We start from the raw sequence: 230,686 nt of genomic DNA on the forward strand, positions 1-230,686 counted from the left end.
TCACACTGAGGCCAATCCCTTTGTACTCTCCACTAAACCCAAATGTACCTTGGTACTTGGGCCGTGCTACTCCTTGCACGACCATATCACTAGCATTCCAAAGGTAGGTCTGATACCCCTCTTGGGTGACATATATCTCATCTCCGGTAGAAGGGTCGATCCCTAAAGATGGAACGGCCCAAATGGCATCCATAGACATTCCATCCTGATATTTTTGGATGGGCTTACCTCTTCCCAAATCACTGGCGATGGCATCCATCTTTTCATTGTACGTTTTCATCGAATTGGACAACTCAATAATCTTAGAAGTATTGGTCTCAATGCCTCCTTGGATACTGAAGTAATCACGCCCCTGCTGCCAAAGGGTATAATTTATGTACCCTTCCAGTCCTGTATTTTTTATTTTACCGAGATTATCCTTCACACTATTGAACCCAGTAGAAATTGGGACGCTAACATCGGCCAACAAATTCTGGGTATAACGCTGATAATAATCAAATCGAATCCCTAGCCTCTTGAATCTAATATCGGCACCAGCATTATAGTCAAATGATGATTCCCATTGTAAACCTGGATTGGCCAGATTAATCAATTGAGATCCCGGTAGACCCTGATAGAAAGCATCGAGCGCATATTTATAGGTGGCAATAGAAGCATTTCGATTGAAATTCTGGTTTCCTGTAGCTCCGAGAGATCCTCTAAGCTTAAATTGCTCAACCCAATCCAATTCCTTTAGAAAGGATTCATTATGAAGATTCCAACCTATACCGGCACTCCAAAAAGAAGCCCATCTCTTGTCTGCTCCAAACTGAGAAGAGGCATTGGCTCGGTAGGTAAAGTCCGTCATGAAGCGATTGTCCCACATATAGGAGGCAGCAGCCAAAAATCCCATATCACGAGTGATACCATCAATACCAGCAGGACGGCTATCTAGGGCATAGGATCTGGCAAAAATAATATCTTGTAAACGATCGCTCGGAAACCCTTCTGCAAAATGGGTGAGTTCATGATATGACCGCTGACTGATGTTGTAACCTATATTACCAAAAATATAGTGCCTATTGATCTCCTTACTATAATTGACGTTCAAATCACCCGAAACATAACTGCTTTTCCCATTGTTGACCTGATAAGAACCTTTACGATAAATATCTTCACGGTAATAATTTTCAAAACGAGTATGGTTGGCTGGGTAGAACTCATCCGCATCGCTGGATTTAAGATCTATACCAAAACGACCCGTAGCTCGCAAACCCGGCTTCATAGTCCATTCTACATATAGATTATTCGTAAGATTGAGGTACGAATTTTCTAACTTTGATTGAAGAGTCGAGTTAAAAAGAGGATTGGTTACCTTAACATCATCGGGTAAGATTTCGGCATAATAGGGTATGGTACCATCCACATTAGTGGCTCGCCAATAAGGATTCATACGGACGTATTCATCAAACGTGCCATATGGAGAATCTTTACTTCTATTCTGAGTGACCGAAGTGAGGTTACGGAACAAAAAGTTGTCGAGCCGATAAGAAGCGCTTATACTCCCCCCCATATTGCGACGAGAAGATCCAATCATAGCCCCCTGGACATTATTATAAAGAACATCAGTCAACACTTTGAGATCCTTATTGCCCAATTCTATACTTAAAGCATGCTTCTGCCCGATACCATTTTGCAAGGGCTTGGCCAACCAATAGGTGTCCAATCCTTCAGCAATCAGTTTCTTTCGGCTGTTATATAATTGTTGAATTTTCAAATAATCACCTGCAGGATCGACGCCGTTTGCGGGCAAGTACATACCGTCGATTCGCTCCGCTTCCAGCTTCTCAGCGGCATTGGTCAAGTTGTAACTGCTTAAATCGGGCATCTCAATATTAAGACTACCGTTATAGGTGATCATGGGCTTATCACTGGTCATTCGGAAAGTTTCGATAACAATAACACCGTTGGCAGCTTTGGAACCGTATAACGCTTTGGAAGCTGCATCTTTAAGGATGGTGACACTCTCGATACGATTTATATCTAAATCGAAAATACGCTCGACACTCGCCTCAAATCCATCTAGGATAAACAAAGGCTGTGTAGGGTCTTTCAAATAATTCCCTTTGAGACCTTGAGTCAAATCAGCCTCCTGGATGGGCAAACTTCCATTTCCTCGAATCTGTAGATTGGGTAAGGAATTGGGATTGGACCCCATTTCGAGATTGTCTAAAAACATCCCTGGGGATATATTTTTCAATGCTTGGAACACATTGACACTACCGGCTTTCTTTAGATCCGCATTCTTGAGCGTCATCGATGCACCCGTAAAACTTTCGGCCTTACGTGTATATACACCTGTGATCACGACATCCTCGATTTCCATCACGGCTTGCTTGAGCGTAACCATAATCTCCCGTCGTCCACGGAGGGGCTCAGAAAGTTTCTCATAGCCCAACATCGAAAAACGTAATGTATCGGACAAGGAATTGACCATAATCTTAAACTTTCCTTGATTGTCACTGCGGCTGCCAACAGACAGCGATCGATCCCCACGAGCCTCAATATTTACATTGGAAAGTCGGAGTCCATCTTGATCAGTGACCACACCTTGGACCACCAATTGCTGCGGGGTCATGGCGATTGTTAAATTGTTGGGTTTATTGACGTATACAACACCGTTCTTGATATTGTAATCTAATCCAGATTTTTCGAAAACTTCATTTAAAGCAGTATGCAGATCTACTTTATAAAAGTTGACGGAAATAAGATCTACTTTGCTCAAATCGGCTTTGTCATAAAAGAAATCGACTTGGGTTTGATTTCGAATCTCCATCAGCAACTCTTCTACTCTGATGTTTTTCTTGGATATCGTGACCTGCTGCGAAAAGGCAGATAATGCACTCGCCTGCATAACACATGCGAAGAGGATTAATATGGTTATTTTCATAAGAAATATAAGATCGTACCAGCTTTTTGGGCCACAAAAATGCCTATACGAAATTTGGTTAATTTTCATACTTTTGATTTAGGGTAATTATAGTCTGTTGATTAAGATTTGTGCCCTGATTATTGGCCAAAAGTATTCGCTGTACTTTTGGCTTCTTTTTTATCAAGACATTTGTTGGGTAAAGGTTATTTAATCACGGTCACCTCCTTTCCTTGAATTTTGAACCTCACACCTCCTTTATTCTCCAAAACTTTAAGTACTTCAGAGAGATTTTTCTTTTTTGAAATAATTCCTCCATATTGTTTTCGATCTAATGGCGTATCGGGATAGATGACCTTCACATCGTACCACCTTGCCACTATATCCATAATTTCTTGTAAACTCTCACCATCAAAGAAAAAGTCACCATCCTTCCATGCTTTGTACTTCAGTGGATTGACCTGCAATACATCAATCTGATTAGAATCATTGGATATTGCCATATCACCAGCTTTGAGAATGTGATGTACCGCCTGTTTTCCGGCAGTGCTTACTTTTACAGACCCACTAACGAGCACGGTACTCGTACTACGCTCTTCGCGATAGGATCGCACATTAAAATGTGTACCCAACACTTCAACCAGCTGATGTCCGACATGTACTTTAAAAGGTTTCGACCGATCATGTTGGACCTCGAAATAAGCTTCCCCTTCTACATAAACTTCTCTAGTACGACCAAAATAAAGGGGGAAACGGATGCTCGAAGCCGCATTCAACCAAACCTTAGACCCATCTGGCAAGACAACGGAATACTCGCCCGCACGAGGTGTCACAATTGTATTAAATCTATCGCTCGATGCTAGATTTGGTGATGGATGAATTAAATCATACTCCAGCTGCCCATTATTTGTTCCCTTGATCTGATAATCCATTTCTACAATAGTGCCTTCGCTCAGACTATCACCTAATTCCACTCGACGACCATCATCCAAAATTAGCACCGCGGCGTCCTTACCAGGTGCTATATCGACAACTTGATTGCTCACGATAGCGGGACCAACCGATGATGGTTGACGAGACATATATATCCAAATTGAAAATGACGCAACAAGAAACAATGAAGCTGCAATCGCGCGCCACGGTATAGATTTCTTGACAGGAGGAAAGAGATCACGATTCAGCTTATCATAAATCTGTCGGTCGATTTCTTCTAATCTTTCGTCCGATAAAGAAGCGCTATGATCTGTATGATAAGCGTGAAACCATCTTTCAATCAAAAGAGTTTCTTGATGTGTACAGGTTCCTTCTTTATACTTGGAAAGCAGTTCCTTTGCTCGTGTTTGTTCTTTTCTATCCATATAAGGTTTAGGCGGTAGAAAACCGCTTTATATACAAGACACCTTACTGAAGCAGTGAGGGTACATCTATTTTATTTTTATTTTGTCTTATATATTTTGAAGGAGAAAGGCAAAAATGACAACCCCTAATTTACCTCTTAGAAGTTTTAGAGCACGTTTCATTTGAGTGGATACCGTATGTTCAGAGATTTTGAGCAGTTCTGCCACCTCTTTATTCGTTAATCCGTCTTTATATCGTAACTCAAATACTGACCTCATGCGATTAGGGAGATGGGAAATCTCCTTGTTGATGACTTCTTGAAACTCATTCTTAAGTGTCATTTCGTCTGCGCTTTCGGCATAATAATTCACATTGCTAGCTAAGGAGTCTATATAACTATCCGAGACTTTTTGACTTCTAAAAATGTTGAGCGACCTATTTAGGGCTTGTCGGAATAAATATCCAGACGTAGAGGTATGAATATGGAGACTTTCTCTATCGATCCATATTCGGGTGAATATTTCCTGGACCACATCTTGAGCTTCCTCCTGATTATCAAGTTTCTTGTAAATATATAAAAACAGCACCTTACTATAACGATTATACAATTCCTCAAAAGCTGATTTATTGCCTAGTTGAATCTGTTGAATCAATATTTCGTCGATATCGGGAGAGTGGTCTTCCATTTAAGTTAGGATGCTAAAACAAAGATAATAAAGATTTTGGAAAGGTCCGGTAGTGCACAAATAAATCGTCTTGTAAAACAGCTCAAACTTAGAAGGATTAACACGTTAAAAAGATAATAGTGTCAGGTTGGTCGAAAAAGCATATGCTATATCATCATTGCAATAGACCCGTAGACAATTTAAACTGAATGCGGGATGAACTGTCAAAATTACCTCGAATAATGGTTTAAAGTATTTATATTAGGTCGTTAACAAATAAGACATGGTGATATGGTAACACTCTTGGATTATTGTTTCACTAGCACCAGATTTTGGACATCGGTACACCGTGTCCAACGGTCAAGAACCTAAATAGGGGATCTATATGGATTGAAAGATAGTAGATAAATACAGATATCATGTTCAGGAAAACAAAATACTTCAAAATAATACTAACCATACTATGCCTAGCAGGAGTTGCTTACATAGCGCTGTTTGCCTATAATTCAATGGTAATTATATCCCTGTCCAAGGAATATACGGTATCGCAGAAGGTGTATGGCGAAGAAATCAAAGACACGTTGATAAAAGCACGAGGGGGAGAACAACTATATGGAATAACAAGTCAATTCTTGTATAAATATGGGGAGAAAGTAACCAAGTTAAAATCAAATGGACAAGCGAGCTATTTAATTGAACTGCCGATAAAGAATATGGAATTGGTCTCGTGGGAGCAAAAGACCCAGCCTCCCTACTTTACAGGTCGATTCTTGGAGCCGCTAAACATGCGGAATGCAACTGCCTATTTCCCGATACGAGAATCCAAATTCATCCCGTCTAAGGAACTAATTATTGGCTATACAGGTGTATTAAACAAACATTCCGGCAAATACCTACTCGACTCCACTGACTATATCTCCATCAGCACAGAGGAAGAGAATATATTTGACCTGAGTTTTTCAAATAAAACCACACTAGAACTTACGATAACAAGAAGTAAAGACGGAATCGCAATCCTCATGACACCCTATACGGTACCCCACCCCTCGCTAAATTCTTGAAACCATCTCCCAGAAAAAGCATGGGGTATCCTACGGTAGTACATTGAGATACAGATGATAGTATGATGATGAGCAAAACTACATTTATTAACTTATGGTTGTAAGAGCTTATTAACTTGGCCTCTGACATCAATCAACATCGTATCTGAAGCAAATTTGATTACTTTGATATTTAAATCTCCTTCGGCCAAACTTGGCAGTGTGTCTACTTTAAATTCATCTTTTTGAGGATCATAGTATAATGCCGGTAGAGAATATGTTGTAGCCCCATCTTCCACTTGAAAAAGAGTTGCTTGGCCGCTACGGGTGACCACGACCTTCAACTTGGCATCCATACCTTGTATAGAATGCCATTCGCCCACAACTTGCCTGCTCTGAACCTTCTGTACACAGGAAAGGGAATTAAAAACAACAACTAGAAAAAGAATCAAGCTGGCTTTATTAAATATATTAGTTGTAACAACCATTTGGAAATAATTTAATGTATCACATAGGCAAAAACTCCATAAGAAGTTATTAATTAACACCTTACCTAGAGTAAGATACGTTTTTTTCCGCTATTTCAGTTGGTAGAAAGAAAAGTTAATGGTTGGTCAAGCTATATTCGTGAGCACACAAGCTCGCTAAACCATTAGTGATCGTTTAAAATAATGAGGATATTTATGTTATTTAAGGAGGGCCTCTAGCAACTTATACGATGTGGAGATATATGTTGCTTATCTCAATCATAGCCGTACCTAACGGATTGTCCTTGGTATTGAGTTGTTAGAACATGACATCGCTAATATTGAGGGTGTACACCCTCAACCGTAAACTTCTAGTCACCCAGGGCCTCATAATCGATACCTAGGCTCGTGCGGAATACCTGCGGCAAGGTGAATCCGTTGTCGACAAGGTCGATCCTATGGCTTACCGCTGTTGGGATTATTTGCTTATGTATAGATATCCTTGTGAATCATTGACTAATTTAGAATACTTAAAATCGAGTCCTGTCATATCTATGATTATGGTCATCACACCTGAACGACGGAAGGTCTGCGGAGCATAGGCAGATAGATTACCGACTTCCACATTTAAGGGACCTGTACTCAGATTAGATGGAAAGCATCACCTAAACAAAAATGAGGATATCAAACAAATCTATACATTCTTTGCATTGCTTAATCTAGTGCCTTAATTGAATGGATGTGCACAGCCCCCAACCGAAAATCGACAACAAGTGAATCAAAGATTGGAGCTATTGAACCACATTTGCTTGCAGCTATCCGTAGTTTGCACTCTTAAAAACACGTCCTACTATTTACGCTTGTCTATTTCTTGAAGAATTTTTTGAGCCTGCTTGGCAATGTAAGGATTATTGTGCTTGGCTAATGCGACGATATTCAATTTTATCTCTGGATAAATCGTAGCATACTTTTGAAGGCAGGTCAAAGCAGCATCCAACAATGCCCCATTGAAGCCGCTAAGCTGCTCGCTAAGCGCCAGTAAAATGGATTTGTCTAGACTTTGGCTCTTAGATAATTTTTGAATCAAACTAGGCTTTAATGCAAATGGGACCTTATCAAATCTAGACCAAAGGGCTTGCTGAAAATCAACATCAACACACCATTGATCCGGGATGGAGGCAATCGCTTTCGAAGCGAGACCAAATGAATCCTTGCTGATGAACGAAAGGATTCTTTGCTTCAAGGCATCTGGAGCATCCACCACCAAGTACACTCTATCCAAACCCCACATCCAATCCCAAGGGACCGGACTCTGCATGATATCCGCCAACAACACTGCATCTAGTGTGGAAGCGGTGGCTTCTTCGACATCACGCTGCATCTGCCCATAAACCAAATGCCACATCGAATAGGTGGTAAATACCGCACCCTTGACCACATGCTGAAGGACATCTATAGATGTGGGGCGGGTAACACCATCTACCAACGAAATAGGTGCCTGTTTGGGAATCAATTGTTCGTAACGATAAGTACCCAAAGCGGAAAGGCTATCAGCGAGTATAGCATGTAACTGCTCATACTCTTGCGACACAAAAGGCTTGTGCTCGGCTTTACTTAGAAACTCCTGGGGAGGCAGTTCAAAGCCTAAATAACGTCCTGTTACATTCCAATACAGATTAACTTTCAAAACACGGCAACTGCCATCAAAACAGATTTCTTTGACAATCTTGCGATAATAGGAAACTGGTTTATCCACCTTCGAAACCAATTGAAATAACGTATCCTTACTTAAAACCCCACTCCCGGTATCTACGGGAATGGGGACAATATGTGAGTAATCTTGCAATATCGTTGCCGTGTTGAAATATTTGATCGTACCTTGATAAATGTTTTGGGCATGCAGGGTCCAACCATTGCCAAATACCAAAAGTCCTAATAAGATAAGATTTAAAATACACTTGCCCATTACACTAATATCATGCTTTGTTATTGGGAACAATCGCTCCATACTGAGTCAACAGTTCTTGGAGCTCAACAATATTGATCTTAGCAGGGGTGGTATCTTTACTGTGGGCCAATACGGCTGCTGCCGCTGCTGCCTGCCCCATTCCCATACAGGAAGCCTGTACTCGTAGAGCAGAATTGGCTAAGCGATCACTCCCAAGACATCGACCAGCGACGATAAGATTACGACTTCCTTTGGGAATCAGCGCACGCAGAGGTACGGTAGCCACCCGCCCCTCTTCGAGATGCTTAGGTACTACACCATGTGCATCGTGTAGATCGATAGGGTAATAAGAGTAAGAAACAGAATCATCAAAATGCCGACCGGTGACATAATCTTCATGGGTAATATTATAGATACTATCTATCCTATAACTCTCACGTGTAGCAGTTTCATTCTGCATGTCAAGGATTTTCAATTGTTCTAGTCCAGGTAACTTGCGGAGGAATTTAAACGTGCGCAGCAGGGAAGCACGCCCCTTCAAATTACACAATGTATGCGATGTGGAGGTCGTAGCATCAGCACCAGCGATATGCTGAACATTATCACCTGCATTACGAAGCAGGGACTCTACATTCAAAAACTCACCTTTAATCAAATCACCCCGAGCGATGGCCTGATTAAATTCTTGTGCAATGGCCTTCATATCCAATTGATCGGGCTGATACCCTCCAATGTTGAACATAAGGGTACCGGGTTGAATCTCAGCTTCTCGCAAAAGGTTGAACCCAGCTAATGACACCACAAGAGCATTTCCTGTACAGTCAATCAACTGATTGCAATAGATGTCTGTTTGGGTGCCTTTACCGACGGTAGTTACCTTCCAGCCATTCTTGTGCTCCACCACGGATACAGGGGTCTCGTAGAAGCGAATATCAACCCCGGCCTCTACACATTTGTCTTCTATTACCAAAGCGTAGAGTGGTCCATTCAATCGGACTTGATGCTTCCAATGCCACCTCCCATGAGGGACGGTAAAATCTGGCAAGCGATCGTTATTCAAGGCAACAGCTTCCTGGACCAATTCCCAGCCTATACCACCTATCACTTGCTTGCCCCAGGCAAAGAAAATGCCAGGAAATGCCACTCCTCCTGTGGTAGTCGTCCCCCCCAGCATACTTCCATTCTCTACCAAAACGGTCTTTTTACCAGCCCGACCAGCTTGAATGGCGGCGACTACGCCTGATGTCCCACCACCTACCACCAATATATCGGTATGAATGGTTTTCTTGTCAATAGCACGAGGTTTGTGCAAAACCTCGCCTTTTAATAAACTTGTCGATGTTAGGCCCAAGGATAAAGCTCCTAGAGCGGCTAACGCCGATCGTCTTTTCATTTTTTCCATTTTTATATCTTTATGATGAGATTAGTATCCAGGATTTTGATTTGAAACCGGATCAATTGCATCGTTGTAATTCGTTTCGGAAAGCGGAATAGGCCATAGTAAGTGTTTTTGGACGACGGTCTTCCCTTTTCCATACTCGATATATTTATTCACTTCATCTATACGCTTCAATTCCAGCCATCGCTTGCCTTCATACATAAACTCGTATCCACGCTCTTGGACGACGAGATCGATAAAACCGTCTAAAGTATAATCTGCCACTTGATAATCAACCTCAGATACGGAATTTGGTGCGAAACCATAGGCCCGACGGTGGACTTTGTTTAGTGCTTCCATACTCGCGGAACTGACTGAGCTGCTGGCACGAGCAGCTGCTTCGGCATAGATTAACAAGGCATCAGATAGTCTGTATATGGGTAGGTCGTTGCCTGCCGTATTGCGATCCAGCGCACTTGGATCTATATATTTTGAACTTACTAAGGTATTGGGCCCCAAACCAAAGTTGACTTTGTCCCAAAGTTGCTTTCGGATATCATTATCGCTCCAGCTTAGGTAATTGGGATTGGTAGCATCTCCGTGAACGGCATAAGCACCTGTACCATCAGCAGTAAATAATTTGGTGCTGGGATGATTGGAAATCCACAGGATATAATTACCTTGACCAGGTAGGCGGGCATATTTGAAGGCAAAGATTTCTTCGCTGCTCGAGATGATATCTGGACCGAAAATCTTATACTGGAAGTCCTTCTTTTCATTGACACCGACCAAACTAAATCCGCTCTCTGAGACCTCTTTAGCATGTTGGGCTGCATCGGCATAACGTCCCAATTGAAGATATACATCTGCCAATAATACTTGAGCGGCCCATTTGCTGGGTCTACCGCTCACCAAGGGGGTAACAGGAAGAGACTCGATAGCGGAGAGTAAATCCGCTTCAATCAATTGATAGACTACTTCGGATGAGCTGCGGGCTAAATCCTTTTCGGCCATTGTGGCCTCTGTACGCAAGGGGACGTCACCCCAATTTCGCACCAATTGAAAATAACTATATGCGCGCAAAAACTTAGCCTCACCGACAAATGGGACAAACACCTGCTCAGCGGGGGAATTAAGAATGACTAAATTAGCATTGCGAACAGCTAAATAGAAATTGTTCCAAAACCCTTCAACGCGTGTAATATTAGCATCATCCAATCCCTGAAAATTACTTAGCGGAGACCAACTCCCTCTGCCATACATCCAATCTGATTGACACTCTAAGGTGGCAATATAGTTGCTAATCAAATCATTCCGGAGCGGATTATAGATTGCATTTACAGCGGCTTCCACCTCTGGTACAGTGTTATAAAAATTTTCGACTGCAATTTGTTTGGGTGCCTCTTCCAGAGATTTTTCACATCCACTAAAAAGTAAACTGACGCCCAATAGACAGGATAGGCCTCGCTTTATATTTTTATTCATTTTCTTCATGTTATCAAGTATAAAAATCCTTAGAACGCGGCGCGAATACCGAAAGTGATAGATTTTGCCGCGGGGTAGGTATTATGGTCCAATCTAAAATTTGTCTCGGGATCCCACCATGAATATTTCGTGGCCGTAAATAGGTTCTGTCCACTGACATAAACTTGCAACTGCTGTATCTTTTGTAAGTTCATGGCCGTCAAGGGCAAGTTGTAAGCCAGTGAAATATTTTTCAACCTAAGGTACGACCCATCTTCTATAAACCTAGAAGACATTTTTACAGGAGTAGAACGACTAATACGTGGATAGTCTGCATTTGTACGATCGGGCAACCAATGGGTTTGGTAAACGTTTTTAGGCATATTCAACCCAAATCCGTAGTCCATGGTATTGGTAATGGAGCTCGCATTCAATATATCATTGCCGTAGGTACCTTGTATGAAAAAAGAAAACTCAAAGTTCTTGTAGCTCATCTGTGAATTGAATCCATAAGTAAAATCGGGATTAGCATCGCCTATATACGTTTTGTCTGCCGAGCTGATCTTGCCATCACCATTGATATCCCGAAAGATGATATCTCCCTTACTGTCATAACCATCTTCTACATATCCCCAAAACTGACCTACTGGTCGTCCTTCGCGTAATATACTGGTCGCATCGCTGACGATTATCATACCAATATTATCACGCAGCACGTCTTCCTGATTATAGAGACTAATCACCTTGTTTTTATTAAAGGAAATATTGGCTTGTACATCCCAAGTAAAGGCCCGGGTAAAGGGCTTGAATTCGATTCCAAACTCCACTCCCTTATTTTGCACTTTTCCTACATTTTGAATGGTGGAGGTATAGCCCATAGAAGAGGGCAAGCGAACATCACTCAATAGATCACGTGTATTTTTGACATAAAAATCGGCTGTAAGAAGAATACGATTGTTCATAATCCCAATATCTGCCCCTACATCCAATTGTTCGGTAGTCTCCCAAGAGAGGTCATTGGGCAGCCGTGTAGAAGGCCCTACGGTATTATAATACTCGTTACCAAAGATCGTTTTACCGGATGACAACAGATTCAAAGTAGTATAAGGATCTATCGCTTGGCTACCGGTAAGCCCCCAGCTGGTCCTTAATTTTAAATCGGAAACGATTGGCATACCTTTCATAAAATCTTCATTGGAAACTCGCCATGCTAATGCTCCTGACGGAAAATTACCCCACTTGCTCCCTGATGAATAACGAGATGAGCCATCTCTACGAAAGCTTACTGTGGCCAGATAGCGATCATCATAACTGTAGTTGACACGGCCTAAAAACGAAATCAGTGTGGACTTGACATATCCGGATCCCGGTACTCCCGGAGTGCCCGCCGCTCCCAGATTGTAGGTCTCAAACAGGTCTGACAGGAAGTCGGTACCACTGGCATTCAGTGATGTATTGACAAAATTTTGATACGTGATACCCCCAACCGCTGAAAGGCTATGTTTTTCTTGGAATACCTTTCTGTAATTTAGGGTGTTTTCATTCAATAAACTGGATTGCTGAGAGGTAGAAACACTTGCATTACCAGGACTGTCAAAAAACTTAGTCGAGGTATAATTATCGGAACGGTCATCTCGATTCTCTAGACCTCCAGCTATTTTAAGCAGGATATCAGGAGTAATTTGATAAGAGAGTGAGGCATTTATCAAGGCTAAATTAGCCTTGGTCTCCGCCTTACTTTCGTTAATCCAATTAATAGGATTGCGTAGGTCGGTCGCCAAAAAGGGGTAGGCCGTATGCAATATCCTATAAGATCCATCATCATTGAATGGAGTAAGTATAGGGGGCGCAGAAATTGCAGCTGCTATCATAGAATTGCCTCGATTGCCACCACCACTATCTCTTCGCTTAGTCGTTAGTCTTGACAATACACTGTTCAATTCAACCGTAAATTTTTTGCTGATCTGATGCTTTAGGTTACTCTGTAAGGAATAACGGTCGTAATCACTGCCTTTAACTATTCCATCTTGACCGAAGAAACTTCCTCCAATGGAAAACTGGGTCTTTTCATTTCCACCTGAAACACTCAACGAACTGGTATACATAGGAGCACGTTGGAATACGAAGTCCTGCCAATCAAAACCTTCTCCGAAATTCTGGATGTCTTCCTCGGTAAAATAGGGAGCTAACTTATCATTGACGGCCTGTTCATTATAAAAACGCGCATATTCTTGTGCATCCATTAAATCCAACTTGCGTATCAATTGTTGTGTACTGTAGCTGCTCTCAAAAGAGACATTCGTACGTCCTTCTTTCCCTTTCTTGGTCGTAATGATAACCACACCATTGGCTCCTCTCGAACCGTAAATGGCGGTCGCAGAAGCATCCTTAAGGATTTCAATGCTCTCAATATCGGCAGGGCTGATAATTGTTGGATTATTGCCCGCTATTGGAAATCCGTCGATAACATATAGGGGTTCATTACTTCCTTTGATGGAGTTACCGCCACGTACCCGCACGGACATTGAAGGTCCAGGAGCACCTGAACTTTGACGAATATGTACACCCGGTGCTCGGCCGGCTAAAGCCTGTAGCGCATTGGCATTGGGAAAGGCATTGAGCTCCTTGGATTTGACCTGTGAAACGGAGCCGGTTAAGTCTGATTTTTTGACGGTACCATAACCGACAACGACTACCTCATCCAATTCGTCGGGCTGGACTTCCAAGACTATGTCAACCACCGACCGGCTTCCAACACGAACGGCTTGACCTTTATAGCCAAGGATAGAGGCTAAAATAATAGCTTCAGTATCATGGATTTTGATGGAGTAATTCCCTTGCTCATCAGTAGAGGTACGGATGTTGGTCCCTTTTATTGAAATCGTAGCCCCAGCGAGAGGCTGGCCCTCGATATTCTGGACACTGCCAATAATTACTTTTTCTTGATTGGCATACCCATTCATATCGTCGGTATCAGCTGTCAATCTACCTTCTTTCCTAACAAGGACAATATTGCGCTCCAATTTCTTGTAATCCAAATCATGCTTGGTCAGCAAGTCTCTCAGGACGTCTTCAAAAGCAGCATCCTTTACCGAAACACTTATGAGGGCTTTAGATGGAAGTAGTGATTTATCATAAAAGATATGGTAGCCACTTTGCTTTTGTAAGTCTTGCAAAACAGAGGAGAGGGTCACATTATTTTTTTGAAGCGTTATTTTCTGGCCGTATGAAAATGCACTAACTTGTAGTGTAACTACGAGTAGTAAAATCAAGGATAGTTTCATCAATAACAATCTAGGTTTTAGACACCTACAAATAGAAGCAGGTATCGCGTAATTTTTATACATTTGCGATAAGATTGGTTGTTATACTTTTGTTCAAACAGGGGCGACGTCAATCTTCAGGCCTAAAAGGCTTAAGCGATCAGGTGTGTCCTACCACACCTGATTTTTTTGCGTCTTTATATTCTCAAATAAATTTATTTCATAACTAAAATCCTCCTTCCAGTACGATTAAATTTCATCTCTCCCGTCAATTCTATCGTTTTCAATACCTTCTCTATATCGTCACTTCTTGACATGGTACCCGAAAACCGCTCGCCACTAAAGTCACCCTTAAAATGTACTTCAACGTCATACCAACGACCAACGCTTTCCATAACATCATAAATGGAAGCATCTTCAAACGAAAACGACCCGTTTTTCCAAGCTATAGCAAAGAAGGGATCCACCTCTGTTATAGTGGAGGAATGGGCTTGGGGTTCATAATTGGATTGTTGATTGGGTTTGATAATCCGGCTTTGACCATTTCCATAGGATAGCTTCACAGAACCTTCGACCAAGGTTGTCTGAATAGATTTACCATAACTATTAATGTTAAATATGGTGCCGAGTACCTCGAGAACCTGCGGACCTGTCTTGACGATGAAGGGAATATTGTGGCCATTTATAAACTGCTTGGTCACATCAAAATAGGCTTCTCCATCTAATTCGACTTGGCGACTGCTACCTTCAAATCTAACAGGATAGCGTAATCGCGAAGACGAGTTGACGAATACTTGGGTACCGTCCGAAAGGTTAAGCTTATACTCCCCTCCTCTTGGTGTGACAATGGTATTATAAATAACTGTTTTCGAATCGACATCGTTATCAAGGATATAGCTGATTGAACCGTCTGCTCTTTTCTGGAGACTATACCCGGCTAAATGAATAACAGTATCGGGCTTTAACTGTTCCAAATCAATCTCGGCCCCATCCGTCAATACAATCCGAGCTCTATTCCCTCCTGGTAAAATTGCTTCCCCCGCCTCCTTTGATACGAACGTTTGATCTGTAGTTCGCGGCCGTTGGAAATAATCTATACCCCACTTTAGAAATATGATTAAACTTGCCGCTGAGACAATACCAATGGAAATGATTCGTAGACGATGCCGCGATACCAATCTATTCTTTTGGACGATAGCTGACTGTACCCTACCATCCGATATTATTTTATCAAATATATCACCCTTATTAGGGACATCTTGAGATAAATCACTAGGGAATTCGGAAAAATTATCCCAGATATCCAACAAATCTTCTTCAGATTTTTGTTTTAATTCATTCCGTAGTTGAATTAAATTTTCATCAGATATAGCATCTATCAAATACTGATGAATCAAAATAATGAGCTGCTCCTGTTTCAATGTTTATAATGGTTGGTTATATGTATAAACGAACTCCCGAGCAAAAAGGGCTAGTTGAAATCTGAGTTTTTTAAATTTTCATCAAAAAGAAGATTAGGTAAATACCTCTCATGATAACTTTGACAGTCTTGGATGCTGTAATTAGATGATTCTTTACGGTATTCTTGGAAATACCGATTTTGTCTGCTATCTCTTGATAAGATAAGCCTTCAAGTTTGTTCATGGCGTATACTTCTTTTTGCTTTTCTGGCAAGCTGGCTATAGCCCTATCTAAAAAATAACTGAGCTCCCTACTGGCTAGGGATTCCTCGGTATCATAATCCTCCTCTTTCCATATATTCTGTAAGTGAACTTCGAATTTTGATTCAATTATCTTCTTTCTAAAGCTAGAAATAACCAATCGCTTGGTAATAGTAAATAAATAGGGATAAACTGCTGCCGCATCCTCAATTTTCTCTCGATTGAGATACAACAGAATAAAAACCTCTTGAACCAACTCTTCGGTGTCTTCATGCTGCTTGAGAAACCGAAGCGAATAACGATAGATGAGCTTGTAGTAAATATTAAATATCTTCCGAAATTCGATTTGATCCCCAGATTTAAACCTTACAAAATCTTCTTGCAATATTTTGGGAAATCCTTGATTCATCTCTTGGCTATATAACTATTGAAGACAATTAAAGTTAGTATTTTCAGATTAACAAATGTATCAGGCTGCTAACAAAAAACGTACTGCTACAAACTAAAACGTATCAGTATACCCCTCTTATTGCATAAAAAATATACAGACGGGTGAACAGCCCTATAAATTTTATATTCGATTTATTTACTGATTGAACACACTCATAAGTTATGGTTACCAAAAATAAATGTATTAATGTTGAGTACAACAACTGTCCTGTACTTTCATGCCCTAAAAAATACGACTAAGTTAAAGCCACCCCACGAGTCACAAAGTAACTGTGGAGCAAACACAACACGACGAAAAAGAAGTAACGCCACAAAGTATTGTCAAATGTGATAAAAACATATAAATTTAAGGATACAAAATCAGTAAAAACATGGATGAGGATAACAAAATAAAATCAACACTATGAGTGTATTCACTTATCATTTGGTAAAGACCGATATCATTACGGCTCTGAAGATGATATTAGCCCCTCCCTCCCCCAAAAACACTCCTGGTTTGATCCACGCTGAATGCATGACAGCAATGACGTTAGGTTCACCGGTTTTTTCGACTTCTCGCATTTTGGTACGGCAGGTTGCTCTATTTGCAAAATGGGAAAACGAACGTGCGATCGACATTTTTTTGGAAAACACCAAGACTGGCAAAATACTTGCAACAGGCTGGCATACAAGACTGACCCTTGTTCGGCAATGGGGCAAATTTACAGAATTTGGAGTCCCGCACGAAAATATAGAACTTCATACATTGAATGTACAAGCAGTGGTAGTGGTAACTATAGCCCGAATGAAACTATTGGAAATACCTCGATTCATACACTGGGGTAGACCAGTTGAAAAATTAGTAAGAGACCATCCTGGCACTACCCTATCACTGGCTTCAATTAGACTTCCTCGTACGGTATCTACATTTTCTATTTGGAAATCTCAGGAGGAAATGGCAGGTATGGTATATGGTCATAGCGATGTACCCCATCCTAAAAGACATATAAATGCAATGTATGAACGAGACAGAAAAGATTTTCATATTGAGTTTACAACAATGAGATTCAAAGCTACCTCCGAGTTTGGAACGTGGAATGGTAAATCCAATATTATCCCTAATCTCAACAAACTGCAATAAATGGGACTAGCTTATCCAATGCAAAAATTTCAAGATTGGTTTACCCAACAATGGGTCATTTTGTGGGGTAAAAAAATTGACCCGGAGGATACGAACTGGCTCATGGGACCATTGGGAAATCTAAATGGAATAGGCGAAAATTTTATAAATGAATTGGCCGAAAAAGAAATGCTTATCATCAAACGAGGAACCAAATCACAAGGACTGATTGAGTCCATTGATGCGTTCCAACTCCCAGAAAGCAAGCTAGCGAGACTCTCAAAAAATGTAGTTGATTTCTACACAAATACTTCGGATTACGACCTGGATTTTAGTATAAAATGGAACCCCTTTTTCAGGGTATTCGGAATAATGGTAACCAAATTATTCAGCAACAGAATAAAGCAGTTGAATATTCCCACTAAAAATATAAAGCAGACAGAATCGTTGACTAATGAAATTCTTACGCTCATCGAGCCTAATACCAATCGGATAAAATATACAGCTTGGTATCGCACGATTAAGAAAAATGGCAAAGTGGTATACTCGGGAATTTACGGAACATGTATCTTGCCCTCGGGAGAAACCTGTTTGAAAGCGATATTTCCACTTCCAAAGGGTAACGCAACAGTAATCATGTCTATAGATATCAATCTGAAGGGGGAACTAATACTCAATTCATCTGGAAAGAAATTTGGTGATGCAGGTTTTTATTTTTTATTAAACGATTCAAAGGGAAATTACTGGACGCAATACATCCGTTCTTTTCAAGACCGATTAATCATAAGTCAGCAAGACAATCATCTTCTAGCCGAACAAAGACTTACCCTTTGGAAACTAATGGTCCTCCGTCTTCGTTATGAAATCAAGAAAAAACAATAGCGACATAGGATGGGGTTTATCTTCCCTCCAACTTACAATGCAGGTAGCTTGTAATTGCTATTGCTTTGAATACCGTTTTAAAGTATTTTTACAGAAACAATTTCTATTACTCAGCAACTGCCATCTATAATCATGAAGTTAGAACAATCCTTTCTAAGTGATAAATAGTGGGGAAAATTTACGGATTTGTATCGAAATTCATTAAACTCAGCAACAGTAGCTGAATTGAAAAAAATCCACCGATAATTCCTTAGCTTAAATAATGGCTGGCATACTGAAAGAGACCGCTTTACAGTGGATTGAAAATAAGGTCCCCGCTTTGGATAAACTATGTGTCATCGATTGTATTGGTAACATCGGATTTGAAAAAAGACTAAAAGCAATGTAAATGCGTATGGATTTATGAAGTTTCCGATAATCCCTGTAGCAAGACAACGATTTTTCAATTAACAACAAGCAAAAATTATAGTAACATGACCCAACCAGCAATTCCTAAGTCTATAGCCATTCAAGTCTCAAAAGTGTGCGGCATCATTGAACGCTACTTAAAGACGTCATTAAAAGCGATACATCTATTCGGCTCTTCGGTAGATAGTGGCCTGAAGCCACAGAGTGACATTGACCTGCTGATAACGATAGGCGAGAAACTAGAAGATTCAACTCGCAATAGATTGATGTTGGAGCTACTGGATTATTCGGCGCCACCAAGGCTAAATAAAGCTTTACGAGCTTTGGAAGTAACTGTAATATGTCATTCGGAGATATCTCCCTGGAGATATCCTGCTATACGTGAAATGCAATTTGGAGAGTGGCTGAGAGAAGATATTCTGAACGGAGTAATTGAATCGGCGACCGTGGATATCGACTTAACCCTGCTATTAAAAAAAGTACGGGAACATAGCATTACCATACTAGGTTGTCCCGCTGAAGCGCTATTTGACAAAATACCAGATAAAGATTTTATTAAAACATTGGGAGATACGTTGAAGATTTGGAACTCCCCTATAGATTGGGTTGGGGACGAACAAAATGTAATCCTGACTCTGGCCCGAATTTGGTATAGCGCTGCTACAGGAAGGATTACATCAAAAGAAGCTGCTGCCAATTGGCTCATACCGCTCTTACCGGAATGTCGTCGTTCAGTACTATTTGAAGCTCAACAGGCTTATTTACATGGCAGGCCCCATACATTGGCAACATACCCTACAGAAGTTGCCTCATTTATCCAATTTGCACAATCAAATATCCCTTTGTGAATGCTCTTTGAATATACAAAATCCTCAACGGAGCAAAAAATAAGCGAAAAACAATGAATAATATTTTAGATTCTTACGCTTAAAAATTTGCTTGAGACTGGAAATTGCCTTTGATTTTGCAAAGTACACAGTACTTGCGGTAGTACCTAGTAACTCACAAATCTCGTTGGTATCGAAGCCTTCAAGATAGGACATACGAAATACTTTGGCCTGCAGCTCCGGGAGCTTTTCAACCTCTGCGGAGATAATATCGATTAACTCAGCATAGATAATCTGAGATTCTAAATCAGGATCGGCATTAGCAAGGAAGTCGCCATCATTGTTTTCGAAGCGGATTTTGTTTTTGGGACAAACTAAATAATCGTAACAGGCATTGCGTGTGGATAGATATAAAAAAGCTCGGATATTTTCGACAGTCTTTATTTTGTCCCGGCCCAACCAAAGTTTATAAAAGGAATCGGAGACAATCTCTTCACACACCGCCCTGTCATGCACCAATGAATAAGCAAAATAATGAAGAGAGCCTCCAAACTGAGACATATAATGTCTAAGGCCAGACTCTCTTCCATCCTTGAAATTACTTAAATGGATTAAATTAGTACTCATAATGGGGCTGATCTATCGGTCGTCGGTATACTTTTAAAGATAACATTTATTTAGGTGAAAAAGTAGCAATCATCTTACTATTATGTGAACATGATTTCAGATAACAACTACTTTTATAGGCTGAAGTTTACGAAAAAATAAAATCAGAGGCTATTATAATGAGCAATTAAGTCGTAGCAATTGATTACCTTTTCATGTAAGTCCTGTCCAACATAGAAATATTGATTTGAGGCCTCAAATCCTATCCTAGAATCATTCGATTGAATTTCGGCCAATCGTCTAGCAATGGATAACTCGTGCTCAAGAAGAGCTATCATATCCGACAAAATAGCTGATCGCAGGGTGTCATCAGCAACCAATCGATCACGGAGCACGACAAATCGACATTGATTGGCTACACTCTGATAGTGCAGATAGACAGTCTCCGCAATACTAAGTTCGCGTTGGAGAGCATATAAATGCTCCGATTCAATCACAATATCTCGTGTATCTTGTCTTAAGATAGCCAATGCATCTTTGAAGCCGATAGCTGTCTTAGTGAGCTGTTGGATAAAGATATCTGTCGGATATATGCTACGCCAAGACGCCAAATCATCATAAGCCAGGCCGACCATAGTGGCCCGATATCCAGTAGGCTGCGACCACAGTAAATTGGAGGGGCCAGATTGCAATGGCGCTGAGTAAACAACACCTACATGATAAGGGAATTGACGAAAGGCATCACTAAAGGACTTCCATGCACGCACAACGGCCTCAGCCGCCACTTTGCCATAAAACTCTTCTGCAACAAGGTCAATAGCCTGGCGAACCGTCATCGCAGGATGGGCACCTAATAGATTGACCAGAGATAGATTAGGCGAGGGATAACCACCTAGACTCCAACCCAACATGAGACCTTTAACATTGGCTTTGCGAAGATTGTCAATATGCTGTCCAACATTAAACAATGCTGGTATGTAGGGTACAGCAGCAATCTCCCAGCTATTGTTGGCCTGAATCTTGGCAACACAGGAAATGCCCAATGAATTGGCTAAAGCCCAATGCCGCGAAGCGCGGGGCCCTGGGCCAATACTTGAAATGGAATACTCGCCGACTTTGCTCTGGATGCCGCCACGCTCTATTGGAAGATCCCACTCACTGACACTCATAAAAGCCAAGGATTGTCGATGAAGAGCTGGCAGCACCTCTTCGGCAAGTCCATCACGCCACCCCCAATCCCAGACGATCAACTGAGGGCATTCGTATTCTACATTCCTATCCAACTGCTCATACCCTTGTTTGATGCCTTCTAAATAATTGTTATTCAAAGTAGATATTACCGAAGCCGCACCTAATTTGGAGCAATGTGAACACTGGTCGCCTTGTCCGTGAGACCAACAATTAGTCGGATTCTCGGAAGCAGTAATGGAAAAGAATCCGCCTAAACCAGGTACGCTGGAAGCAACCAGCGCCAACGAACTCTTCAGATAATCGCTTACTGCGGGGATGCTGGTACACAGGGAATAGCCACTGCCCTTCAGCGCAGGATATTGACGAAAAAACTGCTCGCTTTGATTACGTGGTTCATTGAGATAGAGAAACAAGCGGATACCTCGCTTTCTTGCACGTTGGACGAGTTTCGACAAATTCGCCAGACGGAGCTCCCAATCTTGACTTTGGGTGGGATCCCAAGGGAAAGGAGTAATTTTACTGAGTACAATATGCATCCAAATACTGTCGACTCCTTTTGCATGCATCCTATCCAAATAGGCGTCAGGATAGGACTCTGTAGAGTTGGACAATAGAGGATCTCCAAAGAGTGCAAAATAGGGATAGGCAATCCGAGGGCTGAACCCCGAACCTATGGATGAAGAATTGTACGTACGGGTATCAGCGGCGGATAATTCATGAACAAAATGAAAGTAAGGCTCTTTCACCCCAGGAACACCTGATGGATAAAGCGTATCGAGATATTGACCAAAGCGTTCGACTTTTTTCAAATCCAATTTGGACATGGTGTCTGCCCATAGAAGTGCATCACAGTGAGGTTTGAGACTACCTAATTTGATATAAAAAAAATCATCCTCTACCAGCGTGAATTCGAGCTTTGCTTTGTCCCAATCCATAAGTGTGAGCAGCTGGTCTTCGGGAAGTAAGTGCCAATTGCGACGGATAACGGTCAAATAACTCCGCTCCCATTGACCTGGACTAACAACCTCTTGCGGAGGAAGGCGCATCTCGTCGGCCAACTGAATGATATGTGAAGAATCGGTATCCACAGTCTTGGCCATACGCTCCACAGGAACAAGATTCCAATTACGCCAAACGAATGCATGCAGACGCGATGGGAAATGAGCCGGCACCAATCCCCTGGGGCCGCGATCAATTATGGGTAGGCCATTCGTACTACCGAAACTCAAAGGAGCAGTCAAAAAAGCTCCGAGAGCAATGGCACCTGTAGCAAGGAAATGCCTGCGATTGAGATGAAGAGAACTGCTCATGAGGAGCTCCCCTTTCTAGCAACGCAATCAATCTCAACTTTGAGGCCTTTCATCAAGACAGACTGCACGGTAGTCCGAGCGGGTTTAATTCCCTGAAAATACGTACTATAAACCTCGTTAAAACATTCAAAATCATCAATATCACTCAAATGGACGGTACACTTGACGACATCTTCCAGCGTCATACCGACTTGCCCCAAAATAGCTTGAATATTATCTAGGGTACGCTTCGTTTCTTCTCGAATATCTGCCAATATAAAGGTGCCGGCAAATAAATCAACGGAAGCCTGACCACTGACGTAAAGCCAATTGTCCATAAAAATGGCATCCGACAACGGCAACTCAGCTATTCGTGACTGCCGCAAAGGATGCAGGATACTTTTCTTTTGTTTCATAATGCTATTGATTTGTTAGTTCATAAAATTGGGTACAGTTATGTCCCCATAATTTCAATTTCTCACTATCGCTAAGACCCAAGGTATTGTCAGATACAATATGACATACCTGCTCATAAGCTGCTCCTACCAAACACACTGGCCAGTCACTTCCAAACATAACACGATCTATTCCAAAAATATCTATGCTGATAGAAATGTATCGCTCAAAATCTTTGATTGTCCATGACTTCCAATCGGCTTGGTTGATTAGTCCTGCTATTTTACAGTACACGTGGTCAAGTGATTTAAATCGCTGAAGTCCCCTCTCCCAATTCTCATAGTCCTGTGTTCGGATAGGTGGCTTAGCGATATGGTCCAAGACAAATCTTTGGTCTGGAAACTCCATGCAAAAGGTAAGCGCATGCTCCAAATGCTTGGGATAGATGAGCACATCATAGGTGTAATCATATTTGCGTAACAACCCAATGCCGCGACAAAAATCTGACCTCAGGAGAAAGTCATCTTGGGCCTCGGATTGGACAATATGCCGAAATCCTTTGAGCCGAGAGAAAGAGGAATAGTAATCTAACCTAGACTCCACTTGTGGAGACCGTAAATCCACCCATCCTACGACTCCCTTGATAAAGCAATATTGAGTGGCTAGATCTATTAAAAAGTCATTTTCGCGTTCACTCTGATCGGCCTGAACCGCTACGCCTCCATCAAATCCTTGATTAGTCAATGCCGGTAAAAGATCATCAGGCATAAAATCTTTCTTTATCACAGTCATATCATCAGTAATCCAAGCGTCTTTAACGGGATGATATTTCCAGAAATGTAAATGACTATCAATTTTCATATCTCTATTTTTTTTATTAGATGTCTATTCGGTCAACTGGAGAATTTGCTAGTGTCACAACGCAAATGAATCTTAGCGACAGCACATTTTCATATCTAAGCTTTGTGTTCAGTAAGTTTTATTAGCTGAGACAAGAAGGCCCCAGCGGTTCAAAAAATTTGTACCCTAGTGAAAACTCAAAATGGCCAAGTTGCTCCGCGCAACTGAGCTTACCCTGTACCACACGTATGACTTCTTCTAAAATCTCGTCTGCAACGGCGTCCAAGGAACAATTTTCACTCAAGATCTTGCCTGCATTGATATCCATATTTTCATGCATACGGGAATAGGTCTCGGGATTGGCACAGATTTTAATAACAGGAGCAATAGCCGAACCAGCCACGGACCCTCTACCGGTCGTAAACAGCACACATTGGGCTCCCGACGCAATAAGCTCATTAATCTCGGAAATATCATTGGGATTAGGGAAACCGAATGTAGGCGGGCCATCGGGTACAATATCAAGTAAATAAAGTCCTGGGAACAAAGGTAGATCGCATGGTTTCAATAATCCAACAATACGCGAACTCCCACTTTTACAATACGCACCTATGGATTTTTCTTCTAGGGTGCTCAAACCGCCGGCTGCATTACCCGGAGCAAAGCTACCGTGTCCCATAGCAGCATAATAATGCGCGGCCTTGACTATTGTATCGCGCAGTCGATCGCCCAACGCTGGATGTATAGCCCGTCGATATAAATCGTCTTCCAGGCCCACCATCTCACCGGTATTTTCAAATATAGCAGTGGCACCGGATGCTACAAGCCGATCAAAGGCAAGCCCCGTGGCTGGATTGGCCGTGAGACCACTTGTAGCATCACTACCACCTGATACAACACCGACAACCAGATCTTCAAATCTCATCTCCACTCGCGGTACAAGCCGAATCTGCTCTAAACCGTTGCTGACAAACTCCGTTCCGAGAGCTATAGCCGAGCTGGTACCGCCTTCCTGTTGTATCGAAATGAGTTTAACCGGCCGACCACTCTCTTGAATAGCGTGATAAAGAGACTCATTATTGAAGCTTTCACATCCAAGGGATACCAACAGCACCCCCCCGACATTCGGATGCTTACATAGTGCATGCATCATCTCTTCCGCGTATTGATTCGGGTAACAACCGCTGAAGCCGATAAGATGTACCTCGCGCTCGTCAAATCTAGACGCTATTTTTTTGGCAATATGGTGTGCACACTCTACAAGATAAGCAACTAAGAAGATGTTCCTGATGCCCTTTCGGCCATCTTTGCGAAGATATGCAAGTCCTAAATTTCTCATACTGAATTATTTTGTAAAACGATGGGACGATGTATATGTTGGTAAATAATCACTTTGCAGATTGTGGATATGAACATGCTCACCAACCATTATATCTGCTATGGCCGAACCGATAGAAAGACCAAACTTAATAATCTTGTCGCCTTTTCGGATAATTTGAGAGGCGATCTTGTGCCCTCTATCCAAATCGTATTGGATCTGAAAACTAACACCATCAATTTGCACAACCTCTCCTCTAGCAAGAGGAATCTTGACAACAAATACGTTATCTTGGGAGTGAACCTTAAAAATTTTTTCCATATTCATATTTTTAAACTGTGCGGATTTGACTGCCCACTCGCGCGTAAAAAAGGATGTAGAGATAGGCTGGAAGACAAATCAAATAAGCATGTTGATAGTTCCATTTCTCGGCCGAGAATCCAAAAAACAGAGGTAGAAAGGCTCCACCAATGATACCCATAACCAAAAAGGATGCTCCTTTTTTGGTAAATCGCCCCAAGTCGGTAAGTGCCAATGGAAATATTGTAGGCCAGAGTAAAGAATTGGCAAAACCAAGAAAAGCAACGAGATAAATAGAAAGACGCTCAGGAGAAAAGACAATCAACCCGGTAAAGAAAATACCCAAGCATGCACAAATGGTCAATCCCTGTTGTTGGCTCAACCTTTTAGGGATAAAGCCTATCCCCATACTATATCCCAGTACCATTGCCAGTGTTGTATACCACACGTAGAATTCGGGATGAGATAGCCCTAAGGCATTTGCATAATCATTGATAGATCCCAATGCGATAATCTCGACCCCAACATCGAAAAAAATAGCAATGGCACCTAAGTATAAATGGGGAATCTGGAAAATATTCTGTTTCAAATTTCCATAAACCTGTTGGTTTATTACGGAGCTATCCATCTCTTCACCCTGCGCCGACAATTCGGGGAGGGGAGAAAAGTATACAAGGAATCCGATAAGCAAAGCAAATACAGCAATCAAGTAAAAAGGTAAAATCGCATCATCTAGATTAACCTGAGATAGGTCTAGAAATAACGCTAGTAACAAAGATGCGCTGGCCAAAGCGAGTTTATCGGCAATCCCCATCATACTTATCCGGCGTGCCGCACTACGGGTAGGTCCAAGGATGGTAACGTATGAATTGATCGCATCGGTCAGTAAAGTTTGGGCTATACCAAGAACAAACAAAGAACATAAAAATACTGGAAAACTGACGACAGACGCCGAATACCCAATCAGAAAAAAGCCTATAGCGAGAATCAAAAAGGAGGTGAAAATAGATTTTTTGTAACCAATGGATCGAATTATACGCTCAGCAGGCAAAGCAAAAAAAACATAAGCGGAGAAGGTGGCCGTCATAATCAAATATGAGACGGCCCTAGTTACAGTGAATGCTTCTTGCACAAAAGGAATAAAATATGCATTGATTCCGATTGAAAAACCGAGAACTACATACATACATCCAATCATCAGAAGATATAAAGAGACACTACTTTTGTCCATAATAAATACTTTGATATTAAAAAAAGACTACTTCAATAATAACCTTAAATAATCTAAAATCTTGGCCTTTATCTCTTCTCCGAAGCTGGCAGAAGCATCCTTGGCTGTCTGCGCATACCAATTATCCGTGGTAAACCTATCCATATCTACACCTTCGGGGCATAATGACATCATCATAGCCGTCTCTAACTTACCGGCATGGTCTATTGGGTAATCACATTGCAAAGATTGACTCAAGAGCGGACATACTTTAATCCAATTAAAGGGATTGTCACCCGCATGATGACCTTCGTAATAATCCGACGAGGAATTGCGTCCCCACCATCCTTCCCCTCGTTCTTTTTCCAAAAAATCAAATGTGGCCTGTCGCGCAGCCAGCTTAAAAGATAGATCTGTGGGCATCCCTGCCGCAAAATTTTCGCTCTGATGGTGTACAATTATATATATATTACGAAAGCCTATGCGTAAAAGATTGGTAAGTATGCTGGAAGCAAAAGGAACCAGTACTTGAGAATCTACATGGATACTTCCTTTGCCTTCGGGTGGCTCTACAGCATAACTAGCCGCCCCGTAATAAAAGGGAGGCATAATCACTAGGGGTATCTCCTGCTCGAGGATATCGAGACATCTGGTTATAACAAGGGTGTCGACCCCAGTACTAAGATGCTCACTGTGATATTCCAAAACGCCCAAAGTGAATACAACGGGGGTATGCTGGGCGATAGCTTGACGGATATCTGTCGGAAACATTAACTCATATTTCATAGTCAAATACGGATATAGTGTTTATAAATATTACAGAACAAACGCAGTGTACATACGATTGGGTATACACACAGTGTATTCCGATTTTTCTAATTCCAATCTGGATTTTGTTCCAAATTCTTATTCTTGGTTATTTCGGACTGCGGAATGGGCATCCAATACATTTTGGTTTGGAAAACTATGGGGTTGGCATCGACCTCGTGATAGGCATAGGTAAAAGACCCATTGGGCATTTTGGTAATAAGCACACCTCTATAACGCTTGCCATTCAATCTTTGTCCAGCCTCCTTCCATCTCCGCAAATCCCAATATCTCTTTTTTTCGAAGCATAATTCAACATATCTTTCATTGTGGATGAGTGCCCTCATCTGAATTTTGTCCAAAGAACCCAGCGATAATGGAGTAGTAATCCCGGCCCGCTTACGAATCAAATTCAAGGCTTCATATACAGTGGCATCGGGGGTAGCTAAAGATTCATTTTGCGCTTCGGCATAATTCAATAATACTTCAGCGTAGCGGAGCTCAATCCAGGGTTGATCACTGCCTGTAGAACCTGTGTATACGGTATTATCTGGATTGGTAGCTTTTCTGGTATAATAACCGGTAATGGTATTGTAAATGGTATTCTCCTTGGACTGATCGTAATCTCTTCCTCCTTGATAGGTCTCAAGTGTAATTTCTTTGACAGGTGGGCCACTGGTGGTGCCTTTTACTTTAGAGCCGTTGAAAGCGATGAAAGCATAGAAGCGCATATCTCTGCCTATATAGGGATTACTGGGGTCGTAGTCAGCTCCCGATTCGTGAATCGTTTTTCCATTGGCCATGGGGAAGGCATCTATCAACTCCTGTAGAGGAGAAAGCTGACCAGCATTATTATTGGCTAAAATCAACGGACGTAGACCGGCGTCCCAACTGTGCTGCTTCTCAGGAAGCTTGTATTGAACCTCAAATATAGATTCCACATGCGCATTGGACTTATCCAACCAGAGCTTATCCAAATCGGGATATAACGAATACTTATTCAGGTCGATGACGTCCCTATTAGCTTTTGCAGCGGCTTCCCACAATTCGGTATTGTTGGTTGTATTATACATTGGACTAGCATAATAGAGCAACGCTCTTCCTTTCAACGCCATAGCCGCTCCTTTTGATGCCCTGCCTCGCACGGTCTGAAGAGGTAGCTCTTCGGCTGCAGTACCCAGTTCGCTAACGATAAAATCCATAGATTCAGAAAGACTATTCCTGCCAATCTGAAGGTCATCGGAAATACTCTGTAATTTATCGATGATAGGTATTCCTCCATATCGCTTGACCATATCAAAATAAAGAAAGGCACGTAAGAAACGGACTTCACCTTTCAACCGCTTCTTGGTCGCATCGTCGAGACTTGCTCCATCCACTCTAGCCATAAACTCATTGGTTTTACGCACCTGTTGATAGGCCCAAAAGCCGATGGGATTGGTGATTTGATCCCATTGACCAGCCAAAATCTGATTCGGAGCATCACCAGGGTAATTGCAACGTCCCTCGTCGGTAATATTATCTTGAGTATTGGAATATTCGTATCCTGGACGATCATTGTACATCTGATTAACAAAAAGTTCAATAAGCTTTGGATCCTTCCAAACATCATCCTCAGATATGGCTTCGGGGTTGGAGGGATCAAGAAAATCTGAATTACAGGATGGCAGAATCGTGATGCAGACCATTGCAATAAAAATGTATATGTATTTTTTCATGATATTTAGGTTTAGAAAGATAATAGCAATCCCAGGTTATAATTGCGTTGCTGAGGGTAATAGTTACCTGCTCCAGTGGCCGCTTCAGGATCCATTTCCTTGACTTGGCTAATCGTAAATAAGTTATATCCCGACATATAAACCCTCAACTTGCTGATCCGCAAATCTGAAAGCCACTGCGATGAGAAATTATACCCGATATCTAAGGATTTCAATCGAATATAACCTGCCTTTCGCAGCCAAAACTCTGAATCCCTATTGTTAATTAACCGAGAATCTATCCAAGCCAAGGGATATTTTGCATCGGGATTATCTACACTCCATGAATCGGCAAAATAAGAAAAGTTGTTACTAGAGCCTCCATTGAGATACATTACACGACCTGACGAAGTCAACATTAAATTGCGCTGAGCAGCTCCCTGAAAAAAGAAATTTAGGTCGATTTTGCGCCAGGTCAGATTGCCCGTAAGACCATACATGATACGAGGTTCGTTACCATAGTCTGAGATAACTTTCTGATCTTGGATGGTAACCTGTCCATCACCATTGACATCTGCATATTTGATATCTCCAGGTAGATTTTTTTGTCCAAACTGAGTTCCTCCAAACCAAGAAGCTGCCTCAACCTCGCTCGTGATAAGCCCTAAAGACTCATATCCCACCCGAAATCCAATAGGTCGACCTAGCTTTTTATCAAAATCCAAAGCATTGGCTGGATCGTCTATCTGTGTGACCTTATTGGTTGCATAGGAGCCTACGAGTCTGAAATTATAGGATAGACTGCTAGCAAAGGTTTTTTGATGCGTTAATGTCAATTCGATACCATTGCTATTGACCTTAGCATAGTTTTCATCTGGTAAAACACGTCCGAAGGTACCGGGTACAGACCGATCTCTATTCCATAAAATATCACTCGTCTTTCGGAAGAAATAATCGATTTCTAATCCAAACATGGAATTGAGGAAATTGATATCCAACCCTATATTGGTATTGTCTTGTTTTTCCCAAGTGATCGCTTGATTGGGGTACACTCCATAAGCAACTTGGGAAACAGCCTGACCATCTATTATAGGTCCAACACCAGAAATCAGTGAATAGGTCTCCTGGAACTGATAAGCATTCACACGATCATTGCCAATCAGACCTTTGGAAAATCGCAACTTTAGATTATTGATAAAATTCAACCCGGAGCTTTCCTTGAAAAAACGCTCTTCCGAAATACGCCATCCTGCAGAAATTGCTGGGAAGAAACCAAACCTATTTTCTTTTGGAAAACGATATGAACCATCGTATCTAAAGGTACCCTCCAACAAATACTTACCGTCATAGGCATAATTAAACCTACCAACTACGCTTCGGCGCGCGTCACGAATGTACCCGCTCCCGCCGATGGATTGATTATTAGGCCCACTGGCAAAAAACTCGTCTTTGATATTGGTCGCAAAATCTTCTTTGTTAGCGTTAAATCCCTTGCCTTTGGAACTATATTGCTCGAACAACAACAGTCCCGATATATCGTTTTTCAGAAAACTACGTTGATAATTCAAAGAAATATTATATGTATAATTGGTTAAATCATCAAAAGCTTCATATAAGGAAGTACGACCTCCAACCATCTTTTGATTGACTATATTGCCATCTGGATCCTCATCATACATGACATAAGGCGTCGCGAATTTTTTATTGAAATGCTGTTGCTTAAAGTAGGAAAAATTGCCGTTGAAGGCCAACCCCTCGGTAATATTTGTCAATTTTTGATTAAAAAAGAGGGTACCCTGGAATATATTGTATTCTGATTGGTTATATCCTGACGACCTAATCATCTCAACAGGGTGTGACCCTGTGGTATTGGCTGCCCTACCACTAGGATAATAAGCCTTACGTGTAGGAGAGACATTGATGACGCGGTGAAAGATATCATTGGCATCCCAACTGGGGGAATCGAACAATTCCTGTCGAGCATCTACATTGAGTCCAACCGTTAAACTCTCCGTAATAGAGGCATCGATATTGGACCGTAGATTGAACCGCTTAAAGCCAATATTGTCATAAATTCCATCTTGATCTAAATATCCCAGGGAACCAAAGTACCGGATGGACTCAGATCCGCCAGCGACGGAAAGATTGTGCTGCGTCTGCATACTCTGTTTCTTAAAAGACTCACTATACCAATCTGTCCCATTTTGTTTGAAGTCCTCTAGCTCTTCATCCGTATAGAAAAAATTCTTCTGGACGGGATCGGTTGGATCATAACCTTGATTTAAAAAAGCTTGGTTCCTGACCTTTCCATATTCAAAAGCACTCATCAACGCAGGATACTGAGTAGGTTGCTGTAGACCATACATACCTGTATAATTAAGAACTGGCTTACCTACCTTACCTCGTTTGGTGGTTATCAAAATCACCCCATTCGCTGCACGGGCACCGTACACCGCGGCAGCTGATGCGTCTTTCAAAACTGAAATATTGGCAACTTCATTGGGATCTATATTTCCAAAGCCATCCGACCGAATAATCCCGTCCACCACAACAAGCGGACTATTGTCGTTGAGTGTGCTCAATCCTCTCACGCGGATTGCAGAACTATTCCCAGGGCGCCCATCACTATTGACAGAAGAAATACCTGCCATCCTTCCCCCAATGGTATTGGTCAGATTATTGGTTGGGGTCTTGGCAATCTCATCACCACTAACGGTCGCAACCGAACCTGTCAGGTTTAGTTTTTTCTGGACTCCATAGCCCACTACAACGACCTCATCCAGAGCATCAACAGATTCTTGAAGCGTAACGTTAATAGTCGAATTATTAGAGAAATTCACTTCCTTACTGCTATAGCCAACGAAGGAAAACACAAGTGTAGTACTATTGGCTGGCACCTGTAAAGAGAATCTACCATTCTCATCGGTGGTGGTCCCGCTATGATTTCCTTTTACAGATACCGAAACACCATTCAAAGCATCCCCCTTCTCGTTTTTAACCACTCCAGTTACGGTTCTTTGTGAGTTTGGAATGATAGAATAATTATTTATCAGCTCTTCACCAGGTCTACCAATTCGACTTCGAGGTTTGATAATAATGGTTTCACCGCTTAGTTCCCAAGATACTGGCTTATCTTTCAACAACACATCCATAGCTTTACGCAGGTCGAGGTTTCGAATCTCCACATCGATATGGATGTCAGCAATTGCCCTCCCTTGAAGAAAAAAAAGCTTGCCACTTTGCTCCTGAACACTGTACATAGCATCTACTAATCGAACATTCTTAGCCTTAAGATTGATCACTTGGGCCAACGTCTTGCCCGAGACGTGAAGGGTACCAAGCAGGGTTAACAGAAATACTAATTTCATATAAAGCAGTATTGACTTGATTAAAGGCCGGCGGAAGCCCTTAACATGTGCGAAAAAAATCATAAATTTGAAATGTTTAAACTCGTTAAAAGTTGTTTCCTAATCACTTTTACTTGCGTTTTGCAAGTGTCACAACAGTTTAGCAAACCATAACCGAATAGTGTTACCGCACTATTCGGCTTTTTTATAAACCGTTACCTTAACCCTAATTCAGAACTGTCGTGTCTTTTTCATAATTTCTATTTATTTAAATGGTCTAATAATGATGATATTTAAAGGACTACCAATCGCTTTACTCCGTTTTGCTGTTCGATCCGAAATTCCAAGCCGCTCGATTTCAATATTTTTAACACCTCAATCAATCCGCTATTGCGATTTATCTCGCCATAAAAATGCGTAGGAGGTACATTTCTCTCGTACTTGATTTCAAAGCCGTACCATCGACTTAATTCCATTAAAGCTTCTCGCAGTTCAGTATCTCTAAAAATAAACTTGTCTTCTAGCCAACCGATTTCAAACTTAATATTGACAGTCTTTTTATGAAGCTGACCAGAGGTTAGGATTCCCTGTTCCCCAGGAGACAGATGGACAGATTGAGGCACTACAGTACTGCTTTTCAATCGGACTGCTCCATACAGCAATGTTGTCTTGGAGCATACATCATCAGCGTATGCTTTTATATTGAATATCGTCCCTAGAACCTCAACTGACTGTGTTGCAGACGTCACAATAAATGCGGTTTTTCTCTTATCGGCTTTTGAATCTTTCTGATAGTACTGATGTGCGACGTCAAAATATCCTTCACCATCAAGTTCCACAGAACGAAGGGAATCTGAAAACCGAATCGGATATTTCAATGTACTTCCCGAATTGAGCCACACTTTGGTCCCGTCGGATAGCGTCACCTGATATTTGCCTCCTTGGGGTACTTTCAATGTGGCATAACTTACGGCATCATCCTCCACCGTACCGACAGAACTACCATCTTGATAGCGCATATCGGCCCCGACAACAATACCTCTTTTGTCAGCATCGAGGGGAATCAGGGTGCCATCCGAAAGCTCTAGAGTAGCAGTACCGTATGTTGGGGAGATATCTTTAAGCACTTGGATATGGGATGCCGATGAGTCTATTGCGATGTAAAAGTAAATACCTATCGCACTAAATAAGAGTAACAAACCTGTATACTGTAGGTATCGACGGGGGCGAGAACGATGTGGCCTATGGTTGTGCTTGTATCGATCGATCTTTTCAAAAGTCAATCTATCTAATCTTTCATCCCAATGTTCATCAATAGATTGCTTCAATTGAATATTATTCAAGACGTCCTTCCAAAAACCCTCATCTGTATCGAGCCTATCTAACAGGGCTTGATAGCTAGGGTCCTGTTCTGCCCATTGAAGCAATTGTTGCTCCTCAAGAGGACTTATGCTACCATCTAATTTGGCTTTTATCAAGTGGGCAATCTTTGGAATCATAGTGGTCTTATTGGTTCAACACACTAGATACGAGAAATGTCAGAAAACCTTAGCATCTATTTTCTTTTTTCTAATAAAATCGCAGCCAATTCAGTTTTTCACGGAAAGGATATCGATGCCCTGCTCAAGATAAGACCTCTTTTTACAGAAATTTACGATTAAAGAATAGCAACCGTCAACATCAATATCAATAAAATGCTACTTCCCTTCAACCCGAAACTCACACCCTGCCAAATAAATGTATATTATTGGACGTATTCGTAAATATCGCCAACTAAAAAAATGAATAAATGAGAAAAATATCAGAACTCCATGAAAGGAATACAGATGCAATAACAGTCTGGCTTTAGCCGTCTACTAGTAGGATGGCAAACGTAATAATATAATTGACAATCAGCTATCCCTCGCCTCTTGGTGGGGGATTTATATTTTTTAAATTCACTCTTCTGTAAGTTTTATCAGAATCTTTCAACTAATAATCTAAATTGAAAAAAAATGAAAAAATTTTACATTATTATTCTGCTTGCATTAGCAGCCTGTGGCCCCCAATCCTCTCCTGAAGGAAGATCAAAAATAAGAGATGAAAAACTTCAGGAAGAAGTTGCCGACCTAAAGAATCAAATGAATGCTATACATGACAGTGTACGCATTATCCGCAAAGAGCTAGACGAGCTAAATCTAATGTTAGATGAAAGTACAAACTGATTGTTGAGCAACATTAGCCTTAATACTATCCCTCTCTTTAATTGTACGAGATAAAAAGACCACCACTTAGTCTATCACAGGTGGTCTTTCAAGTATACAAATTCACTATAACTTACTTTGAAGATACTTCCGTGCCGAATTTTATTTGGCAGAGATATTTGATTGGAAATATCCTTCCAAGTTCGAAGATCAGTAGAACTGATCGCTCCGTAGAGTCCCTGTTGATATTTATCAAAATAAACAATCCACCGCTTGCCTATCTGTAAACTAGTTGGTCCTTCTGCCCAATAAGCGCCTGTAATTGGCTCAGAGGCGGGGCCATAAGGTCCAATCAAGTTATCGCTGTAAGCAACTTTAAGATTCTTTGCAACAGGTTTCAGACTTTCATCTTTCAGAAACATCACGAATCGCCTCCCATCCTTGACTATACTGGCGTCAATGACATTAAACCCAGGATTATACAATAACTTCGTTTCTGAAAACTGCTCAAAATTCTTTGTCGTGGTATAATACAACCGATGATTATAACGATCTTCGGACTCGGTAGAGGCCGGAAAACAACCAGGAATAGTCGTTGCCCAATAAATCATGTAGGTCCCGGATGTGGAATCGTAGGTAATTTCGGGTGCCCAGGCATTTCTTGCATGTGGCTCATGGTACATCACGGGGATGATTTTTTGCGCCGTCCAGTCCACCAGATTTTTGGACGAAGCATAACCGATGCCTTTCTCCGTCCAGCTAATGGTAAATACCATATGAAATAAACCGTCGGCCCCTCTGATGATGCAGGGATCGCGCATGAGTTTATCCGGTCCGAGTATCGGTTCTAAAATCGATCGATCATCTTTTAGTGCCTTCCATAATAAACCGTCATGGCTATAGGCAAGATGTAATCCATCCTGCCCATTGTCTTTAAAGTAACTAAAAAGGTAAACGGTATCTTGTAGAGCCATGAGCTGATTGGACACGAAGAACAACCAAGCGAATAAAACCAAACGTTTCAATATAGATATTTTTAGAAGTATGTACTTATCCAATGGATCTACCAATTATCCGATCGAAACGGAGAAACAGGAAGACCACGACTATTGAAAAGATTAGGCATAGCAATCTCTGAAAATCCAAAACGAACGGCTACAGGATTTTTCACCTCTGATGATTGAATAATCAACTTATTCCCTTTGACACTGCCTTTCGCAGCATGAAAGACTTTATCTGCACCCGCAATCTGTAAATCCGTAACATCGCCATTGGCCTTTAGATTACCATCTAGATTATAAAAAGTGACCTCAATGGAATTGCCTTTCACTTCACTGGATTGGTAAATTGGTGATTTATAGTCTTTGATATTGTGTTTGTAAATGTCGACCAAAGCCATTTCGGAAAGACGTAGGGCCACTTCCCTTTTTTGCGTTGGATGTATATCCTTTATATTATCGACCAAATCAGTAACGACCACCATCCCTGTATTCCGTAGCTCTAAGGCTGTTTTAGCTTGTTGTTCTCGTAGATAGGCAGCTAGGGGGGCTTGGTTATTATACGTGTAAGGAGCGATCTGAACAAAGTAGAACGGAAAATCATGGTTCCAAGCCGAACGCCATGCATTGACCATGGTCTTCATCAATTTATCGTATCCCTGCCATGAGCCTACGTTACTTTCCCCTTGATACCAAAATGCTGCCGTAAGATTGTATCCCACAAAAGGAGAAATCATACCATTCCAAAGGACACCTGGTTGATTGGGGCGGTAGTCAGACACGCCTTGCATTTTAGACTTCTCCAATAAGAGAGGATCATGATTTATTAAATAAGAAGGTGTCCAAACTTCAGCAGGAGTCCCCCCCCAACTTGAGTTGATGACACCAATGGGAACATTTTCCTTGGCGTTGATTTCCTTGGCTATAAAATATCCAATAGCAGAGAAGGGCTTCAATGTTTCGGCATTCAATACAGTCCAAGAGTTAGGCAATTGTTCTTGCGCGGCTCCTGCTCCTGCACGACTAACTTGCAGTAAGCGAATATTTGGATTATTAGCTGAGGGTAATTCATCGATAATTTCTTTCAAATTTTGATTGCCACCCCATTCCATGTTGGACTGTCCAGAACATAGAAAGACATCACCCAATAGGACATCTTGCAATGTCTGATTCTCACCATTCAGGCTTACATCAATTTGATAAGGTCCCCCAGCTTTGCCCGCAGGTAAGACAACTTTCCATTGTCCATTTGGATCGACTTTTGCAGTAATAGCTTCCTGTGACCAACTGACTTTAATTTGAATCTGTCCTCCAGCACCTCCCCAACCCCAAAAATTAATAGGAGTATTGCGCTGTAAGACCATATGATTAGAGAAAAAATTTGGTAACCTCAGTTGTGCAAGTCCCTCTTGGGCAATTGCAAATAGCAGGGCGAAACATAGCGTAATATGTTTTAGGATATTCATGACCGTAGATTTAGGTTTACTAGCTGTAAATGTACAAAAATCAAAAATAAAAACCGTCCTGTACCACTAGTTTGTGGCTAAGTTAGTTGTAAAATTTTTGAGATTATTTATTGATTAGAGAAAAGAGAATCGGTGTACGGTGACCGGAAAGAGGACATTCCTTCTGGCGATAGGTAGCGTGGAGACATTCAAAATGACAGCACATCGTCACACTATACAACATCAAGACAAATAACATATGATTGTTAAAACTCTTAGAAATACACTTAAATTTGGCCTGCTAAATTGCATTAGCAAAGTGGCATCTTCATCAACTTAATAGCGCAAAATAATATGGAAAAGAAAAGTGCTTTAACATTTACTCTTAGTGTAATAGCAATCATCTTGGGAGTGACACTGTACCGAAAGTTTGATTTTGAAACGCTACGTTTCGAAAAACCCGGGCTAGCGATTATTTACATCATCACGCTTATTATCTCCATCATTTTTTTGTTATGGAATAGAAAAAAGAAATAACCTGTATCGGATACAAGTACCTACACTCGTGCCATCCATCAATACCCTCGTCTATCATTCAGAAGGATGTGAATAAGAGCATTACTAGATAAACTTGTAATTATCTTGAAGGATAGGATTATCTCAATCTATTTTCTATCTTAGGTAAATTAAATCATTAACCAATGAAATACCTGCTCATACTGATCGGTTTGTGTACGCAAGTTTGTATAGCACAAAAAATGGCAACCTTCCACTTCGTTATAAACAAAAACGAGACAAGCAGCAAAAAAACCTATTACGTCACGCTACAACAACTCAAGAAACTATCAAAAGACAAGAATCTGATGGAGCTAAGGGTAGATGGTCTTGACATGGAGGATAAAGGAGGAGTCGATCGTACATTTTCTACTGGAGATTTAGGCCAAGGAAAAAACTTTATGAGTTCGACTTCGGCAATTACCGACATCTATGCTTTGAAAAAGCCGTTGCAATTTACAGTCAACAGGGGCATGGTCAATATCGATTCCCTTAAATGGAAAGATGAAATCAAACAACAGCTTAAAGATTGGGCAATCAAAGAGGACGTGATAGCCAGCATATCGGCCAACACATTTTCGGAGTTGTCAAACCTCGTACATTCTCTATATTTTTCGAAACTGCCTGTATTAGATGGAACAACAGCCAACGACGTAAACATAACCGAAGACGGCGTAACATATCATATCCTCAAACGGAATAAATCTATGGTATCACTCAACTATACCAAAGCAGATAGTACCTCAATACTGGAAGGAAATGCCAGCTTTGACCCGAAAACGAACCTGGTGGATATCGGAAATCGGAACGTAACCTATTCCTTTTTGGTGGAAGGCGGACAAAGAATAAAAAATTATAATAATCTATCAATTCGGCGATCGGGCAAATACTACTCAAAAGCAATCGAAGACGATTATTATGAGATGATTGTGAATGGTAGTTATTGGAGCAGTGCATTAGGTCAACAAGACAAAACAGATAGCTTGAAATTGTTCCAATATATCGAGTTGTATGAGCCGAAATATGCAAAAAATCCTGAATATGTGACCACTAAATTAAGGCATCTGCAAAGCTTTGGAGACTACAAGATATACGAAAAAGCTTTAAAGAGTATATCTCCAAATCTAATTGCACATACTTCCCACCTCAGCAACAAGTTATCCTTCGGGAATATCCCCATAGACGAATTCCGTCAAATCATCCCACTACTGGATGATGGGCAGTTATACAGTTATCTACAGCAAACGTTAAGTCAGCATGTACTGCGCCTCGACACATTATCGTTGCAATACTTGCAAATTGTTACCAATCAATTTGGCGAGAGGGAGCGCATCGCAGCCAGCCCCATGTATCTATGGACAACTGCAATGCAAACAGAGCATGTTGACACACTTAAGCGTATCCAAGAGGAAATACTAAATATGGAGAGGCCCTATTGGGAGCAAGGCAATGCTGGGAGATATGCCTTATTGGTTCAACAGCTCCTCTCCAAAAAAGGAGCCTCAGACGTCCAAAAGATCCAATATATTATAGACAAAATACGTCCATTATACGAGGACGAGACAGATAAGAAAAGATTCTTACAAAAAGCGCATTTGGCGTATGCGCACTATTTAGCCTACGAGTCTACACCAGTGGACCAAGAAGAACAAGCACTTTCCTATTTAGAAAAAGCAGCCTACTATTCTCCAAAAAGTGGTACAGAAAAAGCTTACGGTAGTTTTTACGATCGCGTATTTTTGAAATCAAAAGAAAACTACAGTGAAGATTATTTTAAGTTGTTAAGTAAACGAGGTAAAAATGATGTCGCATTGCAAAGTTATATCCAAGAATTCCTAAATAATCCAGGAAGCGGTTTTCACAGCCTATCGACTTTCTATCGCGAAAACTATGACTCGGCCAACTTTGGAAATTTTTTCAAGAATGATATTATTCCGCAACTTCCAGATGCTCCGTCGTTTTTACTAAAGGATATTGCGGATAAGGATTTTTCTTCCAAGCAGCTTGAGGGTAAATGGACGGTAGTTGATTTTTGGGGTACTTGGTGCGGCCCTTGTGTCGCAGAAATGCCAAAATTAAATCAATACTATCTAGGATTAAAGCAGGATAAAATGAGTAATATAGCTTTTATGAGCATAGCTTGTCGGGATACCAAGGAAAAAGTACACCGCTTTTTGTCGGACCACAACTATGAGATACCAGTATTGATATCTGATAATCAAGTGGAAATTACGTACAAAGTACGTGAATATCCAAGCAAGTATATCGTCACACCCGAAGGCAAGTTAATTTCAACGGATTTTGGATTCGATTGGCAGACTTTGGTCGCTCAATTGTCCAAACTGTAGATAATAGAAGCCATGTTTACTGTAGAACAAATTGAGCAGGCTCACCAAAAAGTGAAATCAGGAGCTGATTTCCCTAGATATATCCAAGAAATCAAGCAACTAGGTGTATTCGCTTTTGAAACATGGGTCCAAGATAGTCATACGCAATACTTTGGTGAAAATGACTTTCAAACCAAATCTGAACCGCAATACGACGATCTAACAATCGCCGAAGTTAGTGATAAAAATAAATTCAGCTATTGGCTAAAATTACATCAAAGGGGAAAAACAGACTATATAACATTTTGTAAGCATTGCGCAGAAACTGGGATTGAAAAATGGTATGTGTCCTTGGACAAGATGACGTGCACCTATTACGACAAAGTAGGAAATGAAATCATGACAGAAGCAATACCTCAATAGGCGAGAATCTAAATTTACCCAAAGTTGGATGGGAAGCTATCATAAATCTTAGCTCCCCATCCAATTGTGAAGGATAAATCACAATTCATTCTCTATCGCATCGATATTCTGAATGATTGATTTTATTGACCGCTTTGTCGCACCATCTTTGTAGGAATAGTTCAATGTAAATCGTTTTGAGATTGCATCATATTCGCTTCCTCCTTCATCGGTGACCTCTGAGTCTTTATAGGATTCTACAACGACGGATTTGCCATCTTCCTGTATCGTCAATATCATATAATTGGTAGCCAACATCGCCTTGTCATCAGAAAGATTGTGTATGGGCAATCGAACTTTATTTCTTTCCATCGCAACGAGTTTCGGAGAGATGGCTCTTGGAGAAGTCTCGGTAGACAATTTGGATGAGCCGGTAAAAATCCCGGAAAATCTATTAATCATAACAGGCCTATAAGCAATGGACTGCAATTTAGGATTGATATCAAACGCCCTATCATTAGCAGTAAGTGTAATGGGAAGGACATACTCTTTGTCAACATCTATTCCAGTTAACTTAACCGGGATCTTCAACAAGCCATATTGCGTACCCGTACGAATAATGGTCGATCCATTTTCGAAACTGTAACGCTCTGCCCCCAACAGTTCTTTGGGGATATAGTTAGCATTGCCCAGACTGTTGATAAAATTCAGAGAATCCAAGACTCGTGGATCCTTTTTTAGGGATACTGTCAAATCACTGGTAATTGGCTCAGAGGAAGAACAGTAAATCGAAAACGTAATGGTATCGTCGACATTTTCAAAGGAGTGCTCTCGAACGTATTCAATACTCTCCGAGTGCACGAGATATACCGTCTTTTTATACTGTTCTCCATATTGAGCAAGCGGATCCTTATTACACGAAACGCTAAATGTAGCAACAAGTGCCATTGTCACAGGTAATAAAAAAATTTTTCTATTCATGATACTGAATTTAATATCCGATATTTTGTTGTAGGTTATAGTTCTTGTCTACCTCACCTTTTGGGATGGGCAGAAAGGTCTGTCTTGTCGTGAAGACCTTATATAGATACGACCGCTCATTGAGCCTTACAATGGAATAAAACTTATCTTTCTCATTTTCCTTTGCACTGACGTTGAGTCCCATCTGTACTTCATTTTCATAAACCATTGCCTGCTTGGTTCTTCTTAGGTCATGATAACGTCTCTGCTCCCATGCAAACTCCAACTTTCGTTCTCGCAGTATAATCTTTCGTAGTAGGTCTCTATCTGACACCTCGGCATTGGTGAGCCCTGGAAGACCGGCCCGGAAGCGAATCATATTAAAGTACCGTTTCATCTCTTCGATATCTCGGGAAACTACAACTCCATTTACGGTATGTGAACCGGTAAGTTCGTTGAGGGCTTCTACATAATTTAGATAAACCTCTGCCATTCTATAGGGAACACTATATTTGCGTTTCAGACGTCCACCCGAGATGTAAGAATCTTCAAAATGTACATACTTTTTACAGAGATATCCCGTCATAGGATAATCTTCTGGGTCGGCGTTGGTACCATTCAACGCATAGTCTTTGCCACTTTTGGAATCTCGGAAATACTTAGCCACTTTGCCATCTTGAGGATCGATGGCATTGGGAGGAGTAGAGGTAGAGGGGTAGTATGAGTTGTTGAATGCAACAATAGCATAAAACCTCATTTCACGATTTACGTACCATTTGTGGGTATTGGGCAACAGCGTAACTCCATTACCCTCTCGATCTCCAGAAAAGATAGTCTCATTAGTTGTAAAGTCAGATCCATATGGATATTCTGCGCTCGCATTGTGGATGTCCCTTCCATCTACCATATAAAAATCATCGACAAAATTCTGCGATAAGACGAGATCGGAATATCCACCCACCATCCTAGGCATAAGGTATCGGGTACTGAAATTAGAGTTCATCTTAGCAAATAAAATCTCCGGATTTTCGGATGGAAGTACACACTCGCCACTAAAGATATCCGCATATGAATGGTAGGGATCTATCCCTCCCACGCCGTCCGGGAAACTTCCTTGAAATTCGGCAGGAACAGGAAGATGTGGCGTATTCGACATTTTAGGGACGGTATAGAGGTCATTTGGTTTTTTGAGAATCAATTTCTTTGCAACAGCAGCAGCGATAGCCCATTTTTCACTGTCGAAATTCGGATTGAGTAACGGTACACCGTCCTTGGTCTTCAAATTAGAAAACTCCCCGTTCTGACCATTATATAAGGGGCTCGCACTGTATAAACTTAAGCGGGACAACACCGCTAGTGATGCATTTTTGGTCGCCTTACCGAATTCAGAATTGTCACGAGGTACCTCAGGTAGCATCAGTTCGGCCTGTTGGAGCAAATTGCTGACATAGGTATTGCATTCATCCCATGTATTGCGTGCTAACATCATCTGATCGATGGGTGTATCAAAACTAACGGGATTATCGGGTACGATAGGTACGGGGCCAAATGCCAACATCAGTTCAAAATAAAAATTGGCTTTAAGGAAGAGTGCCTCTCCTTTCCATTCCGAACGTTGAAATTCAGAGACCTCTTTGCATTTATCCACATTTTCAAGGAATACATTGGCTTTTCTGATACCTTGATAGAAGAAATCCCAGCGATTGGAATATCCTCCAAGTCCTTCAGAGGTCATCAGATTGTTGGAAAAACGATTATAATTATGCGTACCGATTTTGTCAAGAGTACTGATAGCCTCATCACTAATCAATGAATACGGCATAGACTGCGAAGTATAATAATTGGACGAGGCGTAGTCAGGCAGGTGACTATAGATATTAGACAGATACTTTTGGGTATATTCTTTTCGATTGAATACAGAATCTAGCGTAAATTGATCATGCACATAAGGATCTATTTCAAGGAAATTACACGAATGGATACCGAAGGATCCTAAACATAGGAAAGTAAAGATGATATATTTATATGTCTTTTTCATAACGTTTTGCTTTAATGGCCCAGTATTAGAGAGAGAGCTGAAGGTTGAAAGTAAAGGATCTAGTCAACGGATAGACCGACCCATTGGAATTAGCCTGCTCTGGATCCCAAAGCTTCACATTATCCCAGAGATGTAGATTATCCCCTATAATGGAAATTCGAATTCCCTTGGTATAAATGCTCTTGGCCCAGGCCTGTGGAACGGTATACCCCAGTTCTAATGTCTTCAATCGAAGATACCCTGCATCGGCCAGCCAATGGGTCGAGGGACGATTATTGTTGCTGTTTTCGCCATAGGTTAACCTAGGGAAACGAGCGTTCAGATTTTCTGTTGCTGGGTCTCCTGAATAAGAGGCTGGGACGTAGCGATTACCTGGGTCGTTTACGATGGAAAGTACGTTGCCGGTTTGTCCGCCAACAAATGGATAATATCCTTTGCCGCCCATGAAGTAATCCACTTGATTCGCTCCCCTGAAGAATATGTTAAGGTCAAAATCTTTCCAAGAGGTGCTTAAAGCAAAACCGTACAGAAACTTAGGTATATTGGAATCGCCTATTGGGACGATGTCATCGGAGTCGACCTTTCCATCGCCATTGACATCCATGTATTTGATATCACCAGGCATCAGATTACCAAACTGAGTAGGACTATTTTCGATATCCTGTTCATCTTTGAACAATCCAAGCGCGATGAGCCCTCTGGTCACATTATTACTAGTTCCCTTTTTTCCCAGATAAGGGTAACGTGGTTTTACCTCATCATAGTCGATTATCCTATCCCTAGTTATTGTAAAATTACCGCGACCTTCAAAAGTAAACTCGCCCACCATTTTACGATAAGAGACTGTCCCGTCTGCCCCCCAGCTTTTCATCCGTCCAACATTCCCCCAAGGAATAGTAGAAGTACCGATAGTCCCTGGTAATGTAGCTCGTTGCATGAAAATATTGTCACGGTGATCGAGAAAGCCATCGATATTGATGGTAAGATCGTTAAAAAGTGTAAGGTCAAGTCCGAAATTCTGCTTGACAGCCTTTTCCCATACCAACCCCGTTGACCCCATAACTTCTTCAGTGACCCCGCCATAATTGGTCTGCCCTTGATCCCCAAAAACATAGGAAGGAGCCGACATATCTAAAGTAGTAAGATATGGAAAACGTACATTTCCACTGATCTGGTCATTACCGACCAATCCAAATGAGTAACGGAACTTAAGGAACGATATAAAGGCTAGGTGCTCTTGCATGAAGGAATAGCTCGTAGGAACCCAACCTGCCGAAACAGAGGGGAAAAAGCCCATACGCTCTCCTTTCGGAAAATTTTCAGAACCATTATATCCGAAGTTACCTTCGATAAAATAAATATCATCCAGAGAAGCTGTGACACGGGCAGCAATACCTTGACTCCTTCTAGGAATAGCGTAGAGAGATGTTCCAGCATCGGTACGTTGCAGGTCTCTTTGATTATATAGAAACATGGCCGCTGTACGGATACGTTCATCCAAAAGATTTTTCTCGTAATTAGTCTTAGCTTCTATATATATCGTCTTTACACCGAATGAATTAGAACTAAAATTAGAAGGTGTAGCTACAACAGTTTTTTGTGTCAAGAGGCGACCATTATTCCAATCCCTGCCTACAGCCTTATATAAATCAGGCATCTTGGTCCTACCGGTAGTATAATAATTAGCATTGTCAAAGGAGACTAATCCAGAGGCCGAAAGTCCTTCTGTGATAAAGGAAAGGTCTTGTTTTAGATTAATAATGGACTCTATGGTATTGCTCTTCTCAGTATAAAAACCGGTCTTATTTAATAAGACACTGGGTGAAGTCTGATCTTCCTCTTTGCCATAAGCTGGGAATTGTCCGTTCGAAAAAATAACTGGAACCGTCATCGGCGTGAGATTGGCTGCGGCCTCCCAAATCCTATCGGTAGTACCCAATCCGGGACGATTAAGATCAATCAATTTAGCTGACAGAGATAGCCCCAAAGAGGTCGTTTTTGTAACATCGACGTCGATATTAGATCGAAAACCGTACTGCTGACGTTTGACATTGGAGTTATAATCCTCCATGCCGCTCTGCTTATAGATTGCATCGTTACCACGATAGGTACCGCTCATAAAATAACGGGCTACCTTACCTCCCCCTGAAATATTGAGATTGGCCTGCGTGCCCCACGTCTTGGGTTTGAGAATTTCATTTTGCCAATCCACGTCGGGATACAGATCTGGATCCATATTATATTTAATAATATCGAAGATTTCTGAAGAATAGACAGACTTCTCGCCACGAACGAGCCTTGCTTCATTTGCAAGGGTGGCATAATCGTATGCATTTAGATATTTTGGAAGTCGGGGTAGATATTCAACCATAGATTTAACATTGGCACTAATGGACATTTTACTTTCGCTACCGCGCTTTGTGTTGATAAGCACAACACCGTTTGCACCACGAGCTCCATATACTGCCGTAGCAGAAGCATCCTTTAGTATTGAAAAACTTTCGATATCCTGTGGATCAAGATCATTGAGACTGCTTGCTCCCCGATCGACACCGTCAATGAGTACTAAGGCACTGCTATTGGCGCCGAAAGTACTAATCCCTCGAATCCAAAACTCGGATACATCCTTACCAGGTTCGCCACTTCCCTGTACCCCAATAAGTCCTGCGATTCTTCCCGCAAGCATATTCGATAGAGATGTAACTCCACCACGGTTCAATTCCTTGACATTGACCGTAGAGATTGCCCCTGTGACACTGATCTTTCGCTGGACTCCATGTCCGACAACTTGTACTTCTTCGAGGGAAGAATTGATTGCGTCAAGTTCGATATTGATGATTTGATTGGGATTTTCGGAAATGTCAATTTCCTTGAGGCTATATCCGATAGAACGAAAAACAAGAACGGATTTGGCAGAAACATTGATTTCGTAATTTCCCCCATTGTCCGAGGAAACCATATTTGTCGAATCCTTCTTAGGAAAAACGACAACTCCTGCCAATGGAGACTTACTTTCAGCGTCAACAACTATACCTTTTATTTTCGATTGTCCGAACGCAATACTCGGAGCCAGTAATACAAATAGTACGATAGGACTTATTTTTTTGATATACATAAACATCAGCTTTTGATTAGATTATTGGATTGCGACACATCTAATTACTCTGTTGAAGGTATCTGCAACATAGAGAATTCCATCCGACGTCGCGTAAACACCATAAGGACTGTTGAACTGTGATTCTTTAGGGATTCCGTCCTTATATCCACTGACACCAGGAGTACCTGCAACAACAGTTGCATTGAGCTGAGGGTCTATCTTCCAAATCACATGATTGTCAAAGTCACAGGTATACACATTTCCATCCGCATCACAGCTGATGCCCGAAAGACTACCCGTCTGAGCAGAAGTACCTACTCCTTCTCTTACCTTTCCTCTACCGGTACCAATCAAATGTTCCAATTGACCGTTGCCAATCCAAGGTTTATCATTACCTGCAGGCGTGTATTTAGGATCGAATCGATACACACGTCCCCATTCTTCAGATGCTAGGTATACGTAACCATCTTTTTTATTAAACGCTAGATAGCTCCACGAAGAGAGATTCAGCTTTTCGCCGATTAGTTCTACCTTACGCGTCTGTTGGTGCACCCGAACAAGTTTTTTCGCACCAGAGGTAATAAGATATACGTACTCCTGATCCGCCGTCATACCGACTATGGTTTCTGTGCCGAGGATGTAATTACCATTATTATCCTTTTGATCGTAGAAGGGAACCGGTTCTAACCAATTCTTGTTACGATATAATCCCCTGAATAAAATTGGTTTCGAGGCTGTGGTCCGCTCAGCGATAAAAAGTGCAGACTGATCCGGGGTATAGGAGGACTGCCATGGATATGAGAAATCGGTCGAAAGTGTATAGACCTTGTTATCCTGTAGTGAAAGCGCTGCAACACGTCCTGCATCATCATCCGAAACGATGATGATATTGTCGTCACTAACGGCTACAAACGATGGGCGTTTAAAATTTGCTTCTAAAGCAGGTCCATCTTTAACGGCGGAAACGTTGAAGACACCTGCTACAGTAGTCACGGAAGCCTTTATATGGTATTGGAACCTGACATCTTTAAGCACAGCCTCCAGCGGCTTGGCTACATTTTTGGCGACAATCTTTATCTCAGAAAGATCTCCCGGTTGCTTGGGTACCATGGCGTAAATAACAGTAGGCTTGACTTTCAGTAACAAAGCCTTCTTTTCGTTGAAGTAGACTTCAATTTTCGAAGTGTCATTACCGAAATTCTCCCCATTGATGATGACACCGGTACCCAACCCGCCTTCTTTGGGTTTGATGTCTGTAACTTCTATCGATCTATTAATATCGATAGGTTTAGTCTGTTCGCCTCCATTAGTCTCTCCATCCTTATTGCAAGAAAAGATTGAAAAGAGCAGAAGCATGGACAAGGTTAACTTTTTCATTTTGCTCATAATTTTTGTGAATTAATGATGTTTTTGGAGAAACATCTTTCAAAGTACAGGTTAGCATACTTTTGGTTTTCAAATTGGTTAATTTAACTGATTTTTTATAACTATTGAATTTATTTTTTCGTAAAAATTAATTAAAAGAACATTAGAATATTCATCCTCTCACATAAAAGGATGGTAATGTGCTATTTAAAATACACTACGGGAATTCTTACGTTGTTACGAGGGCGCAACAGAAAATTCATACTCAACTTGCATCTATTACCCCTCGTTAATATTTTGGTTTACTGTCTCAAATGGTATGCTTTGGGTTGGACAAAAGCTCGGATACCTTGCGACGACAAAGTGGATCCAAGTCCAGAGTTTTTACGACCGGACCAAGGGACATTGGGACTTACTCGATCACAACAATTCCAATAAACAGTACCTGTATCCATCTCTTTCAAAATGGCCATAGCCCTGTCACGATTGGATGAGAACACCGCAGCCGTCAAACCATAATCAGTGTCCCGCATTAGTTGAATGGCTTCTTCATCTGAACTGACTTTTTGTATACCGATAAGCGGGCCAAACGTCTCCTCTCTCATCAGCGACATATCATGATTGCAATCTATCAATACAGTCGGTTGGTGATAATATCCTGAACTATCAATAATATGTCCTCCCAAGCGCAGCGAAGCTCCTTTCAACAAAGCATCTTGAATTTGCTCCTGAAGAACCCCTAGCTGTGCTTCTCGAGTAAGGGGACCTATAAATGTGTCGAGAAGCATAGGGTTACCAACGGGATAGGATGCGACTTCATCAATGAAGGCTTGGACAAATTGGTCGTAAATCTTGTCCGACACATAAATCCGCTCAACTGCGCAACAACTCTGCCCATTATTATAAAAGGCTCCTTCTGCTGCCGATACGGCTGCCTGTTGCACGTCTACGACATCTTCGGTCACATACAGAGGATCTTTGCCCCCCAGTTCCAACTGAACGGGAACAAGTTTATGAGCGACAGATTGAGCGATATGAACGCCCGTTTTGTAAGATCCTGTAAAAAAATATCCGTCTAAAGATAAGTCTAGCACCTGCTGTCCAGTCCGAGAATCACCAATCACACATCTAAAAACATCTTCGGGTACTCCCGCCTGATGAAGGTATTTTTCGAATTCCCGTCCGGTAAGAGTAGCGAACTCAGAAGGCTTATACAGCACTGCATTTCCTGCTACTAAGGCATATAAGAATACATTAAAACCCACGTTATACGGAAAATTCCAAGCAGATATATTGGCAATTACTCCTAACGGCTCGTAGACAACCAGTTCCTGCGTGGCTCCTATTGAGGTGACATGCTCAGTAGAGAGCCACCGTTCGGCATTTGATACAAGATGCTCAATCCGATTTTGTGCGCCCTGAATTTCATTGATAGACTGCGAGATTGGCTTTCCAGTTTCCTTCGTCAGGATCTCGGCAAGTTCTTGCTTATGAGACAATATGAGTTGGCCAAATTTAACAACATGCCCCAAACGTTCTTTTAGCGGATATTGAGCCCATTTTTTTTGCCCTTTGTGTAAATCGACTTCCATTTTTTGTAGGTCATCAAGTTCTATTGCTGCCAACGTGGTCAGCACAGTATCGGTGGCTGGATTTTTAACTAGCATTTTTGTTCTGTTTTACATGTTGGAGAAAGGCATTAAATATCAAATTTTCGTCCAGTAATTTACCTGCCTGTGTATGAGAAAATTCAGGATGCCATTGTATACCCATTACTTTGCCCTCGGGCGCTTTTTTATAACCGAATGCTTCAATAAAACCATCATCTGACCGAGCATAGACTTCAAGATCATGCCCTAACACTTTGACGGCTTGGTGGTGCACCGTATTGACAACAGACTGTGAAAGATAACCGTACAACCTATCCAAATATGCTCCAGGCACAAACTGTATGGGATGATTTATTTTATCATATTGTTCTGCTGATCTATGGACATTTGCTTGAGGAACCTGAGACGGGATATCTTGGTAAAGAGTACCTCCAAAATAAACGTTCATGAGTTGAAAACCCCTACATATTCCCAAGATTGGTTTGGAATTATTTATCGCATAGTCTAATATTTTCAATTCGTAATCATCCCTATATGAATCGCCTTTCCAAATACCAATCGGTGCTTCACCATATTTCTCAGGCGCGATGTCACTACCACCTTGAAGAATAATCCCATCCATTTGCTCAAGGATGCCGTCCAATATGGAGATTTCTACATCGGGAATCAATACCGGCAATATTCCTTGCCTACAAATCCATCTCATCAAATCGTGCTCCACATATTGTAGGGTTTTGTGGCCAAATACCGTCCTTGCACTATCTGGATATAGAAAACATGAACTTATTCCGATTGTCAACATAGCTATCTAGTTAAAATGCGCGTTGGTAAATATTATGAAAATCATCCTGAGAAACGGGCTTGGGATTAGATGGGTGGCAAAAATCAGCATAGGCCAGCTCTGACAAGGCGTGCAAATGTTCACGTTCCACACCTATGGAAGATAGGCGAGTCGGCAAATCTAACCGATTATTGAGATCAAAAAGATAATCGACTACCGTATTTCCTACATGATGGCCAAGCCCCAATGCGCTTCCAATCTTATCAAAACGAGGTTCACATCCTTCATAGTTGAATTGCATTCCATACGGAAGGTTGACGGCGTTAGCCAGTCCATGATGGGTATCCAATAATGTAGATAGTGGATGGGCAAGACTATGGACTACGCCTAATCCTTTTTGAAAAGCCACAGCCCCCATTAACGATGCAAGGAGCATTTTGGAACGAGCCTCCAAATCCGGCCTTTTTGTCGCAGTTACAATTCCATCAGCAATTAAGGCAATCCCTTCAAGGGCAATACCATCACACATGGGATGATACCCTTTTGCCAAATAAGCTTCTATATTATGGGTCAGCGCGTCCATTCCTGTCGCCGCTGTTGTGAAAGGCGGTAGATCCATGGTAAGCATAGGATCGGCAAAAACAATCTTAGCCATTAACCGTGGACTGAAAAGTATTCTTTTCCTTTTGGTATCGTCTTCGGAAATGATGGCACTCCGGCCGACTTCACTACCCGTCCCGGCAGTAGTAGGTACGGTAATCAGATGTGGAATTTCATTTGTTACGTAAATATCTCCACCAATAAGGTCGTCGTAATCGAACAGATCACGATTGTGATGAACCCGTAATGCAATAGCACGGGCCACATCCAAGGCTGCTCCCCCACCCACACCTATAATGGAGTCTCTTTTACTTTCATGAAATGCGTCTCCGCCCTGAAGAACATCGGATTTCACTGGATTCTTGTGAAGTTCCTTATAAACAATCGTATCTATACCTTTGCTGGTCAATTTTTCTAGAATCTTTTTAAAAAAAGGAAGTCCAGCAATGATTGGATCGGTGACCAACAAAGGACGATGGAGACCATTGCTCTTCAGATAGTCGGGCAATTCATCTATAGATCCTGCACCAAAGCGAATAGGCGTAGGAAAATTAAAGCCATAAATTTTATCTGTATTCATTGTGATGTTAAATAATTTCAAAGTATCTCTTTGTCTCCCAATCTGTGACCTGCTCAGAGAATTGTCTCCATTCCCAAAATCTCGATTGGGTGAAATGGTCTACGAATTTCTCTCCAAAGAGCTCGGACGCCAGCTTAGACTGACTCATCCGGCTGGTCGCTTCATAAAGATTGACTGGCAATGTACCAAACTGTATGTCGCGATAGCCATTGCCCACCGTATGTGGATTGTCTAATGACAGCTTGTGCTTAATTCCATATAGTCCACTGGCGAGGCAAGCTGCTACAGCGAGGTAAGGGTTGACATCCGAACCGACTACCCGATGCTCTATACGGGTAGATTTCGGACCTCCAGAGATGACCCTAAGAGCTGTAGTCCTATTGTCAATGCCCCAAGTCAAAGTGGTTGGAGCCCAAGCTCCTTCGGTAAGCCTTTTATAACTATTGACCGTGGGGGCAAACATGGGCAGTATCTCGGGGAGGCAATGGAGTTGCCCCGCAAGATAATGCTTCATTAATGGGCTCATATGGAATTTATCTCTTGCATCGTAAAAAAGATTCGTGGATTTTTCGACATCCCATAAGCTTTGATGTACATGTCCGCTACAACCAGGAAGCTCTTTCGTCTGTTTGGCCATGAAACTAGCTGCGATTCCGTACTTCTTACCAATATCCTTAACAGCGGATTTGAAAAGCGTGGCCCTATCAGCTGCTTCAAGTGCTCCACTACATTGAATCGCGGCTTCCAATACTCCTGGACCAGTCTCCGTATGTAATCCCTCCACAGGGATATCAAATCTTTCGAGCATCTGGCACAAATCACGGAAGTATTCAAAATTGTCTGACATTCTTAAAATAGAATAACCAAACATTCCGGAGGTGATTGGTGTCGCTTCCCTAAAGCTAGCTAGATTAGATCCCGGTTGAGCTTTTAGAAAATTAAACCACTCAAACTCTTGTGCAAAAATAGGTGTATACCCCTGTTGTTGCGTCTGATCTATTACCTTTTTGAGGAGTGCCCGAGGGCAAACATACTCCCCATCGGAAAGCGAAGAATCGAAATCTGCAAGAAAAAAGGGAATATCTTCCTGCCAAGGAGTAATCCGAAATGTGCTTTCATCTATCCGAGCAGGAAAGTCACCATATCCAGTATGCCATCCTGTTATAGCAACGTTATCATAAACCTGGTCATTAGTATCCCATCCGAATACCACTGAACAGAATCCGAATTCGCTCTCCAGCGCCGAAATAAACTTTTCTCGATGCATGAGTTTACCTCGCAGTACACCATCTATATCGGTCACTGCAACCTTTACGTGCGAACTTGCACTTTCTTTCAATTTAGAAATAATCTCATTTCTGTCCATCATAATTTAGCTTTTTTATCCTTGCCAAGGAAGAGTAAGAAATACAAATAGGATAAGCCCACTAAGCTAGCAAATACAAGTGCTATCTTCGGATTGTAGTACATCATGGCAACTAGACAAACACTAGCGATTACCAATGCTGTCATCGGAAATAAGGGATATAGTGGAACCTTAAAAGGTCTGACAAGGTCTGGTTCTTTCCGCCTCAGAGCAAAAAACGAAATCATAGATATGATGTAAAGACAAATGGCTCCAAAACATGCAATAGTGATAATCTCACCAGTTTTTCCAGTAAAAAGAGCGATTACCCCCACGACCATATTGGCAACTAAAGCATTTGCAGGAGTCTTAAAACGACTATGCACTTTTCCAAGCATTGGAGGTGCGTACCCCACCCGTCCAAATTCAAAGGTGGCACGTCCACCAGCAAGGATAATACCATGAAATGAAGCTATCAGCCCTAGCAACCCAACACCTATCAACAGCTTGTACAAGATATGGGAACTATCTATAACCTGTGCGATGGCCAACGGCAGAGGTGAATCCGACGGTTCGACACTTCCGGGTGGATAGACAATCGTTTCCCACCCTGCAACTCCCACTGCTGATAAAAATGTAATTACACATAATACAACCAGCGTCAATATTGCAGAACCGAAACCAATTAATACATTTCTTTGTGGATTAATCGTTTCTTCTGCCACATTCGCAATACCTTCAATGGCAAGAAAAAACCAGATTGCAAATGGAATAGCAGCAAAGATTCCGGAAACACCATTGGGTAATGCATTGTGTTCGAGATTAGAAAACTTAATTTCCGGTAATGTAACACCTGCAAATATCAATAGCTCGACAACAGCGAGAACAGTAATCACAAGTTCAAAAGAGGCAGCCAATTTGACCCCTAGGATATTCATAGAGGTGAAAATGACATATGCACCTATCGCAAATGTTAGATAGTCAATGGAGGGATAGAGTAAATTCAGGTAAGCGCCAATCGCTGCAGCAATGGCTGGAGGTGCAAATACGAATTCTATATTCTGGGTAATTCCAGCTACAAATCCCAATTGCTTACCCAACCCCCTATTAGCGTATTCGAAGGCGCCTCCCGCTTTTGGAATGGCACAGGCCATCTCTGTATAACTGAATGTAAAAGTCAGGTACATGGCAATAATGAATACTGTAGCGATAGCGAGGCCCAGTGTACCTCCCTCCGCAAGTCCCAGATTCCATCCAAAATACATACCGGAAATCACGTATCCTACTCCCAACCCCCATAACATGACAGGACCAAGGACTTTCTTTAGTTGAGGATCACTCATAATTGATGTTAGGTTAATATTAAGTTAATCAGTTTAGTAAAGTGAAATTACTGTTTTATTTTCTACATTAGCATAATACAACTAGTATCTTGTGAATTTTTAGTAAAATAATTTTGCTTTGCTAAATTTTGCAGTTAAATACTACTAACATACTAGTAGGTACAACCATTTTTAGACTTATATTCCTATAAATATGAAATTTGACGAAAAAGACCTCATGATTTTGGATATTTTGCAACGGGACGCCAATACGAGCAACAAAGAAATTTCGGATCGGGTCAACCTATCGATGACACCTGTATATGAACGGATAAAAAAGTTGATATCCATGTCCATGTTAAAAAAGAAAGTCTATCTGTTGGACAGGAAAAAGCTTGGCCTCAATCTCATGGTGCTCGTATCGATCAGTATGGAAAAACATTCCAGTGAAAACGCATTGTTGTTTATGGAAGAAATCCAGAAAATTCCAGAGGTGGTAGAGTGCTTTCATGTAACAGGTGCATTTGACTATCAACTCAAGGTCATGGCGCGGGATGTAGATCATTACCATGAATTCAACTTTAAAAAATTGGCAACAATTAAGGGCATCAGGCATATGGAAAGCTACTTCGTCATGAAAGAAGTGGTGAATTCAACTGAGCTTCCACTATTTATTTAATCTACTACATACGGCTCCTGAGTACTTTACGAATAAATATTCTATCAACATATAGCGAATAAGCCTTATAATTCATAGCTTTGTTATAATCCAAATCGGCCCTTGTTAACAGTTTGTTATTATAAACTTCAACATTCATTGTTACTGATTTTATATCCAATTGATAGTTTTGCCCGAAGTATGATGAGAACTACTATAGAAAATTCAACACATATATATTGGGTTGTCCGGCTGCAGTCAGGTGACGTGGAAGCCTTTGAATGGTTATATAGCACATATAAGTATCAAATAACGGCAAATCTTCTCAAATTGCTCAAATCCCCCCAAATGGTGGAAGATATGCTCCATGATATCTTTCTCAAAATCTGGGAAAACAGGGTCGATATAGATCCGAATCGGTCTTTTGGGGCCTATCTATACCGCATAGCTTCCAATATGGTCACAGATAGTTACCGTAAATCTTGTCGCAACAGGGATTATAGAGATTATTTGACAGCTGTAAGTGAGATCAGTTACCAACATATCGACCAACTGTTGGATAACAAAGAACGCAAAGAATTATTGGATAGAGCTCTGCAAAGACTTTCACCACAGTGTAGACAGGTATTTGAACTGTGTAAGATAGAAGGACGCAGTTATCAGGAGGTTTCGGACTTATTAAATATCTCGACCAATACCATCAGTACGCACCTTACAAGAGCTAATAAAAAAATGCAACTCTTCCTGACCGACCCCGTCAATCTCCCCTATTTGCTACTGTTCTTCTGGATAAGATAATTTTTTTTTTTCGTGTAGTGACTTTTTCAAAGTTAAGCGTAATGTATATAAACGACCAACTTGGAAAGAGAAAAAGACATATCACGATTGTTTAATGATTTCATAAGCAATACATGTACACCATCCGAAATAGATAGGCTATTGGCCTATTTTGGACAAACACATTTAGACGAGAAACTTCAAGAACTGGTCCATCGCGAATTGGAAAAACAACAGGACACCTATTCGGATGAAGTCCATCGAATAGTGGGGAATGTTGACCTACGCTTGAAAGAAAAAGTCGTACGCTCTTCAAAACAGCGAAAAATCAAACCACTGATCTGGTCTGCAGCGGCGGTGATACTGATCAGTATAGCAGGTATTTGGTGGCGTCACCGTTTGATTGACAAAGCAGAACCGTCCACCCTTACTATTACTCAGATACAGCCAAATGATATTGAACCCGGAGGTAGTCAAGCCCGCCTATTACTCTCGAATGGAAAAACGGTGAATCTAAACGGTTCAAATCAAATACGGGATAACATTAATGGCGCCGAAATTCATTCCGACAACGGAAAATTGAGTTATATGGGGACTAATCGAGCTACAAATACAGCCCAATGGAATATTCTAGAGGTGCCTATGGGTGGGACTTTTGAAATGAAATTACCGGATGGGACAAAGGTGTGGCTCAACGCCAATTCCAAACTGTATTTTCCTGACCAATTTGCCGCTAATGAAAGACAGGTAAAAGTCGAAGGGGAAGCCTTCTTCGAGGTAGTAAAAGATGCAAAACGTCCTTTTAAAGTACAGGCAAATGAACTAACGATTGCCGTATTGGGCACATCATTCAATGTACGGGCCTATAGTCCGAGGCATATTTCCACTACCTTAGTAAGTGGCCTAGTAGAAGCCAGCTATCAGAACAAGATACTGAAACTATACCCTGGTAAAAAGGTGACCCTTAACGTAGACAACAACGAATTTAGAATGACGGATGCCGATCTCGAAAGCGCCACTGCTTGGAAAGATGGCTACTTCTATTTCAAAGATGAGGCATTGGCTAAAATTCTTCAGGATGTGGCCCTCTGGTACAACCTTAATGTAACAGTAGAAGGAGGTGCATTGCCCACAGGACGCTACAGCGGTAGTGTGGATCGTAATAGTAAGTTGAGTGGTGTATTAGCGATGCTCAAAGCAGTTAGTAAAGTCGAATTTGTACTACACGAAAAAAATCTGATTGTAAAACCATAAAAATAAGGCCTATGATAGAAAACCCTGACAAATAACCCTTTGATATAACAAAAACGGAGATGGTTGTAACATCTCCGCCATTTGTTCAATAAAAAGCTGTTCAATAAAAAATTAAACAACCTCATATTCAAAATTATGGAATATTTCCCTCATGGCAAAAAACCAAAGAGTATAAATTGGTATTGTCTTGACAAAAAAATGATTTATCGAAAAATGAAACTGACATTTGCCCTGTTTTTTTTATTTTCACTTACACTGCATGCGCGCACAAATGGCCAACAGATTAGTATTACTGCAAGGAACTTATCCTTAGAAGAGGTACTAAAGGACATTGCGAAGCAGACCCACTATAAGTTCTTCTACTCGAGTTCACTTATCAATAAGTCGACTTTAGTCAACATGTCCATAAGGAATACTCCGATGGACGAAGTATTGGAACAATTACTGACTCCTCGCAAACTAACTTATCAAAAGATGTCCCGCACCATTACCCTAATGGAATCTCATGCCGAGGTAAAAGAAATACCGCAGGTAGAGGTTACGGGGACCGTGAGGGACTCCGCAGGAATATTGGCAGGTGTATCTGTAAGGAGTAAACAGGATAACAAAATTGGAACAACGACCGATGAAAATGGCCATTTCTCGCTCAGGGTCCCCCTCCATACAACCCTGATTTTTACATTTATCGGTTATGACAGCAAAGAGGTAGTAGCTAATGGGACCACCTTAAGCATTACACTCGAAACTATATCCAGTCGTATGGAAGAAGTCGTCGTGACGGCCCTGGGCATTAGCAAAGAGAAGCGTAAAGTAGCTTATGCTCTACAAGACGTAAAAGGCGAGAGTCTGAGCGTAGCGCGCGAATCCAATGTCGCTGCTAATCTAGTGGGTAAAGTAGCTGGACTACGCATTGACGCAAGATCAACGCTTTTCGAAAATCCGGCTATAACCCTACGAGGAGCCGCTACAACAATCGTTATCGATGGAGTACCTGCTCCTGATGGGTTTGACATGTGGAGCCTCAATGCCGATGACATTGAAAATATTACGGTACTTAAGGGTACGGCTTCCTCGGCACTCTACGGATCGGTCGCCCAAAACGGTGCCATCATGATTACTACTAAAAAAGGAAAAGGTGGTGCTGCAGGTGTAGAATTATCCTACAATTCGAGCACACAGTTTCAGGCAGGATTTTTAAGAATTCCAGAAACACAGCGTGAGTATGGAATGGGATTCAATGGCAAGTATGCATTTGTGGATGGAAAGGGGGGGGGGGTTAATGATGCATATGGATATGTATGGGGCCCTAAGCTCAACCAACCTGATGCATCTACAGCTAGTGGATTTGTCGAGATTCCACAATACAACAGTTCACTGGACCCTGCTACAAACAAGTTAAAACCGCTACCTTGGATATCTAGGGGCGAAGACAATCTAAAGAATTTCTTGAATAGTGGACTGATGACGACTCACAATCTAAGTGTAGCAGGAACTACTGACCGTACGGATTACCGTATTTCCCTTTCGCATATGTATCAAAAGGGACAGGTGCCCAATACAAAACTCAATGCAACCACCCTCAATCTAGCAGGAAAGCTCAAAATCAATAACAAATTAGAAGCTGAGGCTACGCTGTCCTACAATAGACAATATTCTCCCAACTATCCTACAAGTGGATACTCACCAGACAATTTCCTCTACAATATTGTCTTATGGATGGGGCCTGAAGTAGACATCATGGATATGCGGAATTATTGGAAACCGGGCCGCGACGGCTTGGAACAACTTACATACAACTACAGTTGGTACAACAATCCGTGGTTTCTAGCTTATGAGAAAGAACGGGGCTACACAAACGATGTAGTTGTATCGCAGGGTAATCTTAAATATACCTTTACCAACGACCTCAAATTATTAGTAAGAGGTGGTATTACCTCCAATTTTGCAAACAGTGAATCCCGTACACCCTATAGCTATATCAATTACGGAACAGATGCAGCACCATATGGTAACTATTCCATCAATCGCAATAATAGGATGCGGTTCGTAAGTGATGCACTTTTGACCTATAATAAGCAGGTGAGCTCGCCATTCAATCTGACCGCCAGTGTCGGTGCGAGCACTAGATTAGACCAATACAATCGGTTAGAGTCGAGAACAACAGGTGGATTATCCGTTCCAGGATGGTACAATCTGGATAATTCACGTGACCCATTGCGTTCAACCAATGAACGTATAGAGAAGCAAGTATACGGATTGTACGGATATGTAGATTTGGATTACCGCAATATGGCTACTTTGAGTATTACCGGTCGTAATGATTGGACATCAGCACTTCAATCTCCGCACAATTCCTATTTCTACCCATCAGCATCACTTAGTCTGATGGTCTCCGAGATGTTCCGCCTACCTGACGCAATATCTATGTTCAAATTGAGAGGCGCCGTTACCGATGCGACGACAGATGTCTCTGCGTATAGTAGCTTGCAGACATATACGATTGGGAGCAGATGGAATGGAACTCCATCACTATACTTACCGTATTCATTGATATCCCCAGGATTGAAACCAAATAAAACTATTTCTCAGGAGTATGGGGCCGAACTTCGCCTTTTAAACAATAGGATTGGGGCAGACTTTACCTTTTTCAACTACGACTTGACCAATAATGTGGTGGATATACCACTCTCGACTGCATCGGGTTACCGCGAAGTACGAGTCAATGGCGACCGTAATCGCAGGCGGGGTATCGAAGTAGTAGTAAGCGGTACCCCCATACAGACCACAGATTTTAAATGGGCCACAATCATTAACTATTCCAAACTACGCAATACCGTATTAGAATATCATGGCGGAGAAGAAATCCGTGGCGGGGTACGAGTTGGCGAACGTCGAGATGTATACAGGGGATGGGCTTGGCAAAAATCTCCTGATGGACAAATTGTCCACGAGAACGGCATACCGCAATATATCAATCAAGAAGTCAACCTCGGCCACATACTCCCAGATTGGGAATTTGGTTTCAGTAATAATTTCCAATATAAGGATTTCGGATTGTCGTTTGCCATCGATGGGCGCATTGGAGGAAAAATGTACAACGGATTGGAAGCCAAGATGTATGAGGGCGGCATGCATCCCAATACTGCTAATAGTTACCGCGACGACGCTTATGCAGGTAGCAAAACCTATCAAGCAGGTGGTGTACAACAGTCGGGAGGCTCCGTATCATATGATGCGCAGGGGAATATCACCAGTGATACACGCACATTCGAACCCAATACAACTGCAGTTAATTATGTAGACTGGGTATTTGCTCGCTACACCAATGGAATCGACGAATCTAATCTATATGACCGTACTTTCGTCAAATTACGGGAAGTCACACTCAGTTACAATATGCCAAAAAGCTTATTGACCAAGACTCCTTTTAAGAGCGCTAGTCTTTCTCTCGTAGGGCGAAATCTATTTTTATGGTCCAAAGTACCTTATATGGACCCTGATGGATATAATGGTGGAGCTAATAGTGACGAGTTGTATTTAGCAGAGCCCACTACCCGTAATATCGGTTTCAACATTAATCTTAAATTCTAAACTGCAATCAAGCTCATGAAGATCATATATTTCAGTATCATTATTTTGACCGCTAGCTTCCTGACCTCTAGCTGTCAGAAGTTTGGCTATTATCAAGACAATCCCAATAAACCAACTAATGCCACACCGGCACTGTTAATGTCTAGGATTTGTCAGACGATATTCAATAATAATCCCATAGACGCTGCCTACGCCACGCGCCATTTGACCTACTACGAACGTCCGAGTGAATCCATTAATTACAATTGGAACAGGAGTTCATTCGGTGGCTATGAAAATCTCATGCAGGTCCAAAAGCTGCAAGATCTTGCTAAGGATCATCCTAACTATCAAGGCGTAGCTAAACTTTTTAGGGCAATCTTTTTTTCAAGATTGACCGAGACATTTGGTGATATTCCTTACCGAGAGGCCCTACTTGCCGAAAAGGATATACGTAAACCGGCCTACGATACCCAAGAAGATATTTACGAAGGTTTACTCAAGGAGCTCGAAGAAGCAAACGATTTACTCCAACCGACCAATGGCACTATAGATGGCGACATTATATATGGTGGTAATATCTTACGCTGGAAGAAACTTGTCAACGCTTTCCGATTACGTCTGTTGATACACCTGTCCAAGAAAGAGGGACAGTCTAAGATTAGAATCAAAGAACAATTCAATAGCATAATCAGTAATCCTACCCACTATCCATTGATGGAGAGCAATAGTGACAATGGTCAAATCGTATTCAACACCACTGACCCATCCAACTACTACCCTACTGCTGGACACCTCAGCGTAGCTACACTCGTGTCTTTAGAGGAATCCTTCGTCAAACTTCTGAAGAATCGTCAGGACCCAAGGTTATTCTCATTTGGAGATCCTATCTCTGGAATGCCTGCAGGTCAATTTTCCAGCTATAAAGGTGTAGATGCAGGGCTCTCTCCAGCTGACCAGCAAAGCACTGCAGCAGGTTCATCCCTTATTGCTCGAAGATATGTTGACCTACGTAATCCGGTTAATGAGCCTATGATCTTTATGAGCTATGCCGAGCAGGAATTTATTATAGCTGAGGGCATCCATCGAGGTTGGGCAGCGGGCACTATTAATCAACACTACCGCAATGGAGTGGTAGCATCCATGGACTTTTATAAGATTGATGAACAACAGGCAGATACCTATCTCTCGATGCCGCTCGTCGCTCTAAGTAGTGGTGATGTGCTGATCAAAATCTTGACCCAAAAATATATCGCTTTCTTTATGAATTCCGGTTGGGAACCTTTCTATGAACAACGTCGTACAGGCATCCCTATCTTACGTGTAGGCCCTGGCACATTAAATGGAGGCAAGGTACCAAAGCGTTGGCAATATCCACTGACAGAGATCCAATACAATGAAGAACATGTACAGCAGGCAATCGAAAGACAATACCCTGAAGGAGACAACACAAATGCTAGCATGTGGTTAATCAAATAGTAATCATATAGCAGTTAGATATGGATAATAGAAGAGATTTTTTAAAAAAAGCCGCTATGTTGGCTGGAGGAATGTCATTCTCACACCTATTGCCTCCGGCCATCGCTAAAGCCATGGCAATCCAACCTGAGTTGGGCAGCACATTCTACGATGCCGAACATGTGGTTTTACTTATGCAAGAAAACCGATCATTCGATCATGCCTTTGGCACATTAAAAGGTGTTAGGGGGTTTAATGATCCACGCGCTGTCCGACAGCCCAATCAACGGAAAGTATGGTTACAATCCCAATCAAATGGAGAGACGTATACTTCCTTTCGATTAGATATAAAAGACTCCAAAGTTACTTGGATGGGGTGTCTACCACACAACTGGACCGATCAAACAGATGCTCGTAATCAGGGAAAGATGAATCGGTGGCTGGATGTTAAGCGATCAGGTTTTAAGGAATTTGCCGACATGCCCCTGACGATGGGGCACTATACACGTGAAGATATTCCCTTTTACTACTCGTTGGCGGATGCTTTTACCATCTGCGACCAACATTTTTGTTCCAGTTTGACCGGCACTAACCCCAACCGGCTCTATTTTTGGACAGGCAATATCCGAGAAAACCTGACCGGCAAGGCTTTAATATGGAACGGTGATTCTGAATTTAGTGGTAAGGCCACTTGGAAGACCTTTCCAGAGCGACTGTCTGATATAGGTGTAGACTGGAAAATTTATCAAAATGAAATTTCATCCAGTAGTGCAGGCTATAGTGGGCAGGCAAACAGCTGGTTGGCAAACTTTGGATGCAATGTCATGGAGTACTTTCCGCAATATCAGGTCAAGTACAGTAAAAGGTATCGAGCCCTCTTAACGGAGAAAAGAGAACAATTGGAAACAAAGCTACAAGAGCTTAGCCAAGCGGGAATTATTAAAGGAGAGGAACTTGGGAAATTGCAAAAGAAACTCCAAGAACTCATCACAGAACAGGATATCTATACACAGGAAAATTTTGAGAAGCTAAGCGAATATACAAAGGATATACACAGACGTGCTTTTGTAAACAACAGCATGGATCCTGACTATATGCAACTAGAGAAAATGGAGTACCAAGAGGGTGACGGTACTCGTGAACTTCATATTCCCAAGGGTGACATACTTTATCAATTTCGTAAAGACGTCCAGTCGGGCAAACTGCCTACGGTATCATGGCTAGCACCACCACAATTATTTTCAGATCATCCGGACTCTCCATGGTTTGGCGCTTGGTATGTGAGTGAGGTAATGGATATTTTGACCGAAAATCCTGAGGTATGGAAAAAGACCATCTTTATCTTAACTTATGACGAGAACGATGGGTACTTTGACCATATAGCTCCATTCGCCGCTCCCAACCCTTATCGAGAAGGGTCGGGTAAAACTTCTAAAGAAATCGACACACGCCTTGAGTATGTGCGCAAAGAGGACCAATACTACTCAGAAAGCGGACGAGATAGCAATATTGGACTAGGATATCGAGTTCCGATGATCATAGCATCACCTTGGTCCAGAGGGGGCTGGGTCAATTCACAGGTCTTCGATCATACGTCTCCGCTACAGTTTTTGGAAAAATTCATTAGTCATAAAAAAAATAAGGAGATAAAAGAGAGCAATATTACGGCTTGGAGAAGGACAGTATGCGGAGATCTAACATCTGCCTTCAGAACTTATCATGGAGAGGTAATTGCCAAACCTAAATTTATTGACAAGACCTCTTTCCTGAAAGAAATACATCAAGCCCAGTTTAGGAGTGTACCCAAGGGTTACAAGGCATTGAATTCTGAAGAAATGGATGAGATAGAGCATCAATCGAAGACATCTCCTCTATTTCCAAACCAAGAAAGCGGACTTCGCGATTCATGCGGGCTCCCATACGAACTTTACGTAAATGGTCATTGGGATCAGGACATCTCCAATTATACCATTTCATTTGAGGCAGCAAATAAAGTATTTGGGAATCGTGCCGCGGGTTCGGCATTCACGGTATACAACGAGAAAAGCTATCAAGGAGAAGTGGGGCGTAGTTGGAATTACGCCGTGATTCCTGGAGATAAGCTACAAGATAGCTGGTCTCTGCAAAATCAGGATCAGGAGGGATATAAGTTATCCGTCTATGGTCCAAATGGATTTTACCGTTCATTTATGGGTGATAAGCAAAATCCAAAGCTTAAAGTCTATTGCGACTATGAGCGGGAAAAGAACTGCACAGGATTCACAGGCAAATTACTGATACATTTGACAAACCTAGAACAACATATTCTTGAGGTGTCACTACAAGATCTAAGTTATGGGCAGCCATCTCGTACGATAAAATTGAAACGAGGCAGTAGTTCTACGGTAACTATTAATCTCACAAAGCACTATCATTGGTATGATATCCTCGTAAGCTGTATTGGATATGCAGGATTTTCTGAACATTTTGCTGGACGTGTAGAAGTGGGACAAGCTGAAAAAAGCGACCCGTTAATGGCCTAATCGTATCCTTGCAAAATGACCAGCCTAAATCTATTGGGCTGGTCATTCTTCACCCCACTCCCACCACTATTTTAGCCGTTCATAGATTTATCTTAGGGCCTTCAAAGAATTGCTATCGATCAACTAAGACCTTAACCGACTCTCCATTCCGATCAACAAATTTATTTGTTACTTTAAATAAAAGATACCATTTTCTAAAGGTGCCAATAAATACAAGTATCATTAAAAACATAGCGAGTATAGCTAAGGAGGCCAATAAAATCTGGCCTTTGGGAATATAGATATCCATCACTTGTAGATAACCCGCCCAAAAAGTGATGCCTGCCATAAAGACGCCAGGGATAGCTGTACATAATGCATATTTGCCTCTATTCATTCTAATCAACATGGTCGTGCATACAATGAGGCCACAAGCAGCTAACAATTGGTTACTAATGCCAAATAAAGGCCAAATACTACTAACACTGCCCGTAAAAACAAGATAACCCCAAGAGAAGGTAAACAGAGCACTGCAAAGCCAAATGCCGGGCTTCCAATCTTTATCCTTAAAGGCCGGGATTACACTACCCAACATTTCCTGTAGAAAAAAACGACCTACTCGAGTACCTGCATCGATGGCAGTGAGGATGAAAACAGCTTCAAACATAATCGCAAAATTATACCAATAGGCCATTACATCATCCATAAAAGGCACCTTATCAAAAATATGCGCCATACCTACCGCTAAAGACACTGCACCTCCGGTACGCCCGTGTAAGTCAACTCCTATCCGTTCGATAAAATGAGGCAAGTCGACAGTATGCCAATGTGGGTGTCGCGCCAAAAATTGCGCATAGTCTTGTGTAGGTGTATTGATTGCAAAATAATCGCCAGGCATCAAGGTACAAGCAGCTATCATAGCCATTAAAGCCACGAACCCCTCCACCAGCATAGCCCCATAACCAACAAAGAGAATCTCTCGCTCTGTACCCAACATTTTTGGTGTAGTACCTGTCGCAATAATAGCATGGAAACCCGATATAGCTCCACAAGCAATAACGATAAAAATAAATGGAAGAACAGGACCACCGATGACAGGACCACCACCATGGACAAAACTAGTGAATGCCGGCATCTGAATACTAGGAGCCACGAATACTATACCAACGGCCAACATTAAGATAGTACCAATCTTAAGATAAGTAGAGAGATAATCACGAGGTACTAAGAGCAACCAAATAGGCAATACTGAAGCAAAAAAACCGTACACGGCGATGGCAATGGAGATGGTCTTGACATCCCAATCAAATAAATTATGGATGACCGGGATTTCCATTAAGCGATGGCCTGCGATAATACCCACGATCAATAATATCCCGCCCAATATACTGGCTAACGTTACAGAGCCATCGCGATACCGCATCAATAGCCCCATGAATATAGCAATGGGCATGGTCAAGATAATGGTAAACAGAGACCAAGGCGCTTCGTGCATTGCACTGATACAAGCTAACGAAAGCCCTGCTAAGGTCAAAATGAGGATGAATAAGACCGCCACCCCAGCAATACCGCCAACGACCGGCCCTATCTCCTTAGACGCAATGGTAGCCAAACTCTGGCCCTTGTGACGCACGGACGCGAAGAGCACGACCATATCGTGTACTCCTCCCCCCAACACGCATCCGATTAAAATCCACAATGTGCCAGGGAGATAGCCAAACTGGGCCGCCAATACGGGACCCACAAGTGGGCCAGCAGCAGCAATCGCAGCAAAATGATGACCAAACAAGACTTTTCGATCGGTCTTGACATAATCATGTCCATCGGCAAATTCAATAGCAGGCGTAGTCACTGCATCATTGAGTCTTAATACCTTTTTAGCGATAAAAATACCATAAAAACGGTAGGCGATAGCAAAGATTAGAATCGATGCAAAAATTAACGTAAGGGCATTCATATTATCTAAGTCCATCATAAATCAAGTCCGAAATATTATTTTAAGTTATCATTTTTCTCCTAAAATCTGGCCAGAAGACAACAGATGTTTTTTCAATAGGTTATAATCTACATGTTGCACAATTCCGTCATCATCAAGCGCTAGGGCGGCTATCCATCCAGCACTTTGTCCTAAGACCATAAATACAGGTTCCATACGAATGGAGCCAAAGGCAATATGCGAACTAGACACACATACGGGTACCAATAAATTCGTACATTCGTCCTTTTTGGGCAATATGGAACCGAGAGAAATAGCATAGGGCTTGGGGACGTGCACTCCGATATCCCCTTCGTTTTGCACCGTCCCATCTTTGGTAATATACCGTTGGACATTGTGTGAATCTAAAGTGTAAGATCCCATACCGATGGGATCGGAGACCAACCGAGCTCCCAAGATATTCTGTTCAATGGTGACATACTGTCCAATCATGCGTCTAGCCTCGCGAATATACAATTGGTAAGGCCAATTGCCATTGTCCACAAACTCATCCTTTGCCAAACCCCATGTAGCCATTTTGTCACGAACAGTCTGCGGTACGGACGTATCATTGCTCATGAAGTAATACAGCCCCATTTGATAATCCTTATGCGCCTGCACTATAGCTTTTCGTTCTTTATAACTCGCTTCTGGATAATTATAGTTCATCCCAATGAAATCTGTACTAAAAGGTCCGTGATTATTAGCATCGGTCTTGTGATTGGGGACCAAATCAAATTTTTGGAACGTCTCATCCCATCCATGCTGATAGAGACGCTTGAGCAATTCATAATTTTCGGGCTTATAGCGAGCTGGTTTTTGGAAATCGACTTTGTTGTTGACATTGTTGCTCAAACACATGCGAAAACAATAGGCCTGTAATTTGTGATCAGCACTTCCATATGTTCCTGGAACTTGATTAGAGATGCCATAAAGCAATCCGCTTCTGGGATTGCCCTCAATCTTGTAGGGACTTATCGGAATCGCAAAGTGATGACGATGTTGAAAAACACCCGTCTGCACACCATTCCACTTTTCTCCGTACTGTTGATTCGACTCACGTCCCACTGCGTAACTTACTTTTGCCAATGCCATGAGATCCCCTTCATAGGTGGCATCGATAAAAATTAATGCTTTATAAACGGTACCGTCTAACGTCTTAATGGATTTAATTTGTCCATTTTGCATATTTATGCTCTTTGCACGCCTATCTAAATAAGCTTCGCGTATTACGGTAATCGCATTATCCTTCACCCATGATTCGAAAATATGCTCAGCGACATGGGGCTCAAAAATCCACATGGTCTGGTGTTCACTATCCATGGCAACGGTACCCTGTCCCTTGTTACCGAAAGATTCTCGGGTTTGCCATTTCCAACTCGATTGTTGAGAATAATAATCAAACACATCTTGATAAAATCTCTTGGCCATACCACCTATTACAGTCTTATTACCTGTATCTGTAAATCCCAGCCCCCCTGAACTCAAACCGCCCAAGTGCTTATCAGGTGAAAGAACAATAACAGACTTACCCGCTTGCTTTACCTGTAAGGCTGCAGTTAGAGCTGCTGGAGTTCCTCCGTAAATCAAGACATCTACAGTATTAGTATTAGACTGTGCAGCACCGTGTTTCAAAACGAGCAAAAAAACAAATAAAAACCATAGATATCGCATAATTATTAGTTTTGGTCAGAAATTGGTATCCAGATCAACGCATTTGCAGCCAATACACCTGGAGCGTTAGAACGAATCTCCACATATGGATTCTTCGCTCCGCTCTCAAACGTATACTCCCCCACTTTTACCCATGTACTGGTGGTCTGGCCCTCAATATTGACATCCTTAAAGTTAACATTTTTCTCAACAATTTCTCTACCTGTGAATACTGTAAATATACCAGAGGCGACACTTTCAGCTGTCTTAGGGAAATAGCTATACAACTTATATTTACCAGCGACAAAATCTCTTCCCGGCGAAAAGCGGGCAGTAGCGGATGGATCATCTTTCACCTCCTGATAGCTCATACCATATCCCTTCTTGGGAGATTTAATCCAATCCCCTCGTAATGCTATCTGATTGGAGTTATCAACTTGAATAATGTAATCAGCTTGACGACCGTCGGCTTTCGGGTTATTCTGTAATACTTGACGGATTCGCTCAACATCGACATCCTGTACAGATAGGTTCTGGTCGATGGCCTGGCATGCAGCAACAGCTGCTGATTGCGCCAATACCATGAATACGGGCTCCATCCTGATAGAACCGAATGCAATGTGACTTGCAGACAGGCAGACGGGCACCAAAAGATTGTTAACCTCTTCCTTTTTAGGTACAATCGCTTTATAGGAGATCGGGAAAGGTGAAAAGCCTCCGACCTCGACATTGCCCTCATTTTTGACCATTCCATTCACAACTACTCGGTCACAATTGTGCGAATCCATAGTATAGGCCGCAAAGCCGATACCGTCGTTTACCGTCTCATGTCCCTGACAGTGCTGCTGCGTCATGACAACGTCACCAATCATTCTACGTGCCTCACGAATATATAATTGAGGAGACCAATGCTCATAATCTACATATTCGTCCTTAGGATAGCCCCATTTTTTGAATTCGTTCTGAATAGTTGTGGGTACCGAAGGGTCATTGGCTACAAAATACAACAACCCTTTGGTATACTCTTCGTGAGCTTTGATAATCTCTTTTCTTTTGAAATAATCTGCTTCAGGATAATCCCAGTTCATACCAATCATATCCGTTGAAAATCCATTTCTATTGTTGATATCGGTCTTACCATTGGGCATTAAACTCCAGATAAATACATCTTGAATGCTTTTCCAGGGTTGAATTTCTTTTTGTCTTTTTAGGAGCTCGTACCTAGACGGGTCATAATTATCCGGTTGTGTAATAGTTATCCTATTTTGGGGAACGTTCGTCAAGGTAATTCTATAATTGTAGGCTTGGACTTTATTGTCACCTGTGCCATTATCTTTTACAGGTTGGTCGTTGACTCCCCAAACGAGACCGCTTGCGGGATTTCCTTTGACTTTATATGGATCTACCCCATCCGGAAACTGATGTCCATCTAACAACTGTACTCCATTTATAGTCTCACCATATGTATCATTTGCCTCTCGTCCGACATGATACGAGACTCCTGCCTGGGCCAACAAGTCACCCTCATAAGTACAATCCATAAACATCTTGGCACTAACAACAATATGCTTGTCACCATTACTTTCGCTAGGTGTCACAGAAATTGATTTAATCAATCGATTGTCAGTCTTCACGTCCACCAATCGATGTCCTAGCATTTGCTCGGTAGTTGAATTGGATAGATAATTTTTGAAAATGGTTTCGGCCACTTTTGGTTCAAATATCCATTGCTCAAAACCGTTGTAGTGTCTACCTATTTTTCGGTAAAAATCCAACGCTACCCCGGTAACGACATACTTGTTACCGATATCTGTTTGGCCTAAACCACCTGAGCTGAGCCCTCCCACTCTTGTTCCAGGGTCTATAAGCAGTACTGATTTTCCAGCATGCGAAGCTGTATAAGCGGCGACAACGCCAGCAGAAGTAGCTCCATAAATACACAAGTCCACTTGTTTCACCGTCTGCCCATGGGCCATCTGTAGGATAGTACCCCATGCAGTTATAATCATTAAAAACTTGTTCATCATCATTTTATATTTTTAGAGATTTAATATCCAGGATTTTGCTCCAGATTTTTATTGGTTACGATTTCGATATTAGGAATAGGCCACAAATAATTTTTGCTTGAGTCGAATTTACGGATCTCTATGACACGCATATCTTTCTGATTAGCGACTTGCTGATAACTCACTAACCCATCTTGGTCGATAGTGGGTGCATTGGCAAGCAATCCCTTGGGAATCCGTCCGTACAAAGTCGAATTCATTGCCCTATCTGCCAATTTCCAACGTCTCAGATCTACCATCCTAAAACCTTCGTTGGCCAATTCATAAAGCCTTTCCTTACGCACAATCTCACGAAGCTGCACTTGTGACTGACCGCCCACAATCGCAGGCATATCAACAGTAGGACGTTGTCTAATCGCATTGATTGCATCATAGACACTTTGATCGATGGAGTTGGATTCAATCTTTGCTTCGGCATAAATCAATAAGACTTCGGCATAGCGGCTTTGGATAATGTTCAACTCAGAGGTTGTCGTAAATTCCCTGTCCTTCATGTCGACATATTTCTTCCAACAATAACCTGAAAAAGACGCATAAGCATTAATCGCCTCATCATTTTTGATACGAATCGGAGTCGAAGTGTTGTAATTGTAATTCCAGCAGAGCAGACTATCCTTATGTGTTTCAAACTGAAATCCGAAGAATATAGATCCGGGAATCGCAATGGTATAGCCCAACCTCGGGTCACGATTGGCAAAGGGCTTCTTGGGATCATAATCTGGTGATTTATCAATTGCCAAGCCATCTGTACAAGCATAGACATCAACAATTGATTGTGATGGTATCTTATTAGAGGTACCTTGTGCATTTCGCGACAAGAATGCCCTTGTAGCAGAATGCGTCTTCGTCTTTTGCAACCGCAAGTATTGAAAAGCATAAATCACCTCGCTAGAGCTCTCACCATCGTAGGTAAACAGTTCCCCAAAATCAGGATGTAAACCATAAATCTTGAGATCCATCACTGCTTTCGCCGATGTAGCAGCCTGCTCCCAAAGTTCGTTATTAAGAGCCGTCCTAGCTCTTATAGCCAGAGCGGCTCCCTTTGTGGCTCTACCAATATCATTTTTGCCGTAGCTCAAAGGTAAGTTGGTTGCTGCATCCTCTAGCTCTTTTAAGATAAAAGAAGCAATTTCTGCTTTTGGAGTTTTGGGAATATTGGCATCGGTTAGACTTACACGACTTGTGACCAACGGAACTCCTCCAAAGTAATCGATTAAATACTGATAGACGTATGCACGAACGAATTGAGTTTCGGCTTTGTATCGTTTTTGCAAAGCCGCATCCATCTTACCGTCCAGCTTGCCGATATTGTCTAAAATGAAGTTACATTTACCAATCACTTTGTACGAATTGGTCCAGATATTTCGCACATATCCATTGTTGCTATCGAAATCTCCGCGTCCTATAGCTTGTAAATCGGAGGTATTGCGATCCCAACCAATATCAGTAGCATCATCAAGTGTCAAGTTAATGGGCATATCATCTGTTGGATGAAAGACCAAAGCACTATACAAGCCATTGACAACCAATGTCAATTCCTCTTCATTAGCAAAATAACTTTCATCCGAAGGACCATCTAATGGTGAGCGATCCAAGTATTTATCACATGCTCCCATTAAAAACAATATTCCGACGAATACTATACTGAAAGCGTATTTATATATATATTTCATGAGTTCACAAATTATAAAGTAACATCTAAACCAAAGGAATACACCTTGACCTGCGGATAAAAATTGCCATAGCCAATTGGCGCTTCTACATCGTACCCCTCCCAAAATTTGTCAATACTGAACAAGTTGGATCCGTTGACAAATACACGAAGCCTGCTGACACCTATTGTCTTCAAACTTTCTGCATTGAAGGTATAACCAAGCTGCAAATTTTTCAAACGCAGGTAAGATGCATCCTTCATCCAAAATTGAGAGGCCTGCTGATTATTATTCTGTCCGAAAGCCAAACGTGGGTATGTAGCATTGGTATTCTCTGGTGTCCACCGATCCTTGTTGTCCTCTCGTATAGTACCTCCGATAGCACCAGTAGTAGTAAACGGCTGTATACCGGCGCCATACAAATACCCATCGGCCTTTCCGACTCCTTGCAACAAGAAGCTAAGGTCAATTCCTTTTAAACTCAAATTGGAGTTGAGCGAATAGGTATACCTCGGAATAGTACTACCAATGATAATTTTATCAGATTCGTTAACAACGTTATCGCCATTTTGATCTTTGTATTTCAGATCCCCTGGAGCTAATGTGCCAAACTGAGTAGCATGGGCCTTGACTTCATCTGCACTTTGGAAATAGCCTTCTGAGACATAGCCAAAGATAGAATTGATAGGATACCCTTCCCGATTAACAGTAAGGCCTGTTTGATTGACACCGCGCATGTTCAACACCTTGTTCCTGACATCGGAAAGATTGAAGGTAAAATTATATCGAAAAGCTTCTCCAGGATTATTCTTATAGCCTAAGGACATTTCCCAACCTTTATTTTCAACGACACCAGCATTCTGATAAGGTTTATTTAACCCGATGATCAATGGAATATCGAGCAAAAGGAGGATATCACTTGTTTTTCGGTTGTATAGATCGGCAGTAAAAGTCCACCGTTTGAATAGTGTGAGATCGATACCGAGATTCTTTTCTTCCGTAGACTCCCATGTAATATCGGGATTCGACATATCGTTGAGTGCGGCAGTGTTGACAATACCATTACCCAATGTATAGGAGCCCAAATCTAGAGAGGCAACGGAGGGATAGGTTCCAATATTTTGATTACCTAATCTGCCCCATGAGGCCCGAATCTTACCTTCACTCAACCACCCTTTGGCTGGTTCTAGAAATTCTTCTTCAGAGAATCGCCATCCTGCAGATGCTGAAGGGAAGAAACCATAGCGATTACCTTTTGCAAAGCGAGAAGAGCCGTCGTATCGAGCGTTAAGTTCTAAGAGGTACCGATCCTTGACCACATAATTGATTCGGGAGAATAAGGACTGTAGGGCCCAATCGGAAGCACTTCCTGTGGCTGTTTGGTTCAATGCGGAACCAACATCGAGCACATCATATTCAGGGAGCACATAGGTATCTCGAAAACCCTGCATGTATTCGTTCTTATAATCTTCACGAGAACCACCTATCAACCAACTAAGCTGATGTGGACCAAAATCTTTATTGAAAGTCAATGTGGCGCGCATATTATTATAAAAATCTTGACCATTATACTGCGTCAAGGCCGCCCTTTCCGGGACGGAGAAACTGGTAGTGCCATCTGGGTGATAAGATTGAACAGCTTTGCGAAAGTTCTTATTCACCTGGGTAGCATATTTGGGGGCATAGTTCACCTCTGCCGTGAGCCATTCTTTTGGCTTATATATCAATGAAGCATTAATGCTTCCAAATGGACTTTTATTGGTTGCAACTCCCCCATCTGCCGCCGCGGATACAGGATTATTGCCATTCCAACCAAGTCCCCAAGTACCGTTTGAGTTTCTAAAAGTTTGATTGGCAGGGATGCTGCTCATCCATTGGAATAGCTCTTCAATACTTGCTGCCGGTGATGTAACAATTGGATTGACGTATTGAAAATCAAATTTCAGGGCAAGTTTCTCAGAAAACTTGACATCGACATTGTTTCGAATGGTATACCGTTTAAATGAACTGTTCAAAGTCAATCCTTGTTGATCGAAATAGCCTATGGAAGTTAACATTTTGACTTTATTGGTACCTGCATTGACTGTTAGAAAATGACTGTGCTGGAATCCATTGCCCTGCAAAGATTCCTTCTGCCAATCCGTATTGGGGTATTCGTCAGAACTGCCATTTCCTTGTGCTTGATAGGCTTTAATGATATTCTCTGGGTACAAAGGGCTCGCTCCTACATTGGTATATGCTTCGTTGGTAAGTAACATATGGTCCAGTGCATTGACAATCTGAGGCATATTCGTGGCGGATTGCCAACCGAAATAATTATTGTAGGATATGGCTACCTTATCGGAGTTTCCTCTTTTAGTCGTCACCAATATGACCCCGTTAGCTGCCCTTGAACCGTATATGGATGATGATGCTGCATCTTTGAGAATTGAAATATTTTCGATGACATTCGGATCTATATTGTTCATAGATCCCTCAATACCGTCAATCAATACCAAGGGATTGGAATTCCCAAGTGTACCGATACCTCGAATACGAATGTCCCCTCCATCAGCACCTGGTTTACCCGAACGCTGAGTGACGGTCACACCAGATGCCATACCCTGAAGCGCAGCTGACGTTTGCCCCGTAGGTCTATTGTTCAAATCATCTCCCGAGACCGCAGACACAGCTCCCGTTAGATTGACTTTTTTCTGTACACCATAGCCCACCACGACTACTTCATCAATGACCCCCGAATTCGGTTTTAGTCGGATGAGAACAGTATTTTTGCTAGTTGAGGTGGCCACAAAATTTTTGACGGAATCTGCAGAATAGCCTAAGTAGTGTGCGAAGATGGAATAATTTTCATCAGCGATCAGCGGACTAAGAATAAACAAGCCGTCGTTATCAGCAATGAAACTCAGTTTTTTATTCGTCTTTTCGTGGATGAGATCGATAGTAGCACCCGGCAGTGCATTACCTTCTGTGTCTACCACTTTTCCGTTGACTTTTAGGTTGGATTGGGCAAATCCGGTCGAAAAATATAGGAACAGTTGTCCCATTAGCATTAATTTGATTAGAATATGCTTCATAATTATATATGTTGGTTATTAAGGGGTTAAAAGTTGATTTAGTTTGATCGGTGTCCTATTGCGGTTCCTCCTTTCTTGTTACATTCTTTACATGAACGATACCATTATCAAGATTAAATGAACATCCATTTAATTGACAGAAATTAGTAAAGAAAGTTTCCAAAGGCTCCTTACGATTGATGCTTCCTGTAAATGAGCTATTTAACAGTTCGGGGTTTTCGCAAAAAACGGATACGTCGTAAAGACGTTCGATTACTTGTAAAAGTTCTATATTCTTAGTTTGGTTAAAACTGACGGTCTGATTGGTCCACTCCACATTGGCCAATAAATCAGGGATGAGCTCCACAATCTTCTTATCTGCTCGCGCAAATCGATTCTTCATCAACTCATGCGCCGAAGATTTAACCATTTGATGCAAGCGTAAATCAATCAGGACCTCTTCATTCGGATTCAAATACAGTAAGTTTTCTTTCGAAGCCTGATATGGACCTACAGAAATTTTACCTTCCAATAATTTGATAAGGACATTTTCATTGGCTTGGGGATTTACACTAAAAATGGTACCCAATGCTGTAGTGGTATACCCCTTATAATGAACCTGGAATGGTGATTTCGGATTTTTATACACTTGATAAATGACTTTGCCCGAAACATGTTGTACATCCCTACTTCCCTTCTTACTGCTTTCAAAACCAATCTTGGCATTAGGATAGAGAATAGCGGTAGAGCTATCAGGAAGCAAAGTACTGACCGCATAGGAATGACAATTTTCATACCACGATAATGTAGACGGATTGGTTTCGTACCTCGAACCATGCAAGACATATAGCCATGAAAGTATACAGAGCACCACCGCTGCACAAGAAGCCCAGGTCCAATACGCAATTTTGCGGATTCGATTGGTTTGAGGTGGATCAAGAGCATAGATATTTTTGAGCACCTTCTTGTGTATATCGGCTAAATTGGGTAGCGACATTTGATCAGCGACCGTCTCGTTCTCCTGATCTTCGAATTGCTCTGTTATCCATTGCTCCAATTGGACAGGGTCCACCTTGACCATATGTTCAAAAAAAGCTTCGAAGTGCTGTAAATCGAGCCTATTGTGGATATACTCTACCAATTGGTATTTAAAGAATTGTTCCTCCAAAACTGTTTATAATTAGTTCAATACATTGCTGTATTTTCCTATCTATACGCTCGTCGACAAGAATCACACTATTGTTATTTTACTTTTTTTTCAAAGTTTGAATAAAAACGCTGCTAAGAAGCTAATAATGTAGTCATTGCGATAGTTTTTATGAATATATTCCTTGATATCCTTTAGGGCACTAACCAATTGATTGCTTACAGTTGACACAGAAATGCCGAGTTCGTCAGCTATTTCTTTATAACTTTTTTCTTGAAATTTGCTGAGCAGCAGGATCTGCTTTCTTTTAGGACTCAAGGAATCGATTGCTTTGGACAATATATCTCGTGTATCCTTTAAAAAGACAGCCTCTTCGGTGTGATAATATAACTCTATAGCTGATGCCCATATTTCCAATTGTAGGGCTTTATCTCGCTGTACCTTGCGGAAAAAGTCCATGGCTAAATTGTCCGAAATATGATTGAGGAAGGACACAAAGCCACTGGTAGGTTCTATTTTCTCTCTATTGAGCCATATTTTGGTGAAGACATCTTGAAGAATCTCTTCAGCGATAGTAGGATCTTTCACAAGCTTAATCAACCGAATATAGATTTTGGGAGAGTATTGAAAATAAATCTCATTAAAGGAATCAAGGTCTCCATTTTTCAGTTTTTCGAGTGTGGCGGTTTCTATAGGAGACATCATCTTTTGTAATTCATGTAATTGGCGAGTGCAATCGATTTTAGGTAAAGATAAATAATTCAAAACAAGACAACTAAATTAATTCGTCAAAGCAATCAGAAAGTTGATCCCTGCTGGTGCGACTTTGTAAAGGTATCAGCAAATGGGATACTCATATGTTATCAGCTCAAATAATAGATTGCAGCAAATACCTGGACCCAAAATCAAGAATTTCTTTTTCGCAACTCGCTCACGTACTCCGGAGTTAATCCCAAATAAGAAGCCAGCATATACTGGGGGACACGTCGTACAAACTCGGGAAACAAACTGACAAACTGACGATAGTTATCTTCTTTAGACGCAGCATGGAAATATTTCACGCGCATCTGTGCTGCCGCATATGCACGTTGCATCATTAACCTAAAATAGCGTTCGAGCTGCGGCAATTGCTCCATTAAATAGTCTTGCTTATGGTATTCTATTGCAATGACTGTAGAAGCTTCTACCGCTTGAATATTGAAATGAGACCCATTTTGCATGGTGAAGCTCATATAATCCGCAATCCACCAGTTTTCGAGGGCAAATTGGGTAATTTGCTCGTTCCCTTTGTGATTGACAAAAAACATTCGGAGTAAGCCCTGCTCAACAAAATAATTAGCTCTACATATTTGACCTTCTTTCACTAAAAAGTCCTTTTTATCGATGATTAACGGCTTCACACTCGACAGAAGCAATGCTACTTCATCATTGTTCAGCGAAATGTATTTTTTAAGATGAGTGACAAAATTTGGATACATGACATTACTATGGAACAATACAAACATACAAGAGTTATTGGCATATGTGAAAAATTATCTACATTTTCCTTTCCCAAAGAGTATGCAATAACGGCCTGCCATAGACAGAACACAAGCCTAACGTGTAAATAAACACTGATACTGCATTTATCTAAATATCTTTTATTTAAGCTAGCTTTGTCATACAAATTTAGCTTATTAAAAATGCTTCTGGAAAATCTGCTCAAACAAATTGATTTCATAAAAGAAATAGACAAAGTCAAGTATATACAAAGGAAAACCAAATTATTCAATAGCGACAGACATGAAAACGATGCTGAGCATAGTTGGCACTTGGCTGTTATGACGATTGTCTTAGCTGAACATGCCAATGAACCAATTGATATTCTAAAAGTATTGAAAATGGTACTCATTCATGATATCGTCGAGATTGATGCCGGCGACACTTTTATATACGATACACAGAAAAATCACGACAACACCAACGAGGAAAGGTTAGCTGCGCATCGGATCTTTGGATTATTGCCCGAGAGTCAATCAGCAGATTTAATCGAAGTCTGGGAAGAGTTTGAGGCCGGATTGACCCCAGAAGCCAAATTTGCAAAAGCAATGGATCGCTTAGAGCCCCTATTACAGAATACATCAAATGAGGGTGGCACTTGGAATGAATACGATATCAGATACAATAAAGTATTCGAAAAGAAAAAGGTCATTGGCGAAGGCTCTAAGACAATTTGGGAATTTGCAAAAAGGCTAATCAACGAAAGTATTGAAAATGGAATTTTAAAAAAGGACACCCCAAAGTGACACCTCAACATCAGCCATAGCTTAAAACAAAAAAGTCAACGCCATTAAGAGCCTGTTTAAAATTCATCTAATAATTTTTCAAAAGAATAAACAGGCTCTAAAAATCCGAAACAAAAACTTTTAATGTTGCCCTGACGGTACTTAAGCCGGTTGTACGAGTGTAGCTATACACATTCTATTCCATCCGTTGATAGTGATGATTGCGACCATAATCTGTGCCAGCAGATTATCATCGAAAAATGATTTGGCATTTTGATACGTTGCTGCCGAAACACCTCCGTTCGCAATTAAAGTCATTTCTTCCGTTAAAGCCAAGACAGCTCTTTCTTCTGCCGTATATAATCCTTCCACTTCTTTCCAAGCATTCAAAAGGTAGATGCGCTTTTCTGTCTCTCCTTGTTTTCGAGCATCTACCGTGTGCATATTGATACAAAATGCACAACCGTTGATCTGGGAAGCTCTAATCTTAATCAATTCTTTCAATGTCTTATTAATTGTCGTCGTAGCAAGATAATTTTCTAATCCAATTAATGCGCGATAAGCCGCAGGTTCAAGTTCTGCTATGTTTATTCTCTTTTCCATTTGTTTGATTTTTAATGATAGCCAAAGGTAAATCAAAATCCCATCCATAAACTTAAACTGGTTTAAGAAATGAAATCACTTTGATAAGAAACCCTTCATATCCGGCTCGCATCTTATTGGCCCCTGACTGCCAAATCTCTATATATAATCAAAAAGGGGATGGACAATCTATAGAGATTTTCTGAAATCGAGGAGCAGCAGATACGAATAAGACATAAACGTCCTTCAAAAAAATAGGCTACGATGCCCATTCCTAGAACAGCCCCTGCACAAACAGGAAAGCTCACGGAATAAAAAAAATAACGCTCGACTCACCAACACTCGCTGTTATTATATTAGAAAAAGGCCAGAGCACGACAAGTCAATTACCCCCCTTTCCAAACGCTGGAATATATCCTCCACACTTCAACGTGGTTCATTAAACAGCCAACCCCTTTCACAGAGTTCTATCCGACAAAAGATACAGGATAGTACAGGATGCAAATTAATACTTTTAAAAATAACTTTACAAAACGTTGAAATTCAACTCACATAATATCCAATAAATAAATACTTAAATTAAATTTGTTTTTGATATAGTACAATCAAAAATAACAACAACATCTAACTATAATAACAATATAAAAATAATTACCAACTAATAGAGCAAAGCCCCTCATAACCTTTAAGCTGTATAACCATTAATGATTAGTTGGAGTTGCCAATTTTTAACAGGAAATATACCTAAAACGTTTTAATTAGTTTATTTAATAGAAACAGCAAATTAAAACAAGTGCACTACTTTGGAATAAAGGTTGAGCCACCTTATTTTTCTGTTAGGAAATAATAGATGAGAATCACTATTTAATAACAAAATACTAAATTATGGTAAAAGTAAAGTTTCATTTATTGAAATTTTCTTTCTCTATTTGCTTTTTCTATTTCCTTAACATTGCTACATATGCGCAAAACCTAAGGATTACCGGAAATATCAAAGAGGGAGAAGAGAATTTAACAGGCGTCTCTGTGCAAGTTAAAGGAATACCGGGACAGGGAACACAAACAGATCAAAAAGGCAATTTCATCGTAGAATTGCCCAAACTTCCAAGCACGTTAGTATTCAGTATGGTCGGCTATCTTACACAAGAGGTGATAGTAGAAAACGAACGTGCACTCAATATCCAAATGTCCGTCGATCCAAGCACGCTTGAAGAGGTTGTCGTGGTAGGCTTTGGTACCCAGAAGAAAACCGAAGTCGTTGGCTCGGTGACTTCCGTAAGACCCAAAGATCTTAAAATACCTTCCAGTAACCTTACAGCTGCGTTTGCCGGAAATGTAGCCGGTATGATTGCCTATCAACGTAGCGGCGAACCTGGGGCAGACAATGCCGATTTCTTTGTCCGGGGGATTACCACTTTTGGAGCGAATACGCGGCCGCTTATCTTAATTGATAATATCGAACTCACTACCACCGACCTTGCAAGATTACAACCCGACGATATCGAGAGTTTCTCGATTATGAAAGATGCGACGGCGACCGCTCTGTATGGGGCAAGAGGTGCCAATGGGGTCATCTTGGTAACCACTAAACGAGGAGTGGAAGGACCCGCCAAAATTTCTTTTCGGACAGAAATGTCTATGAACCGCCCCACACAAGATATAGCATTGGCAGACCCTATTACCTATATGAAACTACATAACGAATCTGTCCTGACACGTAATCCGCTGGGAGAATTACCGTATAGCCAAGATAAAATCGAAAACACCCTCAAACCAGGTTCTAGCCCATATATATACCCTGCGAATGATTGGCACGGTATGTTGTTCAAGGATTACGCAACCTCTCAAAGGGGAAACTTGAGTGTGACAGGTGGGGGTAAAGTAGCACGATACTTCGTATCAACCGCCTTTACCAACGATAATGGTGTGCTGAAAGTAGATAAACGTAATAGTTTCAACAATAATATTGATTTCAAGAACTATACGCTTCGCGCCAATGTCGACATCAACATTACGCAAAAAACACAGTTGGCAGTTCGGTTGTCCGGAAATTTTGATGATTACAATGGCCCCAATATATCTGGAGAGGACATGTACAATTATGTCATGCATTCTAACCCCGTGATGTTTCCAGCATATTATCCAAAAGATGAAGATTTCAGTTATGTGAAGCACATTATGTTCGGAAACTATCAAGGCAATTACCGTAATCCTTACGCCGAAATGGTTCGCGGATATAGCGACAGGACCCGCTCTCAAATGTTAGCAAGCGTTGAATTGAACCAAGATCTGAATTTCATTACCCCTGGATTGAAATTCATGACCATGCTGAATTTATCTCGATTATCAGAGTACTATGTCAACAGATCATACAACCCGTATTGGTATCAATTGCGAGGCAACTATGACAGCTTCACAGGTGAGTATCATTTAGAGCGATTCAATGAAAATGGAACTGAATATCTCGATTATCGGGAAGGGCCAAAAACCGTTGAAGCTACTACCTATTCCGAATCTAGGCTCAATTACAACAATACTTTCGGGAAGCACGGCGTGAGTGGGTTATTAGTATTTACCACTCGCCAATGGATAGCGGCCAATCAAGGTAGCTTGCAATTGTCCTTACCTTCACGTAACGTCGGCTTTGCCGGAAGATCCACCTACAACTATGACAACAAGTATTTCTTTGAGTTCAATTTTGGATATAATGGTTCCGAGCGTTTTGCAAACAATCATCGTTGGGGCTTCTTTCCCTCGGCCGGTTTAGCATGGGTGATATCTAATGAAAATTTCTTCGAAAAATATAGACCAACTATCCACAACTTAAAACTTCGCTACACCTATGGATTAGTCGGGAATGATCAAATCGGTGATCGCTATGATCGCTTTTTCTATCTCTCTCAAGTCAATATGAACGATGTGGCTAGAGGTTCCTTTTTTGGAGAGAACTTAGATAAAGGTGCTGCGGGGATTCGAATCAATCGGTACGCAAACGAAGCTATTACTTGGGAAAACTCAACTAAGCAGAACTTTGCCATAGAACTAGGATTGTTCAATAAAGCAAATATTATCGCAGAATACTTTACCGAGCACCGTCGTAATATTCTCATGACCAGAGCCGCTATCCCTTCCACCATGGGTCTACAAGCAGCGATCAGAGCTAATATTGGCGAGGCAACAGCACATGGTATGGATATACAATCTGATTTTACCCATTCTTGGAATGAGCATTTTTGGACTTCCGCAAGAGCCAATTTCACTTACTCAACCAGTAAATTTAAAGTATATGAGGAGCCCGACTATAAAGAAGCATACCGTTCACGAGTAGGCTACTCGCTAAGTCAGACTTGGGGATTCATCGCTGAACGACTATTTATGGATGATGCAGAAGCCAATAACGCTCCAACCCAAACATTTGGAGGATTGTATGGTGGAGGAGATATCAAATACCTTGATGTTAATCAGGATGGACAGATAACCGCAGCTGATATGGTTCCTATTGGGAATCCCACTTCCCCAGAAATCATTTATGGATTTGGTCTATCTGTCGGATACAAAGGATTTGATGCCTCCGCATTTTTCCAAGGGTTGTCAAATGAATCTTTTTGGATAAATCCAGTCGAAACATCCCCTTTCCAAGATCAAACACAATTGTTAAAAGCTTATGCAGATTCGCATTGGTCCGAGGATAACCAAGACATGTACGCACTATGGCCTCGCTTGAGCAGTACTTTGGTCAACAACAATATACAAACTAGCACCTGGTTTATGCGGGATGGTACATTTTTACGGCTAAAACAAGCTGAAGTCGGATATTCACTCCCCGGAAAATGGAAGGAACGAATTCATCTGAATAACTTTCGAATCTACCTAAGCGGCACCAATTTACTCAACTTCAGTAAGTTTAAACTTTGGGATGTGGAGATGGGAGGTAATGGCTTAGGATATCCGTTACAACGTGTCTTCAATGTGGGGATTAATATGTCCTTTAACTAACTAACAATCCGTATTATGAAAACAATTATTAAAAATATAAAGCTGAGAATCTTCGCTTTAATAACATTGACGTCATTTTCGGTATCCTGCAACAACTATTTGGACATCGTGCCAGATGACGGTCTAGCGACCTTAGAAAGTGCTTTCACGCTGCGTTCAACAGCGATACGATACCTATACACATGTTATGGATTTATGACATCAGAGGGTAATCTCGATGGTGATAATGGATATATGTCCGGTGACGAACTTTGGTCAGTGATAGACCGTAGAGAGAGCGGAGCCATATGGGGTGGAACGATGTTCAATATGGCCAGAGGATTCCAAACTGCTTCAGGTCCATATGGCAATGATTGGTCTGGCATATATGAAGGAATTCGTGCCTGCAACGTCATGTTGGAAAACATCCACAAGGTACCCGATCTCCCCGAATGGGAGAGACTACAATGGATTGCGGAAACAAAATTTTTAAAAGCATATTATCACTTTCATTTAATGAAAAAATGGGGGCCAATCCCTTTGGTTAAAGAGAATCTATCCATCAATGCGAGTGTGGAAGAGGTCCGTGTATATCGAGACCCAATGGACGAGTGCTTTGATTATGTTATTGAGCTACTAAATGAAGCCATTCCAGACCTCCCCAGCAAAGTACAAAGTCGTGATGAATTAGGTAGAATTACTAGACCCATCGCTGCATCCATGAAAGCGAAAATCATGGTATACGCAGCAAGTCCGCTATTTAACAATAATCAGGACCAAGCCAACTTAATGGATAAAAATGGGAGAAAGCTGTTCAAGACCGATAAAACGCCTGAGCAAGTCAAGAAAAGATGGGATGATGCTGTAGTCGCCTGCAAGGAAGCTATTGCAATATGTAAGGAGGCTAGCCATGGATTATTCACTCATCAAGGAAGGGTTAGAGTCAACGATACAATACAATTGCAACTGGATATCCGTAATGCGATTACCGAAAAATGGAATACAGAAATTATCTGGGCTAACGCGCACACTTCTTTAGGTGCAAATCGCAACCTACAATTAGCCTCTGCTCCAAATCTACAATGGGAACAGTATCCCGACATGCCTTCTCTATACAATCATATCCAACCGCCACTAAAGATTGTCGATCAATTCTACACAAATCATGGTATCCCTATGGAGAATGATTTAGAATGGTTGAACAAGAATCCCCTAAGTCTTCGCACAGGAGGGGTCCAAGATCGTTGGTACATCCGACAAGGGTATGTAACAGCTGAAATGAATTACAACCGTGAGCCACGATTTTATGCTTGGCTGGGTTTTGATGGCGGGCAATGGTACGGACAGAAGCCTGAGGTCAATGATCCAATAGCAGGTGACATGTTTTGGATAGCCTGCCGAGCGGGCGGGAATCAGCAGAAGAAAGGACATGATTGGGGTCCAGTATCCGGATACTACTTAAAGAAAGTCGTTCACTATCAAAACCGGCAATCATCCGCCACTGGTTACGATGCGATTACCTACCCTTGGCCCATGTTGCGCCTTGCTGACTTATATTTATTGTGCGCTGAGGCTATTAACGAATCCGAAGGTCCGAACGGCGTCAACAGCAGCTATCTATTTGAATACTTAGATGCCGTCCGAGAAAGAGCAGGTCTACCCGGTGTGAAAGAAGCGTGGGACAAATATTCCAACAGCCCCAATAGATACGGTACCCAACAGAATCTTCGTGAAATTATCCACAGAGAAAGATTGATCGAGCTTTCTTTTGAAAGCAATCGTTTCTGGGATATCAGAAGATGGAAAAAAGCAGCAGTGGAATATGAAAAGGGCATGTATGGATTCAAGGTCACGGCGGGTAAACCAGAAGAATACTATCAGAAAATACTGATGACCAACCAAAAATTTTCGATAAAAGATTACTTCTGGCCAATCCAGATTTCCTTGATCGAACAAAATCCAAATTTAGTACAAAATACAGGATGGTAAATCATTTGAATAATAAACATTATGAAAAGATTAATCTATAGTTTCGTGATATTATTTGCATTCAATGGATGTAAAGAAGAGGGCCGAATTGATTTTATTGATGACCAAGCATCAGCCCCGACTCCGGTAGAGATTAAAAACGTAAAAAATATCTCTGGAGGAGCAATCATAACCTACGACATACCGAGTGACCATAATCTCCTCGGCGTAAAGGCTGTATATGTTAGAAATGGTAAGACAGTGGAAACCAAAGGCTCCCTATATGTCGATACGTTAATAGTAGAAGGTTTTGGAAATACGAACGAGCAAGAAATCGAATTGTTCAGCATCGGCCGAAACGAAAAACTTTCGTCTCCTGTTTCCGTAAAAATAAGCCCCTTGGCCCCACCGGTACAACTGGTCAAATTTGATTTGGAAGCTGGATTTGGAGGTGTAGTGGTAGGTCTTGATGAGAATAAGACGAATGCCGATTTATCCATAGTACTATTAGCAGATACCATGGGCAATGGTAAGTACGTCGACATGCAGACCTTCCACACCAAATCCGGGAAAATAAAGTTTTCACGGCGAGGATTGAAGATACAGCCTTCCAAATTTGGTCTTTATTTGAGGGACCGTTGGAACAATGTTTCCGACACCATCTATCGAGAATTAACTCCAATCGAAGAAGTCAAAATACCAAGTGATCTCTTTCGAAACGCAGCCTTACCTACTGATTATTTCCTCACCGCAGAAGGTAATACAGGCTATCGCCTAGAACAATTGTGGCTTGGAGCAGATGCTTCTGACAATGCATTTTATGCTAGCTCTCACAGTGCACCCATGCCACAGTGGTTTACCATTGACTTAGGTAGAAGAGTCTCCATCAGTCGAATACAAAAATGGCCTCGACCTGAATATGAATTGTATTCCAGTACAGCCCCTAGGACCTTCGAAGTCTGGGGTAGTGAGGCGCCCAATCCAAATGGCAGCTTTGACGATAGTTGGTTTTTGATTGGTGAGTTTGAACAATTCAAACCCTCGGGTTATGGAGAAGGAAGAGAAGTAGGTCCTGTTACAGATGAAGACAAGGATTATTGGTACAATAGAACAGAATTTGATGTCATACCTACCGCAAAAGCCCCAGACCCATATAGACCCGTAACGCATCTTAGGATCAGAGTGACATCTACTTTTCAGACCTACGGCACCGAAACAAATAGGAGCCAAATTATTATAGCACAATTGGCATTCTGGGGTCAGTTAAAATAATCAAATTGTGCGTACAACTATAAAAGACAAGAACATGAATAGGTATATTTTATACATACTTTCGACCATACTTGCCCTTTCTGCTTGCAAGCAGATGGACAGTGAATACAAGGACTTTATTGTCCCAAATGGCCATATCTACCTCCAAAAAGCCGATTCTTTAAAAGCATACCCAGGCTACTACAAACTACGACTAAAGTGGATGAAACCAAAATCTCCAACGGTAAAATATGCGATGGTTTACTGGAACAACAACACAGACTCACTCAAGGTAGAATGGGGCGCAAATGACGATACCCTAGTCGTGAATTTATTAGAATTGAATGAAACGACCTATACCTTTTACATTAAAAATTTTGACGATCAAGGCAACGTATCTCTACCTTCAGAAATCACCGGCACACCTTATGGAACCAATTACTTAATCGGTGCAACGGACCGAATCTACATTAGCGCGCTTAGAAATACAGAAGGAGTAGGGACAATCAATTGGGGTGCAAAAACTTCGGATTTAGTGTATACTGAGGTGCGATACACATCCATGGATGGTACGAAGAAAATAGTCCGCACAAACGTTGATCAAGATATTACAAAATGTCCTGACGTCAAGCCTGGAGAATTATTCGAATATCGATCATTCTTTTCACCTAGAAACGGTATTGACCCCATTCCCCGAGAATGGCAGACATCAGAAAAGCCATTTTTATACAAATACCCTAGAACCGACTGGACCATACAAGCCAGAAACGGTCATCATGCTTGGGGTGATGGCGGTGGTGGGCAGCCAGCGTTGCTATTAGATGGAAACATGTCGACGGGTTGGCATTCTACGGCTGCAGGAGCCCCGTTACCGCAAGTAGTCGTCGCCGATATGAAAGAGTCTTTAACAATGGATAATATCATTATTTACCCACCTTCACAGGTCAACTGGAGGTATATGAACAAAGTTAACATATACATATCCGATAACCCATTAGCGGCAGAAGAACCTTCGCCTAGCTGGGGAAGCCCTGTAGCATCAGCAACCTATACAGGTGGCGATAGCTTCAAAATAACGTTTGATTCTCCAAAAAAAGGACGCTATATGGCCATTGTATTTCTAGACTCAAAAACAAATACCTACATCTCCTTCATGGAACTTGAAGCATACGGATATTAAACGTACTATCTGGTTGGTTAATAGGCGAATAGTTGGCACAGGTCCTGTCGTAAAAAACAGGACCTTTTTTTATCCCCCGATTTATTCTCAAAAAAAATCCTCGCTCTCTATTTCTAGAAAGTGAGGTCTTCTATGAGAACAAATAATTACAAGGCAATTATCCTAATCTGTATGTTTTTATTATCTCCTATACCCTCATACTGATTAAAAGCTATCTTATCATCCTGCCGAGAAAACACTGGCGCACCTACAATTCTGTCGTCATCAAGCCCATAAGTCGTCAGCTGTGAAACCACTTTGCTTGCGATATCAAAGAGGTATACATTGTTATTCGCTACAAAAGTCACCTTATCCCCTTTATGACTGATATTAATAGGAGATGCTATCGAGAACTCGAAGTTTGACAAATAAGTAAGTGTCCCGTCTTTTACAGCACACTGTACGAGCTGATTGTTATTGTCTTTATCTTTTGCAAGCGCATAGATATATCGACCATCTTCACTGCTACGCAGCCAATGTCGAAGATTGGACAATCCTTTTACTGAAAATGTCAGCCGTCGCTGTTCGATACCCTTTGGTACCTGTGGACGTTTTCCTTTTTCTCCTACCGCGTACTTATCACCCTCTATCAGTTGAGGGTCTATATCAACCAAAAATATTTCTGTCACAGATTCCCCCTTCTCATTTTTGATATTTCCTTGGAAAGCAATTGTACGTCGCCCCGCTTTGGTATCCAAGTTCGGATTAAGCCAACATTCATCATATGCCTTATCGATTTCATCTGAGCCTGGTCTAGGATGTGTCACGACCTCTGATACTATTGCCGAATAATAATGTCCCAAAACATTTCCCGGAGTCGGATCGATCTCGATTTGTTCCTTTCTCTTAAACATCACCCCTACCATCCGCAACCCTGGCTCCACCAATTCGTCATTATAAGTAAAGCTCAACATAGCTCCATCCGGGCTCCAACAATGAGAGTGCGTGCCTCCACGGAGGCTACCCGGCGCATAAGGAGCGGTCATGTCTCTTGCATCCGCTGGTACAGCGTGTCCAGGTCTATTAATATCCACAGACATGCCCGTACGGCGAGACATATCATATGGATGCTCTTCGTTGGCATTCGATAGCCCATGGATGAAAATCACACAATCATCCACCGGACTAAAAGAAGCTGCTCCCACGCCTGGACCGTGTACAGAAGGATCTGTAGTACGATAAATGATATGCTCTTCCCCAGTTTCGGTATTCACGACCCCTATTATAGAAGTTTCGCCGATTTTCGTATCGTCATTACGACCGTCAAACACCACCCATAGACCATCTTCCGAAAAAACGCCATGATGATGCAACATGTGGCCTATACCTGTTTGCGTCAAACGATCAACAACTATTTTTCCCATATCATTTTTATCTTGCACTCCATTCATACAAATCAATATTCCTAAAAAGCCCAGCGTACGCATATGATTTTGTGTATTTCCTCCTTACAGGTTATACTATCAATTTCGCAAACCTTTACCTTTCAAATAAGTAATAAGTTGCAAAGATAAGTCCGTTTGCACAACATTGACATTCGGCATCCTCGAAAAGAACTGGTCAAATCCATTCTTATTGCTCCTTTCAGCTTGATCATAGTCACCAAGAGTATTTATCCAAACACGCATACCACTATCCAAGAGTCCCTGCATTAACTTATTCTCGTAGTAGCTATCGTCGATATGGATAATCTTAATAAAATCATATTGTTTCAAAAAATCCAGCTCTTCCACCGATCGCGCGCGGGGCATTATTTGAATTCCCTTAGCCAATGCGTGAATTGGCACCACTTCTTCTTTATCATATAGAAAAATAAGCAATTGTTCCTGGACATTATACTGCTCTGCCAAATCTACTATCTTTGCGTAAGATGCCTGATTTTCAAATTTAATATCCAAATCAACCAAGATTTTACCCTTTATGAGCTTAAATACTTCTTCTAGTGTGGGTACTTGATAAGTGGTGGTATCGCCTTCATGTACAAGTCGGAGCCCACGTACGCCTTCCAGTGTTAGATCTGCCACATTTCCAGTCCCGTTCGTGGTCCGGTTTACACTGCTATCATGCAGCACCACCAAGTGTCCATCTACGGTCTCTCTTACATCGATTTCAATGATATCAACTCCATGCTTTATACAGGATTCTATCGTCGCAATCGAATTCTCTGGATATGTATTCTCCCCAGTATTTGCCCTATGGGCCACAACCCATACTTTACCCTGTTGTGCCTTGTTCAATTCCGTAAAGCTGTGCTGTTTCGATTCCGAGCAAGCACCAAACGTCAGCAATACACTGCACAACCAATACACGTTATTCGATATTATTTCTTTCATTTTTCTTACCATGGTTTACTCGTTCCTTGCAATAACCACATCTTAGACCACTGGCTATTCTTACCGCGGATGTTAGAATATGGTGTTTCTTCAATTTTTTCAATAGCCGCATTGGCGTTCTTTTCATTGGCAGACAACTCATTGTTCCCGTAGATGAATCGCAATGGAAGCACAGGCTCTGCAGATGCCGGCCCTGCCACTAACTGGGGTAGTCCTGTACGTCTAAAATCCATCCATGCCTCTACCGAGCAATTCCAACTTGCTATCCATTTCTGTTCGATAATTCGTTCCAAGGTGCCGTTATATTTCACATTGGTCTGGCTGATGAATGCGCCGTAACCGTCAGCAGCTCCCCAAGTGGCCAATGATTGGCGTACCGCCTCATTGTAAAAAGTCTCCGCGTTGCCAGATATCCATCCACGTTGCCCAGCTTCAGCCAAAATAAACAGCGTTTCGGATGCAGATGCTATACGACGTCTCAAAAAATCGCCTGTGGTAGCTCGGTACTTAGGTGCCAGCTGCGATACATGCTGATTTTCTACCGATTGGCCGGGAGTAGGATTGTTGTTATAACCATCAGGCACCATTGAGCCCACTGGAATTCCGACGTATAACCGAGTGTCCAGATGACTGCCTAACAAATTAGGATTATAACGACGGGTAAACTTATGTCCTTTTGCAATCTCAGCGACGTATTGCGCATCGGTTAACGAAACATAAGCTTGTTGCATCCCATCTTTCCGTACAAATGACTCGGTAGCAACCGTTAACGATAGGTCTTCAACCCACTGACAATGTACAGGTGCTACCCATACTTTCAAACGGGGATCATCGTTGGCAAGGAGATTATCTAACAAAGTCTTTGCAAGCTTACGTCTACGAAAACCACTTCCACCTTCAGAGTCGAATTGCTGTGCCAAGTACCATGAATCAGCACTCGTATTACCTAGAAAACGTACCCCTGCGTCGTTGCTGCTGTTATCTATGTATACACCTCCATCATATACTTTTTTGATATATTCAGAGGCTACATTGGGTAATTTCGCAGATAGTCGCATGGCATATCGCAACATGAGAGTATTGGCCAGTCGATGCCATTTGTCAATGTTACCTTGATAAACCAAATCATGGTTAGCAATGATACCAGTATTGGTATTATTCTTAAACAATGCTACTGCTTTATCAAGATCTGCTAATATCCCTCGATAGATTGTTTCCTGATTATCGAAAGTAGGTTGAATGATATCTTCACCCGCTTTGAGTGCTTCTGTGTAGGGAGCGTCGCCCCAAAGATCCGTTATATTGCCAAAGGCAAATGCCCGAATCACATAACCTATCCCTTCATGCATCGGAAACTTTCCTGCTATAGCACTATTGATCATCAATTCATTATCACGGAGCACATTATACCAGTTTCCCCAATCTCGATTGGACCACACGTAGTGGTTGTAGCCGGTAAACCAGCCGTCTTCCTGCATATGCTGTACCACGCCACTACTCACACTATTATCCAATTCTGCGTAAGCGCCTGAGACTTTTGATAAGATACCCGGAAGCAAAAGATTCACATTTGCTTTATCGGGATCTACACCATTTGGATTTTGGTTCAGCTCCGTTAATTTATCATTACATCCTATCAATGTCAGGATGGCCATGGCCGTTACAAGGTATTTATAGAAAATATTTTTCATCACGAATAAAGATTATAATGTCAAATCCAATTTAAACCCAAATGGTACCGTCCAAGGACTTAGATTTAGGGTTTCGATACCCTGTCTAAAACCTCCAGCATCTGCTTGGAATGCGCGCTCTGGATCTATACCTATTTTAGCTTTCGTCCAAAGCATGATATTCCGAGTAAAGACCGATACACGTAGATTTTGAATATGTTTAATTCCTTTGATATCATAGCCTAAAGCCAGTTCTCTTAATTTCAAGTAGTCTGCATCAAAGGTGACCTGCTGATTGTAATTCCAAGAGTATTGATCAGATGCACGATACAACATTGTTCCATCACCACCCAGATGTTCTTTGTAGCCGGTCAATTTACCCTCCGAATCATATTGTGCTATGACCCCTGGAATGAAAACACCATCATAACCTGCAACACCTCCTTGATTTAAATAATAACCACCAGTCTCCTCAGTCAACCCGCCTACCCTTGGAAAATTGCCGTTATGAGGAATGATATACTTTTCTGGATTTGATTTCAAAAACGCAGCCATTTCCTCAGCACTCATCTTTCCCCCTGGTATCATCAGATCCAACTGGTGTTGTGATTTCCAATCCGAGCCCCCGTATCGATATGTCTGCGATTGGAACTGCCCGCCGTAGCGCCAATCCAAGCTAAAACTTAAATGTATGTTTTTGTAACTAAATGAATTTTGCATCCCCGCCAAAAATTTTGGATTGAAATTTCCGACTTTGATTCTGTTTTCAACAGCATTGTCCTGTATCCATTTCCCATCATTCCCTAATACCGGCCACATATAATATTGGGAAGTAGGGTCTGTAACACGTGCATATCCCCTACTATACAAGTTACCGACCTCTTCGCCTACCCAGGTCATGGCTCCCGAGCTATTTTCGCTCCAATATTCATAGTAGTCTATTCCCGGAGCCAATTCCAATATCTTTGTACGATTTTGAGAAAAATTAACATTTACATCCCAAGTGAAACTATTGTCTCTTTTTATCGGCGTACCGCCTAAACCAAACTCCCATCCCTTGCTTTGTAGCTTTCCAGCATTAATCAGCTTTTTTGCATAACCCGAAGATTGTGCAGTGTTTACGGGAAGAATTTGGTTTTTATTTTCCACCTGATAATAGGTTGCTTCAAATCGCAACCTATTACCATACATATTCAAATCAACCCCTGCCTCATAGGACGTCGCGATTTCAGGTTTCAAATTAGGAGATAGCAATGTCTCGGGCATCTCCATATAGATTAAATCCCCCCATCGTCCTGTCGATAATACAGGGTTAAGTTGATACGGATTGGTGTCATTACCCACCTGTGCTATCCCCCCCCTCAGCTTTAACAATGAGATTTGAGCTGGTAGAGAAAAAGTTTCATTCGCAATCCAACTCAATGACGCAGAAGGATAGAAATATGATCTATTCTCAGCTGGCAATGTACTAGACCAATCATTGCGGGCGGTAAGATCCAAGTATAATTGACTCTTATAGCTCAAATTTGCCATAGCGTATAAGCTATAGATGGATTTTTTATATTCCCCATTTCTGATATCCAAACCCGCTGCTGGGATATTGGACAAGCGATACAGTCCTGGAATAGTCAAACCTGCATTACGTTTGGATCCGGCATACACATCGGTATTATATTGGTTCATATAATTTCCTCCAGCAGATATCGAATAGTTAAAATCAGGTAACTGGGACCCACTATTGTAGGTAAATAAGAAATCGATGTTGTTTTCTCTATTTTTTATATCCTGTAGGTGATATCCCCCTTTCATGTCGCGGCTATAGCTCCACGGTATCTTCGTCTCTCGAGTTTCTACAGAACGTGTCTCAGCGGCTCTAAAAAAAGCAGAAATACGATCACTTATATCCCAATCCAATTTGACATTACCGTAGACTCTATCCCTAACAAAGGCATTAGTAAGTGCATATGCTAAAAAATAAGGATTGTCTTTTCCAGCAACAACTTGACGCTGCTGTATACCTTCCTGTCCGTCCATCCAATAATCCTTTAAATCCAAGACATTGACATGAGGAAAGTTATATACAGCTTGTAACGGATTTGATCCTCTATTACCAGTTGCAGGCATGTCATTGGATTTAGAGCGCACAAGATTAATATTGCTAGATAGCTTTAAGTTATTGGCAATTGCATACGTCACGTTGGAGCTTATACCGTTTCTATACAGGTTACTATTGGGAATCAAACCCTTATGATTCATATTATTGACTGAAAAGCGGTATTGAAGCTTTTCCCCTGCCCCTGCAATGGATAGATTGTTGGAAGACGTAATTGCTGTATTCAGAAAATTCTTCATGTTATCGGAATATGATTTCAATTCCGTAGGGATTTTATTCCCATCCGCCCCTATCGGACTATTCCATTGTATTGCAAGATTACCTTTATCCAATTCTGGTCCAGCCCAATAAGCCGAGTTTTCTGCCAAGGGTCCTGCTGGCCTCGTACCCGAAGCATATTTATAGTGAAAATCCAAGAATCTCACAGGTTTCTCAAACACATTATTTGTTGAAAAATTAATAGAAGTCTTTTGTCCCTTTTTACCTGATTTGGTAGTAATCAATACCACTCCGTTCCCAGCTCTCGACCCATAAAGTGCCGCAGCGCTCGGCCCCTTCAATACCGAAATACTTTCTACATCATCTGGATTGATGTCCGAAATAGGATTTCCGTAGTCTACCTGGTTGCGGTCGTTTCCAAAACTACTGACATTGTTCATACCACTTACCAAGGGTACACCGTCTATCACGTAAAGAGGTTGATTGTCTGAGCTTAAGGATGTCGCTCCTCGAATCACCATACTAATAGAAGAACCTACTCCCCCAGTTTGATTAAGCGTGACACCAGGAACTTTACCCGCGATACCACCTAACAAATTCTCTTGCACGACAGTGTTCAAACTCTCGCCATCTATTTTGCCCACTGAATATCCCAAAGAACGCTCAGAACGCTTGATGCCCAATGCCGTCACCACAACCGTTTCGATTTCTCTATTAGAAGGTTCTAATTTAATTTGAAATGATCGCTTCCCTTCAAGATTGACTTTTTGCCCTTGATACCCTACATGAGAGAGCGTAATAGAAAGATCATTTGGGGTCAGTTCGATTGAAAATTTCCCGTCTTCATTGGTGCTCGTTGTCCTTGAGGAGCTACTGGTCTTCACACTGACTCCGGCCAATGGGCTACCATCAATTGATGACGTCACTACGCCACTGATAGAGGTATTGCTTTGTTGAGCCGTGACTGGGTGAATGATCACGATTGCGAGCAATAAAGCCCAAAAGCAACACCAGCCTTTAAATGAAATGATGTTTGTTTTCATAAATATTTCTTTAATTGATTCTATAGGTGAAATAACTGCTTACATGTTAATCCAACTTCACTTTATCATTAATCTTTATTTTTTTAAATGCGATGTTAGATCGGTTCCAGGTGTAAGTAAGCGCTACCCCTTCTTCACTGGACACAATTGCGGGATAAGAATACTCGTCTCCTTCCTTACCCTCTTCAAGTTTGACAACATCTATCCATTTCTCCCCATTATCCGTAGATATTGCTAGATTTAGCGCTGCTCGCGACCCCCAATTTTTATCATCTGGATTGTATAATAATGCCAATGTGCCGTCTTCCAATTTGACTAAGTCAATTCCACTGTTGGGGTTAGGCAGATTAGTCGCATAGGGCTTATTCCATGTCGCCCCGTAGTCATCCGAATCACTTCTATAAATAGACCCACCACTGGTCCGTAGAAGCATATGTACCTTCCCCTTCTCTGACTCCCATAATGTAGGTTGTATCATTCCCTCTCCTCCCAAGCTATCCACATCGAATGGTAAAAAATCGGTCTTCTCCCAAGTCTTACCCTCATCCTTGCTAATATCCACAAAGGCCCGCCATACCCCGGATTCATCCGAAGCTCCAGCAACCCAGTAACCATTAGACAGTACAATAGGCTTATTTCGCACAGGACCACGTCCGCCACGATCTCCAGCAACAAGCTCCAAAGGTGCTGACCACGATTCACCATTGTCAGTGGACTTAATATACCACGTTTCCCAACTAGCAATTTCTGACCCCACCTTAAAGAATAGAATAATCTCCCCATTGTCCCTGCGAAACAATACAGGATTCCAATGTGGCACTTCTCTGATTTTGGCGACTTCCTTTGGAAAAGACCAAGAATCGCCATCGCCTTTCGTTAACCATATGCCCACGTCATTGTGCTTTTCTTTAGTTCCGCCAAACCAAGCGACTAAAAATTCATCATTGCCCAACGACACCAATGTCGACGCATGGGCCTGTTCAAAAGGTCTATTATCTGGTAATACGAAAGAAGCCTTTTCAATACTCGTGTGATTTACTTCCTCATGTTGACATGAAGAAAAAACAGTAAGCAAAAAGACAATTGCAGGAAATAAAAATACTCTCATCATAATTATCATGTGTTAGTGGATACCTCAAAATTAGGTCAAGACCTTGATCAATCTTTCTAATAAATTATCATATTTATTGCAGATATTAGCAACTACAGCATCTAAACAGCTGGTCATCAATGGATAATTTGAAGATATCTTCCCATCCAGTAAGGCAACAACCAAATGTCGCCTGCGCTATTTTCGGCACGGCCACCATTGCCCCCGTCCAAGACAAATCGATTGGCATTATGTCGCGATATCTTTAACTCATCCGGAGGCAATACCACCTTCGTATACTGGTTTCTGAAGTTACCTTCAACCATTTCAATATCCTTCCTATCGCTATTCTTAATATTCCAATGAATAAGGTCCAACGGATATTTCTGTAGATACCAAACCGCATCATTCATCCCACAATCTGGTATTCCAGTCATCGCAGTTATGATATTCCAAAGTGCCTCTTTTTCCGGAAGTTCGATTTTCCAATGATCTACGATAGCTTCTTTGAATTTCTCCTTCAACTCCTTGTTAAAGGCATAGCGATAGAGCCCCCAATACCCCAAAAAATACATCTCATCGTCCGAATGGTTCCAATACACAGAAAGCAGTTGGCTCAAATCATCCTCCGTACCATCGGACTTGCCAATTTGGTCCATAGGTCGCATCAGGTTTTCAAGATAACCATGCTTATCCATTAATTCAAAAGCTTTTGTCTTAAAGATTTCTTTTTTTGTAAAATGATAGGCCGTTTGTAGCATTGCAATAATATTTGAAGAGTTTAATTTCCGATCACCTACATTCTTAGAAAAGCCATTCACATATGTTGGGTTCCATTTACCCCATTCTGTGGGTTTTCCATCATAGTCAATCAAATAATATTCATGCGCTACGATATGACTCATGAGCGAATCAATCAAACGAATAGCTTGATCTTTGATGCCCCTATCCTCTATAATCTCAGCGATTACACCAAATGCAAAAATATGCCCTATAGCTTCGTCTGAACTTGTAGTAGCCTTCCAATCCCAATCTTTATGGGGTGATTTTTGCCAACGTTCTGGATCAGCCAACTCATTTATGTGTCCTGTGCGTTCAAAAGACCGAGCAGGGAATCCTTTTATCGGATTAATGCCATACAGACGATCCATAGCGTCCAAAGACTCACGTGTATTCTGTAATGCTTCAGGATCTTTCGTAACGACATATCTAAAAGCCTGTCCTGCCAGATACATCGATGTCCACAGACCATCATTATCCGAGTCACTCATATACCCCGTTGAGATATCCCCATCAGTCATGCCCGAAAGTGTGGAATTAAATCCATTTCGGATATGCCTAGCTCTCACTTGATTTTCATAAAAAATCGCCTTTTCAGCTAATGTCATAGTCTTAGAAATAATCTTTGACAATCCCTTATCCGTGAGAATAAGCATGTTGCCATCCGTTCCCAACTTAATATCCACGACCCCATCATCAACTAGCCAACGCTTACTGGCGTAATATTTTATTTCTCCTCCCTTATCCATCCGAAATGCTCCCTGCTTACTTCCCACCCATAACTCTCCATTCAAACTTCTTACCACCTGAAGCGCCAAAGAAGGTAACTTTGGATTTTTACGCGTCAATGCATAAGATTCGTTAAAAAAATATAATCCTTCACTTTTATGGGCAATGATTACCTCGTTACCATGTTGGGCGACGGACACAAAGCCATTGCCCTTATAGAGCGATTTGGTTTTCATATTGTTCAATTCCCCCAGTAGGAGCTCTCCATCTGTTAAGATTAAAACCTGATGCGCATCATTGCCCTTTACCACCTCCAACAGGGTAGACTGGGGTAATGTCGTACTCCATGCGGATTTCCCATCTTTCAAGTACTGGATTTTATTTTTACCATAGACAACATATTCAGTTTTAGACAACGGTATCAGTCCTACTGCATCTTCCACATCATGGGGGATATAAAGGGTTCCCGCCCATGCGTTACTGAAAATAACACGCTTGTCCAAGTACACAAATTGACCATCAAGCTGCGCAATATCTACTATCGCCTTATCCTTCATAAAACGATAGCTATTATCATCAACGATGGTTCCCGGTAGCAAAAGCTCTCCCCCAGACAGCTTTTTAAGGCTGCCGTTGCTCAAAAGCTGGATATTCCCATTGCGGTCGGACTCTACAGTTTGAGGTTCAGACGTAGCGGTATATTTTATGGCATACTCCTGTGTATAAGGATGGTCTCGATGGGTTACTTGAGCATAGAGCGGAAACAACAATACACTTAACCCAATAGATACTAAAAGTCTTTTCATCTGTAAATAATTTTATTCCATCGATTGGATGGAGTTTATCGTAATTAAAATTTATATTTCTTTATGTGATAACATTGAAGTTTCCATCACGAATGGTTTCTATTACATGCTTAGTTAATCGATTTTGGATTGATTATCACATGTTCAATCGATTTGGTTTCTCCCGCTTTATGATGTGAATATGTCAAATGGACCATTCCATTAGATGTCAGGATCATGGCTGGATACGAAAAGCGTCCAGTTGTAGTCTTATCTTCCACAATAGGCCCCAAACTATTCCAGCTCTTGCCTTCATCCTTCGACTGGTATAACGACAGTCTATGTCTTCCATCCTCGGTATCGTTCACAAGCAATAACCAGTTGTTTTGTCTTACTTTCACCGCTTCAACACTTGCCGTACTAGGAATATCGATTTCTTGACTCGCAGTCCAACTTAAGCCTTGATCTTTAGAGACACTAGTATGCAGCAGAGCCGGCTTATCTCCCGTATCTCGCATGTAGGCCATAATCTCACCTTTCGAATTTTCAATTAAGGTTGGTTGGATGTTGCCTCGGCCTACAACTGGTAAACTTGATTTCCAGTGTTCACCATCATCATCCGAATAGGCCATCAAAGAAAAGTTCAAGCCGTCCGAGTATATCGGCAACAACAATCGCCCTGTAGACAACAACAATGGTTTTATTCGAGTCATCCAGCCAAAGGAACGTTTCATCAAATCTTCAGAAGCCTTGATGACCATATCATCATATCGCGGAGCATACTCCGCCCAACCGTGACCAGTAGCGGGCAACTCTTTAAAACGCAGCTTTACTTCATCGACAAAGTGTTCATCAGGTTTGAGTAAGATATTGTCCTGCCATGTCCAGTTTACCTGCTCTTTCTTAAAATCTGTACTATTCTTTACACGCAAGATAGAATACTCCCATCTGTTGGCTTGCACGGCAATCCAGACTAAGTGGAGCTTCCCCTTATGTAAAAATAATACTGGATTACAGTCGGGCATACCTTCTGTATCTGCCAATATATAGGGGGTTCCCCATTTTTTGTCCTTTGAAGAATACTTCGCCCCCATTATCTTCACATCATCTGCCGTCCTTTCCCCAGACCCCTGAAACCAGGCCGCCAATAAGTTGCCATCCGTCAGTTCCACTATTGAGCTTCCATGGACATGCTGTCCCTGGAACGGAAAAATAAAACTCCGGTCCACAACCTCAAAACGGCTCTGCTGACCGAAAGCTAAAATATAACAGGTCATGCACAAAAAAGCTATATAAATTCTCTTCATATCAATTGGTTTTAGTTAGTTTAAATTCATCAATATTATTCCCTAGACTATCTACACTCCTCATGTGCAAACTATTGCCATCTATCTTTACGTGCTGATATAGGTATCCTTTATGCACGCCTACATCACCAGTCTTGACTTCTATCTCTTCTCCCTTCTCTTTTGTCCCAACAGACATTATATAAATCGGTGAATGCGATTTTTCTCTATTCAATTGCGTACGGTGATAGTAGTGGAAATGGCCGGTCAAGACCAAATCCACCTCGTATTTTTTAAATAAAGGCTCCCATATCTGGATGATATCTGTATACGTACTTTCAGCGGTATGTGGAGCAAAATGAAATACCGCTATTTTAAAGCGCTCTTTACTACCCTCTAACACCTCTTCAAGCCATTTTTTCTGATCGGAGACAGAAGTACCGACCACGTCCAGCATCAAGAAAAGCGTATTACCATACACAAAATGATAGCTTAGTCCCTCCGCCACAGTAGGGCCGTTGTGCGGATATTTCAAATAATGGAGGTACATACTTGGGAATAATCCTTCCTGACTATCATGGTTGCCCGGTACCGCCATGAACGGTTTATCATCTAATATGGGTTGGGCTGCATGCAGCAGTTGGTCCCATTGATCTCTATATAAACCTGTATTTACGAGATCCCCAACTTGTAAGTAGAACTTTGCTTCCGGATATAATTGTCTCCATCGCGGGAGTAAGTGCCCCCATCGCTCATCATTGTGTACATCTCCAAACCAGCCGAATTCAAATTGGGCTTTCCCCGAATCGGTCTTGAAGGTATATACTTTACTAGTGATCGGTCCCGACAAAATCTGAAATCCATATGCCGTACCTGGCTTGAGGTTCGTTAACTGGACGTTAAATCTCTTTATATCCGGATCATTAGCGAGTAGTACATCTTGGATTAGAGTTTCATTGGCTCGCACCTTGCTCGTATCCATTTGTCCCTGTTGCCAATATGCAATAGAGCAGGTTTCCACATTCGTATTCGTTCGCCAACTGAGATCTAGCGTAGTCTTAGGGTCGTCGGTCCAAGTCCGTATAAGTTGGTCCGGCTCAAGCGTGGCAGGATAGGTCGTGTGTCTAAATGCGCCGATAAGGTGTGCCTCGCGAGATCGACCTCTAATGGTAGGTAGCACATACCCGCCTTTAAAATGAGTAGGGATTTGAGTCAAAGTAAGCTCCTCCCAATCGTGGTATACCACGCTGCCAATCTCAACAGGATTGACCTGTTGTACAATAGGCCATATAGGTCTGATTTTCAACTCACCTCGCCCCTCTAAAGCCTTGACCACAACAAAGTATACATATCGGTGCCTGTCAAATCCATTCACCCCTAATTGTACTTGCCCCTTCTTAAACACCTTACGCCAGACCTCGTATGTTACATTATCGTTTTTTACTGTATCCTTTGTTTTTTGAAAATTATGTTGGGTAAGCCAGAATGGGACTTCTTTTTGATTCATATCCCTACAGACAAATACCTCTGCATCTGCGTTCACCTCAAATACCCAATAGTCATTGGCTAAAATTTGTAGTCCATCCGCATCAAAGTAAGTCAACACTTCCTGCTGACTTATGTCTTTGAACAAGTCTACCTGTTGCCGTTGATAGATTTTTCGTATCGTTTTTTCCATGACATGCGGAACACGGTATTCTTGCAAACTCGAAGAACAGCCCACTATGGACAGGAGCGTGAAATAGGCGACAGAAACAAAAAAGAAACATCGGTATAACATCTTATTCTGATTTTCGTTAATGTTTAATATTATTTATACCATTCGTTTTAAGTATAGTAAAAGCGTCCAAAAGATCACCATTAACTTTGTATGATGAAAATGTAAGCTTATCCTGACTTACTTCCACTCCATGAAACAGCTGCGTAAAACTAGCTGAGCAATCCATCCAATCTGCCTCCTGTACTTCACTCATCTTGGGTCCAGATACTGATACGACATAGGCTGCGTGCGATTCTCCCTTACCGTCCATTGGCACGCGTTCCTTACCTCTCGCATAGGTATGATCATGTCCTTGCAACACCAGATCAACCTTGTACTTATCTATCAAAGGCTTCACCAACTTACGCAATTCGACATTATCTCTATTTTTCTTTGTAGAAAAAACAGGATGGTGGAATAGCATGATGACCCAGCGTTGTTTATGGTTCGCTAAGACCTCTTCCAACCATCGCATTTGATTATCTTTATCTTTTTCATACGTATTGAACATTTCAGTATTGAACACCACGAATCTCACGTTCTGTACATCAGCATAGTAGGTCGTCCCTTCTAATCCCATAACTCCGTTTTTTGGAAGTTCAAATTGTTTGTTCCAATACTCCGAAATACCATATACCCCCGTATCGGAGTCTCCGTGATCATGATTTCCTGCGGCTGGCATTATTGGTATTGATTGGTGCATATTGCCGCTGGCATAGTACCAATCTTCCCATTCGTTCAGGTTGTTCCCTCTATTTACGATATCACCAGCGTAGAGGACCATCTGAGCATCTGGGAGAGTTCGGATTGATTGCTTCGCAATCCTGGACCATAAGCTTTTGATATTAGCTTGTACATCGCCAAAGTAGATAAATTTTAATGTAGTTTCTGGTCCCCCAGTAGTCTTAAAATTTATCCATTCGCTCCATTTCTCCCCTTGGCCGACTCGATAAGCATAAGTTGTTTGTGCCACTAGTCCCTCAATTAACACCGAATGGTGCCAAGTCCGAATGCCCTTAAAGTCCAGTAGTTCCGACCTTGCCGTCAATGTCTCTGCAGAATCGGCTATATTGAACTGCGATTGATCCCTCACAATCTGCAATGTACTACTACCTGTATTTCCATCGGTACGCCAACTAACAGCAATACTCGTTGCTAAATTTTCTGAAATATTGAGCACGATTTGATCGGGATACCCGTTACTGACTGCAGGTGTGTACTGTCCCCAACAATCCATCGCTATCCACAAGAGTGAAAAAAGAAGGAAAAGAGCGTATTTTTTTAAAAAAATCATAGTATTCATTTTAGGAGTTTTTTACTAGGTTCAATTCATAACAGTTGCTTCATTAAAACACATATGTACAGTTCCAGATTAAACCTTAATATAAATTTTCTTTCTATCGAGTAAATATCCGAGGCCCCACATCAGTCCCAAAAAACAGATGGAATATAGGAGAGATCCTAGTTCAGGCGGTCCTGGTATTTGGGCACAAACCGTATTATAGAAAAATTCCAATACATTGCTATTTTCTTCTAATGTACCTCCCGAAGACACTTGACGAATACGAATCAGTTCCAAAGTACCAGGTACTATACTGCTCATGATGTAGATAAAAAGAGGGTTCTTGCCAAAGATTTCAAAAAACCTTGTCATCCTGTTTCGCATTTCCTGAACCTCTACAAACCAAATCGCCACGCCTAGCGTTAACACGGCCAAACCTGTGGTATAGAGAACGTAAGAACTTGTCCAAATCTTTTTATTTATGGGAAATCCCAATGACCAAATCCACCCCAGTACCAACACAATAAATCCAGTGACCATAAGGGCAGATATCAATCTAAAATTAGTCTCAGAGCTCAATGGTACTTTTCGCCAGAGCCAAGTTACCCGACCTCTCTCCATTATAAACAATCCCACTAGATAACCAAAAAGAACCTGTACGATAGACGGGATGGTACTCATCAAACCTTCAGGTTCGAAAGCCAGCCCTTCACCATGATACATATGTGCCGTACCTAAAATATACTTGTCGACTTGATTACCAAACCATCCCTCCAAAGAATAGGGATCGCCATCACCAAAAGCAATACACAGACCCCAATATGTAAATAACAATATAGCTGATACATATATGACACTTCTTGGTTTTAAGAAATAAGCACATATAGAAGCAAAAAAGTAAGCCAACGCAATGCGCTGGAGCACTCCCAATATACGCACCCCATCAATTGCATCGGTACCTGTCCACGTACTAAACTGTAAACCTTTATCATCCCAATAGAAGAAAGGCCACCAATTCAAGAATATACCAATTCCGAAAATCAATATCGTCCGTTTGACGACTTTTTTCCAGAATAGGCCATCTCCGGCCTCTTTCATTTTAGGAATGACAAACGCCATAGCATTCCCCACAGCAAAGAGAAAAAATGGAAAAACCAAATCCGTAGGTGTACAACCATGCCAATGAGCATGTAACAATGGTGAAAATACATGGTCCCAGGTGCCTGGATTATTGACAAGAATCATGAGTGCGACAGTCGCGCCTCTAAAAACATCCAAAGAATAATAGCGTTGCTTCATCATCTCTATTAAAATTATATACGCTTATCCACCCCTATGTTCGGGGCAAATTAGCTATTCAACATCCAGTGTATTTATCCAAATAATCCATAGGAAGTATTCTTACGACCAGGATTTTAATATCAATTGTCAATGACCCTTTTTGAAAAACCTATCCTATGAGATAGTTTCTCAAAATCATCCCACAACTGGTTAAGTTGCTTTTTCGTGTCCTGAGAAAGAGACTCACTTCTGTTTCTACAATACACTCCGATATCCAAGCTCCGCTGCCTCAAGATGTATTTTGCACTCGTTGGATATGTCTCATGCATCACGTCCATATTATCTATAAAAAACTGCTGCACCAATGATATCTCTTCTTCCCTATCTAGATTATCATAGTTATCACATAGCCAAACAACCAGTTCCGGAAAATAATTCCCTTGTATACACGAAAGCCCAGCAGATCCCGCCCGGAGCGTTTCTACTGCGTGCGCCATATAGGCATCATAAAGGCCAAAGTCTGCTACTTCAAGTGTAGACACAATCTTTGCTTTTACATTTTCAATATCCAAAGAAGTATCTTTGTGATATTTCACCCGTCCACTTTTAACCAATTTTCCTAGAAAATCGGAAGACATCACCCGTTTATAAGGAACTGGACACTCGTAGAAGCCCAAAGGAATATCTGCCGTCAAACTCAACAGTTGTTCTACATTTTTTTGAAATACGGCTTCGCTATCCGTTTGCTCAGCTAGCAAACTTGTAATCACGATAACACAGTCAATCCCGGTAGTATATATTTCCTTTACAAATTCGGCTTGATTCTCGATAGTATCCGCAAAAGTTCCCGTTGCAACAATTGGAACTCTACCGTTCACTTTGTCCACAATAAAAGCAACTGATTTAAGCATTTCCTCTTTTGACAAATTGAACATCTCGCTAGAAAGGCAATTTGCAAACAAACCCTGTGCTCCCGCTCGAATATAATACTCAACAAGTTGATTTAAAGCACTATAATCTATCTTCTCATCCTCTTGAAAAGGCATAAGCATGACAGGAATAAATTTTTTCTTATTCTTCATTACTAAATATTTAAATGTTTTTGTGTCGGAAACAAATCATCATTTTGCTTCCCTTAGGCATTCTGGTAATTCTAATCTTATTCTTTTCCCCTCGCTCTGATTTTTCTACTTAGGTTGCCTGCCAAAAAGATAGACAGTGTCCCCACCACGATAATCATATTGGCATGCAATGGGTTTTTCAGATAAGCATATTCATCTGGGATAAGGTAAGAGAAAGTCATCCATAAGATGATACATATTCCAACTATAGTCCCAATTAGTGCATCTTTATTTGCTGCATTCTTACTAATTAGTCCCAATAAGAAAAGTCCCAACATACCGCCCGCAAAAATCCCCGATAATGTCCACCATATATCCAGTAGACTTTTTACTCCTATCATTGCTATACCGCAAATCATTCCCACCAATCCGACAATCACTGTAGCGATGTACAAGACACGAAGACTATTCTTATCCGTTGAATTTTTGTTAAAATATCTTTTATAGATATCTTCCGTGAAGACAGTGGCCGAGGCATTCATACCCGAACTGATGGTGCTCATTGCTGCTGATAGTATTGCCGACACAATCAATCCCAACAAACCTGTTGGAATCATGTAGACCATAAAATGGGGCATAATTTTATCTCCATAATCAGACGGCTTCATCGTCGCTGCCAATTGACTTACCTGCTCATGGTTGATAGCTAGTCCGAGTTGCTCAGCCGCCGCTTGCAGTTTAATACTTTCCAATAGTGCCGGATTCTGTTGGTAGTACGTATATAGACATGTTCCAATAACAAAAAACAACAACGATACGGGAACATAGATCCACACGCATAGCCAAACAGATTTATTTGCTTCTTGAGGCGAAGTGGCTGTATGATAGCGCTGCACGTAATTTTGGTCCATCCCAAAATTATTCAGATTTATAAAAAAACCATATAGCAGTACTACCCAAAAAGAAGAATTCACAAAATCAAGATTCATCGATCCCAGACTAAATTTATGCTCCGCATTGCCGACCTTAATGATATCACGCCAACCGCCGGGGACTTCTTGCACTACCAGATAAATGATAATAATTGCGCCTAGTGTTTTCAAAACACCTTGCACCACTTCTGTCCAGATAACAGCCTCAATACCCCCCATTACCGTATAGATAACAATACATACCCCTGTGATTAGCATAATGGTAATCAGGCCGTATCCAGTAAGGGCTTGAAGAGTGAGAGAAATACCAAAAAAAATAGAACCTATTCGCGCTAATTGTGTCAGCAAAAAACAAACCACCGCGTAGGTTCTAGCCCAGGTGCCAAATCTCTTTTCCAAATTGGTGTATGCAGAGACTTCTCCTGTACTTCTATAAAAAGGCACAAAATACTTTGTTGCCAACCATGCTGCAAGCGGCATGGACAGACTAAACACAAAAGCATTCCAATTACCGCCGTAAGCTTTTCCGGGCACGCCTAGAAAAGTATTCGAACTTAGAAAAGTCGCATAAATGGATATTCCTATTGCCCATCCTGGTATCCTTCCTGCGGCTTTCGTGAATTCATCTGCCGAGGTATTTCGTCGAGAGAAGTAAACACCGACAAGAATCATAGCAATGAGGTAGAGAAATATGATAGCAAGATCAAAAACGGGTAGGTTCTTCATGGTTATAATTGAGTTAGCGAATTGTATCTTTTATAAATAACGTCATATTTCTTTTTATTTACCAGAGATGTTGGATAGGTTTTGATAATTTTTGCGGCCATAGACATTTTAGCCTCCGCAATATCGCTATGTATACCAGCTACCATCGCCGCAAATATCGCCGCCCCTAGGGCACAGGTTTGCTCACTGTCTACCACGTGGATATCACAACCCAACACATCTGCCATTACCTGCACCACATAGGGAGATTTATTAGGTATTCCCCCCGTTGCAATCACCGCCCGTATTGGGATATCAAACGTATTGAATCGCTCAATGATTGCTCTTGACCCAAATGCTGTTGCCTCCACTAATGCTTTAAATATATGAGTGGCCTGAGTAGACAGGGTAAAGCCTCTTGCAGCTGCGCTTGTGGTAAAATCCGCATCTGGAGTACGCCTACCATTGAAATAATCGGTAAACAATAGGTCACTATCACGCACTTCCATACGAGCCGCTTCCTCCGTGAGGTGAGAGAAAAAATCAGTTTCCAACTTCTCCTTTTGTTCCCAGGTCAGGCTATTCTCCAAAATAGCGTATACCGGCGTCAACATCATTTTTCGAAACCAGTTAAATACGTCTCCGAAAGCCGACTGACCAGCTTCAAGTCCAATCATACCAGGGTCTATCGAGCCATCCACCTGTCCACAGATTCCACGTACCAAAGGAGGTGCATCTACCTTTGGTATCACGAGCATATCACAAGTAGATGTTCCCACTACCTTCACTAAGGTATATGGTGCTGCCCCTACTCCCACTGCACCATGATGAGCGTCTATACCGCCTACATTAATTATCGTATCTGGTTTAAAACCATATTTATCGACAAAGCAACTTGAGATCTTCCCAAAAGACTCGTCCGAAGTATACGTCTGGTCGTAAAACCTATTCATCAAGGGATAAAATGAAGCATCCAATGAACACAGAAATTCTGCAGAAGGTAAGCCTCCATGTGATTCGTTCCACATGGCTTTATGCCCGGCAGCACATCTATTACGCTTTATTTCGGCCGGTTTCTCAAGTCCACTTAGATAACATGGAATCCAGTCAGACTGCTCGACCCAAGTAAAAGCATTGTTCCTAACTTCCAAATCCTTCCTATTGATATGTAGTATCTTTGACCAAAACCATTCGGACGAATATATCCCGCCACTATAGCGGGTGTAATCGATTCGCCATTTCATGGCTAGTTCATTTATCTCTTCCGCCTCTTGAATAGCCGTGTGGTCTTTCCACAATACAAACATAGCATTAGGGTTGTCCTTAAATTTGTCCTGCAAAGCCAAAGGTCTGCATCGATCATCTACCGCTACCGGAGTAGATCCAGTTGTATTGGTACCAATAGCTACTACGTGTTTGACCAAACCAGAATGGTCACCTTGGAACAACGTTGAAAAAATGTCATCGATAGCTTCCATATAATCCAGCGGATGTTGGCGATACTGATCATTCTCAGAATCACTATATAGGCCTGCTGCCCATCGGGTATAATAGGATACCGCTGTTGTCAGGATTTCACCGGTATAGGGATTCACCAGTATCCCTCTTGCCGAGTCCGTCCCAAAATCCATTCCGATAACTAGTTTATCTTGCATTTGGGCCTTTTTTATATTCCACAAAAATTAACATGTATACCCAACGTATCTAGCGTAGCGGCTTTGATATTAGCGGCTCGTTTCACATCGAAATCGCCATCTACATACACGACCTGTATATGGTTGGCTTTGTGTTTGGCCATTAGTTGGTCTCGACTCATACCGTCCAATACTGCATGCATAATTGGCCATTGCGCATCCGTCAACTTCCATCGACGCTCGGTTTCTTCATTTGGCATTTCCACTACTCTTCCAGTTCCGATATCGCAGTACAGTTCATTGTTTTCGATGTAAATCCTACTCCATACAATCTGCCCCGGACGACTTACACCTCTTAACGTACCACCTCCTTTTTTAAAAAACATAGGTGGTTGCCGCTGACTATCTGCTCCTGCATATCCATTTATAAAATGAGAAGCTGGAGCAGCCCCCGATATTAGGAATACCCACACAAATTCATCCTTTCCATCGATACTATAGAATTCACCATATCGTATATCGTGTAAAGTATTATCACCATTTAACCCTAATTTCCGCCACAGATGATAGGTCACATATCCATCTATCCCCGCACATTCATCCACCTCGTTAAAGTGTGGTAACGCTGCATTCTCATACAGCAGTTCCCCCTTCTCATTGGCTACAGGAGGTCTTTCTGAATTATTCAAAAGCCCTTCAACCAAATCACTCGCAGGCACAAGATCCTTCAGACCTTGCTGGTATTGGATGCCTATCGTATCACATCCGTACTCATCCGCTAGGCGTAATGCCGCGATATACATCTTACACTGTTCTATTGTTTGATCTTTGGTCAACTCCATTGCTGGATCTGTTCCCCATGCAAATTGCATCCCCTTGCTGAGCATCCAATCCAAAACAACACTAGCCTCTGCATCTCTAATGGTCAACATTTTGGCATATAAAGTGGACTGGCTGAGTCTTTCCTTATAGATACCCAATCTATGCATTAGTGCATCAGGTACGATTGCATTGAACATCCCCATGCACCCTTCATCAAATACCCCCATCAATACTTTATCGTCCTGTATTCTCTGGGCAAAAGTCGCTGCCAATTGCTGGTCAGCATCATTCACCTCTGCTCTTTCAAAAAGTCGGACATGCGAATAATCATGTGTCACCGTACCTGTAGTCAGCCACTCCGATAACCGTTCCCTAAAAAAGATGTCCGTAAAATCCTTACTCCACAAAAAACTATAGTTGACCCCAGCTTTGGTCAATGAGCCTACCAAGTTCAAGGCTCCTACCAATCCTGGATATGTCCCATCCCAATTGGCCACCACCAAGATTGGACCACTATGTGAGGTCAATCCGGCCAGTAAATGGTGACTATACTGCCATACACTTTCTGCTACAATCAAGGGCACATCTCTGTCTATCGTCCTGAATACCTTAATCCCTATATGTTGATAGTCTATAAATCCATGTCTTTTTTCTTTATCATAGTCATGGGCTCGTTTTGACTTCCAGCCCAATTCTTCTAGTGCTTCACTCAGCTTTTCCTCCATTTTTTTCTGCATTGGCCAGCAATTTAAATTGGCAGATGGTCTCAGATCTCCGCTGCACACTAGCGTCACTTCTTTTGATTCTGTTTGTTCCATGAGATGTTACATTGGTTATACAATACAAATATCTCCATATCTATCAAGCAGTTACTTTGAAAAATTATCATAGTTTTCTAACATTTTATCATAATCCCAGTAAATTTCATCTAAAATCTTATTTTAGGGGCAAGCATATGACCACATTATGAAACCAAAATTCCACCAAGTCCCCAAACCGGCAGATAACACATTTAGTATCAGACATGATATAGTCCCTAGTTTTGGTACAACTTGGCACTATCATCCAGAGATAGAACTACATTACATGGTAAAGGGCACTGGCATACGTTTCATTGGAGAAAACATCAATAACTTCGAAAAAGATGAGTTGATACTTCTCGGATCAAACATTCCACATACATGGAAGTGTAATGCCAATAACAACAATGATTATGTTGAAGCATTGGTCATGCATTTCCACCCCGAATGCCTTGGCACGGCATTCTTATCTTTACCCGAAGCCAAAAAAGTGCAAAAGTTTCTTTTACTTGCTAATCAAGGGATACTTTATTATGGGGAGACCAAACAAAAAGCTGTAAAGTTTATGCGCAAAATGAAAAATACAAGCGGATTGGATAAGATTATTTTTCTACTAAAAATTTGTGACCTTCTTTCTTCATCCACAGAATATGAAATCATATCTTCTCAGTACAATTCTGGCAAGCTCAACAAAGCCGATGAACAACGGCTTAATAAAATATTGAATTTCACCTTTAGCAATTTTAAGCAAAAGATATACATTGAAGACATTGCGGATCTAAGCAATCTAAGCGTTACTTCTTTCTGTAGATACTTTAAGACCTCCACCAAAAAATCCTACTTCGATTTTCTTACAGAAATAAGGATAAGCTACGCATGCAGATTATTGGTCAATTCGGACCAACCTATCAAGTCAATAGCAGAGGAGAGTGGTTTTGACAATACCTCCAATTTTTACCGTCATTTCAAAAGATTTAAAAATAGTTCTCCTAATGAGTACAAAAAGAGCTATTTATCTAATGATATAAATTGAGGAAATATAGATGTGGTTATTCACAAAGATTTAAAGTAACGTAAGATATGTTCAGAAATAGTAAAAAAAAACAAGATCTCCTATACAGAATTTATCATTAGTCCATTATTTATGCTGAAACACCCTTCACCATTCTACCAACGAGATGATCATTAGCCCGCTTTAAGGTAAGCACGGTCACTTCTGGCCAAACCCCCACTCTGCCGCTCAGCCCATGATAACCAAATCCCCTATTAACATATAGATATTTACCATCTCGTTGATAGAGACCGGCCCATTGCTTATAAAAGTATTGGATAGGACTCCATTTAAAGCCAAATAACTCGATACCAAACTGCATACCGTGAGTATGCCCCGCTAAAGTAAGATGCACGTGTTGGTGATAGTCGACAGTCACTTCGTCCCAATGTGATGGATCATGCGACATGAGTATTTTAAATGAATCACCAGGTACTTGGGCCGTTGCTCGTGTCAAATCACCATATTGATGAAAACCACCCTTACCCCAATTCTCCACTCCTATCAGTGCAATACGCTGACCTTGCTTATGTAAAATCACAGCTTCGTTTAGCAATAATTTGAATCCTGTTTCAGCATGAATTTCCTTTAACCGCCCCAAGTTGGCAGCTTTATCTACTGGACTTTTCCAACGAATATAATCACCATAGTCATGATTACCCAACACAGAATATTTGCCATAGGCCGCTTTGAGTTTGGTGAAATGTGGTATCCATGGATCCATCTCTGAAGCCATGTTATTAACCAAATCTCCAGTAAACAATAATAAATCACTATCCTGGGCATTGGCCAGATCAATCCCCCGTTGAACACCTTTCTGATCGCTCAAACTTCCGGAATGTATATCTGACAATTGCGTAATCGTAAAACCATCGAAAGCTTTTGGTAGATCGGGAAAATAAAGAGTTTCTCTGCGTACTCTGTAAAAATGTTTACCTCGTGTTAGCCCAAACACAATAACTAAAAGAATCACACAAGCAACGACAAGTGTGGCCTCACTAACATACAAGCTTCGGTCAGGAAAACCTCGAAACAAACGAACGATATCTTCCGCAAATAGAATTGGGAACGAAAATATTTTAGGTATGAATATGATTAATATAGAGGTAATCAAAGTGGCAATCAAACGCTGAATGCTACTTCCCAAGCTACGCATAAATAAAATAGATACGATACCTAATAATAGTATAATGTCTATAGACCAATAAGCAATACGGACAAGCGGTTGTGCCCCCATCGTAATGATAGCCTGGTAGAAGTAAATATCTGCAATTAAGAAAAGAAATAAAATTAAAATGAGTCTCTTTGCCATAAACAATGTGTCTAAAATGGAGTAGACGAACTTCAAGCACAATTACCTTAAATCAATGAAATTTGATCCAAACTCCAATCATACAATTGCTTTTATGAACTAATACTCCAATTTGAGTTCAATTTTGAGAGATCCGGACCTTTCAGTATCATTTGGCTATACTTTAGGGCAATATGTCACCAGCCGATGCTAATCAACAATAAAAATCTCTTTACTCATAGCACTTCATGACAGTAATGGATTAATTAGTGATACTAGGTCATATAAAGCAATACTGGTATAGTTGGCAACAACCGAAAGAAACCAACCACTTATATGTTTTTTTTCACTTCAACAGATCTTTCATAACCTTAAAAAAATCCTCACTGAGCCCAATAAATCGTTGGACAATTCTCAAGTCTTTGTCTATAATTATTTTTGTTGGAAAAGACTGTACGCCATACAGTATTGAAACGTCGTATTCTCCGTCATTTACCAGTTGTACCCAATTAAGTTCTTGGCTACGAATAACGGCTTGCCAGTCTTTCGGCTTATCGAGACAAGCAATACTTACCAACTCTACTTTTGTGCTATTTTCTTGATAAAAAGACTTTAATTTAGGTAATTCTTGCATACAAGGTCCACACCAAGTACCCCAAAAATCTAGTACAATTAATTTTCCTTTAAAATCGTTTAGTGAAACCAAACGCCCCTCATTATCCTTAAGACTAAAGCTCGGTGCCTCTTTACCAGATAGAAGCTCATTTTGGGCTAAATTTGTCGCTAGGTAATTTTGATAATTTTGATAAAAATGTTCAAGTACTGCACCGAACATTCCCTCTCTGACATTTTTAGATAGCTTGGAATGGTAGTAAGCGAAAGTCTCTAGTGGAAATCGCGTGATAAAATATGCGGACAGATCCGTGTCAAGATTCATATTTATATATTGAATTTTAACTTGGGAGATCGTATCGAAGTATTGATTTCGGATTTTGAATAATTGATTGATGCTTTCCTGCCTTTCACCAACGCCTCTAAGCGAATCCATTTTCAACTCTAATTTGACGGCTTCTATCGCGGCAGATTTATAGCATTGTCGAAATTGAGATAACTCGGCACTGACATCATTTCCAGTGAGACTATAATTCAGATAATACTTTTCTAAGGCACCTTCTATCGTTATATGCTCATTTGGCTGAGTAAAAAGCTCAACCAACTTAGTTTGGGCAATATAAATTCCACCGGTGCTCCTTCGATGTACGGCATTGTGGGGAATTATAGCAAAGGCAGTAGGCTCATCGGGTATCTTATAAATAAAGGTATTGTTATGAGCTACTAAAGTATCTTTCTTGATATCATTTATATCCGACAAGGGATAATGATAAATGTATATCGTGTCGTTGTCAAGTCCAGTGAGGGTTGCTTTGATCACCCCCTTAGTTTGTGCAAATGAGGCCATCAATGATATACTGCATAAGCTAGCTAATAAAGTCCTTTTTCTCATATTCAATCTTAAAAGTTTAAGCTCAAAAGTATCTAAATATAAGAAGGCGAGCTACTTTGTGGGATGAACAAGCCATATTATGGGACCAATCCTCTTACCAAGAGAGGAAAACAAACTTACAAATGATAGAAAACAACCCATTTATAAATAACTCCATAAAAAGTACTACCCAATAGGGTACTAAAAACATCTTCCTTTTTGGCAGATTATCCGCCGTATTCTTAAAAAAATGCTGTATATAAACATATACAGCATTCAACTAAACTAACCACATATTACGCCACATGGGCTCTAATCCGATATCTTTTACTTTTTATCAGCGAATATTGCATTTGACAAAATTTGTTTGATTGTTCGAAAATACATCTGTTTTTGAGGTTTGGCAAATACACCTGGTTTTCCAGTCCTGCTGTCTTTATCCATAACCCCATTCCTTGTTTTATTATTTTTCGTTAATCGTCTTGATCTGCATATCCTTATATTCAATTTTCATTGGAGGCCCGACATGTACCTGTACACCAATATATCCCTTTTCCTTTCGATTTACGGCATCATCATCCAATACTTCTGAAATTAGTTTTCCATTGATATAATGAGACAGCTTGTTGCCCTCTGCTACAATCATAATTTCGTTCCAATCTCCAGGTTTAGTCAGCTCCTTCAGCTCCTCCGGAGTAGCGACTGTATCTCGCACTACGAGGCTACTCCAAGCATTTCCTATGGATTCGCCTTTTACGCTTGACGGATTAGGAATTTCTGTTCGCTGTCCACGATAGGCCAAGGTCGTCCGGTTACGTTCCTCATAGTTTTGGCCAGTATAATGATGTTGACCATCAATATCAGCCTGATATCCTTTAAGGGCATAAGGCACTTCGGCAAACCGCTCACTTCGATAATTGATACCACTGTTTCCCTGATCGGAAATTCGAAATTGGGTTCTTAATATAAAATCGGCTGGCTCAGCGTCTTTCCAAATCAAAAATGTATTGCTTTTTAATGGTTCAGCATTCGCCTTGATTTCTCCTACTAACACCCCATCCTCCATCCTCCAGATACTAGTATCACCTTCCCACCCTTCCAAACTATTGGATGCAAACATGGCTACAAACCCTTCCTCTGTGGGTAAGGTAGTTTCATTAGGATTAACCTGCTCGTCTGTCTGATTGGCCGCACGACCGTTGCAAGCAAGGATTACAAAAGAGGTAAAAACGCTCAACCAGCTATATTTCACAATCTTATTCATATTCTTGGATTAAGTTTATTGTTTAATTAATTGTTCCAATCTACATTGGTGTCTTCCCATCGCCTATTCTTTGCTGATAGGAGTACCGCTTCACATACTTTCTGTGTTTCATATGCATCTCGAAAAGTTGGGTGGCAGACTTCGTCAGTTTGCATACTTTTCAAGAAATCGGCAACTTGATGAACAAAAGAATGTTCATAACCAATCGATAGTCCCGGGACCCACCACTTGTTCATGTAGGGTTGATCTCCATCAGTCACATGGATAGAACGCCATCCCCTAACCATGGACTCATCGGCATTGTCAAAGTATTCTAGTCGATTCAAATCATGAAGATCCCACCGCAATGAACCCTTCTCTCCATTGATTTCTAACGTAAAAAGTGCCTTGTGCCCCCTTGCATAACGAGTAGACTCAAAAAGGCCTAACGAACCGTTGTCAAAATGACAATGAAAAATACAAGCATCATCAATTTTCACCTCTTCCATTTTACCTGTTTCTTCATGCAACCGTTGTTTGACAAAAATTTCGGTCACCGACGAGACATCTTTAATTCCGCCATTTAGCCACATTGCCAAATCTATACAATGCGCAAGTAAATCGCCAGTAACACCCGACCCAGCAGCTTCAGCATCCATCCGCCAAAACGCACGACCACCCTGTGGCAAATTTTCATTGATTGTCCAGTCCTGCAGGAAGTTTGTCCGATAATGAAAAATCTTTCCCAACTTACCGCTATCGACGATTTGCTTTGCAAGCGTTACTGCGGGTAGTCTGCGGTAATTGTACCATACCGTATTTTTAACCTTGTTGGTTTCCACGGCTAGCACCATTTTCTGTCCTTCTTCCAGTGTTCTTGACAAAGGTTTCTCACATAAGACCATCTTACCTGCTGCTGCTGCTGCTACTGCAATCTCCATGTGCATATTGTTAGGTGTGCAAATATCCACAGCATCAATATCATCCCTATTAATCAACTTTCGCCAATCTGTCTCATAGGATTCATACCCCCATTGTTCAGCGAAGGTCTTCACCTTATCCTCACTACGTGAACAAACTGCTTTCAATACGGGTAGATATTCCAAATCTGGAAAAAAATCACCGACTCTCTTATAACCATTGGAATGGGTTCGTCCCATGAATCCACAACCTATCATTCCTATTCTTAATTCTTTTTTCTTCATAAGGGATTTCATCAAATTTTACACTGACCAACCATGTGCTTCACGCACCTTTATCAACGTTTCTAAAATAGAATTCCAAGTCTCTTGCCTATGCATTACCTCGTTGGGAAACATGCATCCATCCCAACAGATATGATTAAAGGCTTGGGTTGGTTTCCCATTTTCATCTCTTAACCAGTACCCCGCATCTCTCACGATATCTAACTTACCATTAGGATCTGTCGGTAGACAATGTCGACCTGTTTTATCATGTGACCCGGAGCCAAACACCGTACCATCATTCTGCGCCACATGAAAATCAATAGTCCATGGCCGAAGCTGCTTTGTCAAGAACTGAAGCCCTCGCTCCAACTCTTCCCGATCTTTCCATTGAAAGTCATCTTTGAGAATTCGATCTTGCGGAGAATTGTAGCCTAATAAATATAAAAAGGTATGGGACATGTCGGCTTGAAATCCCATATTATCACGATCGACCATTTCTAGCGTTTCCAGCATGCTCTTCCAGCTTTGCATACCCCCCCAGCAGATTTCCCCTTCGGCAGCAAGCCGCTCGCCGTAGTCTGCGGCCACATCACATGCCCGTCTAAAAGTTTCCGCAATCATTTTTGTATGTTCTAATGGGTTCTTAGACCACTCCTCCACACTGGTTGCAGAATCTATACGAATAACATTATTAGTTCGGATACCTTGTTTTCTCAACTTATAACCAAATTGACAAGCCTTTTTTACAACACTAACAAAGCGATCCCTATCTTCTTGCGTCCCCATTGCTGACCCACCCTCAGGAGGCCAAATTGGCGCTACGAGAGTGCCTATTTCTAGACCGTAGCCCCCCACTTTATCCACTAATGTACTAACGTTATCATCCGCAGGATCCAGCTTTATATGAGCGTCAAAGAGACCAATGTCGACTCCATCAAACTTGACGCCATTAAAGGTAGCTTCGGCTGTCTTTGCCAAAAGCTCATCTAACGAAATTATTGGCTCATGCTCTCCTTTACCAACAATACCCGGCCATGTAGCATTGTGTAATTTTGGAAAATTGTTCTTGTTCATATTCTAACCTTTATTATTAAAAATACTACTCTTTTATTTCCAAATCTGGATTATCAGGCCCGAAGTGCTTCAGCATCACGATGGGATCCGTAAGGGAGTTATTTTTAATCGTTACTCCCTGTATAGCAGCAGATTCAGAGACAAAATATTCATCATAGGTCAACTGCCCGTACCGGATTAATGCCGGGGTCTCCAAAATCCAATCATTCAATTTTCCGCACCCCTGCATCATAATTAGACCATAAGCAGCTGCATCTCTAATCGTGACCGTTTGTCCTGGAAATACAGTTAGCTCTTTTGCACTAAATGCGGTAGACTTGTAACAAATCCATTTCTCACTATATCCAGCGGCCTCCATCTCCAAGTCGGGCAGCACCGATATCGGGAGCATAAATCTATTCTGCATCATATTTGGATCTACATTAAGATCCCAATCAATGATATCCATCAAAGCATCATAGTCACCATGCTTGTCTTCTGGAACGCCTTTCCATAGTAGTTCCTCTGGAATAATCGCCTCATTGACCAGAGATTGGTACATAGCAAATACATCAGAAGCTTTCTGAGGCTCATAGGTGCACATACTTCCTGGTGCATGTAATAATCCCGGAGGCACGTCCCATCCTGTTCCTGGCTCCAATCGATAGGCTTGTGAATAATTAGTAATTTTATTATCCCCTTTTGTAAAATTCTGTAAGCATTCCTTAATATGTTCCTTTTTGGTACCTGGAGCGATCCCCATAAAAGTATAGGGAAAATCTCCTCCATGATTATTAAGCTGTGGTGGAAAATAATAGGCTTCAGGTTTTCCACTTTGATCGATTAGAGCTGCTTTCTCGTCATTATGATGAATATGGTGCGGTAAGGGTCCCATGTTATCAAAGAATTTAGAATACATGGGCCAACATCGATAGGTCGACCAAATACGTTCTCCAACAAGTTTTTCTTTGAGGTAATCAACACAATCTGAAAGCAATATCTGCTTCATTTCGCCAGCATCTTCAAAGACCACAAAACTGAGCCCTTCAAACTCTCCTGTTAACGGACCGTTCTTAGCAGGCGTTGTCGAAGACAACCAACGCTCATCAATCCCCCCACGTTCACCACCTAGTATATAATAATCGTCTGGGTGGAGTTTAATCCGCCTCCCGGGAACACAAAATGATCTTGGCACCCAGTTCGGCGCCAATCTGAATATCCCCTTACCTTGTTCAAAGGCTTTTTCTATATTTTCCATAACAACGTATTTTTTAGTTTTTATATGTTATTTGTAAATGCATGAATAGCGTCATGAGTATCTAAGATGGATAAAGAAAGTTCATAGACTCTCTTTTCATTAGGCTTAAGAAAGGTGAGTTCATCTTGTTCTCGCATTTGCTTTTGTCCCAACGGTGGGTTAGTTCCTGGTTCTAACCCCGTCGCATATTCTCCAGGTCCCCAATGTTGCCAATTCGTCAACCAAGGAAGTTGCTCTTTCCTAAAATTTAGCGCTACTGCAAACCCCTGCTTCTCATTCAACAAGCCACATCTACAATTTCCCTCACTATCACTATCAGGAGATATAAAGGCCGCCTCTTCTCCTGCTCCACAATGATCTTGCCGTGGTTCGGTGCACGTCTTGAAGTCATTACCTTCTTTAAAAATCTTTTGATCTGCGCCTGACTCTCTTGCTCGCCATTTACCCTCCCATAGTATCTTCGTATCTGCATCAACTAACGGCCAGCCAAAATTAAAATGATACAAAAGCATATGTGGAACCTCCCTATTTCCAACATTTTGGACTTCATCGACGATATATAGAGTTGGGTCACCCAAATAGCAACGTATAGTGCGCGTCATTTCAATACTGTAACCAAGTGGGTGCCCTTGTAATATCCGACCTGTAATAGACATCTCACGATTTCCACTGACTAAGTCCGGCTGTTTAATCTGGATAATTTCTGCCGGAATATTACTGATTTGATCATGAAGCCCTCGACTACCAAATGCATCCGTTTCAGGCCCACCAACATGTGTCAGACCACAAGTGACCAATAACCCACCGCCAAAAGTTCGTAACCAATCAGCACCTTTATCAGAAAAAGGTTGAGGAGGTGTGACACCCAGCTTACTAATCCAACTTAAGTTGAACTGGTTGAAACTTGCATCCGCAATATCCATTGCCCTATCAATAACAACTTTGAAACGTAGCCCCGCACCAGTATTAATCCAAGCTATTCGAGTACCCCGTCCACGTCCGTTATCCAATATCGATGTTTCTATACCCCCCACCTGTGCCACATGCGACACCTTATCCAACCAGTCCTTATTTGAAAAATCCACCTTGTATTATTTTCTATCCTTTTTATAAACTACATTATTTTCATTTCCACCAGACATTAAGTAAGCCATGATATCGCGTAGCTCGTCTGGACTTAATACATTGAGAGTACCGGGAGGCATTATGGAGATTTCAGAAACCTTGATGTCCTGCACCTCCTTCTTGGCTATCTCTTTAGTAAGCTGCGGCGCATACGGATTCTGTGAGATAATATAACTCGTCTCATTTTCACCCATCAATCGTCCCATATTTTTAGTTCCATCTTTCAAATGGAATACTTTAGATTCATATTGGTCCGAGATTACCTTACTAGGTTCAATTAGTGACTCCAACATATCTTTAGTGGAAAACCGTGTGCCCAATTGTGTCAGATCTGGCCCTACCGAACCACCCTCGCCTTTCATTGTATGACAAGATGCACAGCGCAAAGCAATAAATAACTCATTGCCACGTTTGAAATCACGTATTTCCTTATTTTCATTAATATACTTTAAAGCCGAATCAATTTCCCAATTTCTGCCGGGTCCTTTAGCACCTACGACTTTTTCTGCCAAACGGTTGCCCGCTTGGTTAACCAAAGAATCCCCTGAGATTTTACCGTAATGCGCCAATTGGTCTTTACTGACATTACCTAAAGCAATTTTGCGGGCTTTATCAATGAAGCCGATATAACTGTTTCCACCCTTATACCCAAATCCTTTATAAAACCATTTAAAATACTCTTCTTGCAACTCGGGACTCCAACCAGTTGTTGCCGAACTCAACATAGTTGCCAAATAAATCTGTTGCGCAGGTGGAATATTTGCCAACATATTCGCGATATCCAATCCATACTCTGGATTTCGCAAGATTAAGTTAGATGAATTCATAAAATTGGCATTTGTAGAATCATCTTTTGCAGTATACATCAAAGGTACCGTCTTTCGAACGACACCTTCATCGCCTATAGCTACCAATATTTTTCCAAGCTCACGGTCGATAAGGTTCACTTTTGATGGATACATGCCCCCCAGCCTATAAGACAACAAGACCCGCTGTGCATCAGTAGGTCTCCCCATTCGTGCAATAGCAACCTCATAAACTCGTAACAGATTTAACACCATCTGCTGTGATAACCCATCTATTTTAATAGTTGCCAACTTGTTGAATATCGAGCTTTGAAGGGATTTGTCTCCATTTCTGACTAAGGCCAACATTGCCTCTGTCAAACGAAGTACGTTGCGCTCTTCAAAAGCCAATTGCTTCCATGTATCTACAGGTTGGTGCTCAACAGCTATACGTGCTGCATAACGGATAAAACGGTCTTCATGCCCAAGATATTCCCATAATTTCTCTGCTGTACCAGGAGCAGATGGTTTATGATATTGTTCAATCTCCCGACGTAACGCTATATCTTTGGTTAAATCTTTTTTGCTACTTGTTGTATTTCCCTTGATATCATCATGATTTTTATAATACACCCGATACAAATCAGATTCCAAACGCCTTCCACCAGTCAAAAAGTACAACGCACCATCTGGCCCAATCTCTCCATCTGTTAAGGCAAGTGGAGATCCCGACACAAACTCTTCCGCTTTTGCAGAATAGCTAGCCCCTTTGGGATCTAACTGAACAGAATAAATAATACCAAAGCTCCAATCAAATGCTAATAAACTGTTTCTATACTTCTCGGGGAATTTTGCATGACTAGCGTAAAGTAAATTAGTCGGCGATCCCTGTCCAATATTCAGAACCGCGGGAAGATTATCTGGATATCGGGGGTCCCATTTGCCATTCCCTGTACGCCAGCCAAATTCACTCCCACTGGTAACATGGCAGATTCGAGTAGGTCTATACCAAGGCATTCCAAAGTCCCATTCCATATCTGAATCGTAGATAAATAATTCCCCATCGTCATTAAATGCAATATCAAATGGATTTCTGTAACCGGCACTTATCAATTCCCAATGCTTTCCTTCAGCATCAGTTTTTGCAATCCAGCCCCCGGGTTCTTTACGGTCAGTAGCATGTCCCTGAGGATCTACTATATGAGGCAACAGATTATCATGATGCCAATTAGAAGGCAATCTATAAGCATCCATTTTCGGCAAATCTGTATGATTGCCTGCAACCAAGTAAATTGAGGAATCTGGTCCTAAAATAATACTATGTGGCCCATGCTCTCCTTCACCATTCAGAGCCAACAATTTAGTCATCTTATCCAGCTTATCATCGCTATTTGTATCCTCTAAACGATACACTCCACTTCCTTGGGAAAATTGATCGTTGGGAGAATGATTCACGACTACATAGAGGCTGTTGTACGCCCATAGTAAGCCTTGGGCAAATCCTATACCCACCTTCTTAGAACTGGTATCAGCTGGATTATCAGTAGGGAATTCCAACTTTTCGATTTTGGCCTTCACTGTACTATCGGCACCGATAGGCGGAAGCTCAATACGAAACAAAGCGCCATATTGGTCAGATGTAATCATCCTTCCCTTATTATCGAAAGTCATGGCAACCCATGACCCCTGTTTGTTATCCGATGGACTATAAATATGATCAACAGCAAACCCGTCGGGCAGCACGAATTTCTTTGTCTTCGGATTTGTGTCCTCTACAACATTCTCTTTGGCCTGTTGACTGCATGACCCCACTGACAAAAGTAGGAGCAAGGAGAACAACAGCAACTGTACATTTTTGATTTTTTGCATTGTGGCTCTTTATATTGATATTCTGTTTTGATTCATTCCTTTATTGAACTAATATCCTGGATTGTGTTCTATCCTACTAAGCAAAACTTCCCGCTGCGGAACTAGAAAAATAATATTTATACCCCTACAAAATTGGTTTTAATGGCAAATTACCATCTGTACAATATTTGACTATCGTTTTGTGATATTGGTCATATGGCATACCCCTTTATGATTTATTGGTTTTAAGTATTAAGAGCATCATCTCTCTTGATTAGCTACATTTAATTTAGTTAAAATCTTTCAGCAAATTTCGACTGTGCTTCAACACTGTCGATTGTTCTATTTCAGGTCCATTTGTGAATGTCATGACTTAGTACCCAAAACCTCCTTTTTATGTACGTTATATTTCATTGCTTTTTAGATTTAGAGGTTTAGGTTGAAAAACACCTAATCATATCGTTTATAACCAGAGGCCGCACAGATGGTCCAATGGGGCTATCCCAAATATATGAATCCAATGCAGCATAGGCATCCTGCACCATCCTGACATCTGCTGCACTTCAAAAGTGTTAAATATAATTAAGGAATTAGATTATGACTAATAATCAAGGAACAAGCATTCACGATATTGCTACTGACAAACCGCAGCGTATTCAAAAAAGATATGAATTATAGTAGTAGCATAGTTTTCGACAACCCTATAACTTTAAATGTTAGTCTAATCCTGATACAGAACAGACTAACGTCGTGTAAAGTCTTAAGTCCTTATCTTCCTGCACGTAGGATGTGATGTGTTTATAATATTCAATCCAATTTCTTACCCATTTCGAAGCAAAAGAATTAGATATTTTCATCATTCATGGCAGGCATATTAATTTCCTTCACACAACTTGCAAATGTGGTCGAGAGTATAAAACGCAAAGCATTAATAGCGTCTGACAATGGAATCAAATCACCTTCCCTTTCGTTTAATACGCTTTGGGTATCCGTAAATTCGTATTCCGTAGCCAGGTAGCCAAGATTAAGAATGGATACAGCTATACGGCTTGCTTTCAAACTCTCTCTTAAAGCATGTACCATACCACGCAACGCGAATTTGGTAGCAGAAAAGACAACTTCTTTTCCATTATGGTTGTCTAGGCCCCAAGTAGAGCCTATAAATATTAATTTAGAATTATTGGATAGCTTGAGATTTTCAATAAATGATTGTACCGCTAACAAGCATGATGTGATATTGGTATTAACTATTTTAACTATTTCTTCTGGACTTTCCTTCTCAAAATCATAAGCAGTAGAAAAAGCGTATTCTTCCCAAATACCAACATTATAAATAAGGCAATCTATCTTTTGATTGCCAATGACTTGTTTTATTTTATGAGCTGAGACCATAGGGTTAGATAAATCTGCTGAAATCCATCTTCTATTATCGCTTCCCACAAAATATTGCGGTTCCGTTCTCGAAATCCCAAACAACATATCTCCATCAGTAACAACATGTTCAGCAATAGCCCGACCGAGTCCTCTACTTACTCCATATACAACAAATGTCTTGTTCATCTGACTAGAAATTGTTCTACACATATGGAGAATCGGATAATCCTTACCCATACCATCTGTCGCAGACATACTCCTGATTTCGAAACCCATTTTCCGATAGAACCCAATAGCCTGTTCATTTTGTTCGTTGACATCCACCTGCTCCACTCCCAAATAGTGCAAAGCATATTCTATCAGCTTCCTTCCATACCCCTTTCCTCTAGCATCATCTTTTACAAAGAGCATTTCCAAATGGCTTTCATTTACAGCAATAAATGCCTTCAGGCCATTGTCTTCTAAAATATAAACCTTTAACTTCGGTAGAAAATCCGTCGGAATTATTTTTTTATAAAATAGAAAATCATCCTCCTTCAAAAAATGATGAGTTGCTTTTACAGAAGACTCCCAAACATCCATAATAGCTGTATAGTCTGCTTTAGTATATTTCTCTATTTTCATTTCAGATTTTTTTGCTTTTTCCATTTCCGAATCCTTCCTGTAGCATTGATATAAGGAGATGCTGTATTAAACTGAATCATTCTACCTAATGTCCACTTCTGATACCAAGCAGTTCCATAGAGTCGTTCGTTTGTCTTTTTTTCAATAATGGCTAAAATGTCACCAACGGTCTTGTCTAATTTTTCTTGCAAGGTAACATAATCATCCGCACCATAATCCAAATAGAACTTTTGGGCCAGTTTACCCAGTTCATTCCATTTATAGCCTTCTTCAGGAAAATCAACGGGCTCTTCCCTATCCTTTTTATCAATCCACTTTAAAACCAATTGCCCCCAACCAATCAAGTACGACAGAAGATTGTTGATACTCATCAACGTTCCTTTACTATGGCCTTCTAGCTCCTCTACCATGGTTAGCTCAAAAGGAATAGAAGTCAATTCCTTACGAAGCTTATCATAATTGATTTGTATGGAATTTTGCAATTCGCTTTTATGGATGGGTACTGCCATTTGACACTCGTATTATTTTATATTTAATGATAACCAGATTCAGCAATTCACACCTTTGAATCTATCCCCTTTTTAACCAACGTTACAGATAGCACTGTACCATCCAATAGCTGGTTAAAAAGTATGTTCACATTATTTAATTTTCCTTTTTATTAATATCAAAGATACAAAAAACAGTGCCTTCAATTATAGATTGAAATTCAAAATGAGCGAGCTTTTAGAAATACATTTATATGGGCCACCTAACTTTCAAAAGCCAAGTATCTCATGATAAAGCCACAAGACATTCAATGCCCATTTCACGGGCTTTCGGAAGATTTCCGACATATCCCAAAAACGAGTAGCAAATACGACCTCAGAGTATCTAGAAATCGATAAAAGCTTCACAACTAAAGACACTGATACATCTTTAGTTGTGAAGCTTCCTTTTTAAGTATATCGGAATATGCTTGACTATTTTTTCAGATAAAGAAATAGTCAAGCATATGACTGTTCACTTATTTTATCTGACCTGCAAGCAATTTATCCGCCAAGAGCTTCATGTAGAAACCACCGACTACACTCCTTGCTTTGAAATTTTCACGGATACCGGTATTGGAATCATAAAAGTCATTCAACGGAACCCGAGATTCGGTCTCAATAGCATGTCTATATACTGGTTTGATCAATGCATCAAATTCCTGACGAGTAGGTGCAAAAACAGCGGTCCACAGAATCCAATCGTTCTTAGTGTAAGCTTTTCTGCTATCCAGTGGTATACCAAACTTATTTTGTTGAGTCAGGTAATATTTAATTTCGGTGTTATATACTTTTTGCGGAAATAAATCCAGTCCTAGAACTTTGTCCCATACCAAATTGTATTTTTGGCTCCAAGTATTTTTATTATCAAAAGTAAGCGCATAGTGGTCGCCAGCATCTGCCATCTCCATCCACTTTGGCACCATCTGATCGGCTATAGCACGATATTTCTTGGCCGTTTCAGTTTCACCGATTACCTCCGCCATTTGTGCATAACAAGCTATACCTACAATAGCCTTGACCGACAGGTTTGCATTTCGGGCCAAATGACCTGCAAAGTCGTCCGTACACAACTGCGTCTTAGGGTCGAAGCCTTCTTTCACAAGATAATCTACCCAAGTAGTAAGCGTCTTCCAGTGTTGCTTGGCATAACTGCCATCTTGTAGTACCTTAGTAATGGCTGCCGTTAAAATAATCATATTGCCAGACTCCTCCACTGGCATAGGCTCGCCATAGGTCTGACCGTTAGCAAAAGGGTAGGTACCTAAGTCATGTGCCGCCCAAGGATAGGGATATTGACCACTCTCACTAAAGTAAAATATACCATTTAACATCCCCTTTAGCAATTCAGGATTGTAGATAAGGTACAAGGGTGCTGATGGGTAGGTGACATCTACCGTGTTGATGAATCCACCGCTGTTATTTTCTTTGGACAACCACAATAGTTCCCCTTCAGGGCTTTTGACTAATGTATGAGCAGCAATACTCTGACGATATGCAAGTATAGTCAGGTGAGCATATTCCTTACCACCAGAATGGAGAGCATCAGCATATACTTGTTTATCAAATGAAGTACATTTGTTCACCACAGACTCATATTCATCAGCAGCTTTAATAAGCTGATTCTCTATAGTTTCTGTACCCGAATTGTTCCACCATGGCCTTAGGTTGTTTTTAAAATATTGAATTGCATAAATCTCATCGTATCCTAGTTCAATGAAATGTTTCACTTCAGCATTCCCAACGTTACCAAAAGGAATCACCGTGTTTAAGGATAATGAAGTTCCCTTTGAAGCGGTAGATGTGTTAACGCCGTTTCGAAACGCATCCACAGCAGTGGCCACAGGCGTTACAAATTGTTCGACACCATTTGCTTTTGGCGCAGCTACATAGAAATACCCCCAGTCGATACGCATATCATCTGCACCCTTCCCCAAGACAGGCTGTTCAACAGTTCCTGCTTTTAGTATCGACAGTCCTCCTGTTGTATATTTTTGAGCTGTCACCTCCTGTGATGGTCTATACACTGCTATATTAGATGATGCACCAAGAAATACTTTTACTGCGTGCCGTTTATTATCATTCGCTTGTACACTATATGTAATATAGGAGACTGGTCTAGACAGTAAATTCAAATCGTCCATGAGTAGAGGAGATGTGAAAGTCAGTTTAAGATTTACTTTGCCTGCTACAAATTTATAGATTGTTTGTGTCGCCGTAATCTCTACATCTTTTTGCACAGCCATCTGTATTTTGGGCCCGCTTTCCTTCAACCTATCCACCAAACCAAAATCCAGGAATCGACCACCAGCAGTATTTACCAAATGAATAGCTATTACATTCTGTCCCGCTTTAAGATCCGTTTTAAGAATTGGCAGATATTCAAATTTATTGGTCCAACCAGCTTTATCATAGATTTTCTTGCCGTTCAAAAATACCTCAACATTATCATCGTGGTTCAATTTTAAGAAAAGTTCATTGATGCTAGCTGGATTAACGATATCAAAAGTTCTCCTTACCCAGATATCATCCGATTTCCAAAGGGTTTTGACATGCTTTTCGTCATCACCTATAGGTGCAGCACCCGATTTCCAATCTTCCGCGGAGTAGTTTAGAGATGTCCAATCTCCATGCGGCTTAGTTTCGCTATATTGTACAGTATATGGGCCGTCATGAGAGGTATTAAGTATCGTTTTATAGTTTGGTTCTTCTTTACCCAAGAAACGGTAAATGTTTCCATCTACATTAATTAACCCAAGCAAAGAATGATCTGCATCTGTCCAGTGCTTAGTAGTAGATTCATTAAGTTGATCTGTAGTTGACCAGATACTGAAATTCGGATTGTGCGTGATTAAAGGATAGGCTGGGGCCTTCCTTTGTTGGGCTTCGACTTGGCCTATTGCCAACATGCAGCATAAAAAACACCAAACATTCATTCTTTTGAGTTTGTTCATCTCAATAATAGATTTTTGAAAAGGTTTAAACATATCGTACGGAAAAATTGACGTGAAGCTCATATGCGGTTCGGAATACAATCGCTACGGTCTTCATGAAATAATAAAATGCTTTTGAATATCAGCTTCGGACTTGTTTGGATTTATATTTTAAAAATGCTTACGACCTTCTTTTTTAAAAAAAATAAGGTATCTTTTAAAGATATAGCAATATTTCTATCTCAAAAAAACGCAATAATGTTGTAGCCAGAAAAAGCTTAAACAAATATTTAGATAAATTTCAAACAGATCCTTAATCCTGAAAATCAAATAACGCTTTAATATTTTAAAATCAACAGCGAAATCGTATCAATTTAGGTTCAATTCATATCAATTTAGTAGTGCGCTGTTATTGCACTATTCTATTTCTCCCCAAAAACCTTCATCATGCTTTACAACTTTTCTAAAGGTTTGATCAGTGGATATTGGTCAAATGCTCAAAAACAACATCTCATGTATACCAGCAAAGCTAATTACCTACGATTAACAGACTAAGTATCGAAAAGCAAAAATGCCAATAGGTCACATTACTAAAGAGATCGGAAAAAAATTGACTTTCTATCTCAGTAGCTTCGACTTCAATATTTCTTTTATATCGAAATATCAAAAACATCCTGAAGTGCCAGCTTAGCCGCATGGTAACCGCACATCCCATGGACTCCTCCCCCTGGTGGCGTAGAAGATGAACAAATGAAAACCTTTTTGATAGAAGTCCTATATGGAGATAGACTTAATGTAGGTCGGGTATATAATTGGCGAATATCGATAATTCCACCATTGATATCACCACCTATATAATTTGGATTATAGGCTTCCAAAGCATGCGTATCCATTACACTTGTCGCTAAAATTCGATCTTTGAATCCTGGAGCAAAGCGCTCTACCTGATTTTCAATCTGTCTTGTCATATCCTGTTTAGAGCCATTAGGTACGTGACAATAGGCCCATACGGCTTGCTTACCTTCTGGTACACGAGTGGCATCAAACAAGCTTTGTTGCGCCAACAGTACAAACGGCTTTTCAACGTGATATCCTTTTGAGGTTTTCCATTCAGCTTCCGCAATCTCCTCAAATGTATTACCCAAGTGTACCGTACCAGCAGATTGGGCTTCGGCAGACACAAAGGGAACTGGTCCATCTAATGCCCAATCAATTTTAAAAACACCCATACCATATCGATATTTCTTCAATTGACCTCTATACGATTTTTGAAGTCGAGCACCTAGAATCCTGTCCAGTTGAAGGGGGCTAACATCAAACAGCACTGCGCGGTGGGAAGGCAAGTCTTCTAAGTCTTCAATCCATACACCTGTATGAATCTCCCCCCCCAGTGACACAAAATATGCAGCCAAAGCGTCGGCAATAGATTGTGACCCTCCTTTAGGTATTGGCCATCCCTTACTGTGCCCTACAGCCAACAACATCAACCCAACTGCTGACGAAGCTACATTATTCAAAGGTTGAATAGCATGTGCAGCCATTCCCGCCCAAAGACCACGAGTTTTAGAGCTTCGAAATCGATTCACCAGCCAAGCTGCGGGCTGCAAAGCCTTTAGACCAAATCTAGCCATTAATAAAGGGTGTTTCGGAAAGCGCAGTGGTCCCATACTATCACGAGATAGCGCACCCCACTCGCGAACGAAAGGCTCTATTAATGATCTATACCGTTCTGCATCTTTCCCTAAGCCATGTGCCGTAGCCGTAAGAGATTTAGATAGATAAGCCGAGCTTCCATCATCAAAAGGATGCGCTGCCGCTAGGGGAGATTCAATAAATTCTAGACCGTAATCGGCCAATGGAAGTGTAGAAAAGAAAGGGGATCCCACTGCCATAGGATGGATGGCAGAGCACACATCATGCGCATAGCCAGGCAGCGTCAATTCCAAAGTACGCATACCACCACCTATCGTATCCTTCCCTTCTATCAATAGAACCGAAAGTCCCTGCTGTTGCATTGTAATAGCGGCAGCAAGACCATTAGGTCCAGATCCTACGACTATAGCATCATATTGGTTTTTATTCATCAAAACTTTACTAGGGTTTAATATTTTTTATAGCGGGACCGAAATCATAAATAACAGCATCCGGACGACCCCGTCGAAGTAGGCTACTTCCTATTGCAGACCGATAACCTGAAGCACAATGCACTACAATAGGTTTGTCGGTACGGATTTCAGAGATTTGCTTCTTCAATTCTGGCAACGGAATATTCACCGCATGGCTAAAAATACGGTTTTTATGTACTTCGTTCTCATTTCTAACGTCAATAATGTAATAATCTTCGGGATGTTCCAACACATCATTTACATCCAATTCTGTTGGCCCCTCTTGGAATCGGTTATAAATCAAAGCGCCCGATACCTGACCTTCATACCCAATCTTAGCCACTTGTTTTAGTCTTTGGTGCAAGTGTTCTTCATCCTCACTAATGAGATAAAATTTCTCTCCCGGCTGAATGATTGTACCCAACCACGTTTCAAATTTACCATTCCCAGGTATTTGGATAGCACCTTTGATATAGGACGTTATAGCGTACTTCTGCGGTCGAGTATCTAGCTGGAGGACATGCGAGGGAAGTGGAATATTCGTTGGCAGAATATCAATCAAGGACAAACTGGATTGGAGATTTTCCGCACCCTTCAGATTAAGATTTACATCAAATGGGAAATAAGCTGGAACAAATGCCAAATCTGCCAATATCCAAGAAACAAATTCCCCCTCTCCTTTTATCTTAAAAGCTGGATTATGAATGCGTTCATAACCCAGAGTACTGGTTGCTACATCCCGAATACCCGAGGCACAGAGTGATCCAGCACCATGTGCTGGATAAAGGGCAAGAGAATCTTCCAATACACTTAATTTGTCTTTCACCGTTCGATACATCGCACGCGCAAGTGCCTCTCGACTACTAGGCGAACCTTCATCTGTATCTCGCAAATCAGGACGACCTACATTTCCAAAAAGCAAAGTATCTCCTGAGAACAATGCGATATTCCGATTCTGATCTTGTAAGACCAAGGATATACTTTCTGGAGAGTGCCCCGGAGTATGCAATACCTGTAGACGAACGGAATTGTTCAAAACAATATAATCACCTTCTATCAAGGCCTTATGGCCAAATTCTGCTAGATAGTCTTTACCCACATAAATTGGAATTTGAAGTCTACGCTGCAATTCGGCATGCCCACTCACGAAATCTGCATGGGGATGGGTTTCGACTACAGCAATAATCTTCAGATTCTTTTCCTCTGCAAAATCCAGGTAAGGCTGCACATCTCTTGCTGGATCTATTAGTAAAATAGATTTTGCATCGTAAACCGCATACGCAAATTGTGACAGACCTTCATCGACAAATTGTTGAATCTCAAAATTTCGATTTACTTTGTCTTTATTTACAGCCAGCCCTTTCTCCGATAGGTATATTAGCCCCAATCCTATTATCCCCTCTTTAACAAATTGTCTTCTCTGCATCAGTGACATCCCTTTCCGTTGTTATCCCTGTTTACTTTTTCACCTATGAAATAGCCCTTTTCTTCCCATGCCCTTATTCCTCCCTTGAGCCCCACCACTTCTTGGATCCCAAGATGAGTCAAATAATCCGCAGCTTCGCTACTTCTATTTCCGCTTTTACAATAAATGTATACAGGTCGCCTCTTATCTAATTTTTGCACAACCAGCTGGAAGGCTATGCTGTCTTTCCAGTTTAATAGAATAGCCCCCGAAATCGTCCCCTCTGCAGTCTCGATAGGTGTACGTACATCAATCAATTGTATGGCCGTGTCCACAAGCAGACGATCATGAAAGTTTTCAGCTTCGCAAAGTTTCTTTTGCTGTGCAAATCCAGAATGAGCTACAAAAAACAAGAAACCTACCATCCAAAAAGGTCCCATTTTTCTAATTTTTAGATTATTCATAGTTATAAATATTATTACGTGTATACCATCCTTCGCCGATAGCATGCTGATGCTTATGCTTGCTTAGTATGACATTAATGGAGTCTTTGTCATTGATTCGTCCCGCCAATCTAATATTACCGTTAGGCAGTCGATTATACTCCCAACGCAAGATATGCAGACTATCTCGCCACACCGTTTGGTACTTGTCCCTCAAATCCATCCTAATATTACTGCGCTCACGGACCAGTTCCCTAGCAAATTTCTGGTTCTTATCAACGAGGTACAAATAATTTTCAGCACTATCGATTTCATAATAGAGATATCGCTTTCCTCCGGCCCGACCAGTAAACTCATAATCTTTGAATAGATCAGTGGCTTTAGGAGTACCATTATCTAGGTTTATGGCATATGCCTTATTAACTGTATAGACAAATGTGGAGTAGCGTTCAAAAACCGCATCATGCCATCGAACAGAGTCACTTGGATCGTATGGTAGAGTCTTGCCATTGAGATCAAATTTAGAGATATGATAATATCCCGCCGCATTGGCAAGTCCGGGTACAATTGGTTCCTTGAGCTTACCTTCGTTGTAGTGCATCTCATAGCGTTTGTATCCATAATAAAAAAGAAACAATAATATAAAAAGGTATTTACCTCCAAGGTATGCTACTCTCCACCCAGGAGTTCTCCAATTGGGGGTATAATAATTGGGAGCAAAGTCTTGTCGTTTAATAAATACCTGCCAGATGCCCGGTAGATATTGTAATAAGACAAAAACAGACAGTACTACAAAATATCCACTATAAAGGTGTACAGCTCCATCATAAGCCAGGTTTGCATGTGCAATATTATATAGAACACCTGCATTAATAATAGCCCCTAAGGCTGTAGTTTTTCTAAAAAACATCAATATCCCAGCTCCTATTTCCAAAAGTCCTAGAAAGATCTGGTACCACAGAGAAAGTCCTACAGCTTGCCAATACAATTTGAAAGGAGCGTAGTCACCAAAGGCAGTATGCAGATTAGCCTCTGAGGGAAATGGCATCTGCATTGGGTACAATTTAAGATAACCGAAGGCAATGATTCCAATAGCGATACGATAACGTGCGAGTACACGTAGCCAATAATACCCCTTTGCGACATTAATCGGGGTCGCGTTACGACTTAACCACGCCCAGAGGTAGGCTCCTGTGGCTGCGATGATGGCTGTAAGCCCCCAAGAGGCAAAGGAATACAACCCCCACTTACCACTTTCTCCAGCTATATCGATGAGTCCGGGACGGAATCCGGCCATCGAAGACAACACCTCATACAATGATTTGCTTTTGAAGAGATGAGCATACCATTCATACTTTACAGGAATGACAAAAAGTAAGATAAATATAAAAAAGAAACGGAAAATAATATTTCTTCCAGAATCCCAACGGTCTATGGACTTATTCACATATTCCGATTCGACGATAGTGCTTTGTGTCATAGTTATTAATAGATTTTAATAGGTTTACGTCGCCCTTTATGCAGTAAATATTCCTTAGAAGTACGTTGCAGTACGACCTGTAGTGAATCTTTCGCATTGGATACTCCGGAGAGGACAAGCTGATCTTTTCCCGACTGTTTCACATGGAAAACAAAGCGATCACCTTTAACAATCTTATTTTGCAGCTCTATTCGGCGACCTCCATCACGAATTTCATAACGATAAAAATGTCGGCCTCCGTTACCCAATTGTTCAAAATTTCGAAGACTATCTACCTGATACACAATCTTGGGTCTGGTACTGTCCACTACACCTGCGTTATTATCTCGAATACTCAATGTATTCCATTTTTCAAAAATCACATTTCTCCAGCGCACTTCATCATCCTGCGAATAAGCAATTGTGTCAGCATTGCGGACAAATCTAGTTACCTCATAATATCCAGCAGCATCTTTAAGCCCCGCTTGATTAGAATAGGGATACCGTTCGTTGGACCAAATTCGATATGTCCCCCCCAGTAGTATTAGCACCCAAATGACTACTGCTATCTTGAGCCCTTTTCTAAATTTCAAATACCGCTCTTTATATACAGGTTCGTAAGTATCGGCCTTAGTATATCTTTCTAAGAAAAGTAAAGCATATAAACGAGGAAGGTCATACCACAAAATGGCAAACGACAGCAATAGCAAAAAGGAACTATATACTTGCTCACCGATACCGTATGCATAGTTAGCCAAGACAATATTGAGCAACAGGCAGAATGCTATAGCAGCACCTATTACGGTAGTCTTTCGAAACAAGAGCAACAAGGCCGCTCCTATCTCCATAAGACCAAGTGTCGGGACATATCCTGCAGAGCTGATAGAAGTGCTCAGAAAATAGACTTTCCATGGTAAAAAATCCCCATACTCGGTATGCAAATCGCTAAGCGTCGGTAGAGGCAACATAACGGGAAATAGCTTAACGATACCAGTCGCAAATAGTGCTATAGCAAGACGATATCGTAGCAAAACTCTGAGGATATAATAGAGCCTATCCGCTGGAAGTGGCTGCTTATATAACACCTGTAGGAGCGCACTTCCACACAAAGCGACAACCAATGCAATCAACCAATTCAGATAACCTGTCAATTGCAGCCCTATTTGTTGAGCTTCTCGAAAGAATGAAGTATGATAAGTCGTCAGCTGATAAAAACTCTCAACACTCAACACTTTGCGACTAATGTCAGCACAAAGTGTAGGATTGAACGGAATGCTCAATAGGCCAAAAAAGAAAATAGCAACAAGCAGAACAAAGACCTGGCCTTTGCTCCATGAATCATGTATGGATGTATTCATCTTAATCACGATTATTCATATCCTGGATTCTGTACCAGATCAGCATCTACTTCCACATCATTATAGGGAATAGGGAAAATCCACTTACGCTGGTCGGTCACTCCCAATACAGCCGCTGCCCTACCCGTACGTACCAAATCAAACCATCTATGTGGCTCTAAGGCAAACTCCGCCCTCCGCTCTTGTTCTATATCTGTCAATAATGCTTCTTTAGTCGTAAGTAGTTTTACACCGACATTTGCACGTCTACGCACTGCATTCAGGTCTGAAAGTGCCCCCTCTAGATCAACAGTGGCATTTTTTGCACGTGCTTCGGCTCGAATTAGATATTGTTCAGCTAGACGCAGAATATAAGTCGGATTATCCCCCGACGAACGCCAGTACAATTTTTGTATAAAATAATTACGAATTGTTGGAGTAGAATTGTCTACAATTAAAGCTTTACGATCTCCACCTACCTCAGTTTGTTGCAAAAATTGATAGACCTCCGCGCTAGGGCCATATTGATTACGGTAACTGAGACTCGACCATGACCCAAAGTGCGCGCTTTGATCAGCAGCCGAAAAAGCCAGCTCAAAAATAGACTCTTTGGTATTCAGGCCCGCCAGAATTGTCGGCCACGAGATGAGTTCATAATTTGTATTATTAATAATTTTGCTAGCGTACTCAATCGCTTTATCCCAATTTTCAAGATAGAGATACACCTTCGATTTAAGTGCATATACCGTATTCTTAGTGACTCTATTTCGATCCACAGTCGTCGGCAACAATGTCTCCGCCTGATCCAAATCTTTTAATACTTGGGCATATACTGTCTTTTGATCACTTTGTTGGATACCGTTAAAATCCGAAGGTGATTTTGTTGCCTGCAATACAATCGGAATATTGCCCCATGCTTTTGCTAAATCAAAGAAAGCCAAAGCGCGTAAAAAGTAAGCCTCTCCCGTAAATTTATTCCGCGCGTCGTTAGCGATTGATTCATTGCTCAAAGCCGCCACCTTTTCGATAACATTGTTCGCACCGTTCACCACCTTATAGATATCATACCAGACGTTATTAATCAAGGTATTATCTGGTCGATATTCATGGACTGGAAAAGAATTGTAGTAATTGAGTGTCCCAACCCAAATATGATCTCCTCCCGACAGGTAAGCCATTGCCGCATATCCATCACCGCCATAGTACAAACGTGATTGCAATGCACTATAAACGCCCAGTACAGCCGTCTCGGCTGTATTTTGATCAACAACAATCGTATTGCCCGAAATGGATTGCGTAGGATCCACGTCCAAAAAATAATCCGAACAACCGCTGAGTCCAAACAACAAAGTAGTGACCAACAGAAACTGTAATATAGCCTGATATTGTGTTTTCATTTTTAATGTATTTATGATCAAATCGTGAAAGAAACTGTTGATTACAAAGTCAAGTTAACCCCAAACTGATAGACCCGTGCATGTGGAGGCATAGAAAAATCTAACCCCTGCACTGTTGCCCCCGCCTGGCTTTGCGCCACATTTACCTCTGGATCTGGCCCACTGTAACCCGTAAATGTCAAGAGGTTTGTCGCATTGAAATAGAGACCCAGTTTTTTAATCACATGCTGTTTTCCAAGCAGTGCCGTTGGGAACGTATATCCGATATTGATATACTTCAATCGGATAAAAGAAGCATCTTCCAGAAATCGGCTACTTTCATAATTGTGATTATAGCTTCCGTCTGCATTTTGCAAAGTCGTGATACGCGGAATATCCGTCACGTCTCCCGGTTCTTGCCAACTGCGAAGCATACTGGACAACATGGACCAAGAGGTACCCCTACTCCCTGCATGTTCCTGAAAATATCGATTCATGTTGAACACCTTATTACCCTGCGAGAAATAAAGATTAAATGCAAATGAAAAATTCTTATAGCTCAGTTGATTGGTCAGACTTCCATAGATGGATGGCCAAGCATTGCCAACTATCTGACGATCATCAACAGTGATCTTTCCATCACCTGTCCGTGAGTCATCATAAACGGCGTTGCCCGTTTGTGAATCGACATACAATTGCTTGTACAACCAGAAAGAGTATAATGGGTAGCCTTCCTCAATCCGCACCCAATCCCTGTTATATTGCGTAAATGATTTAGATAGTTTTTCAACTTTATTTTTATTGTGAGAAATATTAAAAGTCGTGTTCCATTGAAAATTATCATTTGTAATATTTAACGTCTTCAATTCAATCTCAAAACCTTTGTTACTAATCTCTCCAAAATTTTGATACGAAGAACTAAAACCAGTCTTTGCTGGAGTAGGAACCTCTAAAAGCAAATCGCGCGTATACTTATTATACAGATCTATATTTAAGCTTAATCGCCGGTTCAACAAGGATGTTTCCAATCCCACATTCCATTGCCTCGTTGTCTCCCATTTTAGGTTTTCATTACCCAATTGTGTCGGTGCCACACCAGGTTTATCAAGGTAATTATTACCTCCAGTCCAAAGCAACTGCGAAGAGAAATCAGGAATACCTTGATTTCCGGTCCATCCGATACTTCCCTTCAATTGTAGTGTATTCACAAATTCTAAATTTTGACGCACAAAACTCTCCTTCGCGATATTCCACGCAGCACCTATAGAAGGGAATGTTGCCCATCGATTATTAGCGCCAAAACGTGACGAAGCATCCGTCCGAACATTAGCATCCAGACTATATCTATCTCTAAAAGTATAATTGACACCTCCAAAATAGGAGATTAACCCGTTATAGAGCCTACCTGTCGCAGAAGCGGTAGTCACTGCCGCAGAAGAGATAGTCGTAAACTGTGTACTGGGATAATTGGTACCAGTTAAAGAGGCTCTACTGATAAAGCCACGTTGCAAAGTATTACCAAGGAAAATAGAAAGAAAATGCTCTTGATTGGACAAAGGAATATAATTAAGCAATTGCTCTGCCACCCAAGTAGTTTCTGTCGAAAGCACATCACGGCCACTTCCGTTGGTTGCTAAACCTTGATTAAGATTCGCGTTGTAATAAATGACCTCATTATAAGAATTGTCATCCAAACTAAAAGAAGACTTGAAACTCAAATTCTTAAGGATATTCCATTTAGCAAATACGTTTCCAATTAAATGTTTGCCATAAGCATGGCTATTGCTATTTTCGAGTAATACATACGGATTATTAAATCGCTCTCCTCTGTTAAAAGTTCCATCTGAATTAAATAGAGGCGTTAATGTAGGTGTGTGTAACCCCGTATTTGTGATTCCCCCCGTATCACCTGTCGGCACAGTCTCACGTTCGGTACTACTATATGCAATACTGGTTCCTATGGAAAATGCCGAACTAATCTGATGGTCGAGGTTCGTCCGGAATGAAAGACGATTAAAATCCTGCAATTTTAAAATAGAGGGTTGTTTGGTAAATTCTCCACTTAGAAAGAACGAGGTTTTCTCTCCTCCCCCCGCTATTGATAAATTGTGGGTAGTCTGTACTGGGTCGCGAAAAATCAAACTCAGCCTGTCGTATGTACCTTGATCCTCTGGATTGCCGGCACCACCCTCACTTGCTGGTCGATAGGGTCTGCTTTCGTAGCTCTTACCGTCGTTTACCCACTGTTGGTTGAGGATCGAAGCATGCTCCGGTCCAGTTACTAAATTCCAGACCTTAGGCGTCACCGCTTTACCAATGACAGAATTAATATTTATACGTGTTGCCGCATTGCGTTTACCTCTCTTAGTCGTAACAATTATAACGCCATTGGCTCCTCGCGAACCATACATTGCTGTCGCATTTGCATCTTTAAAGATTTCGATTGATTCGATATCCGCAGGGTTGATATCGGCCAGTGGATTTATATTTTGTCCACCTGCATTTACATTCTGAAGCGACCGACTATTGATGAACACACCATCGATAATATACAAAGGATCATTATTAGCATTAATTGACGTTGCTCCACGCAGCCTGACTAATGCTGACCCTCCTTCTACTCCCGAAGCAGATGCAATTTGTAGACCTGGGGCTAGTCCCTGTATTTTCTCACTAAGACTGACACCCCCCTGATACTCCAATGCCTTACCCTTCACTTCGGTGATTGCACCTGTTTCTGAAGAGCGACGCTTTTGAGCGTAACCTACGACCACAACCTCGTCAAGAAAATCTTGATTTTGCGACAGTACAATGACCGTTGGCGATGATCTAATAACGACAGTTCGTTTGGTATATCCCACGACAGTGACAATCACAGTAGCGGGAAGCTTTTGCCCAGTTACAAGCTTAAAGTTCCCCAATTCGTCCGTCTGTACTTGATGAGTTACGGCTTCGAGCCGCACCGTAGCCCCAGCAATTGGGCTGCGTGTAAGCGAATCGATTACTTTTCCCGCAATCGAAGCATTTATTAAAGGAGTCGACTGGGCTTGAGCCAACGTATGGGTTCCATACAAGAAGACCATACAAAGAAGTGTACTAAAAACACGGTTTCTAGTAATATTTTTCATATTTTTGAGTGGTTTTAATATAAAATTTCAATAACAAGCCACAACGCCAATTGGACACTTGTTGTTGATATGAGACCATTGAGGGAAGTATCGTATACTTCCCTTTTTTTGGGTATAAAACTCCATGACACCCTTAGGGTATCTCTAAATTATTACTTATAAATATGGAGGTGGATCAGTATACTAACACATGCGCATGGAGCAATGCATTCGTAATACATGAAGGTCTAATAACGGAAGAAGGGTGGTAAAGGTTTGTGTTTTCATGTTCTTAAGTAAAAATAAGTATTACATTCATTATTAATTCGCTTTAGTGAGGTGCCTGGATTCCAATAACAGGAAAATTCCCAACACAAATAATAGTACTAATTAGTATATAAACACAAACATACAATAAAATCTACTAAATCAATAGACTTTATTATTTATTTTACATTTCTGTAAACTCACTCTTCCATCAAAGGGTACTCGCAGTACTACCAAACTATTCCATACCAACCATTTTCCTAAATAACGTCCTAGTTAGCACAAGCAAATTACAGCGCTTAGATATCAAGTATTGGACAATATTCCTAGCATTTAATTATGTAAATTTGGGCATTAGCATATTTTTAAGTACACCAATAAGCAAAATCGGTATGATAGATATTCTTATAGTCGGAATTGGGGGCATTGGAGGATTCTTCGGTGGCTTACTCGCCAAGCGGTTCGAAGAAAGCCCGCAAATTAAAATTCATTTTTTAGCTCGTGGGACCAACTTAGATGCAATCAAAAGAGATGGCATTCGAATCCAAGATGGAGAATTGACATTTACCACTCGACCTGCATCCGCATCAGAAACTATTAATCATCTTAAAAAGGTACACTATATCATTTTATGTACCAAAAGCTACGACTTAGAGAACACCGTCAAAATGCTATCCCCCTGTGTAGATGAGACCACTGTTTTCCTGCCCTTGTTAAATGGTGTGGATAGCAAGTATCATATCCAAAAAATATTTCCGTTCAATCTAGTTGCTGAAGGGTGCGCAAACATTATCACAAGACTTACAGCCCCTGGACAAATAGCCTGTTTCTCTACGTTCAAAACGATTACTTTTGGACTCCAAGATGAGCAGGATGCCCGCTTAGATTATTTACATACATTATTTTCAGAAGCCGGTATTAGCGCTCTGTTAACCTCCAATATCTGGAACGCCGTTTGGCTTAAATTTATTTTTATCTCTGCAGCTGCTACCGCCACTTCATATGTCAACAAATCTTTTGGAGAGATTATAAACAACCTCGAATATAGAAAAATCTACACAAGTCTCCTTTCCGAGATTTGTCAACTAGCTGAATTGAAAAATATCAAACTCCCGAAAGATATACAGCAGAAATCAATAGACATCCTTCGTGACGCCCCGCCCACCAATACGACATCCATGCATTCAGATTTCATCAGTAATAAAGGAAATACTGAAGTGGAGTCCCTTACAGGTTATGTTGTAAGAGAAGCCGAACGCTATCAGCTAGACGTACCAACGTACAAAGCTATCTATACTTTCTTATCTAACCCCACTATGCTTATCCACTATCATGGCATTAATCAGTCAACACAATAACAGATAGAATAGTTACAATCCTTCAAGTCAAAATAAGTCGATGTCCCATTTTTGAAACACCCCTTTATGAGGGCATGTTTATAGAAGTTCGTACGCTACGCTATCTTTATAATCCGTTAAATAGTATTGGTTTGCTATATTCGTCCGAATACTATCACTCAGGCTTTTAAACATTTCCCCGATGTATCCCGCTTTGTCGTACTGCTTGATGTAAAATAAATCTCCTTTATTCGGTTCACTTGCCTTAATTTGCGTTCTTAAAAGCAGCTTTGTACCCAAGACATCATTTGTACACCATAGCATCACCCACCCATCATTAGCTATGCCGACACTGAAGGTATTGTATTGCTTTAATTTCTTGTAATCTTTCCAAACTTCCGGTTCAAAGTCTGCAATAGGCAGCACAGCACGATAAAAAGAGGTGTCGACATAGGAGAAATAATTTATATAGAGAGAATCCGGATAGTTTATGAAATTATTATCCACAGATGGATAAAATAACTTCCATGCAAAGTACTCAGCACTCGGATACTCAAAATTTCCAAAATCTTCACTCCGACGATCCTTCAAATATAGTTCTCTGACTTTGATAGGTACAGCCGTAAAACAATGCGTGCTATAATTAACCTTTTGACCTACATTGCGGATAGCGACTACCGATAAGATTGATGTCACGATAATCAATATACAATATACCTTATTCAGAATATTCATAATATCAATTCTTAAAAGCAGCGGCCAATCCGGTTATGTAATAAAAAAATAGTCCAAAGATTATAAGCAAGGCCAATACCAATATTAGAATAATCCCCGCCGCCGACCGCAGCTTAGTTTTGTAGTACAGCATAAAGCTCGATTGCAGTACCAGCATTATTATTAAATAATAAATAGGAACTACAAACTGATCATTTTCCGAAGGAAAGCTAATAACCAAACAAAATAACACCAGCACATACAACACCCCTAACAATCTAACGCTTAATCGTTTCGACTTATCTCCTTCATTTCCAAGTTCCATAATTAATCTCACTTAACATCTTTTAATAATCAGGTTACCATTTGCATCCATATCCGTTTTTTTTCACCTAGATAACGATCAGCACTCCCTCCACCATGACAGCTCCTGCTCCATAATCAAACGTTCTCTTTTCGGCATTTTATCATAAAGAATGGCTGGCTTTCCTGAATGTCTATAATGTCAAATAATCCAGCACCACCAAACTCTGCCTCTATGGAGTCCTTATCGTAGAAAAACATATTTACGCCATCAAATATTTCATAGCGGTCTTTACTAACAAACTTACCCTGTCCATAGCTATGTGCCGCCTTGGATATGGCCGTGAAAATCATATAACCTCCAATACGAAGCTGATTATAGCAATCACGAATTACCTTTTCCCTTTCTCTGCTATCCAACAGATGAATCAAAGCATAGCAAAATATACCATCATATTCCCTTTCATCAAAAGGCATGTCATTTACAGACCCATGGTGAATTACGATTTCTGAATCATAATACTTTTTGGCCATTTCTATAGCGGTATTTGAAATCTCTATTCCGGTTACGGACATTCCGCTTTCTATAAATACTCGCGCATTACGTCCGTAACCAATTCCGGGAATTAAAATATTCCTCAGTGACTTTTGCGCAAACATATCCCTAGCCAATATCGCTGATTTGGCAGGCTCTAATCCCCACATTTCCTTCTTCTCAATAAAGGCTGTCTCCCAAAATTCGGGTCTATCACTTTCTTTTTTCATACTTGCATATTGCTGAATTCTTCTATCAATTACTCTGCTAGAATCACTAAATTAATAATAAATACATGTATGCATGTAAAAAAATCAATTCAAATTTATGACCAATCTTCCAAGAAGACATAATCCCATCCACATCAGTTTCCTCAACATAGACACACAATTTCATTTTTTGATAAATGTATTTTTTGATGTGAAATACGAATGAATAACTTCATCAATAAGGATAGCCTATAGATCGGAAATTTTTATGTAATATTTCCTAAGGACTAGCCTAGACATATTTTAAACTAGTATTTGGCAAAAAAGTAATATATTTAGTGCTCAACAAAAAAAAAAACGATAATCAACAATACCAACATGATAGAAGTAAAACCTAATCCAAAGATGCTGGTGCATCAAGGCACTTATGGAGAATATGGGGGAGCATATATTCCACCCGTCCTAGAAAAACAACTGCAGCAGCTATCTGATTTCTTTGATAAACAAGCTGACACAGACGAATTCAAAACCGAGTTTGTTCAACTTCTAAAGAATTATGTGGGACGACCATCTGCCCTGTTTTATGCTAAGAATTTAAGTGAGTATGTCGGCTCCAAAATCTACTTGAAACGAGAAGATCTTAATCATACAGGTTCACATAAAATAAACAATTGCATCGGTCAGATACTACTCGCTAAAAAGATGGGAGCAAAGGAGATCATCGCCGAGACTGGAGCTGGACAACACGGCGTCGCCACCGCGACCGCCGCCGCATTACTTGGCATACCCTGCAAAGTATTCATGGGTGCAATAGACGTAGAGCGTCAAGCGCTCAATGTACGTCGTATGCACCTATTAGGTGCTGAGGTTATCCCCACAGAGTTGGGAAGTCGCACACTTAAAGATGCAGTCGATGCAGCATTGGGCTATTACATCGAAAATCCAGATTCATTTTACTTACTTGGTTCACATGTCGGGCCCCACCCCTACCCCAAAATGGTAGGTTATTTTCAATCAGTAATAGGTCAAGAAGCCAGGCAACAGATTTTGGATTTTGAAAATCGATTACCAGACAGCATTTTTGCATCCGTCGGTGGGGGATCCAATGCAATTGGCCTTTTTTCAGCCTTCTTAGATGATACTGAGGTCGAAATTCATGGTGCCGAGGGTGGTGGTGACGGGCAGTACCCAAACACCGCAGCTACCCTCACATTCGGAAAGCCCACTGTATTCCAAGGAACTAAATCCTATTGCCTTGTAGATGCCGAAGGGAATCCTATCCCATCTAAATCGATAGCAGCAGGATTAGATTATCCCGGTATATCTCCCCAGCATGCTTTCCTCAAAGATTCAAATAGAGCCAAATATTATCCTGTCACAGATCAAGAAGCTGTATCAGCATACAAACTATTGTCAAAACTTGAAGGCATCACCACAGCCATAGAAAGTGCTCACGCTGTAGCTTTAGCAATCAAACTACTTAAAAATAAAAATTCGTTGGCTATCGTCAATGTATCTGGACGCGGCGATAAAGATGTCGAGCGCGATATGTAAGGAATCAAGGGGGATATTACAGTCCCCCTTAATTCAGTTTTGATCCATCAGCATTTCATATTATCCATTCACTGAAATTACTCCAACGCATACACCGCACCATCTGCCGAACCGAAGTAAAGCGTTCTTCCCTCAATCCAAATCGTCGAAAAAATACTCCCCATTTTCAAATAATCCGCAAATAGCAGATTGACATCGTAGTTGTACGTTCTATCCAAATCCGATTTTAGCTTACCTGTCCGATCAAAGAATTGCGCGCTGTTTATTTTTCCAGCATCTGTTTGAAAAATGGAGCTAATTCCCCCAGTCGCAAGATCTAGTTTATATACTACTCCATTAAGAGCTCCAAAATAGGCGCACTTACCAGATATGGAAGCACTACTAAAAACATTTATAGGAACGTTGGGCTCATAAATCATCCCTCCGTAATCTTTATCCATGACCAACACACTGTAAGAGTCTGACATGGTAGCAATCAATTGCTTCCCCCCAAGACTCGGCACACTAGGCCAGCTTCCATGTTGATGATCCACCCAATGCCCTCCACCATCCTTAATCTTTAATGCATACAGATTAAAATCTCTAGATCCAAAGTATACTGTGCTGTCTGAGACGGTAGCATGAAATTGAATCTCCCCGAGAGGAAAGTAATGTTGCCCTATTGTATTGAATTTCCAACGCAATTGACCATTGGTTTCTAAGCAATAAAAAACACCATCAAAGCTTCCAATCAGTACAGCATCTTCTGTCAATGTAGGTGATGCATGTACTATTCCCCCTGTTTTAAACTTCCATTTCAACGCACCGGTCTGCACATCCAATGCATATATATGTCCATCTCCACAACCAAAATAAATCATTCCACCTTGTATTGCCGGAGACGATTGATAGTAATCCCAGGTATCGTAGAATTTTTCACCCTCCGTCTTAAATTCCCATTGCAGCAGTCCAGAATCAGCATCCAGTGCATAGAAAATCCCATCGCTAGAAAGGAAAAATACTCGATTGGAGGCAATCGCGACTGACGATCGTACTTCACCATTAGTTTTAAATTTCCAAAGCAACTTTGCGTCGATTTTATCGAGTGCATATAAGTTACTGTCACATGAGCCAATCAGCACCATATCTCCAAACACTACAGGAGAGGAGAATATTTTCCCTTCCGTTTGGAATTTCCATTTGAGAATAGGCCTATCCTTTACCGAATCTATACTAGTAAAATTTTGTCGATTCGCCGATCGCGCAAGCTGCTGTCCATAAATGCCTTTTCCACCCACGAGCAAAAAAGCAATAAAAATCAGTATCCTAAACATAAAAAGAGGTTAATAATTGGCTAATAATCACTAATCTAACAAAATAAACATAAAAGCCAAATCCTTAAACCGTTACATTTCCTTATCAAAAAGCAAATCTACCTAAACCATACACTAGCATTCGTTTTTGTATTATACCCAGATTTAAAAAAAAAATATCTTTATAAATCAAAGCGTTCCTTACATTTACGGTAACAGATAATCCACTTTTTTCGGAACCTGTCAACAAGCCGCTAGGACAGCTCCCTAACGATTAAAAAGCTCATTGCGGATACTTTGTACACAACATTATAAACGAACGCAAAACAAAGAATTATGTCTTTTCAAGCATATCTGGACAACGTCCAAGAGAAAACAGGAAAATCTCCTACTGATTTTGAAAAACTTGCCGAACAAAAAGGTTTTGTCAGCAAAGGAGAAATAGTAAAAGGAATCAAACCCACAGAAATTATCAATTGGCTCAAAAACGATTTTAACATAGGACATGGCCATGCTACAGCAATATATGCCTACATCAAGGGAAAACGAACATAAGCATCTTCTAACGCGGCTAGATATTCTCTTAAGAAATTATTGGTCGATATCTGATAAATCAACACCAACAAATCCAATCCAGCGCAAGGCCATAGAATTACTTAAATAAATCAAGGATTTCATCTTGATTGACTTTCCCAAAATATGCCGTTAAATCTATCCTATCGAATAGTTGTGCAATACGCTCAAGACTATGTTTCTGACCAATCAATACCTGTTCCAAATCTTCTATGGGCAGAGATGCAAAGAAGTCTCCAAATATTTTTGCCTTACGGATGAAGCCTTTATCCACGTCCAGATGTATTTCTATAAATCCAGCCGGTATTTTGACAGCCTTTTTGAAATTATAATGGGGAGAAGTGCCAAAGTTCCAGTCCCATGTTTCATACTTTTCCTTCACCAACTTTTCAATGCTCTGAATATCTTCCTCATTGAACTCATATATCTGAGCGTCCACGTTATTTTTTAAGATTTCAGCAATTAATCTCCTTTTTAGTATCGTTATTGTTGTATTCTCGGGTAGGTATTCAATAAGATTTGTCACTCTTGCTCTATTAGATTTGACAGCCTTATCGACAAATTTTAACGGGTTGACCTGCAATGCATCCACCAATACCTGCATTTCCGAGTCAAATAATATAGTACCATGTTGAACCATCTTCCCATTTTTTGCAAACTTAGCATTGCCACTAAATTTTTTACCCGCTACCAGTAAATCGTTCCTACCTTCCAATTTAGCAGGTACGTCCATACTGTTCAACACGTTTACAACGGGCTGAGTAAATGTAGAAAAATCCATAAAATCATTAGATTCCAATAATGTGTGGAACGAAAAATTCAGATTCCCCATATCGTGGTATACAGCACCTCCTCCCGACATTCTCCTCACCACTTTAATATTTTGTTGGTTTACGTAATCTAGATTGATTTCAGCAAGCGTATTTTGAAATTTACCAACGATTATAGAAGGAGCATTGATATAAAGAAGAAAGATATCAGCCTTTGGATATTTGTACAACAAGTACTCCTCCGAAGCAATATTGAAAAAGGCATTATGGGATGGAGAGTCAATGATTAGCATACGATTTGTCATTTTCACAAATTTAGCAAGTTTTTATTGATTACGGGATCCTTTGACCGTTTAAACACCTTTGCACGGTACGTACTATATCAACAGAATTAAAGTACGTTCTACACTTTCCAATATTTCTTCTCCACAAAACGATAATTATGTGTATATTAACATTTACCAACTCAAAAAATCTATGAACACTTATTTCAAACAGTCACTAGGTTCGGTCTATATTTTGGTAACCATTTGCTTTTCCCAAGACCTCTTTGCACAGAATACGTATTTCAAAGACGTCACATCCAGTCATCTTCCCCAAGACGCCAAAACCCATGCATTAGATGTTGTACTTCTCGATGTGGATGGTGATGGTGATTTAGACATGGTGCTAGCATTAGAGTCACAACCCAATAGGCTGTACCTCAATGATGGCAAAGGAATCTTTACATGGAAGAAAGGCGCTTTTGCCGAGAAAAATCATGATACCGAACATGTGCGTACTGCTGATTTCGACCACGACGGTCACTTGGATTTGATTTTTGTTGCCGAAGATGATCAGAACCATGAGTACTATCTAGGTCGTGGGGATGGCACCTTTACAGATGTATCTGATCGGCTACTTGGAAAAAGTGAAGCAAATGGATTAGATGTAGCCGACGTTAATGGAGATGGGTTTGCGGACATTGTTATCGGTAATTCTGGAGATAAACCCCAAAATTTCCTCTGGATAAATAATCCTGATCGTCCGGGACACTTTATAGATCGCACCATGACCTCTCTGCCTCAGATTTCTGACCAAACCCAATCGGTCAAATTGGTTGACTTAGATGGTGATGGACATATCGACATGGTATTAGGCAATGAAGCACCTCCAAACCGCCTATTATTCAACGACGGAAACGGTAATTTTATAGAGCATAACGCAGGATTACCTCATGATGTACCCCTACACACGCGTGAAGTCATAACCTTTGATGCAAATGGAGATGGAAGACTTGATTTGCTTTTTGCAAACCTAACTAGCAATGGTGGGGCGCATGACAAAGACCCTCGCGCACGATTATTCATCAATCACGGTAATCGCCGTTTTATCGATGAGACCACCTCTCGAATGCCGCAGCACTCATTTTCCACCTATGCTGCCACAGCTATGGATTTTGACAAAGATGGGCATATGGATATCATTCTCAGCGCAATCAAGATTCCTCCCTTTGAGGAAATGCAAGTTCAGGCCTTAAGAAATGATGGGACAGGTCACTTTTCATTCGCTACAAAAGACGTCATTCCAAAAGAAACTAGGGGTAGAAGCTGGGGCATTGCTATTGGAGATGTCAATGCAGATGGAATTGACGACATAGTGATTGGCGGGTGGGGCTCACAGGTACGTCTCCTACTAGGACAAGTACCGGAATAAATAATTTCGACCCAATAGAAATCATTTATCATAAATATCTTATACTTTTATAACACATCAGCACGTAACCGATATGATTAAAAACACCCTGCTAGTACGTTTGTTTTCCACTATGCTTTGCATGCTATCTCTGCTGTCATATGGACAAGAATCAAATAACGGAAAGAAGCTATGGGCCAAATCTATACTCAATGAAAAAGCCCCAACATTGCATGTTGAAGAGTGGCTGTCAGCCCCCCCGCAAAACGAAGGGAAATTTCTATTAATTGATTTTTGGGCCACATGGTGCGGTCCTTGTCGCGCAGTGATTCCAGAATTGAACGAGTGGCACAAAAAATACGGTGACCGCATTAATATCATTGGTATATCTGATGAGACAGCCGAAAAGGTCAAATCCAATAAGCAAATTCAAATTGACTATTTCAGTGCGATAGATACCAAAGCTGTCTTAAAAAACAACTTAGAAGTAAAAGGCATACCCCACTGTATAATCGTGGATCCAGATGGCATTGTCCGTTGGGAAGGATTCCCAACATTAGAAGGTCACCAGCTCACTGAAAAAGTACTAGAAAACATCCTGCTCAAATATTCCAAGAGATATCAATCCGACAACTCGGAGACCGCACTAGCACTTAATCATTTTTAAAGATTATTCAGGTCCTTGATAAATTCATCGACCTGACTTTCTTCCGTTGCCCAAGATGTAATCAGTCGAATAGCTGATTGATGCTCATCAACTACTTTCCAGACAAAAAAGTCATACTTTTGGCTTAAAATATCAATATATGCCTTTGGCAAAATCGGAAAAATTTGATTTGTTGTTGAAGGTGTCAAAAACGGATATCCATTTGCTTTGATAGCAGATCCAATTTTCGTCGCCATTTCATTAGCCCGTCTTGCCAATGAAAAATAGAGATCATCCTTGAAAAGTTCAACAAATTGAATACCTAATAACCTTCCTTTAGCCAACAGCGCTCCCCGCTGCTTTAGGATATAATCAAATTCCGAAGCAAGGTCCGGTTTATTAAAGACTATAGCCTCCCCCATTAAAGCTCCATTTTTCGTTCCCCCAATGTAAAAAACATCGGTTAACCGAGAGACGTCAGATAAAGTCAGATTATTCCCCTCGGCCGTCAAAGCATGTCCCAATCTAGCTCCATCCAAAAAAAGATATAATTCTCTCGAATTACAATAAGCAGATAATTGCTCCAAGTCTTCTTTTCTATAGAGCGTCCCTATCTCGGTCGAGTTAGAAATATAAACCATTTTAGGCTTTACCACATGAGGTCGCATGGCATACTGCTGCAATACCAGCTCGATATCCGATGGGAGCAGCTTTCCATCTCTAGTTTCAACAGGGATTACCCGATGTCCGGTAGCTTCTATAGCGCCGGTTTCATTCGCATAGATATGCCCTGTCTTCGCGCTGATGACTGCTTCATGTGTTCTTAATAAAGAAGCAATAACCAAAAGATTCGCCTGTGTACCCCCCGAAACAAAAAAAACAGCAGCGGCTGAGTGATTCATCTTTTGTCTCAGCAAATCTTTTGCTAGACTGCAATAAATGTCCTCTCCATATCCTATCTGCTGCTCTAGGTTCTTATCTACCAGTGCCTTAAGAATATTAGGGTGTGCACCTTCCGAATAATCATTTTTAAAACTATACATTGCGATACCGTAAATTTTATCCGTGCAAAAGTAAAGAATATAATTCGACCTATATTATCCACATCGGCAATTCGTACACCACTGCCCCTATCCCTCCGAACCTTTATTGACCATAATATATCCTTTGTCCCATATATAGGGACAATAAAGTCAACACGCATACCACTCTCGGCTCAAATGAAACAATAAAGCCGCACCACCCTCGCCCTTGACAAATTGATACATATTAATAAACAATTGAACAGTTTATATCAACATATTTGGTTATTTTGCTCTTTAGAATAACCATCGCACAGTAACATTATGATTCAAAGAATTATCGCACTGCTGAAGGCTGTGCTAACTCCGTTTATTGAACAACCAAAGAGCCAATTGATTGATTTTCGTAAAGGAAGTGTCCGTTAAAAAAATAACCCTAGCAATCCAATTAAAAAAACAAGTCGCTTCAATTCACCATCTCAGTTCGTTTTCATAATTGCAGATGAGGAGCCTATCAAAAAACAATTAATATTGGTATATTCGTGTACCCAAACCATTTATATCTCTTATGCACAATCACGCCACATCTCGCTCGACTATACTTATAGCCGATGACCATCAAGATATACTCGATTTCATTGCCGAAGTCTTAGGAGACAGTTATATCATCGTTAAAGCCAATAATGGGCAAGAGGTGTTGGATTACTTATCCGAACACGCTGTTGACCTCATTGTAAGTGACATCATGATGCCATATATCGATGGATATGAACTCTGTACCAAACTAAAGGAGGATATTACCTACTCTCACATTCCATTTATTATGCTGACAGCAAAAATAAGTCTTCAATCCAAGATTGAAGGGTTAAAGTACGGAGCCGATGCCTACATAGAGAAACCCTTTTCCCCTTCTTTTTTACAAGCTCAGATTGATAGCCTCTTGCGTAACAGAAGACATGTAAGGGAACATTATAACAAATCTCCGGTAGCACCCCTACAGAGTATCGCTCTTAACAAATCCGACCAAGCATTTCTTGAAAAACTCAACATGTTGATATTAAAGAATATTTCAGAACCATGCTTAAGCGTTGATATGCTTGCTGACAATATGAATATGAGTCGTCCAACATTATATCGAAAAATAAAGGCCGTCTCAGACCTTTCCCCTAATGAATTGATTAATATCACTAGATTGAAGAGAGCGGCTGAACTGTTACTAGACGGCGGTTACAAAATTTATGAAATATCCACTATGGTAGGATTCAATTGGCCTTCTCACTTTACTCGTAATTTTCAAAAACAGTTTGGTGTTGGTCCTAAGGAGTATGTCGAAGTAAAAGTCTCATAACCCTCATCCAAGAATAGCAAACCCCTCAAAAATATATTTTTGAGGGGTTTGCTATGTACTATCTGAGAAAAAAAGGCCCGTTTCACTGAGGCTTGACAGTCGGTCCCTCCACAATCAGTTGACCGCTAGGTAAAATCTTCAATTCATCTAAAAACACTAAGCGCTGACTTCCAGTTTTAGCTGTACGTGCATGGTATACACACCATACTTTGCCTTCTTTATCTTTCAATATACTGTTATGCCCTGTTCCCGAAACGATTCCTCCATTTGGGGTGTTTTTCTGTAATATGGGGTTCGTTGAAGACTTCTCGAATGGCCCCAGTGGGTTCGAGGCTGTTGCGTAGCCCACAGCATAATTCTCTCCTCCGAAATGATTAGCAGAGTACATCATGTAATAAAGCCCATTATGCTTAAACAGATATGAGCCTTCTGTCCATCTTCTATTCACTTCACCTGAAGTCACAGATCTACTCTCCCATTCAGACTGTTTATCAGCCAGCGAGACAGGAGGGCGTAACAACAATTTAGGCTCACCTATGACATGTGAAAAATCTGCTGCAAGCTCTACTCCATATATCCAGCTTTCTTCTATCTCATCAAACATTCCCTTCTGCTTCGCCCAATCTGCAATTTCAGATTGAACTGGATTTTTATAACAACATCTGGAATAATAAAGATACAACCGTCCATCTTCAGCGAAGTACACGTTCCCGTCAATGATTGGATATCCCGGGTCAAATAGCGGACTACCTGTCATATCTATAAATGGACCTGTAGGACTCGTTGATATAGCAATACCAATCCGATAATTTTCCAGTTCCTCATTAGGATTATCTTTCCAATGCGCACTATAAAACATATAGTACTTACCCCCTCGCTTATATACTTCAGGAGCCCAGAAATCTTTCGTTCCCCAGCCTTTTTCTTGTCGAGCTGTGTACACAGTACCTTGGTTCTCCCACTGCTTTAAATCCTTGGATGCATAGGCCACAAAGCCATTTTCCACTCCTCCAGTGCCGTACATATAATAGCAATCCGTATCTTTATCATAAAGCACAAATGGATCTCCAAAAGCAACATCCAACGGATTGTTTGATTGGGCATGTACCGTTGAGAAAAACAGCAACCAGCAACCAATCAATAAGGATACTCGTAAATTTTTAGTTATCATATTTCATCTTTTTAAATACAGGACTATCATCCAAGGATTGACTCGGTTCCCCGGTGCCGATCACTGGCCATCCTTCTGTCCATACAACTTTATCTAACATCAGCATACGTCGACTAGCACCACCCGATACCTTTCCATTACTTTTTTCAATGGCATGGTAAAGTAACCAATCCGTCCCCTCATCATCTTTTATAATCTTACTATGATGTCCTGGTCCTACAATTTTATCACTTCCCTTGAGCACCAGTGTTCCCGCCCCCCGCGTGTTGATATCTTTACCCGATCGATCTAAATAAGGCCCCTTCAACGATTTAGATCGGGCCACCAATACATGGTACTTACTATTTGCACCCTCGCAACAACTCCCTTTTGACCCAAATAAATAGTAATATCCGTCACGTTTGTGAATCATCGCTGCCTCCCAATCTCCAGCCGCTACCTTAAATTTTTCTTGCAGGTCATGCACACCAGTCCCATCGGATGTAAGAGGGATACCATGTATCCCTTGCGAAACACCCTCTCCAAAGCTCCCCCAGAATAAAAATTTGTCATCTCCCTCTTCAAACAAGGATGGATCGATAGAATTCGGCACCTCGACCTCACTACTCACAAATAATTTACCCTTATCCACAAAAGGTCCTCCTGCATTTGCTGATACAGCCAATCCAATCCCAGGATCGGGATCACCCCAAAGCGAGTAAGAGTAATACAAGATATACTGATCATTTATCTTGTTGATATCTGGTGCCCATAGACCACCTCGATCCTTCCAGTTAGGCTTATCTTTAAACACATTATCAACCTCCGTCCAATGAATTAAATCTTCCGACCGCAAAATAGGCATCAAACGATTTCCTTTACCATCTCCCCAATTATCTTCGGTTCCATATGCATAAAAATAGCCTGTTTGCTCATCCCTTATGACCGTAGGATCTGCCAAAATAGGTTCAAATACCGGATTCATGTATTGACTTCTTTTATAGCTGCTAGTTTCTACATTAGCTTTAGGTTCAAATACCCCACACGAATACGTCGCTGACAATATCCCAATCGAATAGAACAAAAAACTAAAGCCTTTTCTTATTTTTATAACCATATTCTACTGTACATACCATGGATTCTCTATACATCCCAAGCCTATCAACCTAGGTTTCTGTATTTTTCCTTAGCCTTTGTAAATCTTATATATATTTTTGTTTATAATTGCACTGGATCCCAACTACAAGTCCAGTATAAAACAAAGGTGTAAATTACACTTTGTATAAAATTGCCTTTTTTATTCAAAATAAACCCAAATTGTATCATTCATGAGAATTAAGTTATTTTTAGTTCAGACTTGTCTTCCTATTCTCACATTCTTATCCATTTGGACACCCGCTGTTCAAGCACAATTATACTATTTCAATCATTTTCAAGTAGAACATGGACTTTCCAACAATGCCGTCTTATCTAGCGCTCAAGACAAAAATGGTTTTATGTGGTTCGGCACGCGAGATGGCTTGAATCGGTTTGATGGCTATAATTTCAAACATTTTTACGCCGACACCGATAACGAAAATGGGCTTGGCAGTAACTACATCCATAGTATTGCCATCAATAGACATAATCTAATCTGGATTGGCACGGACCAAGGGGTATACATATTCGACCCCAAAACCGAACAATTCAATCGTTTAAAAGAAATGGTTAACAGGGAAATCCTTAGGATTGAAGAAGATCCCGACGGCAATATGTGGTTTATTGCTAACAATGAACTATTTTGTTATCTCATTGCCGAAAAAAAAATTATTCAAAAAACCCATATACGTAAATATCAAGTCTCAGGTTTTTGTTTTGACAATCATAATCAGGTTTGGATTGGCGACGGCAAAAACCTTTTTTGTTTAACCAATAATACCTCCTATCCGCTCCCCATTCAATCCCCCCTTCCTACTGAAATAAAAAGACTATATACCGACCGTCAACATAACATTTGGATAGGCACGTCCAAAGAAGGCCTATTCCACTACAATCACAAAAACCATCAGATCCGCCAAGTCATCGCCAGCAATCGCAATTCACCATTGTACATCCGGGATATTCTACAAGTCAACGATACCGCCGTGTGGGTTGCATCGGAATCAGGGCTGTATATCTGTGATCAACTTGGCACAAAGTACAACCTATTAAAACGTGAAAAGGACAACCCATGGAGTCTTGCAGACAATGCTATTTACACGCTTTCCAAAGATCACCAAGATGGATTATGGGTAGGTTCCTATTTTGGAGGAATCCACTATTTCCATCCACAACACACCTATTTCCAAAAAATATTCCCGCGGGCCACACCTAATTCACTACAGGGTCACGCCATTCGTGAAATCGTAGAAGACCATCAGCATAACCTTTGGATAGGCACCGAAGATAATGGACTCACTTTTTGGGATTATCGCAACAATCAATTCAGTACATTAAATCAAGATACACAGCTTGCACATAGTAATATCCACGGATTGGCGATAGCTGGAGATAGCCTCTTAGTAGGAACGTTTCACCAAGGGATGGATGTTGTCAATGTTAAGACCAAAAAAATCATTAAACATTTCAACAACAAGAATACAAATGGAAAGCTGGGTGACAACTTTGTTTTCTCGATTTATCGTACACGTGCTGGCCGAATACTCCTAGGCACCTCTCGAGGTGTATATGAGTTTTTTCCGGGTAAAGACGAATTTCAGTTCTTAAAACCCCTGAAACGTCATATTTTTCACACCTCCATATATGAAGATCGCGCTGGGAATATTTGGTTCACAACTTGGCGTGACGGACTCTTCAAACTATCGCCTTCCACTGGTGACCTTGTCCGTTTTACCCATGATACCAAGGACCCCCAATCGCTCAACAGCAATAGAGCTACACGTGTATTCCAAGATTCGAAGGGTACGATTTGGGTGGCTACCGAAAATGGAATCGCCATATGGAACCCAATTACCGACAAATTCCATCGCATTACCAAGAAAGATGGGCTTCCCAGCAATTTGATTCTAGGATTCGAAGAAGATGACAACGAAAATTTATGGATCAGCACTTCTCGTGGACTAGTTAAGATGGATATCCATCGAAATCATATCGAATTATTTGATACCGAGTTGGGACTACTAGATCTCCAGTTCAATTACAATTCAGTATTCAAAGATGCTAAAGGATACCTTTACTTCGGATCCTCACGAGGTTTGATTCGCTTTAAGCCCGAGTTGATGTCCGATCATTTTAAAAGTAATTCATTAGCCCCTCTTTATATCACCGGTATCCAGACCCATCAGCGCGAACTCACCATTGGAGGCAAAGAAGGAAATCTGAGCCAAGCAGTTATATACACCAACCAATTAGCATTAAATCACGACGAATCTACCATTAGTTTAGATTTTGCAGCTTTAAACTTCGTATCCGCCAAGTCTACCTCTTACCGCTATAGATTAGTAGGTCTCGATTCTTCTTGGACAATCTTACGCAACCATAGCAAAGCCTATTTCACTAAAGTACCACCAGGTAATTATACTTTTGAGGTTGTAGCGACAGATGCCAATGGTGTCCCTATATCCGAACAAAAAGCATTACAGATTACCATCAATCCTCCTTTATGGGCGAGTACACCTGCATTTATCACCTATATTATTCTTGCTTCCGCCTTCATATGCTATGCGATATACAGCTATGACAGCCGTATTAAAGAGAAAAATAGACGACGTCTGGCCATCATCAAAACGCACAATGAAGAGGAGCTGTACAAAGCAAAAATGGATTTCTTTATGCGAATCACACATGATATCAAGACGCCGTTGACCTTAATAAAAGGGCCATTAGAATGGATTTTGAATGGCGCCGACAAAGAGAATACGAACAAATGGTTGCATACCATTCATCAAAACACCGAAAAACTTATCACATTGACTGACAACCTGTTGGATTTTAAAAAAATCGAAAGCAATGACTTCTCCTTGCAACTTCAATTTGAAAACATTAGTAAACTTGTTGAAATCTGCATCCAAGAATTTAAACCACTGATTGAAAACAAGAAGATTGACATTCAAATTGACCTTGATGAGCAAATCAATGCCAATATCGACATCGAAACCATTTATAAGATTATTTCCAATCTATTACACAATGCCGTTAAATATGCCGATAAGGTCATCGTCATCAGTCTTTATCAGATCCCTAAAGAAGAGATTTTCTGTATTGCGGTCAAAAATGATGGAGCATTGTTAACCGAAGAAGAGATCCAGCAAATTTTTAAACCTTTTCAGCGTGCATCATCCCACTACAGGATCAAAGGCTCAGGACTGGGACTAGCCCTTACCCATTCCTTTGCTACACTTCATGGAGGTTCACTACAATATGTCCAAAATGAAGAACGTCTAAACATATTCCTATTAAAAATCCCATTGTAATACCACCCTACTCCATACCCCCTTATTCCTTAAAAGTTAGTCCGCCAGGTCCAGATTTGCAGACCTGGCACTTGTCGTACCCTCGACGTAATTAGATTCGGAAGTTCCATCACCTATGATACAATTTGATAATTTATTGATCGAAATAGATATTTTTTTCTATCAGATTACATAGACATTTGACTAACGATTAATTTAAAAACCGATTATAAGCAAGAAGTAATCAAATACTTAGAGCCTGTTTAAAAATTCATAAAAGAAACCATCGTTCGATGGCTGAAACTTTAAGGGCTAAGACGGAAACAAAAAAGTGAAAGAAGTAAAAAGAAATACAATTTTGGATACCTCTTAAAAATAGGAATGAGAACCCATGAGAACAGTAGGGAATTTAAGCCTATCAGCAAACGATTGGATGTAGAGAGAGCGTATTCATAGTTCGATAATGACCCTGGAGTTTGCAGAAACAATGGTCAAATTATTCGTCTTAAAATTATTATTGACCAAAATTTAAACACGCTCTTAAGTATAAATGTCGACTATTTTCGTTAAACCTCTAAGGTGTGATAGCTCCAATAAATTACAGTAATCTAGTGTAGATCTCGGTGTGCAGGATATTTCTAAATTCAATGATATGAAGCTTTTTTTATAATTTATTTTCTACTCTGATATAAGAATAATAATCAAACTGAATAACTAAAACGTTTTCGCAAATAAAAATCGATCAAATAGAGCAGTGAAATTTTAAATTTTATAATATTGTGCTAACCAAATATAAATTAAAGCCTAGAAATGAAATATAAACCTTGAAACATCATGTTTTATACGATACAGCACAAGGCTTTTTTAAGTAGAAAACCAATTAATTATGTGTAAGATAAAATCAATTATTTATACTTCAATAACAATTCAATTAGTCATTGCAAGAAATGTTCTACCCGCACAAGTATTCGAGAAATCGGCTTTCGGACGTGTTAAGGAATGAAGGGGAGAGGTGTTTTGGTAGGTGTAAGCATTGTTGTGAAATGTAGCTCTACAAATGAGAAAAGTGAATTTGCGATTGAAATCGAAGACGACCACCAGCAATATTCGTTTTTCTTTTAAGAGTTATTCTTCTCATGAAATGATTGCCAATAATCAAACGAATTTACAGATTGTATTAAAATCTTCAGTGGAAACTTCTGAAACAATAATCCAATTATTGACCATAATTGAAACAGGCGGCAAATAAATAAGACGTTGATTCGACTTTTTATTTAAATAAATCTCATTGTACAACCACATATTATTCAAATGGATACTATAAAAACACCCATGAGGGAATATTTGCGATATTTTTTTTGAAAAAGCAATAAAACACACCAAGGAGACAGACGATTATGCAAATATTCCGAATGCATTCAACCTCCCGACCTATTATATTACTAAAACTTTAGAATCTATTTATTAAACCTATATTTCAATGCAAAACAGTGTAAAAATTGGCAACTCATCCGTGCCTATAGAACCCAGTTCTCTCATTCAACGATTACAAGACATCCGGACATCCTCCTTCTGTTACTACTCTACTATCGTGACTAGTATACTCCAGCATCATTATCGATAAGAACGTCATGTCGGCGCCCTACAGATGCCCGTTAAAAGATTTCATAGATGATAATCACTATTAAACAACCCGACTTCAGTCGGAAAAAAAGCAATATCCTTATGGAAAAGAAAAACAGAATTAAACCCATATCTTGGCCTATTCAGGTCATAATAATCTTGCTTACGACGCTTTGTTTTATACAGTGTAAAGAAGACAGCGACAAGCAAACTATCGGTTTTGACCCTTCAAAACAGGTCGTAATTACCGACTTCTATCCAAAAGAAGGCGGCGTAGGAAGTAAACTGATTTTGTATGGAGAAAACTTTGGAAATGACATTTCCAAAACCAAAGTAGTCATTGGCGGAAAAGTAGCCAAAGTCGTCGGTGTGCAAAACAATAGCGTATACTGTGTTATCCCAGAGAAGGCCTACGCCGGAGATATTCGAGTCAGCATTCTAGACGATGAAGGCAAAGAGCTTGTAAATGTCGAAACCAAAGAACGATTTGAATACACGAAAAAATTACTGGTCTCCACATTTCTCGGCAAGTACTATGAAGTAGGAAGCAATTTTGAAGAAAAGGAAGGACCATTTAACGATTGTGGTGCATTCAAAGGCATGCTATGGTTCTCGTTTGACCCCAAGAACTCCAATCATCTATATTTCTCTGCCGACTACAACAGTGCCCGATTAATCGATTTTGAAAAACAGTATGTAAGCTACTTTCGGACTGGCTTTGACAGAGTTTCCGTACTCAATTGGAGACTTGATGCCAATCAAGATATGATTGTTTCGCACAACCAAAGCAGCGACACCAGGTATGGGAATTACCTATTCTCACGCGAATCAAAGTTTATTCAAAATAACCCCATCCCCGTGTACGCCAGAGGTGTAAACGGCACAATCATTCATCCACAAAATGGGGAGCTATACTATTCCAGGTTTAGAGCCGGAGATATTCGTCGCTACGACTTCGCTACAGGAGAAGACAAGTTAGCATTCCCCAATCCTTATAGTGCTGTAGCTATTTATATGGTTGTACACCCTTCCGGCGATTATGCCTATTTAATCCAGTACGATAGACACTTTATCATGCGTACCGATTATGATTACGCCAGAAAAACATTTACAACTCCCTACACCATCGCAGGAGCAGCAGGTTCATCGGGTTATGCAGACGGAGTCGGCACCAATGCCCGCTTGAATAACCCCGTACAAGGCGTATTTGTCAAAAATCCCGATTACGAACAGAATGGCGGAGATCAATACGACTTCTATTTCTGTGACAAGGAAAACCATGCCATACGACGGATGACCCCACAGGGAAGGATCAGCACTTTTGCAGGAAGAGGAAACAACGGCACCAGTGGTTATGCTGACGGTGATTTAAGAACAGAAGCCCGTTTTAAACAACCACAAGCAATCGCATACGATGAGGCGAAAGAATGCTTTTATATCGGTGATACCGGAAACTGGATCATTCGAAAGATTGCAAAAGAGGAAGAGGAAGAAGCAGTAGAAACCACGAATTAGTAGCAGCCTAATAATTGAAAACACACTATATGATGAAGAAATTTATTTTATTAACATATATCGTATTACAGGGGATTACCTTCGGTGCTTGGGCACAGCAAGAAGAGGTCATTGTAACCGGAGTCGTCACCAACACCAACAAAGAACCTTTGCTTGGCGTCAACATATCAATCAGCAACATGCCTGGATTGGGTACCCGGACAGATGAATCAGGAAAATACAGCCTAAAAGTTCTTCCCTATCAAACCTTGGTATTCACCTATATTGGGTACGAAAAAAAAGAAATCTTGTTAAAAGAGCAACGGATTATAAATGTCACCATGCTGGAAGCCGATGCAAGCGTACTTGACGAGGTAGTTATTACAGCTACCGGACCAGAGAAAAAAATCTCCGTCACGGGTGCAATTACGACTGTAGACGTAGAGCAGCTGAAATCCAATCCCTCCACATCCATAGCCAATGCGCTAGCCGGCGTTGTGCCTGGTATCATGGGGATGCAGACTTCTGGCCAACCAGGTAGTGTTTCTGAGTTTTGGATCCGTAGTATCTCTACATTTGGCGCCAGCAATGCAGCTTTAATACTTGTTGATGGTTTTGAGCGAGATATGAACGAGGTCAATGTCGAAGATATTGAAACTTTTACACTCCTAAAGGATGCCTCTACAACTGCTATATATGGAAGCAGAGGTGCAAACGGAGTCGTATTGATTACCACCAAACGAGGGAAAGAAGGAAAAGTCAACATCAATGCCAAAGTAGAAGGTTTTTACGACAGGCTCACCAAACTACCCGAATTTGTAGGTGGGTATACCTATGCATCTTTGGCCAATGAAGCAAAGGCCGCCCGTAATCAAGAACCCTTATATTCCAGAGAAGAACTAGAAATTCTACGTTTAGGATTAGACAATGACCTCTTCCCCGACGTCAACTGGATGGATGTACTTCTAAAGGATGGAGCAAAAAGTCAGCGTAGTATGCTTAGTATGAGCGGCGGTGGCAAGACAGCTCGCTACTATATCTCTGGGGGTTATCATAATCAAGAAGGGATGTACAAAGTAGATAATGCGCTAAAAGATTATAATACCAATACTAATTTTAAAAGATACACTTATCGCTTGAGTGTAGACATGGACATTACAAAATCCACGTTATTGAGAGCGGGGATATCCGGCTCGCTACGGAAGAAAAATGATCCCGGAGTAGGAACAGGATCCATATGGACCGCCCTTATGGGATACAACCCTATCACCGCACCACTCATGTATTCCGACGGCAAGATTCCAGCAGATGGCAATGACAACGGTGATCGATTCAACCCCTGGGTACAAGGCACCATGACCGGATATAACGAGAGCTGGAACAATAATATCCAAACCACGTTAAACTTAGAGCAAAAATTAGATTTCATTACCAAAGGTCTTCGGTTTATCGGTCGATTCGGATATGATACTTACAACAACAATTGGGTCAATAGATTTAAGCATCCCGAACTGTGGAAGGCGAGTCGCTATCGTGACGTAAATGGAGAACTCATATTCCAACGTATCACTGAAGAACGAAAAATGACACAATCCTCAGGGTCGGATGGCGATAAGCGGGAATTCTTTGAATGGGACCTTCATTACAACAGAGCATGGGGTGCCCATCAATTCGGAGCAGTTGCCAAGTACAATCAATCTTCAAAAGTATTTACTCAAAATATCGGGGATGACCTTAAAAATGGGATAGCCCGTCGCAACCAAGGCTTGGCCGGTCGTGTCAACTACAATTGGAAGACACGCTACTTTATTGATTTCAACTTCGGATATACCGGTTCAGAGAATTTCCATAAAGACCACCGATTCGGCTTCTTTCCTGCCATTTCGGGAGCCTGGAATATCGGACAAGAGTCATTTATCAAAGATTTGGGTTGGGTAGATATGTTCAAGCTGCGCTATTCCTATGGTAAGACAGGAAATGACAATTTAGGTAACACAAGGTTTCCTTACTTGTATGATATCGAACAAATGAGTGGCGGTGGGTACAATTTCGGTGATTTCGAATCTTCAAACCCATGGACCGGTATACGTTACTCCTCTATATCCTCTCCATTTGTTTCCTGGGAGATTGCCACCAAACAAGATTTAGGATTGGATTACAACTTTTTCAAGGGACAAATCGATGGGTCGATCGACTTATTTCATGAGCGCCGAGATGGAATCTACATGTCGCGCAATTTCCTTCCTGGATCCGTGGGCGTAGAGAGCACCCCTTCTGCCAATATAGGCGCTGTCAAGGTCAAAGGTTTCGATGGTCATATCAAATTAAAGCAGAAGATCAATCAAGTAGACCTTACCTTCCGTGGAAATCTTACCTATAGTAAAAACGAAATCTTAGAAAGAGATGAAGAAAACACCATTTATTGGTACAAACTACAAGAAGGATATCGTGTAAATCAAGCCCGGGGTCTAATAGATATGGGATTATTTGAAGACTACGACGACATCCGCAACAGCCCGAGACAGACATTTGGCGAAGTGATGCCTGGCGATATCAAATACAAAGACATCAACGGGGATGGAATAATAGATGATAATGACAAAGTGGCCATTGGAGCTACCACTAGGCCCAATCTTACCTACGGTTTTGGGGTATCCGCAAGTTGGAAAGGCATAGACATCAATATGCACTTTCAAGGAGTTGGCAAGTCCACATACTTTATCGATGGTTCCTCTGTATATATGTTTAGCCTAGGTGACGGCTGGGGCAATATATTGAATGACATCGCAGGTAGCAACCGTTGGGTTCTTGGGGAAAACGAAGACCCGAATGCCGAGTATCCACGGTTGACCTATGGTCCGAATTCCAACAACTATCAGAAATCCACTTTCTGGCTCAGAGATGGATCTTATTTACGACTAAAAACATTGGATATTGGTTACTCTCTCCCCAAAAACTTGGTTAACAGAGCCCACCTAAACAATCTTCGTGTATTTTTTATCGGCACCAATCTGCTTACATTTTCGAAATTCAAGCTTTGGGACCCAGAATTAGGTAGCACAAACGGAAAAACCTATCCGCTCAGCAAAACGCTATCACTAGGACTATCAGTTAATCTATAAGCAACAAGAAACATGAAAAGAATAGCTATAATTTTATCCACCATCGGATTCATATTAACAACCACCGCGTGTTCCAATTATCTCGATTCAGATTACCTGTTTGATGAACGTATGACTACCGAGGACGTATTCACCAATTCAGATTATGCAAATAGATGGTTGGCGCGCGCATACTCATTTCTCGGCACTAACCATATGCAAGACGTCAGCAGCAAGAAAAGCTTACCGTTCAATTTTGCGGACGACATGTATTACGGGGATGAGAACGATGGATACAAGAGATGGAAAAATGGAGAATACTCCGAGAATGGATTAAACGGTGAAAGTAAGACAATATGGGACACCGGATACAAAGGTATCCGCCAAGCCTCTATTTTCTTAAGCAACATCGACCTCAACAAGGAGTTCTCGGCCCAAGAATTGACCGACCTCAAGAGCCAAGCACGCTTCCTAAGAGCATATTTCTATTGGATACTCCTTAGAACCTATGGTCCAGTGCCCCTTCTGCCAGAAGAAGGTATCGACTATACCAAAGAATATGACGCCATAGCCCAACCACGAAACTCGTATGAGGAATGTGCAGAATATCTTGCTCAGGAACTTGCCGAAGCCGCCAAGGGACTACCCCTTCAACGCGGTATACAACAGATATCTCGCCCTACACGAGGTGCTGCTTTGGGTCTACGCGCCCGCGTGTTACTTTTCGCTGCAAGCCCCCTATTCAACGGAAAAGCACCAGCCGACGTAGCTGCCGCCATGGTCGACAAAAAAGGGAACCCCTTATTATCACCCACATATGACGAGTCCAAGTGGGCAAAAGCTGCAGCTGCTGCCAAAGATGTAATCGATTTAGGTCGTTATCAACTCTATGTCGCCTATAAGAAAAGCACGGGAGATATTGCCTACCCAGCAACAGTCACTCCCGCTAATGATAATAATTTTTCGAATAGTGCTTGGCCTACCGGTTACAACGACATCGATCCTTTTGAATCCTATCGCGCGCTCTTCAACGGCACTATTCCAGCATTCCAAAACCCAGAGCTGATTTTTACACGTGGTCAAAATCAAGGTGGTGAAGGAATAAAAGTATTAGTACTCCATCAATTACCTCGCTTAGAAGGAAAAGGGTATAATTCACATGGTATGACCCAAAAGCAAAGCGATGCCTATTATATGCGAGATGGCAGTGATTTACCGGGCATGAATGACATGTACCAAGGTAGACAGGGATATGAAGGCCGTTACAATACACAGCCTCGTCAGTTAGGGTTAGTCCGTCCAGACGAACTAGCCAACTATCCCGAACTAGGGCCATTAGGCAAAAATGTTAGTAAACAATACGCCAGACGCGAACCTCGATTCTACGCATCAGTTTCATACAATGGCTCAACTTGGCATCTCCTTAAAGCTGAAAAAGAAAGAGATGAAGTCAGTAATGTACAGATATTCTACTATCGCGGTGATCCAAATGGGTACAAGAATACAACCTATTGGCCCCGCACCGGGATTGGCGTAAAAAAATATGTTCACCCCGACGACATTAGCAACGTAGCAGTTTCAGCATACGACCAAACCCGTATTAGAGACAAATCTGACCCAGCAATGCGTTATGCTGAAGTACTTTTAATTTATGCAGAAGCGTTGAACGAGTTGAATGGATCCCACACCATCCCTGCCTGGGATGGCAGTAAGACACATACAGTATCGCGTAATGAAGCTGATCTCAAGCAAGGAATCCAACCCATCCGAATCCGTGCTGGAGTTCCCGACTACAGCAGTGATGTATATGCAGACCAAAACCGATTCCGCATTAAATTAAAGCGTGAACGTCAAATTGAATTATTTGCCGAAGGACACCGTTATTTCGACCTTCGTCGTTGGACAGATGCACCAGCAGAAGAGTCCGCCCCTGTTTATGGATGTAATGCATATAGTACGAAAGAGCTCCCTGATTTATTTCACACACCTGTAGAAATCCCATCACTACCCTCTATATTCACCCTTAAAATGTGGTTTTGGCCTATTCATTATGACGAGCTTCGACGCAATAAATTACTCACTCAGAATCCAGGTTGGACCAATCCAGAATAATTAATCCAATTACAAAAAAATCATGAAGAATATATATATCCTATTTTTGGTGACGATTACCTCTCTCTGCTTTATATCCTGTAATGATGAATGGGAAAATGAGCAGTACCGACAGTTGGCCTCCTTTAAAGCAGAGCCCAACGCTCAAGGTGTGACGACAGCTTACATCCGGTACAATCCATCTGGAAAAATCCGGTACAATCTACCTGTTATTATCAGTGGTTCTACGCCCAATACAAGCACACGCACCGTACGTATTGGCCTAGACCCCGATACACTAGCAACCTTAAATAGAGAGCGCTACGGCCATCGTCAAGAGCTCTATTTTCAACAATTGGGAAACCAATATTACAGCATGCCCGAATCAGTAGAAGTCCCTGCTGGCAAAAGCACGGTTACCATGCCCATTGAGTTTTCCTTAGGCGATTTGGACCAAGCCGATAAGTGGGTCTTACCCTTACAGATCTTGGAGGGTTCGTCCGATAATTATCAAATCAATCCACACAAGCACTATCGCAGAGCTATGCTACGTATCACCCCCTTCAACGACTATTCAGGCGAATATGGAGGCACACTCTATAAAATCTTTCTAGATGGAGATACCAAAGAGCCGTTGACATTGAATACACATCGGACTTTTGTAGCAGATGAAGAGACGATTTTCATCTATGCCGGCACTAGAGATATTGATTATGTAGACCGTAAGAATTATAAAGTATTTATCAAGTTTACCGACGATATCATAGATGTACAAAAGAGAAAATTAGAAATATGGAGTGACAATGCAGCAAACAACAAATTCAAAAAAGGGAGCAATCAATCCTATTATACTATTGAAGAAGAATGGGATCCTAAACTTCCATACATGAAGCATAAATATATCACCCTATATTTGTCGTACGAATTTGAGGATTACACCAGTGTACCAGGTCAAAAATTGAGATACACCGTAGATGGCACATTATCCATGCAGCGAGACCTCAACACCCTCATACCGGATGAAGATCAACAAATTCAGTGGTAATAAAAAAAAATAGTCAATCCTTGAGCAGATTTGAGCTTAACAATAAATATTATGAAACATATTCCTTATCGTCTATTATCGATTACATGTTTACTGCTTATGCTGTCCCTATATTGTAGGGGCAGCAATAATAGACCTCCTCAAATTATTGACAGCAAGCTACCTATTGCAGATCCTTACGTATTATACCATAGCGGCAAATACTATGCTTATGGCACCCGAATCGATGGTTTTGAAGTATATATTTCCGAAGACCTAAAACATTGGAAGCGTAGCAAAAATCTAGCCCTTTCACCTCAAGATTCCTGGGGCACACGATGGTTTTGGGCACCTGAAGTATACTATGTAGCTTCCCAAAAAAAGTTTTACATGTTCTATTCCGTTGATGAACATATTTGTGTCGCTTCCTCCTCTAGTCCCGAAGGTCCTTTTATCCAAGACGAGAAAAAACCTATTATTGCCAAAGAAAAAGGAATCGACACCTCTCTTTTTATCGACGATGACGGAACGCCATATCTATTTTATGTTCGTTTTACTGATGGAAATGTAATTTGGATGGCGGAGATGAACAAAGATCTTCAAAGCATAAAGACAGAGACCCTCACAAAATGTATTAGCGCTACCGAGCCATGGGAGAAAAAACAAGCCACAGTGGCAGAAGGCCCCTCTATCTTGAAACGAGGAAACACCTACTATTTAATTTACTCCGCCAATCACTTTGAAAGCCAGGACTACGCAGTAGGCTACGCAACAGCCAGTTCGCCCAAAGGACCTTGGAAAAAATACAAAGGCAACCCCATCCTAAGAAGAGACCACCCCTCAGCATCTGGATTAGTAGGCACAGGTCATGGAGCTCCATTCATAAGTGCTGACGGAGGTTATAAATACATCTATCATGCACACGCCAGCACCAGCAGTGTCGGCCCACGTACATCTTACATCAATGATATGGCCATTTCATCTGATGGTGCAATCAGCATCGTTGGAGATCCCATCAGACCAGTTGTTGTTAAATAGTAATCCCACAACAGGATTTTAAACATGACAGCTCTATCTCCTTTTCAACCGCAAGTACCTGCGGCTGAAAAGGAGGTAATCATATTATATGTCACCATTTTTAAGCGCTTTGACAGCATGATCCACAGCCCTTGCTGTCAATGCCATATATGTCAAGGTCGGATTTTGCGTAGCTGTTGACGTCATACAAGCACCATCAGTGACATACACATTCTTACAAAGGTGCATTTGGTTCCACTTATTTAATAAAGAAGTCTTCACATCATTCCCCATTCTAGCCCCTCCCATTTCGTGAATATCGTTTCCGGGACGCCGATGATCATCCGCCGTCTTAATATTAGAAAATCCCGCCGCTTCGTACATTGCTGTCATCTGCTCATAATAATCTGTCCGTCTCTGCCAGTCATCATCCGAGTAGTCAATAGAAATATGCAAAAGCGGCACTCCCCATTTATCGGTCTCAGCTCCATCCAGCCATACTCGATTGCTTTCCTTAGGAATAGTTTCCGCCATCATGTGGGAGTGTACACGCCAGTTGCTCCATTTTGACTGATCTAACAAAGCAGTCTTCAGCGAATCCCCGAAGCCACTCGTTTCCCGGATTGGGCTTCTATTAGCACTAAAAGCCGCTGCCCATCCACGCAAAAAATCGGTCTCTTGGCCATTAACATTCCGAAAGTTCGGAATGTAACCGCCACCAGCAGGATTTCTACCATCCGTCCTGTATTCCAGCAAACCATCATATTCCGCACTGATACGAGCGGTATAATTATGAAAAGCCACGTATTTACCCAGCAAGCCACTGTCGTTTCCTAGCCCCTGAGGAAAACGTTCTGATTTCGAGTTCAGCAAAATTAGATTTGTATTCAGCGCCGATGCATTTACAAAGATGACCTTCGCAAAGAAATCGATTTCTTCTAAAGTTTCCGTATCCATTACTTTTACGCCAGTAGCTTTGCCCGACTCCTGATCATAAAGAATGGAGTGGACCACTGAGTGCGGCCGCAGTGTGAGGTTACCTGTTTTCTTCGCCCATGGAATAGTAGAAGAATTACTACTAAAATACCCACCAAAAGGACATCCTCGCTGACACAAGACTCGATTTTGGCATTGAACTCGTCCTTGTTCAATATGTATAGGTTGTGGATCCGAAAGATGTGCACATCGAGCACTGATGACATGTCTATCCTTAAATTGTTGACTCACCGATTTACGAAAATAATCCTCCACTACGTTCAAAGGATACCCCCGCAAAAAATCACCATCCGGAAGTGTGTCCAATCCATCCTTATTTCCTGCTATTCCGACAAATCGCTCAACATAGCTATACCACGGAGCAATATCTCCATATCTGATTGGCCAATCTACCGCAAATCCGTCTCTAGCCGGTCCTTCAAAATCATATTCACTCCAACGTTGTGTCTGTCGAGCCCACAATAAAGATTTACCACCAACTTGATAGCCCCTAATCCAATCAAAATCCTTTTCTTGTACGTAGGGATGTTCCTCATCCTTCACAAAAAAATGTTGAGTATCTTCACGATATGCATAGCATCTATTCGCGATAGGATTAGCCTTCTTATCTGCATATACGATCTCATTGCGGTGCTCCAATTCATACGGATATAGATTGGTGGTGGGATAATCTTTTACATGCACGACATCTCGACCACGTTCCAATACCAGTGTCTTGAGCCCCTTTTCTGTAAATTCTTTCGCTGCCCATCCTCCACTAGCACCGGAACCGATTACTATTGCATCAAATGTTCTCTCCTTGACACCATCTATATTCAGGTTTGCCATAATATGTTGTGGTTTAAAATTGTATTCAGACTTAGTCTCTTAATTAATGCCAACAAGATACATATTTTTTTATTTACCCTTACTATCACTCGCTAAGGCATATGCACACCACAAAAGAGCTGCCTGACCATGTAGATCTCCCGTTAGTTTTTTCCGATCAAGATAATATTGATAATCATTCTTAGCCCCTGTACCTTCACACACATTCCTAATATTGTTATCCTCATTCAAATATGTCAACAAAGAAAGCCAAGCTTTGCGTGCAGCAGCTCCATATATCTTTTTATCCAGCCAGCCGTTCTTCACACCCGTCACCATAGCATAGGTAAACATAGCTGTTCCCGAGGTTTCTTTCCATGAATTCGGGTCATCAATAATTTGCCCCCACATGCCATCATAAGCTTGGTAACGCAAGAGAGTCTCCATCATTTTGGCATATGCAGCTTCGATTCTTGGTCGATATTGATTATTCTTCGGAAGCATTCTCAACATCTCCGCCATCCCAACAGCCATCCACCCATTGCCTCTACTCCAGAAAAAAGGGGTCCCCGGGGCGTGATAAAACAGCCCATTCTCACGCTGTATACGGTCTAGATATAATACCATCTCGCGCGCTGCTCGATCTATGTATTTCTCGTCCCCAGTTGTCAAATAAGCTTGCGCCTGGACGGCCGTTATCATAAACATGTCATCGATCCAAATCCGTGTCTGCCATGAGTATCCCTCATCGTGCCATTTTTTCTCCGTTTGATTTGGATTTTCTGGTAAGATCCACTGACCATCTGCGTATTTCATACCAAGATCTAAGTACTTAGCATCTCTGTTCACTTTATATAACTCTAGCGGAAGAGCGCCAAAAACATAAAAATCTACCACATTATGATCCTTTGGACGCATGCTCGGCACTAAGTGTTTTTCAGTGGTAAATAGCGGTTCAAATCGATCCACTAACCGACCGTACAGCCCCTCGTCCTTAATAGCTTTCGTAAACCATAATCCACCCAACCATACACATACATCAGGATAGCTAATCAGTGTAGTTTTGTGTTTTGAATTTATATAACCCCAGTGAGAGTGGGGCGTTTCTAGATACCGCTCTGTAAGTTTGATTCCGATTTCTTTGGGCTGACTTCCTTTTGGAAAATGTTTCAGATCATAGCTTTGTGAATGTGCATTTTGAACGATTAGAAAAGATAGTAGTACATGTGCTATCAGCAAGCGGATTACATTTTTACTCATGTTTGTTTTAATTTGGTATATAGTAAAGTTCTTCATTATCTCAATAACCCAATAGAACATTTAGTTCAAAAATCACCATTATCGTCTCATAGATTTTGAGATAAAAAGCGCCATTCACAAATCGCTTTTTTTCTACAATACACCGACATAAAAGCTAGTCTGCTTTTGTATCTTCGATAGATATGGAAGCACGGACAAACTGGAAACACTAACGAATACCCATCAAAGCAGAGATGAAACAACATATATATACATCACAGATTGTATGGACCGGCAACAACGGGACAGGCACCGATCACTATAAGAATTACGAAAGAAGCCACATCATTGCCGTTCCACACAAACAGGTTATTGAAGGCTCCTCTGACCCAGCATTTCGTGGAGACCATACCAAGCACAATCCCGAAGACTTATTCCTTTCCTCATTATCGTCTTGTCATATGCTTTGGTACCTTCACTTTTGTGCGGCACAGCATATCATCGTTGAAGAATATATGGATATGGCCGAAGGTATCATGTTGGAAGAACGGGATGGCAGAGGATACTTTTCTGAAGTCACCTTACATCCCACCGTGGTGGTTAAAACCGAAGACATGATTCAAACAGCAATCGAATTACACCAAAAAGCAAATGAATATTGCTTCATGGCCAATTCTGTAAAGTTTCCCATAAAGCATTTCCCCGTCGTGAGGGTTGGGTAACACAACATTTGGCCACAGAGAAAAAAACAAAATCAGGACCAACACCGTGAAGTATAGCTATGAATACCACAGTGTTGCGTGTTCGTTATTTTGAACCGTAACCCATCAATAGTATAAACGACGACAACGGTGCCCCGCTTTAGAAAGCATCTCTATAATCTCACTACTGATATCAGTCTTAGCTTCCACTCTCAAAATCTTGTCTACATCTTCTAGGTCTACAGACCAGGAGACAAGGTCCATCAATGACGTCATATTGAGTCTCAGCTTTTCATTAAGCTTTTGAATATTCGTGGCAAATATTAATACAATCATAGTTAATAGTTTAATGCCTTTTAGACAATGGGGACATGTTTAAATCTAACCCACTGCACGAGGTGCAGCAGGCTAGATAGACCCTTTTAAAGAGGATCTCCACACACACTTCTTTAAAGACTTCCCCCGCCTAAAGAGCGGTATAATACAGTTAGCGCCTGTAGACGACTAGTGCGCACATTGGCTAGATCCAGTTCAGCTTGAAGCTTATTGGTTTGTGCTAGAATAATATCAAGATAAGTCGCGCTATCATACTTAAACAGCGTCAATGCTTGCCCCACCACCGCGTCAGCCTTAAGCACCAATTGCTCGGTTATTTGATGCTGCTGTTCTAACTTCTCAAGTTGATTAAGCGCGTCAGATACCTCGCCTACCGCCGTAAGCACACTCTGTTTAAAACGAAGTTCAGCCTGATCGTAGTTCACTTGAGATTGAAGATATCTTGTTTTCAGTTGTTTACCCTGAAATATGGGTTGGGCCAAACTTCCGCCCACTATTCCAAATAGTGAACCTGGAATACTAAACCAATTACTAGCTTTAAAAGCATTCAATCCTCCCTGCGCCGTAATATTAATAGCAGGATACATACTTACTTTAGCCACGTGAATAGCTGCAACGCTTTTACGCAGCTCCACTTCGCGTCCTTTAACATCCGGTCTGTGACTCAGCAGCTCAGCAGGCACCCCCGAGCTTATCGCAGCATAGGGAGCAGTATCCTCAAGTCCAATAGATCGCGTTATCTTGCTTGGAAAACTACCCGTCAATACACTTAATGCATTCTCTTGTATCTGTATTGCATTTTCAATGGTCGGAATACGATTCATAATTTGAATTTTGGCAACTTCTTGTTGTTCCACCGGTAGTGACTGTATCAACCCTAGTTCATATTGCTTCTTCAAGAGCAGCAAGGCACTGTCTGCAAATGCCAGATTCGCGTTCGTAATTTTCAATTGCTTATCCAGCATTAGTAGATTGTAGTATCCCTGCGCAATTTCTGATATCAATCTGATCTTCACGACCTTTGCCCCCTCCTCACTGGTAAGCAAATCCATCAAAGCCCCTTCTTGTGCACCCTTTATTTTTCCCCAGATATCCGCCTCCCATGATATAGCCACAGCACTGTTATAATCTTGCATATATCGATCTCCAAGAAATTGCCCAGCCATCATACCATTCATACTATTGTTGGACGGTCTCGTAATAGTAGTACTTCCGATAGTCGCGTCTACTCTCGGCAACCCAGCCAACTTAGTCTGCTTATAACCCAATGCTGCAAATTCAATTTGCTTCAAAGCTATCCTAAAATCATAATTATGGACGAGACCCCTGTCAATAAGTCCGATCAAAACCGAGTCTCTAAAAAAATCTTTGTAGTCCAATTCGGCGACATTCTCCACCGTATCTACCACACTACTATCCACACCAGTATATATATTAGGCAGCTCCATGTTAGGGCGTTCATACTTACGCACAGAGCAGGCCGTCATTAGCCCCATCAAATAGAGGGGTATTATTATTCTCTTTATATTTACTAACATCATATATATTTATATCCCTATGAATCTTTAATAATCCCAATCCTCTTCAGAAACCTGCTTACCGCTCAACCTTTCCTGCAAAAACTGAAAAACTACAAATAGCACCGGTGTAGTAAAGATTCCTACAACCGTACCGAACAGCATACCAAATACCGCAGCATATCCAATAGAGTGATTTCCCAAGGCTGAAGGCCCAGTGGCAAACAGAAGAGGCAGTAACCCCGTGATAAAAGCAAGGGATGTCATTAATATAGGTCGCAATCTAGCCTTTGCTCCTTCTACCGCAGCTGCCACCAAGCTCTTACCGGCCCGACGTCGTTGGATCGCATATTCAACAATGAGAATACCATTTTTAGCCAATAGACCAATCAACATGACCAATGCGACCTGCACATATATATTGTTCGATATATCCGCAAGTGTAATCCCAATAAATACACCCAATAGACCTAGCGGGATTGAAATCAACACCGATAGCGGTAAGATGTAACTCTCGTACTGTGCCGACAGTAAAAAGAAAACAAAAACGATACATAGTCCAAATATCACTAGCGATTGCCCCCCCGAACCACGCTCCTCCCTACTCATACCTTTATAATCATATGAGTAATTCGCAGGAAGTACATCGACAGCCACTTCATCAACGGCTTTCATCACCTGTCCTGTACTGAAACCCGGTTTCGGCATTACCGTCATGTTCACAGCATTGAATAAGTTGAACCGATCGACGACCTCTGGTCCCGTTGTCGGTTTGAGACTTACGAGTGTGCTAATCGGGACCATCTCATTCTTATCATTCTTTACAAAAATCCCCTGTAAAGACGACTGGTCCTTTCGGTATTCGGGTGAGGCCTGTACCAGCACCCTGTAGTATTTTCCAAATCGATTGAAATCCGAAGCTTGGATACTCCCATAATACCCCTGCATCACCGTCATGACATCTGCTAAACTTACACCTAACTGATAGGCCTTAGCCTCATCTACAACCACCTCAAATTGCGGAAATCCGGTATTGAAGGTTGTAAACGCAACTGCAATTTCTGGTCGCTGCATCAGTGCTCCCATGAAACCATAAGCCGTATTTCCAAATTTATTCAGATCTCCCGATCCTTTATCCTGAAGAACGAGTTCCATACCACTGGTATTACCAAACCCATCTACTGTAGGCATATTCAACACTAAGAAGGAAGCACGCCTATCCTGGGATAGTTGCCCTTGTAATTGTCCAATGACGTCGTCAATCTTTTGGACACCTCCCCTATCCTTCGGCAATTTGAGTCTGACGAACAGCGCTCCAGCTGAAGACGACATAGATGAGCTCATTAGATTGAAACCTGTCACCGCCATTACTCGATCCACCGCAGCATGGTCGCCCAGCACCTCCTCGACCTGCTTTATGACAGCATCGGTCCGATCCTGCGAAGCTCCCGGGGTCAAATTGACCGCCACCACTATAAAGCTCTGATCCTCATCCGGAATAAAGCCCGTAGGCGTATTCACGAACATCCATAAAAACAATACACCCAATACCCCCATCCCCACGAATGCAATCCACTTACGTTTGATAAGCAATAGGATAGATTTTCCATATCGAAATGTCAATTTATCAAACGCCGCGTTGAATCCTATAAAAAAGCGCTGCTTGAATCCTATACGGGTATCCACATCTCCGTGACCATCATGCTGTTTCAGAAATAATGCGCACAATGCCGGGCTCAACGTCAGTGCATTTACCGCCGAAATCACAATCGCAATAGCCAGCGTCAGCGCAAACTGCTGATAGAACAACCCCGTCGAACCCTTCATAAAACCGACCGGAACAAACACGGCAGACATCACCAATGTAATGGATACAATTGCTCCCGAAATCTCACTCATGGCTGACATAGTCGCTGCACGTGCATTCAGTTTTCGCTTTTCCATCTTCGCATGCACAGCCTCCACCACCACAATGGCATCATCCACGACAATACCGATAGCCAGTACTAACGCAAATAAGGTCAGAATATTAATGGAAAAGCCAAATAAATTCATGAAGAAAAATGTACCTATGATAGATACCGGAACTGCAATTGCAGGAATCAAAGTCGACCGAAAATCCTGTAGGAAAATAAACACCACGAAGAATACCAAAATGAAAGCTTCGATCAACGTTGTCACGACCTGACTAATCGACTGATCCAATGATTCCTTTGTACTATATGGAATATTATATTCCATTTTATCTGGAAACGTTTTGGCTAGCTCTTCCAGCTTGACCATCATGGCCTCTTGCACTTCATTAGCATTAGATCCTGCCATCTGATATAATGCCATTGTCACTGCTGGTTTTTTATCTGCCCGCGAGCTTACCAAATAACTATATGCACCAAATTCTAATCTTGCCACATCTTTTAATCGCAGCACGGTACCATTATTGAATGCCCTTAGTATAATATTCTCATACTGTTCTGGGTCCGTAAATTTACCTTGATAGCGTAGTGCATACTCAATAGCTTCGGTCGTAAGCTCTCCAAACTTTCCAGGAGCAGCTTCTAGATTTTGCTTCTGTATAGCCATACTCACCTCCGTGGGCGTCAAGTTATAAGCCGATAATTTCTGTGGATCTAGCCATACCCGCATAGAATAGTCCTTATTCCCATATACCATCGCATCCCCTACACCTTTGACACGTTTCAGTTCCGGCACTACATTTATTTTGGCATAGTTCTCTAGGAAAAGATCATCTAACGAGCCATCATCACTTGTTAACGTCACCATCGCGATCATACTATTTTGCTTTTTCAGCGTTGTTATACCACTTTGTACCACCTCAGCTGGCAATTGGTTGGTCACTTGCGCTACACGGTTCTGCACATTGATAGCTGCCTGATCAGGGTCCGTCCCTAATTTAAAAATCACGGTAATAGACAGTGTACCGTCATTACTTGCAGTAGAGGTGATATAATCCATGTTCTCCACACCATTTATTGCATTTTCCAATGGTGGAGCCACGGATCGAGCTATAGTTTCCGCGTTGGCACCTGGATAGCTTGCCATTACGTTGACCGTTGGAGGTGCTATATCTGGAAACTTAGTAATCGGCAACGTCAGCATCCCGACGATACCAAGGATAACCAGCAGCACGGAGATAACCGTAGCCAATACTGGTCTTTTTATAATATTTTTTAACATTTTACGACAAAGTTGTTGTACTTGAGTTATTGATTTGCTTTCTCTACCGAGACTGGCGTTCCCGGCTGTAACCTTTCGAAACCAGCTACAATATATCGGTCACCTACAGATAGCCCCTTAGACACGATATACTGATCCCCTGATTTCCCTGAAATTTCAATAGGCACTTGCACGGCTTTGCTTTCTTGATCGAGTGAGAAGACATATTTCTTATCCTGTATAGCTATTGTTGCTGATATCGGCACCAATACCACATCACTATATTGCTGTGGGATAAGTACTTTGCCCGTATTGCCGCTTCTCAAAGTTGTATTCGGATTGTCAAACTTTGCCCGTAGGGTAATGGAGCCGGTACTTTTGCTAAACTGTCCTTCGACCGCATCAATCCGGCCCGTTTTATCATGAAGCGTCCCATTGGCTACCATCAGAGATACGGCAGGGGTCCCAGCTAGTTTTTCCTTAATAGAAGCCCCAGGATATTGTGCCTGAAAATCCAGAAATTCGTTCTCTCCCATGCTAAAGTAAGCGTACACATGATGAACATCCGATAGGAGTGTAAGAGCCTCCAAATTTGTTGGAGCAATCAGACTTCCCAGACGATAGTTGAATCGTCCCACATACCCATTCACTGGAGCTTTTATAGCACAAAAATTGAAATTTATTTTAGCCGACTCGACCGCAGCCTGTGCCTGCTGGACTGCCGCCTTGGATGCGGCATACACAGTCTCTGCTTCTCGTACCTGCAAGTCAGATACCATTTTACTGTTCAATAGTTCTTTTTTACGATCCAAATCCAGCAAGGTATTGGAGAGGTTCGCTTTAGTCGCCATCAGAGAAGCCTCTGCGTTTTTTAATTGTTCGGCAAAGGGACCGTCTTCGATTCTAAACAACACCTGTCCAGCCTGGACATAATCACCTTCATCTATCAGGATTTGTTTCAAGTAACCCGATACCTGCGGACGGATCTCCACATTGGTTATACCCTCTATTGAAGCTGTATACTCCGTATGAAGATGTGCGTCTCCAGACTTTACCACATCAACGGGGAGTACTATTGGTTGTGATTGATAAGACTCCTCTCCTTTGGGCCGACTGCATCCAGCAATCAAGAAAAGAGATAAAAGAAGTCCCGAGGACTTAAGAAAGGAAAGCTGATTCATTTATATATAGATTTTTTTAACACCGACAAAAATGAAGATTTAAAAAAATCAGAAGGAAAAACGAAGTCGCCAAAATTTGTCCAAAGGTCGCCTTCAAAATCAAACATGACAAAAGGCCAACAATTCTGATTAAAACTGTAAAATCAAGCAAATAGACAATAAAACCAAAGTCAAATAAACTCCATTTTATCAAAAAAAAACAACATGGATTGCGGTTCCTAGAACGGATTGTTATTAGAAAAGGTCGTCACGTTTATAGTCCGACGGATTGGTACCCGTGTGCTTTTTAAAGAATTTACTAAACACAGCTTGATCCGAAAAATTAAGTTGCTCAGCAACTTGACAGACATTGTTACTCGTATTTCGTAGCAAGAGTTTAGCTTCAATCGTCAAGATTTGGTTGATGATATCGCTTGGCGTCTTCGACATTGTTCTCCGAATGACACGGCTCAGATATTTTCGACTGATACACAATTCATCCGCATAAAATTGTATATCATGATGAGCGACAAAGTGCGTCCGTACCAGTGCAAAAAAATCTGTCGTAATTTCCTCTTCTCTAGAGGTCAGCAACCGTACTGTTTCATTCCTTTTGAAATGATTATCAATCTCATACATCAGCAATGAGAAGTGATGCCATATCATCTCATTAAAATAATAGTTTTCTGCGTCAGGACGATTTAGCGCCTCCAGTTCCTCCATATGAAACATCAATCTTCTAAATAACCCCGATTGTTGAGCAATCACACCCGAAGGATGGTCTGTCAGCCTGCGCAGCATATCGTTTGATTTATAGTTGAATCCCGCCTCATTAATAAATTCATTAGAGAAAAAAATCTCCTTTGCTTTGTAATCAGGAGAAATATAATCAATAGTAAAAGACTCCCGCAGTACCGTATAGATGACATCGTTTGCCTTGACCTCAAATGACTGATCATCTACTGTAAAACGGCCACTTCCTGCTGTCACCAAGACTATTCCTGAATAGTTAGCCTTGTACCAAAGATTAAGTTTAATTAACAGATTACTCCGATCCATATCAAATACGATATAGTCCTTGATTCTCAAATCTGTATTGAGATGTGCAATCAAGTCTTCAAAGTTGAGGATAGCAATTTGATGTTCCATGCAAAAGCACGTTGTTAAAAAATTACAACGTCTGTAAAGGTAGGTTTACTTCGCTAATTTTTCTAGACCTCCTATCTCCACATATCTATTTTTTTGCTGTTGGCAGCTGCTAGAACGTTATTTTGACCTAATTATGAATATCACCTTTGCCGTTGGTTAGAAAGGAAACTTACAAACAACCGTCTTGTCCTCCAAAAGATTGGTCGAATACCAGACATACTATTCGGGTGTGATCCTACAACAAATCCTTTTGTTTCTCTAAATCCGATTTTTTCGTCTTATAGCGCTCTTTACGTGCTTTTTTTTCTGCTTTTCGCATCGTATCATCATGTTGATACTCGTCCTCAATCCTCTTCAAATCTTTTTTGTACTCCTCTTCTAATACTTTCAACTGCACTTCTATATCCTTCTTAGCTTGTTCACGCAAAGGAATAGAATCTATAAACCGATTCCATTTCTCACGCTGAGCTTCATCGAGGATACTGTCGATATCTTGTTTAAATACCTGCGCCAATTCACGTTTCTTTTGCCCCTTCTGCTCGCCCGTTAGCACATGGCTCTTAGATATGGTCGAGAATTCACGGCCTACCATTTTCTTTCTTTTTAAGATTGCATCCTTCTGCTCACTACTTAATCCATAGTATGCACTTCTATTGAGCAGATCTGAAGCATTTACTTCAATATCTATTGTTTCCTTTCCCTTCTGACACTGTGCAGTGAGATTAAGAAATAGTGCCATCAAGCCTAGCAGAAGAAATCTTTTCATTATCATTGAGTTTAAAATAAGTAGACGACGCATTTATTCGTATTTGCCGCTTCACCAACCACTTGCGCAGACATTCTATTTTACAAAAGATCAAATTACCAACAATTGTTTGCAAAAATTCAAAGTATTTCACCTCGAGATAATTGGTCTTGTTTCGACGAGAATGGCCCCAGTTAATATAACCGGGGCCATTTTCTAGTTCCGCTCGCCTGTTGTGATCACGATTTCGTCACTGTTGACCAAATCTTTATGCAATATCTTAAAGCCTTTGGATTTCTTTCCATCAATGGTAATCCCTTTAATATACCCTCCTTCTCCCTTTCGTTCACGCCTAATAACGATTTTATCCTTTCCGTGATGGTATTTTGTATCCAAGTGTATGGTGACTTTGTCAAATACTGGCGTGACGACAGTATATTCAGGTCTCCCCGGACAGAGTGGATAGATACCCATCATATTCATAGACGCCCATGTCGACATGGTGCCTGTATCATCATTCCCTGGTATTCCTCCGGGAGTATTTTTAAAATGTTTCTCCAAGATTTCAGTTACCAGTTTTTGGGTACGCCATTCTTCCCCCGCAATCTCCGAAAAAATATGCGGATAGAGCATATCGGGTTCATTAGTCACGTCAAAATATCCCTTATCAAAAGTTGCCTGCAATTTATCTACAAAATTGCGTTTTCCTCCCATTAGCTTGATTAATCCAGGAATGTCATGCGGAATAGCGAAGGTGTAATTCCAAGCATTCCCTTCATGGAAACCTGGATTAGGCTCAAAATTAGCACCTAGCAAGGGATCAAAGGGAGTCAAAAAAGCACCATCGGGCAATATAGGTCTGAAAGTTCCATATTCCTTTGAGTAATAATGCTTATATCCCTTTGCCCGTTCAGCAAACATCGCCGCATCACTATTTTTCCCAAGGGAGGCCGCAAATTGCGAAAGGTTCCAATCAGCAACATAGTATTCAATCGAATGCGATACCGAATTGTCAAAAGGCTCCCGCAACGGTACATATCCATATTTCACATAATCCGCGTTATCTGGTCGTAGTCGATTTTCGCTATCCGTACGTGTAGCAGATTTATAGAACGCTTCGTAAGCCGCCTCATAATCATAATCTCGAAGCCCTTTCATCCACGCATCTACTATTACGGGAATCGCAGGATCTCCATCCATTGTATAAGATTCTCGACCATACAGTTCCCACTTAGGCATCCAACCACTCTCCTTATAAATATCGATCATGGACCGGATCATTTGCGTTTGTCTATCTGGAAACAAAAGGCTCATCAAAGGCTGTACATTCCTGTACGTATCCCATAACGAAAAAACCGTATAGCGATTACCATCAGTACGATGCGTTTCTCGACTCTCCATAGCTGGGTACTCACCATTCACATCCTGCAAAATATTCGGATGGATCAACGCATGATACAGAGCCGTATAAAAGACCGTCTTCTGATCATCCGTCCCCCCTTCGACCTCTATTTTTGACAAGTCCTCATTCCATTTTCGACTCGCCTCTGCTCTAATCTGGTCAAATCCACCCACCGGTTGTTCCTTTTCCAGATTTTGACGAGCATTCTCTACACTGACAAAAGATACCGCCACCTGCACCTCCACCTGTTCATTTTCTGTGGTTTCAAAACTCAGATATGCACCGATATCGTCTCCTGACATATCATGTTGATAAGCAGTAAACAACTTATATTTCCCCGCATCTTTATTCCATATATTCTCCCATTCCGCACCTTGACGTTGAAATTTCCAGTATCCTCGTTGCGATGGCTTCTTGCTCAATCGAAGTACAAAATAGATCGGATATACTGCCTGATTGTTAACGTAGCAAAATGAGCCCAGCAGTTTTGAGCCCTCAATCTCCCGATCGTTGACAAAGCGCATAGTCGCACCGGTCTCATTGGTCAACCCTTCACCCAAATTCAGCAGGATATGGCTTTTACCTTTCGGAAACGTAAATCGCGATATACCTGTACGAAGTGTCGCAGTCGCCTCAGTCTTGACCCCATACTTTTCCAATCGATTGGTATAATAGCCAGGTGAGGCACTTTCCGCTGTATAGGTACTTCCATAATCGCGATAATCAACCTTTAGGTCACCTGTCGTCGCCATTAACAACAGACTTCCCATATCTGGGCATCCCACACCGCTCAAGTTCACATGCGAGAACCCGGTAAAAAATTTATTGTGATACTCGTAAGGAGTAGACCACCAGCCCGCATCCTTATCCGATTTATTTAACGATGACCCCATGACATTAAAAGGAGATACATTCATCAACCCTTGCGGCACTTGCGCTCCAGGGTTTGTAGTTCCATAATTAGTGGTCCCAATAAACGGATTGACATAATCGACAGGTTTCTTCTGCGCGTATGCGCATTGGACAATCACAAGAAAAAATAGTAGAAAACGAGTGTAAAACATGATAATAAAGATGATTGGATGATTGCGAAAAACTTACACCTACTTGCTATAGCTGTGTTTGACAAATTCTGCCTCCGATAAATATTGGAGACTCTGCCTAAGACTTGTTTCTATATCCTTTGTGACTTCTTCTATCTCCACAAAAACATGTTTAACTCCCGCCAGTTCCGCATTTTTGAAAATAGCATCAAATCCCACCATACCACTTTGTCCAATCTCTCTATTATCTTTTATGTGCAACGTCGTAAAACGACCTGGATACGTTGTAAAATAATCGACAGGACTCGCTTTTCCAATCACTGCCCAATATACATCCATCTCAAAAAACACATTTTCAGCGTCTGTATTCTCAAGCATATAATCCAACATCACGTCCTTACCTTCAATCTTTTGGAATTCATGAGCATGATTATGATAGCCATACTTAATACCTTGCGCCCGACATAGCTTTCCAACCTCATTCAAATAGTCACATTGCGTTTTCAGTTCTTTTAAAGTTTTGGGAGTATCTAACCAAGGCGTCACAATATACATCATACCTGCAGCTTTATGAGCCGCAATAGCTTCATTCCACCATTTCAAGGATTGACTAAAATCCCCAGAAGCCAACTCTTCCTTCGATAACGGTTTCATACAATGCGATGATAATATCTGCATTCCGGCTTTTTCTACATTCTTCTTGAATTCTTTCGGATTCGTATTGTAGAATTTTCCATCCTGATACCCCGCAGCTTCCACCGCAGTATAGCCTATTTTTGCAATCTTATTGAGCACAGGTTGATAACTAGCACCATCACCATTCGTATTGGCTTGGCTTGCCATTAAATCTCGTACCGAATAAAGCTGTAGGCCTATTTCCTTTCTAGAAGGATTTTCCTGAGCCAAGAGCTCCTGCCCAAACATAGTAACGCCAAGTAACAACGTCGTAGTAATAAAGGTTTTCATATTCATTATGATGTATTCAATTTATGATCGACCAATTAATCGATCAGTTTATTTATAGACAATGTACATTTTTATACATACAGGGTTGACTAAAGCAATCTACCCTTCGATGGAAATAGTTTATCCCAATTCTTTGCTATCAAAATCAACCTATTCATATTATAACCAGCATCCAAAAAACAGCAACTCTCATTCAGTCGATTACATTTGGAACGTTAGCAACTATCCACTCGCAATAATAGGCATAAATGCAAGATTGTGCAACCACGAAACAAACAATAACGTTATGTAGACAATGTTTTTATCGTCCAAAACGGCAGGTGGTGGTAAATTTAGTACACCTAGACTAGGTATGTGCCAATAGCGGTATCATGAGTCTATTTTCTTCAAATAGAGCCTTTAGGTTAGCACTTACAAACAATGTCAAATCCTCTTCTTTATGAACGGTATAGCGCATGATCGAGGACGAAGGCGTATAACCAAAGACCACCGTATCGACTTCCTTTGGAGCCACAGCCTGTATGATTTCTTCAATGTCCCTCTCCGCCAATTGAAACACCTCAACCAGTGTCAAGACCTTATCCTCTATCTGCGCAACGACCATAGCTTCCAAAGCTGCTATATAATAAACAGACGTCTTGAACCCCAAATCTGGATATGCGTAACAATAGAAAAATGTCAATCCAAAACTTCGGATATCGAAGAATGGATGAGGCGTACTATTTTTGATATAATAAGCAAAGAGTTCCCGTTGGAATACATCATCCAAATCGACCCTCTTGACTTCTAAAGCACTACATTCGTTGCCAATCGTCCTACTCGCTTGATATTCCTGCACCGCAGCAAAACCAAATTTGGGATAGAAATCAAGAACGGAGTCATTCGCAAAAAGGAAAAACCTTGCAACTTACCACAGTAATCCCGCTGGATCTCTTCCATCAAAAAACGGGCTAATCCTCTTCGCTGATAAGCTGGATCGGTCATTACGGTGCCGAGTTGTCCTATCTGTAGCGTATCTCCTTTTACTTTGCTATCCAAAATACTCAGCGTAGTATGTGAAACGATCCTGTCTCCGTCAAATAGCGAATAGATGATACAATTCTCATCCCAAAACCCCGATTGATAATATCGTTCAAAATCAAATCCCCAAAATTCATTTGTCATTCGATTGAACTCCATGCGTAACTCAACCTGTGACTGATATCCAACCCACAACCTATACCGTTCACCTCTTATTGAAATCTCTCTTGTTTTCGCCTTTTCCATTTCACAAAATAAATCATTTCTTTATCGATATCTATTGGTTAATATTCATAAATAATGTGCAAATTGTTCTTTTTTATATCAAATGACGTAAATTTACATATCCGCTTCAAGCAGTTATGACTATAAATCACAATCCTCAGGAATTGCCACATTTACCAATCCTATTGATAGAATCAAAAAAAGTAATACCAGAGGAATTTTACACCGGGGGTTATTTTAAAGATGGGATTTTGATCTCACTATGTGTAAAAGGTTCGATTGAAGTACAAGCCAACCTGCAAAATACAACAATGGCAGCCGGCACCCTGCTCGTACTATTGCCGCAGAGCATCATTAATTTGACCAACACATCCCCTGACGCATCCTTCATCAGCATCCTGTTTCGATTTGAAACAATATCCGACCTCATCCTCCCAACAGATTACAATTTTTTAAAGACCCTTCTCCATTCGCCCGTCATCCAGCTCCATCAAGAGGATATCAGCATCTCAATACGATATTTGGAACTCCTAAAAGATTCCTGTGCCCGTACCTATTCTGTATTTAATGAAAGCGTAGTCAAATACCTCTTGTTTTCACTGATTGGTCAAATCAATATTTTTTATCAACAAAATGAAACCGTATTAGGTCCCCCTTCAAAAAAGGATAAGATTATCTTCCAATTTCACAATCTCGTTCATCAACATTATAGTACAGAGCGTACAGTACATTACTATGCCGATCAGCTGAAGTTGACACCTAGGTATCTCACTACCTTAATTCGTCTACGCACCGGAAAAACCATCTCTACGGTAATTACTGAGCTGGTCATTATAAAAGCCAAATCCTACCTGTATGCATCAGATCTGACCATATACCAAATCGCTGAATTGCTTCATTTTGCTGACGCATCCACATTTTGTCGATATTTTAAGAAATATACGGACCTATCCCCCCAGTCCTATCGCCTCTCGACTCGCTAGTGGAGGATAAAGGCCTTCATTTTCTTGTCTTATGGCAAGAGGGCTTTCCAAAAATTACATTAAAATTGTCTATTGAATGTAATATCCTACTATGCGATGCATCTTATCTGAAGACCTATTATAATCCTCTTCCTCAAGAAAAGAATGCTATACAAAAACAAAAAAGGACATGCTGACATTCTAATTATAGCACTAATGAAAAAACAAAATAATCCCGACTCAATTAATGGGATTTAATCCACTATTAAATAAAAAACAAGGAAATGGAAACACTAAAAAAAATTATGCTGACCATTGGAGTCAGCATAGCACTACCGCTTCTGAGCTCGACGTCGATATCGGCTATGGGGGCTTCATTTGGAAATTCTACGTCTTTCCCACCATTGCCTGAGGTACAACACGTCACCCCTACACCACCTCAGGGCAATATCGACTCTTTGCTCCGGTATTTTGACCATACCACACAACTGCTTAAAGACAATGTGACCGGGTTAAGTGAAGCGCAATTACAATTCAGCCCAGGTGATGGAAAATGGTCAATCAGCCAATGTTTGGAACATATTATCCTTTCCGAAAAAATGTTATTCGAGATGGCCAAAAAAGAACTAGCGAAGCCTGCTCAACCCGAGCGCAAGGCCGAAGTCAAAGTCACGGATGAGAATCTGATTAACATGATGACAGATCGTAGTCAAAAGTTTCAAGCACCCAAAGAATTACAACCTGCCGGTCAATATAAAAATAGCACTGTTGCTATTAATGACCTTATTGCCGCTCGACAACCGGTATTGGTCTACATCCAGAACGCAAATCTGGACGATTTACGCAATCATATCAGCGAGTATCCGACGGGTATTGTAGATGGATATCAGAATCTACTATTCATTGCGGCACATTGCGCAAGACATACCAAGCAGATAGAAGAAGTAAAGGCCGATCCTAATTTTCCCAAGAAATAGTCATATACGTATACGCTCATCCTGCGTCCGCATACCCTTAAACAATCAACATATGAAATATCCATGGAGCAACATGAACAATCGCTAACACAAAAAATAGGGTCATACTACACTTTGGATATTCCATATAACAGATAAAAAACATACTATACACATATGAAAACATTAGCATATCACATCGACATACATGCTCCAGCATCCCAAGTATTCCACAAAATGCTGGACAAGCCCACCTATAAATTGTGGACAGCCGAATTCAACCCCACATCCGATTACGAAGGCGGATGGAATAAAGGTGATAAAATCTATTTCGTCGGGACTAACAAGGACGGCAAACGTGAAGGGATGGTCGCGGAGATTGCGGATCATATTCCAAACGAGTATATTTCTATCCGTCATTATGGCATACTAGATGGTGACAAAGAAATAACCGAAGGTCCTGAGGTTGAAAGCTGGGCAGGCTCCACCGAAAATTATTCCTTCAAAGAGCAAAATGGTACGACTACTATTTCCGTCTCGGTAGACACCAACGAAGAGTATCTTGCCTATTTTGATGAAACTTGGCCTAAGGCCCTACAACGCTTGAAAGAAATCTGTGAATAGCAAAGCGTACCGGTAATTGAATGATAATAAAAATTTTACGTGCAATCGCAATTGTTGGTCTATAAATTGATTGTACTACTATATGGGAAAATTTTTCAAAGTAATATTGATATTGGCAATTATCGGTACTCTTGGATGGTTTGCTTGGTCAAAATTTGAATCCAAACCTACGACTGTCACCACACACCAGCTCTTGATAGAGCGAATTGAAGCCATGGGCAAGTTACAGCTAGTGAAGTACCGATTCAGTGATGTACTCGAACATAAGAATATCAGCACGTTCTTACCAGACGCGAGTGTGCTGCTGATCGTCAAGGCTGACGCGGTAGGTTGTATCGACCTAACCAAAGTCAAGCAGGAAGACATCCAAGTCTATGGCGACTCTGTAGCCATGCGACTTCCGCAACCAGAGATTTGCTACATCAAGATAGACCACAAAGCTTCACGCGTATACGATACCAAGATGGCTTTTTTTAGAGAAGCTGATTTAGTAGATGAAGCCTATAAAAATGCAGAAAAGGAAATTGCGGCAGAAGTTCAAAAATCAGACATTCTCCAACAGACGCGTTCAAATGCGTTAAATGTATTTACACCTTTACTTAAGGGACTTGGCTTTACTAAAATCAGTTTGTCCTTCGAGTAATCAAGAATAAACATCTTACCATTCAAGGGCGGAAAAATATTTCCGCCCTTTTTTTGTGTTATCCCCCCTTCTCACAATTTTACCGACAAAATGTAATCCTTTGGGAAACCCCGTCAAATATTCACCGACTGAACACCGCATTTCACCGAAATAATTTTGGCTTTGGTCTAATCTCCATTCCCACTTAACCCACCCCTACCTACCTTTGAATCAAACAATACGACATAACAACTTAAAAAACTTAATACAATGAAAACATTTATCACCACCATCATGACAGCATTGCTTCTAGCTTCCTCGCTCCATTCATTTGCTACCACAAAGAACAACCCTTTGAAGGAAATGAATTCGACCAACATCATCAAGACCTATATGGAAGCTACAGCCCTCGGCAACACCGCATTCAACGAACACTTGTTCGCTAAAGACTTTCAGTACCAAACAGCGGCCAATCCAAATACAAAATTTAACAAGAAACAGTACAGCACGTTCCTTAAGGCTACCAAAGGCTTACAGTACGACTGCAAAACATCTTATGACATACTAGACGAGAGTAAGGATTGCTGTGTTGCAAAAGCAACGATGCAGTTTCCCAACTTCACCCGTGTAGACTACATCACCTTGTGCCGAAGTCAGGATAGCTGGCAAGTGAGCAAAGTGGTCACGACATACCCCTAACCAAGGTATATTTTTGTTTCAACCTAAGCCCACGTGGAGACGTGGGCTTTCTTTTTGAGTAACATGAGCCTATTATACTTGATTTGGATATATTTTTTAATATATTGTCAACGACTTCCTGTAAAATAGAAGGGGACTACAAAAGACAATTGATGGATAAAATATACCTATCAACGGTAGAACGCGTTTCTGATTTTCACGAAATCAATGTAGTATCACGATAACACCATCATCATTCTCACATGAATACCAACTCAAATCCCGTCGTCTATTTCGAAATCCCAGTACATGATATGTCACGTGCCATTCGATTCTACAGCAAAGCCCTTCAGTTCACTTTTGAGCGTGAGTCTTTGGACGACAATGAAATGGCTTATTTTCCTTTTTCCGAACAGCACTCCGGCATTACTGGGGCATTAGCCAAGGGCGATATATACAATCCTACGAAAGACGGTGTGCTGATCTATTTCTCTACCGATGATATTGACAGCACCTTGACTCGTGTTTTAGCCATTGGTGGTGAGATTCTCTATCCAAGGACGTCCAACAGTGAATATGGCTTTGAGGTTGCTGAGTTCGCTGATAGCGAAGGCAACAGAATTGGACTACACAAACGACTTTAACTTTTGCAGCCTTCCTTCGATTGCATTGACCAACAAACAGAAAAAAACACACACTTAAACCACTCATATTCTTACTCTTAAAACATAGTACAAGAAAAAATATGTATCTTCAACAAACCTAAAATACAGCACTAGCGATTTCTTTCGCATCGCTGAATTCTTGAAAGGTTACAAAAACAAATGGAGCCATGGAAAAGTATTCAACAATTATCATTGGTAGTGGATTATCAGGTTTGGTCGCTGCTCATGAAATCACTAAAGCAGGAAAAAAAGTACTTGTATTGGACCAAGAGACCGAAGAAAATCTAGGTGGCCAAGCTCACTGGTCTTTCGGAGGTTTGTTTTTTGTTAACTCACCTCAGCAGCGTACCATGCGGATCAAAGACTCGTATGAACTTGCAAGTCAAGACTGGAACGGAACCGCCGCTTTCGATAGACCCGAAGATTTTTGGCCTCGTCAGTGGGCACAGGAGTATGTTCGATTTGCAGCCAACGGCAAATACAAGTACGTTTCTGAATTAGGCATGAAATTCTTTCCTGTAGTAGGATGGGCCGAGCGCGGTGATGGCTCAGCAAGCGGTCATGGCAATTCGGTTCCCAGATTTCACATTACTTGGGGCACCGGTACAGGTGTTGTCGCTCCTTTCGTCAAAAAAGCATATCAAGCACAACAACAAGGCCTGCTTACCTTTAAGTTTAGGCATCGCGTCACTAAACTACTCTCCGAAAATGGACGAATTTATGGTGTGGAGGGCGATATCCTAGCGTCCGACAATAAGCCCAGAGGCCAGAAAACCAATAGAGTGGTTATCGGGACTTTCAGTTTTCAGGCTCAACAGATCATTATTGCATCTGGCGGTATCGGAGCAAACCTAGATCTTGTCAAAAAGAATTGGCCCAACCGTTTAGGACCACCTCCTCAGCACATGGTCTGTGGTGTTCCGGACTATGTCGATGGCAAGATGATTGGTGTCGCAGAGGAAAATGGTGCACATGTTATCAATAAAGATCGAATGTGGCACTATACCGAAGGTTTGAAGAACTGGAATCCCATCTGGACCAATCACGGAATACGCATCCTTCCTGGCCCATCGTCTATTTGGTTAGATGCCAAAGGCAACCGATTTCCAGCCCCTTTCTTTCCAGGATTTGATACTTTAGGCACCCTCAAACACATCCAAGATTCGGGATTTGATTACTCCTGGTTTATATTGACACAAAAAATCATCAAAAAAGAATTTGCCCTTTCCGGTTCTGAACAAAATCCAGACCTCACCAATAAGGATTATCGCCTGATATTAGGTCGACTATTTGGTTCAAAAGCAACAGGACCAGTAGAAGCATTTAAATTACATGGCGACGATTTCATCGTTGCCCACGACCTAGAAAACCTAGTCAGACAGATGAATACAAAAGTAGGTTCCACACTTCTAGATTACCAACAGGTCAAATCCCAAATTGAAGACCGTGACCGTCAACTTGATAATAAATTCAGTAAAGATGCTCAGGTAAATTACATACAACATACCCGAAAATATCTTGGTGACAAATTAGCGAGGACAGCAAAGCCCCATAAAATATTAGATCCGCAGAATGGGCCATTAATTGCTGTCCGTCTGAATATTCTGACCCGGAAGACATTGGGAGGTATTGAGACCAATTTAAATGCACAAGTATTGGATGCGGAAGGTAAGGTCATACAAGGCTTATTTGCCGTAGGCGAAGCCGCAGGCTTTGGTGGCGGAGGGATGCATGGATACAGAACATTAGAGGGTACATTTCTGGGTGGGTGTATATTTACAGGAATGAAAGCTGGGCAATACATTGCAAAACAATAGCATGCGACCCCAGAAGACCCATTAATAAAAATCACTGGTTACAGCTACTCCATCTTTTCGACAGATATACTAATTTTACAACATGAAACACCTAGTTGTACTATTCGTCGCATTCTTTAGCGTGAGCACGACCCATGCACAGGATGCCGTTGCCTATGCTGTCAATGACGATTTTAATTTTTGGAATCTGACCGTTGGACAAACATCTTATGTCTTTGCAGACAATGCCTACATAAGAGCCTATCCCGCCACCGATGCTCAACTGATAGATTCCGTTACTGCCGGAACAGCCGTCAAAATCACAAGCACAGCCTACAACGGGAATAAAGTAAAAGGCTTCTATGCTCCTTGGCATGAGGTCACCTATCAAAAAGACAACCAAACCAAGACAGGGTTTATATGGCTGGGCTTACTCGCTTTAGGACAACATACAGATAGCAATGGTAATCGGTACATCTACGGGTTTGATCGCTATGTTCCCGAAAAAGGGGATGCGGGGGCTTACTATATTAGCGATGTTAAACTCTTTGGTCCTGACGGTATCTTTATTGCCAAACACAGCTTTCATTGCGACTATTCCGATCAAGGTTTTATCCAAAGTAAATTACTGCCCAATATGGGGCTGGATGGTCTCCAAAATATATTCCGTATAGATTTACTCGGAGAAGCCTGTGGCATTCCTTCAGAATACTATTATGTAGCATGGAATGGCGAACAATTCATTGATATGCCCCGTAGATACAGTGTTGGAGATGCGGGAGCCTTTTATCATGAAGAGACCCTATTATTTCCATCCGAGCATAAAAAAGAAGCAAATATGGTTTACAAAATGATAGAAGATGCCGAATATGAAGATATCGATGATCCAAATCCAAAAGTTACCAAAAAGCAAGAAAAATATATCTGGGACGGAAAAGTCTTCTCTCAACTATTGGAAATGAAAATCATAGAATAGTAATTGCTTGGGTCTGTCTTGCGACAGACCCAAGCAATTTAACCACTACTTCACAAGACGTTACACCCCCCACTCCAACAAATTCACCGACTCCAAATCGGTTTTTACCGAATATTTCACGGTATTAGTCTAATGACCGTTTCGATGCTGTATTTTCTGGTCTACTTTTGATTCAAATAATACAGAAAATCACTAAGAAACTTAATACCATGAAAAACATTATCAAACCCCTTGTCACCGCACTCCTACTGGTTACTACGCTTAGTTCATTTGCGATGGAGAAGGTAAATCCCCTAAAAAACTTAAATTCGATGAGCATCGTCAAGACCTACTTGCAAGCTACCACTTTGGGCAACATTGATTTTAATGAGCACCTTTTTGCTACCGATTTCCAATATCAGACGACAACAAATCTAGAAGTCAAAACCAACAAAAAACAATACTGTGCATTCCTAAAAGCCAACAAAGGACTGACTTATGATTGCGAGACCGCTTATGAAATATTGGATGAAAGTGGGGATTGTTGTGTTGCCAAAGCGACAATGAAGTTCAAGAATTTCACACGTATTGACTACATCACCCTCTGTCGTACCCAAGGTACCTGGCAAGTGAGCAAAGTCGTTACTGCTTACCCATAATGACGATAACGCTATGTGCACGAACCATTCAAAACATGCCCGTGCACATAGCATCTTGATTAATCTTCCCTCCATTAGCGCCATTTGGTAAAGAGTTCTACACCACCGCAAAGCCGCACAAAATTATCCAAAAATTAAAAAGGCATCTCTTTTTTCAGTAGATTCGAACGTAGAACCCGAGTATTCAAACATATATTGAATGACAAAGCTAAATAGAGATGACCTCGACATTATCATTCCCCATAGCAACATGACCAAGGCGGATGTCGATAAGCTACTTAAAGTCGACATATATAACGACAGCGAAAACTGGAAAAAATTTCTTCGACTAGTCTTAATCACACTTGGAGTAGGATTTTCGGTTACAGGTCTTATTTTCTTCTTTGCTTACAATTGGGCCGAACTGCACAAATTCATCAAAATAGGGTTGATTGAAGGGCTTGTTATTGCCGCTACCCTCCTAGCGGTTTTCTCGAAGATGAACACCACGACCAAAAACATTATCCTAACAGGTGCTGCCCTGTTGGTCGGTGTTTTATTTGCCGTATTTGGGCAAATCTACCAAACCGGGGCCAATGCATACGATTTTTTCTTAGGATGGACAGCCTGCATAGTCCTGTGGGCCTTGGTCGTACAATTTGCCCCTCTTTGGCTTCTATTCACGACATTGGTCAATACCACCTTAATACTCTACAGCGAGCAGGTTGCAGCAGATTGGTCGAGTATTTTCTTATTCGGATTGCTATTTTTAGTCAATCTCTTTTTCTTTGTTGCAACACTCGTTTGGAAAAAGCACAAAGACGAGATGACTTTTCCACATTGGTTTTCTTACATCCTTGCCTTAGCTGCTATCTCCTTTGCGACCATAGGCGTGTGCTACGGCATCCTGTCTAACTATGACCCTATGTTTATTTATCTGTTAATCCTTACTATTTTGGGATTTGGGCTAGGAATATGGCATGGGATCCTGCAAAAGCAGAGTTTCTATATCGCCACCATTCCACTTGCCCTTATCATTATTTTATCCGCTTGGCTTCTGAAAATATCAGATGATGGCAGCATGTTGTTGTTCATCAGCTTATTTATCATTGTCAGCATTAGTTTAGTCGTGCGCAATCTTGTCCTTACCCAAAAAAAATGGAACAATGGAACAGCATAACAACATACAACAATTATTAGCGCGTGTACTACAGCTTACAGGTCGTCCTGTAGTATTTAATGAAGCGCATATACATCAGGAGTATGCGCAAGAGAAAGCACATCAGTCTGTCACCGCCATCAAGATTCTATCCGTCATTGGCGGATTCCTAGCAACCTTAGCTTTTTTGGGCTTTTTGTTCCTTGGAGGCATCTACGACTCTGGCAGCCTGATGATTGTTTTGGGATTGGTATTCATTATAGGCGCCATAGGACTCAACTTTGCTTTTGACAACCTCATCATTGGCACCTTTAGCGTGACCACCTTCATTAGTGGTTTCATACTCGTAGCAATAGGTTGTATCATGCAGGATATGGATGAAAATACCGTCATATATCTACTCATGGCACTAACCGTCATCTCCCTTTTCTTTACACAAAATTATATTTTAACATTTGTATCTACATTAGCAATCAGTGGATATATACTGGCGCTTTATATAATCAATGATAAGCAAGAATACGTATTTCTCCACATCAACATATTGACCCTTTTGATTGCATATGTTTTTTTTCAAGAAGGATTTATCTTATCCCTTGGCAAAAAATGGAGCAAACTATACAGGCCCCTGAGAGCCGCATTGGTGTTCTCTTTATTCTCCATCCTCTTTGCCAACAATTATAGATACCTCTCTGAAGCCAATCTATACGGACCTTGGGTTTCGTCCATTATTCCGACTATCGTTATCCTATATCTCGTCTACATACTTTTGAAGCTTACACCCGACCGAAGCAGTGTCCTTAAAATCATCATTGGAGCAACCTGTCTATTGATCCTGATACCGACATCATTCGCCCCCGGCATCCTGTGTTCCTTACTTATCCTACTATTAAGTTTTTACGTCAATTATAAGACAGGGTTAGTCTTGAGTATCGTAGCGTTTATATATTTCACTTCGGTATTCTATTACGACCTTCAGATAACTTTATTAGTCAAGTCTCTACTTCTATTTTTTTCCGGCGTACTCTTTATCGTACTCTACCTATTGACCAACCGCAAATTAAAAGCACATGACGAAATATAAAGGCATATTGATTGTATTGAATTTGGCAATACTTTTGACTTTTTTCAATTTTTCGGTGGTAAAAAAAGAAACCATTATGAAAGAAGGGCAGCTCATTCTTCTAGAATTGGCTCCGGTTGATCCTCGTTCGCTTATGCAGGGCGACTATATGACTTTAAACTATTCAATATCCAATATCCCCGATATAGAGCAAGTTCCCAAACGTGGTTATTATGTCCTGAAGCCACGCACCAATGGTCTTGCGGACCGTGTACGCATACAAGAAAGCAAATCCCCCCTACATGATGGAGAAGTACTTGTCAAGTACACAAAGGCCGATTGGAATATCCATATTGGAGCGGAGTCTTTTTTCTTCCAAGAGGGGCATGCCGATTGGTACGAGCATGCTAAATTTGGAGGATTGAGAGTAGATAAAGAAGGGAATAGTGTTCTCATAGGCCTCTATGATGCCAATCTGAAGCAAATTAGTAGCGCCCCTGTAAAATCCACCAATGAGATTCTCTAACCGCTTTACTATTTATTGTCTTTAGTTCATTAAAATTTTATGGATCGCCGCTACATTATTGATCAGCATCGGTATCTTAAGCAGATCTATTAGCTCAAACTCCTTTCTTCCTTCCCGCAGCATATCATTAATAAGAGTGACCATCATGGTCGCACTATTTTTAATTGCATTTGTAAAATCCATCTGTAGCTTTAATTGTACACACACAAGTGCGGTAAACAAATCCCCTGCCCCAACAGGATCCAAATTTACTTTGAGATTACTGATGTATCCATATCCGGAGGTATCTAGGACAACATTATTTACCGTCTGTACATATTCATGCCCCAAGTGACAACCCGTAACAACCATTTTCTTTCCTTTCAATCGCGCATCATCGCAAAAAGCAGTCTGCATCTCGCCTCGACTGTACAAACGCCTTCCTACTATCCTTTCAAATTCAAAATGATTAGGTGTCAAGAGATCTGCTAAGGGCACCAGTAAGGATGTAATGGCATCTGCAACACATTCAGATACAAATAGACCTCCGTCCTTAAAGTCGCCCATCACCGGATCACATACATATTGAACGGTAGGATTTTTCTTTTTTAAATTATTAATCCATGCCGCCGTCAATACCACTTGTTCTTCCGAGTCAAAAAAACCGGTGATAATCGTCTCTACATGTTGGAATACATCCAGTCTTACTATTCCTTCCAGTATTCCTTCAAATGTGCGAATAGAAATAGGACCACCTCCAACAGTATCATATCCTAAATGATTGGATAACACAGTTGTTGGGACGGCAAGCGTCTCCTGTCCATTTAACTTCAACACCAAAGAAGTCATATTCACACCCACATAACCGTAAGCCACTTGACTACTGATTATCACAGTTTTTCCTTTTACCGACATGCGCATTAGTATTTGATGACGCCACAATATTCTGAAATAAAAATGAAGACAGATTGGTCCAGTTTCAGGATATATGCGGATCCAGATTAAATCTTTGTCCAGAAATAAGCATTTAGAATGTTAGGACTGAACAAGGCTTATCAAACGTTGGGCATAAAAGTATCGTGATAGAGATAAAAAGACACAAAATGAAGCTGCTTTTTTTAACCCATACCCGTTTCATTATCGACCTGCGGTCAATACCTGTGCCAAGGCGAGAACACCTACTTTCAGTTGCTCTTCAGAGAGCGCGCCATATCCCAATCGGATACCCTTGGCCGTCTGGTCCCCACTATAATGATCAGGAGTTACGATCTTGATGCCCTTAACCAGCAGCGCTTCAGCAATCTTAAACCAATCTACTTTTTCCTTTGCAGTAATCCATATTGCCAATCCGCCATCCGGAATACTGTATTCTATCCACTCTGCGAGATATTGGTCAAGCAGTGCCTCTGTATAATCCCGTTTTGCTTTATAATAGTGTGAAGCTTTCTTAAGATGCCTTCTGATGGTCCCATCATTGATCAATTGCAGTACAGCTTGTTCCATAATGACATCCCCTTGTACATCTATAATCTTTCTTAGCGATTCCACCCGATCGATCAGTTCCTTATTACGGCTCACCAAGTAGCCAATCCGTAGCACAGGCGCTACAACTTTGCTCATGGTACCGATATAGACATAATTTTTCAGCTCAGGTGAGCTAGATAAAGGCAGTACTGGCCTATAGCCAAAATGAAACTCATTATCATAGTCATCCTCGATAATCGTAAATCCATGGGCATTTGACAACTGGATTAGTTCCATCCTTCGACGTAAGCTTAGTGTCACCGTAGTGGGATACTGCCTATGTGGAGTCGTATAGAGAGCTTTTATCTTTTTTCCAGCCTTTAAGTAGCGAATGACGTCATCGATAATCAATCCCTCTTGATCGACTCCAATAGGAATCAGTTTTGCTCCAGTTCTTTCAATTGCTTTCCAAGCAGGTTTATAACCTGGATCTTCCACCATTACATAATCCCCTGCTTCAAACAAACATTGAGAGGTCAAATACATCGCCATCTGACTCCCCCTGGTAATACATATCGAATGATAATCGACAGACATTCCTCGATACTGATTTAACATCTGTCCAATCGCTTCTCTGAATTCCAAATCGCCCAATGCGCTCCCATAGCCCATCATTTGCCATTTGGCTTTTCTGTTGAAAAAATGCCGATATGCCCTTGCCAATTCTTCCACAGGCGCTATTCTACTATCGGGATATCCATCATCAAAGTGAATGTGATAGTTAGCCTTTGCGATCTCTATCCCCTGATTAGCCATGTTTAATCGTCCGGACTTAGGCGCTATGGGCAAGATGTCAGCTACAAAAGTACCGCTTCGTTCCTTCGAGATTAACCACCCCTCATTCAACAACACATTTAAGGCATCTACTATGGTATTTCTATTCAACCCCAAATCCTGCGCTAAGGTTCGACTTCCGGGCAAAGCTGTTCCCTTCATCAATCGACCCGAGCGAATATCACCGATAATCGCATCTGCAATCTGTAGATAAATGGCTTTATCCGACTGTGGATCTAATTGTATTTTCATTTTCCAAGGACGTAACATCTGGACTATTGGTTTAGAAATAAATAATGCCGTATTGAATTCCAAACTTAGCTATTTTTACAAGCATTAACAATCAAATTCTGGACCATCCAATTTTCAAAAAACTGAACCATTACCCTCACCCAATATTTCTCTAGTTTTGTGAAGCAAATAAGAAGAAAAGGTCGGATGGCTGAGTGGTTAGGCAAGAGTACGCAATACTCTTCACAGTGGTTCAAATCCATTTCCGACCTCCATTAAATCACACAGTATTCATTTTAAACTAAAATTAAAACACCATGGCAAAATCAATTTTCTATCACGCAGGATGCCCTGTCTGCATAAGCGCAGAGCATGATATTATTAGCCTTATAGGCGAAGACAATGTAGAAGTGGTGCACATTGGAGAAGACCGCCACAGAATAGATGAAGCCGAAAAAGCAGGTGTACAATCTGTTCCTGCCTTAGTAACCACAAACGGAAATGTCCTTCACATTAATTTCGGTGCCTCCCTTGCTGACGTAAAAGGATAGTGATGCGTCCCACCAAACCCCATTAGAGTATAGCATACATCCTCGATAATTGCCTGCGTAATCTGATAAATGATTTTATCAGATTACGTAGGCAATTGTATTTTCATCTTCCCGTTAAAGTAAAATATGCCCCCGCATTTAGACGCAAATAATACCGCCTAGAATGCTATACCTAGCTAATTATACGGACATGTCCGACCTCCCCTTGGACCACCTCATTTTACACAAACTGAACCATCATACCCAACCAGATCATCCATACATTTGTATCGTAATCCAGAAGAGAACTTCTATGTTCTTAAAGATGATTACAACAACAAGGTCGGATGGCTGAGTGGTTAGGCAAGAGAACGCAATACGCTCCACAGTGGTTCGAATCCATTTCCGACCTCTATTAAAGTAGTAAAAAAGGAAGTATGCCATTACCTCCTCTCCTACATTATCCAAGCATTAAAAAAACACAGAATTTCGATAGATTATGACAAAAGTAGAGGCCGTATTTTTCGATGTAGACGGTACATTAATGAGTCTAGAAACAGGTAGAATCCCTGATTCGACCAAAGAATTGCTAGCGATTCTCAAATGGAGAGGTATAAAACGAATCATCTGTACCGGGAGATCCTATGCACAAATAGCGTTTCTTAAAGAATATGATTTCGACGGCTACATCACCTTTAATGGCAGCTACTGTGTGACTAAAGAAGGAAAGTCTCTGTTCAAAAAAAATATTTGCACCAGTGAGTTACTCAAACTTCACGAATACATCCAAGGTAGAGACGATATACCTGTTGCATTCACCGGTTTAGAAGGTACATTTATCACCGAAAGCCCCAAACAGACACGGCATCTATTCCAGCTATTAGATATTCCTTTTCCAGCGGTAAGACCATTCACATATGCATTAGAAAATGAAATCATACAATTGAGTATTTACGTCGACCATCTACATGAACAATACCTAACCGAGAATATCTTGCAAGATCTGGACGCCATCCGGTGGCATCCAGAATTTTTGGACTTCAATACCAAGGGCATCAACAAAAGCACAGGAATGCAACAATTTGAAGCCCACCTCGGCATACACCCCAGTGCTACAATTGCCTTCGGCGATGGTGGGAATGATATCCCTATGTTGCAATATGCCGGGCTAGGTATTGCGATGGGACAAGCACGCGCCGATGTCAAACGAGCAGCCGACTACGTTACCGAAAAACCCGAGGAAAATGGAATATGGACAGCGCTTAAAAAATTGAGCATCATATAATCGTAAAGCAAATGAAGTTAATGTCTCCACAATCGCACAAATTTATGTTATTAATCTTCCTCTTAGGTCACACAGCTTGGGTACATGCACAAGCTATGCTTCCCTATACCCTCACATTGGACCTGGCCTCCCTCATGATTGGTCTTGTGATACTAACTCTGCTTATGACCATATTGGTAACACTCAGCTTTAAGCGGCATGTAGATTACTTTGCCGATGTTTACAAAAGACAAGACGACTCCCCCTGCACTAACGAACGTTTTAGGGCAAACCTCAAAAATCTGACAAGTGCGCAACTTAAAAAATTGATCAAGTACAAAAATGAGATCAAAAAGAATAAAGGGCTACTCCCCATATGCCTGCTATCTGTTCATATCTTCATCCCAAATCTTGGCTCGGCACAGTCTCCTACATCGAGTTCCGTCTTAAACCAAGGCCCCATTATCGTCACGCTTATCCTTGTTTTTATTCCCATTTTGCTGGTCGTAATCTTGGGAATCCTTAAAACGAAACATATTGTCAATCGAGAAAAAAACAAGTTGATGCGAAAAGAAGCTGAGGCATTTGCCACCTATCTAGATGTCTTGCCAGCTCCTGAATTAAAGACTATCCAAGATCAAAAACAAGCATTGGACTATTCACTTACCCACAAAGAGCTGGCGGGAAAGCAATCTATCAATGATAAAAGAGGTCTGCTCTATATCCGGCAAAACACGGGCCTGCCAATTGCGGCAATCAAGAAGAAAGCACTTCCCCGCCCATATGTAGATCCGGCTTTGTCAAAAGTCATTCAATGGTACCTGATCAGCGCCACCTTTTGGCTATTGTTTGGCACCACTGTCGGTGAATACCTGGGAATCAAATTTGTTGCCCCCGATGCCGATCAATTGAGTTGGTTGAGCTTCGGAAGATTACGCCCTGTACACACCAATGCCGTTTTCTGGGGATGGGCATCCTTAGGCATGTTGGGCCTGGGGTACTACATTGTACCGCGGGTCAGCAATACCTCGCTTGCCCATATTAAATGGGCTTGGTATTCTTTACATCTGATCAACGCTGCCATCACCTTAGGGTCTATCAGCCTCATGATGGGCATTAACAACGGCGGCGGTGAATATCGCGAATATATCTGGCCTATTATGCTCCTCTTTGGCATAGGTCTGGGATTTACCCTAAACAATTATTTGCTCACGATTGCCCGTCGTCAGACATCCGAAATCTACATCTCCAACTGGTACATCGTTTCGGCCTTGATTTTCTTTACCATAGTCGGGCTGGTGGGCTACATACCCCAGTGGCAAGATGGACTTGGCGAAACCATCGTACAGGGGTATTACATGCACCAAGCGGTAGGGATGTGGTTTATGCTATTTACCTTGGGAATTGTTTATTACTTCCTGCCCCAGCAACTCAATAAGCCCATTTATTCGTATAGCTTAGGCATCCTTGCTTTCTGGGCCCAAATTATCTTCTATACGCTCATTGGCACCCATCATTTTGTTTTCAGTGCCATTCCTTGGTGGCTACAGACCGTAGCTATAGTTGCCAGCGTGGGGATGGTCATCCCCGTAATTGCTGGGACGACCAATTTTTTGATGACATTCAAGGGAGCATGGTACAAACTAAAAGATAGTTATACTATACCCTTTTTTCTAGTCGGCATTATCTTCTACTTTACAGGCTCTATGCAAGGGACTGCAGAAGCATTCCGATACGCTAACCTCATCTGGCATTTTACAGATTTTACAGTCGCACACTCCCATATGACCATGTATGGTATTATCACATTTTTACTATGGGCAGGTATCTATGCATTGATTCCCCGGCTCACAGGGCGAGAAGCCCCTCAAATCACGGTGGGCATGCACTTCTGGCTTGCACTCATCGGCCTGCTGTTCTATTCCATTCCGCTGATGTATGGTGGGAGTCTGAGGGGATTATCATGGATAGCCAATGAGCCCTTTGTACAAAGCATCAGCCTCATGCTTCCCTACTGGCTATGGCGTGCAATTGGAGGCACACTGATGTGGCTATCGCATTTGGTCTTTGCTTATAATATGTATAAAATGATTGCACGGCCCATGACCAGCATCGATATAGGGCAAACAGCTATTGATTTGCTTGATCCGAAAGATAAAGACAAGCACCTTTACTAGATAAGAATTTCTCAAAAACATGAAACTATTTGATAACCACAAAAAATTATTCGGTGTAGCCACCCTACTTTTCTCTATCTTGACGTTATTTGTAGCTATCTTACCTTCGCTCAGCAACCAATACTATATCAAACCACTCCCAGATGCCAAGCCCTTAAGTCCTTCAGCCACACGTGGGAAGGCGGTGTTCGTCGCCAACGGATGTGTTGCTTGCCATAGCCAACAGGTACGTAACGTAGAGATGGACAAATCTTGGGGTAGCCGTGCTTCGCTCGCAGCAGATTATGCCGGCAATGTCCGTACTGATTTTTGGAGAAATACAGCCACATTGATGGGCACTGCCCGTATCGGACCTGATCTAACGGATGTGGGAAATAGACAACCCAGTAAGGAATGGAATTTAGTGCATTTATACAACCCTCGAATTGTAGTACCCGAGTCTATTATGCCTGCTTACCCTTGGTTATTCCATTTGACCGAGAGCGTTACTGAACACGATGTAGCTGTCAACATACCTGCCGAATACTTAAAAAACAGTGCTAAAAAAGTGGTTGCCACCTCAGATGCACTCGATTTGGTCGCCTATCTACAATCATTAAAGCAAACCCCACTCCCTGATGGTACCGCTCTACCTAACTTTCTGTATGAAAGACAAGAAAAAAGCACGACCGAACAAGTCCAATCGTCACGTGTAGATGGTAAAGCGCTCTATATTGCCAATTGTCAAGCCTGCCACCAAGCCAATGGTGAAGGATTGGCCGGGGCTTTTCCACCATTAAAAGGGAGTTCGGTCGTAACGGGCAAAAATCTTGAACTATATGTTGACATCATCATGAACGGGTATGACGCCCGCCCAGAATATGGTGCAATGGCGGCTATCGGCACCAATCTTGGCTGGACAGAGGAAGAAGTCACCGCAGTGATAAACTATGAACGCAGCAGTTGGGGCAATAATGCTCCAGCAACAACAACAGAGGAGATTAAAAAAATACTTGAATTTTTAAAACATAAAATGGAAAGCAAATGAAAACCGTCATTACACTCGTCTTATTGATATCCGTCACACTCACGGCAAGTGCCTGCCCTGTTTGCGAACGTAATCAGCCCAAATTGCTGAGAGGTCTGGTACATGGTGCCGGTCCAGAAAGCCAATGGGATTACATCATAATCGGTTTGGTAGCTGTTATGGTATTAATCACCATTTACTTCTCTCTCAAATGGTTGGTGCGGCCAGGCGAAGCTTCCGAGAGTCACATCAAAAGAACGGTATTAAAAAATTTCTAGGATGAACGATAAAAGCAAAGTCATTATTTTCATTGACGACCAAATAGAACCCATTGCAGATGTACATACCCCAGTTGTGTTCGATCTTGACACGCGCAAATTAATTGATGGCCAGCATATGCTCAAAATTGTAAGTAAAGACCCAAGTGGCAAAGAGGGGATTCGAATCATCCCATTTGTCGTACGCAATGGTCCAGCAATCGCAGTGGAGGGTATCAAGGAAAACGACCTGGTTGACGGTGTACTGCCCATCATGGTCAATGCCTATGGCAAGGGCGATCAAAAATCCTTCTTGATTGCCGGCAGTGAAACACCCCAAAGTATCCCATCATGGGTATGGATCATCATCATCTGTTTCATCGGGTGGGCCATGTATTATTTACTCAGGTACTCGACGCTTCCCTAGTATAGCCAATCCATTTCTATCTCGGCTGGACATACGCTTTTGTCTATACTGGACTACTTTCCCCATGTGATGAATCCCTAATTTTGCGTAGCTATGAAGACCTACTTATGCAGGATTCATTTAATAAATTATTTTAGATATTGATACAATGACGTTACACAAAGAAGGTATTCCGATTATATGGAAAAGTATAGTATGGTTAAGTTCAATCAATCTTACTTTAGCGTATTTAATTTCAGATCTACCCAGTTTGAAAATTGCAGTTCTCATTATCAGCATCGCAATCATGATCCTTATCCTTCAATTCTTTCGGTCCCCCAAGCGCACCCCTATTATGTTGGAGGGCAAAGTGATCGCCCCATGTGACGGTAAAGTAGTGGTCATTGAAGAAGTATACGAATCGGAGTATTTTAAGGGTCCACGATTACAGGTCAGTATTTTCATGTCGCCCTTCAATGTACATGTCAATTGGACTCCTGTCGCGGGCAAGGTCCATTACTTCCAGTACCACCCAGGCACACATCTGGTCGCTTGGCATCCCAAGTCCAGTGAGAAAAATGAGCGGACCACTACCGTAGTACGCATGGATACAGGAGTAGACATCCTCTTTCGTCAGATTGCCGGCGCACTGGCACGACGAGTATGCTGGTACATTACTCCCGACCAACAAATAGCACAAGGATCTGAGATGGGCTTCATCAAATTCGGTTCACGAATGGACGTTTTTCTACCCCTTGATGCAGATGTTAAAGTCAAATTGGGAGATAAGACACAAGGTACATTCACCATACTGGCACAGCTCAAATGATCATTTATTCAACATCCACTACAACACTATGAGAGTACATTATTTACAACACGTACATTTTGAAGCCTTAGGCTTTATAGAGACGTGGCTCCAAATCCATGTTCACCAGATATCCGGCACCCATTTCTATGAAGACAATTATCAACTTCCTGAGGTCGAAGATATCGATGCATTGATAATCCTAGGCGGGCCAATGGGTCCCTTCGATGAAGATGAATATCCTTGGTTAAGAGAAGAGAAAAAATTCATCGACAAGTGTATCAAATCCCAAAAAAAAGTCTTTGGTATCTGCCTTGGTGCTCAACTCATTGCACTGTCCTTAGGTACGGAGGTGAGCAGGGCCACAAGCAAAGAGGTCGGTTGGTTTAGCGTAATCCCTACCAAAGAAAGCCAGCAGCTTCCTTGGTTCTATGAACTGTTCAAAAAGAATCCCATTGTCTTGCATTGGCATCAAGATCGCTTTGAAATTCCGGAAGGAGCCTTGGATCTTTTATACTCACCGGCAAACTATAATCAAGCATTTTACTACAACGAAGACATTATGGGCCTGCAATTTCATTTGGAAGCCACGAAAGCCACCATAGCGCAAATGCTGACTTATGCTGCCAGCGATCTAGAAAGCAAATATTATATCCAGACAGCTGAAGAAATCCAACGCGGTCAAATCAACATCGCCAATTGCAACGGCATCATGAGTACTATACTAACACAATGGCTCGCTTCTAAGTCAAGCGAACCTTTACACCATTAACTGTTCAATACTTTGGAAGATATCAAAAAAACAATCATCGCCAATCTTCAACACGTGCACAAACGGATAGAAAGGGCTTGCCAACATTCGGGACGAGATCGCTCGGATGTCAAACTACTACTGGCGACCAAAACAGTACCTGCAGACAAGATCAGGATTGCGATAGAAGCTGGAGAAAATCTAATGGGCGAAAACAAAGTCCAAGAACTACGGGACAAGGACAAAGGCCTATCCGGATTGACTTTAGAGCGACATTTTATAGGCCACCTGCAGACCAATAAAATCAAGGATGTACTCAAGTACGTCAGCTGCATCCAATCATTGGACAGACTCAAAGTAGCCGAAGATCTGGACCGAAGGCTGCAATTTGAAGGTCGAAGTCTAGGTATCTTTGTGCAGGTCAACACCTCTTACGAAGAAAGTAAATTCGGATTACCGCCTGAGGAAGTAATCCCTTTCATCAAAGAAATCCAAAAATACGATACCCTCAAAATACAAGGATTGATGACCATAGGTCTATTAGATGTAGAAAAAGAAAAAATGCGCCCCTCTCTTGTCTTGCTGCGGGAAATAAGAAATCAAATTTTGCAACATGGACTTTTGGATATCGAACACCTCAAGCTGTCCATGGGCATGTCTCAAGATTTAGAAATGGCCATTGAAGAAGGAGCCAATATTGTGCGTGTGGGCACATCCATCTTCGGGAATCGATTCTTAGGAAAAGAGATTTGGAACGAAGCAGAGGCCGAATAAAAGAAGGTAGCATATGGGTCCATATGCTACCTGGATTAAAACAACTAGCTATATAAAGGAAAGCCTTCCAGCAACGTCTCTACTTCCTTTCGAACAGCGTCACTAGCTCCTCCCCCACTAGAGAGTACCCGATCGATCATATCGGCAATGGTTACCATATCCCGCTCTTTCATTCCTCGCGTAGTCATAGCAGGAGTTCCGAATCGTATGCCCGAAGTAATCGATGCAGGCTTATCATCAAAGGGCAACATATTTTTATTTGCCGTTATCCCAGATTTCTCCAACAAACCTTCGGCCGCCTTTCCCGTGATACCCTTTCTTCTCAAATCCACCAACAAGAGGTGATTGTCTGTGCCCTCAGAAGAAATATCATAACCTCGTTCCATTAATCCCCCAGCCAGCGCACGGGCATTAGCCTGCACCTGTTGCATGTACATAGAGTAGCTAGGGTCCAGTGCTTCGCTAAAAGCAACAGCCTTTGCCGCAATGATATGTTCTAAGGGGCCGCCCTGTGTACCTGGGAAAACAGCAGAATCTAGCATCGCTGACAGCATACGCAAATTTCCTTTCTTATCCTTAATCCCCCGACCATTCTCCGTATCCTTACCGATCATAATCATACCACCACGAGGGCCACGTAATGTCTTATGGGTAGTGGTCGTCACAACATGGCAATGCTCCAATGGATTGTTAAGCATTCCACAGGCTATAAATCCCGCCGGATGTGCAATATCTGCCATCAATATCGCTCCCACCCGATCCGCTACCTGTCGGATCAATACATAATCCCAGTCTCGGGAATAGGCCGATGCTCCTGTAATGATTAATTTAGGCTTTTCCAGTAACGCCACCCGCTCCAATTCGTCGTAGTCAATCCGTCCAGTCTCTTTGTCTACTCCATAAAAATGAGGGACAAAATTCAATCCCGAAAAATTGGCTGCCGACCCGTGCGTCAAATGCCCACCGTGATTAAGGTTAAATCCTAGTATTTTGTCTCCAGGATTGAGAACAGAGAGAAAGACTGCGGCATTGGCTTGCGAACCTGAATGGGGCTGCACATTCACCCATGTTGCGCCAAATAACGCCTTCGCCCTATCAATAGCCAATTGCTCTACTTCATCGACGAAGTCGCAACCCGCATAATACCGTTTGCCTGGCAGTCCTTCTGCATATTTATTGGTCATCACCGACCCTGCCGCCTCCATCACTTGGTTACTGACAAAATTTTCCGAAGCGATTAATTCTACATTCTGCTGTTGACGCCTCAGCTCTTTAGCGATAATATCAAACGTCCTTTGATCTCTCTTCATATTTTTATGTTTTTGTAAAAAAGATTAATTGTCAATCGTCCATCAGCCCCTTAGGCGTTCGTATTCTTGCATAGCCACTACGAGCGCGCTGACACTCTCTAAAGGTAATGCATTGTATAACGACGCCCTAAAACCACCTGCGCTACGATGTCCGGCTATCCCCACAATCCCCCTAGCTTCGGCAAACGCCAGAAAATCCTGCGTATGTTCTGGGGCCTTCAATACAAAAGTCGCATTCATGCGACTTCTACAGCTTTCATCGGCCCTGCCCTCGAAAAGGTTACTTTGATCGATCTCCCGATATAAAAGAGTCGATTTTGCAAGATTATACGCCGCTATCCCCGCAATCCCGCCCTGCTCTTTCAACCATCGAAGGTTCAACATGGTGACATAGATAGCATATACCGGCGGAGTATTGTAGAGTGAACCATTTTTAGTCAATATGCTATAGTCGAAAATATTCGGAATATCACGGTTGGAGCGACCCAATACGTCCTTTTTGACGATGACTACCGAAACTCCAGCTGGTCCCATATTCTTTTGAGCACTTGCATAAATAAGCGCGTATTTCGAAACATCGACTTCTTGACTCAAAATATCTGATGACATATCACATACCAGCGGTATGGGAGCATTGGGTACACCGATAGTCTCTGTTCCGTAAATCGTATTATTAGACGTATAGTGGAAATAACTACATGCATTCGGAATCGAAAATCCAGTTGGTATACGCCGATAACCATATTCTTTTCCCGAAGCTACCACATGTATATCGCCATACACACGAGCCTCGTCGATGGCTTTTGAGGCCCACACCCCCGTATCCAAATAAGCAGCTTGCCCCCCTATCGGCAACAAGTTGAGTGGTACTTGAGCAAATTGTTGGCTTGCCCCACCTGACAGAAACAATACAGCATAATCTGAGGAGATGCCCATCAGTTCTCGCAGGAGCTCCTCGGCTTCGACCAAGATAGCCTCAAACTCCGGTGTACGATGCGAGATTTCCAAAAGGGATAGTCCCTTTCCCATATAATCCCGGGCGGCATCCGCAGCGGCTTCCAATACCGATGCCGGAAGAATCGCTGGGCCTGGATTAAAATTATGCTTATTGTTCATGATGCAAGTGATTTAGTGCTGTGTTTTGATGCGGCAAAATTAAAGAATCATTGGCCCCCTTCAGTAGTCCAGAAATGATAAAACAAACAGACCAGAACAGTCGTTCTTCCCCCCAGATATCGATGGCTCTGGACTATTCGTTATTTACATACTGGACTAATCAACAGCATCTCCAAAGCTTTATTTTTGTCATAAACATCAAACCACAATAGCAAAATAAAGATGAATACTTTCGATGTCTTTCATAAATTGCCGATAGAAATAGTAAAAGGACAAGGCTCGTATGTTTGGGACAGACAACAGCACAAATTTCTCGATTTATATGGTGGTCATGCCGTCATTTCGGTAGGTCATGCCCATCCACATTATGTGGCTAAACTGAAAGAACAATTGGACCAAATTGGCTTCTATTCCAATAGCGTAAAAATGCCTTTACAAGATTTGATTGCCCATAAACTAGGGACATTGTCGGGATTGAAAGATTATCAGTTGTTTTTGTGCAATTCAGGAGCCGAGGCCAATGAGAATGCCTTAAAACTGGCCTCATTCCATAATGGTCGAAAGATGACAATATGCTTTTCTGGAGCATTCCATGGACGCACCTCGCTTGCAGTGGCCACGACCGACAATCCGAAAATCAGAGCACCAATCAACGAAACACCCAACGTCATTCGGCTACCGTTCAATAATAGTGAAGCATTATTGGATACCTTTTCAAAAATGGGCAATGAGATCAGTTCCGTAATCGTAGAGGGCATCCAAGGCGTCGGTGGAATCATTCCCGCAGACCCCATTTTTCTACGAACCATTCGAGAGTGTTGCTCCTGCTATGGTGCAATTTATATTGCCGATGCCATCCAATGTGGGTATGGACGTACTGGCCAATTCTATTCACATGATATTGCCGGGGTGAAGGCCGATATCTATACGATGGCCAAGGGTATGGCCAATGGCTTTCCGATAGGTGCTTTATCCATTACCAATACGATCCAGCCTAGCCTAGGCCTATTGGGCACAACATTTGGCGGAAGCTATCTCGCATGTGCCGCCAGTTTGGCTGTATTGGAAATATTTGAACAAGAAAAATTGATTTCCAATGCCAAGGAGACTGGACAGTACCTCATGAATGAACTATCAAAGATGGAACGAATTGTCGCAATAAGAGGACGCGGGCTGATGATTGGAATAGAGCTTCCGAAGGAGTTAGGCTTTATTCGCCAACAACTGATGGAACATGACCATATATTGACTGGCGAAGCTGGCCCACACACTATCCGAGTATTGCCAGCACTTAATCTATCGCGTCAAGATGCCGACATATTCTTAACGGCATTACAATATCGCTTGTCTCGCGCGTAAGCTGCATCTCTCCCGCAGCTTACATTTTCATCCTGCGTATTTCCCTCCTTTGTTGTAAAAGGAAAGTTGTTCTTATACGCTTGTTTGTGCGCAAATCCCCACGGATAACTTGTTAATTTAAAAATTAACCCTAAATTCGTAACACGCCTAACTTAAGGAGCCTGTTTTTGGACATAAGTCCTTCATAAAAGTTGGATATATGTGTAGAACAAATTTAAAGTTGACCATTGGCGACATCATTGGAGGAGCCTTGAGACCATCATCAATACTAGCGACATATGAATAACAAATTAGTCCTATTGATAACCTTCGTATGCCTTGTTGGACGAAGCCTAGCACAAGACAACCCGCGTCCGAATATTGTGGTCTTTTTTGTAGACGACCTGGGTTGGCAAGATACATCCGAACCCTTCTACACCGAAAAAACTCCGATAAACAAAAGTTTTCATACCCCTTATGTAGAGCGCCTAGCCAAGGATGCCGTCAAATTCACAAATGCCTACGCCACTGCCGTCTGTACACCCTCGCGCATCAGTTTCCTGACAGGAATCAATGCAGCACACCATCGTGTTACCAATTGGACACATCCCAAGGCCAATACCCCGACAGACAATGAAGATAATTTGTTGCTACCCCCTGATTGGAATATCAATGGATTAAGCCCGATTGCGGGTATACCACACACGGTATATGCAACCCCTTTTCCACAAATACTCAAAGACAATGGGTATCACACCATCCACATTGGTAAAGCCCATTGGGGTGCTGCTGGGACACCGGGAGCCAATCCATTGAACTTAGGATTCATCGTAAACGTTGGCGGCCATTCAGCCGGACATCCACAAAGCTACTACGGTGAGCAAAATTATGGCAACATCCCTGGAAAAGCCAGCCATCAGGCGGTCCCCGATCTCATGGAATACTATGGCTCCCCCATATTTTTGACTGAAGCCCTTACCCAACAGGCCATCAAAGCTATCCAAACACCTATAGATCGCAAGACACCGTTTTTGCTGAACTTCTCAAACTATGCCGTCCATGTACCTATACAACCCGACCCACGATTCGTACAACGTTATCTAGACCAGGGATTGGATGCAAATGAAGCAGCCTATGCCTCTCTGGTAGAAGGCTATGACAAAAGTATGGGAGATATCATCGATTTTTTGAAAGAACAGGGCGTCTATGATAATACGATTATCATCTTCGTGAGCGACAATGGCGGATTGAGCTTACATCCTGCACGGACAAATGCCAGTCATACCCAAAACCTACCGCTCAAAGCCGGGAAAGGATCGTTGTATGAAGGCGGTATCCGTGTACCTTTGCTGATTAAAGGCGTCAATCAGAAAAAAGGGATAACCAGAGATACTCCTGTCATCATGGAAGATCTCTTTCCGACCATCTTACATCTGGCTAATATATCCAACTATACCACCGTCCAACCAGCTTTAGATGGGCAGAATATAGCTGAACTCATGAGTTCTAAAAAGCAGGATGCCAAATGGGACAAAAGAATACTCGTATGGAATTATCCCAATAAATGGATACCGACAGATGGGCCTGCAATCAATTTCTTTTCAGCAATACGACAAGGAGACTATAAGTTGCTATACGACATGAAAAATGGACGTCTAGAACTCTATAACCTAACAAAAGACATTGGCGAGACCGATAATTTGGTACACAAAATGCAATCGAAGACTACGGAAATGAGCCGCTTGCTTGCCGAGCAACTTAGGAGCTGGAAGGCTCAATTGCCGACCTACAAAACCACCGGTCATCCTGTACCCTTTCCTGATGAGTTAAAGTAGTCAATTGCAGTGCGGGACAATAATGCCGTGGACATGAACTACCAGCATGTTTCGACACTAATGATTAAGAATGAGGCACGCTCCTAAAAGACCTCTTCATACCAAGCTCGTCTTTCATTCCTCCGAAACCAATCAACGCTTTCATTTTTGTAGCCATATTTTTCTTTTTTGTGCCTTCGGCCGTAAGCTATTAGCCATAAGCGGTTTCTAAAACACTGCTCGCGAGGTCAGTAACAATAGGACAAACATAGGGCAGCGCCCGAGGTGAAAAGAATAATAAACGCCAAAGAACGCGAAAGAAAAAAACAGCCATCCTTTCACGTCTTTCGCGTCCACTAAAGATTTACACAATTATGGGACACTGCCCTGATACTCCCAAAAACGCATAGTAGTTTGAGCCAAACTGCTAGTAGTTTGGCTCAAACACATAGCAGTTTACGACAAACGCACAACACTTGTTCACCAAGTCATAGCACTTTTTCGATAAGGCATAGCAGTTTGCGACAAACGCACGACACTTGTCCAACAAGTCATAGTACTTATTGGATAACGTATAGCAGTTTGCGACAAACGTATAGCAGTTGTTCACAAAGTCATAGCACTTGTCGGATAAAGCAGAGCAGTTTGCAACAAACGCAGAGCACTTGTTCACAAAGTCTTGGCACTTGTTCGAAATCTATATCCTGTTTGGCTCAACTTACTAGGAGTTTATAACAAACTACTTACCGTTTTTCCACCTTACCGGTTCATAAAGGTCTTTGCGAATGGACTACAATCTCCCCTTTGATAGGGGACGTGCATAATTAGTGTGTTTGATGATTCCGCTTGCTACCCCCGAAATCGTTAATGTCATCTCTTCTTCCCAAACTTCACCAACTTTTAGATTGGTATCCATGCTCTTCATAACGCCAGCCGAAGTGTTAACGCCATTCATAGATGTTGCTCCATGTAAAGATGTGAACACACCGTTGTCTTCTCGAAAACCATCTGTAGATTCAATATCTTCATTTAATCCGATAGGTTCGACTTGAAAATAAGTTTTCCCTCCATGGTTAATCTTTTTATAGATGTGATAAGTATAGGTGTCTTTGGCATCTTTTAGGTCTGTCATATTCCATTTATTACCAATAGCATAACGCCAATAAGAAATGCTTGTTGGATTGCCTCCATTCCCATCGTTCCCATCATCGTTGAAACCATTATCATCTGATGTACTGCACGAAGCAAAAATCATAAATAAATTAAGTATTTAATGGTAGTCTTCATAGTCATTTAATATTTTAAGTTATTTAACACGGATCAATTCCACTCGACGGTTTTTAGCTTTATTTTCTTCCGAATTGTTGGCAACCAAAGGTTTTTCAGAACCGAAACCTATAGCTGATAATCGAGCTTTGTCAATTCCATTTGCAATGAGATTATCCACTACAGCATTAGCACGGTCTTTTGATAGCTTTTTATTGTGTAACGCATCGCCTGTATTGTCGGTATGCCCTTCAATAGCAATTATTAAGTTTTTATCTTTTTGAAGTGCTTCTGCGATTTGTATTACCACTTCTCTTCCTTCAGCCGTGATATTTGACTTATCTACATCAAAATTGATATATAAAATAGATTTTCCTGTTTCCGAAAGATCTTTCACAATTTCATCGGCCGTTACTTTTGTAACGGTTTGTTTAAAAGCTTCTTCCTGTACAATATTTAATTTTCCTCCTGCATTATTCGAAGTGAATTGGATATAAATATTCCCTTTGTCTTTACTTCGAATAATAAAAAACTGGATGTTTTGGTTCCAATAGCCCATGTCACCAGAACCACCTTTATTAGGGTCTTGTTTGTTATAACGATCGTATTCTTCTCGGGTGATTTCACCATCAAAAACCTTAACTGCTCCAACTGAAAGCAAATAATCTTCCATACTTTTTTCGAAATAGCGTTGCGAATATTCTTCACCGCGAACTGCGCCAACATTTGCTTTATACAATTTACCTTCAAAAGGAGTCATGACACCATTGATCGGGAAGAAACAAATATCAAATTTACTTTGTATAGCGCCTTTGTGAGCTTCTAATCCTTCTGGAAGGTTGATGAAAGGAAAATCCCCAATATCGGCAGTAGAAAACGCAATGTCTTCTATATTGAAATCGGCAGCTGGATTCGCTTCTTCTGTTTTTACTTCATTAGATTCAACGGAAGTTTCTAATGCATTGTGTTCATTATTTTCTTGTTGTTTCGCAGGTTGATTACAGGATACAATCAAAGCTGATAAACCAAGAATAAAGGCTGTTTTTTTCATTTTTATATAAATTTTAAAAGGGCTAAAGATAAATGTTTTCCTTTTCAAAAAAAAAGAATTTAATTTATTGGTTTACGACATCAAAATCAAAACGAACATCTGTTTCGGATTGCGCATCAGTACTAATACTAAGATTTTGATTAGAGCCATAATAATGAAAAAAAACTTCTAAACTTCCAGATAAAGAAGCAATATCTTGTGTGTTTTCGCCAAAAAAAGCACCTGTTTCTACAGTAAAAGTTTTAGGAGTTAAGAATGAGTAAGATTCGTTTGGTTTTGGAGTAACTTTTAATTTATTACTACCTCTTTTTGTAACTATAACAATAGCGCCATGCCATTCGTTTTGATCACCTGGGTTATAAGATGATGAATACAATTTGCCTTTGTACGCTCCCACCTCGACTCCAATAGGTGATTCCGTGTGGCGCAGACCTGTTGTACATGTCCGAAAAATATATGTATATTGTAGCAGCAGATGAGACATTAAGTAATATCGCTGTAAAAGATAGCATCGGATTTGGAGTCGATGAGCAAATTGTAGAACAACTATCTGAAACTAAAGACAGGAAAGCAGCAGTAGTTTAGGGCAAGCCGCCACGAGTAGTGTATTCGCGCCTGATGACGGCGTTGCTAGAGAAGAAATAACACAAGCTTACTTATAACCCAATTAGATTTAAAACTATTACAGAAATGAAATTTATATACCTCATGGTGACAACATTGTTGTTGACATTTTTAAGCTGTAAATCCGATAATCAAGGGACCTTCGCGAATGAAGATTACTCAATCTCGTACAATAAGAGTTATGATATGGATGACTCAGGTATAAATGGCACTGATTTATACATCGTGCTACCTCACGACGTGAATCAGAATTTCAGGAACAACATCAACCTACTCGTGCAGGACCTTACAGAGGCCAACCTTAATCTGGAGCAGTTTGTCGAGCTAACCGAATCCCAAATAAAATCTTCTGGACAGCTGATCAAGAGCGAAAAGATGAATCAGAATGGTACGGAATATCAGTCTATAATATTTGAAGCAAACTTTGGAGAGGGCGATCTAAAATTTTTACAACATGATTTCGTTCAAAACAATAAAGCGTATATACTCACCTACACCGCAACAGTGGATACATTTGAAGAAAACCTTTCAAAAGCCCAAGAGGTAATGAACAGTTTTAAGCTGAAGACCAAGGGTAAATAATCGGGGCTTCCCACAAACTGATTATAAACACGAGAGATAAAGCCATGAATTTATTGAAAAACATAATAATCGTAGGAATATTTTCTCTATATACTCCATCAGTATTTGCGCAGGCTTATCTTAACCTAGATTTTGAGAGTCAAAGGGGGAACAAATTGAATAGATGGGCAATACCCAATGTAGGCGCTACTTATACATTAGACAGCTTAGAAAAAATTAGTGGAAGCTACAGCCTCAAGGTAAACAAAACCAATCCGAGCGATAGTATAGGTGCTTTCTTCCGGAATGAATTTCCGGTGGAATACGCAATTGGAAGAGAGTTGATTTTGAAGGGGAAAATCAAGACCACCACCAAGGACAAAGGAAATGCAGGATTAATGCTGATCGTACTAGGCGAAAACAACAAGCTGCTCCTATATGATGATATGAAAGATAGGCGATTAACAGGAAATTCGGACTGGCAGGAAATCTATATTAAAGCGAAAATTGATTCCAATGCTAAATTTATATTATTTGGAGGAATATGTGCGGGCCAGGTGACCGCTTGGTTTGACGATTTCAAAATAACAATAGACGGTAAAGAATATAATGCTTCCGCCCCCAGAATAGAAGCACTCTCTAAGAGCGAAATCGAAGTACTCAGAGAGTACTGCTATCCACTGAAATCTTTTGACCCTATGCTTAAAGATCAAAAAGACCTAAAGATACTGGATAAACTGGTCGCAGACGCAAAAATTGTTGCTCTGGGAGAGGTATCGCATGGATCCAGCGAAATCTTCAAGATGAAACATAGGCTGATACAATACCTCGCGGAGAAAAACAACTTTGACATATTTTCGATGGAGGCTAATATGCCCGAAGCCTATCAGCTTAATGTGGAGATTGCTCATAATCGAACAAACAACTTAAACTTGCTCAATAGACTGTACTTTTGGTGCTGGAATACGAGCGAGATTTCGGATATGATCAGATGGATGGGCCATTACAATAAGTACGGCCGGAGGCTTACTTTTTCAGGATTTGATATGCAGTACTATCAAGGATCTATAAGAGAGCTCAAAGATGGCTTTGGATACCAAGAGATTATCCACAAGGAAATAGATGCACTATCTCACATATTGGCCAAGATACATGAATTGTTTTTTAAAACTGGACAAATCACTATACCATCGGAACAGGCAGGAGAAATATCCGAGCACCTTAAGAATATAAAGGTTGCCATTGATAAAAAATATACAGGACTTAATAATGATAGGAAAGAATGGTTACTACGTAATGTCAGAATTCTGGAGCAGTTTTTAGACCAGTCAATTTCGACGAGAGACAAATATATGGCCGAGAACCTGATGTGGATATTAGGACAGAATAAAGATTCGAAGGTTATTAGTTGGGCGCATAATGGACATATCAAGAAAAAACATAATGCTATGGGGCAATATTTGAGCTCAATACTCCAAGACAAATACATTGCTATGGGATTTGCGTTCTATGAAGGAGAGTATACTGCTGGCGGCGAAAAGGGAGTGACGACCTACCCTGCTGAAACGGCCGGTTTAGGCTCATATGAATATTTCCTGAACTCAATCAATGAACCATTTTTTATTCTTGATCTAAAAAGAATTAAGGAAGATAGGCCCCCAGAACTAAATTGGCTTTTGTCCGATTTAGAATTTAGAACAGTCGGTGCTGTGAAAATAGATCGAGAATTTAGAAATTTCAACATCGCAAACAACTTCGATTATCTCATTTTCATTAAAAAGTCAACTAATTCTCATTTGCTAAATTAATAGATTCATATAATAATTGGCCGATGTAATAGAAATTTTCTTAGTTGTTTTTTGTAGTTTTTTTCAGGACGAGACACAAAGAATGCATCGTCCATAATAAAAGAATATGTTGAAAAAGCGAAAGCTTTTCGGCAAGCAATATAGTATATGTCCCAAAAGACATTTGGAATACCTAACAAGAAGATTTTTGGAGCAGCTTTCCTAAAAAGAGTGTAAAAAATGAAAAATAGAGCGCGTAATAAAACCTCTAACATGATGCATAAAATTCTTCCATGCATAGTTTTTATCGTGTGGTCTTGTACTGGCTGTGCACTAGCACAGTCAGAGGGCGATGTCTATGATGACAGTTTCGGAATACTAAACTTTGATTATTCCCTCAACGTCAAATCCAATGAAGTGCTATTTAAGGAACAGCCTCAGCTGGATTACTTTTCGGTATTATATCAGGATACCGTTCCTTATGCCCTATTTCTATATTTTAATCCATCCGAAAAAGATTCGGAAGGAATATTAAAATTCTACGACCTCAATTTTGAAGGAGATAAGTATCTCTTTAAACAAGAATACGGCAATAAAATTACATTTCTAGCTCCAAAATTCAACTTCAGAAGGATATTTGGAAAGGCAGAAGGTGACATACCCCCGCATGTAGATGAAGTATGGGCAAGGGTATATCGAGATTCAATTGTGTACATTCAACGAAAATTGAGTACACGATCATATCAGCATAAAGACTATATAAAAGACACTGGACCAGGAGTACCTCCCAAATATCGCGGCGACTTGAAAAAATTGGGAGATGATCTGTCACGAGAATTTGCTAGGTCTAATAATGGCGAGCGTATAGACTCCATCCTCCTATATGAGGCTACGATTGATAAGCTAGAACACGGAGATGGCCTCTTGATCGATCTAAAATTAATCGTGGGCAATCACTCCCCTTTCTCCATACTGATTGAAAACGCACTGCAGAAGACAAAAAAAGACTGGACACCAGCATTTTTACATACAGGAAGGCTCACCAAAAGTAAAACAAAGATATATGCCCGGTTAGATAGAGATGGTACTATACTGCTACAAACCCCACGTATGCTATCGTCCAGGTATAAATAACGATTTGACGAGAGTTAACCTACTCCTTTTTTTTAAGAGGAGTTCCCTCTTCAGGGAAAAAGCATATTACGGACTATTCAAAGCCAAAGAACTAGCTGCTCCTTTGCTCCCACTTTAAACACTTCTTTTTTTCCATATTTGCGATCAAAGAAAAGAAGCAAAAGAATGCCGCTTCTTTACATTTCTTGCAGATACATTGTAACCTTTTCGTTTTTCATTCACCCTAATAGGATACAAATAATCAAAAAGAAAAAAAATGGAAAGTAAAATCAAAAGTCAATCATTGACACAGACATTCAACCTATTAAAGTACACATTCGGAATTGTACCAATTGTCGCAGGTGCAGACAAATTTACGAACTTGTTAACGCATTGGGAACAATATATCAGTCCTTCAATGGCTGGAGTACTACCCTTCCCCACTTCCGTATTTATGATGATTGTGGGCGTTATTGAAATAGTAGCAGGTATCATTGTGTTGAAAAAAGCCGCAATTGGCGGTTACATTGTTGCAGGCTGGTTGACGGTTATTGCACTCACATTACTGATCGGATTTAACTATGTAGATGTAGCAGTTCGTGACCTTGTAATGGCTATCGCAGCATTCTCAATGGCAAGAATTTCTAAATTAGTAGAATAATGACAATGAAACAATTTGACCAATTAACAGTGGTTGAAATTATCAATCGTATTTTAAACGGAGATAAACTGCTTTACGAAATTATTGTAAGGCGGTTTAATCCCTATTTATATAAAATTGGGCGGTCGTACAACTACAATCACGAAGACACACAGGATCTGATGCAGGATACATATATCGATGCTTTCAAGAGTTTATCTCAGTTGGAACAACCTTCAAACTTTAAAACCTGGATAATTAGGATAATGCTTAATAATTGCTACCGAAAAAAGCAAAAATTCAGTTATAAGAATGAATGTGCCAACGAAACCGTCCATGAAAACGTAACGCAAATGTTCAGTAATTCAAATAACAATATGCAAAGGGAAATTCACATCCGTGAGTTAGGAAATGTAATTGAAAAATCACTTTCCAAAATTCCCGAGGATTATAGGATGGTGTTTTCTTTACGGGAGATCAACGGATTGAATGTTGCTGAAACTTCTTCCGTACTTGATATTAGTGAAGCAAATGTGAAGGTACGATTGACCCGAGCTAAAGCTATGTTGCGAATTGAAATAGAAAAATCGTACACGGCAGAAGAATTGTTTGAGTTTAATCTATGCCATTGCAACCCGTTTACAGCACGCGTGATGAACATAGTTAATGAACTATAAAAGTCTTATGAACGAATTATTAGGCATTGGTTTGGGAACACCTCATTAAAAAAATAGACAGTGCCTATCTGTCGTAAAATCAGAATAAGGAGTTTTTTTAATAGATTTTATCTAAGTCGATTTTTATTAATATTTTAGACCTCGATGCGGAGGATAAAATGTTAAAGAAAACGATGGATATAGAATGGAAGGCAGTTCTGGACGCAATTGCGTCTGGAGATGAAACGGCCTTTAAAAAAATATTCTTTCACTTCTACGACAGTCTACTGCATTTTTCATCTTCAATTACAAAAGACACAGAAGTCGCCGAAGATATTGTCTCCGAGTTGATGGCTAAGATATGGACCAGTACCGATAAATTTCAACGTGTATCCAATTTGAAAACATATTTATTTCAATCTGTCAAAAATAGCGCACTCAATCACCTTTCCCAACAAAAGGTCAGGATCTTGCACAAAGAATCGGAACGAGAGGTACAGCATCCTTATACACCGGAAGAGCTTGTGCTAACCAAAGAGTTCCTGCAACAACTGGAAAGCGCAATAGATAAGATGCCTCCTAAAATGAAAATGGCCTTTACTTTGGTTAAAGACAACTCCTTGAGCTACCGCGAAACAGCCAGTATTATGGAGGTCAGCGTGAATACAGTGGACCGGCATATTCAAATGGCCTTAAAACACATAAGAGCTCTTTTAAAAAAATAATTTTTTTTCCATTGGTGAATTTGTCACGCTGAATTGTCTTATATAAAAACAGCCAAGACATAACATGAGCGAAGATCAATTTTATGAGCTAATACACAAATATCTAAAGCGAGAAATTACTAAAGACGAACAGATACTGTTGGAAAATCATTTGGCAAATGACAACAACAGTCGCGCCCTATTTGATTCGTTAACAAAATCAACCATAAAAAAGAGTTCGACGACAGAATTGCAAGCTAAATTGGAGCGTATAGTGGCCTCTTCAAGGCGGACATCGGGTGCTACGGTTGAAAAGAAACCTGTTAGAATCCCTTTCAAGATAACTGCTATTGCTGCGGCTGCTATCGGTATACTATTCTTGTTCTCGGCGATTCTTTTGCAAAAAAATCATAAAGCAAAAACGTCTGGAGCGCTTGCGCAGACGATAAATACTAAAAATGCCGAAAGGAAAAAGATAACCCTTCCAGATGGTACGATCGTATGGCTAAATAGCGGCAGTCACATATCCTACCTCCCCACATTTGGAAAGACCGACCGTAATATACAATTAGAAGGTGAGGCTTTTTTTGAGGTGACCTCGAATAAGGAATTACCGATGATCGTATCTGCCAAAGAAATAAAGATAAAGGTAATAGGGACTTCATTTAACATCAAATCCTATTCGGATGAAGACACGTACGAAGCCAGCCTTATGGAAGGTAAAATCGAACTATACGTGGATAAAAAGAACCAATCGGCCGAACAGGTATACCATCTTATCCCAGGTGAAAAAATAAAGATACGGACAAACCTTACGACCGGCAAGCTCGACCAGCAATCTATAGACCAATCGGCACCCACGGAAGAGTATCGAGTTGAAAAGACCTTATTTGGCAAAATGGCCGATGGTGAGATACCTTCAGAAATAGCCTGGAAAGAGGACAAACTGGCATTTGATAGCGAGCCATTGTCTACAGCGGTACTGAAAATGGAAAAATGGTATGACACCAAAATCGAACTGCAAAATGTCGATTTGGCGAACCTTTCCGTTACAGGGACATTTACGGAAAAACGTGCCGAGGATGTCTTAGAAATATTGCAATATGGTGGAGCAAACTTCAAGTACAAAAAACAAAATCAAAAAATCATTATTTACTAACAAAACCAGAAGAGATGGAATAAATTGACCTATTAAAAAAGGATACATCAAAAGATGTACCCTTAAACTTATGTATGATTAATCAATTAACAAGTACCTCGCCGTGAGAAAGTACGGTACTTTATTAAAAATCAATTAAATCAAATTTATGAAAATTAATTTACATGCCAACAATGCGCGTGTGCAGATTCCTTTATCCCTAAAGATCCTATTGATGCTTAAGCTAGTCATTTGCTTATTGTTTATATCTTCGACTTCTGCCTTGGCTAATAATTCATTTGCCCAAGAAAAGGTCACATTACGCCTATTCGACAGTGACCTTAAAGATGTAATCAAATCAATCGAAAAGCAAACCAAAGTCAAATTTATCTACCTCGACAATCTTTTATTGGACAATCAAGTTGGATCCATTAATGTGTCAAACCAGCCTTGGTCACAGGTATTACTTCCTCTGCTCAACAGTGCAGGACTATCGATCAAAAGATTGGAAGATAGTAGGATGATCATCACACCTTTGGACAAAAAACGACAAGGACAGCCCATCAAAGGGATTGTACTGGACAATACAGGTAAGCCACTCTCAGGTGTATCTATCATTGAGAAAGGCTCCAACAATGGAACTAGCAGTAACGAGAATGGGAGGTTTGAGCTACTGGCAAGTAAGAATGAAGCAATACTGATCATAAGCTATATAGGCTACCTGAGTCAAGAAACGACAGCGTCTAGTCAAGAAATGCGTATTGTCATGGAAGAGGATATCACGTCTTTGGACGAAGTCGTCGTCGTAGGCTTCGGAACTCAAAAGAAAGCCAACCTGACCGGGGCAGTATCTTCAGTGGACATGGACAAGGTACTCGGAGACAGACCGGTAAGTAGTGCTTCCCAAGCACTACAGGGAGCTATGCCGGGTATGCAGGTCACATTTGGTAGCGGACGCCCCGGCCAAGGCACAGATCTGAATATTAGAGGTGTGACTTCGATCAATGGGGGCGCACCACTGGTATTGGTCGATAATGTCCCGATGAATATAGATGACGTGAACCCAAAAGATATCCAAAATGTGACCATTTTGAAGGACGCAGCAGCGGCTTCCATATACGGGGCCCGAGCGGCATATGGAGTCATCTTGATCACCACCAAAAAAGCCGGTAGAAACCAACCAACAAGATTTAATTATTCAACCAACCTGACTTCGTCCAAAGCTACGACATTGCCCGAAAAAGCTAGTCCATTGGAATTTGTGCAAGGATTAAAGGATTTCGGCAATACAACAAATTGGACCGGTCAAAATGTAGATACTTGGCTAAATTTGCTGAGAGAATATGAGGCTGATCCAACGAAATATCCTGAAGGAATAACGACAGTAGGTAACACCAAATATCCGTTGAAAACACATGACCTCTATAATGAGGTGTTCACAACAGGCTTTGAACAGCTTCATAACCTCTCTTTCAGTGGAGGTAGTGAAAAGATAGCCTATCGACTATCAGGTATGTATGCTGATGAAGATGGAATAATGACAACCAGCAACGACAAGTACAGCAGATACAACCTAAATGCTTACGTAAGTACGGAACTGGCCAAAAATCTAAACGTCAGTGCCAACATCTTATATAAGAACGATAAAAGGAAAACTCCAATGAATATGACAGAAATGTTCTACCGAGCAATTACTTTTGGTTCTTATCTCGACCCTGGATACGCAGAAGCGATGGATGGTACCTTGATCCCCTACGGTTCACCCAATAATTACCTGAAGTACGAGCAGCCTGAACAAGATTATAACGACGACTTGCGTCTTTTTGGTAAAGCGGAATACAACCCCTTAAAGGGATTGAATATTACTGCGGAGTATACTTTCAATAAAACGAATAAGAATAATAAATTCTTCCAAACAAAGAACAAGTACATGAATCCGAACAACTATACGGAAGAATACCTGTTCAATAATCAATTTTATAGAAGACGTAACAGCATAACGAACTACAATGCGTTAAACTTTTACGCTAACTACACACACAGTATTGGTAATCATAATCTAAAATACCTGTTGGGTACCAATTATGAAAAGAGCCATTTCGAAAGTTTCACAGCAACCCGATACGACATATTAAATCCTACATCACCATCACTAGGGACAAGTAGTGGTACCCAAGAGGTAGACGATTCGTTTGGTCAATATGCCGTACTGGGTTATTTTGGACGTATAAACTACGATTACAAAAACAAATATCTACTTGAAGTCAATGGACGCTTAGATGGTTCTTCTCGCTTCCAAGAGGGGTCAAGATTTGGATTCTTCCCATCCGTATCGGCCGGGTGGAATGTGACTGAAGAGGAGTTCATGTCTCCTATTCGTAATTTGGTCCCTTTGCTAAAGTTCAGAGGATCCTTCGGTGAAATCGGAAACCAAGTGGTCTTGAATTCGAATAATGAGCAAGTCTATTTCCCAGTGAACCCTGAAATGACAACGACAAATGCGGGATGGATAAATCCAGAGACGGGTATCCGCTACCTAACCATCAATCGTCCAGACCTCGTGTCTTCGACATTCACATGGGAAGTGGTAAGGACATTAAATCTTGGTGTGGATGTAGGATTATTCAATAATAAGCTGACGACAAGCTTCGATTGGTTCAGAAGACAGACCATCGGTATGTTGTACCCAGGAGCAGATCTGCCAGCGGTATTAGGATCTACCCCACCTTATCAGAATGTCACCGACCTGGAATCAAAAGGCTGGGAATGGGAATTGGCATGGAAAGACAAAATCAACGCCTTCAGCTACTCTTTGGGCTTTAATTTATCGGATAATAGAGGATTCATAACACGCATCAACAACAGTGCGGGCAATATTAGCAGCTATTACAAGGGACACGAAATGGGCGAAATCTGGGGCTATGTAACAGATCGCTATTACACGGTTGATGATTTTGAGCCTGGCTCTATCAAAGACGGTCTAATAGGAGGGAAACTCAAACCCGGCATTCCATATTTCAATGGTGTGGCACAAAATCCGGGCGATGTACTGTATAAAGACCTGAATGGTGATGGCATCATATTTTCTGGAAATGGTACACTCAGCAACCCTGGTGACATGCAGATTATCGGGAACAATCGAAGACGGTATCAATTCGGTATCAATGGTAATTTTAGCTATAAGAATATAGACTTATCCATATTTTTACAGGGCGTAGGCAAACGTGATCTGTGGATGAGTAATCCAATCATTTGGCCATTAACCAATGAGTTTGCAACACTTTATCAACACACGTTAGATTATTGGACAACAGAAAATCAGGATGCATACTACGGTCGCGTATATGCCAATGGGTCATTAAATACCGGGGCCAACCGTAGGGTACAAACCAAGTACCTGCAAGATGGCTCATATCTGCGTGTTCGAAATATCACGGTAGGCTATAACTTGGGGAAAGAGTTGTTAAAGACCAAAAAGATTGAAAATATCCGTCTTTATTTCACTGGTGAGAACTTATTCCTATTTGACAAACTCCCTCAAGGAATCGAGGCTGACGCGGAGAATCTTAACTCGGGGGGTATCTATCCTTATTTGAAAAAATTTAGCGCTGGAATCAATATCAACTTCTAACCCACAACTCCTACGAAAATGAAAATATTAAAATCATTCATACATATATCTTGTGCAGCGGCTCTTGGCTTATCAAGTATGAGCTGCTCCAATCTACTGGACCTTAGTCCGGAAGGTTCATTGGTAGAAAAAACAACATTTACTTCCTACAACAACTTCATAACCTATGCTTGGCAGTTCTACAGTGTATTCCCTGGGTATAGTAATTCTGTACCAAACTCAGAAATCCATAGCGACTTATTTGCCCAAGCAAACAACAATGCAACTTCAGACTGGCTGTGGAACCGAGTCGTAACGCCTGGTTCTTCGGATGACTACAAAATACCCTATAACAATATTAGATCCATCAATGTCTTACTTGACAATATAGAGGGGGCAACATATCTCAACGATACGGAGAAGAAACACGTTAGAAGCATAGGTTACTTCTTCAAATCCTATAATTATATGGATTTATTGAACAAATATGGAGGAGTCATATGGGTAGAGAATGCTATTGACGACGGAGATACGGAGATCCTATATGGCACGCCTTCATCCCGAGACGAAATCGCGCAAAAAATAACGGAGATGCTGACCTATGCCGAGCAAAACATCAAACCTAACGGGGATGGAAAAAATATGATCAACAAGCATGTGGTACGGGCGCTTATATCTCGATTTGGGTTGAGAGAGGGCACTTGGCGTAAATATCATGGTTTGAATGAGGCTAACAAATATCTCCAACTGTCATTGGATGCATCCAAGGGATTGATAACTGACTTTCCAAACTTGCATACGGATTACGACGAACTATTTAATAGCGAATCGCTGGCCAACAACCAAGAGGTGCTCTTGTATAAGCAATATGAGGTCAACCAGATTACACATACATTGGCTTCGTTAGCGCGAAACTCTTCAGGTCGATGGGACTTAACTAAAGATGCTGCAGATCTATATTTATTGAAGGACGGACAATCCCGTTGGACAAGCCCTAGCTTCGCGGGAGACAAAACACCAAACAGTGAATTCAGGAATAGGGATATTAGATTATACTATACAGTCCCTCCTCCTTTTAAGGTGACGGTCGCACACCCAAGCTACGCATGGGAATATACCGGAGTGGCTGAAGATAGAGAGTATATCGACCTGATGAGCACGCTTTCTATTGCCACTAGAAAGACATTACCGACTTTGAACTGGCAGGGATTGGTATTAAGACAAGAACCACATTATGCAGACTATTCAAATGGACAGCCCTTCAACGTAACATTCACTGGTTACCGTTTTTACAAATTCAGTAATAAGATAAAGATGCTACAGAATGAAGATATCAACGATGCTCCAATTTTCAGAATGGGTGAAATATTTGTCAACTATGCGGAAGCGGCGTACGAACTGGGACAAATCAATCAGGATATCATCAATCGAACCGTCAATAAACTTAGAAAACGAGGACAAGTAGCGCCTTTAGAGCTGAGCGCCATACCAGCCGATCCGACTAGAGATTCGGAAGTGACGCCTGTGCTATGGGAGATACGTCGTGAACGTGCGGTAGAGCTCATGGGCGAAGGTTTCAGATTTGATGACTTGAGACGATGGAAAAAAATGAAGTATGCGGCAAAACAAAAATTAGGCCGATACTTAACAAAGGGAGTGGATGTCCCTCAAGCGGCACCTATTCCCATTCTAAATGGGGCAACAGCAGGATATATTGCTTACGAAGGGCAACCTCCTGCTTTTCCAGACTATTATTATCTATATCCGATACCTTCAGCCGAAATTGCAATGAATCCGAAAATAACGCAGAACCCGGGCTGGAAATAGTTTATTCCAACACACAGAGGATGCCTATATGGAACTAGATGTCTTAAGGCATCCTCTTTATCAAAGAATATATGAAAATCCTATATGCTATCTGGATATGTATTATCTGCTATATAGCTCCTGTGCAAGCACAATCTACAAAACCTAACATCATCGTAATATTGGTGGATGATATGGGGTATAAAGACTTGGGATTTATGGACGGACGTTTCTACCGGACACCTCATCTGGATAGCTTGGCGCAAGAATCGCGAATCTACCAACAGGCGTATGCTGCGGCATCCAACTGCGCACCAAGTCGGGCAAGTCTTTTGACAGGCCTACTCCCGAATAGGCACGGGATATATACCGTAGGCTCTTCAGAAAGGGGGAAAACGGTGGATAGAAAGATAATCCCAATTAAAAACAACAACACCTTAGACGCCAGCTTTCCGACGATAGCTACCCTATTGGGCAAGAAAGGATATTCGACAGCTGCTGTGGGCAAATGGCACCTAAGTGATTCACCAAAACAGCATGGGTTCTCGTACAGCTTTGGAGGGGACCATAGCGGGCACAACAAACATTTTTCGCCCTATAAAAACACGGCGATACCCGATGGTGATGAAGGCGAGTATTTGACTGATAGAATTACGAAAGAGGGCATTAACTACATCCGACAACAAAAAGAGAATCCCTTTTTCTTGTACCTTTCATACTATGCGGTACATACCCCATTGGAAGCTCCTGATTCTTTAAAAAATCATTATAAAGGGATGGTTGGAACGGGTGAAAAAGATTATCCAACCTACGCTGCAATGATCGAATCACTGGATAATAACATAGGTAAGCTGGTATCGGAACTTCAGCATCTCGGGCTATCAGAAAATACACTTCTGTGGTTCTGCTCTGATAATGGTGGGATAAATACCATTTCTCCTCAAACACCACTTCGGTCGGGTAAAGGATCCTATTTTGAAGGTGGAATCAGAATACCCTTCTTTGTACACTGGCCAAATCATATACAACCGCGCCGGGATACGACTACATTGGTGAGTCATTTGGACCTATTCCCCACACTAAAACAGCTATTGAATGACAAATCTCAGATGCGGATGGATGGCACATCACTGTTGAATAATCTGCTTGATGATGAGGATGTGCACGAACGCTTATTGTTCTGGCACTTTCCGATTTACCTAGAGGCCTACAATGAATCCAAAGACGATGGACGTGACCCAACGTTCAGAACACGTCCAGGCAGCGCGATAAGGTACAAAAACTGGAAACTCCATCATTACTACGAAGATGACGCGTATCTCTTATATGATTTGTCCCAAGACATTGGAGAAAGGCAAAATAAGGCTTCTGAGTACCCTACTATATTAGAAAAAATGAAGACCTTGCTGAATGAAAAGATTTTAGAGACAAAGGCATACATTCCGAATAAATTAAACCCTAACTATACACATTAGTAGCTATGACAAGAATTTACACGTTAGTTTTTGTGATTTTTTTCACAAGTATTATACAAGCACAACAAAAACAACCTAATATCGTGTTAATAATGGCGGATGATTTGGGTATCGGCGACCTCGGTTGCTATGGCCAAACCAAAATAAGCACCCCCAGAATAGACGAACTTGCTAAAAAAGGAATCCTATTTACAAACTTCTATTCGGGTACTTCGGTATGTGCGCCATCGAGATCGGCCCTGATGACAGGGCAGCATACAGGCCACACCTTTGTCAGAGGTAACAAAGAAATTGAGCCAGAAGGCCAACAGCCGCTAGCCGACTCGGTCATTACAATGGCTATGTCACTAAAAAAAGCAGGATATGCAACAGGGGCCTTCGGTAAATGGGGACTAGGAATGGTGGGCACCAGTGGGGACCCGAACAAGAAGGGATTCGATGAATTTTATGGCTACAACTGTCAACGACAATCACATAGGTACTATCCTACCCACTTGTGGCACAATAGTCAACGCATCGAACTGACTGGCAACGACCTATCGCAGAAAGTACACTATGCACCTACTTTAATACAAGAGAAAACGTTAGCTTTCCTCGAGGAAAACAAGGATAAACCTTTTTTCTTGTTCGTGCCGACAGTACTACCACATGCCGAACTTGCCGGCCCGGACGACGTATTCTACACAAAGTACAAGGATATTTTTCCTGAAACACCGCACAAGGGCAATGACTATGGCCCAGGAGCTACCATCGCAGGGTACGCCTCTGTAGACAAACCACGTGCTACGTATGCGGCAATGGTAAGTAGAATGGATGCATATGTGGGACAGATTGTGGATAAATTACAGGAATTGAATCTATTGGACAATACCATAATCATGTTTACGAGTGATAATGGCGCCCATCGCGAGGGTGGTGCTGACCCTGTCTTCTTTAATAGCACAGCCGGTTTGAAAGGTTATAAAAGAGATTTGTATGAGGGAGGAATCCGTACACCTTTTATTGTCTCCTGGCCTTCTCAAATAAAAACGAGTAAACAGATAAGTCATACGGCTGCATTTTGGGATATCATGCCCACCGTTGTAGAAATCAGCGGAAAAAATATGGAATCATATACGGATGGAATCTCATTCTTACCGACATTGACAGCTAAAGGAAAACAAAAATCCCATGATTATCTATACTGGGAATTTCATGAAGATGGTGGCAAACAAGCTGTATTGGTAGACGGTTGGAAGCTCATAAAATTGAAGGTAAAAAGTGAGCAGCCACATTTTGAACTTTACAACCTCAAAAAGGATCCAAAGGAAGTGAACAACTTAGTAGGCCAATATCCTAAAATAGTCAAAAAGCTGACAGCACAGTTGGAAGCCGCTCACCAAGAAAGCCCTATTTTCCCGCTGTATAGAAAGAAAAATTAAGATAGACTTTCGTAATAATATATCGAGTAGTGCTATCGCTATTTGACAACAGTCGCCTCCATTTCTTATGGGGGCGACTTTGCATAGGGTTATCGAGAACCCCCTGAATAACATTAAATGCTATTGTATCCGCCCACTTTCGCTTTCCAAGGCAGACTTCCGTGCACGCTGAGCCTTTGCCGTCCCGCTACTAAACCTGTAACTAAAACTCAAGCGAACCTGCCTAGACTCGTAATAACCATAACTGGAGGAAACAAAACCTGGAAAATTTTGGGTATACCGGCTTTGATTGCCCTTGTAAATATCATTGACTGCTAATCTAAGTGTTGCTTTATCTCTAAGCAGGGTCTTCTGCAAACCAATATCGACTTGACTAATGCCCTTACTCAGGGTATTTGCACCTATTAAACGGTTGGAATTATAGGTAGCAGCTACCTCTGCCTTCATCTTAAACGGTAATTGAAAGGACTGTACCAAATTTACGCGGCCGGCCAGTTGCTGCAGGTCAAAGTTCCTATATTGATCGAACGTAACATCATTTTGGATGTAATACAGTAGACCGTTAAATGTCACATCCCACCAACGTGTTGGAGCAAGAGTCTGTGTCAGGGACAAGGACCAATGTTTTTGCGTGCCTAGATTCCGGCTAATCATCACTATTTTTTCGGTTTCGAGTGTATCTGTTACTTTGGCATTTAGTTGATCGGTATAAGCAAAATTTAAGGACACTACAGTAGAATTTTTCAATGAATATAGCAAGGTAAATCGCTGCGTAAAGGAGGGCTTCAAAAATGGATTACCTTGCCAGAAGGATAGTTCATCCAACATATAGACAAAAGGATTCAAGTCTTGATACGCTGGCCTTTCAATGCGTTTGGCATAAGATAACGAGACATTGTTATGCTCGGCAGGTTGCAAAGTAATAGCGAAAAAAGGAAATAGATCGGTAAAATTTCTTTTAATATTATCTTCCTTTTCAACGCCATTCTCCTTGAAGAACAAGGTGCCTTGCGAATTGGAGTGTTCTATCCGTAGACCGCCCTGAAAAGACCATTTGCCTACTGATTTTTTATAATCAACATATGCACTTGATATATACTCGTCAAACTGAAAATCATTGGATCTCCGATTGTCAAGGCTGTCTGCCGCTACCAGTGCGTGATAAAATCTGGAGTCATTTACAGACCTGACGAAAGAGTACTTCACTCCGGACGCAAACTTTCCGCCCCAGAGATTTGCCAAATAGTCGACTTTTATCCCACTCAAATCGATATTGATACCATTAAGTGTACGATATAGGCTTTCATCAAGAATAATTCCCTGATTGTCACGATAAATATTTGATTGCAGATTTTTATTCCATTTATCAAAACGGCCGTAGTCCATGTCTATATTTAAACTACGACCTGTCGTATCTTCATATTTGTAATTTAAATTGAAGTTGTAACGAGCAGTACGTTGTCCATAATAATCATTCACTGCCGAAAGAGACTCTTCGATCGTAGAGGCGGGAAGAGTGCTAATATCCGTGCGGGTGTCTGTAATTCCGCCACCAAAGATAAAATTACCGTTGGCTAAAAAACCTATGGTATTCTTATCATTAAGATAGTAGTCTACCCCTACTTGAGTGGACATTTTCTGGCGTTTGTCAACATCAATAGTACGACTGTCATAGGATTTGCCATTTTGTTGACGGTTGGTACCGTAATCATAGTTGTAATTGCCAAGCGTATGACTATAATTTCCAAATACATTAATTTTATCCACCCCGTAATTAACAGCAATATTTTGAAGTTGCTTGGGACTCACACCATATGCCACGGTACTGGTGATGCTTCCGTTTAAACCTTTTGTCTGATTCTTTTTGGTCTTGATATTTATGATACCTGCAGATCCGGCCGCATCATACTTTGCTGTTGGATTATTGATTATTTCGATGGATTTGAGATTATTGGATGATATGGATTTTAGAAGATCGGTCAGCTCTGTACCTGAAAGGAACGTCTGCCTCCCATCCAATAGGATTTGTACACCACTTTTTCCATTTAGCGTAATATTACTTTCATTTTCAACATAAACACCGGGAGCCCGCTTTAATGCCTCTAAAGCGGAGACATCCTGCCCCCCAATCGTATGGGCAACGTTGTAAGTAATGGTACCTCCGCTAACTTCGAATATTTTGGCCTTTGACTGGACCGCTACTTCCTCAAGTGTCTTCTCCAACTTCGAAAGTCTAATAATCCCTAAATCCAAATTGGCTAGCTCAAAAGGGGGAGTTTGGTAATCTTGATGTCCTATATGTCTTATCTCTAATAAATACTTACCCGGCCTTTCATATCTTGCGTTGAAATGACCTGTACTATCTGTAGCTGTGCTCAAAACCATCTTTTGGCTGAGGTCATAAAGGCTTACGGTGACTAAGGGAATCGGACGCATGTGGTCATCGACAACTTTTCCGGTGATTGACTTACCGGATTTCTGCCCGAAGACAAAAGAACTTAATAATACAAAAAAAATAACAGATAGAAATCGTGGTATCTGCGGTAACATCATTAGCTTGCTTGAATTTGAAAGTTTGTAAAAGAGGTTAAGAAAAAGCAGGTACGACTATAAAGTGATGCAGTAGCCTCTCTTACTTCCATTCTATATTTTGACGATAGGTCATTAGGCCAAGAAGAGTTCATAATAGGTGAATATATTTAAAGAGCT

The 230,686-nt window shown here is 41.2% G+C and carries 167 protein-coding genes and 2 tRNA genes (1 of these 169 cut by a window edge); 69 read left to right on the plus strand and 100 right to left on the minus strand.

Going from position 1 to position 230,686, the window contains the following annotated elements; all coding sequences use genetic code 11:
- The 3 genes from OQ289_RS16100 to OQ289_RS16110 all read right to left on the minus strand — a co-directional run.
- Window positions 1-2,929, minus strand: the 5' portion of a protein-coding gene (locus OQ289_RS16100) for a SusC/RagA family TonB-linked outer membrane protein (protein ID WP_270087871.1). The gene continues 431 nt to the left of window position 1, outside the view; only the first 2,929 of its 3,360 coding nucleotides appear in the window; its start codon is at window positions 2,927-2,929; the stop codon falls past the left edge of the window.
- 185 nt (window positions 2,930-3,114) lie between these two features.
- Window positions 3,115-4,266 (minus strand): FecR family protein, encoded by a 1,152-nt coding sequence (locus OQ289_RS16105; RefSeq protein ID WP_270087872.1) that lies wholly within the window; start codon window positions 4,264-4,266, stop codon window positions 3,115-3,117.
- 87 nt (window positions 4,267-4,353) lie between these two features.
- Window positions 4,354-4,932 carry an RNA polymerase sigma factor gene (locus OQ289_RS16110; protein ID WP_270087873.1) on the minus strand — a complete coding sequence of 193 codons (579 nt, stop codon included), beginning with the start codon at window positions 4,930-4,932 and terminating at the stop codon, window positions 4,354-4,356.
- Between the two features lie 398 nt (window positions 4,933-5,330).
- On the opposite strand from OQ289_RS16110, the gene OQ289_RS16115 reads away from it, so the two are divergent.
- Complete coding sequence (locus OQ289_RS16115; protein ID WP_270087874.1) at window positions 5,331-5,972, plus strand: hypothetical protein; 642 nt, start codon at window positions 5,331-5,333, stop codon at window positions 5,970-5,972.
- A gap of 92 nt (window positions 5,973-6,064) precedes the next feature.
- Here OQ289_RS16115 and OQ289_RS16120 read toward each other — a convergent pair whose 3' ends face one another.
- The 7 genes from OQ289_RS16120 to OQ289_RS16150 form a co-directional block, all read right to left on the minus strand.
- The gene (locus OQ289_RS16120; protein ID WP_270087875.1) at window positions 6,065-6,439 is read right to left on the minus strand and encodes a hypothetical protein; all 375 of its coding nucleotides are present in this window, start codon (window positions 6,437-6,439) and stop codon (window positions 6,065-6,067) included.
- 829 nt (window positions 6,440-7,268) lie between these two features.
- The gene (locus OQ289_RS16125) at window positions 7,269-8,384 is read right to left on the minus strand and encodes a hypothetical protein (RefSeq protein WP_270087876.1); all 1,116 of its coding nucleotides are present in this window, start codon (window positions 8,382-8,384) and stop codon (window positions 7,269-7,271) included.
- A 10-nt stretch (window positions 8,385-8,394) separates the two neighbouring features.
- The gene (locus OQ289_RS16130) at window positions 8,395-9,759 is read right to left on the minus strand and encodes an FAD-dependent oxidoreductase (protein ID WP_270087877.1); all 1,365 of its coding nucleotides are present in this window, start codon (window positions 9,757-9,759) and stop codon (window positions 8,395-8,397) included.
- Window positions 9,760-9,789: 30 nt separating this feature from the next.
- A complete protein-coding gene (locus OQ289_RS16135) occupies window positions 9,790-11,229 on the minus strand; it encodes a RagB/SusD family nutrient uptake outer membrane protein (RefSeq protein WP_270087878.1) in 1,440 nt (479 codons plus the stop codon).
- Window positions 11,230-11,258: 29 nt separating this feature from the next.
- A complete protein-coding gene (locus OQ289_RS16140; RefSeq protein ID WP_270087879.1) occupies window positions 11,259-14,492 on the minus strand; it encodes a TonB-dependent receptor in 3,234 nt (1,077 codons plus the stop codon).
- Between the two features lie 194 nt (window positions 14,493-14,686).
- Window positions 14,687-15,892 carry a FecR family protein gene (locus OQ289_RS16145; protein WP_270087880.1) on the minus strand — a complete coding sequence of 402 codons (1,206 nt, stop codon included), beginning with the start codon at window positions 15,890-15,892 and terminating at the stop codon, window positions 14,687-14,689.
- Between the two features lie 70 nt (window positions 15,893-15,962).
- On the minus strand, window positions 15,963-16,541 hold the full coding sequence (locus OQ289_RS16150; RefSeq protein WP_270087881.1) for an RNA polymerase sigma factor: 579 nt from the start codon (window positions 16,539-16,541) through the stop codon (window positions 15,963-15,965).
- A gap of 444 nt (window positions 16,542-16,985) precedes the next feature.
- Between OQ289_RS16150 and OQ289_RS16155 the strand changes: the two genes are divergently transcribed.
- The 3 genes from OQ289_RS16155 to OQ289_RS16165 all read left to right on the plus strand — a co-directional run bounded on the left by OQ289_RS16155 (window position 16,986) and on the right by OQ289_RS16165 (window position 19,819).
- Window positions 16,986-17,702: a hypothetical protein gene (locus OQ289_RS16155; protein ID WP_270087882.1), complete on the plus strand. Its 717-nt coding sequence runs from the start codon at window positions 16,986-16,988 to the stop codon at window positions 17,700-17,702.
- A gap of 18 nt (window positions 17,703-17,720) precedes the next feature.
- Window positions 17,721-18,563 carry a hypothetical protein gene (locus tag OQ289_RS16160; RefSeq protein WP_270087883.1) on the plus strand — a complete coding sequence of 281 codons (843 nt, stop codon included), beginning with the start codon at window positions 17,721-17,723 and terminating at the stop codon, window positions 18,561-18,563.
- 473 nt (window positions 18,564-19,036) lie between these two features.
- Window positions 19,037-19,819: an aminoglycoside adenylyltransferase family protein gene (locus tag OQ289_RS16165; RefSeq protein WP_270087884.1), complete on the plus strand. Its 783-nt coding sequence runs from the start codon at window positions 19,037-19,039 to the stop codon at window positions 19,817-19,819.
- A gap of 24 nt (window positions 19,820-19,843) precedes the next feature.
- Here the strand turns inward: OQ289_RS16165 and OQ289_RS16170 are convergent, their stop codons facing one another.
- The 11 genes from OQ289_RS16170 to OQ289_RS16220 form a co-directional block, all read right to left on the minus strand.
- Window positions 19,844-20,425: an RNA polymerase sigma factor gene (locus OQ289_RS16170; RefSeq protein WP_081981227.1), complete on the minus strand. Its 582-nt coding sequence runs from the start codon at window positions 20,423-20,425 to the stop codon at window positions 19,844-19,846.
- A gap of 143 nt (window positions 20,426-20,568) precedes the next feature.
- Window positions 20,569-22,905 carry a hypothetical protein gene (locus tag OQ289_RS16175; protein ID WP_270087885.1) on the minus strand — a complete coding sequence of 779 codons (2,337 nt, stop codon included), beginning with the start codon at window positions 22,903-22,905 and terminating at the stop codon, window positions 20,569-20,571.
- The gene (locus tag OQ289_RS16180) at window positions 22,902-23,300 is read right to left on the minus strand and encodes a RidA family protein (RefSeq protein ID WP_270087886.1); all 399 of its coding nucleotides are present in this window, start codon (window positions 23,298-23,300) and stop codon (window positions 22,902-22,904) included. Before OQ289_RS16180 ends, OQ289_RS16175 begins: the two co-directional genes overlap by 4 nt.
- A 4-nt stretch (window positions 23,301-23,304) precedes the next feature.
- On the minus strand, window positions 23,305-24,141 hold the full coding sequence (locus OQ289_RS16185) for an amidohydrolase family protein (protein ID WP_270087887.1): 837 nt from the start codon (window positions 24,139-24,141) through the stop codon (window positions 23,305-23,307).
- 121 nt (window positions 24,142-24,262) lie between these two features.
- Complete coding sequence (locus OQ289_RS16190) at window positions 24,263-25,459, minus strand: UxaA family hydrolase (RefSeq protein ID WP_270087888.1); 1,197 nt, start codon at window positions 25,457-25,459, stop codon at window positions 24,263-24,265.
- A gap of 6 nt (window positions 25,460-25,465) precedes the next feature.
- A complete protein-coding gene (locus OQ289_RS16195; RefSeq protein WP_270087889.1) occupies window positions 25,466-25,759 on the minus strand; it encodes a UxaA family hydrolase in 294 nt (97 codons plus the stop codon).
- Window positions 25,760-25,769: 10 nt separating this feature from the next.
- A complete protein-coding gene (locus OQ289_RS16200; RefSeq protein ID WP_270087890.1) occupies window positions 25,770-26,969 on the minus strand; it encodes an MFS transporter in 1,200 nt (399 codons plus the stop codon).
- A 27-nt stretch (window positions 26,970-26,996) separates the two neighbouring features.
- Window positions 26,997-27,734, minus strand: a complete 738-nt coding sequence (locus OQ289_RS16205; protein WP_270087891.1) for a creatininase family protein — start codon at window positions 27,732-27,734, stop codon at window positions 26,997-26,999.
- Window positions 27,735-27,823: 89 nt separating this feature from the next.
- Entirely contained in the window at window positions 27,824-29,473 is a 1,650-nt protein-coding gene (locus tag OQ289_RS16210; RefSeq protein ID WP_270087892.1) for a RagB/SusD family nutrient uptake outer membrane protein, read from the minus strand.
- 11 nt (window positions 29,474-29,484) lie between these two features.
- Window positions 29,485-32,820 carry a SusC/RagA family TonB-linked outer membrane protein gene (locus tag OQ289_RS16215; protein ID WP_270087893.1) on the minus strand — a complete coding sequence of 1,112 codons (3,336 nt, stop codon included), beginning with the start codon at window positions 32,818-32,820 and terminating at the stop codon, window positions 29,485-29,487.
- 272 nt (window positions 32,821-33,092) lie between these two features.
- Window positions 33,093-34,298 carry a FecR family protein gene (locus OQ289_RS16220; RefSeq protein WP_270087894.1) on the minus strand — a complete coding sequence of 402 codons (1,206 nt, stop codon included), beginning with the start codon at window positions 34,296-34,298 and terminating at the stop codon, window positions 33,093-33,095.
- A gap of 495 nt (window positions 34,299-34,793) precedes the next feature.
- Between OQ289_RS16220 and OQ289_RS16225 the strand changes: the two genes are divergently transcribed.
- Complete coding sequence (locus tag OQ289_RS16225) at window positions 34,794-35,003, plus strand: hypothetical protein (RefSeq protein ID WP_270087895.1); 210 nt, start codon at window positions 34,794-34,796, stop codon at window positions 35,001-35,003.
- Window positions 35,004-35,077: 74 nt separating this feature from the next.
- Here the strand turns inward: OQ289_RS16225 and OQ289_RS16230 are convergent, their stop codons facing one another.
- Together OQ289_RS16230 and OQ289_RS16235 are read right to left on the minus strand one after the other, a co-directional pair.
- Window positions 35,078-36,007, minus strand: a complete 930-nt coding sequence (locus OQ289_RS16230; RefSeq protein ID WP_270087896.1) for a glycoside hydrolase family 43 protein — start codon at window positions 36,005-36,007, stop codon at window positions 35,078-35,080.
- Window positions 36,008-36,045: 38 nt separating this feature from the next.
- The gene (locus OQ289_RS16235) at window positions 36,046-37,446 is read right to left on the minus strand and encodes a sialate O-acetylesterase (RefSeq protein ID WP_270087897.1); all 1,401 of its coding nucleotides are present in this window, start codon (window positions 37,444-37,446) and stop codon (window positions 36,046-36,048) included.
- Between the two features lie 680 nt (window positions 37,447-38,126).
- Here OQ289_RS16235 and OQ289_RS16240 point away from each other — a divergent pair.
- Together OQ289_RS16240 and OQ289_RS16245 are read left to right on the plus strand one after the other, a co-directional pair.
- Window positions 38,127-40,328 (plus strand): TlpA family protein disulfide reductase, encoded by a 2,202-nt coding sequence (locus OQ289_RS16240; protein ID WP_270087898.1) that lies wholly within the window; start codon window positions 38,127-38,129, stop codon window positions 40,326-40,328.
- Between the two features lie 12 nt (window positions 40,329-40,340).
- A complete protein-coding gene (locus OQ289_RS16245; RefSeq protein ID WP_270087899.1) occupies window positions 40,341-40,730 on the plus strand; it encodes a DUF1398 domain-containing protein in 390 nt (129 codons plus the stop codon).
- Between the two features lie 78 nt (window positions 40,731-40,808).
- Here the strand turns inward: OQ289_RS16245 and OQ289_RS16250 are convergent, their stop codons facing one another.
- The 9 genes from OQ289_RS16250 to eat form a co-directional block, all read right to left on the minus strand.
- Entirely contained in the window at window positions 40,809-41,690 is an 882-nt protein-coding gene (locus tag OQ289_RS16250) for a DUF1735 domain-containing protein (protein ID WP_270087900.1), read from the minus strand.
- Between the two features lie 10 nt (window positions 41,691-41,700).
- A complete protein-coding gene (locus OQ289_RS16255) occupies window positions 41,701-43,707 on the minus strand; it encodes a RagB/SusD family nutrient uptake outer membrane protein (protein ID WP_270087901.1) in 2,007 nt (668 codons plus the stop codon).
- Between the two features lie 25 nt (window positions 43,708-43,732).
- Window positions 43,733-46,822, minus strand: coding sequence for a SusC/RagA family TonB-linked outer membrane protein (locus tag OQ289_RS16260; protein ID WP_270087902.1), 3,090 nt, complete (start codon window positions 46,820-46,822; stop codon window positions 43,733-43,735).
- Window positions 46,823-46,843: 21 nt separating this feature from the next.
- Window positions 46,844-48,181, minus strand: a complete 1,338-nt coding sequence (locus OQ289_RS16265; RefSeq protein WP_270087903.1) for an IPT/TIG domain-containing protein — start codon at window positions 48,179-48,181, stop codon at window positions 46,844-46,846.
- A gap of 290 nt (window positions 48,182-48,471) precedes the next feature.
- The gene (locus OQ289_RS16270; RefSeq protein WP_270087904.1) at window positions 48,472-49,836 is read right to left on the minus strand and encodes an aldehyde dehydrogenase family protein; all 1,365 of its coding nucleotides are present in this window, start codon (window positions 49,834-49,836) and stop codon (window positions 48,472-48,474) included.
- Window positions 49,826-50,581, minus strand: a complete 756-nt coding sequence (locus OQ289_RS16275; protein WP_270087905.1) for a gamma-glutamyl-gamma-aminobutyrate hydrolase family protein — start codon at window positions 50,579-50,581, stop codon at window positions 49,826-49,828. The genes OQ289_RS16270 and OQ289_RS16275 overlap by 11 nt, the downstream gene beginning before the upstream one ends.
- A 10-nt stretch (window positions 50,582-50,591) precedes the next feature.
- Entirely contained in the window at window positions 50,592-51,740 is a 1,149-nt protein-coding gene (locus tag OQ289_RS16280) for an iron-containing alcohol dehydrogenase (protein WP_270087906.1), read from the minus strand.
- A gap of 7 nt (window positions 51,741-51,747) precedes the next feature.
- Window positions 51,748-53,109: a glutamine synthetase family protein gene (locus OQ289_RS16285; RefSeq protein WP_270087907.1), complete on the minus strand. Its 1,362-nt coding sequence runs from the start codon at window positions 53,107-53,109 to the stop codon at window positions 51,748-51,750.
- Window positions 53,106-54,428 (minus strand): ethanolamine permease, encoded by a 1,323-nt coding sequence (eat, locus tag OQ289_RS16290; protein ID WP_270087908.1) that lies wholly within the window; start codon window positions 54,426-54,428, stop codon window positions 53,106-53,108. The genes OQ289_RS16285 and eat overlap by 4 nt, the downstream gene beginning before the upstream one ends.
- Before the next feature lie 193 nt (window positions 54,429-54,621).
- Between eat and OQ289_RS16295 the strand changes: the two genes are divergently transcribed.
- From OQ289_RS16295 to OQ289_RS16320, 6 genes are all read left to right on the plus strand, one after another.
- Complete coding sequence (locus OQ289_RS16295; protein ID WP_033565026.1) at window positions 54,622-55,086, plus strand: Lrp/AsnC family transcriptional regulator; 465 nt, start codon at window positions 54,622-54,624, stop codon at window positions 55,084-55,086.
- Window positions 55,087-55,266: 180 nt separating this feature from the next.
- Window positions 55,267-55,863: an RNA polymerase sigma factor gene (locus tag OQ289_RS16300; RefSeq protein WP_270087909.1), complete on the plus strand. Its 597-nt coding sequence runs from the start codon at window positions 55,267-55,269 to the stop codon at window positions 55,861-55,863.
- A gap of 60 nt (window positions 55,864-55,923) precedes the next feature.
- The gene (locus OQ289_RS16305; protein WP_270087910.1) at window positions 55,924-57,096 is read left to right on the plus strand and encodes a FecR family protein; all 1,173 of its coding nucleotides are present in this window, start codon (window positions 55,924-55,926) and stop codon (window positions 57,094-57,096) included.
- A 213-nt stretch (window positions 57,097-57,309) separates the two neighbouring features.
- Window positions 57,310-60,687, plus strand: coding sequence for a SusC/RagA family TonB-linked outer membrane protein (locus OQ289_RS16310; RefSeq protein ID WP_270087911.1), 3,378 nt, complete (start codon window positions 57,310-57,312; stop codon window positions 60,685-60,687).
- 15 nt (window positions 60,688-60,702) lie between these two features.
- Entirely contained in the window at window positions 60,703-62,145 is a 1,443-nt protein-coding gene (locus OQ289_RS16315) for a SusD/RagB family nutrient-binding outer membrane lipoprotein (protein WP_270087912.1), read from the plus strand.
- 20 nt (window positions 62,146-62,165) lie between these two features.
- Window positions 62,166-64,646: a phosphocholine-specific phospholipase C gene (locus tag OQ289_RS16320; RefSeq protein ID WP_270087913.1), complete on the plus strand. Its 2,481-nt coding sequence runs from the start codon at window positions 62,166-62,168 to the stop codon at window positions 64,644-64,646.
- A gap of 112 nt (window positions 64,647-64,758) precedes the next feature.
- On the opposite strand, the gene OQ289_RS16325 is transcribed toward OQ289_RS16320, so the two are convergent.
- From OQ289_RS16325 to OQ289_RS16360, 8 genes are all read right to left on the minus strand, one after another.
- Window positions 64,759-66,600: a carbon starvation CstA family protein gene (locus tag OQ289_RS16325; protein ID WP_270087914.1), complete on the minus strand. Its 1,842-nt coding sequence runs from the start codon at window positions 66,598-66,600 to the stop codon at window positions 64,759-64,761.
- Window positions 66,601-66,630: 30 nt separating this feature from the next.
- Window positions 66,631-68,274: an FAD-dependent oxidoreductase gene (locus OQ289_RS16330; protein ID WP_270087915.1), complete on the minus strand. Its 1,644-nt coding sequence runs from the start codon at window positions 68,272-68,274 to the stop codon at window positions 66,631-66,633.
- A gap of 5 nt (window positions 68,275-68,279) precedes the next feature.
- Window positions 68,280-70,283 carry an FAD-dependent oxidoreductase gene (locus OQ289_RS16335; RefSeq protein WP_270087916.1) on the minus strand — a complete coding sequence of 668 codons (2,004 nt, stop codon included), beginning with the start codon at window positions 70,281-70,283 and terminating at the stop codon, window positions 68,280-68,282.
- 17 nt (window positions 70,284-70,300) lie between these two features.
- Window positions 70,301-71,992, minus strand: a complete 1,692-nt coding sequence (locus OQ289_RS16340; RefSeq protein ID WP_270087917.1) for a RagB/SusD family nutrient uptake outer membrane protein — start codon at window positions 71,990-71,992, stop codon at window positions 70,301-70,303.
- Window positions 71,993-72,003: 11 nt separating this feature from the next.
- Complete coding sequence (locus OQ289_RS16345; protein WP_270087918.1) at window positions 72,004-75,045, minus strand: SusC/RagA family TonB-linked outer membrane protein; 3,042 nt, start codon at window positions 75,043-75,045, stop codon at window positions 72,004-72,006.
- A 55-nt stretch (window positions 75,046-75,100) separates the two neighbouring features.
- On the minus strand, window positions 75,101-76,192 hold the full coding sequence (locus tag OQ289_RS16350) for a FecR family protein (protein WP_270087919.1): 1,092 nt from the start codon (window positions 76,190-76,192) through the stop codon (window positions 75,101-75,103).
- A 90-nt stretch (window positions 76,193-76,282) separates the two neighbouring features.
- Window positions 76,283-76,876 (minus strand): RNA polymerase sigma factor, encoded by a 594-nt coding sequence (locus tag OQ289_RS16355; RefSeq protein WP_052144192.1) that lies wholly within the window; start codon window positions 76,874-76,876, stop codon window positions 76,283-76,285.
- A gap of 200 nt (window positions 76,877-77,076) precedes the next feature.
- Window positions 77,077-77,676, minus strand: coding sequence for a Crp/Fnr family transcriptional regulator (locus OQ289_RS16360; protein ID WP_270087920.1), 600 nt, complete (start codon window positions 77,674-77,676; stop codon window positions 77,077-77,079).
- A gap of 177 nt (window positions 77,677-77,853) precedes the next feature.
- Between OQ289_RS16360 and OQ289_RS16365 the strand changes: the two genes are divergently transcribed.
- The gene (locus tag OQ289_RS16365; RefSeq protein WP_270087921.1) at window positions 77,854-78,456 is read left to right on the plus strand and encodes an HD domain-containing protein; all 603 of its coding nucleotides are present in this window, start codon (window positions 77,854-77,856) and stop codon (window positions 78,454-78,456) included.
- Window positions 78,457-78,597: 141 nt separating this feature from the next.
- Here the strand turns inward: OQ289_RS16365 and OQ289_RS16370 are convergent, their stop codons facing one another.
- Entirely contained in the window at window positions 78,598-79,038 is a 441-nt protein-coding gene (locus OQ289_RS16370; RefSeq protein ID WP_033565311.1) for a carboxymuconolactone decarboxylase family protein, read from the minus strand.
- Window positions 79,039-79,902: 864 nt separating this feature from the next.
- Between OQ289_RS16370 and OQ289_RS16375 the strand changes: the two genes are divergently transcribed.
- The 4 genes from OQ289_RS16375 to OQ289_RS16390 are packed head-to-tail and all read left to right on the plus strand — an operon-like array spanning window position 79,903 to window position 87,391.
- On the plus strand, window positions 79,903-83,013 hold the full coding sequence (locus OQ289_RS16375) for a SusC/RagA family TonB-linked outer membrane protein (protein WP_270087922.1): 3,111 nt from the start codon (window positions 79,903-79,905) through the stop codon (window positions 83,011-83,013).
- Between the two features lie 15 nt (window positions 83,014-83,028).
- Window positions 83,029-84,981: a RagB/SusD family nutrient uptake outer membrane protein gene (locus OQ289_RS16380; protein ID WP_270087923.1), complete on the plus strand. Its 1,953-nt coding sequence runs from the start codon at window positions 83,029-83,031 to the stop codon at window positions 84,979-84,981.
- Between the two features lie 21 nt (window positions 84,982-85,002).
- Window positions 85,003-86,232 carry a DUF4959 domain-containing protein gene (locus OQ289_RS16385; RefSeq protein WP_270087924.1) on the plus strand — a complete coding sequence of 410 codons (1,230 nt, stop codon included), beginning with the start codon at window positions 85,003-85,005 and terminating at the stop codon, window positions 86,230-86,232.
- A 34-nt stretch (window positions 86,233-86,266) separates the two neighbouring features.
- Window positions 86,267-87,391, plus strand: coding sequence for a DUF4998 domain-containing protein (locus OQ289_RS16390; RefSeq protein ID WP_270087925.1), 1,125 nt, complete (start codon window positions 86,267-86,269; stop codon window positions 87,389-87,391).
- Window positions 87,392-87,537: 146 nt separating this feature from the next.
- Here the strand turns inward: OQ289_RS16390 and OQ289_RS16395 are convergent, their stop codons facing one another.
- The 14 genes from OQ289_RS16395 to OQ289_RS16460 all read right to left on the minus strand — a co-directional run bounded on the left by OQ289_RS16395 (window position 87,538) and on the right by OQ289_RS16460 (window position 109,691).
- Window positions 87,538-88,794, minus strand: a complete 1,257-nt coding sequence (locus OQ289_RS16395; RefSeq protein ID WP_270087926.1) for a DUF3748 domain-containing protein — start codon at window positions 88,792-88,794, stop codon at window positions 87,538-87,540.
- A 99-nt stretch (window positions 88,795-88,893) separates the two neighbouring features.
- A complete protein-coding gene (locus tag OQ289_RS16400) occupies window positions 88,894-89,763 on the minus strand; it encodes a glycerophosphodiester phosphodiesterase family protein (RefSeq protein ID WP_270087927.1) in 870 nt (289 codons plus the stop codon).
- 5 nt (window positions 89,764-89,768) lie between these two features.
- Window positions 89,769-91,454: a SusD/RagB family nutrient-binding outer membrane lipoprotein gene (locus OQ289_RS16405; RefSeq protein ID WP_270087928.1), complete on the minus strand. Its 1,686-nt coding sequence runs from the start codon at window positions 91,452-91,454 to the stop codon at window positions 89,769-89,771.
- A 12-nt stretch (window positions 91,455-91,466) separates the two neighbouring features.
- Window positions 91,467-94,808, minus strand: coding sequence for a SusC/RagA family TonB-linked outer membrane protein (locus tag OQ289_RS16410; RefSeq protein WP_270087929.1), 3,342 nt, complete (start codon window positions 94,806-94,808; stop codon window positions 91,467-91,469).
- A gap of 46 nt (window positions 94,809-94,854) precedes the next feature.
- A complete protein-coding gene (locus OQ289_RS16415) occupies window positions 94,855-95,919 on the minus strand; it encodes a sialidase family protein (protein ID WP_270087930.1) in 1,065 nt (354 codons plus the stop codon).
- A 116-nt stretch (window positions 95,920-96,035) separates the two neighbouring features.
- On the minus strand, window positions 96,036-98,213 hold the full coding sequence (locus tag OQ289_RS16420) for a hypothetical protein (protein ID WP_270087931.1): 2,178 nt from the start codon (window positions 98,211-98,213) through the stop codon (window positions 96,036-96,038).
- Window positions 98,214-98,323: 110 nt separating this feature from the next.
- A complete protein-coding gene (locus tag OQ289_RS16425) occupies window positions 98,324-99,499 on the minus strand; it encodes a sialidase family protein (protein ID WP_270087932.1) in 1,176 nt (391 codons plus the stop codon).
- A gap of 1 nt (window position 99,500) precedes the next feature.
- The gene (locus tag OQ289_RS16430; RefSeq protein WP_270087933.1) at window positions 99,501-101,156 is read right to left on the minus strand and encodes a purple acid phosphatase family protein; all 1,656 of its coding nucleotides are present in this window, start codon (window positions 101,154-101,156) and stop codon (window positions 99,501-99,503) included.
- Between the two features lie 118 nt (window positions 101,157-101,274).
- Window positions 101,275-102,531 (minus strand): purple acid phosphatase family protein, encoded by a 1,257-nt coding sequence (locus OQ289_RS16435; RefSeq protein WP_270087934.1) that lies wholly within the window; start codon window positions 102,529-102,531, stop codon window positions 101,275-101,277.
- A gap of 78 nt (window positions 102,532-102,609) precedes the next feature.
- Window positions 102,610-103,821: an acyltransferase family protein gene (locus tag OQ289_RS16440; protein ID WP_270087935.1), complete on the minus strand. Its 1,212-nt coding sequence runs from the start codon at window positions 103,819-103,821 to the stop codon at window positions 102,610-102,612.
- Window positions 103,822-103,940: 119 nt separating this feature from the next.
- Window positions 103,941-104,882 carry a dihydrodipicolinate synthase family protein gene (locus OQ289_RS16445; protein ID WP_270087936.1) on the minus strand — a complete coding sequence of 314 codons (942 nt, stop codon included), beginning with the start codon at window positions 104,880-104,882 and terminating at the stop codon, window positions 103,941-103,943.
- 77 nt (window positions 104,883-104,959) lie between these two features.
- On the minus strand, window positions 104,960-106,519 hold the full coding sequence (locus OQ289_RS16450; RefSeq protein WP_270087937.1) for a sodium:solute symporter: 1,560 nt from the start codon (window positions 106,517-106,519) through the stop codon (window positions 104,960-104,962).
- Window positions 106,520-106,521: 2 nt separating this feature from the next.
- A complete protein-coding gene (locus OQ289_RS16455) occupies window positions 106,522-108,153 on the minus strand; it encodes a ribulokinase (RefSeq protein ID WP_270087938.1) in 1,632 nt (543 codons plus the stop codon).
- 11 nt (window positions 108,154-108,164) lie between these two features.
- Window positions 108,165-109,691 carry a fucose isomerase gene (locus OQ289_RS16460; RefSeq protein WP_270087939.1) on the minus strand — a complete coding sequence of 509 codons (1,527 nt, stop codon included), beginning with the start codon at window positions 109,689-109,691 and terminating at the stop codon, window positions 108,165-108,167.
- Window positions 109,692-109,920: 229 nt separating this feature from the next.
- Between OQ289_RS16460 and OQ289_RS16465 the strand changes: the two genes are divergently transcribed.
- Entirely contained in the window at window positions 109,921-110,787 is an 867-nt protein-coding gene (locus tag OQ289_RS16465; protein WP_270087940.1) for an AraC family transcriptional regulator, read from the plus strand.
- Between the two features lie 109 nt (window positions 110,788-110,896).
- Here OQ289_RS16465 and OQ289_RS16470 read toward each other — a convergent pair whose 3' ends face one another.
- The 18 genes from OQ289_RS16470 to OQ289_RS16555 all read right to left on the minus strand — a co-directional run bounded on the left by OQ289_RS16470 (window position 110,897) and on the right by OQ289_RS16555 (window position 138,789).
- The gene (locus OQ289_RS16470; RefSeq protein ID WP_270087941.1) at window positions 110,897-112,117 is read right to left on the minus strand and encodes a metallophosphoesterase; all 1,221 of its coding nucleotides are present in this window, start codon (window positions 112,115-112,117) and stop codon (window positions 110,897-110,899) included.
- 325 nt (window positions 112,118-112,442) lie between these two features.
- Window positions 112,443-113,600, minus strand: a complete 1,158-nt coding sequence (locus OQ289_RS16475) for a TlpA family protein disulfide reductase (RefSeq protein ID WP_270087942.1) — start codon at window positions 113,598-113,600, stop codon at window positions 112,443-112,445.
- 442 nt (window positions 113,601-114,042) lie between these two features.
- Window positions 114,043-114,843, minus strand: coding sequence for a 3-keto-disaccharide hydrolase (locus tag OQ289_RS16480; protein ID WP_270087943.1), 801 nt, complete (start codon window positions 114,841-114,843; stop codon window positions 114,043-114,045).
- Between the two features lie 26 nt (window positions 114,844-114,869).
- Complete coding sequence (locus OQ289_RS16485) at window positions 114,870-116,027, minus strand: Gfo/Idh/MocA family protein (RefSeq protein WP_270087944.1); 1,158 nt, start codon at window positions 116,025-116,027, stop codon at window positions 114,870-114,872.
- A gap of 18 nt (window positions 116,028-116,045) precedes the next feature.
- A complete protein-coding gene (locus OQ289_RS16490) occupies window positions 116,046-117,083 on the minus strand; it encodes a sugar phosphate isomerase/epimerase family protein (protein WP_270087945.1) in 1,038 nt (345 codons plus the stop codon).
- Between the two features lie 25 nt (window positions 117,084-117,108).
- The gene (locus OQ289_RS16495) at window positions 117,109-118,320 is read right to left on the minus strand and encodes a hypothetical protein (protein ID WP_270087946.1); all 1,212 of its coding nucleotides are present in this window, start codon (window positions 118,318-118,320) and stop codon (window positions 117,109-117,111) included.
- 20 nt (window positions 118,321-118,340) lie between these two features.
- Complete coding sequence (locus tag OQ289_RS16500; RefSeq protein WP_270087947.1) at window positions 118,341-119,405, minus strand: aldose 1-epimerase family protein; 1,065 nt, start codon at window positions 119,403-119,405, stop codon at window positions 118,341-118,343.
- Window positions 119,406-119,411: 6 nt separating this feature from the next.
- A complete protein-coding gene (locus OQ289_RS16505) occupies window positions 119,412-122,099 on the minus strand; it encodes a c-type cytochrome (protein WP_270087948.1) in 2,688 nt (895 codons plus the stop codon).
- Window positions 122,100-122,921: 822 nt separating this feature from the next.
- Window positions 122,922-124,076: an SDR family NAD(P)-dependent oxidoreductase gene (locus tag OQ289_RS16510; protein WP_270087949.1), complete on the minus strand. Its 1,155-nt coding sequence runs from the start codon at window positions 124,074-124,076 to the stop codon at window positions 122,922-122,924.
- Window positions 124,073-124,585 carry a ClbS/DfsB family four-helix bundle protein gene (locus OQ289_RS16515; protein WP_270087950.1) on the minus strand — a complete coding sequence of 171 codons (513 nt, stop codon included), beginning with the start codon at window positions 124,583-124,585 and terminating at the stop codon, window positions 124,073-124,075. The genes OQ289_RS16510 and OQ289_RS16515 overlap by 4 nt, the downstream gene beginning before the upstream one ends.
- 497 nt (window positions 124,586-125,082) lie before the next feature.
- Window positions 125,083-127,557, minus strand: a complete 2,475-nt coding sequence (locus OQ289_RS16520; protein ID WP_270087951.1) for a glutaminase family protein — start codon at window positions 127,555-127,557, stop codon at window positions 125,083-125,085.
- 629 nt (window positions 127,558-128,186) lie between these two features.
- Complete coding sequence (locus OQ289_RS16525; protein ID WP_270087952.1) at window positions 128,187-129,620, minus strand: phytoene desaturase family protein; 1,434 nt, start codon at window positions 129,618-129,620, stop codon at window positions 128,187-128,189.
- Window positions 129,621-129,630: 10 nt separating this feature from the next.
- Window positions 129,631-131,067, minus strand: a complete 1,437-nt coding sequence (locus OQ289_RS16530) for an MBL fold metallo-hydrolase (protein WP_270087953.1) — start codon at window positions 131,065-131,067, stop codon at window positions 129,631-129,633.
- Entirely contained in the window at window positions 131,067-131,510 is a 444-nt protein-coding gene (locus OQ289_RS16535) for a rhodanese-like domain-containing protein (protein WP_270087954.1), read from the minus strand. Before OQ289_RS16535 ends, OQ289_RS16530 begins: the two co-directional genes overlap by 1 nt.
- On the minus strand, window positions 131,503-132,969 hold the full coding sequence (locus OQ289_RS16540) for a hypothetical protein (protein WP_270087955.1): 1,467 nt from the start codon (window positions 132,967-132,969) through the stop codon (window positions 131,503-131,505). Before OQ289_RS16540 ends, OQ289_RS16535 begins: the two co-directional genes overlap by 8 nt.
- Window positions 132,970-132,974: 5 nt before the next feature.
- On the minus strand, window positions 132,975-134,306 hold the full coding sequence (locus OQ289_RS16545; protein ID WP_270087956.1) for a beta-carotene 15,15'-monooxygenase: 1,332 nt from the start codon (window positions 134,304-134,306) through the stop codon (window positions 132,975-132,977).
- An 11-nt stretch (window positions 134,307-134,317) separates the two neighbouring features.
- Window positions 134,318-135,682, minus strand: coding sequence for a RagB/SusD family nutrient uptake outer membrane protein (locus OQ289_RS16550; protein WP_270087957.1), 1,365 nt, complete (start codon window positions 135,680-135,682; stop codon window positions 134,318-134,320).
- Window positions 135,683-135,723: 41 nt separating this feature from the next.
- Window positions 135,724-138,789 (minus strand): SusC/RagA family TonB-linked outer membrane protein, encoded by a 3,066-nt coding sequence (locus OQ289_RS16555; protein WP_270087958.1) that lies wholly within the window; start codon window positions 138,787-138,789, stop codon window positions 135,724-135,726.
- 638 nt (window positions 138,790-139,427) lie between these two features.
- Between OQ289_RS16555 and OQ289_RS16560 the strand changes: the two genes are divergently transcribed.
- Window positions 139,428-140,393 carry a ketopantoate reductase family protein gene (locus OQ289_RS16560; protein ID WP_270087959.1) on the plus strand — a complete coding sequence of 322 codons (966 nt, stop codon included), beginning with the start codon at window positions 139,428-139,430 and terminating at the stop codon, window positions 140,391-140,393.
- A 78-nt stretch (window positions 140,394-140,471) separates the two neighbouring features.
- On the opposite strand, the gene OQ289_RS16565 is transcribed toward OQ289_RS16560, so the two are convergent.
- Window positions 140,472-141,107, minus strand: coding sequence for a DUF2931 family protein (locus OQ289_RS16565; protein WP_270087960.1), 636 nt, complete (start codon window positions 141,105-141,107; stop codon window positions 140,472-140,474).
- A 420-nt stretch (window positions 141,108-141,527) separates the two neighbouring features.
- Window positions 141,528-142,154 carry a class I SAM-dependent methyltransferase gene (locus OQ289_RS16570; protein ID WP_270087961.1) on the minus strand — a complete coding sequence of 209 codons (627 nt, stop codon included), beginning with the start codon at window positions 142,152-142,154 and terminating at the stop codon, window positions 141,528-141,530.
- Between the two features lie 357 nt (window positions 142,155-142,511).
- Between OQ289_RS16570 and trpB the strand changes: the two genes are divergently transcribed.
- A complete protein-coding gene (gene trpB, locus OQ289_RS16575) occupies window positions 142,512-143,687 on the plus strand; it encodes a tryptophan synthase subunit beta (protein ID WP_270087962.1) in 1,176 nt (391 codons plus the stop codon).
- Window positions 143,688-143,764: 77 nt separating this feature from the next.
- On the opposite strand, the gene OQ289_RS16580 is transcribed toward trpB, so the two are convergent.
- Window positions 143,765-145,000: a PQQ-like beta-propeller repeat protein gene (locus OQ289_RS16580; protein WP_270087963.1), complete on the minus strand. Its 1,236-nt coding sequence runs from the start codon at window positions 144,998-145,000 to the stop codon at window positions 143,765-143,767.
- A 315-nt stretch (window positions 145,001-145,315) separates the two neighbouring features.
- On the opposite strand from OQ289_RS16580, the gene OQ289_RS16585 reads away from it, so the two are divergent.
- The gene (locus tag OQ289_RS16585; protein WP_270087964.1) at window positions 145,316-145,534 is read left to right on the plus strand and encodes a DUF4287 domain-containing protein; all 219 of its coding nucleotides are present in this window, start codon (window positions 145,316-145,318) and stop codon (window positions 145,532-145,534) included.
- A gap of 97 nt (window positions 145,535-145,631) precedes the next feature.
- On the opposite strand, the gene OQ289_RS16590 is transcribed toward OQ289_RS16585, so the two are convergent.
- On the minus strand, window positions 145,632-146,627 hold the full coding sequence (locus tag OQ289_RS16590; protein ID WP_270087965.1) for a lipoate--protein ligase: 996 nt from the start codon (window positions 146,625-146,627) through the stop codon (window positions 145,632-145,634).
- Between the two features lie 172 nt (window positions 146,628-146,799).
- On the opposite strand from OQ289_RS16590, the gene OQ289_RS16595 reads away from it, so the two are divergent.
- Window positions 146,800-148,017 carry an FG-GAP repeat domain-containing protein gene (locus tag OQ289_RS16595; RefSeq protein WP_270087966.1) on the plus strand — a complete coding sequence of 406 codons (1,218 nt, stop codon included), beginning with the start codon at window positions 146,800-146,802 and terminating at the stop codon, window positions 148,015-148,017.
- Window positions 148,018-148,090: 73 nt separating this feature from the next.
- Window positions 148,091-148,663, plus strand: a complete 573-nt coding sequence (locus OQ289_RS16600; protein ID WP_270087967.1) for a TlpA family protein disulfide reductase — start codon at window positions 148,091-148,093, stop codon at window positions 148,661-148,663.
- Here the strand turns inward: OQ289_RS16600 and OQ289_RS16605 are convergent.
- A complete protein-coding gene (locus OQ289_RS16605; protein WP_270087968.1) occupies window positions 148,660-149,685 on the minus strand; it encodes a threonine aldolase family protein in 1,026 nt (341 codons plus the stop codon). The genes OQ289_RS16600 and OQ289_RS16605 overlap by 4 nt on opposite strands.
- A gap of 547 nt (window positions 149,686-150,232) precedes the next feature.
- Between OQ289_RS16605 and OQ289_RS16610 the strand changes: the two genes are divergently transcribed.
- Window positions 150,233-151,012, plus strand: a complete 780-nt coding sequence (locus OQ289_RS16610) for a response regulator transcription factor (RefSeq protein WP_270087969.1) — start codon at window positions 150,233-150,235, stop codon at window positions 151,010-151,012.
- An 82-nt stretch (window positions 151,013-151,094) separates the two neighbouring features.
- Here OQ289_RS16610 and OQ289_RS16615 read toward each other — a convergent pair whose 3' ends face one another.
- Window positions 151,095-152,183 carry a glycoside hydrolase family 43 protein gene (locus tag OQ289_RS16615; RefSeq protein ID WP_052144182.1) on the minus strand — a complete coding sequence of 363 codons (1,089 nt, stop codon included), beginning with the start codon at window positions 152,181-152,183 and terminating at the stop codon, window positions 151,095-151,097.
- Entirely contained in the window at window positions 152,173-153,147 is a 975-nt protein-coding gene (locus OQ289_RS16620) for a family 43 glycosylhydrolase (protein WP_270087970.1), read from the minus strand. The genes OQ289_RS16615 and OQ289_RS16620 overlap by 11 nt, the downstream gene beginning before the upstream one ends.
- A 343-nt stretch (window positions 153,148-153,490) precedes the next feature.
- Here OQ289_RS16620 and OQ289_RS16625 point away from each other — a divergent pair, with 343 nt between their 5' ends.
- The 6 genes from OQ289_RS16625 to OQ289_RS16650 all read left to right on the plus strand — a co-directional run bounded on the left by OQ289_RS16625 (window position 153,491) and on the right by OQ289_RS16650 (window position 166,963).
- Entirely contained in the window at window positions 153,491-156,613 is a 3,123-nt protein-coding gene (locus OQ289_RS16625; protein ID WP_270087971.1) for a ligand-binding sensor domain-containing protein, read from the plus strand.
- 1,704 nt (window positions 156,614-158,317) lie between these two features.
- On the plus strand, window positions 158,318-159,730 hold the full coding sequence (locus tag OQ289_RS16630) for an IPT/TIG domain-containing protein (RefSeq protein WP_270087972.1): 1,413 nt from the start codon (window positions 158,318-158,320) through the stop codon (window positions 159,728-159,730).
- Between the two features lie 29 nt (window positions 159,731-159,759).
- The gene (locus OQ289_RS16635; RefSeq protein WP_270087973.1) at window positions 159,760-162,831 is read left to right on the plus strand and encodes a SusC/RagA family TonB-linked outer membrane protein; all 3,072 of its coding nucleotides are present in this window, start codon (window positions 159,760-159,762) and stop codon (window positions 162,829-162,831) included.
- 12 nt (window positions 162,832-162,843) lie between these two features.
- Window positions 162,844-164,922, plus strand: coding sequence for a RagB/SusD family nutrient uptake outer membrane protein (locus tag OQ289_RS16640; protein WP_270087974.1), 2,079 nt, complete (start codon window positions 162,844-162,846; stop codon window positions 164,920-164,922).
- A 22-nt stretch (window positions 164,923-164,944) separates the two neighbouring features.
- Window positions 164,945-165,946 (plus strand): DUF4973 domain-containing protein, encoded by a 1,002-nt coding sequence (locus OQ289_RS16645; RefSeq protein ID WP_270087975.1) that lies wholly within the window; start codon window positions 164,945-164,947, stop codon window positions 165,944-165,946.
- Between the two features lie 51 nt (window positions 165,947-165,997).
- Window positions 165,998-166,963 carry a glycoside hydrolase family 43 protein gene (locus OQ289_RS16650; RefSeq protein WP_270087976.1) on the plus strand — a complete coding sequence of 322 codons (966 nt, stop codon included), beginning with the start codon at window positions 165,998-166,000 and terminating at the stop codon, window positions 166,961-166,963.
- Window positions 166,964-167,047: 84 nt separating this feature from the next.
- Here OQ289_RS16650 and OQ289_RS16655 read toward each other — a convergent pair whose 3' ends face one another.
- A complete protein-coding gene (locus OQ289_RS16655) occupies window positions 167,048-168,766 on the minus strand; it encodes a GMC oxidoreductase (RefSeq protein ID WP_270087977.1) in 1,719 nt (572 codons plus the stop codon).
- A 69-nt stretch (window positions 168,767-168,835) separates the two neighbouring features.
- Window positions 168,836-170,005 carry a glycoside hydrolase family 88/105 protein gene (locus OQ289_RS16660; RefSeq protein WP_033565293.1) on the minus strand — a complete coding sequence of 390 codons (1,170 nt, stop codon included), beginning with the start codon at window positions 170,003-170,005 and terminating at the stop codon, window positions 168,836-168,838.
- 233 nt (window positions 170,006-170,238) lie between these two features.
- On the opposite strand from OQ289_RS16660, the gene OQ289_RS16665 reads away from it, so the two are divergent.
- Window positions 170,239-170,706, plus strand: coding sequence for an OsmC family protein (locus OQ289_RS16665; protein WP_270087978.1), 468 nt, complete (start codon window positions 170,239-170,241; stop codon window positions 170,704-170,706).
- A gap of 105 nt (window positions 170,707-170,811) precedes the next feature.
- On the opposite strand, the gene OQ289_RS16670 is transcribed toward OQ289_RS16665, so the two are convergent.
- The 10 genes from OQ289_RS16670 to OQ289_RS16715 all read right to left on the minus strand — a co-directional run bounded on the left by OQ289_RS16670 (window position 170,812) and on the right by OQ289_RS16715 (window position 183,443).
- A complete protein-coding gene (locus OQ289_RS16670; RefSeq protein WP_270087979.1) occupies window positions 170,812-171,021 on the minus strand; it encodes a hypothetical protein in 210 nt (69 codons plus the stop codon).
- A gap of 113 nt (window positions 171,022-171,134) precedes the next feature.
- Complete coding sequence (locus OQ289_RS16675; RefSeq protein ID WP_270087980.1) at window positions 171,135-172,562, minus strand: efflux transporter outer membrane subunit; 1,428 nt, start codon at window positions 172,560-172,562, stop codon at window positions 171,135-171,137.
- Window positions 172,563-172,586: 24 nt separating this feature from the next.
- Window positions 172,587-175,733, minus strand: a complete 3,147-nt coding sequence (locus OQ289_RS16680) for an efflux RND transporter permease subunit (protein ID WP_270087981.1) — start codon at window positions 175,731-175,733, stop codon at window positions 172,587-172,589.
- A 26-nt stretch (window positions 175,734-175,759) separates the two neighbouring features.
- On the minus strand, window positions 175,760-176,893 hold the full coding sequence (locus OQ289_RS16685) for an efflux RND transporter periplasmic adaptor subunit (protein WP_270087982.1): 1,134 nt from the start codon (window positions 176,891-176,893) through the stop codon (window positions 175,760-175,762).
- Between the two features lie 234 nt (window positions 176,894-177,127).
- Window positions 177,128-178,021: an AraC family transcriptional regulator gene (locus OQ289_RS16690; RefSeq protein ID WP_270087983.1), complete on the minus strand. Its 894-nt coding sequence runs from the start codon at window positions 178,019-178,021 to the stop codon at window positions 177,128-177,130.
- 235 nt (window positions 178,022-178,256) lie between these two features.
- On the minus strand, window positions 178,257-178,787 hold the full coding sequence (locus OQ289_RS16695; RefSeq protein ID WP_270087984.1) for a hypothetical protein: 531 nt from the start codon (window positions 178,785-178,787) through the stop codon (window positions 178,257-178,259).
- Window positions 178,788-178,982: 195 nt separating this feature from the next.
- Window positions 178,983-181,232, minus strand: a complete 2,250-nt coding sequence (locus tag OQ289_RS16700) for a GH92 family glycosyl hydrolase (RefSeq protein WP_270087985.1) — start codon at window positions 181,230-181,232, stop codon at window positions 178,983-178,985.
- Between the two features lie 39 nt (window positions 181,233-181,271).
- The gene (locus OQ289_RS16705) at window positions 181,272-182,177 is read right to left on the minus strand and encodes a sugar phosphate isomerase/epimerase family protein (RefSeq protein WP_270087986.1); all 906 of its coding nucleotides are present in this window, start codon (window positions 182,175-182,177) and stop codon (window positions 181,272-181,274) included.
- 346 nt (window positions 182,178-182,523) lie between these two features.
- On the minus strand, window positions 182,524-183,015 hold the full coding sequence (locus tag OQ289_RS16710; protein ID WP_270087987.1) for a hypothetical protein: 492 nt from the start codon (window positions 183,013-183,015) through the stop codon (window positions 182,524-182,526).
- Entirely contained in the window at window positions 182,964-183,443 is a 480-nt protein-coding gene (locus OQ289_RS16715) for a GNAT family N-acetyltransferase (RefSeq protein WP_270087988.1), read from the minus strand. Before OQ289_RS16715 ends, OQ289_RS16710 begins: the two co-directional genes overlap by 52 nt.
- 116 nt (window positions 183,444-183,559) lie before the next feature.
- On the opposite strand from OQ289_RS16715, the gene OQ289_RS16720 reads away from it, so the two are divergent.
- The 12 genes from OQ289_RS16720 to OQ289_RS16775 all read left to right on the plus strand — a co-directional run bounded on the left by OQ289_RS16720 (window position 183,560) and on the right by OQ289_RS16775 (window position 194,066).
- Window positions 183,560-184,405: a helix-turn-helix domain-containing protein gene (locus OQ289_RS16720; protein WP_270087989.1), complete on the plus strand. Its 846-nt coding sequence runs from the start codon at window positions 183,560-183,562 to the stop codon at window positions 184,403-184,405.
- A 263-nt stretch (window positions 184,406-184,668) separates the two neighbouring features.
- On the plus strand, window positions 184,669-185,361 hold the full coding sequence (locus tag OQ289_RS16725) for a DinB family protein (RefSeq protein ID WP_270087990.1): 693 nt from the start codon (window positions 184,669-184,671) through the stop codon (window positions 185,359-185,361).
- 156 nt (window positions 185,362-185,517) lie between these two features.
- Entirely contained in the window at window positions 185,518-185,964 is a 447-nt protein-coding gene (locus tag OQ289_RS16730; protein ID WP_270087991.1) for an SRPBCC family protein, read from the plus strand.
- 82 nt (window positions 185,965-186,046) lie between these two features.
- Window positions 186,047-186,607 carry a DUF4230 domain-containing protein gene (locus OQ289_RS16735; RefSeq protein ID WP_270087992.1) on the plus strand — a complete coding sequence of 187 codons (561 nt, stop codon included), beginning with the start codon at window positions 186,047-186,049 and terminating at the stop codon, window positions 186,605-186,607.
- Window positions 186,608-186,856: 249 nt separating this feature from the next.
- On the plus strand, window positions 186,857-187,285 hold the full coding sequence (locus OQ289_RS16740) for a nuclear transport factor 2 family protein (RefSeq protein ID WP_270087993.1): 429 nt from the start codon (window positions 186,857-186,859) through the stop codon (window positions 187,283-187,285).
- 242 nt (window positions 187,286-187,527) lie between these two features.
- Window positions 187,528-187,908: a VOC family protein gene (locus OQ289_RS16745; RefSeq protein ID WP_270087994.1), complete on the plus strand. Its 381-nt coding sequence runs from the start codon at window positions 187,528-187,530 to the stop codon at window positions 187,906-187,908.
- A gap of 188 nt (window positions 187,909-188,096) precedes the next feature.
- On the plus strand, window positions 188,097-189,746 hold the full coding sequence (locus tag OQ289_RS16750; RefSeq protein WP_270087995.1) for an FAD-binding dehydrogenase: 1,650 nt from the start codon (window positions 188,097-188,099) through the stop codon (window positions 189,744-189,746).
- 82 nt (window positions 189,747-189,828) lie between these two features.
- Window positions 189,829-190,701, plus strand: a complete 873-nt coding sequence (locus tag OQ289_RS16755) for a hypothetical protein (RefSeq protein ID WP_270087996.1) — start codon at window positions 189,829-189,831, stop codon at window positions 190,699-190,701.
- A 209-nt stretch (window positions 190,702-190,910) separates the two neighbouring features.
- On the plus strand, window positions 190,911-191,339 hold the full coding sequence (locus OQ289_RS16760) for a nuclear transport factor 2 family protein (protein ID WP_270087997.1): 429 nt from the start codon (window positions 190,911-190,913) through the stop codon (window positions 191,337-191,339).
- 199 nt (window positions 191,340-191,538) lie between these two features.
- Entirely contained in the window at window positions 191,539-192,498 is a 960-nt protein-coding gene (locus OQ289_RS16765) for a DUF2157 domain-containing protein (RefSeq protein WP_270087998.1), read from the plus strand.
- Window positions 192,485-193,561 carry a DUF4401 domain-containing protein gene (locus tag OQ289_RS16770; RefSeq protein ID WP_270087999.1) on the plus strand — a complete coding sequence of 359 codons (1,077 nt, stop codon included), beginning with the start codon at window positions 192,485-192,487 and terminating at the stop codon, window positions 193,559-193,561. Before OQ289_RS16765 ends, OQ289_RS16770 begins: the two co-directional genes overlap by 14 nt.
- Window positions 193,548-194,066, plus strand: a complete 519-nt coding sequence (locus OQ289_RS16775) for a GDYXXLXY domain-containing protein (protein ID WP_270088000.1) — start codon at window positions 193,548-193,550, stop codon at window positions 194,064-194,066. Before OQ289_RS16770 ends, OQ289_RS16775 begins: the two co-directional genes overlap by 14 nt.
- Before the next feature lie 21 nt (window positions 194,067-194,087).
- Here OQ289_RS16775 and OQ289_RS16780 read toward each other — a convergent pair whose 3' ends face one another.
- Both OQ289_RS16780 and pdxR read right to left on the minus strand, forming a co-directional pair.
- Window positions 194,088-194,960, minus strand: a complete 873-nt coding sequence (locus tag OQ289_RS16780) for a PfkB family carbohydrate kinase (protein WP_270088001.1) — start codon at window positions 194,958-194,960, stop codon at window positions 194,088-194,090.
- A gap of 222 nt (window positions 194,961-195,182) precedes the next feature.
- Window positions 195,183-196,595, minus strand: coding sequence for a MocR-like pyridoxine biosynthesis transcription factor PdxR (pdxR, locus tag OQ289_RS16785; protein WP_270088002.1), 1,413 nt, complete (start codon window positions 196,593-196,595; stop codon window positions 195,183-195,185).
- A 180-nt stretch (window positions 196,596-196,775) separates the two neighbouring features.
- Between pdxR and OQ289_RS16790 the strand changes: the two genes are divergently transcribed.
- The 11 genes from OQ289_RS16790 (at window position 196,776) to OQ289_RS16840 (ending at window position 204,547) form a co-directional block, all read left to right on the plus strand.
- A tRNA-Cys gene (locus tag OQ289_RS16790) sits at window positions 196,776-196,849 on the plus strand.
- A gap of 42 nt (window positions 196,850-196,891) precedes the next feature.
- Complete coding sequence (locus tag OQ289_RS16795) at window positions 196,892-197,125, plus strand: hypothetical protein (protein WP_033564960.1); 234 nt, start codon at window positions 196,892-196,894, stop codon at window positions 197,123-197,125.
- 320 nt (window positions 197,126-197,445) lie between these two features.
- Window positions 197,446-197,516: transfer RNA gene (locus OQ289_RS16800), tRNA-OTHER, on the plus strand.
- Window positions 197,517-197,603: 87 nt separating this feature from the next.
- Entirely contained in the window at window positions 197,604-198,389 is a 786-nt protein-coding gene (locus tag OQ289_RS16805; protein ID WP_270088003.1) for a Cof-type HAD-IIB family hydrolase, read from the plus strand.
- 44 nt (window positions 198,390-198,433) lie between these two features.
- Entirely contained in the window at window positions 198,434-200,545 is a 2,112-nt protein-coding gene (locus tag OQ289_RS16810) for a cbb3-type cytochrome c oxidase subunit I (protein ID WP_270088004.1), read from the plus strand.
- 19 nt (window positions 200,546-200,564) lie between these two features.
- Window positions 200,565-201,572 (plus strand): cbb3-type cytochrome c oxidase subunit II, encoded by a 1,008-nt coding sequence (locus OQ289_RS16815; protein ID WP_270088005.1) that lies wholly within the window; start codon window positions 200,565-200,567, stop codon window positions 201,570-201,572.
- Window positions 201,569-201,829, plus strand: coding sequence for a hypothetical protein (locus tag OQ289_RS16820; protein WP_270088006.1), 261 nt, complete (start codon window positions 201,569-201,571; stop codon window positions 201,827-201,829). The genes OQ289_RS16815 and OQ289_RS16820 overlap by 4 nt, the downstream gene beginning before the upstream one ends.
- 1 nt (window position 201,830) lies before the next feature.
- Window positions 201,831-202,235 (plus strand): cytochrome C, encoded by a 405-nt coding sequence (locus OQ289_RS16825; protein ID WP_270088007.1) that lies wholly within the window; start codon window positions 201,831-201,833, stop codon window positions 202,233-202,235.
- 148 nt (window positions 202,236-202,383) lie between these two features.
- Window positions 202,384-203,043, plus strand: coding sequence for a phosphatidylserine decarboxylase family protein (locus OQ289_RS16830; RefSeq protein ID WP_270088008.1), 660 nt, complete (start codon window positions 202,384-202,386; stop codon window positions 203,041-203,043).
- Window positions 203,044-203,071: 28 nt separating this feature from the next.
- Window positions 203,072-203,794: a type 1 glutamine amidotransferase gene (locus OQ289_RS16835; RefSeq protein WP_270088009.1), complete on the plus strand. Its 723-nt coding sequence runs from the start codon at window positions 203,072-203,074 to the stop codon at window positions 203,792-203,794.
- Between the two features lie 12 nt (window positions 203,795-203,806).
- Window positions 203,807-204,547: a YggS family pyridoxal phosphate-dependent enzyme gene (locus tag OQ289_RS16840; RefSeq protein WP_270088010.1), complete on the plus strand. Its 741-nt coding sequence runs from the start codon at window positions 203,807-203,809 to the stop codon at window positions 204,545-204,547.
- Between the two features lie 44 nt (window positions 204,548-204,591).
- Here the strand turns inward: OQ289_RS16840 and glyA are convergent, their stop codons facing one another.
- Both glyA and serC read right to left on the minus strand, forming a co-directional pair.
- Window positions 204,592-205,857, minus strand: a complete 1,266-nt coding sequence (gene glyA / locus OQ289_RS16845) for a serine hydroxymethyltransferase (protein ID WP_270088011.1) — start codon at window positions 205,855-205,857, stop codon at window positions 204,592-204,594.
- Between the two features lie 42 nt (window positions 205,858-205,899).
- Window positions 205,900-206,973, minus strand: coding sequence for a 3-phosphoserine/phosphohydroxythreonine transaminase (serC, locus tag OQ289_RS16850; protein WP_270088012.1), 1,074 nt, complete (start codon window positions 206,971-206,973; stop codon window positions 205,900-205,902).
- 222 nt (window positions 206,974-207,195) lie between these two features.
- On the opposite strand from serC, the gene OQ289_RS16855 reads away from it, so the two are divergent.
- Together OQ289_RS16855 and OQ289_RS16860 are read left to right on the plus strand one after the other, a co-directional pair.
- A complete protein-coding gene (locus tag OQ289_RS16855; RefSeq protein WP_270088013.1) occupies window positions 207,196-208,332 on the plus strand; it encodes an aspartate aminotransferase family protein in 1,137 nt (378 codons plus the stop codon).
- Between the two features lie 278 nt (window positions 208,333-208,610).
- Window positions 208,611-210,146: a sulfatase gene (locus tag OQ289_RS16860; RefSeq protein ID WP_270088014.1), complete on the plus strand. Its 1,536-nt coding sequence runs from the start codon at window positions 208,611-208,613 to the stop codon at window positions 210,144-210,146.
- A 769-nt stretch (window positions 210,147-210,915) separates the two neighbouring features.
- On the opposite strand, the gene OQ289_RS16865 is transcribed toward OQ289_RS16860, so the two are convergent.
- The 3 genes from OQ289_RS16865 to OQ289_RS16875 all read right to left on the minus strand — a co-directional run bounded on the left by OQ289_RS16865 (window position 210,916) and on the right by OQ289_RS16875 (window position 212,818).
- On the minus strand, window positions 210,916-211,380 hold the full coding sequence (locus tag OQ289_RS16865) for a hypothetical protein (RefSeq protein WP_270088015.1): 465 nt from the start codon (window positions 211,378-211,380) through the stop codon (window positions 210,916-210,918).
- Between the two features lie 51 nt (window positions 211,381-211,431).
- Entirely contained in the window at window positions 211,432-212,442 is a 1,011-nt protein-coding gene (locus tag OQ289_RS16870) for an OmpA family protein (protein ID WP_270088016.1), read from the minus strand.
- Window positions 212,443-212,506: 64 nt separating this feature from the next.
- Complete coding sequence (locus OQ289_RS16875) at window positions 212,507-212,818, minus strand: hypothetical protein (protein ID WP_270088017.1); 312 nt, start codon at window positions 212,816-212,818, stop codon at window positions 212,507-212,509.
- Between the two features lie 80 nt (window positions 212,819-212,898).
- Here OQ289_RS16875 and OQ289_RS16880 point away from each other — a divergent pair, with 80 nt between their 5' ends.
- The 12 genes from OQ289_RS16880 to OQ289_RS16935 all read left to right on the plus strand — a co-directional run bounded on the left by OQ289_RS16880 (window position 212,899) and on the right by OQ289_RS16935 (window position 227,977).
- Complete coding sequence (locus OQ289_RS16880; RefSeq protein WP_270088018.1) at window positions 212,899-213,027, plus strand: hypothetical protein; 129 nt, start codon at window positions 212,899-212,901, stop codon at window positions 213,025-213,027.
- A gap of 105 nt (window positions 213,028-213,132) precedes the next feature.
- Window positions 213,133-213,648: a hypothetical protein gene (locus OQ289_RS16885; RefSeq protein ID WP_270088019.1), complete on the plus strand. Its 516-nt coding sequence runs from the start codon at window positions 213,133-213,135 to the stop codon at window positions 213,646-213,648.
- 44 nt (window positions 213,649-213,692) lie between these two features.
- Window positions 213,693-215,435: an erythromycin esterase family protein gene (locus OQ289_RS16890; protein ID WP_270088020.1), complete on the plus strand. Its 1,743-nt coding sequence runs from the start codon at window positions 213,693-213,695 to the stop codon at window positions 215,433-215,435.
- Between the two features lie 252 nt (window positions 215,436-215,687).
- Window positions 215,688-216,548 carry a hypothetical protein gene (locus tag OQ289_RS16895; RefSeq protein WP_270088021.1) on the plus strand — a complete coding sequence of 287 codons (861 nt, stop codon included), beginning with the start codon at window positions 215,688-215,690 and terminating at the stop codon, window positions 216,546-216,548.
- Between the two features lie 256 nt (window positions 216,549-216,804).
- Window positions 216,805-217,188, plus strand: coding sequence for a hypothetical protein (locus OQ289_RS16900; RefSeq protein WP_270088022.1), 384 nt, complete (start codon window positions 216,805-216,807; stop codon window positions 217,186-217,188).
- Window positions 217,188-217,844, plus strand: a complete 657-nt coding sequence (locus OQ289_RS16905) for a sigma-70 family RNA polymerase sigma factor (RefSeq protein WP_270088023.1) — start codon at window positions 217,188-217,190, stop codon at window positions 217,842-217,844. The genes OQ289_RS16900 and OQ289_RS16905 overlap by 1 nt, the downstream gene beginning before the upstream one ends.
- Before the next feature lie 173 nt (window positions 217,845-218,017).
- Window positions 218,018-218,548, plus strand: coding sequence for an RNA polymerase sigma factor (locus tag OQ289_RS16910; RefSeq protein ID WP_270088024.1), 531 nt, complete (start codon window positions 218,018-218,020; stop codon window positions 218,546-218,548).
- 64 nt (window positions 218,549-218,612) lie between these two features.
- The gene (locus OQ289_RS16915) at window positions 218,613-219,686 is read left to right on the plus strand and encodes a FecR family protein (RefSeq protein WP_270088025.1); all 1,074 of its coding nucleotides are present in this window, start codon (window positions 218,613-218,615) and stop codon (window positions 219,684-219,686) included.
- Between the two features lie 148 nt (window positions 219,687-219,834).
- On the plus strand, window positions 219,835-223,296 hold the full coding sequence (locus OQ289_RS16920; RefSeq protein WP_270088026.1) for a SusC/RagA family TonB-linked outer membrane protein: 3,462 nt from the start codon (window positions 219,835-219,837) through the stop codon (window positions 223,294-223,296).
- Window positions 223,297-223,314: 18 nt separating this feature from the next.
- Window positions 223,315-225,102, plus strand: a complete 1,788-nt coding sequence (locus tag OQ289_RS16925) for a RagB/SusD family nutrient uptake outer membrane protein (protein ID WP_270088027.1) — start codon at window positions 223,315-223,317, stop codon at window positions 225,100-225,102.
- 71 nt (window positions 225,103-225,173) lie between these two features.
- The gene (locus OQ289_RS16930) at window positions 225,174-226,556 is read left to right on the plus strand and encodes a sulfatase (RefSeq protein WP_270088028.1); all 1,383 of its coding nucleotides are present in this window, start codon (window positions 225,174-225,176) and stop codon (window positions 226,554-226,556) included.
- A gap of 5 nt (window positions 226,557-226,561) precedes the next feature.
- Window positions 226,562-227,977, plus strand: a complete 1,416-nt coding sequence (locus OQ289_RS16935; RefSeq protein ID WP_270088029.1) for an arylsulfatase — start codon at window positions 226,562-226,564, stop codon at window positions 227,975-227,977.
- Between the two features lie 120 nt (window positions 227,978-228,097).
- Here the strand turns inward: OQ289_RS16935 and OQ289_RS16940 are convergent, their stop codons facing one another.
- A complete protein-coding gene (locus tag OQ289_RS16940; protein WP_270088030.1) occupies window positions 228,098-230,530 on the minus strand; it encodes an outer membrane beta-barrel protein in 2,433 nt (810 codons plus the stop codon).
- Window positions 230,531-230,686: the final 156 nt, after the last annotated feature.

The sequence above is a fragment of the Sphingobacterium sp. SYP-B4668 genome (assembly GCF_027627455.1).
Taxonomy (GTDB): Bacteria; Bacteroidota; Bacteroidia; order Sphingobacteriales; family Sphingobacteriaceae; genus Sphingobacterium.

Bases quoted from the DNA above. Each gene is read 5' to 3' on its own strand.
- OQ289_RS16325 (WP_270087914.1), bottom strand. From the start codon at position 66,600: ATGATGGACTTAGATAATATGAATGCCCTTACGTTAATTTTTGCATCG.
- OQ289_RS16645 (WP_270087975.1), top strand. From the start codon at position 164,945: ATGAAGAATATATATATCCTATTTTTGGTGACGATTACCTCTCTCTGC.
- OQ289_RS16195 (WP_270087889.1), bottom strand. From the start codon at position 25,759: ATGGAAAAAATTTTTAAGGTTCACTCCCAAGATAACGTATTTGTTGTC.
- OQ289_RS16895 (WP_270088021.1), top strand. From the start codon at position 215,688: ATGATGCATAAAATTCTTCCATGCATAGTTTTTATCGTGTGGTCTTGT.
- OQ289_RS16550 (WP_270087957.1), bottom strand. From the start codon at position 135,682: ATGAAAACACAATATCAGGCTATATTACAGTTTCTGTTGGTCACTACT.
- OQ289_RS16120 (WP_270087875.1), bottom strand. From the start codon at position 6,439: ATGGTTGTTACAACTAATATATTTAATAAAGCCAGCTTGATTCTTTTT.
- OQ289_RS16615 (WP_052144182.1), bottom strand. From the start codon at position 152,183: ATGATAACTAAAAATTTACGAGTATCCTTATTGATTGGTTGCTGGTTG.
- OQ289_RS16335 (WP_270087916.1), bottom strand. From the start codon at position 70,283: ATGATGATGAACAAGTTTTTAATGATTATAACTGCATGGGGTACTATC.
- OQ289_RS16185 (WP_270087887.1), bottom strand. From the start codon at position 24,141: ATGAAAATTGATAGTCATTTACATTTCTGGAAATATCATCCCGTTAAA.
- OQ289_RS16540 (WP_270087955.1), bottom strand. From the start codon at position 132,969: ATGACACAAAGCACTATCGTCGAATCGGAATATGTGAATAAGTCCATA.
- OQ289_RS16395 (WP_270087926.1), bottom strand. From the start codon at position 88,794: ATGGGAAAAATAGTTGTTGATCGTTTGACGCAAACAGGTATAGGCCAC.
- OQ289_RS16675 (WP_270087980.1), bottom strand. From the start codon at position 172,562: ATGATGTTAGTAAATATAAAGAGAATAATAATACCCCTCTATTTGATG.
- OQ289_RS16770 (WP_270087999.1), top strand. From the start codon at position 192,485: ATGGAACAGCATAACAACATACAACAATTATTAGCGCGTGTACTACAG.
- OQ289_RS16140 (WP_270087879.1), bottom strand. From the start codon at position 14,492: ATGAAACTATCCTTGATTTTACTACTCGTAGTTACACTACAAGTTAGT.
- OQ289_RS16125 (WP_270087876.1), bottom strand. From the start codon at position 8,384: ATGGGCAAGTGTATTTTAAATCTTATCTTATTAGGACTTTTGGTATTT.
- OQ289_RS16630 (WP_270087972.1), top strand. From the start codon at position 158,318: ATGGAAAAGAAAAACAGAATTAAACCCATATCTTGGCCTATTCAGGTC.
- OQ289_RS16925 (WP_270088027.1), top strand. From the start codon at position 223,315: ATGAAAATATTAAAATCATTCATACATATATCTTGTGCAGCGGCTCTT.
- OQ289_RS16330 (WP_270087915.1), bottom strand. From the start codon at position 68,274: ATGCGATATCTATGGTTTTTATTTGTTTTTTTGCTCGTTTTGAAACAC.
- OQ289_RS16525 (WP_270087952.1), bottom strand. From the start codon at position 129,620: ATGAATAAAAACCAATATGATGCTATAGTCGTAGGATCTGGACCTAAT.
- OQ289_RS16375 (WP_270087922.1), top strand. From the start codon at position 79,903: ATGGTAAAAGTAAAGTTTCATTTATTGAAATTTTCTTTCTCTATTTGC.
- OQ289_RS16935 (WP_270088029.1), top strand. From the start codon at position 226,562: ATGACAAGAATTTACACGTTAGTTTTTGTGATTTTTTTCACAAGTATT.
- OQ289_RS16600 (WP_270087967.1), top strand. From the start codon at position 148,091: ATGATTAAAAACACCCTGCTAGTACGTTTGTTTTCCACTATGCTTTGC.
- OQ289_RS16660 (WP_033565293.1), bottom strand. From the start codon at position 170,005: ATGAGTAAAAATGTAATCCGCTTGCTGATAGCACATGTACTACTATCT.
- OQ289_RS16265 (WP_270087903.1), bottom strand. From the start codon at position 48,181: ATGAAAAAGTTAACCTTGTCCATGCTTCTGCTCTTTTCAATCTTTTCT.
- OQ289_RS16190 (WP_270087888.1), bottom strand. From the start codon at position 25,459: ATGAGAAATTTAGGACTTGCATATCTTCGCAAAGATGGCCGAAAGGGC.
- OQ289_RS16620 (WP_270087970.1), bottom strand. From the start codon at position 153,147: ATGAATCCGGTATTTGAACCTATTTTGGCAGATCCTACGGTCATAAGG.
- OQ289_RS16510 (WP_270087949.1), bottom strand. From the start codon at position 124,076: ATGAAAATAGAGAAATATACTAAAGCAGACTATACAGCTATTATGGAT.
- OQ289_RS16885 (WP_270088019.1), top strand. From the start codon at position 213,133: ATGAAATTTATATACCTCATGGTGACAACATTGTTGTTGACATTTTTA.
- eat (WP_270087908.1), bottom strand. From the start codon at position 54,428: ATGAGTGATCCTCAACTAAAGAAAGTCCTTGGTCCTGTCATGTTATGG.
- OQ289_RS16240 (WP_270087898.1), top strand. From the start codon at position 38,127: ATGAAATACCTGCTCATACTGATCGGTTTGTGTACGCAAGTTTGTATA.
- serC (WP_270088012.1), bottom strand. From the start codon at position 206,973: ATGAACAATAAGCATAATTTTAATCCAGGCCCAGCGATTCTTCCGGCA.
- OQ289_RS16440 (WP_270087935.1), bottom strand. From the start codon at position 103,821: ATGATGAAGCAACGCTATTATTCTTTGGATGTTTTTAGAGGCGCGACT.
- pdxR (WP_270088002.1), bottom strand. From the start codon at position 196,595: ATGAAAATACAATTAGATCCACAGTCGGATAAAGCCATTTATCTACAG.
- OQ289_RS16165 (WP_270087884.1), top strand. From the start codon at position 19,037: ATGACCCAACCAGCAATTCCTAAGTCTATAGCCATTCAAGTCTCAAAA.
- OQ289_RS16930 (WP_270088028.1), top strand. From the start codon at position 225,174: ATGAAAATCCTATATGCTATCTGGATATGTATTATCTGCTATATAGCT.
- OQ289_RS16410 (WP_270087929.1), bottom strand. From the start codon at position 94,808: ATGAAAACAAACATCATTTCATTTAAAGGCTGGTGTTGCTTTTGGGCT.
- OQ289_RS16420 (WP_270087931.1), bottom strand. From the start codon at position 98,213: ATGAAAAGACTTTTAGTATCTATTGGGTTAAGTGTATTGTTGTTTCCG.
- OQ289_RS16205 (WP_270087891.1), bottom strand. From the start codon at position 27,734: ATGAAATATGAGTTAATGTTTCCGACAGATATCCGTCAAGCTATCGCC.
- OQ289_RS16610 (WP_270087969.1), top strand. From the start codon at position 150,233: ATGCACAATCACGCCACATCTCGCTCGACTATACTTATAGCCGATGAC.
- OQ289_RS16215 (WP_270087893.1), bottom strand. From the start codon at position 32,820: ATGAAATTAGTATTTCTGTTAACCCTGCTTGGTACCCTTCACGTCTCG.
- OQ289_RS16735 (WP_270087992.1), top strand. From the start codon at position 186,047: ATGGGAAAATTTTTCAAAGTAATATTGATATTGGCAATTATCGGTACT.
- OQ289_RS16780 (WP_270088001.1), bottom strand. From the start codon at position 194,960: ATGTCGGTAAAAGGAAAAACTGTGATAATCAGTAGTCAAGTGGCTTAC.
- OQ289_RS16315 (WP_270087912.1), top strand. From the start codon at position 60,703: ATGAAGATCATATATTTCAGTATCATTATTTTGACCGCTAGCTTCCTG.
- OQ289_RS16825 (WP_270088007.1), top strand. From the start codon at position 201,831: ATGAACGATAAAAGCAAAGTCATTATTTTCATTGACGACCAAATAGAA.
- OQ289_RS16210 (WP_270087892.1), bottom strand. From the start codon at position 29,473: ATGAAAAAATACATATACATTTTTATTGCAATGGTCTGCATCACGATT.
- OQ289_RS16160 (WP_270087883.1), top strand. From the start codon at position 17,721: ATGCAAAAATTTCAAGATTGGTTTACCCAACAATGGGTCATTTTGTGG.
- OQ289_RS16745 (WP_270087994.1), top strand. From the start codon at position 187,528: ATGAATACCAACTCAAATCCCGTCGTCTATTTCGAAATCCCAGTACAT.
- OQ289_RS16460 (WP_270087939.1), bottom strand. From the start codon at position 109,691: ATGCAGAAAAAAATGGAGGAAAAGCTGAGTGAAGCACTAGAAGAATTG.
- OQ289_RS16320 (WP_270087913.1), top strand. From the start codon at position 62,166: ATGGATAATAGAAGAGATTTTTTAAAAAAAGCCGCTATGTTGGCTGGA.
- OQ289_RS16900 (WP_270088022.1), top strand. From the start codon at position 216,805: ATGGAAAGTAAAATCAAAAGTCAATCATTGACACAGACATTCAACCTA.
- OQ289_RS16380 (WP_270087923.1), top strand. From the start codon at position 83,029: ATGAAAACAATTATTAAAAATATAAAGCTGAGAATCTTCGCTTTAATA.
- OQ289_RS16585 (WP_270087964.1), top strand. From the start codon at position 145,316: ATGTCTTTTCAAGCATATCTGGACAACGTCCAAGAGAAAACAGGAAAA.
- OQ289_RS16450 (WP_270087937.1), bottom strand. From the start codon at position 106,519: ATGAAGAACCTACCCGTTTTTGATCTTGCTATCATATTTCTCTACCTC.
- OQ289_RS16750 (WP_270087995.1), top strand. From the start codon at position 188,097: ATGGAAAAGTATTCAACAATTATCATTGGTAGTGGATTATCAGGTTTG.
- OQ289_RS16560 (WP_270087959.1), top strand. From the start codon at position 139,428: ATGATAGATATTCTTATAGTCGGAATTGGGGGCATTGGAGGATTCTTC.
- OQ289_RS16285 (WP_270087907.1), bottom strand. From the start codon at position 53,109: ATGATGGACAGAAATGAGATTATTTCTAAATTGAAAGAAAGTGCAAGT.
- OQ289_RS16690 (WP_270087983.1), bottom strand. From the start codon at position 178,021: ATGGAACATCAAATTGCTATCCTCAACTTTGAAGACTTGATTGCACAT.
- OQ289_RS16535 (WP_270087954.1), bottom strand. From the start codon at position 131,510: ATGAATAATCTAAAAATTAGAAAAATGGGACCTTTTTGGATGGTAGGT.
- OQ289_RS16720 (WP_270087989.1), top strand. From the start codon at position 183,560: ATGACTATAAATCACAATCCTCAGGAATTGCCACATTTACCAATCCTA.
- OQ289_RS16180 (WP_270087886.1), bottom strand. From the start codon at position 23,300: ATGAAACAAAAGAAAAGTATCCTGCATCCTTTGCGGCAGTCACGAATA.
- OQ289_RS16580 (WP_270087963.1), bottom strand. From the start codon at position 145,000: ATGTTTAGGATACTGATTTTTATTGCTTTTTTGCTCGTGGGTGGAAAA.
- OQ289_RS16340 (WP_270087917.1), bottom strand. From the start codon at position 71,992: ATGAAATATATATATAAATACGCTTTCAGTATAGTATTCGTCGGAATA.
- OQ289_RS16730 (WP_270087991.1), top strand. From the start codon at position 185,518: ATGAAAACATTAGCATATCACATCGACATACATGCTCCAGCATCCCAA.
- OQ289_RS16495 (WP_270087946.1), bottom strand. From the start codon at position 118,320: ATGGAAAATATAGAAAAAGCCTTTGAACAAGGTAAGGGGATATTCAGA.
- OQ289_RS16390 (WP_270087925.1), top strand. From the start codon at position 86,267: ATGAATAGGTATATTTTATACATACTTTCGACCATACTTGCCCTTTCT.
- OQ289_RS16570 (WP_270087961.1), bottom strand. From the start codon at position 142,154: ATGAAAAAAGAAAGTGATAGACCCGAATTTTGGGAGACAGCCTTTATT.
- OQ289_RS16520 (WP_270087951.1), bottom strand. From the start codon at position 127,557: ATGAACAAACTCAAAAGAATGAATGTTTGGTGTTTTTTATGCTGCATG.
- OQ289_RS16295 (WP_033565026.1), top strand. From the start codon at position 54,622: ATGAAATTTGACGAAAAAGACCTCATGATTTTGGATATTTTGCAACGG.
- OQ289_RS16820 (WP_270088006.1), top strand. From the start codon at position 201,569: ATGAAAACCGTCATTACACTCGTCTTATTGATATCCGTCACACTCACG.
- OQ289_RS16760 (WP_270087997.1), top strand. From the start codon at position 190,911: ATGAAAAACATTATCAAACCCCTTGTCACCGCACTCCTACTGGTTACT.
- OQ289_RS16270 (WP_270087904.1), bottom strand. From the start codon at position 49,836: ATGCTAGTTAAAAATCCAGCCACCGATACTGTGCTGACCACGTTGGCA.
- OQ289_RS16685 (WP_270087982.1), bottom strand. From the start codon at position 176,893: ATGAATCAGCTTTCCTTTCTTAAGTCCTCGGGACTTCTTTTATCTCTT.
- OQ289_RS16445 (WP_270087936.1), bottom strand. From the start codon at position 104,882: ATGAAGAATAAGAAAAAATTTATTCCTGTCATGCTTATGCCTTTTCAA.
- OQ289_RS16795 (WP_033564960.1), top strand. From the start codon at position 196,892: ATGGCAAAATCAATTTTCTATCACGCAGGATGCCCTGTCTGCATAAGC.
- OQ289_RS16365 (WP_270087921.1), top strand. From the start codon at position 77,854: ATGCTTCTGGAAAATCTGCTCAAACAAATTGATTTCATAAAAGAAATA.
- OQ289_RS16940 (WP_270088030.1), bottom strand. From the start codon at position 230,530: ATGATGTTACCGCAGATACCACGATTTCTATCTGTTATTTTTTTTGTA.
- OQ289_RS16430 (WP_270087933.1), bottom strand. From the start codon at position 101,156: ATGGAAAAAACGATACGAAAAATCTATCAACGGCAACAGGTAGACTTG.
- OQ289_RS16695 (WP_270087984.1), bottom strand. From the start codon at position 178,787: ATGAAAAGATTTCTTCTGCTAGGCTTGATGGCACTATTTCTTAATCTC.
- OQ289_RS16530 (WP_270087953.1), bottom strand. From the start codon at position 131,067: ATGCAGAGAAGACAATTTGTTAAAGAGGGGATAATAGGATTGGGGCTA.
- OQ289_RS16505 (WP_270087948.1), bottom strand. From the start codon at position 122,099: ATGCAAAAAATCAAAAATGTACAGTTGCTGTTGTTCTCCTTGCTCCTA.
- OQ289_RS16255 (WP_270087901.1), bottom strand. From the start codon at position 43,707: ATGAAAAAGACATATAAATATATCATCTTTACTTTCCTATGTTTAGGA.
- OQ289_RS16650 (WP_270087976.1), top strand. From the start codon at position 165,998: ATGAAACATATTCCTTATCGTCTATTATCGATTACATGTTTACTGCTT.
- OQ289_RS16415 (WP_270087930.1), bottom strand. From the start codon at position 95,919: ATGATGAGAGTATTTTTATTTCCTGCAATTGTCTTTTTGCTTACTGTT.
- OQ289_RS16565 (WP_270087960.1), bottom strand. From the start codon at position 141,107: ATGAATATTCTGAATAAGGTATATTGTATATTGATTATCGTGACATCA.
- OQ289_RS16110 (WP_270087873.1), bottom strand. From the start codon at position 4,932: ATGGAAGACCACTCTCCCGATATCGACGAAATATTGATTCAACAGATT.
- OQ289_RS16235 (WP_270087897.1), bottom strand. From the start codon at position 37,446: ATGAATATCCTAAAACATATTACGCTATGTTTCGCCCTGCTATTTGCA.
- OQ289_RS16860 (WP_270088014.1), top strand. From the start codon at position 208,611: ATGAATAACAAATTAGTCCTATTGATAACCTTCGTATGCCTTGTTGGA.
- OQ289_RS16905 (WP_270088023.1), top strand. From the start codon at position 217,188: ATGACAATGAAACAATTTGACCAATTAACAGTGGTTGAAATTATCAAT.
- OQ289_RS16485 (WP_270087944.1), bottom strand. From the start codon at position 116,027: ATGAAGAAAAAAGAATTAAGAATAGGAATGATAGGTTGTGGATTCATG.
- OQ289_RS16705 (WP_270087986.1), bottom strand. From the start codon at position 182,177: ATGAAAACCTTTATTACTACGACGTTGTTACTTGGCGTTACTATGTTT.
- OQ289_RS16670 (WP_270087979.1), bottom strand. From the start codon at position 171,021: ATGATTGTATTAATATTTGCCACGAATATTCAAAAGCTTAATGAAAAG.
- OQ289_RS16360 (WP_270087920.1), bottom strand. From the start codon at position 77,676: ATGTTTGTATTGTTCCATAGTAATGTCATGTATCCAAATTTTGTCACT.
- OQ289_RS16170 (WP_081981227.1), bottom strand. From the start codon at position 20,425: ATGAGTACTAATTTAATCCATTTAAGTAATTTCAAGGATGGAAGAGAG.
- OQ289_RS16775 (WP_270088000.1), top strand. From the start codon at position 193,548: ATGACGAAATATAAAGGCATATTGATTGTATTGAATTTGGCAATACTT.
- OQ289_RS16725 (WP_270087990.1), top strand. From the start codon at position 184,669: ATGGAAACACTAAAAAAAATTATGCTGACCATTGGAGTCAGCATAGCA.
- OQ289_RS16835 (WP_270088009.1), top strand. From the start codon at position 203,072: ATGAGAGTACATTATTTACAACACGTACATTTTGAAGCCTTAGGCTTT.
- OQ289_RS16810 (WP_270088004.1), top strand. From the start codon at position 198,434: ATGTTATTAATCTTCCTCTTAGGTCACACAGCTTGGGTACATGCACAA.
- OQ289_RS16465 (WP_270087940.1), top strand. From the start codon at position 109,921: ATGAAACCAAAATTCCACCAAGTCCCCAAACCGGCAGATAACACATTT.
- trpB (WP_270087962.1), top strand. From the start codon at position 142,512: ATGATAGAAGTAAAACCTAATCCAAAGATGCTGGTGCATCAAGGCACT.
- OQ289_RS16425 (WP_270087932.1), bottom strand. From the start codon at position 99,499: ATGAAGAGAATTTATATAGCTTTTTTGTGCATGACCTGTTATATTTTA.
- OQ289_RS16815 (WP_270088005.1), top strand. From the start codon at position 200,565: ATGAAACTATTTGATAACCACAAAAAATTATTCGGTGTAGCCACCCTA.
- OQ289_RS16555 (WP_270087958.1), bottom strand. From the start codon at position 138,789: ATGAAAAATATTACTAGAAACCGTGTTTTTAGTACACTTCTTTGTATG.
- OQ289_RS16150 (WP_270087881.1), bottom strand. From the start codon at position 16,541: ATGAATCAAGGATTTCCCAAAATATTGCAAGAAGATTTTGTAAGGTTT.
- OQ289_RS16225 (WP_270087895.1), top strand. From the start codon at position 34,794: ATGAAAAAATTTTACATTATTATTCTGCTTGCATTAGCAGCCTGTGGC.
- OQ289_RS16260 (WP_270087902.1), bottom strand. From the start codon at position 46,822: ATGTATATCAAAAAAATAAGTCCTATCGTACTATTTGTATTACTGGCT.
- OQ289_RS16370 (WP_033565311.1), bottom strand. From the start codon at position 79,038: ATGGAAAAGAGAATAAACATAGCAGAACTTGAACCTGCGGCTTATCGC.
- OQ289_RS16105 (WP_270087872.1), bottom strand. From the start codon at position 4,266: ATGGATAGAAAAGAACAAACACGAGCAAAGGAACTGCTTTCCAAGTAT.
- OQ289_RS16515 (WP_270087950.1), bottom strand. From the start codon at position 124,585: ATGGCAGTACCCATCCATAAAAGCGAATTGCAAAATTCCATACAAATC.
- OQ289_RS16595 (WP_270087966.1), top strand. From the start codon at position 146,800: ATGAACACTTATTTCAAACAGTCACTAGGTTCGGTCTATATTTTGGTA.
- OQ289_RS16680 (WP_270087981.1), bottom strand. From the start codon at position 175,733: ATGTTAAAAAATATTATAAAAAGACCAGTATTGGCTACGGTTATCTCC.
- OQ289_RS16740 (WP_270087993.1), top strand. From the start codon at position 186,857: ATGAAAACATTTATCACCACCATCATGACAGCATTGCTTCTAGCTTCC.
- OQ289_RS16275 (WP_270087905.1), bottom strand. From the start codon at position 50,581: ATGTTGACAATCGGAATAAGTTCATGTTTTCTATATCCAGATAGTGCA.
- OQ289_RS16200 (WP_270087890.1), bottom strand. From the start codon at position 26,969: ATGGACAAAAGTAGTGTCTCTTTATATCTTCTGATGATTGGATGTATG.
- OQ289_RS16480 (WP_270087943.1), bottom strand. From the start codon at position 114,843: ATGAATAAGATTGTGAAATATAGCTGGTTGAGCGTTTTTACCTCTTTT.
- OQ289_RS16870 (WP_270088016.1), bottom strand. From the start codon at position 212,442: ATGAAAAAAACAGCCTTTATTCTTGGTTTATCAGCTTTGATTGTATCC.
- OQ289_RS16665 (WP_270087978.1), top strand. From the start codon at position 170,239: ATGAAACAACATATATATACATCACAGATTGTATGGACCGGCAACAAC.
- OQ289_RS16855 (WP_270088013.1), top strand. From the start codon at position 207,196: ATGAATACTTTCGATGTCTTTCATAAATTGCCGATAGAAATAGTAAAA.
- OQ289_RS16405 (WP_270087928.1), bottom strand. From the start codon at position 91,454: ATGAAAAATATTTTCTATAAATACCTTGTAACGGCCATGGCCATCCTG.
- OQ289_RS16155 (WP_270087882.1), top strand. From the start codon at position 16,986: ATGAGTGTATTCACTTATCATTTGGTAAAGACCGATATCATTACGGCT.
- OQ289_RS16300 (WP_270087909.1), top strand. From the start codon at position 55,267: ATGATGAGAACTACTATAGAAAATTCAACACATATATATTGGGTTGTC.
- OQ289_RS16755 (WP_270087996.1), top strand. From the start codon at position 189,829: ATGAAACACCTAGTTGTACTATTCGTCGCATTCTTTAGCGTGAGCACG.
- OQ289_RS16455 (WP_270087938.1), bottom strand. From the start codon at position 108,153: ATGCAAGATAAACTAGTTATCGGAATGGATTTTGGGACGGACTCGGCA.
- OQ289_RS16765 (WP_270087998.1), top strand. From the start codon at position 191,539: ATGACAAAGCTAAATAGAGATGACCTCGACATTATCATTCCCCATAGC.
- OQ289_RS16910 (WP_270088024.1), top strand. From the start codon at position 218,018: ATGGATATAGAATGGAAGGCAGTTCTGGACGCAATTGCGTCTGGAGAT.
- OQ289_RS16865 (WP_270088015.1), bottom strand. From the start codon at position 211,380: ATGATTTTTGCTTCGTGCAGTACATCAGATGATAATGGTTTCAACGAT.
- OQ289_RS16135 (WP_270087878.1), bottom strand. From the start codon at position 11,229: ATGAATAAAAATATAAAGCGAGGCCTATCCTGTCTATTGGGCGTCAGT.
- OQ289_RS16890 (WP_270088020.1), top strand. From the start codon at position 213,693: ATGAATTTATTGAAAAACATAATAATCGTAGGAATATTTTCTCTATAT.
- OQ289_RS16635 (WP_270087973.1), top strand. From the start codon at position 159,760: ATGATGAAGAAATTTATTTTATTAACATATATCGTATTACAGGGGATT.
- OQ289_RS16355 (WP_052144192.1), bottom strand. From the start codon at position 76,876: ATGATGTCTCCTATAGAAACCGCCACACTCGAAAAACTGAAAAATGGA.
- OQ289_RS16175 (WP_270087885.1), bottom strand. From the start codon at position 22,905: ATGAGCAGTTCTCTTCATCTCAATCGCAGGCATTTCCTTGCTACAGGT.
- OQ289_RS16715 (WP_270087988.1), bottom strand. From the start codon at position 183,443: ATGGAAAAGGCGAAAACAAGAGAGATTTCAATAAGAGGTGAACGGTAT.
- OQ289_RS16435 (WP_270087934.1), bottom strand. From the start codon at position 102,531: ATGATTTTTTTAAAAAAATACGCTCTTTTCCTTCTTTTTTCACTCTTG.
- OQ289_RS16220 (WP_270087894.1), bottom strand. From the start codon at position 34,298: ATGATTCCAAAGATTGCCCACTTGATAAAAGCCAAATTAGATGGTAGC.
- OQ289_RS16345 (WP_270087918.1), bottom strand. From the start codon at position 75,045: ATGAAGCATATTCTAATCAAATTAATGCTAATGGGACAACTGTTCCTA.
- OQ289_RS16700 (WP_270087985.1), bottom strand. From the start codon at position 181,232: ATGTTTTACACTCGTTTTCTACTATTTTTTCTTGTGATTGTCCAATGC.
- OQ289_RS16130 (WP_270087877.1), bottom strand. From the start codon at position 9,759: ATGAAAAGACGATCGGCGTTAGCCGCTCTAGGAGCTTTATCCTTGGGC.
- glyA (WP_270088011.1), bottom strand. From the start codon at position 205,857: ATGAAGAGAGATCAAAGGACGTTTGATATTATCGCTAAAGAGCTGAGG.
- OQ289_RS16475 (WP_270087942.1), bottom strand. From the start codon at position 113,600: ATGAGAAAAAGGACTTTATTAGCTAGCTTATGCAGTATATCATTGATG.
- OQ289_RS16805 (WP_270088003.1), top strand. From the start codon at position 197,604: ATGACAAAAGTAGAGGCCGTATTTTTCGATGTAGACGGTACATTAATG.
- OQ289_RS16280 (WP_270087906.1), bottom strand. From the start codon at position 51,740: ATGAATACAGATAAAATTTATGGCTTTAATTTTCCTACGCCTATTCGC.
- OQ289_RS16920 (WP_270088026.1), top strand. From the start codon at position 219,835: ATGAAAATTAATTTACATGCCAACAATGCGCGTGTGCAGATTCCTTTA.
- OQ289_RS16545 (WP_270087956.1), bottom strand. From the start codon at position 134,306: ATGAATACATCCATACATGATTCATGGAGCAAAGGCCAGGTCTTTGTT.
- OQ289_RS16915 (WP_270088025.1), top strand. From the start codon at position 218,613: ATGAGCGAAGATCAATTTTATGAGCTAATACACAAATATCTAAAGCGA.
- OQ289_RS16590 (WP_270087965.1), bottom strand. From the start codon at position 146,627: ATGACAAATCGTATGCTAATCATTGACTCTCCATCCCATAATGCCTTT.
- OQ289_RS16880 (WP_270088018.1), top strand. From the start codon at position 212,899: ATGTATATTGTAGCAGCAGATGAGACATTAAGTAATATCGCTGTAAAA.
- OQ289_RS16470 (WP_270087941.1), bottom strand. From the start codon at position 112,117: ATGGCAAAGAGACTCATTTTAATTTTATTTCTTTTCTTAATTGCAGAT.
- OQ289_RS16605 (WP_270087968.1), bottom strand. From the start codon at position 149,685: ATGTATAGTTTTAAAAATGATTATTCGGAAGGTGCACACCCTAATATT.
- OQ289_RS16830 (WP_270088008.1), top strand. From the start codon at position 202,384: ATGACGTTACACAAAGAAGGTATTCCGATTATATGGAAAAGTATAGTA.
- OQ289_RS16115 (WP_270087874.1), top strand. From the start codon at position 5,331: ATGTTCAGGAAAACAAAATACTTCAAAATAATACTAACCATACTATGC.
- OQ289_RS16655 (WP_270087977.1), bottom strand. From the start codon at position 168,766: ATGGCAAACCTGAATATAGATGGTGTCAAGGAGAGAACATTTGATGCA.
- OQ289_RS16490 (WP_270087945.1), bottom strand. From the start codon at position 117,083: ATGAACAAGAACAATTTTCCAAAATTACACAATGCTACATGGCCGGGT.
- OQ289_RS16250 (WP_270087900.1), bottom strand. From the start codon at position 41,690: ATGAATAGAAAAATTTTTTTATTACCTGTGACAATGGCACTTGTTGCT.
- OQ289_RS16640 (WP_270087974.1), top strand. From the start codon at position 162,844: ATGAAAAGAATAGCTATAATTTTATCCACCATCGGATTCATATTAACA.
- OQ289_RS16400 (WP_270087927.1), bottom strand. From the start codon at position 89,763: ATGAAAGAAATAATATCGAATAACGTGTATTGGTTGTGCAGTGTATTG.
- OQ289_RS16385 (WP_270087924.1), top strand. From the start codon at position 85,003: ATGAAAAGATTAATCTATAGTTTCGTGATATTATTTGCATTCAATGGA.
- OQ289_RS16625 (WP_270087971.1), top strand. From the start codon at position 153,491: ATGAGAATTAAGTTATTTTTAGTTCAGACTTGTCTTCCTATTCTCACA.
- OQ289_RS16245 (WP_270087899.1), top strand. From the start codon at position 40,341: ATGTTTACTGTAGAACAAATTGAGCAGGCTCACCAAAAAGTGAAATCA.
- OQ289_RS16310 (WP_270087911.1), top strand. From the start codon at position 57,310: ATGAAACTGACATTTGCCCTGTTTTTTTTATTTTCACTTACACTGCAT.